The organism is Kribbella jejuensis (assembly GCF_006715085.1).
Classification (GTDB): domain Bacteria; phylum Actinomycetota; class Actinomycetes; order Propionibacteriales; family Kribbellaceae; genus Kribbella; species Kribbella jejuensis.
In genome coordinates, this window is record NZ_VFMM01000003.1 from 399,749 (window position 1) to 625,402 (window position 225,654).

Sequence of the window (225,654 nt, forward strand, 5' to 3'; positions counted from 1 at the left end):
GGGCAACTCCGGCGGTGCACTGGCCGATGGCAACGGACGGGTGGTCGGCATCAACACTGCGGTCGCGGGCATCGGGCTCGGGCTGGCGGTACCGGTCAATCCGACGACGCGCCGGATCATCTACTCGCTACTGCACGACGGCCGGGTGCGCCGCGCGTACCTCGGTCTGGTGAGCACTCCGGCACCGCTGCATCCGGCGTTGGCTGAGCGATTCGATCAACGGACGGCGCTCCGCGTGGTGGAGGTGATCCCGGCGAGCCCGGCCGCCGCCGCGGGTTTGCGTCAGGGCGATCTGGTACTCGCGGTGGACGGCGTACCGCTCCGCGACGCGCAGTCGCTGCAGCGGCAACTGTTCGAGGACGCGATCGCCCGCCGTACCGAGATCACCGCGATCCGGAACAACGCGCTCGTCGACGTGATCGCGTACCCGGCCGAGCTCAGCGACTGAGCTCAGCGATTGAGCGGGGCCCGGAGGAGTACGCAGGTGCCAGGCTTGAGTGGAGCGTTCGGGAAGGTGAACTCGCGGGTGACCTCGGTGAACCCGAACCTCTGGTGGAGGTCGAGGGTTGCGCCGTTCTGCAGGTTCGCGAAGTAGTAGACCTCGTAGGCGCGCTCGGCCACCCACCGCATCCGCTCGATCGTCAGCAGGTCCCCGATCCCGCGCCGCCGCCACTTCGGTGCGACGATCAGCCCGATCAGGTAGTACCCGTCGGGCGCCGTCGTCGGCGGGTCATCGGGCGACACCTTGTGCCCGAGCACGAGCGCGTACCCGGCAATCTCCCCACCGACCTCCGCGACCACCGTGTACTTCTCTGGATCCTGCAGATCCGCCACCAACCGCCCCCGCCGAGCCTCCACGGACCCACCCGTCCGACTCACGATTAGTTCGGCACACGTGGTCAGGTCCGCGTCGACGGCAGGGCGTACCAGAACATCGAAGCCTGCCGGACGACCCCGGGCTGATAGTCGGCGAAACCGCTCACCAGCCGCGCTCGCGCCATTCGGACAGATGCGGGCGTTCGGTGCCGAGGGTGGTGTCGGAGCCGTGGCCGGGGTAGACCCAGGTCTCGTCGGGGAGCTCGTTGAAGAGTTTGGCCTCGACGTCGTTGATCAGCGACGTGAAGCGTTCCTTGTCGCCCTGGGTGTTGCCGACGCCGCCCGGGAACAGCGAGTCGCCGGTGAACAGGTGGGGTGGGCCGTCCGGGTCGTCGTACACCAGGGCGATCGAGCCGGGGGTGTGGCCGACGAGGTGGATAACGCGCAGGCTGCACTGGCCGACGGCGATGTGGTCGCCGTCGTCGACGAGCTGATCGGTCGGCACCGGGATGCCCTCCGCATCGTACCGCCCGGCGACCGTGGTGGCGCCCGTCCGGGCGACGACCTCGGCCAGCGCCTCCCAATGGTCCTGGTGGCGGTGTGTGGTGATGACGCGCGCGAGGCCCGCGTCGCCGACCAGGCGGAGCAGCGTGCCGGCCTCGTTCGCGGCGTCGATCAGCACCTGCTCGTCGGTCTGCCGGCAGCGCAGCAGGTACGCGTTGTTGTCCATCGGCCCGACCGCGACCTTGGTGATCATCAGCTGGGCCAGCTCATGGGTCTGCGCCGGCCCGCCGACCTTGACGTTCCCGTGGTACTCCGTCATCGCTGCGTTCTCCCTGAAAGTCGGTGACAGCGACGATCCTTTCACCTCCGGCGACTCATGGGGAGCGCGACCGGTCAGAGCGTGACCACGACCTTCCCGTGGACGTGACCGGTCGCCTGGTACGCGACGGCATCCTGAATCTTCTCGATCGGGAACGACGCCGCGATCGGTACCGTCAGCTCGCCCGCCACGATCGCGTCGAGAATCCGCGGTACGGCGTCCGGCCCGCCGTTGACGCCACCGGTCGCCCGGACGCCGCCAGGCGGATTCGGGCCAGCTGCGATGGTCGCGATCCGCTCCGCCGGCACCCCGAGCGCGAGTGCGGCCTCGGCCACCTCGGTCCCGATCAGATCGATCGCCGCTGTCACTCCGCCGGAGCGCACCCGCTCCGCGAGGCCATCGCCGTAGGCGACCGGCTCAGCGCCCAACCGGTGGAGGAAGTCGAAGGTGCTTGCCGAGGCGGTTCCGATGACCCGTGCACCGGCCAGCTTCGCGAGCTGGAGCGCAAAGATCCCGACTCCGCCGGCAGCCCCACCGACCAGCACCGTGTCACCGGACCTCACGCCCGTCGCCGCCAACGCGGCAACCGCGGTCGACCCGGCGATCGGAATCGTCGCGGCCACCTCGTCGCTCACGCCGTCCGGCGTTCGGAACAGCCCGTCAGGTAACGAGGTCGGTACCGGCAGCACCACGAAATCGGCCACCGCGCGTGCCAACGCCCCACCGAAGACCCGGTCGCCGATCGCGAACCCCGCGACCCCGGCGCCCACCTCGTCCACCGTGCCGGCGAAGTCGTAGCCGAAGCCGGCCGGGGGAGTGAGGCCGAACCTGGCCGCCGTCTCGGGCTGGGCGGCGATCCGCCAGTCCATCGGGTTCAGTCCGGCGACGGTGACCCGGATGCGGACCTGCCCCGCGCCGGCGTGCGGCTCGGGTACGTCGCGGACCTCCAGGACGTCCGGACCTCCGAAGGTCTCGTACTCGACGGCGCGGCTCATGGCGACCTCCAGAATGATGGGACTTGGTGCCGTCACGATACCGCAGTGACGGGACCAAGTCCCGCTAGACTGTGACCATGGGCCGCTGGGAACCGAACGCGACCGATCGCCTGGTCGTCGCCGCGCTCGAACTGTTCGAGACGAACGGGTACGAGAACACGACGGTGATCGGCATCGCGGAGCGGGCCGGCCTGACCAAGAGCACGTTCTTCCGGCATTTCCAGGACAAGCGCGAAGTCCTGTTCGGCCGGAGTTCCCTCGCCGATGTGCTCGCCGAGGGAATCGCGAAGGCGCCGGCCGACGCCGAACCGCTCGAGGCAGTGGCCTGCGCGCTGGAACTGCTCGCCCAGGACGTCTTCACTCCGGAGCGCCGCGACTTCATCGCTCGGCGGCAGGCTGTCGTCGCGACCCATCCCGAACTGCGGGAACGCGAAGCGCTCAAGGGCCTCGGCCTGATCGCGGCGATGACCGGCGCGCTCGAGCGACGCGGCCTTCCGGCCCTCACCGCGCGGGTGACGGCGGAGTTGGGCGCGCTGGCACTGGAGCTCGCCTATACCCGCTGGGGCTCCGCTTCCCGGGACTTCACCGAGGTGGCCCGGGAGGCGCTGGACGAGGTCCGGTCCGCGGCGCCTGCGCGTTGACACCTGGGTACTGCGAGGAGGCCGGTTCGACCGGTGCCACGGATCGAATATACTTTCGAAGCCGGGCGGCACCTCCGGCGGCGGAAGTTTTTGTCGGTGGGCCTCGTTAGCATGACCGGGCAGGCCGGAGAACCGTCCGGAAACCCTCGAGAACGGCTGAGAGTGAGCTTGTGTCTGACCGTCTGATCGTGCGTGGCGCACGTGAGCACAACCTGAAGGACGTCTCGGTCGACCTGCCGCGGGACGCCATGATCGTCTTCACCGGCCTGAGCGGGTCCGGGAAGTCCAGCCTGGCCTTCGACACGATCTTCGCCGAGGGCCAGCGGCGCTACGTCGAGTCGCTGTCGGCGTACGCGCGGCAGTTCCTCGGTCAGATGGACAAACCGGACGTCGACTTCATCGAGGGCCTGTCGCCGGCGGTCTCGATCGACCAGAAGTCCACCTCGCGGAACCCGCGCTCAACGGTCGGCACGATCACCGAGGTGTACGACTACCTCCGGCTGCTGTTCGCCCGGGCCGGCCGCCCGCACTGCCCCGAGTGCGGCGAGCCGATCGCGCGGCAGACCCCGCAGCAGATCGTCGACCGGGTGCTCGAGCTCGAGGAGGGCACCCGGTTCCAGGTGCTCGCCCCGGTGGTGCGCGGCCGCAAGGGGGAGTACGTCGACCTCTTCCGGCAGTTGACCGGTCAGGGCTTCTCGCGCGCCCGGGTGGACGGCGAGACGATCCAGCTCACCGATCCGCCGAAGCTCGACAAGCAGAAGAAGCACAGCATCGACGTGGTGGTCGACCGGCTCGCGGTGAAGAGTTCCGCGAAGCAGCGGCTGACCGACTCGGTCGAGACCGCGCTCGGTCTGGCCAGCGGCCTGGTGGTGCTCGACTTCGTCGACCTCCCGGCCGACGACCCGCACCGCGAGCGCCGGTTCTCCGAGAAGCTCGCCTGCCCGAACGATCATCCGCTGGCGATCGACGAGCTCGAGCCGCGCTCGTTCTCCTTCAACTCGCCGTACGGCGCCTGCCCGGTCTGCACGGGCCTCGGCACCCGGATGGAGGTCGACCCGGAGCTGCTCGTCCCGGACCCGTCGAAGTCGCTCGACGAGGGCGCGATCCAGCCCTGGTCCGGGCAGAACGTCACGCAGTACTTCGAGCGCCTCCTCGAGGCACTGGCGAGGGACCTGAAGTTCAAGACCAGCACACCGTTCGGCGAGCTGCCGGCGAAGGCCAAGAAGGCGCTGCTCACCGGCCACGACAAGCAGGTCCACGTCTCGTACCAGAACCGCTACGGCCGCGAGCGGTCGTACTACACCAACTTCGAGGGCGTGATCCCGTACGTCGAGCGCCGGCACGCGGAGGCGTCCAGCGACACCGGGCGGGAGCGCTTCGAGGAGTACATGCGCGAGGTCCCGTGCCTGGCCTGCAACGGCGCGCGGCTGAAGCCGATCTCGCTGGCCGTCACGCTCGGCGGGAAGAACATCGCCGAGATCAGCGCGATGTCGATCGACGAGGTGCACGACTTCCTGGTCCGGATGGAGCTGACGCCGCGCGAGAAGCAGATCGCCGAGCGGGTGGTGAAGGAGATCGGCGAGCGGCTGCGGTTCCTGCTCGACGTCGGCCTGGACTACCTGGCGCTGAGCCGGCCGGCGGGTTCGCTGTCCGGTGGTGAGGCGCAGCGGATCCGGCTCGCGACCCAGATCGGCTCCGGCCTGGTCGGCGTGCTGTACGTGCTCGACGAGCCGTCGATCGGTCTGCACCAGCGCGACAACCGGCGGCTGATCGACACGCTGGTCCGGCTCAAGGAGCTCGGCAACACGCTGATCGTCGTCGAGCACGACGAGGACACCATCGACCACGCGGACTGGGTCGTCGACATCGGCCCGGGCGCGGGCGAGCACGGCGGCCAGGTGGTCGTGTCGGGCACCGTCGAGGACCTGCGCAACCACCCGGACTCGATCACCGGTGCCTACGTGTCGGGCCGCAAGGAGATCCCGATCCCTGCAGTCCGCCGGCCGCTCACCGAGGGCCGCGAGCTCACCATCTACGGCGCCCGGCAGAACAACCTGAAGGACCTGGACGTGACCATCCCGCTCGGGGTGTTCGTCGCGGTCACCGGGGTGTCCGGCTCGGGCAAGTCGACGCTGGTCAACGACATCCTCTACACGTCGCTGGCTCGGCAGATCTACGGCGCCCGCGCGGTGCCGGGACGGCACACGAAGATCTCCGGCATGGAGCTGGTGGACAAGGTCATCCACGTCGACCAGTCACCGATCGGCCGGACACCGCGCTCGAACCCGGCGACGTACACCGGGGTCTGGGACCACGTCCGCAAGCTGTTCGCGGAGACGCCGGAGGCGAAGGTCCGTGGGTATCAGCAGGGCCGCTTCTCGTTCAACGTGAAGGGTGGCCGCTGTGAGGCCTGCTCGGGTGACGGCACGCTGAAGATCGAGATGAACTTCCTCCCGGACGTCTACGTCCCGTGCGAGGTGTGCCACGGCGCGCGGTACAACCGCGAGACGCTCGAGGTGCACTACAAGGGCAAGACGGTCGCGGACGTGCTCGACATGCCGATCGAGGAGGCAGCCGAGTTCTTCCAGGCGATCCCGGCGATCTCGCGGCACCTGAAGACGCTCGTCGAGGTCGGTCTGGGGTACGTGCGCCTCGGTCAGCCGGCGCCGACGCTGTCGGGTGGTGAGGCGCAGCGGGTGAAGCTGGCGTCGGAGCTGCAGCGGCGTTCGACCGGCCGGACGGTGTACGTGCTGGACGAGCCGACCACGGGTCTGCACTTCGAGGACATCAGCAAGCTGCTCGGCGTGCTGAGCGGTCTCGTAGACAAGGGCAACTCGGTGCTGGTGATCGAGCACAACCTCGACGTGATCAAGACCGCCGACTGGCTGATCGACCTCGGCCCGGACGGCGGTCGCCGCGGCGGCACGCTGGTCGCCGAAGGCACGCCGGAGGAGGTCGCGGCCAACCCCGAGTCGTACACGGGCCAATTCCTCGCCGAGATCCTCGCCGGCCGCGCCGCCAAGCCAAGCGCAAAACAGTCCGCCGCCAAGGCACTCCCGGCAAAGAAGGCACCAGCGAAGAAGACGGCCGCCAAGAAGACAGTCGCCAAGAAGACAGCTGCGAAGAAGACCACACCAACGAAGAAGACCACGCCAACGAAGAAGACGGCCCCCCGCAAACGCGTCGCCGGCTAAGCCCCGCCGAACGCACCACCGGACCGTCGGACTACTCGTAAGCACCCGACGGCCACGGTCAGCGGCGGTCGGGGTGGGGGGTCAGCGGCGGAAGAGTTGTTGCCAGAGGTGGCGTAGCCAGGTGCGGCGGGGGGTTGGTAGGAGGGCTGCCGGCAGTACGACGGACGGTGGTGTGGCGAGGGTGACCGGGACCTGGACCATGCGGTCGCCCTGTAACCAGTAGAGGTCCTGGCTGCACTGGTCGGCGGCGCCCTGGTAGGTCTCGGCCACGTACGCGGCCAACCGGTCCGCGACCTCCTGTCCCACGTCCGCCGGGCAGAACGCGACCGTGCTCAACCGCGGTACGCCGACCAGCACGCCCATCCCGATCGACGCCTGCGGCATGAGTTTCTCCCGGTCGACGATCGCCATCGACACCAGCGGATCGTCCTCCCGGGCGAGCACCGAGAAGCCGTCGTGCGCGACCGGCCGCAGGTCGGCGATCTGGTCCAGCGTCAGCTGCACCGGCGACGGTACGTCGGGGTCGCCGAGCCCGAGCATCGATCGCCGGACGACTGTCAGCCGCCGGTAGTCGTTCCCGGTACAGATGAACACCACGACCTCGAAGTGGTCGCCGAACGGGATCAACGCATCCGCGACCGGCCCGGCGGTCCGCGCGGACCAGCCGCGCTGCAGCAACATCGCCCGCTGCCGGTCCGCGACATCCCCGAACCGGTGCTCCTCGGTGGCGAGCTCGCCCTCCGCGACCACCGCCCGCAACCACGCCTCGATCTGGTCGGCCCACAACTGCTGCGGCAACTGCAGGCACCGGTCGATGATCTCGCCGAGCCCGACGACCGCGGACATCTGCAGCGACCCACGCCCCCAGCCGACCTCGACGGTCCGGTCGGCGGTGTCGACGACGCACCCCGGCATCCACAGCGGCGCGAGGTCCGCGATCGCCTTCAGCACGGTCGAGTCGTTCGTCGTACCAGTCATCTCATGCCTCTCCCACCACCACAGTGTGCCGGGCCGGGCTCGCGGCGGACCGGTCAGCGGGAGAAACCTTAGTTGCCGACCGGTCGAACCGGGCCGGCGGCTCCCAGCTGATTCACAGCGAACCTTCAAACCGCGGTTCAAGCAGATTCCGGTGAACCGATCCGGTGGGCGGGTCGTTTGAGTAGATGGATAGCGTTCAACTACTTCGATCAGCAGGCTCTTGGAGGTCCAGGTTCATGAGCGATGACACGACGGCATCGGCCACCAACTCGGCGGCAGCCGCAGCAGGCGGTCTCCGCGACCGCAGGACGGTGCTGCGCTGCGCCGCGATGGTCGCCCTGGCAGGTGCCGGCGCGCCGCTCCTCGCGGCCTGTGGCGGCAGCGACAACGGCAGCACAGGCAGCGCAGGCAGTACGGGCAGCGCAAGCGGCACCGGTACGTCGCCCTCGGCGACCGGCTCCGCACCGACCACCGGGACGTCGTCGAGCGCGCCGGCCGCCGGCGGGAAGGTCCTCGGCCCGGTGTCCGACGTACCGGTCGGTGGCGGGAAGGTGTTCACCGACGCGAAGGTCGTCGTGACGCAGCCGACCGCGGGTACGTACAAGGGCTTCTCCGCGGTCTGCACGCATCAGGGGAACCCGGTCGGCTCGGTGGAAGGTGGCCAGATCGTCTGCCCGTTCCACAACAGCCACTTCAGCATCACCGACGGCAGCGTGGTCAGCGGACCGGCGCCGGCCCCGCTCCCCGCGGTGAACGTGAAGGTCCAGGGCGGCAACATCGTCGAATCGGCCTGACCGAACACAGCGACCGCGGACCGGGCCAGGTGGGCCGGGTCCGCGGTCGCTGAATCAGGACTGGTCCGGAGCCCCGACGTACAGCAGTTTGTTCGGTGAGCCGGTGCCCGGGTCGCCGACCTTGTCCGCGGTCGAGCTGCCGACCAGCGCCGTGGCGACGTCGGCCGGGGTCGCATCCGGGTGGTCGGCCAGGTAGAGCGCGATCGCGCCCGCAACGTGCGGTGTCGCCATCGACGTACCACTCATCTTCGCGGTGGCGTCCGGGCCGGTGATGCCGACCGAGGTGATGTCGACCCCCGGCGCGAACAGGTCCACGCACTTGCCGTAGTTCGAGAACGCGGCACGCTGGTCCTTGTCGTCGGTGGCGCCGACCGTGATCGCCGACGGCTCCCTGGCCGGGGAGGTCAGGCAGGCGTCGGCGCTGTCGTTGCCCGCGGCAACGGCGTAGGTGATGCCGGAGCCGATGGACGCCTTCAACGCGGCGTCCAGCGCGTCGTCCGCGCCGCCACCGAGGCTCATGTTCGCGACCGCCGGCTTCTTCGCGTTCTTGGTCACCCAATCGATACCGGCCACAACGGATTCGGTCGAGCCGGAGCCCTGGCAATCCAGCACCCGGACCGCGATCAGCTTCGCCGCCTTGGCCATGCCGTACGTCGTACCGCCGATGGTGCCGGCCACGTGGCTGCCGTGGCCCATGCAGTCGACGCCGTTCTGGCCGTCGCCGACCGTGTCGGTGCCGACCGACGCGCGGTCGCCGAAGTCCTGGTGCTTGGCGTAGATACCGGTGTCGATGATGTACACGTTGACGTTCTTGGCGTCGGTCGACGGCAGGTACTTCTTGTCCAGCGGCAGGGCGTGCTGGTCGACCCGGTCGAGGCCCCACGGCGGGTTGTCCTGGGCGACTGTGATCTTCTGGTTCTGCTCGACGTACGCGACCCGGGGATCGGTGGCAACCTTCTTCGCCTGGTCGTCGGACATGTTCGCCGAGAAGCCCTTGATCGACGCGTCGTACTGGTCCTTGACCTCGACGTCGTAGCTCGCCGCCAGGCTCTGCGTCGCGACCCGGGTCTGTGCCTGCGAGCGCTGGCCCGCCAGGACGACGATGTAGCTGCCGGGGATCGCGTTCGGGTTGCCGGCGCCGCGGATCGTCACCGGCGCGGCCTGCCCAGGGGCGTCGGCAGCGCTGCTACCGGGTGCGGTGGCGACGATTCCGGTCACGGACAGCGCGGCGACTGCCACCGCACCGAACGCTGCGCGTGATCCGCGGAGTGAAGGGGACATGGGCGGAACTCCCTCGAGTCAGCGCGAGGCCTTGTTGCCTCACGCAAGGACCTGCGCATCTACCCTTGTGCACAAGTAACGCAGGTCGCCCATCCCAGCAGGGGATAAATCTCGACTTATGAGTCAACCCGCAACAGGAACGCAATCTTCACCGCGTTTGCCTGGCTTCGTGGTTGGCGTACTTGCGGGCCGCAAAGCTGTACGCCTCGTCGATCAACGGCAGTAACCGGTCCGGTTCGGTCGGATTCACGATCGCGACCCAGTACTGCGAGGCGTAGAACGGGTGCGGCATCAGGACGTCCCGGGCCGCGTAGTCGTGGCCGGAGTCGAGCACCCAGTCGGCATCGCGTTCGGTCGGCACCGGGCCGAGGAGTTCGCCGTACGTCGCCTTGGTGAGGCCGAGGTTCAGCCGCCAGGCGCCGGGCTCGTCGAGGTTCGACACCTTCTCGTAGTGGTCGCCGGTGACAATGGTGGCGAAGGGTTGCTGCCGTTCCGGTGGCAGGTCGCCGGCCGGGTCGTACAGGTAGAAGAGGTCGTCCTGGGCCTCGAGCACCCGGACGCCGGCGTACGCACGGATCGTCCGATCACATTCCTGGTATCTCATGCCTTCAAGTCTGTCATTGAAGCAGCGGTGGAGACTTTTCCCCGATTCCGGATTTGTCCGTGGGCCGAACTAGGGTGGTTGGGTGGCTGATCCGTCCTCCTACCGTCCCGCTCCGGGATCGATTCCCGACTCACCCGGCGTCTACCGCTTCAGCGACTCCGCCGGGCGGGTGATCTACGTCGGCAAGGCGAAGAACCTGCGCGCCCGGTTGTCGTCGTACTTCCAGGACCTGGTGAACCTGCACCCGCGGACGCAGGCGATGGTGACGACGGCCTCGAAGGTCGAGTGGACGGTGGTCGCCAGCGAGGTCGAGTCGCTGCAGCTGGAGTACTCCTGGATCAAGGAGTACGACCCGCGCTTCAACGTGAAGTACCGCGACGACAAGTCGTACCCGTGGCTCGCGATCACCCTCAACGAGGACTACCCGCGGGTGATGGTCGGCCGCGGCCAGAAGAAGAAGGGCGTGAAGTACTTCGGTCCGTACAGTCACGCCTGGGCGATCCGCGAGACCGTCGACCTGCTGCTCCGGGTGTTCCCGATGCGCTCGTGCAGCAAGGGCGTGTTCAACCGGCACCGCCAGATCGGCCGGCCCTGCCTGCTCGGGTACATCGGCAAGTGCGCCGCCCCGTGCACCGGTCAGGTGACGCAGGAGGAGCACCGCCAGATCGTCGACGACTTCGCCGCGTTCCTGTCCGGCCAGACCGCGACGTACGTGCGCCGCCTGCAGAAGGAGATGCAGGCCGCGGCCGCCGAGCTGGAGTACGAGCGGGCCGCCAAGATCCGCGACGACCTGGCCGCGCTGGAGAAGGCGCTGGCCAAGAACGCGGTGGTCCTCGGCGACGGCACGGACACCGACGTGATCGCGCTCAGCGAGGACCCGCTCGAGGTCGCGGTGCAGATCTTCTACGTCCGCGGCGGCCGGATCCGCGGTGAGCGCGGCTGGATCGCCGACAAGGCCGACGGTACGGCGACGACCGCCGACCTGGTCTCGCAGTTCATCCAGCAGACGTACGCCGGGGACTCCGGCGACACGATTCCGCGGGAGATCCTGGTCCCGACGATGCCTGAGGACGCCGCGGCGCTGACCGAATGGCTCGAGGGGATCCGCGGCGCGCGGGTGTCGATCCGGGTCCCTCAGCGCGGTGACAAGAAGGCGCTGATGGAGACCGTCGAGCGGAACGCGCTGCAGACGCTGACCATGCACAAGACCAAGCGGGCCAGCGATCTGACCACCCGCAACCAGGCGCTGGAGGAGATCCAGACCGCGCTCGACCTGCCCGAGGCGCCGCTGCGGCTGGAGTGCTACGACATCTCGAACCTGCAGGGCACCGAGGTGGTCGCGTCGATGGTCGTCTTCGAGGACGGCCTGCCGCGCAAGAGCGAGTACCGGCGGTTCGTGATCAAGGGCGTCGACGGCCAGAACGACGTCGCCTCGATCGCCGAGGTCCTCACCCGCCGCTTCAAACGCCTCCTCGACGAACGCGCCACGATCGCCGCCGAGGAAGATCCGAACGCCGCCCTGATCGACCCCGAGACCGGTCGCGCGAAGAAGTTCGCGTATGCGCCAGGACTCGTGGTCGTCGATGGTGGTCCACCCCAGGTAGCGGCAGCCCGCCAGGCGATGGACGAGCTGGGCGTCGGCGACATCCCCGTGGTCGGCCTCGCGAAGCGGCTGGAAGAGGTGTGGGTCCCGGACGAGGAAGACCCCGTCATCTTCTCCCGCACCAGCGAAGGTCTGTATCTGCTGCAGCGCCTGCGCGACGAGGCGCACCGCTTCGCCATCACCCACCACCGCAACAGGCGATCGAAGTCGATGGTCGAGAGCACCCTCGACGACGTCGCGGGCCTGGGCGACGTCCGGCGGAAGACCTTGCTGCGGCACTTCGGGTCGCTGAAGAAGTTGCGCGGCGCGACGGTCGACGAGGTGGCCGCGCTGCCCGGTTTCGGGCCGCGGCTGGCGGAGTCCGTCGTACTCGCGGTTAACGCTGCTGCAACGAAGGCGGAAACCGGCCGGGCTCCGTCGGTCAACACCGCGACAGGCGAGATACTGGGCGACGACGTTCCGGCGCCGGCCGGGACGCCTGACGGGGACCCAGGGAGAACTGAGAACTGATGGACGACACGGGCGGCAACCTGATCATCGTGTCCGGGATGTCCGGCGCGGGCCGCAGCTCGGTCGCGGACGTGCTGGAGGACCTCGGCTGGTTCGTGGTGGACAACCTGCCGCCGATGTTCCTGACCACGATCGTCGAGCAGGTGGTCGGTACCGGCGCGGCGCCGCGGCTCGCGGTCGTCGTCGACGTCCGGACCGGGTTGTTCTTCGACGAGCTGAGCTCGGCGATCCACGACCTGCGGCTGAAGGGGTACCGGCCGCTGACGCTGTTCCTTGAGGCGTCGGACGACGTGATCGTGCGCCGGCAGGAGAGCGTCCGCCGGCCGCACCCGCTGCAGGGCGAGGGCCGGCTGCTCGACGGCATCCAGCGCGAACGCGAGCTGCTCGGCGACATCCGGGCCGGCGCCGACCTGGTGATCGACACCTCCAGCCTCAACATCCACCAGCTGGCCGCGAAGATCGTGAACGCGTTCGGCGACGAGGAGAACGCCGAGCTGCGCGCGACCGTGGTGTCGTTCGGCTTCAAGTACGGCATCCCGGTGGACGCCGACGTGGTCGCCGACATGCGCTTCATCCCCAACCCGTACTGGCAGCCCGATCTGCGGCCGATGACCGGGCAGGACAAGCCTGTGTCAGACTTCGTGCTCGGCCATCCGCTGGCCCAGCAGTTCCTCGAGAACTACGTGGACGTGCTGGACACCCTGCGGACCGGCTACCTGAACGAGGGCAAGCGCTTCGTCACCGTCGCGATCGGCTGCACCGGGGGTAAGCACCGCAGCGTCGCGATGGCCGAGGAGATCGCCCGCCGGCTGCGCGAGAAGGGCTCACCGACGTTGGTAGTGCACCGGGACCTGGGCCGCGAGTGAGCCAGAGCGACTGGGACAGGCCTGCCCGCGGACAGCGCGGGCAGGGGCACTCTGGTGCGTTGTCAGGGGGGCGACCCCCGGGCCCCCGGGTGGCTCCACGCGTCGTCGCGTTGGGTGGGGGACACGGTCTGGCCGCGTCCCTGTCCGCGTTGCGGCATGTCACCGACCAGCTGACCGCGGTCGTCACGGTCGCCGACAACGGCGGCTCGTCCGGGCGGCTGCGCAAGGAGCTCGGCGTACTGCCTCCGGGGGACCTGCGGATGGCGCTGGCGGCGTTGTGCCGCGACGACGAGTGGGGCCGGACGTGGGCCGACGTACTGCAGCATCGGTTCCGCAGCAACGGTGAACTGCACGACCACGCGGTCGGCAACCTGTTGATCGTGGCGCTGTGGGAGCTGCTCGGCGAAGCGGTCGACGGGCTCGACTGGGTCGCCCGGCTGCTCGGTGCGCAGGGCCGGGTGCTGCCGATGTCCGCCGTACCGCTGGACATCACCGCGCGGGTCCTCGGGCTGGATCCGGCGCGTCCGGACGCGATCACCGAGATCCGCGGTCAGGCCGAGGTCGCGTCGACGGAGGGCCATGTGGTCGACGTCGCGCTCGATCCCGCCGACCCGCCGGCTTGTCCCGAGGCCCTCGTCGCGATCGCGGAAGCGGACTGGGTCGTGGTCGGACCGGGGTCGTGGTTCACGTCCGTGATCCCCAACCTGCTGGTGCCGGAGCTGTGCCGCGGCCTGGAGCAGACCAGCGCCCGCCGGCTCCTGACGCTGAACCTGGGGGAGCAGAAGGGGGAGACCGACGGGTTCTCACCCGAGACGCACCTGGAGGTGCTGGCCGGCCACGCCCCGGATCTGCGCATCGACGTCGTGCTCGCCGACGTCGGTCACGTGCCCGACCCCGAGTCCCTCCGCCGCACCGCGGAGTCCCTCGGAGCCGAGCTCGTGATCGCCGACATCGCCGACGACGACCGCGACCTGCACCACGCCCCCGACAAACTCGCCAAGATCTACCGCGAGATCTTCAGCTAGTCAGTCGAAGTCGGCGTCGACGTCCTTCCTGATGTCGTAGATCTGCTTGCCGTGTGCGTCGTACCCGCGCACCCGGACCTTCTGGATGTCCGAGTTCCCACCGGTCAGCCCCCAGATGTAGAAGCCGTTGGAGATCAGCGCTCGGGTCGGGCCTTGCTTCGGCAGATCGACGACGAGCTGCGCGACGCCGTCCGGCACCATGCCGAAGTCGAACGTCTCCGCGAACTTCCCGTCCGCCTGGACGGCGCCACGCGTGTAGTCGTAGGCGCCCTTCGCGGTGACGCCGAGCATGTGGCACCACGCGTAGACCCTGCGATCCGGCGAGATCAGTACCGCGGTCAGCTTGTTGCCGGTGCCGGTCTTGAGTGCGACCGCCCAGTTCTTGTCGACCGGCCCGGCGGCATCGATGACCGGATCGGGCTGATGGCCCTTGCCGAAGTAGATCGCGTCCACCTCGGCGCATCGGGTACGGACCTGGTCGTCGGTCAACGGGCTGACCGGCGGCGCCGGCACCAGTGCCTTCCCGGTGAGCGGATCCTTTGTCATCACAGCGTCCGGCGTGATCGGCTCGGCCGTCTTGACCGTGACGTTCGACGGCAGGGACGGCCTTGCGGTCGCCGCAGTCGGGAGTGTCGGCTGCGTGTACTCGTAGACCTTGCGGCCGTCCGCGTCGTACCCGCGAACCCGACGGACGTTCTTATTCTGCGCGTCCAAGCCGAGCGTGTAGAACCCGTCCGCTCCGAGGAGCGCTTGCCGCGGCTGCGTTTCGCCGTCGAGGTCGACGAGCACTTCGCGGACACGTGGCGGGACCCGGGTGCCAACGATCGAGCCTTCCGAGTTCTTCATGCCTTCGGTGCTGATCCGGCCGTACGACTGCGCCTGGCCGACACCTGTCAGCGTGCAGGTGCTGACGATGGACCGGTCGGGCGACAGGAACAGCGCCTGCACACGGGTACCTGTGCCGGCCTTGACCTCGAGTTTCCAGGCCGGTCCGAGCGGCACGCCCTTGTCGTCGGAGTTCGCGACGCGCTCGCGGAGGAAGTCGAGGTACTCCTGGTCGGCCGGCTTGCACTGGTCGCGCAGGTTCGCGTCGCTGAGTTGGCTGACCGGTGGTGGCGGCAGGACCGCCCGGCCGGTTTCGTCGCCGGTGATGGTGCCGGTCTTCGGGTCGATCGTCACCGTCGGGCCGTTCGCCGGACCGGTGCTCTCGTGGCGGGCCGCGGACCAGGTGGCGGCGCCGGCGATGATGACGGCGGTGGTGAGCACAGCGGTCGAGACCGTCGCGATGCGCGTCTTCCGAACCGAGCGCCGGGCGCGGATCAGCAGTTCGTCGACGTCCGTACTCAACGGATGGTCGGTGTCGTCGGCGGCCGCGGCCAACAGGCGTTCGATGTCGCTGTTCATGAGGCGCTCCTTTCGGTCTGGTCGAGAAGTTCGCGCAGCCGGGTCAGACCGCGCGACGTCTGGCTCTTCACGCCGCCGGTCCCGATGCCGAGGATGTCCGCGGTCTGTTCGAGGCTGAGGTCGGCGTAATGACGGAGCACGACGCACGCGCGTTGGCTCGGCGGGAGCGCAGCCAGCGCCTGTACGACGAGCAGGCGGTCGTCGACCGCGCCGCCGGGATCGGGGAGTGCTGCGACCGGGTCCTCGGCATCCACGAGGCGTTCGCGGCGCCACGGGCGGCGGGACTGTTCGAGGACGGAAGTGACGAGGCACTTGTGCGCGTAGGAGTTCAGACCTTGGGTGCGGTCGATCCGGTGCCAGCGCCGGTACACCTTCACCAGCGCGTCCTGGGCAGCGTCCTCGGCCCGGTGCCAGTCGCCGCACATCAGGTACGCCGTACGCCGCAGCCGGCGGATCGCCGACGCGGCGAACTCGGTGAACTCGGATTCGTCCGGTGCCTTCATGCCCCTCCTCTCAGGCCCTCTCACGATGTCGGGGAGGTAATGCGGCCACCCACACGAAAGGTTGCAACGTAACCGCGGCGATCACAGTCCGTTGGTCTGATGACACTCCATCCGGCCCCTGGCGGAGGGGAGCGCAGAGCCGAAGGCCGGCCCGAGGGTCTTTGACATGGGTGGGAGGATGCTTTCTATGGCGATGACAGCACAGGTGAAGTCCGAGCTGACCAGTATTCAGGTGACGAAACCGTGTTGCCGCAAGGCCGAGGTCTCGTCGATCCTGCGGTTCGCCGGCGGGCTGCACCTGGTGTCGGGGCGGATCGTCGTGGAGGCCGAGCTGGACAGTGGTGCCGCGGCGCGGCGGCTGCGCAAGGACATCGCCGAGATCTTCGGTCACCCGTCGGACGTCGTGGTGATCTCCCCGTCGGGCATTCGCAAGCAGACGAAGTACGTCGTCCGCGTGGTCCGCGACGGTGACGCGCTCGCGCGCCAGACCGGTCTCGTGGACAACCGTGGTCGTCCGGTGCGCGGCCTGCCGCCGGCGGTCGTGTCGGGTGCGTCCTGTGACGCGGTGGCGGCCTGGCGAGGTGCGTTCCTCGCGCACGGTTCGCTGACCGAACCGGGGCGGTCCTCGTCGCTCGAGGTGACGTGCCCCGGTCCGGAGGCGGCGCTGGCGCTGGTCGGTGCGGCCCGGCGGCTCGGGATCGGTTCGAAGGCGCGCGAGGTACGCAACGTCGACCGCGTGGTGATCCGCGACGGTGACGCGATCGGCGCGCTGCTGACCCGGCTCGGTGCGCACGAGTCGGTGCTCGCGTGGGAGGAGCGCCGGATGCGCCGCGAGGTCCGCGCCACCGCGAACCGGCTCGCGAACTTCGACGACGCCAACCTGCGCCGCTCCGCCCGCGCCGCGGTCGCCGCCGGCGCCCGGGTCGAACGCGCCCTCGAGATCCTCGGCGACGATGTACCCGACCACCTGCAGGTGGCGGGCAAACTCCGCCTCGAACACAAGCAGGCCAGCCTCGAAGAGCTCGGCCAGCTGCACGAACCGGCCCTCACCAAGGACGCCGTCGCCGGCCGCATCCGCCGCCTGCTCGCGATGGCCGACAAACGAGCCTCCGACCTCGGCATCCCCAACACCGAAGCCAACCTCACCCCCGAAATGCTCGACCCAGCCTGACCGAATCGTTACCTTCTCCGGCCCACAGCGCGCTTGCCCCGTTGGTTGGATTCCCTCACGGGGGTTGCCATTCGACGAACATGTGAGGACAAGCGATGGGTGACGCAGCGGACGAAGCACGGGCTCTTCAAGAGCTGGAGCAGCGCAGGACCGCAGAGCTGCTGAGGATCGAGGCGGAGAAGGAAGCTGCTCGTCAGCGAGCGGCCGAGGAGGCCGCGAAGAAGAGTAGTATGGTCGCGGATCCGGAGCAGGCAGCGCCCAACTGGCCGGACGACGGGTTTCAGGCCGAGGCGCCCGGACGGCTGCAGGCCGTGCAGGGCGCCCTGGGTGTCGGGCATGCGGGCGACGTGGCCTTCGCGCAGAAGCTGTTGAACAGCGGGCAGGCGCCGCTGGGAAGTGTCAGCGCACCGGAGCAGTCGGCTGCCGGCTCGAAAGAGGGTTCGGCCGGAGCACGGACCGGGGCGAAGCCTGCTCTCGGTCTCGGCTGAGGCACCAGCCTGCGGGCGTCGGCCTGAGACGAACCTGGTGCGCCCGGTCGGTGAACGGCGCGTGGCCGGCAGTGCGAGCGGCGGTTTCCGGAGGGACGTTCTGGAAATCGCCGCTTGGCGTACCAGTCAGTGGTCTGGTCTGAAGCCGTCGGAAAGTGGCGGTGGTCTTATCTGGACGCTACCAGTTGATCGAGTGGGCTGTTGGGCTAGTGTTCGGGCTGTAGCGGCAGTGCTCGACAGCTAGTTTGAGGAGACGTAGTCCCGTGACCGTACGCGTAGGTATCAACGGCTTCGGCCGGATCGGCCGTAACTTCTTCCGCGCCGCGCAGGCGTCCGGTGCCGACATCGAGGTCGTCGCCGTCAACGACTTGACCGACAACCAGACCCTCGCTCACCTGCTGAAGTACGACTCGATCCTGGGCCGCTTCCCCGGCGAGGTCTCCGCCACCGACGACGACATCACCGTCGCCGGCAAGAGCTTCAAGGCGTTCGCCGAGCGCGACCCCGCCAACCTCAAGTGGTCCGACGTCGGCGCCGACGTCGTGATCGAGTCCACCGGTTTCTTCACCGACGCCACCAAGGCCAAGACGCACGCCGACAACGGCGCCAAGAAGGTCATCATCTCCGCCCCGGCGAAGAACGAGGACCTGACCGTGGTGATGGGCGTGAACCACGACCTGTACGACGCCGAGAAGCACACCGTGATCTCGAACGCGTCCTGCACCACGAACTGCCTGGCCCCGCTGGCCAAGGTCCTGCACGACGCGTTCACGATCGAAAAGGGTCTGATGACCACGATCCACGCGTACACCCAGGACCAGAACCTGCAGGACGGCCCGCACAAGGACCTGCGTCGCGCCCGCGCCGCCGCCCTGAACATCGTCCCGACCTCCACCGGCGCCGCGAAGGCGATCGGCCTGGTGCTGCCGGAGCTGAAGGGCAAGCTGGACGGCTACGCGCTGCGCGTCCCGGTCCCGACCGGTTCGGCCACCGACCTGACCGTCACCGTCGGCCGCGAGGTCACCGTCGACGAGGTCAAGGAGGCCTACAAGGCCGCCGCCGAGGGTCCGCTGAAGGGCTACCTGACCTACACCGACGACGAGATCGTCTCCACCGACATCGTCACCGACCCGGCGTCCTGCATCTTCGACTCGGGCCTGACCAAGGTGATCGGCAACCAGGTCAAGGTCGTCGGCTGGTACGACAACGAGTGGGGCTACTCGAACCGCCTCGTCGACCTGGTCAACCACGTCGGCGCCTCGCTCTGACGCATTCCCTGCTTGCGTCCGGAGAGCTGGTGTCGTCTCCGGGCGCAAGCTCGTTCACCCGAGGAAGCTGACCGAGGAAACTGACCGAGGAAACTGAACTGTGAAGACCATCGAAGATCTCGGCGACCTGGCCGGCCAGCGGGTGCTGGTCCGGTCCGACCTGAACGTGCCGATCAAGAACGAGGTGATCGGCGACGACGGCCGGATCCGCGCCTCGCTGCCCACGCTGGTGAAGCTGGCCAAGGCCGGCGCGAAGGTGATCGTCACCGCGCACCTCGGCCGGCCGAAGGGCACGCCGAACCCGCAGTTCACCCTGGCGCCGGTGGCCAAGCGGCTCGGCGAGCTGCTGCAGCCCGAGGGCATCACGGTGCACTTCGCCACCGACGTCACCGGTGACGCGGCGCAGTCCGCCGTCCAGGACCTGGATGAGGGCGAGGTTCTGCTGCTGGAGAACGTGCGCTACGACCCGCGCGAGGAGAGCAAGGACGAGGACGAGCGGGCCGCTCTGGCCGACGAGCTCGCCGCGCTCGCGGACGTTTTCGTCAGCGACGGCTTCGGTGTCGTGCACCGCAAGCAGGCCAGCGTGTACGACGTGGCGCGCAAGCTCCCGCACGCCGCCGGCGGCCTGGTGCTCGCCGAGGTCGACGTACTGAAGAAGCTCACCGAGGACCCGGCCCGGCCGTACGTCGTCGTCCTCGGCGGCGCGAAGGTGTCGGACAAGCTCGCGGTGATCGACAACCTGCTCGCCAAGGCCGACAAGCTGCTGATCGGCGGCGGCATGGTCTTCACGTTCCTGAAGGCGCAGGGCCACGAGGTCGGCAAGAGCCTGCTCGAGGAAGACCAGCTGGACGTCGTCCGCGGCTACCTGAAGGAGGCCGGCGACAAGATCGTGCTGCCGACCGACATCGTGGTCGCTCCCGAGTTCAAGGCCGACTCCCCGGCGACCGTGGTCGCGGCCGACGCGATCCCGGCCGACCAGCTCGGCCTGGACATCGGCCCGGAGTCGGGCAAGGCTTTCGCGGCCGAGGTCGCGCAGGCGAAGACCGTGTTCTGGAACGGTCCGATGGGCGTCTTCGAGATGGCGGCGTTCGCCGGCGGAACCAAGGCCGTCGCGCAGGCGTTGACCGAGGTGGACGGCCTGAGTGTCGTCGGTGGCGGTGACTCCGCGGCCGCCGTCCGGCAGCTAGGCTTCGCCGACGACGCGTTCGGCCACATCTCCACCGGTGGTGGCGCGTCGCTCGAATACCTGGAGGGCAAGGAGCTCCCGGGTCTCGCCGTACTGGAAGAGGACTGACACCGATGGCCGACCCCACAGCTGCCCGTACGCCGTTGATGGCGGGCAACTGGAAGATGAACCTCAACCATGTCGAGGCCGTGCACCTGCTGCAGAAGCTGAGCTGGACGCTGCAGGACAAGAAGCACGACTTCGACCGGGTCGAGGTGGCGGTGCTGCCGCCGTTCACTGACATCCGCAGCGTGCAGACGCTGGTCGACGGTGACCGGATGAAGATCAAGTACGGCGCCCAGGACGTGTCCACGAAGGACTCCGGGGCGTACACCGGCGAGATCTCGGCGTCGATGCTCACCAAGCTCGGCTGCACCTACGTGCTGACCGGGCACTCGGAGCGCCGGCAGTACCACAACGAGACCGACGAGATCGTCAACGCCAAGACGGCGAAGGCGCTCGAGGCCGGCCTGACCCCGATCATGTGTGTCGGCGAGGGCCTGGAGATCCGGAAGGCCGACGGTCACGTCGCGCACTGCCTGGGTCAGATCGACGCGGGGCTGGCAGGTCTGAAGCCGGACGACGTCCGCAAGCTCGTGATCGCGTACGAGCCGGTCTGGGCGATCGGCACCGGCGAGGTGGCGACTCCGGAGGACGCGCAGGAGGTGATCGCCGCGATCCGGGGCCGGATCGAGGAGACGATTTCACCCTCGGTCGCCGACTCGGTACGGATTCTTTACGGCGGATCGGTGAAGATGGCCAGTGCAGGTGGCATCATGGCCCAACCGGATGTCGACGGCTGCCTGGTCGGAGGTGCGAGCCTTCAGGTGGAGGAGTTCGCCGGCATCTGCCGTTACCTGGACCTTCAGTTAGGCTACTCCTCGTGAAACTCGCTTTCTCGATCGTCGTGATCGTCTGCAGCCTCTTCCTGACGCTGCTGGTGCTGCTGCACAAGGGCCGCGGTGGCGGCCTGTCGGACCTCTTCGGTGGCGGGGTGTCGTCCAGCCTCGGCGGCTCGTCGGTCGCCGAGCGGAACCTGGACCGGATCACCATCGGTGTCGGTCTGATCTGGTTCGCCGCCATCGTCGCGCTCGGCCTGCTCTACAAGCTCGGCTGAGGGGAGTAGGTTCCCGTGGCTGGTGGTGGCAGTGCGATTCGTGGCAGCCGGGTCGGTGCCGGGCCGATGGGCGAGGCCGAGCGCGGCGACACCGCGCCCCGGCAGCGCATCGTGTTCTTCTGTGCGAACGGGCACGAGACCGCGACCTGGTTCGCGGTCGAGGCGGCCATCCCGGAGGAGTGGGACTGTCCACGGTGCGGTCTGCCGACCAGCACCGATGTGAACAACCCGCCTCCGCCGCCGAAGATCGAGCCCTACAAGACCCACCTGGCCTATGTGAAGGAGCGCCGCTCCGAACAGGAGGCCCAGGAGATCCTGGACGAGGCCCTCGAGAAGCTTCGGGCGCGACGCGCTCGTGGCGAGGTCATCTACTAGCACGCACGACAGCTACAGCCCGGTCACGTCGGCCGGGCTGTCGCCGTTCGGTGGCCGTTTGTGGCCGGGCCGGTGCAGCGCGCTAGGGTCTGGTCATGAAGTCGTCGATCGCCCCGGTCCGCTGGACTCCGCCGCCCGCGTCGCCGGTGCGGCATCCGAAGAACGTCGACGTCGAGCTGGTCGCGCTGCCGGGCGCCGGCCCCGAGGACACGTTGATCGACGACGACGGCAGCGTGCTCACCGGTCTGTACGACGGCCGCATCCTGCGCGTCTCCGCCGACGGGAAGACGATCAGCACGCTGGCCGACACCGGCGGCCGTCCCCTCGGCCTGGAGTGGCTGCCCGACGGCAAGGTGCTGATCTGCGACGCGAACCGCGGCCTGCTGACCCTGGACCCACGTCGTGGCGCCGATCACCGGATCGCGACGCTGCTGTCCGAGATCGACGGCCGGCCGATGCGGTTCTGCAACAACGCCGACGTCACCGAGGACGGCACGATCTACTTCACCGACTCCTCCACCCGGTTCGGCATCGACGAGTGGATGGCCGACCTGCTCGAACACTCCGCGACCGGCAGCGTGTACCGCCGTACGCCCGACGGCGAGGTGACCCGGCTGGCCACCGGACGCGCCTTCCCGAACGGCGTCGCACTGAGCAGCGACCGGACGGCGCTGTTCTGGGCCGAGACCGCGACGTACGGCCTGTACAAGCTCGACCTGACGACAGACGGCGCCGAGCCGGTGCAGATCGCCACGATCCCCGGGCTGCCCGACAACATCGCCCGCGGCTCGGACGGGCTGATCTGGGTCGCGGTCGGCTCGCCGCGCAACGCCGTACTCGACCTGCTGCTGCCGAAGCATCCGGTCTTCCGCAAGGTCGTCTGGTCGCTGCCGGACGCCCTCAAGCCGAAGGCCGCCGACATCATCGAGATCCAGGCGTACGACGAGAACGGCGACCTCGTCCACGACCTACGCGCCAAACACCCGGACTTCCACATGCCCACCGGCGTCCGCGAGCGAGACGGCAGGGTCTGGCTGGGCAGCATCGGCACCAGCTCGCTCGCGACGTTCGCGACACCCAGCTGACTCAGCGGGGTTCGAGAAGTTCCGCCGGGTCGAACGAGAAGCTGAACGGCTCATCGGCCGCGAAGGTCTGTCCGGAGCGCGCCTGTGCCTGCAGAACATACTCGCCGCCGGTGAGCCGGAGCAGCTCGATCAAAACGTCGTTAGGGCGGATCTCGACGTGCATGTAGTACGGGATGCCCAGAGCTGCGCAGACGGCAGGCTTGTCGATGCGATCGCGATGGAACGATGACGGCGAGATGATCTCGATCGGGCACAGCACCTGCTCGGCCTCGATCCAGGTCTGCTGGCGCACCGGCTGATGCAGCAGCACGAGATCAGGCTCGATCCAGCCGCTGAGTCCGGTGCGGACGTTCAGCGCGGTGTACAACGCGTGTCCTGCAACTCGCGCCGGCGACCGGAGCAGCGCGACAAGCTCGGCCGCGGCCCAGCTGTTTGCACTGCCCTCCCGTGGGCTCATTCTGAGTCTTCCCTCCGCAGCCTCGTACCGCGCCGGCGGCATACCTTCGATGGGCAGGTAGCGCTGTGCCAGCTCGACCGTCCACAGACCGTCGAGGTCGATCAGCGGGTCGAACGGGTACTCGGGTGCGGGTGCGGCCATGCCTACCTCCTTTTCCGGCTCCAGCTTAGGCCACGTACTGCTGCGCAAGTTCTTACGCGTAAGGTTCCGGCATGCGTTTCGGGATTGCGATTCTGCCGGAGTACCGGTGGCGCGACGCCGCGCCGCGGTGGCGGCGGGCTGAGGAGTACGGGTTCGATCATGCGTGGACGTACGACCATCTGACCTGGGGCGGCCTCCAGGACTCACCGTGGTACGGGACGACGCCGACGCTGACGGCGGCCGCGACCGTGACGTCGAGGATCAAGCTCGGTACGTTCGTCACCTCGCCGAACTTCCGCCACCCACTCGCACTGACCCGGGACATCCTCGCGATCGACGACGTCTCCAACGGCCGCTTCGTCTGCGGGATCGGCGCCGGCGGCAGCCTGGACGCGACGATCCAGGGCGGCCCGGACCTGACTCCGCGCCAGCGGCAGGACCGGTACGAAGAGTTCGTGAAGCTGCTCGACATCCTGCTGACGACCGACGGCGTGGACTTCAAGGGCGAGTACTTCGAGACCCGCAACGGCCGCACGTTACCTGGTTGCGTGCAGCAACCGCGAGTACCGCTCGTCCTCGCCGGCAACGGCCCACGCTCGCTGCGGTTCGCCGCCGAGCACGGGGACGGCTGGATGACGACCGGGGGAGACAAGACCACGCTCGACACCTGGTTCGCGTCGCTCGCCGACCTGAGCCGCCGCCTCGACGACCGCCTCGAAGGCCGCCACCTGGACCGCTACCTGTCGATCGACAACGCGCTCTACGCCCTCTCCAGCCCCGCAGCCTTCGAAGACATCGCCGGCCGGGCCGCAGCCCTGGGCTTCACCGACCTGATCACCCACTGGCCCCGAGCCGAAGGCGTGTACGGCGGCTCCGAGGACGTCCTGGAGACCGTCGCCACCGACCTGATCCCACGTTTGCGCCGAGCATGACCAAACTGAGCCGGGCATGACGAAGGGGCCGCACGCCGGTCGGTGTACGGCCCCTTCGTGGTGTGCTGGAAGGGCGATCAGATCGCGCGGATGTTCTCCGCCTGCAGGCCCTTCTGGCCCTGGGTGATCTCGAACTCGACGCGCTGGTTCTCGTCCAGCGAGCGGAAGCCCGACATCTGGATGGCGGAGTAGTGCGCGAACACGTCCGCGCCACCGTCATCCGGGGTGATGAAGCCGAAGCCCTTGTCAGCGTTGAACCACTTGACAGTACCGACAGCCATTTGTCTATCTCCTCGATGGCTATTAACAATCCGTGGCCCACACCTCATGGACCACGCGTCGCCGAAAGGCCCCAGACGACAGACCGGCCATGCAGCACAGCAAAGTCAGGGAGTCCAAAACTGCAACGCCATAACTGTAGCCGTTCTGCGCCGCGATGGTAGGGGTGACCACAAACACGTGTCGCTGATTGTCGTCAACCGCTACTCTCCGTACGCGGTCGATTCGGGCTGTGCGAGGCCTTGCCCGGAACCGGAAATCCGGCGCCTACCTGCTGTTTCGCGGGCGCGGGAGGGTACGGGAGATTGGCAACGAAAGACAATTGATCGGTACGCCGGGTGATGGGCGCATGATCCTGATCGAATTTCCCGGCGTGTCGCGCGGCTGTGGACAGTTGCACGAGGCGCAACAGCAAGGAGACGGAAATGATCCTGACGGTGACCCGGACCGGCGGTTTCGCGGGCCTGACCAAACAAGGCGAGCTCGACACGACCGATCATCCGGACGCCGACCGGCTCGAGGCGGCGGCCCGCGCGCTGGCCACGAAGGACCTCGGCTCGGGCCGGCCCCAGCCGGACCGGTACGTGTACCGGCTGGAGGTGCGTGACGCCCACGACGCGGACGCCACGCAGCACACGGTCGCCGAGCAGGACGTGGACCCGACCACCGCGTGGCTGTTCGACCAGGTCCTCAGCCGTTAACGCCAGTCAATCTCCGGCGCCCGGTAGAAGTTGACCCCCAGGACCTCCCAGCGCGGCGCCTGCTCGGCCAGCCGGTCCTTGTACGCGGTCCAGTCGAGCGCGTCCTCCGCGGACCACCCGAGCTCGGCGATCCCGGGCAGCCGCGGGAACACCATGAACTCCACCTTGGCGAGGTCGTCGAGCGTCTCGGTCCACAGCGGCGCCTCGACGCCGTCGATCGCAGCGGCGGGCACGTCCGGAATCAGCGTAGCCGGGTTCCAGGTGTAGGACTGCTCGACGCTCACCAGCCCCGCCCAGTCGAGCCCGAGCGGCGTCTCTGCGTCGTACTTCATGTCCAGGTACGCGCGGTTGGCGGGGGAGAGCACCAGCGTCGCGCCCTGCTCCACCGCCTTCTGCGCCAGCACCTGGGCCTTCGCGTCCTCGGTGCCCCAGTACTGAACGACCGTGCCGGCGGGCAGCGGTGCGTCGGCGATCTCGTGCCAGCCCATCACCCGCTTGCCGTGCTTCACGACGAGCTCGGCGGCCTTGGGCACGAAGTCGAGGTACTCCGAATGCGGTGTCGAGTGGGCCTCGTCGCCGCCGAGGTGCAGGACCTCACCGGGCGTCTGCTCGGCCACCTCCCGGAACACGTCGTCGAGGAACTCGTACGTCACGTCCTTGTCGATCGCGAACGAGCTGAAGCCGACCTCGGTCTCGGTGTACAGGTCAGGCGCCTGGTCGCCCTTGTTCAGCTCGGCGTACGACGCCAGCGCCGCGTTGGTGTGGCCCGGGGTGTCGATCTCCGGTACGACGGTGATGTAGTGCTCAGCGGCGTACTGGACGAGGTCGGCGTACTCCGCCTTCGTGTAGTAGCCGCCCGCGCCACCGCCCACCTGCAGGCTTCCGCCGTACTCCGTGAGCCGCGGCCAGGAGTCCACCTGGATCCGCCAGCCCTGGTCGTCGGACAGGTGCAGGTGCAGGCGGTTGAGCTTGTACAGCGACACGAGGTCGATGAAGTGCTTGACCTGGTCGACGGTGAAGAAGTGCCGCGTCACGTCGAGCATGACGCCGCGGTACCCGTACCGCGGGGCGTCGGAGATCGTCGTACCGGCGACGTCCCACGGGCCGTCCTGTTGCGTCGCGGCCTCGGCCTTCGCGGGCAGGAGCTGGCGCAGCGTGGTGACGCCACGGAACACGCCCTCGGCGGTCCCGGCCGTGATCGTCACGCCGTCCGCAGCCACGCGGAGCTCGTACGCCTCGCCCTGCTGGTTGCCGTCAGCGGACAGCGTGATCGTGCCGGCGCCGTCCTGCACCGGGAGTGCGAACCCGGTTGAGCGCCGGAGCTGTTCGGCGAGCCGGTCGGCGATCGTACGGGTCGCGGAGTCGGCGCCGATGGTGGCGTCGGGCTGCAGCGTGAAGGTCTGGTCAGGAAGCGCCTGCTGCGCCGTGGGCTGCGGAATCATGATCGAAAGTGTTCGCGGCCGGGCTGGTTACGTCAAGAGGCTTCAATATCGCCGGGCGACGTTGAGCGCCTGAGACACGTACCCGCCACCGAACAGTTCCGCGTGGACCAGCAGCGGGTGCACCTCGTTGTACGCCCGCAGCACACGCTCAAGGTGCGGGAGACCGAAGAGCGCCAGCATCGCCAGGTCAGTCTCCCGGTGGCCGCCGTGTGCGGCAGGGTCGATCAAGTGCACGCCCTGCGGTGTCCAGAGCACGTTGCCGGACCACAGGTCGCCGTGGATCCGGGCAGGTCGTTCAGACGGGTCGTCGTACATCCCCGCTTCCAGCCGCTCACAGAGGCGTTCCAGGCCGGGTAGCAAGTACGGCCGGATCCGCAGGCTTGCGTAGAAGGCGCCCCACGAGTCTGTGGGCTCCTGAGCATGCGGCAACGGCAGAGTGCCGATGTAGCCGTCGCCGTCCCAACCGTCAGGCGGTACGCCGAAGTAGCGAGCGCCGGCGTCATGCGTGACAGCCAGCCGCCGCCCGAACTCCTCTGCAGCCGCCGCTGTCGCAGGCGCGTACTCCAGCCTGGCTGTCGTCAGCTGGGTGGGGGAGACGTCGAGTGGCTCGGCCACCGGTACTCCGCCCGGTACCGCGAGCCACCGCAGCCCCGCAGCCTCGACCTCGAAGAACCCGCTGGGTGCGTCAGGCCGGGTCTTCACAAAGGTCATGCTCCGACTCTGGCACGCCGGAGCGGCGTCGGGCCACCAGGGGCTCGCTCAGCATCACGAGTGCGGCAGCCGCGGTGAGCAGGGCACCGACGAGTGCTACCGCGCGCACGCTTGTGTGGTCGATCAGTGCGCCGCCGACGAACGCGCCGGCCGCGATCCCGACGTTGAACGCCGAGCTCGTCCCGGCCGACGCCAGGTCGGTGCTGCCCGGGGCCACCTGCAATGTCCTGCTCTGGGTGGCGACCGCGAGGCCGCTGAACGCGAGGCCGATGAGTCCGATCAGCACGACCGTCACAACCTTCAGTTGGCCCAGCGCGAACAGCCCGAACAGGCCGACCGTGATCAGCCCCAGCGGAACGACCGTCGCGCCCCACGGGTACCGATCGAGCACCCGCCCGACGATCAACGTCCCGGCCAGGCCGCCCGCGCCACTCGCGAGCAGCATCGGGCCGAGCGCGTCGGACGAGAACTTGCTGATGTCCAGCAGGAACGGCGTGACGTAGGTGTTGAACGTGAGGAACCCGGTCACGCCGACCGCCGACGTGATCAGCAGGACGACGTACCGCCGGAGATCGGGGGAGCTGCCCCGGCGCGACGGACTGTCCTGGACCTCGGTCCGCGGCAGCAGCACGGCGGTCCCCGCGCAGGCGGCCGCCCCGAGCACGGTCATCACCAGGAACGGAACCCGCCAGCCCGCCTGCTCACCGAGCCAGGTGCCGAGCGGGATGCCGAGGATCGGCGCGAGCGCGGTGCCGATGGCGAGCCGCGCCACCACCCGCCCGCGGAACTCTGGCGGGAACAGGCTGGTCGCGATCGGCGGCGCGATCGACCAGAACAGCGCCTGGGACAGGGCAACCGCCAGCCGCGCGGCGAAGAGCAGTTCGTACGACGGGGCGGCTGCGGACAGCGCGGTGGCGACGGTGAGGACCCCGAGCGTGCCGGACAGCACGAGGCGCCGGGGGAGACGCTGGGTCAGCCGGGCCAGCGGGAGCGAGGCGAGCACGACGACGGCGGCGTATCCGGTGACGAGGAGACCGACCTGTGAGCGGGAGCGCTGGAGATCGCCGGCGATCACGGTCAGCAGACCGATCGGGAGCACCTCGATCGTCACGAAGGAGAACGTCGAAACGCCGAGGAACACCAGTGCGGCGTTGGCTCGGCGGGACGAGAGCTGCATGGGCCACCTGATTCCGGTGAGAAGTCGGACAGTGGTAGCTTCTCATCCATGTCCGACAGTTTTCACGGGGATTTCCGGATAGTGGGCGGTCACCCCGTCCTCGACCTGGTGAACACGGTCACTCCGCGGCTGCGAGGCGGTGTGCCGGAGCGCGACTACCTCACGTCGCCCGCCGACCTGGTCGCCTGGGCGCGCCGCGCCGGGCTGATCGACCTGCGTGACTACAGCTCGGTCGAGGGCACCTGGCGGTCGATGCCCGAACTGGCCACGAAGGCGCTGAACGCGACCCTCGAGATCCGCGAGGCGGCGTACGACGTGTTCGCGCCGCGGGCGCCCGGCTCGGGGGTCGCGCCTGAGGGCGTGCAGCACAGCGAGGGTTCTGCCTTCGAGCGCTTGATGTTGCGCTGGTCGGCGGCGGCCGCGCGGTCGATGCTGATCCCGGACTTCAGCCGCGAGCGCGGAATCGCCGGGCTGGTCGTCGGTACGTCGCCGGCGCAGCTGATCCCGGACCGCCTGGTGGTCGCGGCGGTCGAACTGGTCCGCACGGTCGACCTGCGGCAGTTGAAGGCCTGCCCGGTCGCCGACGGAGGCTGCGGCTGGTTGTTCCTGGACCGCAGCCGGAACGGCTCGCGGCGCTGGTGCGCGATGGAGGACTGCGGCACGCGGGCCAAGATCCGCAAGCTCGGCGAGCGCCGACGAGCTACCACCGTACCGGTGGTTCAGTAGTTATTGTCACTGTCAGCGACCGGATCAGCACGCGAGATTGCGTGTCGAAAGGTGCGAAGTGTCCCCGGGACCTGTCATCGTAGGCGGCCGGGCCTTCCGACAAGTGGGCCTTGCCCCTATCTGCCCCGGACCAGGAGCAGGTTGATGAAACAGAATGTGGAGGACAGATGACGCAGGTGGCAGAGCAGCCGGGCACTACTGCCGGGCGGCTCGGCTCGGTGGTGCTGGACTGCCCGGACCCACTCGAGCTCGCCCAGTTCTACTCGGCGCTGCTGGGCCTGGACATCGACGAGAACGGTGACGACGACTGGCGGAGCCTGACCGGCCCCGGGTCCTCGTTGGGCTTCTCGTCGCTGGCCTTCCGGCGCTCGGAGGAGTACGTGCCGGCCACGTGGCCCGGCACCGAAGCGCAGGACCTTCACCTCGACCTGATCGTCGAGGACCTCTCCAGTGGTCACGCGACCGTGGTCGCGCTCGGGGCCGAGCCCCTCGACCCGCTGGACCCACCACCGGCGGAGAACGCGCGCGGCTGGCGGATCTACGCCGACCCCGCGGGCCATCCGTTCCGGATCTGCCTCGAGTGAGTCACCGAAGGGCCCGTCGCAGGAGACGGGCCCTTCGCCCTGTCCGGGCCGAGTCAGGCATCGCGCGTCCGTGCCGACAGGTAGTCGGTGACCGCTGTCTGCTCTGCCCATGCGGCCCAACCGGCCACGTCGGCGTCGAACTGCGTGTCCTTCACGGACAGGTCGGCGCCGCGATCGATCAGCAGGCGCAGAATGTCGAGCCTGCCCGTCGCGGCGGCCAGATGGGCGGCTGTCATGCCGCCCGACGTCCGTGCGTTGACATCGAAGCCGCGATCGGCGAGTTGCTCGATCAGCTCCCACTTCTGGGCCGCGGCTGCCTCGGCGAGCAGTGCGGGACGCTCCGCCGGGGTGACTTCACCGGTGAACGGGTCCTCCGCGCGGAGACCCTGGTAGAAGTCGCGAACCGTCCCGACCTCGGCGCCGTGGTGGATCAGCTCGTCGAGGATGTGCAGCGCGAACGATGCGCCGTCGTGGTCGGCGTACGCGCCCGCGGGCTCACCCATCGGCCGGCTGAGCTCCTCGGGACTGACCTCCGCGAGCCGCCGGCGCCAGACGGCGTACGCGTGATCGAGCGCAGCCAGTGCGTCCGCCGCTGACCCGGGCGTGGGCGGCTGCCCGTCCTCCGCGAGCGGCTGGTGCCCGAACCAGGTCGCGGTCCGGTCCTCTTGCAGAATGTCGACGATGTGCGTGATCCGCCACGCGAGGGTGGTGAACGGCGCCGGCGCGGGCGGGATTCGCGACGCGTCGGTGACGTACCCCTCCGCGGTCTTCCGCACCGTCCAGCAGCCGTCGAACGGCTCCCAGAAATACTCCTCGTCAGTGAGGCCCTCCACCCGGTGCCGTAGGCGCTGCCACGCGAAGTCCGACAGGTCCAGAAGGTTCTGCGAAAGCGTCGTCATGTCCTCACCGTAGGGTGACCTGCGGACAGGATCGGTCCGCAGGTTGCAGAATGGTGCCGATGGACACCGCAACCCGGCTCCTGCGTCTGTTGTCGTTGCTGCACTCGCGGCCGCAGTGGGACGGCGCCGAGTTGGCCGCCAGACTCGAGATCACGCCGCGGACCGTACGGCGCGACGTCGCGCGGCTGCGGTCGCTCGGCTACCCGATCGACGCGGCGGCCGGGATCGGCGGCGGCTACCGGCTCGGACCGGGCGGCCGCCTCCCGCCGCTACTGCTGGAAGACGCTGAGGCGGTAGCGATCGCGGTCGGTCTGCGGGTCGCGACGACCACGACGGTGTCGGGCGTCGAGGAAGCCGCGATCTCCGCGCTGGCCAAGCTCCACCAAGTCCTACCGGTCCGCCTGCGCGAACAGGTCGACGCGATCAGCGCCCACACCACCCAACTCCCACAGGGCGAACTGCCCGCGATCGACGGCGGCGTACTGGTCACCCTCGCGGCCGGTTGCCGCCATACCGAAGGCATCCGCTTCGGCTACCGCACCCACGACGGAACGGAGTCCGAGCGCAGCGTCGAACCGTTGCAGATCGTCCACACCGGCCGACGCTGGTACCTGGTGGCCCGCGACCGCGACCGGCAGGCGTGGAGAACCTTCCGCGTCGACCGGATCAGCCACCCGGAGCTGACCGGCTCCCGCTACCGCTTCGAGGACCCGCCGGACCCGGTCGAGCTCGTTGCCGAAGGCACCGGAGTGGCACCGTGGGACATCGTCGGCCGGGTCCGCGTTCACGCCCCGGCAGACACGGTCAAGAAGCTGATCCCACCGAGCCAAGGCATGGTCGATGCGGTCGACGCCACCACATGCGAGGTCCGCTTCGCCGCCAACGACCTCGGACCGCTCGTATCCGGCGTGATCCGCATCCACTGGCCGTTCGAAATCCTCGACCCACCCGAACTCCGAGCCGCCGTCCACGAACACGCCCGCCGGCTACTCGACAGCTAGCTCTCAACCGCTGAGGTCGCCGAGGAGCAGCTCGGCGCGCTGCACGAACAGGTATGCCTCCTGTCGCCCAGCCACAAACCGTGCCTGCCCGGCCAGGCGTACGGCGGTGACCGGGTCGCCGACCACCTTCGCCAGCCGGGCCCGGACGAGCAGAAGCAGACCGTCCGCCGACCGCTGCCCGTAGCGGTCCCGGAAGCCGTCGGCCTGGTCGAGCGCAACAGCAGCGGCGTCCGGAGTACCTGCTGCCAGACGCATCTCCGCGAGGAGCGCATACCAAGTGGAGACGCAGGATCGGACGGGATTCGTCAGGTTGGCCACGATCAGCCGCTCCGCGGCGTCCGCGGCTGCACCAGGATCGCGACCGGTCAGCGCCAGCGCCCAGCATCGCGCCAGGCGGTGGTAGGTGCCGATAAAGCCGAACGAGAACTGAGGATCCGCTGCGATTCCACGGTCCGCGACCTGCAGCGCCCACTCCGGGTCGCCGACAACCGAGGCGGTCCGTGCAGCCATGCACGTCGCCACGGCGGTCGCATAGGCATCGTCTCCGGCGTCCGTTACGAGCCTGTCCAAGGCCTCCCGGGCACGAGCGGACTTTCCGTGGTACGCGGAGATCTCGGCCAGCGTCGCTGCGATCAGCAGCCGGAGGCCGTCCCACACCGGGTCGGGGTGGTGATCGTCAGGTAGCCCGGGGGACGCTGTCGCAGTCAGGTGGCGGTACGACGCTCCGACGTGTCCGAGATGCCATTGCTGGATCCCCCACGCGGCGTCCCCATAGCCACGGACGACCGGATCGCTGGAGGTCGATCCCTGCTCCAGCAGGCGGTCCGCCAGGACGCCGCTGCGTTCGTACTCGAGGCCTTGTACGTGGGCGGCCCACCTGGAGAAGAGGAAGCTCGCGGCCTGGCGCTCCTGGCCGAGCGTCTTCGCCACTGATTCCGCTCGTTCCAGCAGGTCGACGGACGCGGCGCGGTACAGGGATCGCATCCCGGCCACCGCGATCAGGCGGGACAGCGCCTCCAGTTCGACCTCGAGCAGGGCCGCACCGCGGGCTCGCTCGACGGCGCGGGTGAGGTGACGCTCGGCATCCCGGAGTGCGGTCTTCGCGGTGGCCAGCGCGCCGGCCCGGAGCAGGGCCGAGACGGTGCGCGCCGGGTCGATGAGCGGACCGGCCTCCCAGAGGTGGTACGCCGCTCGCTCGGCGAGTGAATCGTCACCCAGGCCGGTGGCCTCGATCGCGTCGGCGATACCTCGATGCAGCGACGCAGCCCGTCCGGGCGGGACGGACTCACAGACCGCCTCGCGGACGAGGTCGTGGGCGAAGCAGTACGTGAAGGGATCTCCCGGGGCGGGACCGGCGAGACCGAGGTCGCGGACCGGCTCCAGCCGCTCGAGACAACTCGCCACATCGGTCGCCACGACCCGTGCGAGCAGCGCCACCTCGACACTCCGGCCGGCGAGCGCGGCCACCTGCAGAAGCTCCTGAGTGCCGGGATCCAGCGCGGCCATACGGCCGCGAACCACGTCTCGCACGGTCAGCGGGACGCCACTGCGCACCACCGACTCCTCGGTCAGAGCGCTGCCGTCGGCGAGGAGCCGCGCCACCTCTTGGGCGAAGAACGGGTTGCCGGCGGTTCGCGTATGCACAGCACGCGAGATCTCCGGAGCGGGCAGGTCGCCCGTCTCGCGTCGGATCAGTTCGGCAACGCCTGCTTCGGCGAGCGGCCCGACGAGGATCCGGCGGTGGCCGGGAAGCCGGCTCGCAGCGGCAAGGACCCGGGACAGCTCGAGGCTGAGCGACGGATCCCGGTTACGCAGCGCCGCAACCACGGCGGTACCGGCGGGCAGTCGCGTGACGACATGGTCGAGCAGGTGTAACGAGGCAGGGTCAGCCCACTGGAGGTCATCGATGACGATCACCAAGGCGCGCTCGGACGTGGCCTCGGAGATGATCCCGACGACCTCCTCGAACAGCCGGAAGCGGGTGCTGTCGTCCGGCACCGGTGGTGCTGCGCCGGCGTCGCGAGACCCGATGAGGCGGCTCAGGTCGCCCGCGAGCCACTTCGCGCGACGAGTCGCCGGCCGACTCTCGAGGAGGGTCCGGACGACCTCGACCCACGGCCACATGGTGGGAGTGCCGCCACCCTGCAGGCCATGTCCCCACACCACCCGCGCGGCCCGATCCTTGGCGTGCCGGGCAACCTCTTGGAGGAGACGCGTCTTGCCGATGCCGGGCTCGCCCTCGAGCAGGACGACAGCCGTACCGGTCCCCAGCGCCGGCTCGACGGCGCTGCGGAGGATGCCGAATTCCTCCGTTCGGCCCACGAGACCGGTCGGCAGGGGACGGGGAGAAGACGGAGGAGTCTGCTCGAGCACGTACCGCCGGGCGGAACGCAACGCCGCGCCGGGGTCGATTCCGAGATCGTCAGCGAGCCGGCGGCGGATCACGTCGTACGCCGTCAGCGCCGCTGCCTGCTGGCCGGCGGCGCACAGCGAGCGGACCAGGGCAGCGTGCACCGGCTCGTGCAGCGGAGCCATGGTCGAGGCGAGGTGGAGAGCCGACAGCACCCGGTCGGGCTGGTTCAGCGAGATCGCAAGCTCCGCCGCTTCGACGCAGGCGTCGAAGAACTCGGCGTCGAGACCCGCGAAGATCGGGAGCGCAGAGGGACTCTGAGCGACGCCCTCTCCGGCCGGGCCGCTCCACAACTCCAGCGCGGCGGCGTACTGGTCGAGCGCGGCGGCGTCGCTGTTCTGGTCCCGGGCCGTGCCGACGAGTTGCCGGAAGCACGCGAGATCCAGGACGTCCGGTCCGGCGGTGCAGAGGTATCCGTTGGTGCTTCGCGCGATGAAGGTGCCCGGTTGCCGAGGGCGCAGGGCGGGCTCGAGGAGACGGCGGAGCGATCCGACGTACTTGTGGATCACGTTCAATGCGCTGGCCGGCTCGTTCTCGCCCCAGATCAGGTCGATCAGTTCGCCGGCGCCGATCGGTCTCCCGGCGCGTGCCAGCAACAGTGCGAGCAAGTAGGACTGCTGGCGTGGACCGGTGTCGACCTCGACGCCGCCGTGCCAGACGCGCAGCGGACCCAGGACCTGGAGCCTCAGCGATCCGGCGTCGCCGACAGGCTGCGCGTCGACGCTTCGAGATATCAGCGTCTCCGTCATGTCCGGCCCCCTCATCGACGGTCCGGCCTCCGCAGCACCCGGCGTCACGCGCTTCGGTCAAGTCGAACTCTAGAGGCTGGAGTCAGGCTCCAGCCAGCGATTCACTGCAAATCCACTGGCTGTCAACTGCGCTCTCCTACGGTCGACCGTGGCGTGCACGCTCTCGCCCCGGAGCGACTCCCCGCAGCCCAGGTCGAACGAGAAGGCGAGAACACCATGGCGACGATCACGACCCCCGACGGGGTGGAGCTGTTCTACAAGGACTGGGGATCGGGCCGCCCGATCGTCTTCAGTCACGGCTGGCCGCTGTCGGCCGACGACTGGGACAACCAGATGCTGTTCTTCCTCGGCCAGGGCTTCCGGGTCATCGCGCACGACCGCCGGGGACACGGAAGGTCCGCCCAGGTCTCCGACGGCCACGACATGAACCACTACGCCGACGACCTCGCGGCGCTCGTGACCCACCTCGATCTTCACGACGCCGTGCACGTCGGTCACTCGGCCGGCGGCGGCGAAGTGGTGCGCTACCTCGGGCGGCACGGCGAGGGACGCGTGGCGAAGGCCGTGCTGATCAGCTCCGTCGTACCGTCGCAGCAGCTCACCGACGCGAACCCTGACGGTCAGCCGCCCGAGGCCTTCGCTGGTCTCAAGCAGGGCATCGCGGCGAACCGGTCGGAGTTCTTCCGCGAGGTGGCCGCTGGGCCGTTCTACGGGTACAACCGGCCAGGAGCCGAACCGTCCGAGGCAGTCATCCAGAACTGGTGGCGCCAGGGCATGATGGGCTCGGCGAAGGCTCAGTACGACTGCGTCGACGCGTTCGCCCAGGAGGACTACACCGACGACCTGAAGAAGATCAGCGTGCCCGTCCTGGTCATGCAAGGCGACGACGACCAGATCGTTCCGTACCGCAGTACCGCGCCGCGGGCCGTCGAGATCCTCGCGAACGGAACGCTCAAGACCTACCCCGGCTGGCCGCACGGCATCCCGACCACGAACGCCGACGTCATCAACGCAGACATCCTCGAGTTCATCAAGTCCTGAAGGCCGGTGCCGGAACAGTCGGGGAGTCGGCGCGCGCTGTACGCCGAGCTGACCCGCCGCGAGGTGGTGCGCTCGGCGCGGAAGTTGTTCGGCCGGTACGGGTATGCGCAGACCACCGTCGAGAGCATCGCCCGGGATGCCGGGGTGTCAGCGGCGACGGTGTACGCGCAGTGCGGCGGCAAGGAGGGCCTGCTGCAGACGCTGATGGACATGTGGACCACCAGTCACCTGGTGCCGAGCATCATCGCCGAGTGCGCCGCCGCCGAGTCGGCGCACGCCAAGCTCGACGCGCTGGCCAGGGGCTACGTCGCGATCTACGCGGAGTCGGGCGACATCATCCGGATCGTGACCCGGGCCGCGGCCGGCGCGCCCGCGGCGGAGGCGTTTCTCAAGGTGGCCGACGAACGCCAGCAGAACGCGCTCCGGGACATCGTCACCGGCCTGCGGGACGTCGGCGGCCTCGCCGACGGGATCACGGTGGAGGAAGCGGTGCAGATCATCTTCTTCCACTTCCGGTACGCCCAGTTCGCGCTCGCCGCGGACGAGTTCGGCTGGGGTGCCGAACGCACGACCCGCTGGCTCACCGAGCGGGTCGAATCCGCGATCCTGAAGACCTAGCTCTCGGCCAGTGCCTTGCGGATGCGTTTCTCGGAGATCGGGTACGGCGTGCCGAGGGTCTGGGCGAACAGGCTGACGCGGAGTTCCTCGAGCATCCAGCGGACCTCCAGGAGCTCTGGGCTCGGGTACTTGCCGGTGGGGACCGCGCGGAGCTTCTTGCGGTACTCGTCGGTGAGCATGTCGACGACGGCCATTCCGGAACGGTCGCGCGCCGCGTTGGCGCCGAGCTTGTCGAGGCGCTGTTCCATGCCGCGCAGGTAGCGGACGAGATCGGGCAGACGCTTCGCGCCGGTCTCGGTGATGAAACCCGGATGCACGAGCCCTTCGAGTTGGCCGCGTACGTCGGACAGCGCGGCCAGCAACGCCGGCGAGGAGGCCCGGGAGATCTGCTTGTCGACCGTGCGCGCGTGCGCCAGTACCTGCTCGACCAGCTGCAGGATCGTCAGTACGGTGTCCGCGAGGTCCGACCGTACGGCGTCGCGCAGGATCGAGAACGCGGTCAGGTTCCACGCCGGTCCGCCGGCCGCGGCCATCAACTGGTCGACGGCCGCGCCGATCGCGTCGTCCAGCAACTCGCCGACGTTGCGATGCGGTCCGGCCATCAGCGTCATCTTCTGCTGATTGCTCAGGTGGCGCTGTACAACGTCGATCACGGACGGCATGGTCAGCAGCAGAAGCCGGCGGGTGCCCGCCCACATCGCGGCGGCCTGATCCCGCTCGGTCTCCTGCAGGCGGATCGCGACGGTCTTGCCCTCGTCGACGAGCGCCGGGTACCCCGCGACGGTCAGGCCGTTGCGGTGTTCGGAGAAGCTGCGGGGGAGATCGCCGAACGTCCAGTCGGTCAGCCCGGACTTCTCCAGGCCACTGACCGCCTTCGACGCGACCTGCGAGATCGCGGCCTTCGTCTTCGGCTTCAGCTTCTCCTTGAGCTTCGCCAGGTCCTTGCCCTCGGCCACCGTCTTGCCTTTGTCGTCCTCGATCCGGAACGTCATCCGCAGGTGCTCCGGCACCCGCGTCCAGTCCCAGTCGGCCGGTTCGATGACCACGCCGCGCAGTTCCCGGAGCGCGCGGGCCATCGCGTCGGTCAGCGGCCCGGACGCGGGATCCAGCTCGGGCAGGATCTGCCGTGCGTGATCCGGCGCCGGGACGATGTTCCGCCGGATGTTCTTCGGCAGCGACTTGATCAGCGTGGTGACGAGTTCCTCGCGGAACCCGGGTACGGTCCACTCGAAGCCGTCCGCGGTGACCTGGTTCAGCACGAGGAGCGGGATGTGCACGGTTACACCGTCCGCATCGGTGCCGGGTTCGAACGCGTAGGTGAGGTCGAAGGTCATCCCGTTCTGCGACCAGTGCAGCGGGAACTCCTCCTCGCGCACCTCGGCGCCCTCCCGGACCACGAGCGAACGCTCGAAATCGAGCAGGTCGTGGTCGCGCTGCCGGGCCGTCTTCCACCAGGTGTCGAAGTGCCGCCCGGTGACCACCTCGGCGCCGATCCGTTCGTCGTAGAACGCGAACAGCGTCTCGTCGTCGACCAGCAGATCGCGCCGGCGGGTCCGTTCCTCGAGTTCCTCGACCTCTTCGATCAGCTTGCGGTTCTCGTGGAAGAACTTGTGGTGGGTGTCCCAGTCGCCCTCGACCAGCGCGTGCCGGATGAACAGCTCGCGGGACACCACCGGGTCGACCTTGCCGTAGTTGACCTTGCGCCGGGCAACGATCGGTACGCCGTACAGCGTGACTTTCTCGTACGCCATCACGGCGCCGGCCTTGCGCTCCCAGTGCGGTTCGGAGTACGACCGTTTGATCAGGTGTGGCGCGAGGTCTTCGGCCCACTCGGGCTCGATCTTCGCGTTCACCCGGGCCCAGAGCTTCGAGGTCTCGACGAGCTCGGCGGCCATCACGAACTGCGGCGGCTTCTTGAACAGCCCGGAGCCCGGGAAGATCGCGAACTTCGTCCCGCGGGCGCCGAGGTACTGGTGCTGGTTCGCCGGGTCCTTCATGCCGAGGTGGCTCAGCAGACCCGACATCAGCGAGATGTGCACGCTGTTCGGGTCGGCCGGTTCGCCGCTGTTCAGCTTGACGCCGATCTGCGACGCGACCTGACGGAGCTGCGCATAGATGTCCTGCCACTCGCGGACCCGCAGATAGTTCAGGTACTCGTTGCGGCACATCCGGCGGAACTGGTTCCCGGACAGCTCCTTCTGCTGCTTCTTCAGGTAACCCCAGAGGTTCAGGTATCCGAGGAAGTCGCTGTTCGGGTCGCGGAACCGCGCGTGCGCCTGCTGCGCCTGCGCCTCCGCGTCGGTCGGCCGTTCGCGCGGGTCCTGGATCGAGAGCGCGGCGGCGATCACCATCACCTCGCGGACGCAGGCGTGTTTGTCGGCCTCGACGATCATCCGGGCCAGCCGCGGGTCGAGCGGGATCTGCGCGAGCTGCCGGCCGATCGGTGTGAGCCGGCCGCCCTTCGGGTTCTCGATCGCGCCGAGCTCGGTCAGCAGTTGCAGACCGTCGGTGATGCTGCGCTTGTCCGGCTCGTCGATGAACGGGAACGCGGCGATGTCGCCGAGCCCGATCGCGGTCATCTGCAAGATGACGCTCGCGAGGTTGGTCCGCAGGATCTCCGGATCGGTGAACTCCGGGCGGTTCTCGAAGTCCTCCTCGGAGTACAGCCGGATGCAGATGCCGTCGCTGGTCCGGCCGCTGCGGCCCTTGCGCTGGTTCGCGCTCGCCTGCGACACCGGTTCGATCGGCAGGTGCTGGACCTTGGTGCGGTGGCTGTACCGCGAGATGCGCGCCGTACCGGGGTCGATCACGTACTTGATGCCCGGGACCGTCAGCGAGGTCTCGGCGACGTTCGTGGCGAGCACGATCCGGCGGTTCGCGTGCGGCTGGAAGACGCGGTGCTGCTCGGCGTTCGAGAGCCGCGCGTACAGCGGGAGGATCTCGGTGGTACGGCGAACGCCCGAGAACTTGTCGTTCAGCGCGTCGGCGGTGTCGCGGATCTCGCGCTCCCCGGACAGGAACACCAGGACGTCGCCGTCCGCCTCGTACTCGAGCTCGTCGACGGCGTCCAGGATCGCCTGCGTCTGGTCGCGGTCGATCGTGCTCGGGTCGTCCGGGTCGTTGACCGGGCGGTACCGCACCTCGACCGGGTAGGTCCGGCCGGACACCTCGACGATCGGCGCGGGGTTGCCCTTGGCGTCCGCGAAGTGCGCGGCGAACCGCTCCGGGTCGATGGTGGCGGAGGTGATGATCACCTTGAGGTCCGGGCGGCGGGGGAGCAGCCGTTTCAGGTACCCGAGGATGAAGTCGATGTTGAGGCTGCGCTCGTGCGCCTCGTCGATGATGAGTGTGTCGTACCGGGTGAGGTCGCGGTCGCGCTGCAGCTCGTTGAGCAGGATGCCGTCGGTCATCAGCTTGACCAGCGAACGTTCGCTCACCTTGTCGGTGAACCGTACGGCGAAACCGATCGTCTCGCCCAGCTCGGTGCCGAGCTCCTCCGCGATCCGCTCGGCGACCGTTCGCGCGGCCAGCCGGCGCGGCTGGGTGTGACCGATCATGCCGCGGATGCCCCGGCCCAGCTCGAGACAGATCTTCGGGATCTGCGTGGTCTTCCCGGAACCGGTCTCACCCGCGACCACCACGACCTGGTGCTCGCGGATCGCGTCCGCGATCTCGTCCTTCAGCTGACTGACCGGCAAGTCTTCCGGATAGGAAATCTCCGGCACAGCAGCCCGCCGCACCTCAACCCGCCGCTCAGCCTGCTCAACCGCCCCGACCACGGCCCGCAGCTCGCCAGCCCGCTTCTTGGGATCGGTCGTCCGCCGAACCCGCTCCAACCGCCGCCCCAACTGCTCCCGGTCGTACGCCGTCAGCCCCTCAAGCCGCCCAACCACCTCCCCCAAACTCACCCCACTCGCCAGCTCATCTACCCTGCCGCGACTCCGCCCAGCCCCATCCCGGCCACCTGGCCCACCGCCATCCCGGCCACCTGGCCCACCGCCATCCCGGCCACCTGGCCCACCGCCATCCCGGCCACCTGGCCCACCGCCATCCCGGCCACCGCGCCCGGCGCCATACGGGCCACGTCGCCCCGCCACACCACGTTCGGCGCGATCCAAGCCAGCGCTCCCGGCGCGATCCAAGCCAGCGCTCCCGGCGCGATCCAAGCCAGCGCTCCCGGCGCGATCCAAGCCAGCGCGCCCGGTCCCGTCGCGGCCATTGCGCCCACCGGCATCCGGGCCACTCTGCTCGGCGCCTTCCTGGCGAGCCTGCCCATTGCCGCGCGGGCGGCGCTCTGCGCCGCTGGCCTCTGCTGTGGCGCGCGACGTGTCGACGCTCGCCGCGGGACGGTCGCTTGCAGCTGCGCCGGGGGACTGTTCCGTGGGGGCCGATTGGCCTCTTCCGCCGCGGCGGCGTCGGCGGGGTGCCGGGGACGGGGTGGGGGCTGGGGATGGACTCGTGGACTCGGTCCGGGCATCAGGCATAACTCATCCAGTTTAGGCGGCCACCCCCAACCCATCACCCGGATTACCGACCACCCAGCCCATCACATTCGGCCCGGGACAAGAACCGCACGCGAGAGCTGCGTGGTCGGCACGGATCGCGGTGGCCTGGAGACCCGCCAGACGTGCACCGACCCCTCGACCCCGAGGACCGGGTGGGGGAGGCCGGCGGGACGCGTTCAGTCGCGCGATGACGGAACGTTGACGACGAGGACCGCGGTAGGGAAGCCCAGGCTTCAGCCCTGCACCGACACGTTGACCGCGGAGGCCGGGATCGGGATGTCCGGGGACGCGTCCAGTCGTGGACCGACGCCTTGACCGCGGGGACCGGGATCGGGATGTCCGGGGACGCGTCCAGTCGTGGACCGACGCCTTGACCGCAAGTGCCGAGGGGGGAGTCCGGTGGGGCGTGTACGGTCGTGCGCCGGCAGTTGGTCCGTGAGGGGGGGGTTTGGGATATCCGGGGAAAGGCGTCCAGTCGTGCACTTATCTCTTGACCGCAAGCGCCGAGGCGGGGGAGTCCGGGGGATGTGTTCGATTGTGTGCGGGCGTTTCTCCGCGAGGGCCATGGGGTGACCAGCGGGAGGTTCAGTCGTGGGGGGAGGGGACCTTGACGGCTAGGACTGGGACGGGGGATTCGAGGAGGACTCGTTGGGCGGTGCTGCCGAGGATCAGTTTGCCGACGGGGCTGCGGCGGCGGAGGCCGAGGACGATCAGGCCTACGTCGTCGGCGGCGGCTGCCTTCAGGAGCGCGCCCGCCACGTCGCCCTCCGACAACGCCTGCTCGATCGTCACCTCGACGCCGGCCTCGCGGAGCTTGGTCTCGGCGGCCGCCAACTCGTCGGCGTTGGCGTAGCGGGCGTCGATGTAGGAGTCGCCGCGGCTCGTGTTCAGCAGCAGGATCGACGCTCCCCGCAGCGTGGCTTCGGCCGCCGCCGCGCTCAGCGCCGCCTCACCTTCGGGCGTTGGTACGTATCCGACGAGAATCTTCACGCCCCCCACTCTCCCATGCGCGCGCACCCAAGCCACTCACCAACCGCACCGCGACCCCTGGACCCACACCATTCACCAACCGCACCGCGACCCCTCGACCCGCGCGATTCATCAGCCGACCCGCGTCGGTGGGTGGGTTCGGTGGTTCGGTGGGTGGGTTCGGTGGGGCGGGGAGTCGTGGGGCGGTGGGTGGGTTCGTGGGGCGAGAGGTGGTGGTTGATGAGCCGTGTGGGACGAGCGGTCCCGCCGCCTCTCGACGCATGGCTGTCGGAGCGGTCCCAGACGTTGGCTCGTCGGCTTGGGGAGTGTCGTGGGGCGTCCCGGTAGGTTGGAGGGCGTGGTGGAGCTTCAGGTGGTGTTGCCGGATGAGGCTGCCGGGATGGGGCCGGGGCGGTTGGTTGAGGTGGCGGTTGCGGCGGAGGAGTTGGGGTATGGGACGGCGTGGTTGCCTGATCATCTGCCTCCGCCGGGGGAGTTCGGGTCGACGTACGGGGGTGTGTACGAGCCGCTCGTGACGATCGGGTACCTAGCTGCGCGGACGACTCGTATCCGGTTCGGTACGTCCGTGCTTGTGTTGCCGCTGCGGAGCCCGTACGTCGTCGCGAAACAGGCCGCGACGCTGCACCGGCTGTCCGGCGAGCGCATCGTCCTCGGCATCGGCGCGGGTTGGGCGGCGGAGGAGTTCGCCGCGGTAGGCGTGCCCTTCGAGGAGCGGGGCCGCCGTACGGACGAATCACTAGCGATCATCCGAGACCTCTTCGAGGGACGCGACCGCGGTGGCGTCTTCGAACCGGTCCTCCGCGAACCACTCCCGCTGATGATCGGCGGTACGACAGGCCCAGCGCTCCGCCGCGCCGCGCGCTTCGGCGATGAGTGGCAAGGCCTCGGCCTCGACGGTTCCACCTTCGCGGCCGCGGTCGCGAAACTACGCGGACAGACCGACCGAACGATCCGCGTAGGCACCCGCCTCGACTGGTCCGGCGGCGACCCCGGTCCCGTCCTGGCAGCGGCTCACGAACTGGTAGACGCGGGTGCCGAAACCATCGCGATCTCCTTCGGCGACGAACATGACGCTCTGGACCGCATGACCCGGTTCCACAAGTTGTTCACGGCGGGGTGAGCTTGCTCCGTACGACCTTGCCGGTGGCGTTGCGCGGGAACTCGTCCAGGATGACGACGCGGCGCGGAGTCTTGTAGCGAGCCAGATTCGCCTTCACGTGTGCGATCAGGTCGTCCTCGGTCGCGGGCTCGGTGAGTACGACGTACGCGATCAGCCGCTGTCCGAACTCCTCGTCCGGTACGCCGGCGACGACCGCCTCCGCGACCGCCGGATGCGCCGCGAGGCACTGCTCGACCTCGACCGGATACACGTTCTCGCCGCCGGAGACGATCATGTCGTCCTCGCGCCCGTCGATGAACAGCCGCCCGGCCGCGTCGAGGTGGCCGAGGTCGCCGGTACTCATCCGCCCGTCGACGACGGTCTTGCTCGAACCGTCGGAGTACCCGCCGAACACCAGTCCGCCGCCCGCGAAGATCCGTCCGGTCGTACCGGTCGGGACCTGGCGGTCGTGGTCGTCGAGGATCCGGATCGAGCTGCCGAGGCACGGCCGCCCGACCGTCCCCGGCGCGGCGAGCAGGTCCGCGGACGTGGCGATGGTGGCGATCCCGACCTCGCTCGAGCCGTACGCGTCGCACAGAACCGGACCGAAGCGCTCGACGAACCGCTCCGCCAACGGCGCGCCGAGCTGCGCGGCGCCCGAGATCACGGCGCGGAGTGAGTGCAGGTCGTACCGCGCGATCTCGGTCGGCCCGAGCTCGAGCAACCGCCGCAACATCACCGGTACGGCGACCACCGACCCGGCTCGTGTCGCCTCCACATCCGCGAGCAAAGTCGCCGCATCGAACCGCGGCCGCAGCACCAAGGGCGACCCGAGGAACAACGCCAGCATCGACATGAGCAATCCCACCCCGTGGAACAACGGCGGCGCGATCACCATCGGCTCCCCGGCCCGAATCCCGAACCGCTGCAACGCACTCCCGGTCAACCCCGCCAACCCCCACGCGGTAGGCACCCGCGGAGCCGCCTTCGGCGTCCCGGTTGTCCCCGACGTGAGCAGCGTGATGTGCCCCACCCGATCCGGTACAGGCGCTTCACTGCCCATCGGAAGGTCAGAGGAAAGTACTGAGCGGACGCCTGGTGGAGGGGTGAACTCGGGGTCGTGGATCAGGAGGTCGGGTTTGTGTTGGGCGAGGACCGCGGCTAGTTGGGGTGTGGCGAACTCGGTGTTCACGAACAGCACGTCGGCACCCAAGCGGGACGCAGACAGCGTGGCTTCGAGGAATCCCGCGTGGTTCCGGCACAGGACGGCAACCTTGCTTCCGGCAACTAATCCGTACTGCTCGTGCAGCCCGGCCGCGATCCGCTCGCACCGCGCGTCCAGCTCGGTATACGTGAGCTGCTCGTCGCCGCAGATGACCGCCGGACGCTCCGGAAACCGGATCGCCGCGACCGCCGCGAGGGTCGCCATCGACTGACCCCAGGTACGCAGCGCCTTCTCGATCCGCACCAGGTGGGACGGCCCGGCCGACCGCCACACCCCGGACCTGATCAGCGCGACGGACAACCCGCCGGCCTCGATCGCGCCGTGGATCAGCCATTCGGGGGCCCGGATCGGGCGGATCATCGCTTCTTCCCGCCTCCGGTACGCCGGAAGTACTGTTCCAGTAACCGGTCCGTCGGCACCCGGAGAAGGTTGCCGACGGCATCGGCCGGCCGGACGAACGGTGGCGTGATGTTGTGCGGCCGCTCCGCCACCGCCGTACAGACCTGATCCGCCGCCTGCTCCGGCGACAGCCCCGGCAACTTGTTGAGCAGCGGCGTCGGCTCACTCATCCGCGTGTGCACCAGCCCCATGTACACCGTCGATGTCGTCACCCCGTCCCCGCGCACCTCCTGCGCGACGCAGCGCAACCACACGTCGAACGCGCTCTTCGACGCAAGGTACGCCGACCAGCGCGCCATCGGCGGCGTCCGTACTCCGGCCGTCGACACGTTCACGATGTGCCCGGACCGGCGTTCCCGCATCGACGGCAGCAGTTCGAGGACGAGCTTCGCCGGGCCGAGGTAGTTGACCGCGTTGGTCCGCTCGATGTCGTGGAACCGCTGGTACGTGTCGGCGATCGACCGCCGGATCGACTTGCCAGCGTTGTTCACGAGGACGTCGACGTGCCCGTGTTCGGCCAGCACGGTCCGGACCAGCTCCTCGATCGCAGCCGGATCCGCCAGGTTCGCCGGGTACACGTACGCGGACCCGCCGCCGGACCGGATCTCGTCGGCCACGACCCGCAGTTGGTCCTCGCTCCGCGCGACGAGCAGCACCGTCGCGCCGGCCGCGGCCAGCCGCCGGGCGGTCGCCTCGCCGATCCCGTAGGACGAGCCGGTCACCAGCACGACCTTCCCGCGCACGGCGGCAGCGAGCCGTTCGTCGGAGATCCCGGCCCGCCCGTTGGTCAGCGCGACCAGCAACGGCCACCCGATCGGACGCTTCGAAGCCACCATGGCGCCGACATTACCCGCTGGTAGCCATCAGCGGGAGCCCTCAGCCCACCCGGAGCAACCACTCCCTCACGAACGCGCGGAGCAGCTCCGGCTGCTCGATCTGCAAGTTGTGCCCGGCCACGTCGATCACGGCGTACGTCGCCCGCGGGTAGTGGGGGAGCAGCGTGAACTGGTCCTCGAACCCGGTCACCGCGTCCTGCCGGCCGCAGAGGATCAGCGACGGACCGAGATACGGCGGGCCGGTCTCCGGCGCGGTCGTCAGCGCCCAGTTCTTCTGAATGCGTTCCATTGCGGCCTGGTCGGCGAGCGCGAGCCCCGGCGCCACATCCGACCGGTACGCCGCCAGCGCCGCCGCGGTCTGCACCACCGCCAGCTCGGTGAAGTCCTCGCCCTCCTCGAGCGACTCGAGCACGCCGGGCTCGGTCCGCAGCACGACGTGCTCGGGCAGCTTGCGGTCCTTGTGCCAGAGCACGCCGACCGGGCAGATCATCGCCAGACCGCGGATCTGCTCCGGTCTCTCCACGACCAGCCCGCGCGCGAGGTAGCCGCCGTACGACTCGCCGATCAGGAGGAACGGTTCGTCGCCGATCTGCTCGTCGATGAACTCGCGCAGCGCGGCCATGATGCCGTCCGAGCTGTCGATGTCGCCGGCCGGACTCCGGCCCATCCCGGGCAGGTCGGGATAGAGCCTGCGGTAGCCGCTGAGCTCGCTGAAGATCGGTTCGAGGCTGCCGGTCATCAGCCGGTGGTCGGGCGACCAGCCGTGCAGTGCGAGAACCGGTACGCCGTCGCCGTGGGACACGAAGTGCAGTGCCATCGAGGTGCCTTTCGCCGAGCAGAGGTTGAAGCGAATCCCAGTTGTAGCAAGCCGTTCCGACAGTTTTAGAGTCTGCGTATGGCCCGTCGTTCAGCACTTCCGCCGATCCCTGAAGCATCCGTACTTCGTGCCCGCCTCGAGCGTGCCCGCGAGGTCGCGGCCGGTGCCGGTCTGGTGATCGCGCCGGGCTCCGACCTGCGCTATCTGATCGGTCAGCCGGGCGGCTCGTTCGAGCGCCTGACGGCCCTGGTGATCCCGGCCGACGGCGCCCCGGCGCTCGTCGTACCGAAGCTCGAAGCGCCCGGATATGGCAGCCTGCCGCTGGACGAGCTCGGCGTCGAGGTCGTCACCTGGGTGGACGGCGTCGACCCGTACAACCTGGCCGCGGACCGGCTGCGCGGCGCCGAGCGGGTCGCGGTCAGCGATTTCACCCCGGCGCTGCACGTGCTCGGTCTCCGCGACGCACTGCCGAAGGCGGAGCAGGTGCTCGCCGGTCCGATGGTCCGCGAGCTGCGGATGCGTAAGGACGCCGCTGAGCTCGACGCGCTCCGCAAGGCCGGCGCGGCGATCGACCGCGTCCACGCCCGCGTCGGTGAATGGCTACGCCCGGGCCGGACCGAGGCGGAGGTTGGCGCCGACATCGCGGCCGCGATCGTCGAGGAAGGCCACGCCGAGGCGGACTTCGTGATCGTCGGCAGCGGGCCGAACGGCGCCAGCCCGCACCACGCGTTGTCCGACCGGGTGATCGAGGCGGGCGACGTGGTCGTCGTCGACATCGGTGGACCCGTTGCCGAGGGCTACAACTCAGACTCCACCCGAACGTACGCCGTCGGCACGCCGCGAGACGCCGACGTGCCAGCGACCTACGCCGTACTGCAGGAGGCGCAGCAGGCCGCTGTGGACGCCGTACGGCCGGGTGTGACCGCGGAGTCGATCGACGCGGCCGCGCGCAAGGTGATCGACGCGGCCGGGTTCGGCGACTACTTCATCCATCGGACCGGTCACGGGATCGGGCTGGACGTCCACGAGGACCCATACATCGTCGCGGGCAACACGCTGGTGCTGGAGCCCGGTATGGCGTTCAGCGTTGAGCCGGGCATCTACCAGGCCGGTCGCTGGGGCGCGCGCATCGAGGACATCGTCGTGGTAACCGCAGACGGTGTGGAGTCGATGAACAACCGGCCGCACGACCTGGTGATCCTCTAGCCGGCGCGGAACGTCTTGCGGTACGCCAGCGGGGAGACGCCCAGCTCGGACCGTAAGTGGTGTCGCAGGGACGCCGCCGTACCAAGACCCGCCTGCTCGGCGACCCTGTCGACCGACAGGCCGGTCGTCTCCAACAGGTGGCAGGCGTGCCGCACACGCTGCTGCAGCAACCACGTGCCGGGCGACTGCCCGGTCTCCGCCTTGAAGCGACGGCTGAACGTCCGCACGCTCATCCGCGCGTGGTCGGCCATCGCGGCGAGGCTGATGTCGCGGTCCAGGTGCCGGAGCGCCCACGCCCGCGTCGGCGCCGTACCCTCGGTGCCTTCTTCGGGTACGGCGCGCTCGATGAACTGCGACTGGCCGCCGTCCCGCCACGGTGCGACAACGCAGTGCCGGGCCGCACGGTTCGCGACCTCGCTGCCGAAGTCGCGCCGGATCAGGTGCAGGCAGAGGTCGATACCGGCGGCGAGCCCGGCCGAACTGAGCACGTCGCCGTCGTCGATGAACAGCCGGTCCTCGTCGAGCTTCACCTGTGGATAGACGCTGCGGAACAGCTCCGCCCGCTCCCAGTGCGTGGTCGCCGGCCGGTCGTCGAAGTACCCCGCGGCGCCGAGGACGAACGCGCCGGTGCAGATCGACGCGACCCGCGTGCCGGGCCGGATGGTCGCCAGCGCGGCGGCGAGGTCGTCGGGCAGCGTGCCTTCGTACCGCGGCTGCGGGATGTAGGTGCCGGGGATGATCACGGTGTCCGCTGCGGCGAGCGCCTCGGGGCCGTGGTCCGGCGTGAGCGTGAAGCCGGCGCCGGCGCGGATCGGTCCGCCGAGGCCGCAGACGCGGACGTCGTACAGCTTGGTGCCGTCGGCCTTGGTGGCGGCGCCCAGCACCGTCGGCGGGATGGTCAGGTCGAACCCGACGACCGGTTCCAGCGCGAGCACCGCGACGACGTGCGGGCCGACGGCGGCCAGGTGACGGCTCATGGCCATATCTTGACACATGTTGTCTGTCTGGCCACTAGTTCGATCGGGGTCGAACCGGCACCCTGGTCCGGTGACACAGACAGTGGAGACGAAGAAGGCTCCCCGGGTGCACCTGGCCTGGGCGGTCGCAGTGGTGGGTTTCGTGACGCTGATCGGGGCGGCCGGCTTCCGGTCCGTACCGAGTGTGCTGCTCGACCCGTTGCACGAGGAGTTCGGGTGGTCGCACGCGACGATCTCGACGGCGGTGTCGATCAACCTGCTGCTGTTCGGCGGCATCTCGCCGTTCGCGGCCGCGCTGATGGACCGGCTGGGCCTGCGCAAGGTCGTCAGCGGGGCGCTGGTGCTGATCGCGCTGGGCAGCGGGCTGACGGTGTTCATGACGGCGTCGTGGCAGCTGCTGCTCTGCTGGGGTCTGCTGGTCGGCGTCGGCACCGGGTCGATGTCGATGACGTTCGTCGCGACGATCACCGGGCGCTGGTTCGTCCACCGTCGTGGTCTGGTGACCGGAGTCCTCACGGCGGCCGGCGCGACCGGCCAGCTGATCTTCCTACCGCTGATCGCGTCTCTGGCTTCGCAGTACGGCTGGCGGGTGCCTGCGCTGGTGGCGGCCGGTGCCGCGCTGGCCGTCGTACCGCTGGTCCTTCTCTTTCTGCGCGACTACCCGAGTGATGTCGGACTGCGCGCGTACGGCGCTCCGGAGGGCAGTACTGCGGGGCAGCGAGTGGAAACGACCGGGAGCAGTGCCATGCGGGCGCTCAATGCCCTGACGATGGCCGCGCGACGACCGGCGTTCTGGTTGCTGGCCGGTGGCTTCGCGATCTGTGGCGCATCGACGAACGGCCTGGTCGGTACGCACTTCGTCACGGCCGCACACGACCACGGAATGCCTGCGACGACCGCTGCGTCGCTGCTGGCGCTCGTAGGAGTGTTCGACGTCGGCGGCACGATCTTCTCCGGCTACCTGACCGACCGGTGGGACCCGCGGTACCTGCTGATCGCCTACTACACCCTGCGTGGCTTGTCGCTGCTGGTGCTGCCGTCGCTGCTCGGTCCGACCGCTGCACCCAGTACCTGGGTGTTCATCATCTTCTACGGGCTCGACTGGGTCGCCACAGTCCCGCCGACTGTGGCGCTGTGCCGCGAGTGGTTCGGACAGGACGGGCCGATCGTGTTCGGCTGGGTGTTCGCCTCACACCAGGTCGGTGCCGCGCTTGCCGCGACCGGCGCGGGCGCGATCCGGGACGCGCAGGGCAGCTACAACCTGGCCTGGTACCTGGCCGGTGGGTTGTGCGCCGCCGCCGCGCTGATGTCCGCGAGCATCGGACGCCGACTCGTGCCTGCGTGATCCCGTCCGCTAGCCTCGATCTAAGTTGAGGTTGACGGACAGGGGCGGTGGCACAGCATGGACATCGAGCCGGGTGAGTTGACGGTCGGGCAGCTGTCGCAGCGCAGTGGCGTCGCGATCTCGGCTCTGCACTTCTACGAGCGTCAGGGGCTGATCGTCAGCCGCCGTACGTCGGGGAACCAGCGGCGCTACAAGCGCGACACGTTGCGGCGGGTGGCGCTGGTCCGGATCGCCCAGCGGGTCGGGGTACCGCTCGCCGAGGTCGCCGCGATCCTCAAACTGCTGCCGGACAACCGGACGCCGACCCGCGCCGACTGGGAGCGCATCTCGGAGTGCTGGCAGGCGGAGCTGGATCGCCGGATCGTCCATCTCGAACAGCTCCGCGACGACTTCAAGGACTGCGTCGGCTGCGGTTGCCTGTCGATCGATCGCTGTGCCTTGGCCAACCCGCACGACACCCTCGCCACCACGGGCGCCGGGCCGCGCCGTTTGGTCGCCACGACCGGCGAACCCTGCCATCCCGGCAAGTGCGCCTGATCGGTTGTCCACAGGAAGCGTTCGGCGGCGAGCGCGTTGGGGGTGGCGGCGTCTAGGGTTTCCGGCATGGGTGAGACCGACTCGATGGTGACGCTGACCGATGACCGGGCCAAGGTCGCGGGGGACGTGATTCGCGCGATCGCGGGCGATGACGCTCGCCTGCGCGCGGATCAGGAGACCGCGGTCGCGGCGCTGTGCGAGCCGGCGGCCCGCGTGCTCGTCGTGCAGGCGACCGGCTGGGGCAAGTCCGCGGTGTACTGGGCGGCCACCGCGATCCGCCGCGCCGAGGGGTTCGGTCCGACGCTGGTCGTCTCGCCGCTGTTGTCGTTGATGCGGGACCAGGTCGCGGCGGCGAGCCGGGCGGGGCTGCGGGCCGCGACCTTGAACTCCAACAACATCGACGCGTGGTCGAGCATCGAGCACGATCTCCGGTCCGGTGCCATCGACGTGCTGCTGGTGTCGCCGGAGCGGCTCGCGAACCCCGGATTCGGCAGGCGGGTGCTGGACGGGCTCGCCGGCAACATCGGTCTGCTGGTGATCGACGAGGCGCATGCGGTGTCGGACTGGGGCCATGACTTCCGGCCGGACTACCGGCGCGTTTCCGACGTACTCCAGAAGCTCAACCCGGATACCCCGGTGCTCGCCACGACGGCCACCGCGAACTCGCGGGTTACCGAGGACGTGGCGAAACAACTGGGCGCGTCGACGCTCGTCCTGCGTGGTCCGTTGGCTCGATCGAGTCTGCAATTGGCCGTGGTGGATGCGCTGTCGCCACTGGATCGGTTCGCCTGGGTGGTCGACGTACTGCCGCGGCTTCCGGGATCGGGGATCGTGTATGCGTTGACCGTCGCCGATGCGCAGCGGCTGGCCGCGTTGGTGCAGGAGGTGCACGGGCGCGACGTGCCGGTGGCGGCGTACACGGGGCAGCTGGAGGCGGGGGAGCGGGAGAGCCTCGAGGACGCGCTGCGGGACAACCGGTTGAAGGCCCTGATCGCGACGTCCGCGCTCGGGATGGGATACGACAAGCCGGACCTCGGGTTCGTCGTGCATGTGGGGTCGCCGCCGTCACCGGTCTCGTATTACCAGCAGGTCGGGCGTGCCGGGCGCGGGATCGACCACGCGGTCGTCGCGTTGCTGCCGTCGGATGCGGACTCGGGCGTGTGGGACTACTTCGCCACCGCGACGATCCCGGTGCCGGAGAACGTGCAGCGGCTGCTGCGGGCACTCGACGGGTACGGGCCGGACGAGCCGGCCTCGGTTCCCGCGCTGGAGGCGGAGACCGGGCTGCGGCGGACGCGGGTCGAGTTGATGCTGAAGCAGCTGGCCGTGGACGGAGCGGTCGAGCGGGTCGAGCGCGGCTGGCTGCGGACCGGCGCCGAGTGGACGTTCGACGCGGCGCACTACGACGGGATCGTGTCGGTCCGGCGCCGCGAGGCGGACATCATGCGCGCCTACACCCGCGGCGAACGTTGCCTGATGCAACTGCTACAGGAGTCACTGGACGATCCGTCGGCGGAACCCTGCGGACGATGCTCGGTCTGCCTGGGGACCTTGCCCGAACCGCTCGTGGCACAGCCCGATCCTGAGACGGTCGCGACGATCACCCGGCTGCTGCGCGGGGAAGTACACGTCCTGGAGCCCCGCAAGATGTGGCCGGGCGGTGCATTCGGTCCGCGGGGCAAGATCCCGGCCGGGTTGTCCGCGGAGCCCGGGCGGATCGTCGTGTACGCCGATGCGCCGGAGTGGCGGGAGGTGCTGGCGGGCGCGTTCAACGGTACGCCGCTACCGGACGCCGTCGAGGCACTCAAAGCCGGTGCAGTGGCTGCGCTGTCACGCTGGCGAAGCTCCTGGTCGGCCCGCCCCGACATCGTCGTCCCACTCGCCGCCGGCGGCCACTCCGACCTGACGTCGATGGTCGCGGACCATGTCGCCGGCGTAGGCCGACTGGACCGCGCCGAACTGTCGGTCAACCGCACCGGCTACACCGACGACCTCTCCTCGGCCGAGGAAGCCAAAGTCTGGCGCGACGGCATTCAGGTGGACACCACCACCGCCCAGGCTGTCACCGACCGCACCGTCCTGCTCTTGGTTGATGCCACTTCATCGCAGTGGCCGATCACTGTGGCCACAGCCAAACTCCGAGAGTCCGGCGCCGCGGCAGTCCTTCCTCTACTGATCCACAAACGCCCCTGAGGTCTCCAGCAAGGACTTCAGGTCGGCGAGCAGCCGTGGCCAGCCGTCCTGGATCATGGTGCGGATCGTGCTGCCCGGTTCGAAGCCGCTGTGGATCACGGTCAGCTTGACCTGATCCTCGACCGGCTCGAGCTCGAAGGTTGCCGTCGACAACGGTTCCTGCCCGGCCCGCTCAGCGGTCGCGGCGTCCAACCCGACCTCCTTCGCAAACTCCGGCGTGATGTGGTGCCACGCGTACGACAGCCGGGTGTACGGCGTGTGCTCGACCACGACCTGCCCCGGCCCGGCGATCGCGACGTCGCCCTGGTGCCAGACCATCGAGGAGCCGGCCTTCCAGTCGGTCTCGTGATACAGCCCCCAGTACCGCGAGGTGAAGGCCGGGTCGGTCAGCGCCTGCCAGAGTCGCTCGGGCGTGGTCTTGATGTAGGTCGTGTAGACGAAGTCGTTCACAGTGTCGTTCATCGGTTCCTCCAAAGCCGTCTTCAGGTCGGCGAACAACTGCACGCGCCGACGCTCGTACTGATGGATCCACCGGTCCGCGATCGCGTTGATCGGTTCCGCGTTCAGGTAGTGCAACTTCTCCCGCCCGCGCCACACGGTGGTGATCAGGTTCGCGCTCTCGAGCACGGCGAGGTGTTTGCTGACCGACTGCCGCGCCATGTCCAGCTCCGCGCACAGCGCGCGCAGGGTCTGCCCGTTCCGCGCGTTCAGCAGGTCGAGCAGCCGGCGCCGGCTCGGATCCGCCAGCGCCCGGAACACCTCGTCCTCCATCCACGCGCTCCGATCAATCATGCAGCCATTTGGCTGCCTAACCACAATATGCAGCCTCAAGGCTGCATGTCAACAAACCGGGTTGACGGCACGGTGCAGGATGGCTGCGTGGAGATCACCAGCCTGGGCTTCCGGACCGACCTGTCGCTGCTCGAGCAGGGCGGCAGCCAGTTCCGCGACACCGGCGAGTACGTCGTCGTCCGGACGCCGCAGAACCCCGGCTTCTGGTGGGGCAACTACCTGCTCTACCGGACGCCGTTCGCGCCGGACGACACCAAGCTCCGCACGGACGAGTTCCGCCGCGAGTTCCCGGACGCGAAACACGTTGCGTTCGGCATCGACAGCACCGACGGCGACGTGGGCGCCACGGACGAGCTGACCGCGGCCGGGTTCGAGGTCGAGCACAACGTCGTGATGACCGCGGACCGGGTCGTCCCGCCGCCGCACCCGAACGAGCAGGCGACGTACCGGTTCCTGACCAGTGACGACGACTGGGAACAGCTGTACGAGCAGAACCTGGCGTGCTCGGACCTGACCGTGGACGACGACTACAAGGCCTTCACCCGGCGCAAGCTGGTGGCGCAACGTGGGTTCGTCGACTCCGGGCGCGGCAAGTGGTTCGGTGCGTTCGAAGGGAACCGGCTGCAGAGTTCGCTCGGGCTGGTCTTCGACGGCACCGGGCTGGCCCGCTTCCAGAACGTGCAGACCTCGCCGGAGGACCGCGGTCGCGGACTGGCCGGCACGCTCGTCCATCACGCGTCGACGTACGGGCTGGCCCAGGCGCGGCAGCTGGTGATGGTGGCCGATCCGGACTACCTGGCGATCCGCGTCTACCGGTCCGTGGGCTTCACAGACACCGAGACCCAGCTTCAGATCATCCGTCCGCCCGCGTGAAAGACTGACGCCATGAGTCGGGTTGTGCTGGTCACGGGAGGAAGCCGGGGGATCGGCGCGGCCGCAGCGGTCGCGCTGGCCGCTGACGGTTGGGACGTCGGCGTGAACTACCGGACGCAGGCCGACGAGGCCGCGCGGGTCGTGAAGGCCTGCGAGGAGCTCGGCCGGCGCGCGGTCGCGGTCCAGGCCGATGTCGTCGAGCCGGACCAGATCGAGCGGCTGTTCGACACAGTCATCGCCGGGCTCGGGCCGATCGGTGCCGTGATCAACAACGCGGGCGTGGTCTCACCCTCCGGACGCGTCGCGGAGTACGACGCCGAACGGCTCGACCGGGTGTTCCGGGGCAACTCGATCAGCGCGTTCCTGGTCGCGGGCGCCGCGGTTCGGCGGATGTCGACGGCGTACGGCGGGAACGGCGGCGTGATCATCAACGTGTCGTCGCGCGCCGCGGTGCTCGGGTCCGCGGGGGAGTACGTCGACTACGCCGCGAGCAAGGCGGCCGTCGACGCGTTGACGATCGGCCTGGGCAACGAGGTCGCGAAGGAAGGCATCCGCGTGCTGGGCGTGCGGCCGGGGTTGATCGAGACCGAGATCCACGAGCCGGGCCGGCTCGACCGGATCGGAACGACGCCACCGCTGGGCCGTCCGGGCAAGGCAACCGAGGTCGCCGAGGTGATCGCGTTCCTGGCGTCGGACCGCTCGTCGTACATGACCGGCTCGAGCGTCGATGTCGCCGGCGGCAGGTAGGACGCGACTGCGCCCGGTCGATCTCGCGCGCAGTGCCGGGGTCTCGACCCAGCTCGTCCGCAACTACGAGGCCGACGGCATTCTGCCGCCCGCGCCGCGGTCGGACACGGGCTACCGCCAGTACGGTCCGGAGCACGTCCAGGCCCTGCTGACCTACCGCGCGCTCGCCCCCGGCTTCGGCGCCGAAACCGCGTCGGCGATCATGCGCGCGGTCCACAACAACGACGAAGCACTCGCATACCGGCTCGTCGACGCGGCCCACGCCGCGCTGCACGAACAACGACTGGCGACAGATGCGGCCAGCAACGCCCTCGCGGCGTTGGCCGCTGAGTACGTCGACGAGCAGCCCGTCACCGGACCGTCCTTGCTCGTCGGGGAACTGGCGCACCGCCTCGGCATCCGCCCGTCGGCACTTCGCGTCTGGGAGGCGGCCGGCCTGCTCGCGCCCACGCGCGAACCTGGAACGAAGTACCGCCGGTACGGTCCCGAACAGATCCGGGACGCGCGGATCATCCACATGCTCCGCCAAGGCCGCTACTACTTCGAACAGATCAAGCCCGTCCTCGACGGACTCCGCCGGACCGGCAGCACCGACGCGCTCCGGAACGCGATCGCCGAACGCCGGGCCGCCCACGACCGGCAGACCAAGGCGATGCTGTACGGCGCCGCGCTGCTGCACCAGCTCATCACTGAGGGACCGCGAGCCGGGTCGGAACCGACCGTCCCCGCACCGTGACCAGCTCAGTCTGCCGCCACTGGTCCGCCTCCGCCTGCGCCGCCTCCTCGACCGCGGTCATGGAAGCGATCAGCCGGCCGGGCGCCGTCTTCGCGAGCTCACTGAGCCGCGCGGCCTCGTTCACCGGGTCCCCGATCACCGTGTACTCGTGCCGCCGCACGTCGCCGACCGTACCGGCCACGACGATGCCCGCCGTGACACCGAGACCGGCTGTTGCTTCCGGCAACTCGTCGGCCAGCCGCCGGGCCAGCGCCCGGCCCGCCGCCAACGCGCTGCCGGCCGGATCCGCGAGCTCGGCCGGCGCCCCGAAGATCGCCAGCGCGGCGTCACCGGCGAACTTGTTCACGAACCCGCCCTGCCGGTCCACCTCGGCGACCACGATCGCGAAGAACCGGTTGAGCAGCTGTACCACCTCGCTCGGCGGCCGCTGCGCCGCCAGTTCGGTCGAACCCACGAGGTCGACGAACAGTACCGCCGCGAACCTCTCCTCGCCGCCGAGCTGATCGCTGCTCAGCGCCTCCTGCACGACCCCAGGTCCGACGTACCGCCCGAACACGTCCCGGATCCGCTCCCGTTCCCGCAGCCCGTCGGCCATCCGGTTGAAGCCGGCCTGCAACGACCCCAGTTCGGTACCGTCGAAGACCGGAATGCTGACGTCCAATCGTCCCTCGCCGATCAGGCTGAGGGCGTCCTGCACCGACCGCACCGGCGCGACCACGGACCGGGCCGACAACCAGGTGAGCAGGCAACCGTTGCCGAGCGCCACGATGCCCAGGGCAAGGATCACGACCGACAACCGGGTCGAGGTCACGTCGCCCTCGATCAGCGCCAGCACGGCGGCCACCATCAGCCCAGCCACCGGTACGGCGGAGCCGACCGCCCAGAAGAACACCGTCCGCGCCTTCAGCCCGGCCGCGAGCAGCCGCCGCGGGGGAGGTGAGCCGACCAGCGCCCGCGCCGCGACCGGCCGGAGTGCGAACTCGGTCAGCAGGTACGACACCGAACACGTGATGATCGCGCCGTCGACCACCGTCAGCGCGACCCGAAGCGCGTTGGCCGGCTGCATCATCACCGTCATCACGGTGAAGAACACGGCCGCGACCAGCCACAACAGCACCTCGATGAACGTCAGGCGGAGCGGCAACCGCAGCGTGGCGATCTGCTCCTTGCGGGTCGCCGGACGGCCGAGCTCGATCCAGCGGGTCACCCGCCGCGTGAGCCGCCGGCTCCAGATGCAGCCGATCGTCAGCGCGACCAGGAAGTACGCCGGAATCAGGATCGCGTCGAGCAACTGGAGCTGGTCGACGAGCGACGGACCGGGCAGCACGAACACCGCCAGGACGAAGACCACCAGCGCGCCGATCAAGTTGGTACCGATCGAGAACGTCGTCATCAGGATCTGCAGCCGGATCCGCAGCCGTCGCGTACTCTGGTCGGCCGGCCCGAGCAGCCAGGACCCGAACGGCCGCCTGGTGAGCACCAGCTCCGGATTCCCCGGGGTCGTCCGCTGGAGGGTCATGGACTCCAGTCTGCCAAGGAGTGCGTGCCACCGGGGTTTTGGCACGGTGGTGCGGGTGGCTCAGATTGGCCGTCCGATCCGGCCGGGACGTGGGTACTGTTCCCCGGACGCCTCACTCGGGGAGCATCCCTTGACGCACGATCGCCACTCCTACGCCGAGCCCGACCTGGTCCGGACGACCCATCTCGAGCTCGACCTCGCGCTCGACTTCGGCCAGAAGGTTCTGGCCGGCAGCGCGACCCACACCCTTGCCTGGTCCGGTAGCCATGACCGGCTGGTGCTCGACACCCGGGACCTCACCGTGCTGGGTGTCGAAGGCCAGACCAGCGACGGCTGGGAGCCGCTCGAGTACAGCCTCGCGGCGGCCGATGCGGAGCTCGGTTCTGCGTTGACGATCACGACCGCGGGCCACCCGCGAGTGAAGGTCGAGTACCGGACCGCGCCGACCGCGACCGGTCTGCAGTGGCTGGAGCCGGCGATGACGGCCGGTGGCGTGATGCCGTTCATGTTCAGCCAGTCGCAGGCGATCCACGCCCGCAGCTGGGTGCCGGTGCAGGACACCCCGAGCGTCCGGTTCAGCTACGCCGCGCACGTCACAGCGCCGCCCGAGCTGATGGTGCTGATGAGCGCCGACAACGGTACGACGTCGCGCCGCACCGGCTCGTACGACGTGGTGATGCCCGAACCGATCCCGTCGTACCTGCTCGCGATCGCCGCGGGCGACCTCGTCTTCGAGCCGCTCGGTGAGCGATCCGGCGTGTGGGCCGAGCCGGCCACGGTACGCAAGGCGGCGACCGAGTTCGTCGACACCGAGGAGATGATGCGGGTCACCGAGGAGTTGTTCGGCCCGTACCGCTGGGGCCGGTACGACCTGCTCGTGCTGCCGCCGTCGTTCCCGTACGGCGGGATGGAGAACCCGCGGATGACGTTCGCGACGCCGACCGTGGTGATCGGCGACAAGTCGCTGGTCAGCGTGATCGCGCACGAGCTCGCGCACAGCTGGTCCGGCAACCTGGTCACGCAGGACAGCTGGGACGACATCTGGCTGAACGAGGGCTTCACGTCGTACGTCGAGAACCGGATCGTCGAGGCGGTGTACGGGACCGAGTTCGCGGTGATGGAGACCGCGATCAAGCAGCACGCGACCGTGGTGAAGCTCGACCCGCTGACCCCTGACGAGTTGGCGGTCGAGTTGCCCGGGTTGCACCACCGGTCCGAGTACCACGGGACGACGGCGACCGGGCCGCTGAAGGGGTCGTGGTTCCTGTCCTGGCTGGAGGCGCGGTTCACCCGGGAGGTGTTCGATCCGTTCCTGCGGGGGTACTTCGACCGGTTCGCGTTCCGGAGCATCAACACCGACGACTTCGTCGCACACCTGCAGGAGACCTTGCTCGCGTCGCATCCGGATGTGGTGACGTCCGACGAGCTGGCCGCCTGGTTGTACGAGCCCGGCATTCCGGCGTTCGCGGAGCGGGCAGCGTCCGCGCGGTTCCAGGTCGTGGACGAGGCCCGGACGAACTGGTTGACGACGGGGGAGCTGCCCCACGGCGCGGAGCAGTGGACCACCCAGGAGTGGCTGCGGTTCCTCGACGCGGCTCCCGACGTACTGAGCCCGCTGCTGCTGCAGCAGCTGGATCGCGCGTTCGGCCTGACCGGTACGGCGAACGGAGAGATCGCGCGCCGCTGGTACCAGATCGTTGCCGCCAGCAGCTACGAGGCGGCGTACGCCGAAATGGCCGAGTTCCTGACGAAGGTCGGCCGGATGAAGCTCGTGCTCCCGGTCTACCAGGCCCTGGCCGGCACCGATCGAGCCTTCGCCGCCGAGGTCTTCGCCAAGGCCCGCCCCGGCTACCACCCGATCACCACCGCAGCCGTGCAGAAGATCCTCGGCCAGTAGTCCTTACAGGTCGAGCTTGCGGCGGTTGACCTGCTGATAGGGGCGGTAGCCGAGACGCTCGTTGGTGCGGCGCATCGCGACGTTGGTGTCGACCGTGTCGGTCACGAGGCCGTCCAGGTCGGGGAACTGGTCCCGCAGCTGCTGGATCTGCGCGGCCTTCATCCACAGGGCAAGGCCGCGGCTGCGATGCCCTGGGAGCACCGCGGTCCCGTACAGCTGGCCGTCGCCCTTCCCGTCACCCGGTACGACGACCTCGGTGAAGCCCACGATCCGCCCGCTGTGGTCGAGGACCGCGACGACGGACAGGTGCTCGCCGCGCTGCTCGATGACCTGCGCGGCGTACCTGGTCCGCTCGTTGTCCCACACCTCGACCGGCGACGGGATGGTGCCGGAGGGCGCGTCCGCCATCCCGGCGCGAGCGTCGGTGAAGGTCTGCAGCAGCTCGTCCGGTACGACGCCATCCCACGACACCAGCCGGTACCCGGCGACGGACTGTACGTCGGGCATCGCTCGCGCCAGGTCGAGCCGTGCGTAGATCAGCTTCAGCCCGATCTCGAACCCGTGCTGCTGGAGGAAACGTCGCCCGCGGAGGCTACGTCGACGTCCGCGATCACCGTCCGTACGTCGTGATCCTGCGCGCCGGCCGCGACCGCGCGGAGCAGCGTCGAGCCGATGCCCTGGCGGCGTTCAGCCGGATGCACGGTCAGCTCGAAATCGGCCAGGTGGGCATGGGTACGACGGCTGTCCAGGCGGAGGAAGGCGGATCCGACCGGCGTACCGTCCGGCCGTGTCGCGAGCCACGCGATGCGCCGGCTGAACTGGCGGACGTCGGGATCGGTCAGCGGAATCACCCTGATGCTCAAGCCGTCAACATAACCCGGCCCTGGATCACGTCCGGCATCCGCTACGGTGGCGCGAACGCCAAACGGGGAGAGGAGCCTGGGGTGGAGCTGCCGGGGGAACAGATCGTCCGTACGATCGGTGCCGATCATGTCGCGCTGCGTGAGCAGGTGCTCGCGGAACTGCGGCGCCGGATCGTCGACGGCGAGTACCGCGAGGGCGAACGGCTGACCGAGATCCGGCTGGCGGACGACTTCGGCGTCTCGCGTAATCCGGTCCGTGAGGCGCTTCGAGTGGTCGAGGCCGAGGGCTTCGTGCAGATCCTCCCGCGCCGCGGTGCCGTGGTCGCGACCCTCGACGAGACGGCGGTCCGCGACCTGTTCGCCGTACGTCAGCAACTCGAGACCCTCGCCGCGGGGCTGGCCGCCGAACGCGCGACCCCGGCCGGTATCGCCTCCCTCCGCGCCCTCGTCGAGCAAGCCGCCGCGGCAACCGCGGCGAAGGACTTCGACCGGGTCGCCGAGCTGAACAGCGAGTTCCACCGCACGGTGATCGAGGTCAGCGCCAACCGCTGGCTGGTCTCCATGTCGGCCGCGATGTACCACCACGTGCACTGGGTGTTCCGCGTCGGAGCCGCCCAACGCGCCCCGCACTCGTCCGACGAACACGCCCGCCTGGTCGACGCCATCGAGGCCGGCGACCCCACGGCAGCCACCGAGGCCGCTCGGCTGCACGTCGAGGCGGCCGCGAAAGCCGCACTGCGCACCGACCGAGCGGGCTGAGCTGGGGAGGATCCAAGCCACTCCGTCAGCGGCCGACAGCGTAGCCCTGCATTCCTCGGGGGTTGGCGGCGGCGGCCAGGATGCCATCGGGTTCTCGGCGTACGGCGCACAGGCGGCCGAGGCTCCACGGGTCCGCTGTGGTGACGACGTGGCCCCGACGTACCAGGTCGTCGCGGACGTTGGCGCCGACCCGGCTCTCGATGACCAGTCCACCCGGCTCGGTCGCCCGCGGGTAGAACGACGACGGGAAGCTGGTCGTGTGCCACGCCGGGGCGTCGATCGCCTCCTGCAGCTCGGCGCCCGCGCCGAGATGCCTGAGCAGGAACAGCAGTTGCCACTGGTCCTGCTGGTCCCCGCCTGGTGAACCGCACGCCATCACCGGCTCGCCGTCACGGAGCACCAGCGTCGGGGTGAGCGTCGTCCGCGGCCGCTTACCGGGGGCCAGGGAGGCCGGCAGGCCTTCCTCGAGCCAGAACATCTGCGCCCGGCTGCCGAGGCAGAACCCGAGCGACGGAATCGTCGGCGACGACTGCAACCATCCGCCACTCGGCGTCGCCGAGATCAGGTTGCCCCAGCGATCCACGACATCGACATGACACGTGTCGCCCCGCGTCTCGCCCACTGCGGACACGGTCGGCTCGCCGGTCGTCGCGTCGCCGGTTTCGTTGCCGGTAGCAATCGACGGGAGAATTGGGACACGGCCGTCCGGCGATCCGGGGCGAAGCTCCAGCGATGCGTCGGGCCCGATCAGCTTCGCCCGCTCGGCCGCATAGGCGGGGGAGAGCAACGTCGACAACGGCACGTCGGCGCCGTCGCCGTACCAGGCCTCCCGGTCCGCGTACGACAGCTTCATCACCTCGACGGTGGCATGCACACCCTCGGCACTGTCGAGATCGACCTCACCGAGCGCCGCGAGGACGGCAAGCGACTGCAGTAGTCCGGGCCCCTGACCCCAAGGCCCGGTCTTCGCGACCGTGTACCCGTTCCAGTCGTAGGTCGCCGCGTCCTCCCAGCTCGCCTCGAACGCAGCCATGTCGGCGCCGGTGATCAGCCCGCCGTGATCCTCGCCGCTCGAATCGCGGTGCGGCAGCTTGGAGAACCCGTCGATCGCTTCGGCGACGAATCCTTCCCGCCACGCCCTCCGGGCCCGCTCGATCTGCTCCTGCCGATCACCCTCGCCGGCCTCACGGACGAGCCGCTCGAGCGTCCCGGCGTACACCTCGTTCCGGAACCGTCCCGAAACCGGGCGACCGTCCTGCAACCACAGTGCCGCCGAGGTCGGCCAGTGCTCCTCGAACAAACGCTGCACGGTCGCGATCGTCTCCGCGACCCGCGGCACCAGCGGATGCCCGTTGCGCGCGTACTCGATGGCCGGCTCGAGTACGACGCTCAGCGGCAACGTCCCGTGATCCCGCAACAACAGCAACCACGCGTCGACGGCTCCCGGCACCGTCGCCGCGAGCGGACCGGACCCGGGCACCAACGTCAGCCCGAGGGAGCGGTAGTGCTCGATCGTCGCCCCGGCCGGCGCGACGCCCTGTCCGCACAGCACCCGCGGCGTCGGGTCCTCGGCGGTCGCGATGATCGCCGGTACCTCACCACCCGGCCCGTTGAGGTGCGGCTCGACCACGTGCAGCACGAACCCGGCCGCGGCGCCCGCGTCGAACGCGTTCCCGCCGAGTTCGAGGATCCGCATCGCCGACTGGGATGCCAGCCAGTGCGTGGACGAAACCATCCCGAACGTACCGCGCAGTGTCGGCCGGGTGGTGAAGGTCATGCCGCGACTCCTTCTGTAGGTGGTACGTCCGGGTCCGTCATTGTCGACTGTTTCATGTATACAACGACGACGGGCGGGCGGCTCGGCGCGTACTGCCTACATCTCGACCGGATAGGTCAGGACGCCGGTCGGGACCGGAGCCTTGCCGAGGGCGAGCGCCATCAGGTGCGGTCCGTCGTGGTGCGGGTGGTGGATGCCGAACTCGGTCGCCTGCCGGAATCCGAACCGCGGGTAGTACGTGTCGTGGCCGAGCACGACGACCGCCGGCTCGGTCCGCTCCCGCGCCGCAGCCAGCGCGGCCCGGACGGCAGCACCGCCGGCGCCCTGACGCTGGTAGGCCGGCAGCACGGCGACCGGGCCGAGCGAGAGGATGGGTACGTCGCCGACGTGGCAGCGGGTGAGCAGTGCGTAGGCGACCGGCCGATCATCGGGGCCGGTGGCGACGAACATCAGCCCGGGGATCCAGGCTTTCGGTGCGGCCCGGTGCGCGTCGAGGAAGTCGACCTCGTACTGCCGCCCGAAGGCGTCGCGGGTGATGTCGCGCAGCGTCTCGAGGTCGGACGCGAGCTCGACCCGGGTGTTCCAGGAATTGGACAACGGAGGTCCCTTTCAGAGAGTTGAGGAGATGACCGTTTGCACTGCCGGACGTACGGCAGCGCGGGTCCGCGCGGTCATCAACTCACCTCCTGCTCCGAAGTCGGACCAACTTTAGCGGAGCCCGACGCGTCAATCATCCTGAATTTGCCGACGCTTCGACGACCTGGGGAGTTGCCATGAACGCTGTCGCTCGGGGGAGCCGCAAAGGTTCCGGCAGGATGAGAACGTACGTCGCGGGGGCCGGTGTGATCGCTGCTGTGTTGACGGCCGCCGCATGCGGCACAGCCGACACGTCGGACGGCAGCAAGCCTTCGGACACAGGTAGTTCAGCTCGTGCGACTGCAACACCGTCGACCGGCGCGACGCCGACGCCTTCGGTGAGCGCGAGCCGGGCGACCGCGACGACATCGACCGAGCCCATCGACGACGCGAGCGTCGATCTGTGTGTGATGGCGGACCTGAAGCTCACGGTCACGAACTACGACGCGCCCGGCGAGCCGGTCCGGCATTTGATGCTGGTGGCTACCAACAAGAGCTCGAAGAAGTGCGCCGTCCACAGCTATCCCGAGGTCACGCTCGGCGATGCGAAGGGTTTCGCCCCGGTCAAGGCAGGCGGCGTCGACGAGGAACTCACGCTCGCGCCCGGCGAGAAGGCGTACGCCGGCGTGCTCGCCACCGGCGGCCACATGGACACCTACACGGTGAAGTTCATGACCGTCGGTCTCGGCAGCCCCGGTGGCGAGACGGAGCCGGAGAAGGCGATCAGGGTGAAGATGCCTGTCACGTCCTTCGAAGCCGACGACGGCCAGCGTGTCACCGAGTGGGCCGGCACCGAAGGCCTCGCGATGCGCCCCATCACCCAGTCCTGACCCTCACCCCAACCACTCGAGAACCAAGGGGTCCTTGGACGGTGGGCCGGCCGGGGTCCACGTCTCCTCGACCAACCGGTACGGATGCCACCGCCCGTGCCGGTCGAGTCTGAGCTGCGTGTCGGTTCCGACGGTCAGCCGATTGTCGGACGTGCTGACGGTCACGCCGTCGTCCGCGGCGAGTAGTTCGGTGCGGGCGCGGTTGAGCTGGGCCGCGTCGGGCGTCCAGGTGTGCTCGAGTACGTCGAGTCCGGGCGCCCCGCCGTACCTCCAGGCTTGGATGCTCAGGGCAAGGGTTTCGCCGGCCAGTTCCGGGAAGTCGGCGGCGAGCCGGACCATGTCCTGCCGTTCGTCGAGCGTTTCGGGTACGGCGGTGTTGTGGAGGAGTGCGTTCAAGACCGAGCGTGCCCTGCGGGCGGCGTCCAGCACCAGGAGTTGGAGCGTCGACGGGCCGAAGCCGTCGGGTGGTTCGATCCCGGCGACGGCCAGCTGGTCGACGGTGATCTTCGCCGGCAGCTCCGGCGGCTCGGGGAGAGCGGCCGGCGCCGCGGCGAGGACGTCGGCGACAGGCATACCGGGGGCGACAACCAGATCGACAGTTGGGGCCTGTAGTTCGTCGAGGAGCGTTTCGCGGGAGCGCCCTCTCAGAAGCAGAAGGACGAACGGATCGGCATCCAGCAGCCACGCCACCTGGTAGCACAGCGCGGCCGCGTGCTGACAGGGCAGCTCCCACGCATCGCACGTACAACTCGGATCAAGATCCCCGATCCCGGGCAACAACGCCACGCCCCCGTCGGCCGCTGCCTCGACCAGGTCGTGCGGCATCTCGCCGTCGAGGAGCGCCGCGACATGCCCGGCGCGCGCTGCAAACTGCTCCCGGAACCGCCGCCACTCGTCGTCACTCAGCTCGTCGACCCGTACGACGGCCTCGTACGTGTCCTCCGGCGCGTACACGGTCGCGGCGATCCGGCCCGGGCTGATCGTGATCGTGCCGACCTGACCCGAGTTCGCGTACCGGCGGCCCTTGCGGAGCTGGTCGTTGTCGAGCGACGTGTCCTCCAACGCCTGCACCCATGCCTGCGCCCACCACGACCGCCCGCGCGTGCTCCGCCGTTGCGCCGAGAACGCCGGAAACCCCTGCGCGGCGGTCATCGCAGACCTCCCCGCAGCTCGACGAGATCGGCCAGCTCGGCGTCGGACAGCTCGGTCAGCGCCGCCTCCCCACCGGACAGTACGGCGTCCGCGAGCTCGCGCTTGGCTGCCAGCATCCCGGCGATCCGGTCCTCAATGGTGCCTTCGGCAATCAATCGGTGCACCTGGACCGGGCGGGTCTGCCCGATCCGGTACGCACGGTCGGTCGCCTGATCCTCGACCGCCGGATTCCACCACCGGTCGTAGTGCACGACATGCTCGGCCCGGGTCAGGTTCAACCCGGTACCCGCGGCCTTCAACGACAGCAGGAACACCGGCACCTCGCCTGCCTGGAAGCGGTCGACCATCTGCTCGCGCTGCGGCACCGGTGTACCGCCGTGCAGCAGTTGCGCGCCGATCCCGCGCGAGGTGAGGTGCCGCTCGAGCAGCCGGGCCATCGCGACGTACTGTGTGAACACGAGCACGGCGCCGTCCTCGGCGAGGATCGTCTCGAGAAGTTCGTCGAGCAGTTCGAGCTTGCCCGAGCGACCGGTCAGCCGGGCGTCCTCGGGCTCCTTCAGGTACTGCGCCGGGTGGTTGCAGATCTGCTTCAGGCCGGTGAGCAGCTTCACGATCAGGCCGCGGCGCGCCATCCGGTCGCTGGCCCGGACCTCGTCCATCAGCTCGCGAACCGTTGCCTCGTACAACACCACCTGCTCGCGGGTCAGCGACACCGGCTGATCGGTCTCGGTCTTCGGCGGCAGCTCGGGCGCGATCCCCGGATCGGACTTCTTCCGCCGGAGCAGGAACGGCCGGACGAGCTTCGCGAGCCGCGCCGCGACCTCCTCGTCCTTGTCCGCCTCGATCGGCGTCGCCCACTGGTTGCGGAAGGTGCCGAGCCGGCCGAGCAGCCCGGGTGTCGTCCAGTCGAGGACCGCCCACAGCTCGGACAGGTTGTTCTCCACCGGAGTCCCGGTGAGGGCGACGCGCGCCTTGGCCGGAACGGTCCGCAACGCCTTCGCCGTACTGGACGAAGGGTTCTTCACGTGCTGCGCCTCATCCGCGACGACGAGCGCCCACGGATGCGCAGCCAGCCGTACGGCGTCGCGGCGGAGCGTGCCGTACGTCGTGAGCACGAACCCGTCCTGCGCGTCGTCGAGCGAGCGGGACGTGCCGTGGAAACGCCGCACCGGTGTGCCTGGCGCGAAGCGCTGCACCTCACGCTCCCAGTTGCCGAGGAGCGACGCGGGGCAGACGACAAGTGTCGGGCCGGCGGTCTCCGCGGACTGCTGACGATGCAGGTGAAGGGAGATGAGCGTGATCGTCTTGCCGAGGCCCATGTCGTCGGCGAGGCAACCGCCGAGGCCGAGCGACGTCATCCGGGACAGCCAGCGCAGAGCGCGGAGCTGGTAGTCGCGCAGCGTCGCCTGCAGGCCGGGTGGTGCTTCGATCGGCTCATCGGCCCGGTCCGGATCGGCGATCCGCGCGCGGAGCTCCTCGAGCCACTTGGTCGGCGTGACTGTGATCTGTTGCCCATCGACCTCGGCCGTGCCGGTCAGCGCCGCGCCGAGGGCGTCGATCGCCGTGACCGGCTTGAGGATCCGCTCGCGGGCCTTGCGGGCGAGCTCCGGGTCGATCAGCATCCACTGGTCGCGGAGCCGGACCACCGGGCGGGTCGCCTCGGCGAGCTGGTCGAGCTCGGCCTCGGTCAACGGGTCGTCGCCGACCGCGACCTGCCAGCTGAAGTCAAGTGTCCGGTCGCCCTGGAAGAAGCTCGGCAGGCTGCTCGGTGGGCCGTCGGCCGAGGTGATCGCGGCACGGGCCGTGAGGGCGCGGCCGAGGCTCTTCGGCCAGTGCAGGTCGATGCCGGCGGCCGTGAGTCGCTGGGCAGATCCGGCAAGCAGATCGGCGACCTCTTCGTCAGCGAGCTCCATGCGGTCGGGGACGGCCGAGTCGAGCAGGCGGGCGAGTGCCGGCCAGACCCGGGCGGCCCGGCGAATCGCGAGCGTCGCGTCGAGCCGCGCCCGTGGACCGAATCCCGGTACGTCGGACGACCAGACGTCGTACGCATCGCTGACAAGCGTCGGGTCCTTGAGGCTGTGCAGCTGTACGACGGCGCTGAACGTCTGCGCTTCGCTCAGCTCGACGCGCAGCGAGATACGTACGCCGGAGTCGAGCCCGGCGGAGACCTCGTCGGCCCACGTCCGCAGGCGATCCGCCCGCTGCGGGGCCGCTGCGGCGAACAGGTTCGTCTGATGCATCTTCGCGGCGCCGGGGGAGCGGGGCATGCCGTCGGCTACCGCGTCGAGGAATTGCCTGAGCAGCTCCTCGGCGACGGGCAGCCGTACTTCATCGAGGCCGGCGAGGGGGAGCGCCCGGGCGGACGGTGGCATGGACTCCGCCAGCTCCAGCACCCGGGTGATGTCGCCGGGGTCGAGCGGGCCGACCCGCCAGGCGTCGTGGCCGTCCGGTGAGACGCCGGGCAGAAGCTTGCCGCGAGCAACCAGTTGCAGTGCGACCAGCGACGCCGCACCCCAGAACGCGGCCGACGGATGCGACCCGGCCGTTCGCCGTAACCGCCCGAGCACCGGAACAGCGTCCGCCACCGGCACCTCAACTGCGCGAACGCTCCGCAGTTCACCGGTTTCCACCACAAGGTTGAGCTCGACGTGCTCGCCCACGCCGAGCGGGAGTGGGTCGCCGGTTGGGTGCCAGAAGGCGACCCGGCTCCTGCGTGGTGGATCGGCTGGTTGGAAGACGACCGCGCATCCAGCCAGTTCGTGCCCCGTGCCCAGCAAACCGACGACCTCCGTAGTAAGGAAACGAACCCTCAGACAGCTACTGCTTCACCCGGCTGATCGAACTGCGTCCGGTAGAGCTCTTCGTACCGCCCGCCGGCCGCGAGCAGCTCCACATGCCGGCCTTGCTCCACGATCCGCCCGTCCTCGATCACGAGGATCTGGTCCGCGGCCCGGATCGTCGACAACCGGTGCGCGATCACGACCGCCGTACGACCGGCAAGGGCCTCCGTCAGCGCCGCCTGCACCGCCGCCTCGTTGGTCGAGTCGAGCGCCGCGGTCGCCTCGTCGAGGATCACCACCCGCGGCTGCGCGAGCAGCAACCGCGCGATCGTCAACCGCTGCCGCTCACCACCCGACAACCGGTACCCGCGCTCGCCGACCACCGTGTCCAGCTGATCGGGCAACGACTCGATCAGCTCCCGCAACCGGGCCCGCGACAACGCGTCCCACAGCTCGTCCTCCCCAGCCTCGGGCCGTGCGAGCAGCAGATTCTCCCGGATCGAGTCGTGGAACAGGTGCCCGTCCTGCGTCACCATCCCGAGCGTCTGCCGCAACGACTCCGCGGTCACATCCCGTACGTCGACCCCGGCCAGCCGCACCGCTCCGGAGTCCACGTCGTACAACCGTGGGATCAGCTGCGCGATCGTCGACTTGCCGGCGCCGGACGAGCCCACCAGCGCCACCATCTGCCCCGGCTCGGCCCGGAACGAGACACCGTGCAGCACCTCGACGCCACCACGCGTGTCCAGTTTCGCGACCTCTTCGAGCGACGCCAGCGACACCTTGTCCGCCGACGGATACGCGAAGCTCACGTTGGCGAACTCGACCGAGACCGGTCCGTCCGGCACCCGCCCGGCATCCGGCTTGTCCTTGATCAGCGGCTCCAGGTCGAGCACCTCGAAGACCCGCTCGAAGCTCACCAGCGCCGTCATCACCTCGAGCCGCGCGCTCGCGAGCGCCGTCAGCGGCGAGTACAACCGGGTGAGCAACAGCGCCATCGACACCACCGCGCCGGCCTCGAGCTGATTCCGCAGCGCCAGGAAGCCGCCCAGCCCGTACACCACCGCGAGCGCCAGCGCCGACACCAGCGTCAGCGCGGTCACGAAGATCCACTGCACCATCGCCGTCCGGACGCCGATGTCCCGCACCCGTCGGGCCCGCACGGCGAACTCCGCCGACTCCCGAGCCGGGCGCCCGAACAGCTTCACCAAGGTCGCACCCGGCGCCGAGAACCGCTCGGTCATCTGCGTACTCATCGTCGCGTTGTAGTCGGCCGCTTCCCGCTGCAGGCCGGCCAGCCGTCTCCCGATCCGCCGCGCCGGTACGACAAAGAGCGGCAGGATGACCAGCGCCAGCAACGTGATCTGCCACGACACCCGAAGCATCACCACGAGCGTGAGGACCAGCATCACGAGGTTGCTGACCACGCCCGACAACGTGTCGCTGAACGCACGCTGTGCCCCTATCACGTCGTTGTTCAGCCGGGAGACGAGCGCGCCGGTCCGGGTCCGGGTGAAGAACGCGATCGGCATCCGCTGGATGTGGTCGAAGACCGCGGTCCGCAGATCCAGGATCAGACCTTCACCGATCCGCGCCGACAACCATCGGGTCAGCATGCTCAGCCCGGCCTCCGCGACCGCGATCACCGCGATCAGCAACGAGAGCCGCTGTACGACACTGAAAGCCTTCTCGCCGACGATCGCGTCGACGACCCGCCCGGCCAGCACCGGAGTCGCGACAGCCAGCACCGCGCCGCCCGTGCTCAGCACGAGGAACCAGACCAACTGCTTCCGGTGCGGGCGTGCGAAGGCAAGGATCCGCCGCAGGGTCGCGCGGGAGAAAGGTCTCTTCTCGTCCTGTGCGTGCATCGCGTGGTACATCGAGTTCCACGCGGTCATTTCCATACTCACTGCAGTGCTCCGCTGGCTCGGTCGGCTGGGGACGTCGATGATTCCGGACACCACCGACAAAACCGGACGCTAGAACCTCTACTGAACTCGAGGTCAACTGCGTACACTGTACGAAGAATAGCCGAACGATCAAGGTGACGCCCATGAATCAGGAGTTCAGCGGCAGTGGCGACCCGGCCAAGAGCCTCGCGCTGCTCTGGCGGCACCGGCAGGACGAGCAGCGGCCGACCCGCGGCCCGAAGCCCGCGCTGACCGTCGACCAGATCGTCACGGCCGCCCTGGAGATCGCCGACGCCGAGGGGTTGTCCGCGATGTCGATGCGCCGGGTCGCCGACGAACTCGGCGTCGGCGCGATGACGCTGTACCGGTACTTCCCGGGCAAGGGCGAGCTGCTCGATGTCATGCTCGACACCGTGTACGGCGAGCTGCCGCGTCGCGTCGTACCGGGGGACTGGCGAGCCCGGCTGGACGAGGTGGCCCGGGAGAACCGGGAGCTGTACCTGCGGCATCCGTGGCTGCTCCAGGTCGCGACGAGCCGGCCGCCACTTGGGCCGAACGTGCTGGCGAAGTACGAGTGGGAGCTGACCGCCGTCGACGGCATCGGGCTCTGCGACATCGAGATGGACGCGACCGTCGCGCTGGTCAACGGCTACGTGCACGGCGCGGTCCGGACGGCGGTCGAGGCGCGGCAGGTGATCCAGCGATCGGGGATGACCGACAAGGAATGGTGGCTGGCGCACGTCCCGCACCTGGACCAGATCGGCGACCTGGAGAAGTTCCCGCTCTCGGCCCGGGTCGGGACCGCTGTCGGGAATGAGTTCGATGCCCCGTACGATACCGAACATGCGTTCGAATACGGTCTGGAACGGGTGCTCGACGGCGTGTCCGTGCTGGTCGCGAACCGGCGTGCGCCATAGGCGTAAATGCAGTTGTGAGTGAGTACTCACTCAGTTACCGTGGATGCCGTGAGTCCACGAGCCACCCCACTGCCCCCTGAGGAACGCCGCGCTGCCATCGTGCAGGCTGCGCTGCCGCTGCTCGAGGAGTTCGGCGCGGAGGTGAGCACCAAGCAGATCGCCGAGGCGGCCGGGATCGCCGAGGGGACGATCTTCCGCGCGTTCGGTAGCAAGGACGCGCTGATCGAGGCGGCGATGGCCACGGTGTTCGACCTGTCCGACCTGATCGACGACCTGCGGAACGTGGACCGGTCGCTGCCGCTGCGGGAGCGCACCATCGCCGCTGTGGAGATCCGGCAGACCGGCCTCCGCCGGGTGTTCAAGCTGCTGTTCTCGCTGCGGCTGCGGCGGCCGCCTGACTTCCGCAACTCGACCCCGCTGGACGAGGAACGCCGCCAGCACCAGCAGGATCTGGCCGCCGCCGCGTTCGCCGACCTGCTCCGTCCCGACGCGGACCAGTTGAGCTACACGCCGGAAGAGGTCGTCCGCCGGCTCGGCATGCTCATCTTCTCCGCCACCCACCCAATGATTTCCGGCGGCCAGGTGCTGACCGCCGAGGAGATCGTCGACTTCGCGTTCGACGGTGTCCGCAAACGCACCACAACAGGTCAGCCACCTGCCACCGAGGACGTCGCCGGGCTCGCATCCGTCGGCGGCCGCCGTCACGACTCTGGGGATGATTGATGTTAGTTCGAGTCTTGCGTACGCACCTGCGTCCGTACGCGGGAAACCTGCTCCTGGTGGTGGTCCTGCAACTCGTCGGGACGATCGCCTCCCTCTACCTGCCCACCCTGAACGCCGACATCATCGACAACGGTGTGGCCAAGGGTGACACCGGCTACATCATGGGCACCGGCGGCTGGATGCTGGGCGTCAGCGTGCTGCAGATCGCCTGCACGATCACCGCGGTGTACTTCGGTGCGAAGACGGCCGCGCTGTTCGGCCGGGACGTCCGCGCGGCGGTGTTCCACCGGGTCGGCGAGTTCTCCGCCCGCGAGGTCAACCAGTTCGGTGCGCCGACGCTGATCTCCCGCAGTACCAACGACGTCCAGCAGATCCAGATGCTGGTCGTGATGACCACGACGATGCTGGTCGCGGCGCCGATCACGATGATCGGCGGCATCATCATGGCGGTCCGCCAGGACGTCGGCCTGTCCTGGCTGGTCGTCGTCGCGGTCCCGCTGCTGGCCGGTTGTGTCGGCTTCATCGCCAGCCGGATGGTGCCGCAGTTCCGCAAGATGCAGAAGAACATCGACGGCGTGAACCGGGTGCTGCGCGAGCAGATCTCCGGGATCCGGGTGGTCCGGGCGTTCGTCCGGGAGCCGCACGAGGTCGAGCGGTTCGGCGAGGCGAACGCGAACCTGACCGACACCGCGATCCGGGCCGGCCGGCTGATGGCGCTGGTGTTCCCGACCGTGATGCTGATCCTGAACGTGTCCAGCGTCGCGGTGCTGTGGTTCGGTGCCTCCCGGATCGAGGACGGGAAGATGGAGGTCGGCGCGTTGACCGCGTTCCTCAGCTACCTGATCCAGATCCTGTTCTCGGTGATGATGGGCGTGTTCGTGATGATCATGGTGCCGCGCGCCTCGGTCTGCGCGGACCGGATCTCCGAGGTACTCGACACCGAGTCGTCGGTGCGGCCGCCGGTCACGCCGATCAAGAGCTTCACGGGCCGCGGCCAGCTGGTCTTCGAGCGGGCCTCGTTCAAGTACCCGGGTGCGGCCGAGCCGGTGCTGCGGGACATCAGTTTCGTCGCATCGCCGGGGCAGACGACCGCGATCATCGGCAGCACCGGCGCCGGTAAGACCACGCTGCTCTCGCTGGTGCCGCGGTTGATCGACGCGACCGAGGGACGCGTGCTCGTCGACGGGATCGACGTACGCGACATCGACCCCGAGGCGCTGTGGGAGCGGATCGGCCTGGTGCCGCAGCGGCCGTACCTCTTCTCCGGGTCGGTGGCCAGCAACCTGCGGTACGGCAACCCGGACGCCACCGACGAGGAGCTCTGGGAGGCGCTGGAGATTGCCCAGGGCAAGGACTTCGTCGAGGCGATGCCGGACGGGCTGAACTCGCCGATCGCCCAGGGCGGTACGAACGTGTCCGGCGGTCAGCGGCAACGGCTCGCGATCGCGCGGGCGCTGGTCCGGAAACCGGAGATCTACCTGTTCGACGACTCGTTCTCCGCGCTCGACCTGGCGACCGACGCCCGGCTGCGGGCCGCGCTGCGCCCGGTCACCCGGGACGCCTGCATGGTGGTCGTCGCGCAGCGGGTCTCCACCATCATCGACGCCGACCAGATCGTGGTGATCGAGGACGGCGCGATCGTCGGCAAGGGGAGCCATCAGGAGTTGCTCGACACGTGTCCGACGTACGTCGAGATCGTCGAGTCCCAGCGTTCCGCGGAGGAGGCGGCATGAGCGACAACCAGAAGCCGTCCTCGAACGGTCAGGGCCCCAAGGACCAGGCCCCGAACGGAGCAACTGCGAACGGTGCGGGTGCGAAGGGCCAGGCTGCCAACGGGCAGGCGCCGGAGGGTGGTGGGCCGGCGACCGTGAAGGCGACCGAGCGGCCGACGACCGGCCGCGCGTTCGGTCCGCCGGGAGGTATCCCGGGGGACAAGTCGATGAACTTCCTGCCGTCGGCGAAGCGCCTGCTCGGGCGGCTGCGGCCGTACCGTCTGCAGGTCGCGGGCGTCGTTCTGCTGGCGATCTGCAGTGTCGGCCTGTCGGTGCTCGGCCCGAAGATCCTCGGTCGCGCGACCGACGTGATCTTCGCCGGCGCGATCGGCAAGCGGCTGCCGAGCGGCGTCAGCAAGGCGCAGGTGATCGAACAGTACCGGGCCTCAGGCAACAACCGGCTCGCAGACCTGCTGCAAGGGATCGACCTGGTGCCGGGTGTCGGTATCGACTTCGATGCCCTGCGCAACGTCCTGATGCTGGTGCTCGCGCTGTACGTCGGCGCGTTCTTCCTGTCCTGGGCGCAGGGCTACATCCTCAACGGTGTCGTCCAGCGCACGATCCTCGGTCTGCGCGCCGAGGTCGAGGAGAAGCTGAACCGGCTGCCGTTGAGCTACTTCGACGGCGCGCCACGCGGCGAGCTGCTCAGCCGGGTGACCAACGACATCGACAACATCTCGACCAGCCTGCAGCAGACGCTGAGCCAGCTGCTCACCTCGCTGCTGACGGTGATCGGTGTGATCACGATGATGTTCGTGATCTCGCCGGTGCTGGCACTGATCGCGCTGATCACGATCCCGCTGTCGATGGTGCTGACCGCGGTGATCGCGAAGCGCTCGCAGGTCCGGTTCGTCCAGCAGTGGCGGCACACCGGTGCGCTGAACGGTCAGATCGAGGAGGCGTTCACCGGGCACGAGCTGGTGAAGGTCTTCGGCCGGCAGAAGGAGATCGAGGCCAGCTTCCAGGCGAAGAACGACGAGCTCTTCAAGGCCGCGTTCGGTGCACAGTTCATCTCCGGGCTGATCATGCCGCTGATGATGTTCATCGGGAACGTCAACTACGTCGTGATCGCGGTGATCGGCGGTCTGCGGGTCGCGTCCGGGACGATGTCGCTCGGCGACGTCCAGGCCTTCATCCAGTACTCCCGGCAGTTCACCCAGCCGCTGACCCAGGTCGCCTCGATGGCGAACCTGCTGCAGTCCGGGGTGGCGTCCGCGGAGCGTGTGTTCGAGGTACTGGACGCGGAGGAGCAGGTGCCGGACGACGCGACGCCGGTGCAGGTCTCCGACTCCCGCGGGCGGGTCGAGTTCGAGCACGTTTCGTTCTCGTACGACCCTGACAAGCCGCTGATCACCGACCTGAGCCTGGTCGCCGAACCCGGCCAGACGGTCGCGATCGTCGGCCCGACCGGAGCCGGCAAGACCACGCTGGTGAACCTGATCATGCGGTTCTACGAGCTGAACGGCGGCCGGATCACGCTCGACGGTGTCGACATCACCGAGCTGACCCGGCACGACCTGCGCTCGCGGATCGGCATGGTGCTGCAGGACACCTGGCTGTTCGGCGGCACGATCCGGGACAACCTGCTGTACGGCAACCTGAACGCCACCGAGGAGGACATGCTCGCGGCGGCGAAGGCGACGTACGTCGACCGCTTCGTCCACAGCCTCCCCGACGGCTACGACACGGTCATCGACGAGGAAGGCAGCAACGTCAGCGCCGGTGAGAAGCAGCTGCTGACCATCGCCCGTGCGTTCCTGGCCGACCCGCAGTTGCTGATCCTGGACGAGGCGACGAGCTCGGTCGACACGCGTACGGAGGTCCTGGTCCAACGCGCCATGGCCGCCCTGCGCTCCGACCGCACGAGCTTCGTCATCGCCCACCGCCTCTCCACCATCCGCGACGCCGACCTGATCCTGGTGATGGAGAACGGCGCCATCGTCGAACAGGGCAACCACACCGAACTACTGGGCCTGGACGGCGCCTACGCCCGCCTCTACAACGCCCAGTTCAGCGGCGCCGTAGTAGACATCGACGAAGAAGCAGCAGCCCTAACCGCACCCCCCACCCCAGCCGCCCGCCCCATGGCCCGCTGACAGAACCGGACGGGGACGCCGCACAGGCGTCCCCGTTCTCCTGCCTGTGGATAACGTCCGCGGCACCTGCGCCGCCTGTGGCGTACTTGATCCATGGCAACCGAGGCAGAGTCCCTGCGGCGACGTGGCAACCAACGGGCACAGGCAATCGGCGCGAAGCTTGGCCTGACGGATCCAGCCGCCCTGGCCACCCTCCGAGACGCCTACCTCGTCACCTACGAATTCCCGGCTCCGCTGATGGTCCGAGTAGCCGACGACATGCTGGCCGACCTTCGCGCGGACGTCGGATCCCGCCGTACGGACCGGATCCTCGGACTGGGCCGGGACGGTCACCATCTGGCGTTTGCGATGGGAATGCTTGATCACGACTTCATCCGGCGGAATTGTTCGAACCTCGTCGTGTCGCGAGCTCTGGTCGAGAACGCAGTGCAGGACCTCGAGAATCACCAGCGGATGAGCTTCCCGCAGATCGACGGTTTCCGGCGGGTCGCGTCCCGGGTGAACCCTGCCGACACCGTGGGTGGTTTCCACGTGCTGAGCGAGTACCTGCAGCTGCGTGGGGTGCCGGTCGGCCGGCCGGGGAGCCGCGTGACCGTGTTCGACACGAGCTTCAAGGGCACGGTGCAAGAGCTCTTGTCGGCGGTGTATCCAGAGACCACCTTCACTGGGCGGTACGCGTTCCACGGCGCCTCGCCGTACGACCCGCATCCGGGGAGCAAGAAGGGGTACGAAGTACACCTGTCTGCTACTGAAGGACGCGGTGGACTACCGCTGTACGAACTGCCGGCAGACGTCTCCAAGACGTTCGCACATCAGCTCGCGCTCAACAGCGTCGAGGAGTTGTTGGACGGGCCGATGTCGAGTCCGGTACGAATCGGCGCAGCAGGCCCCGAACAAACCGGTCAGCGCCATCGGCCGGCCCTGCTCGACGGTCTGAGCCGCGGCCGGATCTCGCCGCGTCTGCAGGACCCTGCGGTGCGTGAAGGAGTCAAGGTGATGAACCTCCACGCCGTGGCTGATCTCGCCGGGGATGTCGCGCGAGTACGCGATGCCGGAGGCAACTATCGTGCCTGGTTGGACGACTGGGCGCAGCGCTACCGCATGGAGGTCCGCGCCTGGATCAGCGGCGGATCCACCAATCCGCGGCTGGCGGAGTTCCTCGACTCGTTCGTACATCGCGCGGACAAGAGGCAGGTCGACTTGCTCCAGAAGACGCTCGACCGGGCTCAGGTTCCCGAGGCCGCGCGGGAGTCGATCTGGGCAGCGTACGAGCAGTGTGGCAGCGATGGGGACAAGAAGGTCTTCGTGGAGAATGTTCTGAACTCGACTCGGGCAGGCGGAGGTAGTGATGGGCGGCGGGAAGGAAGACGACCCGGAGGGCGAGTGGACGGCCCTGGCCGGGACGACCGCGGGCTTTGAGGAGTTCGAGGACATGGCGGACGCGATGCTTCAGGACGGGCCGCCGCCGCGGGTCGGCCCGCCAGCGATTGCCAAGGCGCCGATGATCATCGACACCGACCTGGGTGGGGACCCGGACGACACTGTCGCGTTGGTGGTAGCAGCCCGCCGAGTGCCTGAGCTGGCATTGGTGGTGACGAGTGACGAGTACGGCGGGGAGCGGGCTCGGCTCGTGCGGTACCTGCTGGATCTGCTCGGCCGGGCGGACGTCCGTGTGGTGGCAGGGGCCGATCTCGGGAACAGCCGGATGTGGGTGATGGACGGAGTCTGTCCTGCCGACGTGCCCCGGCAGGGCGACGATGTGGTCGGTGCGATCGAGGAGGTCTGCTCCGGGGCCGAGGGCCGGGTCCGCTGGGTCGGCATGGGACCGCTGTCGAGCCTCGCGCGGCTGCAGCAGGAGGCTCCGGTGCTGGTGCCACAGCTGGCCGTTACGCAGATGGGCGGAGCGATCAAGTATCGGGATCCGTCGCGGGCCGAGCACAACTTCCGGGTGGACGCCGAGGCGGCGATCCGGATGCTGCCCGAACTCGGGCGGTGGAATCCGAGGTTCGTGGTGTCGGACGTGACGTTCACCCCGGCGATGGAAATCACCCGCGAGTCCGCGCTCTACCAGCGCTGGGGTCGCTCCGGCGCCAGACCGTGGGAGCGGGTGCTGCGTCAGCACTTCGACCGCTGGATGGCCAAGTACCCAGGGTCAATGCAGCACGACGCCCTGACGCTCGCGGCTGCGATGTTGTGGCCGGGGGTGCGGTTTGTGCGGGAGCGGGTGGCGCTGGATGACAGGGCGCGGATGAGTCTCAGTGCCGGGGGAGTTGAGATTGCGATGTCGGTCTCGGCGGACTACTCCGCGTTCTTCGCCTGGCTGGAGGAGGCGCTCAGATGACCAAAAGGGGGCCGCCGGATGACGGCCCCCTTCATGTCAGTGCTGTGGTAGGACCAGTTTTGGGCGGAGGGCTAGTAGGACGCCTAGGGTGGCGTAGCCCATGAGTAGGTGGGTGCCGCCTACCCAGGTTGCGGGGCCGTCGCCGAGGAAGACCGACGTCGGGACGGTGACGATCGCCCAGCTCTCGGCGACCAGCGGCCACCAGCGGAGGGCGCCGCGCCAGCGGGCCGTGAGGGCCAGCTTGACCGCGATCACGGCCATGCCAAGCATCGACAGTGGCCAGCAGATGTCCAGGAACGCCAGCCACACCGCGCCTTGCAGGTTCGTGGGCAGCACTCCATGGAGCAGCGACCAGATGCTCGCCAGCCCGAGGATCACGGCCTCGACCTTGAGCAGGACGGTGGACTTCCCGGTCGCCCGGGTCTTGATCTGAATCGTCAGCAGACAGAACACCCCGAGCTGGAAGGCCAGCCCGGCGAGGTCGCCGATCCTGCCTTCGGTGCCCTTCGGATCCGGCGTCCAGGTGAAAATACTGGCCGCCCAGATCAGGGTCCCGGTCGTCAGGCCGAGTCCGAGCCGCCGGATCGTCCGTTCCGACACGCGACCCGGCTGTGTCGGTGTCGCCGCGGCGTCGGTTCGGGCCCTGGCGGGTGATGTGGTCATTGCGGTTCCTCCCCCTGAGGTTGTCGTGCCGTCGACTCTGCCGGGTCCGGCGTCCCGCTCGGCAGGGCGCGGAGTCACTCGGGTTGTCCCGAATGCAGACGGGACAACTGACCCGGGACGGCAGGACACCCCGTACGTCACAATGCTTGCGTGGGGGAGGACACCAGGAGGGGATGGGGGCCGGCTGTACTCGGGGCAGCCGCGCTCCTGCTCTGCGTCGTCACGGTCCTGCTCGACATCCGGAACGGATCGAACGCGCCCGCAGCGGCGGAGCTCGACCGTGGATGGACCGCGGCGCTGTCGGGTCTCGCGCAGGTCGTGCCCGGGCTGCTGCTCCTGCACCGGCTGCCTCGCCACGCCGTCGCCTGGATCCTCACCTGCTCCGGTCTGCTCTGGATCGTCGACGGATTCGCCTCGAGTTGGGCGACGTACGCCGTCTACACCGTCCCGGACTCGCCCGGTGCGTCAGCGGCCTACTGGTTCTACTCACGCGTCGGCGCATTCCTGCTGCTCGGACTGCCGCTGCTCATCCTGCTCTTCCCGGACGGGAAGCTGCCGACTGCACGGCTGTGGCGGTTGATGTCGATCGCCAGCCTCGCCGTGACAACACTGTTGCCGGCACTGCTGCTGGTCGCGCCGATGAGTGTGATGGAGCGTTACCAGCGATCCGCGCTGCCGCCGGAGATCACCCGGTTGGCACTGGACCCGATCAGCATCAACCTCCCGTACGGCGTCTGGTCCGCGCTGCTGCGCGTCGCCTACTTGGGTGTGATCGTCAGCCTGGTGGTGCCGTTCGCCGTCACCGTGCACCGCTACCGCTCCGCCGAACGCGAGCGCCGTACGCAGATCCGCTGGCTGATGTGGGCGGCGCTGGTCGACATGCTGGTGCTGATCGTGCCGCTGGAGAGCCCACCGACGGTCCCGGCGCTGCTGTTCGCGCTGGCCATCGCGCTCACCTCGGCGGCGATCGTGGTTGCCGTGAGCAAGCATCGGCTGTACGAGGTCGACCGGTTGCTGTCGGCCACCTTCCTGTATGGCGTCCTGGCGGCGCTCGTGGTCGGTGTCGACCTCGCGGTGTTCGCCGTCGCCGGTGGAGTGCTCGGTGAGCGGGACGCCGCGCTGGTGGCGATCGCCGTGGTCGCGATCGTGTACGCGCCGTTGCGGAGCCGGCTGTGGCGATGGGCCCGGCGGCTGGTACGAGGCTCCCGGGACGACCCGTACGCGACGATGGCCGCGTTGGCCGAGCGGCTCGAGTCGGCCGCTGGTTCCAGCGACCAGCTTCGCGCGGTCGCGCGTACGGTGGCGGAGGCGTTCCGGTTGCCGTACGTCCGGGTGGAGATCGACCGGCCGGGTGGTGAGCGAGTCGTCATCGAGCACGGCCGCGAGACCGGACCGGCGCACGCCTTGCCGGTGGGGTATCGCGGTGAGCCGATCGGACGGCTGGCATTCTGCGCAGGGACCGGTGCCGCGCTGTCCGAGCGCGACCAACGACTGCTGGGAGACCTGGTCCGGCAGGCCGCTGCCGCCGCGCGGGCGAGCGAGCTGAGCGCGGAACTGCAGGCCGGCCGACGCCGGCTCGTCGCGGCACGGGAGGAGGAACGGCGCCGGCTGCGCCGCGACCTGCACGACAGCCTCGGCCCCAGCCTCGGCGCCGTCGCGTTGCGGATCGAGACCGCCCGCAATCTGTCGGCGGCCGCTCCTGCCGAGGCGGATCGGATGCTCGAACAGGCCGCCACCGAGGTGACCGCCGCGCTGGCCGACGTACGCCGGTTGGTCCACGACTTGCGGCCGCCGGCGCTCGACGAGCTCGGGCTCGTCCGGGCGATCGAGCAGCAGGCCGAGCGTTTCCGGCTCGGCGGGCTGACGGTCGCTGTGGACGCGGATCCGCTCGGGACCTTGCCGGCCGGAGTCGAGGTGGCGGCGTACCGGATCGCGTCCGAGGCGCTGACCAACGTGGCCCGACACGCGGCGGCGTCCCGCTGTGACATCGTGCTGCGGTTGGCGGACACGATGCTGGAGTTGTCGGTGACGGACGACGGGACGGGAATCGGTGAGCAGGTGCGTGCGGGCGTGGGCATGTTGTCGGTGCGCGAGCGGGCCGCTGAGCTCGGGGGAGTGTGCAGCGTGACGTGTCCGCCGGGCGGCGGTACGGCGGTCCGCGTCCGGTTGCCGTTGGACGCCGTACCGGAGGTGGTTCGTGGCTGAGACGGTACGTGTACTGCTCGCGGACGATCATCCGGTGTATCGCGACGGGCTGGCCGCGTTACTCGGGTCGCTGGACGGCGTCGAGGTCGTCGGTACGGCGGCCGACGGGGTGGAGGCTGTCGACGGTGCCCGCGAGCTGCAGCCGGACGTAGTGGTGATGGACGTGCAGATGCCGCGCCTGGACGGGATCGAGGCGACCCGGGCGATCACCGCGGACAGCCCGCACATCGGGGTCGTGGTACTGACGATGGCCGAGGAGGACCAGACGCTGTTCGCGGCGATGCGGGCCGGCGCCCGCGGGTACCTGCTGAAGGGCGCGAACCAGGGCGAGATCGTCCGGGCGATCACCGCGGTCGCGCAGGGCGAGGCGATCTTCGGGCCGGCGATCGCGCGGCGGGTGGCCGAGTTCTTCGCCGCGGCACCGGCCGCCACGCCGGGCAGCCCGTTCCCGCAGCTGACCGCGCGCGAGCACGAGATCCTCGCGCTCGTCGCGGCCGGCCGCTCCAACGGCCAGATCGCCACCGAGCTCTACCTGTCGCCGAAGACCGTCCGCAACAACGTCTCGAACATCTTCGCCAAACTCCACGTCGCCGACCGCGCCGAAGCCATCATCCGAGCCCGCAACGCCGGCCTCGGCCACTGACTAACCCGCGGTACGCCGCGCGTACGCACGGGCCGCGCGAACCCGGTCGCCGCAGCGGGTCGAGCACCACTGGCGGCGGCCGTGGCGGATCAGGTACCGGTTGCACGGCGCGGAGTCGCAGGCAGTCAGGGCTTCGGCTTCGGGGCTGGTGAGCAGATCGGCTGCGCTGGCGGCGATGGTGGCCAGTGCGTGGTCAAGTATTTCGTTCGTTGGGCAGGCGGTCGCTCGGTAAGGGCCGGTCTTGTCGTCCCACCGAAGGAGAGGTGTCGTCGGGACCCGGGTGAGGGCGTCGTTCACGGCGTCCAGTGCCGCCGGGAGGGCCGGGGCTCCGACGACGCGCGCGGCCAGGAGCGAGCGGACGTGTTCGCGGAGGGCGCGGAGTTGACTCGCGCACATCTCCTGTACGTCGGCGTCGTCCGGCGCCAGGCCGTGTGCGGTGAGCCAACCGTTGACGGACGCGGGGCTGCCGAGCAGGTCGACGTACTGACCGCCGGGGAGCGCGATGGCGGTGTTGGCGAAGTCCAGCGCGAGCCAGGTGTCGGCGCCCGGAGCGGGCGGCAGCGGCGCGATCGGATCCGGCATGCCTCTCATGGTACAGGTTGCAGATATCCGTGAGAACCATCTATCGTTCTCACGGATAATCCACTCTTTATCCGTGAGGAAGTCATGAAGCTGACGGCGTTGCTGGTGTGCGTGTTCGGGGTAACCACGGGGGAGTTCGTGGTGGCGGGGATCCTGCCGGCCGTGGCGGGCGACCTGAGGGTGTCGATCCCGGCGGCGGGCCTGCTGGTCACGGCGTACGCGCTCGGCATGATCGTCGGCGGTCCGTTGCTGACGGCAATCACCGCCGGCCGGCCGCGGAAACCCCTGGCGCTCGGGCTGCTGGGGGTCGCGGTCACCGGGAACCTGCTGTCCACGGTCGCGCCCGGGTACGGCGTCCTGTTCGCGGCGCGGATCGTGACAGCGCTGGTCACGTCGACGTTCTTCGCGAACGCGATCGTGATCGCCACCACCTCGGCGCCGCCGGACAAGAAGGCCTCCACGGTCGCGAAGCTTGCCTTCGGCATGAACCTCGCGATGATCCTCGGCGCCCCGCTCGGCACCTGGATCGGCGAGACCTTCGGCTGGCGTTCGACGTTCGCGGCGATCACCGCCTGCTGCGCGACCGGCCTCGTCCTGGTCGCTCGCTTCGTACCGAACGATCAGCCCGGCGTCCGCACCCGCGCACTCGGCGAGTTCACGGTGTTCCGCGACCGCGACCTGCTCCTCGCGATCGTCATCACGGCCGTCGCGAACGTCGGCGTGCTGATGGTGTTCACCTACCTCGCACCGCTCCTGACGGGGCCGGCATCGTTCTCCGCCGCCGCGGTCGCGCCGATGTTGCTGGTGTACGGCGTCGGCGCGACCATCGGCAACCTGGTCGGTGGCCGGCTGGCGGACCGGGCGCTGCTGCCGTCGCAGCTCGGCGCTCTCGCAATGCTCGTCGTGCTGCTCGTGGCCCTGAGGCTGAGTCCGAGCGCGGCGCTGACCGGCCTACTCGTCTTCGCCGTCGGAGCGGTCGGCTTCTCGGTGATCCCCGGCATGCAGGCGCGGGTGCTGACCACAGCCGCCGCGGCGCCGACGCTGGCGATCGCGGTCAATGCGTCGGCGTACCAGGTGGCGGCCGCCTTCGCCGGTTGGCTCGGCGGCCGCGTCGTGGCCGGTCTCGGCTTGCCCGCGATCTACCTTGTTGCCGCGGCCGCCACGGTCCTCGGAGTTGCCCTGACCGGTGTCGCGGCGGCGCGCGGCGGGCGCGGGGTCAGTCCCAGATGAAGTTCAGCGAGCGTTCGAAGTTCACGTAGCCGGCGCGGGCGAAGGCCTTCGCCATCGGGACGTTGCCGAGGTCGGTCGAGGCCCGGATGTGGTCGACGCCCTCGGCGGCCAGGATGCGGGTGCCCTCGGCGAGAATCTCGTCGATGTAGCCGTTGCCGCGCTGCGCGGGCAGGACGCCGAGATACGCGATGATCGGGTGATAGGTGTTGCGGGCCGGGACCACGAAGCCGACCGGACCGCCACCGTCGGGGAGTTCGGCGATCCGCCACCATTCGTGCGGGCTCTTGAAGCCGGCGAACTCTTCGTCGTAATGCCGCTCCGCCGCCTCGCGTGCGCTCAGGCCGGAGGCGAGGTCGGCTTGGCCGTGGGCGTCGAGGGTTCCCTCCATGACCGGGGTCATCAGGGCGAGGAGGTCCTCACGGTCGGCCACCGGGCGGAACACGAGACGGCCGGCAGGCTCCGGGACCGGGGACGACGGAGTCCATTCCAGCCGGAGCCGCTCGACCAGCAGGCGTGCTCCCGTCTTCTCGAGCACGCGCGTGCGGGATTCGACCACCTCGCGGCTCGCCGGGTCCTCGTGCCAGTCGGGCGGGACGAAGCGGCCGTACTCCGGCAGCTTCGCGCCGGCCGGAAAGACGGCCGCTGTGGCAGTCTCGAACAGCCGCAGGCCGACCTCGTCGCGACGGTCCTGGGGGAGTGAGTCGTCGACGTCGAAGAAGTCGAACTGCAGCGGGACGTCACCGCCCGGGGTCGTCCACCAGGCAAGGCGGGCGAGCAGCCGGTCGCCGTCGAGCGCGACCCAGGCCCACTCGGGGCGCCGGCAGCCGTTGGCGAAGTCGTCGGGCAGTTCGTGGTCGAGGACGTACGAGAGTCGGCAGAAGAGATCGATCTCCTCCGGGCCGGTCAGGGATCGATAGCTGACCGAGGTCAGTGTCAAGACGGCTCCTGGGTGGTGGGCACGGCGTGGCGGAGGCCACGGGTCGTTCGGACGGATTCGACGACCGAGCGAACTGTAAGGGCCTAGGGGGTCGGCTACTCGGCTTCCTGTCTGTCGCGGCCGAGACGACGTACGGCGAGTTCAGCCAGGAGGGCCGCACCGTCGGGGAGGACCGAGTCGTCGAAGGTGGCCAGGGGCGAGTGGTTGTCGGCGGCCGTGTCCGGGTCGTCCGCGGCGCATGCACTGAGGTTGAGGTAGACACCGGGCACCTCGTTCAGCACGTACGACATGTCCTCGGCGCCGCAGCGCGGGTTCGGGCGTTCGCGGAACCGGTCGGCGCCGAACAGGTCCTCGATGGTCGCGCGGGCGAACTCGTACTCGGCCACGTTGTTGACCGTCACCGGGTAGCCGACCTGGTACTCCGCCTCGACCTGCAACCCGTGCGCCGCCGCGAGTCCCTCGACCAGTTGGATCGATGCCTTCTGCACCTTCGCGCGGGTCGCCTCGGAGAACGTCCGCACGGTCGCGTCGAAGAACGCGTCGTCCGGGATGATGTTCTCCTTCGTCCCGCCGGCGATCCGCCCTACCGTGAGCACCACCGGATCGAACACGTCGAACTGCCTGGTGATCATCGTCTGCAGCGCGCCGACGATCTCACACAGCACCGGGATCGGGTCCTTGCCGCGGTGCGGTGTCGCCCCGTGCGTCCCCGCGCCGATCACCCGCACGTGCAACTGGTCCGCCGCGGCCATGAACGACCCGGGCCGGCTGCTCCACATCCCGAGCGGCTGCGAGGACGCGCCGACATGCAGCCCGTACGCCGCGTCCGCGCGCCGGCCGGCCGCGTCGAGGACGCCCTCGCGGATCATGATCGGCGCGCCGCCCGACGTCTCCTCGCCCGGCTGGAACATGAAGACCACGTCGCCGGGCAGCTCGGCCTGCATTGCGGACAGGATCTTGGCCGCTCCGACCAAGCCGGCGACGTGCAGATCGTGGCCGCAGGCATGCATCATCCCGACGTGCCGGGACGCGTACGGTACGTCGGCGCGCTCGGTCACGGGCAGGGCGTCCATGTCACCACGGAGCAGCACGACGGGACCCGGGCCGCGGCCGCCCCGCAGTACGGCGGTCACCGACGAGAGTTCCTTGCCGAGCGTGATCTCCAACGGCAGACCTTCGAGCGCGTCGAGGATCAGCTGCTGCGTCTTCGGCAGGTCGAGGTCGTACTCCGGGACCTGGTGCAGGGCACGCCGGAGGGTGACGATCTCCTCGCGGAACCGCTCCGCCAGCTCGCGGGTGCTCATGCTTTCGGTCCCAGGTCGAGGGCGGACATCACGCGTTGGGCGCTGCTGCCGAGCTCGAGCAGCTCGACGAGGTCGAGCCAGCGCTCCGGGTCCTTGATCTCGCGTGGCAGCGTCGCGTCGTACGTCCCGACCGGGGCGTCCTTCGCGACCGCGACCACCTTCGGCGCGACGTCGAGGTAGTCGCTGTCGGCGAGGATCTTCTTCTTCACGCCGGGCGACATCGGCGTACTCGGATCGGCGGCCGCGGCGCGGATCGCGTCCAGGTCCCCGTACGACGTGACGAGGGCGGCGGCCGTCTTCTCGCCGATGCCGCGGACGCCGGGCAACCCGTCGGACGCGTCACCACGCAGCGTGGCGAAGTCGGCGTACCGCTGAGCGGGGATCTCGTACTTCGCGAGCAGCGCGGCCTCGTCGTAGACCTCCGCGCGACCGACGCCGCGCGCGGCGGTGTAGACGACCCGGATGCCGCGGCTGTCGTCGATCAGCTGGAACAGGTCGCGGTCGCCGGTGACGACGTCGACCGGCATCGTCGCCTGGTGCGAGAGCGTGCCGATCACGTCGTCGGCCTCGTGGTCCGGTGCGCCGACGACCGCGATCCCGATCGCCTCCAGGCAGGCGCGGATGTACGGCACCTGGACCTCGAGGCGGTCCGGCACGTCCTCGACCTGCTCGCCCTTCGGGGTGACGAACTCGACCCGCTGCGCCTTGTACGACGGGATCAGCGCGACCCGCCAGGACGGCCGCCAGTTGTCGTCCCAGCAGGCGACCAGGTGGGTCGGCCGATGGTTCTCCGCGAGCCGGGCGATGAAGTCCAGCAGCCCGCGGATAGCGTTCGTCGGCGTGCCGTCGGCGGCCTTCATCGTGTCGGGCACACCGAAGAAGGCGCGGAAGTAGAGCGACGCGGTGTCGAGCAACATCAGGCGCTGGGGTCTGTCAGCCATGCCCAGATGCTTTCACAGCCCACCGACAGTCCACACCGACAGCCCGCGAGATCGCATGCGGCGAGCGCGGTTGCTCCAGTACTGTCTTGAGGATGGAGGACCTGGACCGCAAGATCGTCGGGCTGCTCGCCACCGACGGCAGGATGAGCTTCACCGACCTCGGCAAGGCGACCGGCCTGTCCACGTCGGCCGTACACCAGCGGGTGAAGCGCCTCGAACAGCGCGGCATCATCCAGGGGTACGCCGCCACCGTCGACCACACCGCGCTCGATCTGCCGCTGACCGCGCTGATCTCGATCCGCCCGATCGACCCGTCCCAACCCGACGACTCCCCGGAACGCCTCCGCGAGGTCCGCGAAATCGAATCCTGTTACTCGGTGGCAGGCGACTCCAGCTACGTCCTCGTCGTCCGCGTAGCCTCCCCAGCCGCCCTGGAAAACCTCCTGGCCGTCATCCGAGCCCGCGCCAACGTCTCCACCACCACCACAATCGTCCTCAGCACCCCCTACGAACGCCGCCCACCGGCCCTGTAGGGGCGTCCGGCGAGCGGGTGGACGCTCGCCGAACGGTTGCCCTGTGCATCTATGTGGTCAGTTGAGGTCTAGTAGCTTCTGGGCTTCGGCTGCGGTGCGGGAGGCGGCGGCTCGGGCTTCGGCTTTGGCCAGGTGGTTGCCGGCGTGCTCCTGCCACCAGGACTGGCCTTCGGGCGGGAGGGTGTCGATCGGGTCGTAGTACTCGTAGGTGCGGTTCAGCGCCTCGGGGTCCTGTTGTTCGATGCCGGTGCGGTAGTTCTTCTTCCAGTACGAGATGCCGCGGACCTCGTCGTACTCGGACAGCTGGTGCACCCAGCGCTTCCCGACGTACGGGACGTCGCAGACGATCCGCGGGGTCGCGAAGCCGGGAAGGTACCCGAGGATCCCGTGCTGCAGGTGCTGCGCGTCGCGGACCGAGACCCGCCAGTGCTCCGAGAACGGGATCATGTCGCACATGTAGAAGTAGTACGGCGTGACGTTCGCGCCGTCGAGCAATGCGAAGCACAGGTCGAGCAGCTGCGGGATCGTGTCGTTGACGCCGCGCATCAGCACGCCCTGGTTGCGGACGTCGCGCAGGCCCGCCTCGAGCATCGCCTTCGACGCCTCGGCGACCAGCGGCGTCACCGACTGGGCTGCGTTCACGTGCGTGTGCATCGCCAGCATCACGCCGCGGTTACGTGCGACCGAAGCCACCCGCTCCACGCCCGACAGAACGTCGGACGACAGCCAGTGCTGCGGCATCCCCATCAGGGCCTTGGTCGCCATCCGGATGTCGCGGATGTTCTCGATCTCGAGCAGGCTCATCAGGAACGACTCGAGCCGCGGCCAGGGCATGTTCGCCACGTCGCCGCCGGAGACGACGACGTCCCGGACCCCCGGCGTACGGCGCAGGTAGTCGAGCATGTCGTCCAGCCGGGTCTGCGGCTTCGCGACGAACTTGAGCTTGTCGATCACCGGTGTCGAGTTGCCGACCAGGTCCATCCGGGTGCAGTGACCGCAGTACTGCGGGCACGTCGGCAGGATCTCCGCGAGGACCTTTGTCGGGTAGCGGTGGGTCAACCCCTCCGTGGCCCACATCTCGTGCTCGTGCAGCGAGTCCCGGGTCGCGTGCGGATGCGACGGCCAGTCGGTACGGCGGTCACTGAACACCGGCAGCATGTACCGCCGCACGGGGTCGGAGTAGAACGCTGCGGTGTAGTCGTCCGCGCCGTGCGGAACGATCGTGTTCAGCATCTGCGGCGGCAGCAGCATGGACATCGTCGCGCGCTCGGCCTGGTCGCGGGTGAGGTCCTCATAGAACCGCTCCTCGAGCAGGTCGCCCATCACGTCACGCAACTGCTTCACGTTCTTCACGCAGTGCGACCGCTGCCACTGCACCGAGCGCCATTCCTCGGCCGTGACGTCCTTCCAGCCCGGCAGCCGGGTCCAGTCCGGCTCCACCAGCTCGGCGCGCCGGTACAAGTACGGCTGGCCGTCGCCGGAGTGGGCCAGCTCCGGGGTGATCAGGTCGGTCACGGGTCCTCCGTCGGCTTCATGGATGATGCGGTCAGAGCTGAGGATAGCGATAGAACTTCCCTCAGATCCAACAGTACGCCGGAAGAATTCTCGTCACGGCGTCCTTTGAGTAGTATTTTGCCTGACCGCACCGGCGTCACGAAGGAGGCCAAGTGTCATCGAGCCCGGTAGGACTGCACCGCGTCCTCGCGCCGTCCGGTGTGTTGCCACAGGCGGCGGAGAAACTCGACGCGCGTCCCGAGATCTGGCCCGACGAGGTCCGGATCGCGGTCGAGCGCCTGAACCTCGACGCCGCGTCGTACCGGCAGCTGGCCGAGGCACACGGCGGTGACGGTACGGCGATCCGCCGGGCGGTCCTGGACATCGTCGAGGCGCGCGGCAAGATGCAGAACCCGGTGACCGGTTCCGGCGGGATGCTCGTCGGCGTCGTCGACGAGGCCGGCCCCGACTCGCCGCTCGGCGTCCGGAAGGGCGACCGGGTCGCAACGCTGGTGTCGCTGACGCTGACGCCGCTACGCATCACCGACGGACTGAAGGACTGGGACGGCAAGAGTGAGCAGGTCCCGGCGCAGGGTCACGCGATCCTGTTCGCCCGGTCGATCGTCGCGAAGCTGCCCGACGACCTGAAACCGGAGCTGTCGCTGGCCGTGATGGACGTGTGCGGCGCGCCCGCGCTGACCGCGCGCGTCGTGCAGTCGTATGTCGACAAAGGAATAAAGCCTGTCGTGTCAGTAATTGGCGGCGCAGGCAAGTCCGGCTCGCTGTCGTTGGCCGCTGCGCGCCGGGCGGGTGCGGCGCGGACGATCGGGGTTGTCCCCTTCCAGGCCGAGTACGACCGGCTCACCGAGGCGAGTCTCGCGGACGTCGTCGCGATGGCGGATGCCCGTGATCCGGTCGCGCTCGCAGCGGCGGTGGGGGAGCCCGCGGACATCACCGTGGTCTGCGTCGACGTACCCGGCTGTGAGCACGGCGCAGTGCTGTCGACCGCCGCCGGTGGCACGGTGATCTTCTTCTCGATGGCGACGTCGTTCTCCGCCGCGGCCCTTGGTGCGGAGGGGCTGGCGGCGGACGTGACGATGCTGGTCGGCAACGGCTACGTGCCGGGTCATGCGGAGTACGCCCTGGAGCTGTTGCGATCCGAGCCGGGTGTCCGTGGCCTGTTCGAGAGCAGGCTGGCGGAGGATTAGGGCGTGCGCACACTTCTGACGAACGGTTCCGTCTACTCGCCCGCCGACCCCCACGCCACCGCGATCGCCTTCGACGACGGGGTGGTGACCTGGCTCGGCGACGACACCGGCGCCGGTGCGTACGCCGACGGCGCCGACGAGGTGATCGACCTCGACGGCAAGCTGGTGACGCCGGCGTTCGTGGATGCTCACGTCCACGCCGCGCAGACCGGTGCGCTGCTGACCGGGTTGGACCTGGCGGGTACGACGTCCCTCACCGACGCCCTCGACCGCTTGGCCGCATTCGCCGCGGGGCTGTCCGAGGACGCGGTGATCGACGGTGCCGGGTGGGACGAGACCACGTGGCCGGAGGGTCGCCCGCCGACGGCCGAGGAACTGGACAGGGCAGCCGGTGGGCGCCGCGTTTACCTGTCCCGGGTGGACGGGCACTCCGGCGTGATCTCCTCCGCTCTGTTCCCGGCTGCGAAAGGCTCCGGCTTCGACAGTTCCGGTCGAGTGGAGCGGGACGCTCACCACGCCGTTCGGGACGCGTTGAGCGAGTTGATCGGGCCCGATCAGCGGCGCACGCACATCCAGGCAGCACTGCACGCGATGGCCGCGAAGGGTATCGGGGCTTTCCACGAGATGGCGGCGCCGCACATCGGTCCGCTCTGGGAGTTGCCGCTGGTGCGAGAGGTGGCGGACGAGCTGGGCCTGTCCGCGACGCTCTACTGGGGTGAGCCGGGCGTGTTCGAGCACCTTGGGACGTACGGGCTGGCCGGCCTGGCCGGTGACCTGAACGCGGACGGCGCCCTCGGATCCCGCACGGCCGCGTTGAAGGAGCCGTACGCGGATCGCGCCGGCCACCGCGGACATGCGTACCTGACACCTGAGCAGATCGCCGAGCACGTGATCGCCTGTACCGAGCGGAACGTGCAGGCAGGCTTCCACTGCATCGGCGACCAGGCGCTGGAGAACATCGCCCGCGGCTTCGAGTTGGCCGCCGAGAAGGTCGGCGTCCAGGCGTTGGTTGCCGCACGCCACCGTCTGGAACATGTCGAAATGGTCGACGAGGCAACGATCGCGACGCTGGCCCGCTGCGGCGTGGTGGCCAGCGTCCAGCCGATGTTCGACGGCCTGTGGGGCGGTCCGGACGGTATGTACGCCGAGCGCGTCGGCGATCGCTGGCAGGGCATGAACCCGTTCGGTTCGCTGGCCCGCGCAGGCGTCGTCCTCGCGTTCGGATCGGATGCGCCGGTGACCGAGCTGGGTGGCTGGGAGGCCGTCCGCGCGGCCGCGTTCCACCATGAGCCGTCCGAGCGGATCACGGTCCGGGCGGCGTTCCAGGCGCACACCCGCGGCGGTTGGCGGGCGGCGGGAATCGACGACGCCGGCGTACTCGCTCCCAGTACAGCTGCGACGTACGCGATCTGGCAGAGCGACGCCGAACTCGTCGTACAGACACCGGACCAGCGGGTCGCCGCGTGGTCGACGGACCCGCGCGCGGGCGTACCCGTGCTGCCAGATCTCAGTGAGGGAACTCCTACGTGCTTGCGGACAGCCGTCGGCGGTCGCGTCGTCTATGAAGTTGAAGGATGGTCCCAGTGAAGAAGCTCGACCTTGATCCGGTCACCGTCCGGAAGGCGCGCAGTCTGGCCCGCAAGGCCGGCAAACCGATCGTCAACCTTGCGCAGCAGCACACGACTGTGTCGGTCGAGCGAGCGGTACTGCGGCTCGCCGGGCTGACCGGCGCGGACACCGAGGGCATCCCGTGGGTGAACCGGCTTGCCGACACGGTTCGCGCCGACGTCGGGCTCGAGCACGGGCTCGCACTGCCGGTCTGGGACGCGCTGCTCCGCGGTGAGGCCGAGGACCTGGGCGTGCTGGCCCAGAAGGCGGCGTCCGGTTCGGTGACGTTCCGGATGCCCGAGGGACGCGACGCCGTACGCGCCCGGAGCGCGGCGCGGAAGGCCGCAGCCGCGGGGATGAAGCGGATCGACGGGCGGCGGCGCGAGCGGGACCGGCTGATCAAGCGGCACGGGGACCCGGAGCAGCGGCCGTGGATCTACCTGATCGTTGCCACCGGCGACATCTACGAGGACATCCCGCAGGCGCAGGCGGCCGCGCGAGAAGGCGCCGACATCATCGCGGTGATCCGTTCGACCGGGCAGTCGCTGCTCGACTACGTCCCCGAGGGCGCGACCCGCGAGGGCTTCGCCGGTACGTACGCGACGCAGGAGAACTTCCGCTTGATGCGCGCCGCGCTCGACGAGTCGTCTCGCGAGTTGGGCCGGTATGTCCGGCTGACGAACTATGCGTCCGGGCTGTGTATGCCGGAGATCGCCACGCTGGCCGGGCTCGAGCGGCTCGACATGATGCTGAACGATTCGATGTACGGGATCCTGTTCCGCGACATCAACCCGATTCGGACGTTCGTCGACCAGCGGTTCAGCCGGCAGATCCACGCCCGCGCCGGGATCATCATCAACACCGGCGAGGACAACTACCTGACCACGGCGGACGCGGTCGAGGCCGCCCACACGGTCACGGTGTCGCAGCTGCTGAACGAGTACTTCGCCAAGGAGGCCGGGCTCGAGGACTGGCAGCTCGGGCTCGGGCACGCGTTCGAGATCAACCCGGAGCTGCCCGACTCGTTCCGGCTGGAACTCGCGCACGCGATGCTGGCCCGGCAGCTGTTCCCGAACGCGCCGCTGAAGTGGATGCCGCCGACCCGGCACATGACCGGCGACGTGTTCCGCGGGTACCTGCTGGACGGGTTCTTCAACCTGGCCGGCGCGATGACCGGGCAGGGGATCCTGCTCGTCGGGATGATGACCGAGGCGGTCGTCACGCCGTGGATCTCCGACCGCGACCTCGCGCTGCAGAACGTCCGCTACGTTTTAGGTGCTGCCGGCAACCTTCATGAGGACTTCAACCCGGCGCCGAACGGGTTCATCGCTTCCAGGGCCCGGCAGGTGCTGGGGGAATCGGTGGAACTGCTGGAGCGGATCGTCGACGACGGGCTGCTGAACGCGATCGGCGACGGCACCTTCGGGCTGATGAAGCGACCCCAGGACGCCGGGCGTGGTCTGGACGGCGTCGCACGGAAGTCCTCGGAGTACTACAACCCCGCTATCGAGTTGCTGGAGTCGAAGTGAGCATCATTCGTCCGTACGGCGACACCACCGGCGACGGGATGGTGCAGCTGTCGTTCACGCTGCCCGTCCCGCACGACAAGCGGGCCGAGGGCGCCGCGGTGCAACTGGCCAACAAGATGGGCATGGACCCGGCGCTGGTCGTGCACTCGAAGCCGATCGGCCCGGACTTCACGTTCTTCGTCGTCTACGGTCCGGTCAACCACCTGGTCGACACGTCCAAGGTCGAGGTGATCGAGCGCGACTACCCGTTGCTGTCGCCGAAGGAGGTCAACCTCGCGATCCGCAAGGGGCTGCGCCGCCGGCTCACGGTCGTCGGCGCCTGCATCGGCACCGACGCGCACACCGTCGGTATCGACGCGATCCTGAACATCAAGGGGTTCGCCGGCGAGAAGGGCCTGGAGTACTACCGCGAGGTGAAGGTGGTGAACCTCGGCGCGCAGGTCGCCGTACCGGAGCTGGTCCGCCGGGCCCGCGCCGAGAAGGCGGACGCCATCCTGGTCTCCCAGGTGGTGACGCAGCGCGAGGCGCACGTACTCAACACCAAGGAGATGTCCGCGGCGTTCCGGGAGGCGTACGCCGAGGACGCGCGGCCGGTGTTGGTTGCCGGTGGCCCCCGTTTCACCGAGCAGATGGCCGGCGAGCTCGGCGTCGACCGGGTGTTCGGCCGCGGTACCACGCCGGGCGAGGTGGCCAGCTACCTGGTCGACGCGCTCGTCACCAAACGTCACTCCTACAGAACGGTCGCATAAAGGTGTCGAAGGCAACTATCGGTCTGACCGTCACGCATCGCCGGTACGTCCCGTTCAGCCACGCGCACTACGCGGGCAACCTGGTCGACGGCGCGTACGTGCTCGGCCTGTTCGGTGACGTCGCGACCGAGGTGTGCATCCAGGCGGACGGCGACGAGGGCCTGTTCGCGTCGTACTCCGACGTCCAGTTCCTGCAGCCGCTGCGGGCCGGTGACGTCGTGGAGGTGAAGGCAACGATCTCCCGGGTCGGCAACCGCAGCCGGGAGCTCGACTTCAGCGCGTACGTCGTCTGCCGCGGACGTCCGGACATTTCGGAGTCGTCGGCCGAGGTGCTCGACGTACCGTTGGAGATCACCCGGGCCAAGGGAACGGTCGTCGTACCGGTTCCGTGACGATTGATTGCCCTGGGTAACGATCACATGGAGTGCCGACATCGCTCTGTAACGTGACATCGATGAGCTTCGTTCGTTTTCCTTTGTAGGGCAGGCGATCGTGTTACAACGGGCTCAAAGAGCCGGGGGAGAGGTTGACACCGTCGCCGTCAGCGAGCATCGTTTTGGGAGTCGTCATATCCCGTTTGTTCAACGGTCACACGAAAGTTCGGCCACCGGATGATCCCGCGACGCTGACCAGGCCAGTGCCAGGCTTGAGTCGACGGGGGCTGAGATCGCCGGTGGTAAGCCCCCCGCGGGGCAGAGGTGGAAGAGGCTCGGCGGCCAGTAGACAACAGCCGGACGGTTCGCAGCCAGCGCATCGCCGGTTGGTCCGAAGGCGCGCCGAGCCTCTTTCCTCTTTTACCGCGTGAAACCTCGACCGGTGCTTGCCTACGTCAACGATCCCGGAGCTGCCCGACGGGTTCGGTGGACGGCCACCAGCGCGAGTCAGCTTCTTGTCCGTACCGGCCGATACGATGTGTTGACCGAGAGTGAGCGCCCGCTGAACGCGTTCGGTCCGGTGACCGGCTGGATACATTCGCGCCGTTGGGACGTTGTACGGTCGTGCGACCGGCGTCCGCCGGTGACGTGAGGACAAGGGGTGCCGCGTGGACCGGTTGAGGGCGCTGGGGCGGCTGTTGCCGCGGGTGGCGGTGGCGGTGGGCGCCGGGGCGTTGCTCGGCTTCGCGTTCGAGCCGCACGATCTCCCGTGGCTGACGATCGTCGCCGTACCGCTCCTCCTGGCCGCGCTGCACGGGATCTCGATGAAGGCCGGTTTCCTGGTCGGCGCCGGCTTCGGGATCACGTACTACGCCGTCCTGGTGCCCTGGCTGAGCGTGATCGGCGGCGACGCCGCGATCGCGCTCGCCGTGCTCGAGGGGCTGTTCTACGCGGTCTTCGGGTTGTTCGCGACGCAGGTGCTGAAGCTGCGGTGGTGGGCGCTGTGGATCCCGTGCCTGTGGGTGGCGACCGAGTTCGCGACCGCGTCGGTGCCGTTCGGCGGGTTCCCGTGGGGGCGACTCGCGTGGGCGTTCGCGGATGCCCCGCTGGGGCGGCTCGCGGCGTACGTCGGGATTCCGGGACTGAGCTTCGTCGTCGCGTTCATCGGCGTGCTCGTGTACGCCGTACTGCGCCGGGGGACCGCGCTGCGGATGCGGATCGTGTCGTTGGTCGCCGGGCTGGCGATCGTGTTCGGGAGCGCGCTGATCCACCTGTCGCTCGCCGGCGACGGGAAGAGCGTGACGGCCGCGATGGTGCAGGGCAACGTGCCGGGAAAGGGGCTGGAGTTCCTCGGCCGCGCGCGGACCGTCACCCGCAACCACCTGCAGGCGACGCTCGACCTGCAGAAGGACGTCGACGCCGGGAAGGTGAAGAAGCCCGACCTGGTGATCTGGCCGGAGAACTCCACCGACATCGACCCGTACAAGGACGCCGAGACCCGGGCCGATATCGAGCAGGCGGTGCACGCGGTCGACGTTCCGATCCTGGTCGGTGCGGTGACCGAGGGGCCGGGGGAGAACGAGCGGCAGACGACGGGCATCGTGTGGGATCCGGTGAGCGGCCCGGGGCAGCGGTACGCGAAGCGGCATCCCGTGCCGTTCGGTGAGTACATCCCGTTCCGCGACCAGTTGCTGCCGTACATCCATCGCTTGGAGATGGTCGGCGCGCAGACCGTACCGGGCGTCGGGCCCGGGGTGATGCCGATCCGCGGGGTGAAGTACGGGGATGTGATCTGCTTCGAGCTCGCGTACGACAACGTGATCTCGGATGTGGTGAAGGGCGGCGCCCAGGTCCTGATCGTGCAGACGAACAATGCGACGTACGGCGGTACCGGTCAGCCTGAGCAGCAGTTCGCCATCACCCGCATGCGCGCGATCGAAACCGGCCGCACGATCCTGATCGCGTCGACCAGCGGCATCTCCGGGGTGATCCGCCCCGACGGCTCGGTCGAACACAAGTCGGCCCAGTTCACCCGCGACATCTACGTCGCGGACGTCCCCCTGACAGACGGCCAAACCCTGGCCACCACCATCGGCGGCTGGCCCCAGTGGATCCTGACCGGCCTCGGCCTACTAGGCCTGGTTCTGGCCCTCCTCAACCGCCGCCGCACCCGAGCCGAGCAAACCCCACCCCCACCCGCCACCGGCTCCACCAAACCCCGCGAAAAAGTCCCCGCCTGACCTGTTTCGCGTGTCGGTCTGAGCGCGCCTGGCTACGCGGGCGGGGCACGCGGGCGGGGCACGTGGCAGGCGCACGTGGGCAGGGGCCCGTGGGCTGGGTACGGGCGGTCGGGGAATCCCCTGAATGGTCCCCGGGTGTGGCTGTGGGGCGTGGGAACGGGTTGGGGACCTGTAACACTGGGGTGAACTTGCGGGAAGGGATTCGAGATGCCGTGGTTGATCGGGCTGGCGCTGCTGGTGGTGCCGATCGTGGAGATCTACGTGATCATCCAGGTCGGCCACGCAATCGGTGGTTGGCCGACCGTCGGGTTGCTGCTCCTCGAGAGCGCGCTCGGCGCCTGGCTGGTGAAACGTGAAGGCCGTCGCGCCTGGAAGGCCCTCCAGTCCGCCGCGCAGAGCGGCAAACTCCCCGGCCGCGAACTCACCGACGGAGGCCTCGTCCTGATCGGCGGCACGCTCCTCCTGACGCCGGGTTTCGTCACCGACATCTTCGGCTTCTTCTTCATCCTCCCCTTCACCCGCCCGCTGGCCCGCCGCCTGATAACCCGCTTCATCAACCGCCGAGCCACCACCCTCACCCCACCCGCCTTCACCCCCTTCATCCCCGGCCCCACCCAACCCCGCCACCCCTCCTCCGCCGACATCATCCAAGGCGAAGTAATCGACCCGGAGAAGTAACCGGCTGAAACCGGTCAGCGGTAGATCGGCTTGGCGGTTTGTAGGAAGGAGAGGGTTAGAGGGGTTGAGTCGGTCCAGGCTATTAGTGCTGGGGTGGGTGGGAGGTCGGTGAGGGGGACTGTGGTTAGTTGGGGGCCGGGGTTGGGGTGGGGTAGGGGAGTCAGGCCGATGGTGCCGTTCCAGAGGACGGACTGGAGGCATTCTTGGACGGCTCGGACTACTGGGCCTTGGCGCGGTTGGCCGCCGTTCCAGTAGGACTGCCAGATGGGGTCGGTGCCGGGTGGGAACTGGAACCAGCGGCGGTCGGACAGGTCGGCGAGGGTGAGGGATTCGCGGGTCGCGAGTGGGTCGTCGGAGCGGAGTACGACGCCTACCGGGTCGGAGCGGAGTTCGTACGTCTGCAGCCCCGAGTAATCGAACGGACCGCGGGTGAGCGCGATGTCGACGAGGCCGGCGCGGAGGCCGCAGGTCGGATCGTCGAGGTCCGTCTCGCGGATGTGTACCTCGACGTTCGGGTGACGGCTGCGGTACGCCGCGGCGAGTCGCGCGATGTCCGGGTCCGTACTGTTGCCGAGGATGCCGACGGTCAACGACGCGGCGCCCGCGGCGGCGGCGACCCGGCTGCGCACCCGATCCGCCTGCGCGAGCAGTCGGCGCGCATCCACGAGTAGCGCGCTCCCGGCCGGAGTGAGGCTCACGCCCGACGCCGACCGGTTGAACAGCGTCGTACCGAGGTCGGTCTCCAGTTGCCGGATCGCGCGGCTCAGTGGAGGCTGGCTCATGAAGAGGCGGGTCGCGGCGCGGCCGAAGTGCAGTTCCTCGGCGACGGCGACGAAGTACCGCAGCGTGCGTAGTTCCATCACCTGCGACGATACCCGTCGGGTATCGGTGATGCCGGACAAGTCTTGGACGCGGCCGGTACGCCGATGGTCAGCTGGACGCATGCTCGAAGACCCGATCGTCAACCTCACCGACGTCCAGGAGCTCGCCCGCGACGTCGTCGTGATCCCGAACCACAACGTCGACCTCGTCCCCAACATCACGCTGATCGGCGGCACCGAAGCCGTACTGGTCGTCGACACCGGCCTCGGTCCGCGGAACGCGCAGCGCGTTCTCGAGTTCGCAGTGGAGTACGCCGCCGGACGCCGGCTCTACCTGACGACGACGCACTTCCATCCCGAGCACGCGTTCGGCGCGGGCGTGTTCGCCGGCGAGGCGACGTACCTCGTCAACCGTGCGCAGGCCGACGACCTGACCACCAAGGGCGACGGGTATCTCGCCATGTTCCGTCAACTCGGCGAGCCGGTCGCGCGTGAACTGGAGGGCGCGACGATCCCGGCGCCCGATCTGACGTACGACGAGACGTACGAACTCGACCTCGGCGGCCGGGTGGTCGAGCTCCGCGCGACCGGCCGCGCCCATAGCAAGGGTGACCAGGTCGTCACGGTCCCCGGCGAAGGCATTCTGCTGACCGGCGATCTCGTCGAGACGGATCAGTTCGCGATCTTCCCGTGGTTCCCGCCGTACGACGTGGACGTGTCCGGCGTGCGCTGGATCGACGTACTCGATCGGCTGGCCGCCGGACGTCCGCGGATCGTCGTACCGGGGCACGGTGAGGTCGGTGACGGGCGGCTGCTGGCACAGGTGCACGACTACCTCGTCGAGCTGCGGGACGAGACGTGGAAGCGGCGCGACTCCGCCGAACCTGAGGACACGATTGCGGCCGAGGTCCGCGCGCTGATGATCGCGCGCCATCCCGACTGGCGCCTGCCCGAGTGGATCGACCGTGGCGTCGGGTGCCTCTGCGCCGAACATGGTCGAGTCGACTGACTGTGATGCGGATGTCCCGGTTCGCGTGACCAGCGGGAAGCGGTGGTGGAGACTGACACGGTGACGATGCTCGTTCGGCGGATCGCCGGGTGGTTGCGGCGGCGGGATCCAGGGTTGGCGGCGACGCGGCGGGCGGCACGGACCGCTGTGGTGATGCCGGTGTTGTTCGCGTTCTGTGCCGGCATGCTGAAGGCGCCGACGATCGCGACCTACGCCGCGTTCGGGGCGTTCGCGATGTTGCTGCTGGTCGACTTCTCGGGGAGGGCTCTGCAGCGGATCCGCGCGCAAGTACAGCTGGCGGTCGCCTGGCTCGTACTGGTGTCGCTCGGGACCGTGGCCGGGCACTCCCTGTGGACGGCGATCGTGGCGACAGCGGTCGTCGGTTTCGTCGTACTGTTCTCCGGCGTCGTCAGCTCCGTCCTCGCCGGCGCTGGTACGTCGTTGCTGCTGTCGTTCATCCTGTCCGTCGCCACGCCGGGTTCACTCTCGACGCTTCCCGATCGCCTCGCCGGGGTGGCGATCGCGGCCGTCGCCGCAGTCGTCGCGGTCTCGTTCCTCTGGCCGCGCACGTCGGTCGACCCGCTCGATGCGCCGGCCGCCAAGGTGTGCCGGGCCGCCGCGGCGCAGTTGCGATCCGAGGCGCTCGACTCCGGGGACGTGTGCGTCGTACGGAGGCAGGCGACCGCGACCGCCACCGACGAACTGCGCCGCGCGTTCACCGCGACGCCGTACCGCCCGACCGGACTGTCGACCGGGTCCCGCGCGCTCGTGCGGCTCGTCGACGAGCTGACCTGGCTGAGCGCGATCATCGACGAACATGGGCCGGAGGCAACGACCTGCGACCCGGAGTCGGCCGCCGTACACCTGACCGCCGCCGACGTCCTCGAGTACAGCGCGGACCTGCTCGAGAATCCGGCCCAGATCGTCGACAATCTGACGGGCGCGATGCAGGCGCTCCGTGACGCTCTGGCGAAGCTCGAGGACGGCGCGGTCGACCGGCTGCCGTCGACGTACCGCACCGAGGCCGACCTGCTCGGCAGCCTGAACGTGTCGTTCCGCGCGCAGGAGATCGCGTTCGGCGTGCTGCAGATCGCGCAGAACGTCGAGGGCGCGCGGAGGGCCGATCAACGCACCTGGACCGACCGGTTGCTCGGCCGCGATCCGAGTGCGCTGGCCGGCCCGTTCGCCAGCGCCAGGGAGCGGGCCGCCGCGCACCTCGAGCCGCACTCGGTCTGGTTGCACAACAGCATCCGTGGCGCGGTCGGTCTCGCGGCGGCGGTCGCGCTCGCCAACCTGACCGGCGTGGAGCACGGCTTCTGGGTGATCCTCGGGACGCTGTCGGTCCTGCGTTCCAACGCGCTGAGCACCGGCCAGAACGCGTTCCGCGCGATCGGCGGCACGGTCGTCGGGTCGATCATCGGCGCCGGCCTGCTGCAGCTGATCGGCGACAACCGGACCGCGTTGTGGATCCTGTTGCCGCTCGCGGTCCTGGTCGCCGGGATCGTGCCGGCGGCGATCTCGTTCGCGACCGGGCAGGCCGCGTTCACGGTGACGCTGGTGATCCTGTTCAACATCGCGCAACCGGAAGGCTGGTCGCTGATCCTGTTCCGGATCGGCGACATCGCGCTCGGCTGCGCGGTCAGTGTCGCGGTCGGCTTGCTGTTCTGGCCACGCGGCGCGTCGAAGGCGGTCGGCAAGGCGCTCGCCGAGGCGTACGTCGACAGCGCGCAGTACCTCGTCAGCGTCGTCCGGTACGCCGTCTCCTGCTGCGTACCCGGTCCGCCCGCGCCACGGGACGGCCGGCGCGCGGCGGCCGCGGCGCGCAGGCTCGACGACACCTTCCGCACGTACCTGGCCGAGCGTGGCGCGAAGACCGTGCCGCTGAGCGAGATGACCGCGCTCGTCACCGGCGTCGTCGCGATCCGTCTGGCGGCGGACGCCGTACTCGAACTCTGGGAGCGGTACGCCGATGGGCGACCGCCCTCCGACGACCGGGCCGCGGCGCAGGCGGCCTTGCTCGCGTCGGCGGACCGGCTGCTCAAGTGGTACACGAACCTCGCGGACGCGCTCGACGGCGGTACGCCGATGCCCGAGCCGCTGGCCCACGACCACCCGGCGAAGGCGCGACTCGTGGACGCCGTCCGGCACGACCTGTTCGACGCCAAGGACCAGGCGACGCCGACCGCGATCCGGATCCTGTGGACGTACGACCACCTCGAAGTAGTCCGCCGCCTGCAGCCGGGCCTACTGACCGCCGCGGCTACCTCGACGCAAACGGCCCCTTCGGACTGAATGCATGCTCGACGAAGCGGTCGGCCATCAGTTGGTGGGTGGCGGCGTCGGGGTGGAGGTCGTCGAGCAGGGGGTGGGCGACGTTGTCGGTCTCGCAGTACAGGGTGCGGCCGTCGAGGTAGTGCAGGTTCGGGTCGGTGAGGGCGCGCTGGGCGACGATGCGTTTGAGTTCGGCGCGGATCACCGACAGGGTGAGCTTGCCGGCCGCGACCTCGTCGGGGTTGCCGGTGGCGGTGAACCGGAGCTCGCCGGCGGCGAGGGCCTCGAAGTTCCAGCCGGTCGGACCGGGGGTGTGCTCGTGGATCGGGCAGAGGATGGAGGAGACGATCAGCAGCGGTGTGTCCGGGTGGCCGTCGCGGATCGTGTCGAGGAAGCCGTGGACGGCGGGCGTGAAGGTGAGTAGGCGGAGGCTGTCGGAGTTCACGATGTTGATGCCGAGCTTGAGGCTGATCAGGTCGGCCGGCGTGTCGCGGATGATCCGCGCGTAGAACGGCTGCAAGTACGCGCTGCCGCCGAGGCCGAGGTTGAGCAGGTCCACTCCGGCGGCGGCCGCGACCAGGGCGGGCCAGGTGCCGGTCGGGTGGGTCGCGTTCGAACCGTGGCTGATCGAGCTGCCGTGGTGGATCCAGCGGCGGGCGGTGGACGGGACCGGTTCGACGAGGGAATCGGTGCGGAGGGCAACGAGTTCGGTGGTTTCGTCGTGCGGGAGCCAGATCTCGACGATCTTCTCGGCGGCCGGGAGACCGGTGATGCGGAGGGTCTGGGGCGTGCCTTCGCGGGTCTCGGTGGCGCCGGTCGTCAGGTCGATCGTGATGACGTCGCCGTCCGCGGCAGTGAGCTGGGTGACGAGCTTGCCGTCGATGAGTACGTCGTACACGCCGTCGGGGCGCGGGGGAGCGCCAATGTAGTCGCGTTTGGTCGGGAGGGTGTCGAGCTCGATCTCGGTCGCCGCGGTACGGAGCACCAGGCGGACGCCGGACGGTTGGGAGTCGACCATGTCCGTCTGCGGGTCGTCGTACTGCTCCCGCGCCCAGACTGGGAGACGGTGCGGGAGGTAGCCGCGGGCGGTCTGCTCCAGGTCGAGTGCGCCGCGGAGGAGATCGAGGGCGAGGGGAACGGTCTGCATATCAGCTCCAGGTCCGGAGGAGGTGGTCGAGGGCGTCGAGGATGCGTGGCCAGCTGGTGTCGCTCGGCGGGTCGCTGTAACTGAAGGAGCCGGCGAGCTCGAGGGTCACGTAGCCGTGGACGACGCTTCCGATGAGCCGGACGGCGTCCGTCTGCTGCGGCTCGCCCAGGTCGTAACCGCGTAGGACGGCCCGCCAGAGCTCCGAATGCCTCCGCCCGGCCTCCACGTACTCCGTTCCCAGAGCCGAGGTGGAGCGAGCGCGGCGCACTCCGGCCTCTGGCTGAGCCGGGGTGCGACGGGCGCCGGTCGGTGGTTGGTCGGTGGGGGGTGCGGGGGTGTGGCGGGCTGCGGCGTAGCGGCCCGGGTGCTCACGGGCGTAGGTGCGGTAGACGTCGGCCATCGCGGTGAGCGCGTCGGCGCCGGATCGGCCGGCGAGGGCAGCGGCGGCCTGGTCCGCGAGCTCGGTGAGTGCGACGGTGGCGATGCGGGTCTTGAGGTCCTCGGAGTTGCGGACATGCGAGTACAGGCTGGCGACCTGGACGTCGAAGTGGCGGGCCAGCGCCGAGACGGTGAGCTGGTCGAAGCCGAGCTCGTCGGCCAGTTCCGCGCCGGCGGCGGCGAGGCGCTCGCCGGTCAACCCTGCTCTAGCCATAACTCATTATGCAATTACCTAAAAGCTTTAGGCAAATCACGGCATGAAGAAACCCTCACCGCGCCGTTGCGATGAGGGTTCCCGGTGTGGCTCAGGCCGTGCGCTTGGTCCGGTGCAGGTGCGCCGGGCCGATCTCGCCCTTGCGGAGCAGCTCGACCCGCTCGGCCAGCAGCTCCTCCAGCTCGGAGATGCTCCGGCGCTCGCGCAGCATGTCCCAGTGCGTACGGGCCGGCTTCTCCTGCTTCGGCTCCGGCTTCTCGCCGGTGGAGCGGGCGGCCTCGCTGCCGCAGTGCGGGCACTCCCAGACCGCGGGTACCTCGGCGTCGTGCGCCATCGTCACCTCGACCACGTGCCCGCGGGGGCAGTCGTACGTGATCATCTGGCGCGGCGCGAACTCGACACCACGGTCGTCCTCGAAGCTGACCCCACCCAGCCCCGAACCACGCAGTACGCGATTAGACATGTCAAACCTCCGAGATCGTCATCCGTGCCAACGGTCGGCCGGCCCGGATCATTCCCATTTTGGCATGTCCGAGCCATATGTACGCACCTGACGGCACTTGATAACGCCGTCGTGACCCGGCGTCATCGCGTGTTCACAGAGCACTAGGGGGCACTAGGGGGCACTAGGGGGCACTAGGGGGCACTAGGGGGCACGGCGTGTCGCGTGCCGACCGACGTACGACGTTCCAAAACGATATCTGGTTCACAGCCTGTTGCCAGGAAGTGAGGATCTCCTCTTCAGTAATCCTCCTTAGCCTCAGCATCCATGGTGCTACCCCGCCACAAGCTCCGTGGCCTCAGTTTCGTGAACGTGGCCCTGGTGGCCATCGTGCTCGTCATCGGCGTCACCGCCTACTTCCTGTTCTTCAAGAAGGACCCGCCGGCCGCCAGCGCGACCCGTCCGACGGCCACCGTCCAGCGGGGGGAAGTCACCGCGAGCGTGACCTCGAGCGGCACGCTGCAGAGTTCGCAGACCGCGTCGCCGCAGTTCGAGACCTCCGGCACGGTCACCCAGGTGCTGGTGAAGGTCGGCCAGGTGGTGGCGAAGGGTACGGCGATCGCCAAGATCGACCCGTCCGCGGCCGAGCGGCAGCTGGTGATCGCCCAGCAGAACCAGATCGCCGCGGCGAACTCGGTGACTGCGGCGGAAGGCACCCTCAGCGACGCGCAGGACGCGCTCGAAGCAGCGGAAGAGGCCTCGGCATCGCCGACGCCCACTCCGGCCAACGGTCAACAGCAGCAACAGCAGTCTCAAGGTCAGGGTCAGGCTCAGAGTCCGGAAGTTGCCGTGAGCAACGCCGAGGCCAACCTGGCGAAGGCGAAGGCCGACAAGGAACAGTCCGACCAGGACGTCGAGGCCGCCCAGGCCGCGGTCGACGCGACCACGCTGAAGGCTCCGATCGCGGGCACCATCACCGCGATCAACGGCGCCGTCGGCTCGGTGACGGGCGGCTCCAGCTCAGGGTCAGGATCCGGCGGCACCGGGGGACAGGGCTCAACCTCAGGTCAAGGTTCATCCTCGACGGCGGCCAGTACGTCGTCCACGTCCGGGACCGGCTTCGTCGACATCGCCGACCTCAAGTCGCTGCAGGTGGTGGCCGCGTTCGCGGAGGCCGACGCGATCAAGATCAAGGCCGGACAGTCCGCGACCGTCACGCTGAATGCCGAGCCGGGTACGACGCTGACCGCCTCGCTGGCGACCGTTTCGCCGGTTCCGACCACCACGAACGGCGTCGTTTCGTACTCGGCCACCTTCAGCCTCACGAAGCTCCCGGCGAACGCGCGGATCGGCCAGACCGCGAACGTCACGGTCCAGACCGCGAAGGCCGTCAACGCGCTGTACGTCCCGAGTACCGCGATCGCGACGAGCGGTACGACGTACACGGTGACCATGGCCGACGGCAGCGGGACCCGAGAGGTGCAGGTCGGGGTCCGCGGTGACAGCTACACGCAGATCACGTCCGGTCTGAACGAGGGCGATCAGATCGAGCTGCTCCAAGGCACGATCGGGAGCACGGGCACCCAGAACCGGCAGGGGCAGTTCGGCGGCGGTCAGTTCCCTGGCGCGGGCACCGGCGGCGGCTTCGGTGGCAGGGGCGGCGCTGGCGGCACGGGTGGCGCGGGTGGCGGAGGTCTTCGTGGCCGCTGAGTCCCTGATCGAGATCCGGGACGTCACCAAGACGTACGGCCACGGCGAGACCGCGGTGCACGCGCTCCAGGGCGTGTCGCTGCGGGTCGAGGCGGGGGAGTACGTCGCGGTGATGGGCTCGTCCGGATCGGGCAAGTCGACGTTGATGAACATCCTCGGTTGCCTCGACGTACCGTCGCGCGGGGAGTACTGGCTGGACGGCAGCAACGTGGCCCGGTTGACCGAGGACCAGCAGGCGCTCGTCCGCGGCCGGAAGATCGGGTTCATCTTCCAGTCGTTCAACCTGATCCCGCGGACCACCGCGCTGGCGAACGTCGAGCTGCCGCTCACGTACGCGCACCTGCGCCGGGCCGAGCGCCGGCGGCGGGCCTACCGCGCGCTCGAGCTGGTCGGCCTCGCGGACCGTACCGGGCACCGCCCGAACCAGCTGTCCGGCGGCCAGCAGCAACGCGTCGCGATCGCCCGCGCGCTCGCCACCGGCCCGCGGATCCTGCTCGCCGACGAGCCGACCGGCAACCTGGACGCGCAGTCGACCGACGAGGTGCTGGGCATGTTCGACGACCTGCACGCCGACGGGCGGACGATCATCGTGATCACGCACGAGCACGAGGTCGCGGCCCGCGCGCGGCGGCTGGTGCAGGTGTCCGACGGCCGGATCGTCCGCGACGAGGTGACCCGCTGATGTCGCCCCGCGACCTGATGGGCGCCGCGCTCCGCGGGCTCACCGCGAACAAGCTCAGGTCCCTGCTGACCGTTCTCGGCGTGTCGATCGGCGTCGGCGCGGTCATCGTACTGGTTGCGGTCGGCAACGGTTCCGGCAAGGCGGTGCAGCAGCGGCTGGAGGCGATGGGTACCAATCTGCTGACGGTCTCCACGACCGGCGGTGGCGGCGGGTTCGTCCGCGGCCAGGCGGGTCCGGCGAACCAGCAGTACAGCCTCACGCTCGACGACGCGGCGGCGCTCGCGGACAAGACGCTCGCGCCCGACATCGCGTCGGTCGCCCCGGTGATGACGAGTTCCGCTACGGCGACCAACGGCGACACGAGCTACACGGTCAACCAGGTGATCGGTACGACACCGGCGTACCTGCCGGCGACCAACACGCCGGTGCAGATCGGGCAGGCGTTCACGCAGGCTGATGTGGACACGTCGCAGCGGGTGATCCTGCTCGGGCAGACCGCGGCGACCGAACTGTTCACCCGGCCGGCGAGTGCGGTCGGGCAGACGATCAAGCTGGGTGCCGTCGACTTCACCGTGCTCGGCGTACTGGCGAGCAAGGACAGCACCGGGTTCAACGACCCGAACGCGACCGCGATCGTCCCGATCAACACGCTGCGCGCGACCCAGGCCGGGTACGGCGCTCTGAACCAGATCGTGGTGCAGGCGTCGGACAAGGACCGCGTCGACATGGCGCAGGCCGAGGTCACGCAGCTGCTGACGGCACGCCACCAGGTACCGGCGACCGAGACGACGTCGCCGTTCCGGATCACGAACTCGGCGCAGATCCTGCAGACCAGTCAGGACACCGCAGCGACGTTCACCGCGCTGCTCGCGACGGTGGCGGCGATCAGTCTGGTCGTCGGTGGCATCGGCGTCACCAACATCATGCTGGTCACCGTCACCGAGCGGACCCGGGAGATCGGCATCCGCAAGGCACTGGGTGCCCGGCGGCGGACGATCCTCGGGCAGTTCCTGATCGAGGCGACGCTGCTCAGCCTGATCGGCGGCGCGGTCGGGGTCGGGGCCGCGCTGATCGTCACCCGCTTCCAGTTGGCCGGCGTCCAGCCGGTGCTGGTGCCGTCGTCGATCGGACTCGCGCTCGGCGTGTCCGCGGCGGTCGGCCTGTTCTTCGGCAGCATGCCGGCGCACCGAGCCGCCGGCCTCCGTCCCATCGATGCACTACGTCACGAGTGAGAGAGAAGCAGATGAGCAACCAGACGCCGGACGAGTTCGCCCAGATCGGGTCCGACGAGGAGGTCGACGCGGCGCTGAAGCCGAAGAAGACCCTCAACCTGCCGCTGGCGACGGCGATTCTGGCCGGTGTCGTCGTGCTCGCGATCGGGCTGGCGGGTGGCGCGGGGCTGCATGCGGCGTTCGCGTCGAACAGCACGTCGAACCAGCCGCAGGCGGGGCGCGGTTTCGGCGGCTACGGCGGCTACGGCGGCTCCGGTGGCTTCCGCGGCCAGAACGGCGCGAACCGGCCGGGAAACTTTCCCGGCGCCGGTCAAGGTGGCGGTGGGACCGTAGGCACGGTCGTCTCCGCGAACGGTTCCGAACTGGTCGTGAAGACCCAGACCGGCAACGTCACGGTCAAACTCACCGGCTCGACGACGTACGACATCACCTCGAAGGGAACCGCCGCCGACCTCAAGGCCGGCGAACAGGTAGTCGTCAGCGGTCAGAACACCAACGGCACCATCACCGCCAACACCGTCCGCCAAGGCTCGTTCGGCGGGTTCCGCGGCAACCCGAGCGCGACCCCGTCGACCCGCTGAGGATCCCCAGGCCATCACAATCGCCCGCGCACCGCGCCGCTGAGCGCCGGCGCGGTCCACGACCGAGGATTGCGATGGCCTGCCGGTCCGCCCCGAGCCGTGCGCCCGGCCAGCACCCCGGCCGGGTGCAGCTTCACGGACGGGTGCTGGGGAACGAGCTGCAGGCGAGGCGGTCCGGTCGCGTGGTCTCAGGTGCGGGTGGCGAAAAGGGCTACGGCTGTGGAGTCGAGGGTGAAGGAGCCGCCTGCTGCGTCGATGGCGGCGCCCGTGGCCTGGAGGACTGATTCGAGTTTGCCCGCGGCGGCGAGCGGTTTGGCCAGGCCGCTGGTGCGCATTTGGTCGAGCCACTCGTCACGGGTGTAGGTGCGGGACCAGGGGAACGTCGGGCGCCGGATGTCGGTGAAGGCGGGGCCGAGGTTGTCGGCGGTGCGGTCGAGGAAGTGTTCGTATGCGCCGAGCGGTGAGGCGGCGGCCCGTCCTGCGGCTGGGTTCTCGGGCAGTACGTCGCGGAGCACGTCGGCGAACGCGGCGCCGAGGTCCTCTGGCGGTTGCAGCACGTACCAGAACACTGCGAACAGCCCGCAAGGCCGCAGCACCTCCGCAGCCTTTGCCGCACCAACCACCGGATCGACCCAGTGCCACGTCATCCCCGCGACCACTCCGTCGAAGGTGCGTCCCGCCGGGTCCCACGTCTCGAACGGCGACACCTCCACCTGGACCCCGGTCGCCCGCGCGTACGCCGCCATCCGCTCGTCGACCTCCACACCGAGCACGCCGCACCCCGCCGCCTGCAGCTGCCGCGCGACGATCCCGGTCCCGCACCCCACGTCGACAACCTCCCGCCCCGGCATCGCCGCAACAACCGCCTCGATCAACCCGTCCGGATACCGAGGCCGAGCCCGGTCGTACAACCCCGCATCCACCCCGAACGACTCAGCCATATCCCGCCGCCGATGCGGCTCCCCACCCCCAACCAACCCACCACCCCCACCACCACCGTCCGCCTCCCGGCCCGCCGGCCCACCGGCTGCGTCCCGGCTCGCCGCCCCACCGGCTGTAAGCCCACTCTGCTCGTCGGGTTGCGGCTGGTCGGTCGGCTCGTTGTTCGTCTGGTCGGCGGTTGGGGGATGGGGGTGGGGGCGGCCGGAGGCTGGGGGCGGGTAGGTGGAGGGTTCGGGCTCGGGTGGCGGTAGAGTGGGCATGTGCCCACGATAGTGGGCGGGTGCCCACTTTTGTCAAGGATGGGTTGGTATGCCTACTGGTGTGGCGATGCGGGACGCTCGGGAGTTGTTGTTCGGCGCGGCTGAGCGGGTGTTGTTGCGGGACGGGCCGGAGGCGCTCACCAGTCGGGCGGTGACTACCGAGGCAGGGTGTGCGAAGGGCCTGCTGCACAAGCACTTCACGGACTTCGACGGGTTTCTGGCCGAGCTCGTGGTGGATCGGATCGCGCGGATCCGTCAGCGGGGTGAGGTGCTGCTAGGAGCAGTCGGGCAGGGGAGTGTGGTCGAGAATCTGACCGGCATGCTGACCGAACTGTTCGGGTCGGTGGCGGTGGCGATCGTCAGTCTGACGATCTCGCGGGACGGCCTACGGGCCCGGCTGCGGGAGGCCGTTCCGACCGGCGTGCCGATCCTCAGTGAGGCCGGCCAGGTGATCCGCGACTACCTGGCCGCGGAGCAGGCCGGCGGGCGGATCCCGCCCACCGCCGACACCGACGTACTCGGCCTGACCCTGATCGGCAGCACCCACATGATGTTCGCCGACCGCACCGGCGCCCGCCCGGCCGAGGCCGACGTCCGCGCGTTCGTCGCCTCGGTCGTCCCCGCCTGACGACCGCAGACATCCGCCTCCGCTCGAACAACCGTTGCTCAGACAACCGCCGGCTGGGTGTTGCCGGCCTCGTCGATGCCGCGGCGCATGTCGACCTTGGCGAGCAGCGCGAGGCCGATGACGAAGAAGATGCCGAGTGCGACGATCGCGGGACGGTACGAGCCGGTGAGCTGGTGCACGAGCCCGAACAGCAGCGTGCCGAGCCACGACGTACCGCGTTCGCCCGCCTGGTAGAGCGAGAAGTACTCCGCCTCGCGGCCCTTCGGGATCAACTGGCTGAACGCCGACCGCGACAGCGCCTGGGTGCCGCCGAGCACGATCCCGATCGCGACGCCCATGGTCAGGAACGGCACGATCTGGTGCGGAGGCAGCAGCAACCCGGCCACCACGATCAGCACCCACACCACCAGACCGCCGGCGATCGTCTTGTGCGCGCCGTACCGCGCCGCGACCCGCCCGAATACCAGCGCCCCGAAGAACGCGATCAGCTGCACCAGCAGGATCGTCGCGATCAGCACCTGGGTCTCGAAGCCGAGCTGTTTCTCGCCGTACGTCGACGACACCGAGACCACGGTCTGGATACCGTCGTTGAAGAAGAGGTACGCGATCAGGAACAGCATCGTCATCCGGTACGCGCGCATGTGCCGGAGCGTCCCCGCGAGTTGCCCGAAGCTCTGCCGGATCAGGCTCCCACTCCGCACGACCTCGACGTTCCGCGGTGGCCGGTTCCGGAGCCGCAGGTACGGGAAGAACGTGAACAAACCCCACCACAGCCCCGCACTGAGCAGGCTGAGGCGGACGGCGGTACCCTGACTCATGCCGAGCGCGTCGTGGAAGGTGACCACGGCCAGGTTCACCAGGAGCAGCAGGAAACCACCGGCGTACCCAAGGGCCCATGCGCGGGACGACACCGTGTCGCGGTCGTCCGGCGGAGCGATGTCGATCAGGATCGAGTCGTACACGACCAGGGACGACCCGAGGCACAGGTTCCCGATGAACAGCGGCACCGCGCCGAGCACCCACCGGCCGCCGCCGACGAACACCATGCAGCTCGCCGCGACCGCCCCGGCCCAGGCGAAGCCGCACATCAGCAGCTTCTTGTTCGCCAGCCGGTCCGCGATCGCGCCGACCACCGGCAGGAACAGCGCCGACACCAGGGTCGCGACCGTCACCACGTAGAAGGCCAGCGAGCCGGGGGAGACGCCGAGCCCGAGGATGCTCAGGTTGGTGTTGCACGGGTTGTCGGTGGTCCCGACGAATCCGCAGGCGGCCTTCTCCGCGACCGACGTCAGGTACGGCGCGAACAGGACGGTGCCCGTGGTGGTGACGTAGCCGGAGTTCGCCCAGTCGTAGAAGCTGAACCCCCAGTACTCACGCTTGTCGACCGTCGCCGGGGGCGAGAGGAATCCCATGCGCGGAAGTGTGTCATTTCCCGGATACGCAGCGGCGTACCAACGGATAACACTTCAGTGCTCCTTTAGTGCCCCTTCAGTGCCCCTTTAGTGCCACTGACCCCGCTCGATCAAGACCTCGCGCAGCAGGTCGGTGCGGTCCGTGATGATCCCGCCGACGCCCGCGTCGAGCAGCCGGCGCATCGTGCCCGGATCGTCGATGGTCCACACGTGGACCTGCTTGCCCCGCGAGCGGGCCCGCCGGAGCAGCCCCGGCGTCAGCACGCGCAGCGCGCCGTACCGGTCCGGGATCTGCAGACAAGCGCCCTTCGAGGGCAGTGCGAACGGCAGGAACCGGATCAGCGCGGTCTCCCACTCGCCGTACCCGGTGCACAGCCGCGGGCCGAGCAGCTTGCGGATCCGCCGTACCCGCGACTGGGAGAACGACGACACACAGACCCGGTCGATCGCGTTCGCGGCGCGCAGCACCCGAGCGGACGGTTCGAGGCCGCCCTCGGCCTTGATGTCCAGGTTGAACCGGGTGTCCGGGAACTGTTCGAGCAGCTCGTCCAGCCGGGGGATCGGCTCGTGACCGTTGATCCGCGCCTTCTGCACCTCCGACCACGGCAGGTCGGCGATCGCGCCGGTCCGGTCGGTCACCCGGTCGAGCCGGTGGTCGTGGAACGCGACGACGACCCCGTCGCTGGTGGCGTGCAGGTCGGTCTCCAGGTACCGGTAGCCGAGGTCGACGGCGTGCTGGAAGGCGCGCAGCGAGTTCTCGTACCCGAGCAGCTCGGGATGCTTCGCGCCGCCGCGATGGGCCATGGCGATCGGACCGTCGTGGTCGAGGTACGGGTACACGCCTGCAGTATGTCAAGGTAGGTAGAGTTGTGGCGGTGACCTTGAGCCCGCGCCCCGACCTGTGGACCCTCGATCCCGGCGTCCTGCACCTCAATCACGGTTCGTACGGGGCGGTGCCACGCCGCACCCAGGAGCTGATGGCGAGCCTGCGGACCGAGATGGACGCCAACCCGATGGTCTGGTTCCGTACCGTCGCCGACCGGCTGACCACGAGCCGCCTGGCGCTGGCGTCGTTCCTGCGGACCGACCCGGCCGGCTTCGCCCTGGTGCCGAACGCGAGCGCCGGCGTCACTGTCGCGCTGCACACGCTGCCGATCCCGGCGGGCAGCCGGATCGTGCTGACCGACCATGCCTACGGCGCCGTCAGGTACGCCGCCGAGCGCTTCGCGCGGGACCGCGGCGCGGAGGTGGTGACGGTCGCGATCCCGCTCGAGGCCGACGACGACACCGTGGTCGCGCTGATCGCGGAGCACCTCGACAACGCCTCCGTCCTGATCGTCGACCAGATCACCTCGGGCACGGCGAAGGTGTTCCCGATCGACGCGCTGGTCGCCGCAGCCCACGACCACGAGGTACCGATCGTGGTGGACGGCGCGCACGCCCCCGCGTTGATCGACGCCCCGGCCGCGGCCGGCGCCGACTTCTGGACCGGGAACTTCCACAAGTGGCCGGCCGCACCGCGTGCGACCGCCGGACTCGTGGTCGCCGAGCGGTGGCGGTCCGCGTCGATGCCGCTGATCGTGTCCTGGTCGGAGTACGACGAGCGGATGCCGGAACGTTTCGACATGCAGGGCACGTACGACTACGTCCCGTGGATCGCCGCGCCCGAGTCGCTCGAGGTCCTCGCCGACCTCGACTGGCCGACGCGCCGCCCGCAGCTGACCGCCCTGGTCGAGGAGGGTGCGAAGGTCCTCGCGAAGGCGCTCGGGACCGGCGTCGCCGAGGTCGGGCACGCGCCGGCCACGATGCGGCTGGTCGAGCTTCCGTCCGGGGTCGACCTGTCCGGCGGCGACATGCTGAAGATGCGGATCTCCGGCGAGTTGAAGGCGGAGATCACGTTCACCGGGTTCGAGGACCGGCAGTTCATCCGGCTGTCGGCGCACGCGTACAACTCACTCGCGGACTACGAGAAACTGTCGGAGGGCCTGCCTAGGCTCCTCGGGTGAACGACATCCAGGGCTCTTACAACACCGCTGCCGCCGACTACCACGCGGTTCTCAGGGACTACCACCAGCACGATCCGTTCGAGCAGGGCGCGCTGGACTACTTCCGTGCGCTGATCGAGGACGGGCCGGTCGGGGATCTCGGCTGCGGGACGGGGCGGATCACCTCGTATCTGGCCGGCCGGGGGCTCGACGTGTTCGGGGTCGATCTGACGCCGGGGATGGTCGAGGTGGCGCGGCAGGAGTATCCGGAGCTGCGGTTCGAGGTCGGGTCGCTGCTCGACCTGGACCTGAAAGACGGCGAGCTGGCCGGAGCGCTCGCGTGGTACTCGCTCGTTCACACACCACGCGAGCAGTTGCCGACAGCGTTCGCCGAGCTGTTCCGGGTGCTGCGACCGGGGGGTGTGCTGGTGCACGGGTTCAAGGTCGGCGTGGGGAGCCGGCCGCTGACCCACGCGTACGGCCACGACGTCGACCTGCAGGTCTACATGTACGCCGCCGACGACGTCGCGGGCCTGCTCGCCGACGCCGGGTTCGTCGAGGTGGCGTCGCTGACGCGCGCGGCCCTGCCCGCCGAGAAGGACGCCGGGCAGGCCGCACACATCGTCCGGAAGCCTGCTGCTACCCCTTGATCGCTCCGGACGTCATACCGGCGACGATCTGCCGGTTGAAGAACAGGAACATGATCAACGGCGGGATCGTGATCAGCAGGATGTTCATGAACAGCAGGTTGTACTGCGTGGAGAACTGACTGTTGAAGTTGTAGAGCGTCAGCTGGACGGTCGCGTTCTGGTCGCCGGGCAGGAAGTACAGGGGGTTGGTGAAGTCGTTGAAGACGGCAACCGACTGGACCACGACGACCGTGACGATCACGGATCTGAGCAGCGGGAAGATCACCCGGAAGAACAGCCCGAGCGGCCCGGCGCCGTCGATGACCGCGGCTTCGTCCAGCTCGCGGGGGATGGTCGCCACGAAGGCCCGGAACAGCAGGATGCAGAACGACAGACCGAAGGCGATCTCGATCAGGATCAGGCCCGGCATCGTCTTGAACAGGCCGAGCTTCTGCAGAACCCAGATCGTCGGCACGACCGCCGGCGGGATGATCAGCCCGGCCAGCACCAGGAAGTTGATGTAACCGTTCCACCGGCTCTTCCGGCGCTGCAGTACGAACCCGGCCATCGCCGCGAGCACCACCATCCCGGTGACGCTGGCGACGGTCAGGATCGTGCTGTTGATGAACGCGATCACCAGCATGTAGTCGCGCGCCTTGACGACCTCGACGAAGTTCTGCACGATCCGGAACTGGTGCGGCCACGAGAAGCTCAGGTCCGCCGACTGCGTCCGGTCCTTGACCGCGGTCAGCACGATGAATGCGAACGGGATGATGAACACCACGATCGACACCAGGATCGCGACCGCGCTCAACGCCCACTTCCGCGCGGGCCGGTGGTTGACGAGTTCCGCCGTACTCACAGGTCCACCTCCTTCCGGTTCAGCGCCCAGGACAGCGGGAGGATGATCGCCGTGACGACGACGAACAGCACGACGTTCCCGGCGGTCGACAGGCCGTAGAAGCCGGCCTGGTACTGCTTGTAGATCACCGACGCGATCACATCCGAGGTGAATCCGGGGCCGCCTCGGGTCATCGCCCAGATCAGGTCGAAGGACCGCAGCCCGCCGATCAGCGACAAGATGATGACGGTCACGGTGGCGGGCCGGGACAGCGGCAGCACGATCCGCCGGAACTGCTGCCACGACCCGGCCCCGTCCACCCGGGCCGCCTCGATGTACTCGCGCGGGATCGAGACGATGCCGGCGATGTAGATCAGGGTGGCCAGGCCGACGCCCTTCCAGACGTCGACCGCGGCCACCGACAGCAGCGCCCACTTCGGATCCGTCAGCCACCCCGGACCCTGGATCCCGATCGCCGCGAGCGACTTGTTGATCAGGCCCTGGTCCGGGTTCATCAGCACGGTGAAGGTCAGCCCGACGCCGATCGTGGAGACCAGCACCGGGAAGAACACCACCGAGCGGAGGTAGCCGCGGGCAACGATCTGCGAGGTCAGCAGCACCGCGAGCAGCAGCCCGAGGACCACCTTCGACCCCGATGTCACGACCGCGTAGATCAGCGTGTTGGTGAAGCCCTTGACCAGCTGCGGCTCCTGGAAGAACAGCTTGAAGTTGTCCAGGCCGATGAACTTCGACTCGAACAGGCTCCAGCGGGTGAGGCTGAAGTACAGCGAGGCGAAGGTCGGGACCAGGAACAGCACGCCGTAGATGATCGCGGTGGGCAGGTAGAACCAGTTCGAGTACGGACGATAGACCTTACTAGCCGTCTTGTTGGCGGTGACAGCCGCTTCGGTTCGTTCCTCTGCGATCACTGCCACCGACCTCACCAGCCTGCCAGTCCGAGCTGTTGTGCCTGCTTCTTGACGTCGTCGTCGTACCGGGCGGCGCCGTCCTTGGCCTTGCGGATCCCGGAGCCGACCTCGACCGTGATCTGCTCCAGCGACGGGCCCTTGACCGGCGACAGGAACTCCAGGGCGAGGCTGGACGCGCCGGGCTTGTCCAGGTATGGCTGCATGTCCTTGATCGCCTGCGGTACGTCGTTCCCGAGGCTGCAGCCCTTGACCGCGTACGGGCCGGTCGGCGCGCCGGCCTTGTTCTGCGAGTCGCAGCCCTCCGGGCTGGCGATGAACGCGAGGAACTTCTTCGCCGCGTCCAGCTTGTCGCCGGTGGTGGTCTTCGGGATGTACACGCCGCCCGGGGTCCACAGCGTCAGGCCGTTCTTGCTCGCGTCGTCACCAGGCAGCGCGAAGAGGCCGACGTTCTTCGCCGCGTCGGGGTAGGTCGCGACCATGTTCGCGACCACGCCGGACAGGATCGGGTAGTGCGCACCCTTGCCGGTGGCAAGCATCTTCAACCCGTCCGGCAGCTTCGCGGAGGCGAAGTCCTTGTTCTCGTAGCCGGCGTCGTGCACCGCCTCGGTGTGCTCGAAGCCCTTCAGCGCGGCCGGGTTGGTCGCGTACTTCGCCTTGTTCGCCGTGTAGTCGTCCGCGAACGAGGGGTCGGCCGCGGAGACGTTGTGGAAGTCACCGAGCACGAACAGCTGCGACGTCCAGGTCTCGCCGTAGGTCTGGATCACCGGGGCGATACCGCCGGCCGCCTTGATCTTGGCGTTGTTGGCCATGAACTCGGCCCAGGTCTTCGGGATCGTCAGGCCGAGCTTCTTGTAGACCGGGATGTTGTACAGCACCGCGCCGCCCATGAAGCCGCCGAACGGTACGCCGTACACCTGGTTGTCTGCGGTCACGGTCTTCTTGAAGTTGTCGTCCAGGTCCTTGATGTAGGGCTGGTCGTTGAGCGACACCAGGTTCTTCTGCGGCGCGATCGCCTGGAACAGCGAACCGGTGTTGTACGCGAACACGTCCGGCATGTCACCCGTCGACAGCCGGGTCTTGACGATGTTGTCGCCTTCGGACCCGGCCGGACGGGTCTCCAGTTTCACCGTGATGTTCGGGAACTTCCCGTGGAAGTCCTTGGCGATCTGCTCGCCCTCCTTCACGTCCTGGTCCTGGTTGCCGATCAGGTACGTGAGTTCGATCGAGCCGTTGCCTCCGGAATCGCTCGAGCCGAGACTGCCCGCGCTGCAGCCTGCGAGGGTGAGAGAACAGACAGCCAGCAGTGCGAGTCCGCTGGCTCCTGGGCGGAACCTCATCGTGACCTCCAAAAGGGGGATGTGTGTCGCAGCGGGGCGGTCAGGGCTGGGATTTCAGACGGTTTCAGACAGTTTCAAAGTGGTTTCAGAAGTGCAGGAAGGCGCGGAGTGCGGTCTTGACCGCGTCGGCCTCCGCGGGCTCGGCGAGCGGGCCGGCCGGTCGGTCGAGGAAGCGTTCGAGCCGGCCGGCGAGCTCGGCGTCGTCGGCGACGAGACCGGTCTCGACCGCCGCGGCCGCCAGCGCCGTCCAGATCGGTGGATTGTCGACGACCTGGCGGAGCGTCGCGTCGGCCGGGAGGGCGGGCGTCTCGGCACACGGATCGTCGACGGTCCACTCGTGCGTACCGTGCCCGACCTCGACGACATCCAGCCCCGGTACGTCGACCGTGGCGCGGGCGCCGACCGGGACGGTGACCGTCAGCGAGACGTGGCCGTCGGCTCGGGTCCAGGCGACCGATGCCTCGCCGTACGGCGTCAGGTGCTTCGCGGAGGCGTTCGTCAGCTGATCGGTGAACAGCGGCCGTACGTCGATGCTCTTGTAGCCCGGCTCGGCCGGCGCGAGGCCCGCGACCCGCCGGTGCATCCAGTCGGCGACCGCGCCGAGCGCGTAGTGGTTGAACGACGTCATCTGGCCGGGGTTGATGCTGCCGTCGGGCAGCATGCTGTCCCAGCGCTCCCAGACCGTCGTCGCTCCCATCGTCACTGCGTACAGCCAGGACGGGCAGCTTGTCTGTAGCAGGAGGCGGTAGGCCAGCTCAGAATGACCGGTATCGGCCAACGCGTCCGCGATCAACGGCGTTCCGACGAAACCGGTACTGATCCGGAAGCCCGACGTGCGGACCAGGTCGGCCAGCCGCTCACCGGCCCGCTGCCGCTGGTGTTCGGTCGGCAGCAGCGCCCACTGCAGCGCGAGTGCGTAGTTCGTTGCCGAGTCGCTCAATACCCGGCCGCCCTCGGTGGCGTACTCGGCCGCGAACGCCTGCCGGACGCGCGCCGCCAGGTCGGCGTACTCGCGGGCGAGATCGGTCTGCCCGACCACCTCGGCGGCCTTGGCGACCACCTCGGCCGATCGCGCGAGGTGCGCGGTCGCGAGCACGTCCGGGTCGGCCTTCGCCCGGAACGGGTTGTCCGGCGGGGCGGTCGGGTCGAGCCAGTCACCGAACTGGAAGCCGCCGGACCAGAGCAGGTCGCCGCCGGCCAGATCGGCCATCTTGTCCACCCAGGCGCGCATACTCGGCAGCTGCCGGGCGAGCAGCCCGGCGTCGCCGGTGCGCTCGTACAGCACCCAGGGCACGATCGTTGCCGCGTCACCCCATGCGGCTGTGGCCGGCCCCTCGTCGCGGAGCACGTCCGGGACGACGAACGGCACCGAGCCGTCCTTCTGCTGCTCGGCGGCGAGGTCCGCGAGCCAGTTGGTCAGGAACCCGGCGGTGTCGAACAGGAAGGTCGCGCTGGGGGAGAAGACCTGGATGTCACCGGTCCAGCCCAGCCGCTCGTCGCGCTGCGGGCAGTCGGTCGGTACGTCGACGAAGTTGCCGCGCATCCCCCAGACCACGTTCTGGTGGAACTGGTTCAGCAGCTCGTTCGACGACTCGAACCAGCCGGTGCGCTGCAGGTCGCTGCCGATCACGATCGCCTCGAGGTCTTCCGTGCGCAGATCGGTCACGCCGTTCACCTCGGCGTACCGGAAGCCGTGGAAGGTGAGCGGCGAGTCCAAGGTGACCTCGTCGGGGCCGGCCAGGATGTAGGTGTCGGTGGCCTTCGCGGTGCGGAGGGGGCGGACGCCGAGTTCGCCGTGCTCCAGGACCTCCGCGTGCCGCAGGACGATCTCGTCTCCGGCCTGCTGACCGCGGACCTTGAGCCGGACGCGGCCGACCAGGTTCTGGCCGAAGTCGACGAGCGTCTTGCCGGACGGCGAGGTCGTGATCTCGACTGCGGGCAGGACATCGGTGATCCGGACCGGCGGGCCGTCCGGCGCGACCAGCAGGGTGAGGTCGGCGTCGAGTACGTCGACCGGCGTGGGTTCGCCGGGCTGCCTGCGCAGGTCGGTGGTCTGGCCGTCGTACAGGTCGTCGGCGGTGACGTTGCTCTCCCGGGACGTCCAGGTGCCGTCGCTGCCGTAGGTGTGGAGCTGCCCGTCCTCGGTGGTGACCTCGAGTTGCGCGAGGACGGCGAGGCGTTCGCCGTACAGCTGCTTCTGGTCCCGGAAGCCGATCCGGCCGCGGTACCAGGCGTTGCCGAGGAGGAATTCGAGCGTGTTCTCACCAGGCCGGACAAGCTCGGTCACGTCGTAGGTCTGGTAGCGCAGCCGGTACTGGTACGACGTCCAGCCGGGCGCGAGCTCCTCGGTGCCGACGCGCTGCCCGTTCAGTTCGGGCAGGTAGATGCCGTGCGCGGTGGCGTACAGGCGGGCCTTGACGATGCCGTCCGGGAGGTCCGCCGTACCGGCGACCAGCGGGGCGGGCGAGCCGTGCGGGTTGTCGCGCGGACTGACGAACCGCGCGGACCAGTCGTCGTGCGAGAGCAGCCCGGCCTCGACCGACGCGGGCTCGCTCCAGTCGCTCCACTCCTCGTTACCGCGGACGCGGACTCGGACCTGTGCAGTTTCCCGGGAGGCGAGCGGGTCGGCCGGCCAGGGCACCAGGACCTGGTCGGCGGACTCGACGGTGAAGACCTGGGTGGTGTCGCGGGCGATCTCGATCTCGTACGCCGTCTGCGCGTAGCCGGCGTCGGCGGCCGGGACCTGCCAGGAGATCCGCGGGCTCGCGGTACCGATGCCGGCCACCGGAGCCGGACGGTGCTCGAAGCGGAGGGAGGTGGGTGCGGCGGGGTGCGACATGTGACTCCAACCGATGGGATTCATCAAGACGGGATGAAACGATTCAGAGGATGTTCCGATCCTGCGACCAGCGCCCGGCGGCTGCTAGCCCGATGTGCACTCGCTCTAGCACGATCTGCACCTCGGCTCGTACCGTGAGCTCGTGTCGGAAATGGCAGACGAGCCGGTCATGACGCGCGGAACCGTGCTGCACTTCGTCGAAGGGACGGTGGTGCACGCGGGTAAACACCTGCACCAGCAGAGCCATCCGCTGCACACGCACAGCTTCTTCGAACTCGCTCTGGTCACGGAGGGTGAGGGCGTTCATCACAGTCTCGCGGGCCGTCAGCGACTCCGGCCGGGGGACGCGATCCTGCTCCGGCCCGGGGTCTGGCACGAGTACGTCGACTGCGACTCGCTCGAGGTCTACAACTGCTGCTTCTCGGCCGACCTGGTGCGCCGCGAACTGGCCTGGGCACGCGAGGATCCGCTGCTCGGATACCTGTTGTGGACCGGCCCGTTCTCCGCGCAACGCCGCGGAATGCTGGCCACGCATCTCGGTCCGGACAGCGTGCAGGAGGCCGTCGGGCACCTCGACGGACTGCGCCGGCTCCGCAACCAGCCGCTCAGCCGGCACCGCGGCGCGGTGATCGGCTGGCTGTCGCTCTACCTGAACTGCGTCGCGCGAACGGTCGCGGACCGTGACCAGCGCAGCGAGTCCACCCATCCCGCGGTCGTCGACGCGATGCGGATGATGGAGGCCGACCCGGCCCGGCACTGGACGCTGAGCGACCTCGCCGGCGAGCTGCACCTCGCCCCGGGCTACCTGGTCCGGCTGTTCAAATCGGTGACCGGGCTACCGCCGATGGCGTACCTGTCCCGGCACCGCGTCGAGCTGGCGGCCGACCGGCTGCTGCACACGGATCTGCCGATCCACCGGATCGGGGAGTCGGTCGGTTGGCCCGACCAGAACTACTTCGCCCGCCGCTTCAAGTCCGCCTATGGGCTACCTGCGTCGCTCTACCGACAACGTTTCAATTCGGTCCGGCACAGCTATCCGGCTCTTGACGAGAAGCTCTAGGCCGTCCAGGATTCGCTGCAGCCCGAACTCGAGGCCCTGGTTCTCGCTGCCGGCCGACGTGCTCATCGCGGCGACGAGGTGCGGGAAGCGGGCGGCCTCGGTCGTCATGATCTCGGCGAGCGACTGCTGCATGTCCTGCTCGGTGAGGCCCTGGGTGTGGCCGGGGAAGGTCGTGGACTGCTGCGCGATGTTCCGGACGTGGCTGGTGATGACGAGGATCGAGTCCAGCTGCTCACCACCGGTCAGGCCGGTGTCGGTCAGGGCGCCGAGACCGCGCTCCATCCAGGCGAGTTCGTTCGGGCCGAGGAGCCGGCGGCCGATCGTGGACTGCAGTAGCCAGGGGTGCCGGGTGAACCCTTCGTACAGGTCGAGGGCCCAGGCGTGGAGCGCCTCGCGCCAGGGCTTGTCCGGTGCTGCGGGTGGGGCACCCATGGCCAGGTCGCTCATCACCGCGACGAGCTCGGTCTTGCCGGGGACGTAGCGGTACAGCGCCATCTTGGTCACCGGCAGGTCGCCGGCGACGCGCTGCATCGAGACCGCGTCCAGACCCTCGGCGTCCGCGATCGCTATCGCGGCCTCGGCGATCTCGGTCAGCGTGATCGCCGGCTTGGGACCGCGGGATCGCGGCGGTTCCTTTCCCCAGAGCAGCTCGGTCATGGGTCTCCGTCCGGAATTCGGCTTGAACTGTGTCTACCATACACATTACTGTGTCCGGCAGACACAGTTACTGATGCGAGGAGACGATCATGCGGGTGCTGGTTTCGGGTGCGAGCGTGGCGGGGCCGTCGGTGGCGCTCTGGCTGGGCCGGGCGGGGCACGACGTGACGGTGGTGGAGATCGCGCCCGCGCTGCGGCAGGGCGGGTACGCCGTGGACTTCCGCGGCGAGGTGTTCACCACGGTGCTGGACCGGATGGGCGTGCTCGGGGACCTGCGCGCGCTGCAGACCGGTGGCAGTGCGATGCGGTTCGTCGACGCCTCGGGCCGCCGGCTGATGCGGTTGCCGGCCGAGTTCGCGGGCGGCGAGCTGGAGGTACTGCGGGCCGATTTGTCGCGGGTGTTGTACGAGCACAGTCGCGAGCAGGCGACGTACCGGTTCGGGGACTCGATCGCGGCCCTGCACGAGCACGCGGACGGCGTCGACGTCCGGTTCGAGAGCGGGATCGAGGAGACGTACGACCTGGTCATCGGCGCGGACGGGATGCATTCCGTCGTACGGCGGCTCGCCTGGCCTGCCGCGCAGGTGGTGGAGCGGCACCTGAACTACTACGTCGCCGGCTGGGAGGTGCCGAACACGCACGGGATCACCGGCGACTCGCTGATGTACAACGTGCCGGGCAAGTTGGCGAGTGTGGGCGCGGACCGCCGCGATCCGGCGCTGGCGCAGACGCTGTTCGTGTTCAAGTCGCCGGTGCTGGAGTACAACCGGCGAGACCTGGACCAGCAGAAGGCGATCATCGCCGAGCAGTTCCGCGGGCTCGGCTGGTACGTACCCGAGCTGCTCGAAGCGTTGCCGGCGGCAACCGAGTTGTACTTCGACTCGATCAGCCGGGTCCGCGTGGACCGGTGGTCGACGAACCGGATCGTGCTGCTCGGCGACGCCGGGTACGGCGCGACGTTCGGCGCGCTCGGCACCGGTACGGCGGTTGTCGGTGCCTACGTACTGGCGGGTGAGCTGGCGCGGGCCGACCTCCGGACGGCGTTCGACCGGTACGAGGCGACGCTGCGGAAGGCGGTGTCGACGACGCAGGACGGCAGCCGGGCGGGGACCTTCCTGGCGCCGGCCACGCGGTTCGGGATCAGCGCGCGGAACAAGATTCTGAACCGGCCGTTCCTCCTCAACCAGATGCTCAAGATGGCGCAGAACATGAGCGAGCTGATCGAGCTCCCGTCGTACTCAACCGAGCAGCGGAAGATCGTTCAGCCATGACTCCCAGGCGTCGGGCAGCCACCCCGGAACGCCGAGGACGCCCATGTAGAGCCAGATCGCGACCAGCACACAGGCGAACAGCGCGATCGTGCCGAGCGCCTTGAGCCAGGCGGGCTGCTTGCCGGTCCAGGCGGTGAGCGCCTTCACCCAGTCCTTGACCCGGTACAGCAGCCGCTGCGCCCATTCGAACTCGCTGGCCAGCACGGCGAGCCCCGCGATGAACAACGGGATCCCGCCCGGTCCCGGCAGCCAGCCGGTCAGCGGGGCGGCGATGAGCAGCAGCCCACCGACCACGCCCACACCGACGCGGTAGAACATCAGTTTCCTGGGGTTTTCCCGGATCCGGCGCCGCCACTCCCACCGGTCGTCCGCAGCGTCCAGGGTGATGTTGTCGTCGGTGCGGTCGGGATCCTGTTTCTCGGCCACGGCACCACCCTACGTGCTGTCCGGTGAGCGGTCCGGAGTTTCTTTGATCCGGGCAAGCAGTTCGCCCGACCGGTAGAGGAAACCAGCGTTTGAACGCGTGACATTCTCAATCGTTGGCTTCACACTGGCGTCACCGATCGGGACTCGACCGGCACTTTTCGTGACCGGCCGGTCTCCAAATCGCTGATCCGATGCCATGGGGGGCGGGGGACGTGGTCCGAGTCGTACTCGGGCACCACAGTGCGCTGCTGCGGGGAGCGTTGGCGACTGTGCTGGCCCAGGAACCAGGAATGGAGGTACCGGCCGAGATCGACAAGGTCGGTGACGTGCTGGAAGCTGCCGCCCGGACGGGACCACAGGTGCTGGTTCTCGACGCGGAGCTGGCCGGCGAACTGGTGATGCATGAGCTGTGCGGCGCCCTGGCCGGTGCCGGCGTGCTGGTGCTGATCGACCCGGGCACCGTGCACGGCGCGCACCTGGAGCTCGCGCGGCAGGTGCCACGCGTCGGTTTCATCGCGACCGACGCCTCACCGGCCGAGCTGGTGGCGGCGGTGCGCAGCGTCGCGAACGGCACACCGGTGATCGACCCCGCGGTGGCGCTCGCGGCGCTGCGGGCCGAGCACAATCCGCTGACCGTGCGGGAGTGCGAGGTACTGCGCCTGGTGTCGACCGGCGCGACGGCGCAGGAGATCTCCCGGAAGCTGAACCTGTCGACCGGCACGGTTCGCAACTACCTGTCGCACATCCTCGCGAAGGTGGGCGCCCGGAGCCGGATCGAGGCGGTCCTGAAGGCTCAGGATGCCGGCTGGATCTGATCGTCCTCGTGCTGCGCGGGTTGCTGCCAGTGGCCGAGAAGCTCGCGGTAGAGCGGAGACATCCGCAGCAGCGTGCTGTGCCGACCGAGCGCCGCTTCGGTGCCGTCGAGGACGAGGATGCGGCGGGCCCGTAGGGCGGAGCTGATCCGGTGCGCGATCACGATCAGCGTCCCGGGCCGGGCAGCGAAGGCTTCCTCGGCACACCGCTCGGCGTCGGGGTCCAGGTGGCAGGTCGCTTCGTCGAGTACGGCGATCGGCGCCGGCGAGAGGTACGCCCGGGCCAGCGCGATCAGCTGCCGCTCACCGGCGGACAGTTGGGCCGGGTGAATCGTTGCGGGCAGCCCCCCGAGCCTCGCGACCAGGGCGCCGGCGGCGACGGCCGAGATTGCCCGTTCGAGCTGGGCGGCGGTCGCGTCCGGAGCCAGGTAGCTGACGTTTTCGGCGACGGTCCCGGAGAAGACATATGCCTCCTGCGGGATCAGGACACGGGTTCGGGCCAGTAGCTCGGTCGACAGCTGCCCGGGTGGGACCCGGCCGAGCACGATGCGGCCCTGGGTCGGCGGCAGCAGTCCGCAGATCAGCGCGGCGAGGGTGGACTTGCCGATGCCGCTCGGGCCGACGACGGCCAGATGGTCGCCTTCGGGCACGACGAGATCGAGCCGGTGCAGGACCGGTTCGGCGTGCGCGCCGTACGCGAACGACACCTTTTGCAGTCGCGCCTGGTGCCCGTGCGGCACGGCCGCGAGCGAGGGCTGCTCGGGCGGCGGTCCGCTGTCGAGGATGCGGCCGAGCGTGACGACGTACCGCAGGCCACTGTCGCCGAGGGCGGACATGACCGTGCTCAGCGCAGGCTGGAGGCCGAGGAGCACGTAGGTGAGCCCGCCGAGGAGCGTGCCGGTGCTCACGCCGCGGCCGGCGAGCCAGGGGCCGAGCGCCAGCAGGAGCAGCAGCGGCAGCCAGCCGCCGAGGGCGAAGCAGAGCATCCGCAACGCGGCGACCTTGGCCAGCGCCCGCTCCGCGGTGGCGTGTGCCTCGATCGGTTCGCCGACCCACGCCGCGGTGAAGTCTTCGGCGCCGGCCGCGGTGATGTCGCGGACCCCGGCGAACGCCGTACCGGCAGAGGTGGTCAGCTGCTCGTCGGCGGCCAGTGATGCCTCGACCCGGTGTGCGGCCTTGCCGAGGATTCCCAGCGAGGCGGCGAAACCGAGCAGGAACGGCGGTACGACGAGCAAGGCGATCACAGGCGCGAGGGACAACAGCCCGCTCAGCACCGCGACCACGGTGACGAGGAAGTTCCGGATCACCAGGATCAGACCGGCGTAGGTGTCCCGAACGATCTCGACCTGCCGGTTCAGCCGCGACACCGCACCGTCCGTCCGCTCACCCGTGACGCCGCGACGCAGCGCACCGCCGACCACCCTGCGAACCAGTTCGTCGCGCACCGGCTCGACCAGGTCGCCGAGCCTGCGGTAGACCTGGCCGGCGCCGACCGCGCCCAGTGCGGCGGCCGCGACCAGGCCTCCGAGCCACCCCAGTCCGGCCGCGGATCGACCGCCGAGGAAGGCGTCGGTCGCGTGGGCGACCGCGAGACCGTACCCCATGGTCGGCAGGATCTCCGGCACCGACCAAGCGGCCAGCAACAGCGCCGGCCGCCGCCGCAGCGCGGCGACCCCGAAGCGCAGCTCGCGCCTCATCCGAAGATCTCCCGGTACGCCGCCGCCCGCCACAGGCTCGTATGCGGACCGACGCCGCGGACCTGCCCGTGGTGCAGCCAGACGACCAGGTCCGCCCGAGCCGCGGTGGCAACCCGGTGCGTGACGATCAGCCGGGTTCGGTGCAAGCGATCCTCGGTCAGGGTCCGGTTGATCTCCATCTCGGTCGCGGTGTCCAGACTGGACGTGGCGTCGTCGAGGACCAGCAGCCGGTCGGCATGCCAGGCGCGGGCGAGTCCCAGCCGCTGCCGCTCACCGCCCGACATCGGTGCCTCGGGCAACGGAGTCCGGTAGCCGTTCGGTAACCGGCTGGCGTAGTGGTGCGCGTGGGTCGCGCGGGCGGCGGCGAGCAGCCGGACCGGCGAGAGCCGCCCGGTCGAGATCGCGTCGGCCACCGTGCGCCCGACGAGGACCGGCCGTTCGAACGCGCATCCCACCGCCTGGCGCAGTGCGGCCCGGTGCAGTGCCTTCAGCGGTACGCCGTCGAGCAGCACGAGCCCGGAATCGGGGTCACGCAGGCGGGCGGCGACCGCCGCGAGCACCGACTTGCCGGCACCGCTCGCGCCCACGACCGCGATCGTGGCCCCACCGGGCAGGTCCAGCGTGACGTGGTCGAGGAGCGTCACGCCGTCGGCCACCACGGTGACGTCGTCGAACTCCAGCCGGCCAGGGCCCGGCGGCAGCCGCAGGCCGCCGTAGGCCAGGGGTTCGACGGCCAGGATCTCGGCGCTGCGGTGTACGCCGGCCCGCGCCCGGGCCAGCTCGCCGAGCAGACCGGTCAGGCTGCCGAGGCCTGCCCCGATGACGGCGTACTGCGAGGCGGCGAACAGTTCGCCCGCCGTGATCCGGCCCGCGACCAGCTGCAGACCACCGATCGCGAGGACCGAGATCAGGACGAGCGGCCCGATCAGGGCGGCCTGCGCGCCCGAGCGGGCGAGCACGGTCCAGGTCAGGCGCCCGTTGCGGTGCAACTCCGGCAGGAACTGGAGGATCCGCCGCTCCTCCCGTTCCACAGTGCCGCCTGCCGCGATCGTGCGGATGCCGTCGAGCGCCTCGGTGAGCAGCGCGGCGATCCGGCCCTGCGTCTCCTGGTAGGCCAGGCTGATCTCGGTCGTCCGGCGGGCGAAGACCCACAGCACCACGATGACCAGCAGGACACCGCCGAAGAAGGCGGCCGCGAGCGACACGTCGATGCGCGCGAGCAGCACGAGGCTGCCGACCGGAGGCGCCGCCGCGGCGATGGCTGTGACCACGGTGGGACCGGCCTGTGCGGCGTCGCTCGCGCTGCCGGACACGCGGCTGACGAGATCACCGGTTTCGAACCGGCGCGTGCCCTCGGGTCCGCCTGTGAGCACCCGGCCGACGAGGCGGTGCCGCAGCCAGGCGGTGGTTCCGGCGACACAGGCCGTACCGGCGAACGCGTCGACCAGGGAACTCGCGATGCCGAGGGCGATCAGGAGGCCGGCCAGTGTCAGCCAGCCGTTCACTGTGTGGCCGGAGGCAATGGCGTCGACGGCGCGGCCGAGCACGGTCGGCAGGGCGAGCGTGACTCCGCTCCCGAGCAGCGCGGACAAGCCGATCAGCGGCAGCCAGCTTCGGCCGTGGCGAGCCGCCGCGGCGAAGGTGAGGGCGGGCGCGCTCATCTGGTCAGCCCGGTGTGCGCGGCGAGGAACGCCAGCAGGTCGGCGGCGAGGGCGACCCCGCGGCTGACTGCCGAGGAGCCGTGCCCGCGGCCGTCCTCGGAGCGCAGCAGGACCGGTCGCGAACCGTCGGTCGCGTGCTGGAGCGCAGCGCACATCTTCCGCGCGTGCATCGGATCCACCCGCGTGTCACCACCGAACACGGTGAACAGGACCGCGGGATAATCGTTGCCCTCAGCAACATGGTGGTACGGCGAGTAGGCCAGCAGGTCCCGGAACTGGTCCGGATCCTCGACCGAACCGTACTCCGGGATCCAGGACGCCCCGAGGCCGAAGTACTGGTACCGCAGCATGTCCAGAACCGGCGCCGAACAGACGGCTGCCGCGAACAGCTCAGGTCGTTGCGTCAAGGCCGCGCCGACCAGCAACCCGCCGTTCGACTCCCCGCAGATACCGAGTTGTGCGGGCGTCGTCCAGCCGTCGGCGATCAGCGTCTCGGCTGCCGCGACGAAGTCGTCGAACACCCTCTGCTTGTTGTGCAGCCGGCCGGCCCGGTGCCAGGTGTCGCCTTCCTCGCCGCCGCCACGCAGGTTGGCGGTGACGAACACCCCTCCTGCCTCGATCCAGGCGAGGGTGAACGAGGAGTACGTCGGGGTCAGCGGCTGCCCGAATCCGCCGTACCCGTACAGGATCGTCGGCCGCGGAACCTGCGGTCCGGGCGCGGCGAGGACGAGCATCCGGATCGGAGTGCCGTCGGCCGAGCGGTAGACGAGTTGTCGGGCTTCGGTCCTCGGTACGTCGACCGTCCCGGGCGGCACGGCCCACACCGCGGTCTCGCCGGTGCGGGCGTCGTACCGGTACACGCTCGCGGGGGTGACGCTGTCGGTGTAGCTGAACCAAACCTCGTGACCGCCCTCCGGGCGCGCGGTCAGCGATCCGATCGACCCGAGACCGGGCAGCGCCACGTCGCCGAGGCGTTCCCCGGTCCGCAGGTCGTGCACGGCGAGCTCGCCGATCGTGTACCGGGTCCTGGCGACCACGAGAAGATCGTCGAGGATGGCGATCTCGCTGAGTGGCGCCTCGGGATCCTCGGGGACCAGTTCGTGCCAGTCCGCCGGCCGAAGCGGATCACCGACACAGATCCGCCCCGCCGGAGCGCCGGCAGTGGTCACGACGTAGAGCCGGCCGTCGCGGCCCACGGTCGGTGCGGTCCGCGCGTCGACGCCTTCCTGCACGACCGAAAGCGTGAAAGTCTCCGACACCTCGGCGAGCCAGACGTCGTTGCGCGCGCCGTCCGCCGCCGAGATCGCCAGCCATCGTCCGTCGGCGCTGATCTCCAGCCCGTACGTCGCCTCGCGGGTGAGCACCGGGGTGCTGCCGGAGCCGATCCGGTGCAGCCAGACCTGCCGGTCGCGAACGAAGTAGAAGGCGCGACTGTCGGGCAGCCACGCGACGGGGGAGTAGCGGCAGCGGTCGATCGGGCCGTCGAGCACCTGGCCGGTGCCGGTGCCCATGACGTAGAGGCTGGATTCCTCCGTGCCGCCGCGCGACAGCTGGAACGCCAGCAGGCTCCCGTCGGGCGACGGCTGCCAGTGGTCGAGCGTTGTCCCACCGGTGGGATCGAGCGCCATCGGGTCGATCAGGGCCTGGTCGGCGACGTACAGGACCGGATGATCCTGCCGGGCTGTCCGGCGCAGCACGAAGGGCCGCTCACCCCGCCACACCGGCGGAGTCACCATGCCGACGTCGCTGAAGCGCGCGACCTGGGCCCGGAAGCGGTAGCGGTTGGTCAGTTCCGCGGCGTGCGTGAGCCAGAGCTCGTCCTGCGCGGCCTGCCAGGCGAGGGTGCACGGGTCGGCCGGGTTCTCCAGCCAGCGGTACGGATCGGCAACGACATGGCCGTGCAGCCGGTCGACGGTCGGCCGTCGATCGGCGGCGGGATACCTGAGGCCAAGGGTGCGCACGGGATCCTTCCCCGGTCCGATGCCCGGGCAGCAAAGCCGGCACCAAACATCACAGCCGGCAGCTGTCCGGAGCATCGAACCTACTGTCGCTCAGTGGCAAAGAACGACGCTGAGGTTGCTGGGACGCTGCGAACCGCAGCCGAGCACAGTCAGCGTGCTGCCGCCACCACCGCCACTGCCACCGCCACAACTGCCGGGGGCCTGCAGACCTTGAAGGTCGAGAAGCGCCATGTCTACACCTCCTTCCGCACATCGGTCGGGCTCGGACCACTCGCCGCGGTCGGGGGTCCGAAGAACGGAAGAGCGCCCGGCTGCTCGTGCAGCGCGGCGCCCAGAGCCAGCAGGATCCCGGCCGAACCGGTGGCCAGGTCCATCGAGAGCCGGAGGAGTTGATTCCCCGGGAAGGCCAGCCCGTCGGCATACGGCAGTGCGTGCCAGGCAAGTCCGCGGATCAGGTCGGTGGTCTCGTCGCCGGTGAGCGCCGCCGCCGCGATCAGGCCGGCGCGACCCATGAACAGTCCGGGCTGGACGAAGTATCCACAGCGATCGACCCGCTGGAGCGCCGCGAGGTCTTCGGCGAGTTCGCCGTCGTGACGATGGCGCAGGTAACGGTCGAGGACGAGCGCGATGCCGGCTGAGCCCTGCTCGAGGTACGGAAGTGTTCGCCAGCCCTGGTTGACCTGGAGCGTGCCGGCCTCGTCGCGGACGCACCGGCGCAGATCCTGCCGGATCGCGGTCTCGGCGAGGTCGAGCAGTCCGGGGTCCCCGGATCGCTCGTACGCGTGCAGGAACAGCAGCGCGGGTCCCGAGGATCCGAACATCAGCCCGGCGCGTGGGTTTCCTTCACCGCTGATCTCCGGCACGTCGTCGACCCGGCCGAGCCGGTCGGCGACCAGGTCGATCACCCTTGTCGCCGCGGCGCGCAGGCCGGGTTCGTCCGCGAAGTGCAGGAGGTTCAGCCCGATCCCGGCCAGGCCCGAGTGCAGCCCGAGCTCGTTCGACTCCAGCGGCATCGCCAGACAACGATCCAGCGCGTCGAGTGCGTCCTCGCGATAGCCGAGTTCGGCAAGAACGTGGGCGACGCCGTGCAGACCGTCGTACAGACCGAGGCCGATCGCCGGGTCCTGGGCATGCTTGCGAAGCCAGTCGTCGTACTCCGGGAAGCGGCCCGCGCCGGTGCGGTCGAGCGCGTAGAGCACGCCGGCGGCTCCGTATGCGAGGTTGACACCACCGCCTGGCCGGAACTGCGCGACGTCGCCGGGGAAGAGGCGGTCGTCGCGGTCCGGGGTGGCGGCGGCCACGATCGCGCGGGTGATCGCGGCGCGGACGTCGGCCCAGGGCGCCCGGCCGGGCATCGGCAGGCCGGACGGCAGCCGGTCCGGCCGCGGTACGCCGGTGATGGTCGCGACCGCACGCCCGATAGTTGCCTCGGGCACCGGGAACGTCTCGGTGACGAGGTCCGCGAGCTGCTGTGCCTTGCCCGGATGGACCTGTAGGAGCGTCGTCGTCTGTGGGGCGAAGAGGCCGATGGCGAGACAGGCCAGCGCGTAGCGGTCAGCTTCGACACCCTTGCGGCCCGGGGGAGCGACGTACCCGGGATGCGCCAGCGCGGAGTGCGCCTGCTGCCCGGCCAGGGTGGCGACCTCGAAGTCGATCAGCACCAGGCGGTCGTCGACGCTGATCAGGATGTTGTCCGGATGCAGGTCGCCGAAGACCACGCCGCGCTCGTGCAGGCTCTGGATCGCGCGCTCGACCCGATCCAGCATCGCGACGGCCCAGTCGGTGTACTCCTGCAGGGCAGTGGGGGACGGATCAGGGCGGGTGAGCGGGTAGCGTCCGACGACCAGCCGTTGCAGCGGGCTCGCGTCGATGAACTCCTGCACCAGGAAGTGGTGGTCCCCGAGGACGAAGTAACCGTGCGCAGCCGGGACGACGTCCAGGCCGCGCAGCCGCTCGAGGATCGCCCGTTCGTGCTGGATCCGCGCGACCGCGTCCCGGCGGTCGACGTCGAGCCCGGCCAGCGGCCGTCCCTCCTTCAGTACGACGCGCGCCTGCGTGTCCCGGTGGTGGCCGAGATAGACACCACCGCCGTTGGAGAACTGGATGACGCTCTCGATCTCGTACTCCAGCTCGTTGGTGGTGACCGCGTTGCGGGCGGCCAGGTGGGTCTCGAGGAACGACGGCAGCCGCACCCAGGGCGGCGTCGCGAAGACGGGTCCGCGGACATCCGGAACGAGCCGGCCGGTCGGGTCCTCGACGGCCAGGACGCGCTCGCCGGTCTCGGACAGGCAGTGCCGCTCGGTGAAGGCGCCGTACCGGACGAAGAGTGGGCCGTCGGCGTACCGGAGGTCGCTGAGGATATACGGGCCGCGGATGCCCACGAGCTGCTCGTCGAGCTCCTTGAGCACGAGCTCGAGCTGCGCCTCGTCGGACGGATAGACGGTGACGAGCTTGCCGCTCGACCCGCGGACGGCGGCCTTCGAGTTCATCATCACCATGACGGCTTCGCTGCGCAGGAACTTGAACGGGAGGCCGCGCCGGACGCAGTAGTCCCAGACCGTGCTCAGCGTCCGGTCGGCGTCCTCGAGACCGGACGACACGTGGATCTTCCAGCCCTGGGGCGGCAGCGACATCGCGCGTGGTGCGTAGTGCATCCACAGGTCGCCGGCGACGTGGTCCCAGCCGTCCGGGACCGGTCGCGCGCAGACGGCGAAGTCCGGGTGCTCGACTCCGTGGGCCGGGACGTCGTAGAAGTACCGGTCGACGAGACAGTAGAGCTCGTACTGCTCCATCGCCATCCTCCACGAATCGTCGGACGCCTCGCCGACATCTTCGGAAAGTCAGCGTCCGTGCGCGTAGTGAATGGCGTCACCAGTTTGCGGTGAGAAGTGCGTGGCCGTACTCACGCGTACGTCACACGATTACGAGTTCACCGGGTTCCCGAACTCCCAGTGCCACGGCTCCTCGCGGTTGCGGCCCGGCTCGGCCCAGGCGGGGTGCAGCCAGCCGTACGACGGGGCGTGCGCCTTCATCCACAGGTACTGGGCGGTGTTGTACTTGTCGATGCCGCCGCACAGGTCGACCGCGACGCCCCAGCCGTGGTTCGACGTACCCGGGAGGGCCGCCAACGAGGGCTTGCGCTGGTACAGGCTGACCTGGGACGCGTACGAGCGGTAGGAGTCCGTGATGCACAGGGTCCTGCCGAACTGCGCGCGGTAGGCCGCAGCGAGTTTCAGGTACGCCGCGGCGGCGTCGCAGCGGAGCATGTGACCGGCCCCGATCGCGCACAGCTTGTCGGCCGGGATCATGCCGTTGCTGTAACCGCCCCAGCCGGTGCTGGCCGAGCCCGTAGCCAGGAACGGCATCGGGTTCACCGGGTCGCCGCCGAGCCGCACCTCGAAATGCAGGTGCGGTCCGGTCGTGTTTCCCTTGTCGCCGACGGCACCGATCTGCTGTCCGGCGGTCACCTGCTGGCCTTCGGTCACGTCGACCCGGCTCAGGTGCGCGTACAGCGTTTCCAGGCCGTTGCCGTGGTCGATCCGCACCAGGTTGCCGGCCCAGGCCGGGTGCTCGATCCGGACCACGCCGGACGTGACGGCGCGCACCGGCGTACCGATCGGGGCCGGGAAGTCCTGCCCGGTGTGGAAGCCGGACGACCACTCGGAGCCGGCCTGACCGAACGGCGTACCGATCTCGTAGGTGCCGTCCGGCAGCGGCCAGGTCCAGGCGCCCGAGCCGACGTCGTACGACGTGGCGGTGTTGCCGCAGCGGAACGAGTACGCCTCGGAGGTCGCGACCGGCGCCACCTGCGGCTTGCTGGGAGCGCCGAGCGTCGGGCGAAGAGCGGCGTACAGGTTGTCGGGGACACTCGTGACGACGACCGCACCCTTCGACTCGTCGGCGGCGATCATCTGGTTGTCGTCGAGCGCGATGCCGATGTGCACGAGGCCGTACGACCGGCTGCCCATGATCAGCAGGTCGCCGGGCTGGATCTGCGTGGTCGGCACGGCCTGGTAGTCGGGGTAGACCTTGCCGACCAGGTTCGGGAGTGTGGTGTACGGCTCCCACGCGACGCGGGCCGCGCCAAGGCAGCCGTACTTGTCGGGGCCGGTCGCGGCCACGCCGTACGGCTTGCCGACGAGGCTGAAGGCCTGGTTGACCGCGCGGATGGTCTCGGCGGACAGCACCCGGACGGTCCGGCCGGATGCTGTGACGGATGCCACGCCGGGCACGGCGGCACCACGGCGGGTGAGCGGCGCGAGGCCGGCCGGGAGCTTGGCCGGGTTCTTGAGTACCGCGGCGGCGGGGGGAGTGACCTTCGCTGCGGCGAGCTCGGTGAGGTACGTCTTCCACTGGGCGAGGGCCTGTGCGTCGCGGACCGTCTGCAGCTGTTGCGAGACCCCGGAAGCCACGTCGAGGTCCGCGGTCTGGTCGGCCATCATCGCGGAGGCGTCGGCGGCCTTCTGCTGGACCTGCTTGCTCAGCTCCTGCGCCTTCGCGGCGGCCTCGTTCGCGGCCGCGCGCTTGGTGACCGCGTCCTCCTTCAGCCGGTTCGACTCCGACTCGGCGGCCAGGGCGGTGTTGTACTGCGAGACCTGCGTGCTGCCGAGCTGGACGATCGCGGTCTGCCGGTCGGCGATCTCCTGCAGGTTCTCCGCGACCGGGGCGAGCGACCACAGGAGCGATTCGGTTCCCATCACGGTCGGGATGCCGAGCTGGTACGCCTGCGCGGTGATCACCCCGAGGCGGTGGCGCTCCTTGTCGGCGCGGCTCTTCGACGTACTGGCCGTGGCCTCGGCGGCCTTCGCGGCGGCCTCGGCGCTCTGCGCTTCCTTGAGGGCCTTCGTGTAGGCGATCGTGGCCTTCGCGAAGTCGGCCTGGACCGCGGCGGCCTCGGCCTGGAGCTGCTCGAGCGACCGGTTCACGTCGGTGACGGAGGCGGGTGGCGGCTGGGAGGCGGTGGGCGTGGGGTCATCGGCGTACGCCGGTAGTGCCACGGCCGCCAGTAAGGTGCCGATTGCCGCGAAACGCAGCCCTCGGCGCTTCCCCAGATGCATCCATCCCCCATGTAACTCGCCTCACGCGATAGCCCAGCGTAGGCGTCGTACGGTCCTTACGGAACCCCGGCTAGCATTCACCCCATGGCCTCGCACTTTGACGTTGTTGTCCTCGGCGCGGGTCCGGGTGGGTACGTCGCGGCGATCCGCGCTGCCCAGCTCGGCCTCAAGACCGCCATCATCGAGAAGAAGTACTGGGGCGGTGTCTGCCTGAACGTGGGCTGTATCCCGTCCAAGGCGCTGCTGCGGAACGCCGAGCTGTCGCACATCTTCCGGACGGAGGCGAAGACCTTCGGCATCAGCGGAGAGGTCAGCTTCGACTTCCCGACCGCGGTGCAGCGTTCCCGCAAGGTCGCCGACGGCCGGGTCAAGGGCGTCCACTTCCTGATGAAGAAGAACAACATCACCGAGTTCGACGGCTGGGGTTCGTTCACCGACGCGAACACCCTCGACGTGACGCTGAACGACGGGTCGTCCGAGACCGTCACGTTCGGCTCGTGCATCGTCGCGACCGGCGCGACCACCAAGCTGCTGCCGGGCACCCAGCTGAGCGACCGCGTGGTGACCTACGAAGAGCAGATCCTGACCGAGGAGCTGCCCGGCTCGATCGTGATCGCCGGCGCGGGTGCGATCGGCGTCGAGTTCGCGTACGTGCTGGCGAACTACGGCGTGAAGGTGACGATCGTCGAGTTCCTCGACCGGATGGTCCCGCTGGAGGACCCGGAGGTCTCCAAGGAGCTCGCCAAGGCGTACAAGAAACTCGGTGTCGACGTCCTGACCTCGACCCGGGTGGACTCGATCGACGACTCCGGCGCTTCGGTGAAGGTCACCGTGACCGGCAAGGACGGTGTCCAGAAGACGATCGAGGCCGACAAGGTCATGCAGGCGATCGGCTTCCAGCCGCGCGTCGACGGGTACGGCCTGGACAAGATCGGGGTCGCGCTGACCGAGCGCGGCGCGATCGGCGTGGACGGCTTCTGCCGGACCAACGTGCCGAACATCTTCGCGATCGGCGACGTGACCGCGAAGCTGATGCTCGCGCACGCGGCCGAGGCGATGGGCGTGATCGCCGCCGAGACGATCGCCGGGCACGAGACGATGGAGCTCGACTACGCGATGATCCCGCGGGCGACGTTCTGCCAGCCGCAGATCGCCAGCTTCGGCTACACCGAGGAGGAGGCTCGCAAGCTTGGCCACGACGTCAAGGTCGCCAAGTTCCCGTTCACCGCGAACGGCAAGGCCCACGGCCTCGGCGACCCGACCGGCTTCGTCAAGGTGATCAGCTCCGCGAAGTACGGCGAACTCCTGGGCGCGCACCTGATCGGCCCGGAGGTCACCGAGCTGCTGCCCGAGCTGACCCTGGCCCAGAAGTGGGACCTGACCACCAAGGAACTGGCCCGCAACGTCCACGCCCACCCCACCCTGAGCGAGGCCCTCCAAGAGGCCTTCCACGGCCTCGAAGGCCACATGATCAACTTCTGACCCGCTTCACCTGACACCGGCGGCAGATCCTTCTGCCGCCGGTGTCGTTTTTCTAACGCTCGGAGATGCCGCCCAGTACGGGTTTGACGTCGACGATCGGGGTGCCGTCGAGGGCTTCCAGGTCGCTGACGCGGACTCGCAGGCCGTCCACCTCCAGTACCTGTACCCGGTGCAGGCCGAGTGGATTGGGGCGGTCCGGCGACCTGGTGCTGAAGACGCCGGTCGCCGGGCGCGTCGCATCGCCCCGCGGGTGCACCTTCTGTACGTCCCGGTCGGCGCGGTCGAACCAGCTGATCAGGATCAGCTCATCACCGACGCCCAGGTCCGCCAGCGCCTCGGTCACGCTGGCTTCGAACACCACCCAAGCAGCCGGCGCGCCTTCGTCCCCCTGCCGGGGCGCGTCCGCACGCTCCCGCAGTTCGGACTCCACCCGCGCGATCGGTCGCAGGACCAGCTCGGCTGTCATCACAAGCTCCTGTAGACGGTGTGGAGAGGTTCTTCGGCGGTGTAGGCGTGGAAGGCGAGGCCCGGGTCGGCCGTGAGGTCTACCAGCGACTCGGTCTGCGGCTCGAAGGGGAGGCGGACAGTCGAGCGGATACCGGGAGCGCCGCGCACGGGCAGGCCGGCGAAGGTGGTGGTGATCGCGTTGTGCACGTGGCCGGTGAGGAGCGCGGTGACGGGTTTGCCTTCCAGGACCTTCGCGAGATCGTCGGGGTTCTCGAGCTTCCACTGGTCCATGACGGGGTGGTGGAGTTCGAACGGTGGGTGGTGCATGGCGACGAAGAGCGGGCCGTCCACCGCATGGGTGAGGGTGGTTTCGAGCCAGGCGAGCGTGTCGTCCGACAGGTAGCCGTGGTCTTTGCCTTCGACGGTCGAGTCGACCAGGACGAAGCGGGCCTGGCCGACGTCGCGGACCTGGTTGACCGGGTGGCCGCTGGCGTGATCCGGCTCGGTGAGCAGGGCCCGGAACGGCTGGCTGACGTCATGGTTGCCGGGGAGGACCAGGGTCGGTACGTCGAAGGTCAACTCACGCGCGACCTCGACGTACTCCTCGGGCAGGCCGTGGTCGGCCAGGTCGCCGGTGACCAGGACGACGTCGACGGTTGACGAACGGACGTACGACGTGACGCGCCGGAGGCGGTCGCGCGCCTGCTCGGAGCCGTCGAGGTGCGGGTCACTGAGGTGCGCGATGACGTACATGGTCAGCAGATTAGCCGCAGGCCGCCCGGCGGAGAGTGTCTGCTTACGGTGTGGTGACGCGCCGGGGTGGGGTTTGGTCCGGGTCTGGTGGTCTGAGAGATTTGGGCTCATGGCTGAACAGGTTGATGTGGTCGTGGTCGGGCTCGGTGTCGGCGGCGAGGAGACGGCCGGCCGGCTGGCGCAGGCCGGGCTGCGGGTGGTCGGGATCGAGTCCCGGCTGGTCGGCGGCGAGTGCCCGTACTACGGGTGCATCCCGAGCAAGATGATGATCCGGGCCGCGAACCTGATCGCCGAGACCCGGCGCGTGGACGGCATCGCGGGTACGGCGACCGTGCAGCCGGACTGGGCGCCGGTGGCGAAGCGGATCCGCGAGGAGGCGACCGACACCTGGAACGACCAGGTCGCGGTCGACCGGCTGGTGAACAAGGGCGCCACCGTGATCAAGGACGTCGCGACGGTCACCGGCCCGAACACCGTCCGCGCCGGCGACATCGAGTACGAGGCGGCCCGCGGCATCGTGATCGCGACCGGCACCGTGCCCTCGATCCCGCCGATCGACGGTCTTGCCGGTACACCGTTCTGGACCAACCGCGAGGCGATCGAGGCCGAGACGCTGCCGGCCTCGCTGCTGATCCTCGGCGGCGGCGCGATCGGGATGGAGCTGGCGCAGGTGTTCGCGCGCTTCGGCGTCCAGGTCACGGTCGTCGAGGGCGCCCCGGAGGTGCTGGCCATGGAGGAGCCGGAGTCCGGTGTGCTGGCCCGGGAGGCGCTCAAACGCGACGGCGTGACGTTCCACCTCGGTGCGCACGCGCAGCAGGTCGGGTACGCCGGCGGCGCGTTCACCGTCACGCTCGCGAACGGTACGTCGGTGACCGGCGAGAAGTTGCTGGTGGCAACGGGCCGCCGGGTGGCGACCGCGGACCTCGGCATCGACAAGCTCGGCCTGGACCCGAGTGCGCGCCGGATCGAGGTCGACGAGCACGTCCGCGCGGGCGACAAGGTGTGGGCGGTCGGCGACGTCACCGGCGTCGGCGCGTTCACGCACAACGCGATGTACCAGGCCGACATCGCGGTCCGCGACATCCTGCAGGAGCCGGACGCCCCGACCGCGAGCTACCACGCGATGCCGCGGGTGACGTTCACCGACCCGGAGATCGGGGCCGTCGGGATGACCGAGAAGCAGGCCCGCGAGGCCGGCCTGAACGTTCGTATCGGCTCGACCCCGATCCCGGCCTCGACCCGCGGCTGGATCCACAAGGCCGGCAACGAGGGCTTCATCAAGGTCGTGGTGGACGCCGACCGCGGCGTCCTGGTCGGCGCGACCAGCGCGGGCCCGACCGGTGGCGAGGTGCTCAGCGCGCTGGCAGTCGCGGTGCACGCCGCCGTACCGGTGAAGACGCTGCGGCAGATGATCTACGCGTATCCGACATTCCATCGAGCCATCGGTGAGGCACTGAAGTTCTAGTTGCGAACCAGTCGCAACTAGCTCCAGAATGGCCGGGTGCATGTGCCCGACGGTTTCTTCGACGCGCCCACGTCCGTCGCCACCGGTCTGATCGCGGCCGGGGCGGTCGGCTTCAGCCTGCAACGGGCGAACCGGGAGCTCCGCGAGAGCGGCCCGGCGCTGGCCGGGCTGACCGCGGCGTTCGTGTTCGCCGTGCAGATGGTCAACTTCCCGGTCGGCGCCGGGACCAGTGGCCACCTGCTCGGCGGTGCGCTGGCGGCCGCGCTGGTCGGGCCGTGGACCGCCGTCCTGGTGATGTCCACGGTCCTGCTCGTCCAGGGCCTGCTGTTCGCCGACGGCGGGCTGACCGCACTCGGTACGAACATCACGTTGATGGGTCTCGTCACGGTCCTCGTCGGGTACTTCCTCACCCGCGCATTGCTGAAGGTGCTGCCGCGGCGGGCCGGCAGCGTCGTACCGGCGACGGCCGTCGGCGCGCTGGTCTCGGTTCCGGTCGCGGCGCTGGCGTTCACCGGGCTGTACGCGATCGGCGGCGCGGTCGACATCCCGCTCGGCAAGCTGGCGACCGCGATGGTCGGCTGGCACGTCCTGGTCGGCATCGGCGAAGCGGTCATCACCGCGGCCGTGCTGAGCGCCGTGGTCGCGACCCGGCCGGACCTCGTCTACGCGGCCCGGCACCTGCAGCAGGACCTGGTCCTGATCGATGCCGACGGCAACACCTCGACGGTCGCACCGGATCGGCCGATCGCCGCGCAGCCGGCCGGGCGTTCGCTGGGCATCGGTATCGCCGTCACGTTGATGGTCGCGGGCGGGCTGAGCCTGTTCGCGAGCGCGCATCCGGACGGGCTGGAGTTCGTCGGCGCGAAGCTCGGGTTCGAGAGCGCCGCGAAGGACTCGGCAGTGGCGGGCAGCCCGCTGGCCGACTACGGCGTGCACGGGATCGGCAACACGCAGGTGTCCGGCGCGCTGGCCGGAATCATCGGCGTACTGGTGACGATCGTGGTCGGGCTGGCGATCGCGAAGCTGGCCTCGCTGAAGGCCGACAAGGCCTGATGAGCGGCGACGGCCTGCTGGTGGCGGTGGACAGCCCGGTGCATCGCATCCCCGCGCAGGTGAAACTGGTCGCGCTGTTCGTCTTCGTCCTCGCCGTGGTCTCGACCCCGGCCGCCGTCTTCTGGGCGTTCGGCCTGTACGCCGTGATGCTCGTGGCGGCTGTGGTCGCGGCGAAGGTCCCGGCGCCGGTGGTGTCCCGACGGCTCGCGGTGGAGACGCCGTTCATCGTGTTCGCGCTGCTGCTCCCGTTCGTTGCCGCCGGCCCGCAGTTCGACGTACTCGGGTTGCACCTGTCCCAGTCGGGCGTGCTCGGCGCGTGGAACGTGCTCGCGAAGGGCACGCTCGGGGTGATCGCGGCGATCCTGCTGTCGGCGACGACCGCGCCGCGCGACCTGCTGGCCGGGCTCGAGCGGCTGCGGTTGCCTGCGACCCTGGTGGCGATCCTGTCGTTCATGGTTCGGTACCTGAGCGTGGTGTCGGACGACCTGCACCGGATGCGGATCGCTCGCGAGTCCCGCGGGTACACCGGCGGCCGGATCGGTCATCTCAAGGCGGTCGCCGGGGGAGTGGGCGCGCTGTTCGTGCGCAGTTTCGAGCGCGGCGAGCGGGTGCACCTGGCGATGCGCTCGCGCGGGTACGTCGGGCGGATGCCGCTGCTCAGCCCGTCGGGCGCGTCCGGCGGGCAGTGGCTCGAAGGGCTGGCGATCTCCATCGGCGCCGTCGTCATCGCGGTCGCGGCCAGGGTGGTGGGCTTGTGAGCGGTCCGGCGATTCAGGTCGAACGGCTGGTGTTCGCGTATCCCGACGGGCGGCAGGCGCTGTACGGCGTCGACTTCACCGTCGAGCGCGGCGAGCGGGTCGCGCTGCTCGGGCCGAACGGTGCCGGCAAGACCACGCTGGTTCTGCACCTCAACGGCATCCTCGGCTCGGTCGCGGGCGGCACCGGCAGCGGCCGGGTCCAGATCGGCGGTACCGGCGTACACCGGGAACACCTGACCGTGATCCGGCGCAAGGTCGGACTCGTCTTCCAGGACCCGGACGACCAGCTGTTCATGCCGACGGTGCGCGACGACGTGGCGTTCGGTCCCGCGAACCTTGGGCTCCGCGGCGCCGAGCTCGACGAACGGGTTCACGAGGCGCTGGTCCAGGTAGGGATGCAGGACTACGCGGATCTCGCGCCGCACCACCTGTCGTTCGGCCAGCGGCGTCGGGTCGCCGTTGCCACGGTGCTCGCGATGCGTCCCGAAGTACTCGTGCTCGACGAGCCGTCGAGCAACCTCGACCCGGCCGCGCGCCGTGAGCTCGCCGACATCCTCGCCGGCTTGGACGTCACGCTGCTGATGATCACCCACGACCTCCCGTACGCGCTCCAGCTCTGCGAACGCAGCCTGCTGATGAACAACGGCCGGATCGTCGCCGACGGCAAGACCCGCGACCTGCTCGGCGACGCGGACCTGATGGCCGCGAACCGGCTCGAGCTGCCCTACGGTTTCGATCCGCTGTCCGTCTCCGGACCCGAGCGCTAGTTGATGACCGTCGCCGAGAATCCACGGTGAATTTGTTACCAGGCCCTTGTGTGTTACTCGCCGGTCAGCGATGGTGACGGTGAGTGGTTCAGTCGCCACCCCTCGCTCACAAAGGCGGTCCGCCCATGAAGTCCATCGCCAGTTTGCTGTCCGCTGCGGCCCTCGGCGCAGCCTCCCTCCTGATCCCCGGCGTCGCGCACGCCGCGCCGCCGAACTACGTCGCGCTCGGTGACTCGTACGCCTCCGGCGTCGGCACCCGCACGTACATCTCGAGCAGCGGTTCGTGTCAGCGGTCGACGTACGCCTACGCCTACATCGACGCCGCGCGGATCGGCGCGAACCTGACCTTCGTCGCCTGCTCCGGTGCCAAGGTCGCCGACGTCACCGCGAACCAACTGCCGTCGGTGACGAGCTCGGCCAACATCGTCTCGGTGCAGGTCGGCGGCAACGACGCCAACTTCTCCTCGGTCATCACGACCTGCGCGGAGCCCTCGTGGCTCGGAGACTGCAACAGTGCGGTGGCCGGCGCGCAATCCATCATCAACAACACACTGCCCGGCCGGCTGAACACCCTGTACGCGTCGATCAAGAGTCGGGCATCCTCGGCGAAGGTCGTCGTGGTCGGGTATCCGAGGCTGTTCAACGGCACCGACTGCAACGCCGGCACGTTCTTCAGCGGCGACGAGATGACCAAGCTGAACGCCACCGCCGACCTGCTGAACTCGAAGATCGCGACCGCCGCGAGCGCGGCGGGATTCGCGTTCGTGAACCCGACCCCGGCGTTCATCGGCCACGCCGTCTGCGGCAGTCCGGAGTGGATCAACGGCCTGTCGAACCCGGTCAGCGAGTCGTACCACCCGAACGTCAGCGGCCAGGCGGCGTACGCGAACCTGGTCCAACCGGCGCTCTGACCCCTCGCCCGACTGGTGCCGCCCCGCTCCCGGGGCGGCACCTGTGCTCTCGGGGATGCGGAACCGGCGAGTTCGTGGTGTCATGCAGGAGTGACGAGGAGGTCTGCCGACTGGTTGCTGGCGGCCAGGATGCAGGCCAACTGCCTCGCGCGTCCGGTGAACGATGCCGGCCCCGGAGGGGTGGCCGACGTCGTACGCCGGACGGGGGGACTGCAGGCCCAGACCTGGCGAGGTGCGGCGTACGCCGTGCGCGCCCGCTCCACCGCCACCACGTCCGCCAACGTGACGCACGCGCAGGAGACCGAGCGCTCCGTCGTCCGCGGCTGGTTCATGCGCGGAACGCTGCAACTCGTCGCGACCGAGGACGCCGGCCCGCTGCTCGGCCTGCTCGGTGCGAAATTGATCAAGGACACCGAACGCCGCTACGGCGAGCTCGGTCTCCCGCAGCGGATCCGCGACCAGGCGGCCGACGTACTCGAGGAACACCTGCTTGCCCACGGCCCGGGTAACCGCGCCGAGCTGGCGGACGTACTCGTCCGGGCCGGCCTGATCCCAGCGCCGAAGGGGCAGGCGGTGTACGCGCTCATCCGGTACGCCGGGCTCCTCGGCCGCGTGTGCTACGGACCGGGAGAGACCTGGGTCGCCGTCAGCGACTGGCTGGGCAAGCCGCTTGTGCTCGAAGGCGACCTCGAAACTCTCGCCCACCGGTACCTGACCGCCTACGGCCCGGCAACGGCTCGCGACTTCGCCACCTGGGCGGGTCTGCCCGTTCCACAAGCCCGCCGCGCGATCACGGCCGTCGCCACCGAATCCTTCGACGTCGACGGTGCCGACCTGCACGCGGTCGAGGACCTGCCCGGTTGTCAGGACGTCCGGATGCTCGGCGAGTTCGACGCGTACCTCCTCGGCTACCAGAACCGTTTCCAGGACCTGCCGAAGTCGATCTTCCCGGGCGGCGGGATGCTCAGCCCGGCGGTGATCAAGGCCGGCCGAGCGATCGGCGCGTGGCGGCACGCGGACCTCTCGACCGACCTGTTCGAGCCCGCCGACCTGACTGCCGAGCTGGCCGACCTGACCCGGTTCGCGGCATGACGTCAGCTGTCACGAAGGTTTGCGGGCCACTCGCGCGACCTCGTCGAGCAGTTGCTGCAGTTGGGCGGCCAGTTGGGCGCGGCCGTCGGGGGACAGGGACGCGACAAGTTCGGACTCCCGGGTCAAAACCTGGTCGACGGTCCGTTCGATCAGGTCGTGCCCGGCCTGAGTCAGCGCGACCAGCACCGCGCGGCTCCCGTCGTCCGCCGCCCGCCGGGCGACCAGACCGCTGTCCTCGGCACGGGCGACCCGCTGCGAGATCGCGCCCGCGGTGACGAGCGTACGGCGGGCGAGTTCGCGCGTACTCAGCTCGTACGGCGTACCCGCGCGCCGCAGCACGCTGAGGAGATCGAGCGTCGCGGGGTCGACGCCCGCATCCGCGAGCACCCGCCGCCGGTCGTCGGCGAACAGCTTCGCGAGCCGCCACAGCGGGGTGACGATCTCGATCGAGTCGGTCGGCGTCCCGGGGCGCTCGCGCTGCCAGGCGCGGGCGATCTCCGCCGCCGGGTACGGGCTCGGGGCGTCGAGCGGGTAGTTGTCGGTCACGCCAGCCATGGTACGTTTAGGGCTAAACATTTAGAGCTAAACGTGAGGATCGAGATGCGAACGATCGTGGTGACCGGAGGAGCGACCGGAATCGGCCGGGCGACCGCGGAACTGTTCCACGCGGACGGCGACGACGTGGTGATCACCGGCCGGCGGGCCGACGTACTGGAGAAGTCGGCTGCGGACCTGGGCGTCAGGGGAGTGCTCTGCGACGCGACCGACCCGGCGCAGGTCGAGCGGCTGCTGGACGAGCTGCCCGAGCGGGTCGACGTGCTGGTCAACAATGCCGGTGGCAACACCGACTTCAACCGGCCGGACGGCGATCTCGCGCAACTGAAGGCGAACTGGCTCGCCAACTTGGAGGCGAATCTGATCAGCGCGGTCCTGACCACGACCGCGCTCGCGCCGCGGCTGACCACTGCGGTCGTGCACCTGGGTTCGATCGCGGGCGCTCGCGGTCCCGGTTCGTACGGCGCATCGAAGGCTGCGCTGGCGATGTGGAACGCCGACGTCGCGGCGGAGCTCGGTCCGCAGGGTGTCACCTCGAATGTCGTCGCACCGGGCTTCACCGCGGATACCGAGTTCTTCCAGGGGCGGCTGACCGACGAGCGTCGCCGTACGTTGCTCCAGGCAACGATGACCAAGCGTGAGGGCTCGGTGGCCGACATCGCCGGGACGATCCACTTCCTGGCCTCGCCGGCCGCGCGGCACCTCACCGGCCAGGTGCTGCACGTGAACGGCGGAGCCCTGATCACCCGCTGAGATACCTTCTGGCAGCTGACAACGTGGGCCAGGTGTGACAATGGGCGACATGCGTCCCACCGTCAAAGATGTCGCCAAGCTGGCCGGGGTGTCACCGAAGACGGTGTCGAACGTGATCAACGGTGTCGTGTTCGTGCGGCCCGAGACCCGGGCACGGGTGGAGAGCGCGCTCGCCGAGCTCGACTACGTGCCGAACATGAGTGCCCGCGGCCTGCGCAACGGCCGCTCCGGGATGATCGCGCTCGCGCTGCCCGACCTGCTCCGGCCGTACTCGGCCGAGATCGTGCACCTGGTCGTCGAGCTCGCCCACGAGCGCGGTTGGGGTGTCCAGATCGAGCAGACCGCGGCCGAGCCGAACCGTGAGTTCGAACTGTTGTCGAAGGCGCGGGCGTATCTGGTCGACGGCCTGATCCTGAACCCGGTGAACCTCGACGACAGCGCGGTGATGTCGGCCGGCCCGCTGCCGCCCGTCGTGCTGATCGGTGACGTCGACCAGGACCTGGTCAGCCAGGTCGCGATCGACAACGTCGCCGCGGCGCGGGATCTGACCAGACACCTGCTGGCACAGGGCTGCCGGCGCATCGCCGCGGTCGGTACGCCGGAGATCCCGCGCGGATCCAGCGGTGCCGGCATGCTCGCGGGCTCGGCGCAGGCACCCGGTACGGCGGCATCCCGGTTGCGCACCCAGGGGTACTGCGAGGCGCTCGAGGAGGCCGGCGTACCGATCGACCCCTCCCTGCAGATCCCGCTCGACCGCTGGCGGCCCGAGGGCGCGGCGACTGTGGTGGGGAAGTACCTGACCGAGCACGAGCTGCCCGACGCGTTCTTCTGCTTCACCGACACCGTCGCGTCCGGTGCGTTGTCGGCGCTGTGGAGCGCGGGCATCGACGTACCGGAGCAGACGCTGGTCGCCGGCTTCGACAACATCCTCGAAAGCCAGTTCATGATCCCGCCGCTGACCACGATCGACTTCGACCGCCGCGCCTTCGTCGCCGCCGCCCTCGACCTCCTCTCCGAGCGCATGACCGACAAGAGCGCGCCCCCACGCAGGGTGATGATCCCCCACCGCGTTGTCGAACGAGCCAGCACCACACGCTAACGGATACGTTTCCACAAAATCCAACATCAGAGTCTTGTGCCGCCGATTCTAACGATGTAATCATCGGTCCCGCCCTCGAAGGAGACCGAATGACTGAAGATTTCTCCCGGCGCTCTCTGCTCAGAGCAGCAGCGGCGCTGGCTGGTGGCGGGTTGCTCGTCGGCTGCGCGCCCGGTGCGTCGCGTTCGACGACCGACCTGAGCTACTGGCACCTTTTGACCGGTGGTGACGGGACGGTGATGGCCGGCCTGGTGGACGCCGTCAACGCCGCGAACCTCGGCTTTCACACCTCCCAGACCGTGCTCGCCTGGGGTCCGCCGTACTACACCAAGCTCGCCATGGCCTCTGCCGGCGGCCGCGCGCCGGACGTAGCGATCATGCACGCGTCCCGGATCGCCGGGTACGCGCCGGGCGGTCTGCTCGAGCCGTGGGACCTCGACCTGCTCGCCGAGGCCGGCCTGCACGAGAGCGACTTCCCGGCCAGGGTCTGGGAGAAGTGCCAGTACGACGGGAAGCTCTACGCGATCGCGCTCGACACGCACCCGTTCGTCCTCTACTACAACACCGATCACGCCGAGAAAGCCGGTGTCACGGACGCGCTGCACTCGTTGAAGAGCCCGGAGGAGTTCACCGAGGTCGCGACGAAGCTGCAAGCGGTCACCGGGAAGCACGGCCTGTCCTACGGCTATCTCGGCGACGGCTCGCAGATGTGGCGCCTGTTCTACACGCTGTACCGGCAGACCGGTGCTGACATGAAGCTCGTACCCGGCCAGCGGGCTGAGGTCGACAAGGACGCCGCGGTGCAGGTGCTCACGTTCATCCGCTCGCTGCTGAACGACAAGATCGCCTCGCGCAGCGGCGACGGCGGTACGGCGACCAGCGAGTTCCTGCACGGCGAGAGCGGCCTGTTCTTCGGCGGTGTGTGGGAGTTGCCGGTGCTGAAGGACGCGAAGATGCCGGTCGACGCGCTGCCGATCCCGACGATGTTCGGGACCCAGGCCGCGTACGCGGACTCGCACACGTTCGTGTTGCCGAGGCAGTCGAAGGTGTCGCCGGAGCGCCGCAAGCACGTCTACACGATGGTGGCCGAGCTGCTGAAGCGGTCGGTGAAATGGGCCGGCGGCGGTCACATCCCGGCGTACCAGCCGGTGGCGACCAGTGCGGAGTACCAGGCGCTGAAGCCGCAGTCGAACTACGCGGGCATTCCGGCGTACGTGAACTACGACCCGCAGGTGTGGTTCAGCGGGGCGGGCAGCGACTTCCAGAACTACTTCGCCGAGAACGTGCAGAACGTGTACCTCGGCAACGGTGATCCAGGAGCGGGGTTCGACGGTTTCGTCGCCCGGCTGAACAAGTTGCTCGACCGTCCGCAGCCGGTGTGAGAGGAGAGACGTAGATGAGAAAGCGTGACGAGACGCTCGCCGGCTGGGCTTTCGCGACACCGTTCGCGGTCCTGTTCGTGCTGTTCCTGGTGGTGCCGGCGGTGTACGGCCTGTACCTGAGCTTCACCGGGGAAACGCTGACCGGTGCAGGCAGCGGACTGATCGGCTTCGCCAACTACGGTGAGGCCCTGACCGACCCGGACATGTGGAAGTCGCTCGGAAACACGTTGTGGTTCACGGTGTTGAGCACGATTCCGCTGGTGGTGCTGTCGCTCGCCCTGGCCTTGCTGGTAAACCTCGGCCTGCCCGGCAGGTGGTTGTGGCGGCTGTCCTTCTTCATGCCGTACCTGCTGGCGTCCACGGTCGTGGTGATGTTCTGGAGCTGGATGTACAACCCGACGCTCGGACTGATCAACGGCGTCCTGGCGAAGTTCGGCGCGGCGCCGGTGGCCTGGCTGCAGGATCCGAAGGTCGCGATGCTGTCGGTCGTGATCACCACACTGTGGTGGACGATCGGGTTCAACTTCCTGCTCTACCTGGCCGCGTTGCAGAACATCCCCGAGCAGCAGTTCGAGGCGGCCGCGATCGACGGCGCCGGCAAGTGGCGGCAGCTGTTCTCGATCGTGATCCCGCAGCTGACGCCGACCACGATGCTGATCCTGACGCTGCAGATTCTCGCGTCGCTGAAGGTGTTCGACCAGATCTACATGCTGACCAACGGTGGTCCGGCCGGGAAGACACGGTCGATCGTGCAGTACATCTACGAGTCCGGGTTCACCGGTTACCGGTTCGGTTACTCGTCGGCCATCTCGTACCTGTTCTTCGCGCTCATCGTCGTGGTGTCGCTGGCGCAGTACAAGCTGATCAACCGCAGGAGCGCCGCATGATCAAACAAGGCCACAAGCCCGGTGAGAACCCGTGGAGTCTGTCGAGAATCGCCGCCCTGCTGGTGCTGGCGTTCCTCGCCGCCACCTGGTTGGTGCCGTTCGCCTGGTCGGTGCTGACCTCGTTGAAGAGTGAGGCCGACGCCGGGGCCTCGACACTCAGCCTGAATCCGCCCGACGGTCTCAGCTTCGCGGCGTACCGCAAGGTGCTGTCCGCCGGCGATATCCCGTCCTGGGCGTGGAACAGCCTGATCACGTCGGTGGCGATCACCGTCATCACCGTCGCGACCTCGGCGCTTGCCGGATACGCGTTCTCACGGGTGAACTTCAAGGGCAAGCGCTGGTTGTACGCCGCGATCATCGCGGCGATCATCATCCCGCCGCAGTTGCTGATCGTGCCGTTGTTCCGGCAGATGCTGGCGTTCAACCTCGTCGACACGTACTGGGGGATCATCCTGCCGCAGGCGTTCGCGCCCGCGATGGTGCTGATTCTCAAGCGTTTCTTCGACCAGATCCCGCTCGAACTGGAGGAGGCGGCGCGAGTCGACGGTGCGAGCCGGCTGCGAGTGTTCTGGTCGGTCGTGCTGCCGTTGTCGCGGCCGATCCTCGCCGCGGTGGCGATCTTCGTGTTCATCGGTGCGTGGAACAACTTCCTCTGGCCGTTCATCGTGACGACCGACGCGCACCTGATGACGCTGCCGGTCGGCCTGCAGACGGTGAAGAGCGCGTACGGCCTGCAGTACGCGCAGAACATGGCGTCGGCGATCCTCGCCGCGCTGCCACTGGTCGTGGTGTTCCTGTTCTTCCAGCGCCAGATCATCAAGGGGATCGCGACGACAGGGTTCGGTGGCCAGTAAGCGCTTGTTTCCTGAGTTTTCCTGAGACCTGGATTCCGGTACGCGGGATTCAGGTCACGATCCCTTGAAAACATCGTCACTCTCAGCAATTGTTGACGGCTACCGCCATCACTCGGGGGCAACGATGAGAAGGGGGAAGTGTGTCAGCGATGAGTAGGCTCGCCGGGCAGTGCCGTGATGTGAGGAGTCACGGCAACGCCGGTCTCGGACGAGCTGCGATCCAACCGGCGGTGTGTACCGGGATCCACGAGGTGAGCTCGTCGATTCCGTCGGTACCGCCGCGACACCTGGCCGTGCTGAGGTTGAGCAACGGTATGACGACCACGCTCCGACTCAGGTCCGGTGTCCAGGCACCGGTGCCTGGCACCACGGTGTACGTCCAAGGTGGCCGGGGCATGGGCGATCAGCCCGCCTCAGGTGGGGTCATCCTCGCGTCGGGAGTCTGAGTCAGTGACTCGCCGGTCTCAGGTGTCCAACGCCCAGCTGAGGCCGGCAAGTCCCTGTGACGAGTCCTGTCACGTCAGGACTCCATCGGGTCGGTGAATTCTCTGATCTCGATCGGTGAGTACGGCGCCTCCGGCAGCCGCGCGGCGATCTCCGTCGCACGCTCGAGGCTCGCGCAGTCCACCACGTAGTACCCGGCCAGCACTTCCTTGGCCTCGGTGAACGGCCCGTCGGTCACGGCCGGTACGCCGTCCTGGATCCGGACCACCCGCGCGTTCTTCGTGGTGAGCCCGATCCCGTCGACGAGCTCACCGTTCGCCTTCAGTTCCTCGGACAGTACGCGGTGCTGGTCGAGCACCCCGTCGATGCCCTGCTCGTGCAGCGTGTCCCAGGTCTGGTCGTTCCCGTAGATCAGCAGCATGTATTTCATTGCCTCACGGTAGCGACTACCAGGTCGCACCGGCAGGCTGGCGGGTGGTGGTGTTGAGGCGGTTGAACAGGTTCGTGAGTCCGATCATCAGCACGATCGCGGACAGTTCCTTCTCGTCGTAGTGGTCGGCGGCCGCGGCCCAGATCTCGTCGGTGACCGCGGTCGGGTTGTCGGCCAGCCGGGTCGCCGCCTCGGTCATCTCCAGAGCGGCCCGCTCGGCGTCGGTGAACAGGTCGGACTCCCGCCACGCGGCCACCTGGTGCAGCCGTTCGTCGGTCTCGCCGTTCTTCAGCGCCGACTTGATCCCGCCGAACACACACGGGGAGCAGCCGTTGATCTGGCTGGCCCGCAGGTGCACCAACTCCAGCACCTTACCGTCGGTGCCGGACGAGCCGATTGCCTTGTAGATGTTCTGGATGCCCTTGGTGGCGTCCGGCAGGATCATCGCGGGGTTGGTCATCCGTGCTTGCATCGTGGTGTCTCCATCAGGGTCGTGTTTGTTGCGTTCACTGCCTTGACGGATGCTGTGCGGCCGATGTGACAGCGAATCGCAGATCATTTTCGAGCCGGTTCCGGGCGGGTACGGCGGGGTCGGAGTACTGACCGGTCAGGCAGATCGGGCCGTCGTACCCGAGCTGCTGCAACGTCGCGAAGACGGCTGTCCAATCGGACAGGCCGTCCTCGGCTTCGACGAAGTACGTCTTCCACGTGCCGTCGGTCCGGACATAGTGCACGTTCTTGAGGTTGACGATTCCGAGCCGGTCCGCGGCCAGCGGCAACGTCACTGCCGGGTGGTCACCGGCGAGCGCGTCGTGCGCCGCGTCCCACACCAGCTTGTACCTGTCGGGCAGACCGTCGAGCAGTTGGAGTACGCCGAGCGTTGACGACACGAAGCGCCCGTGGTGGGGCTGTACGCCGACCTGCACGTCGTACCGTTCGGTGAGTACGACAGCCTGTTCGAGCAGTTCCCGGTTCCGGCGTACCGATGCGGCGTACCCGTCGGCGCCGAGCTCGGCCATGATCCGGATCGTCGGTACGCCGGCCTCCGCGCAGGCCGCGAACACCCGCTCGGACAGGTCGCTCGCGACGCTGATCGGTTCGATGCCCTCGGCCCGTAACTGCCCGGTGAACCGCGGCAGCTCCGCCTCGGCGTTCGCCGGGGTCACGTACGCCGTGTCGCGAACCGGCACCTCGGCACCGCCGAACCCGAGCCCGGCGATCAGCCGGCCGAGTTCGTCGCCGGGCAGTCCCGCCCACGGTTTGGTGAAGACGGACCACAAATAGGACATCAACGGCCTCCCAGCCCACTCATCGTGATGCCTCGGACGAACCAGCGTTGGGTCAGGAAGAACAGCACGATCAGCGGGATCGTGGTGACGGTGGCCGCCATCAGCAGCAGGTTCCACTGCGTACCGTTGGTGTCCTGGAACACCTGGAGCCCGACCGACGCCGTACGGGTCGCGTCGCTGTTGGAAATGATCAACGGCCAGAGCAGGTTGTTCCACTGCCCGATGAACTTGAACACCGCAAGCGTCGCGATCGCCGGTACGGCGAGCGGCACGATGACCCGAACGAATGCCTGCCAGCGGTTCGCGCCGTCGAGCCGGGCTGCCTCCTCGTAGTCGCGCGGGATGCCGAGGAAGAACTGGCGGAGCAGGAACACACCGATCGCGGTGAACGCGTGCGGCAGGATCATCCCGGGCCAGGTGTCGATCCCGTGCAGCTTGGCGACCAGGACGAACTGCGGGATCAGCGTGACCTGCGACGGGATCATCAGCGTCGCGAGGTAGATCCCGAACAGCCAGCTCCGGCCGGGGAAGTTCAGCCGGGCGAACGCGTACGCCGCGAGTGCCGCGGTGACGGTCTCGAGGATCGTCGTACCGCCGGCGAAGTAGACGGTGTTCAGCAGGTACTTCCCGAGCGGGACGAGGTCGAACGCGCGGGTCAGGTTCTCCGGGTGCCAACTGCTCGGCCAGAACGACGGCTTGGCGGCCATCGACTCGGCGTCGGACTGGAACGCGACCAGCACCATCATGACAACCGGGATCAGCGTGATCGCGGTGACCAGGAAGCAGGTGAAGACAACCAGCTTCTGACGGATTTCAGTTGTCATAGTGCACCAACTTCCGCTGGAACAGGAACTGGCCTGCGGTGATGATCACGATGAACGCGAACAGGACCAGCGACTGCGCGGCGGCGTACCCCTGGTCGTAGTTCTCGAAGCCGGTCCGGTAGATGTACATGACCAGGGTGGTGGTGCGGCTGCCCGGACCGCCGTTCGTCATGATCAGCGCCTGGTCGAAGACCTGGAACGAACCGATCACCGACGTCACGACGACGAAGAACAGCGCGGGGGAAAGCATCGGCAGCGTGATGTGCCGGAAGCTGTTCCACGGCGACGTACCGTCCACCCGCCCGGCCTCGTAGAGCTGCTGCGGGATCGCCTGCAGGCCGGCCAGGAACACCACCATGCCGAACCCGAAGCTCTTCCAGACGCTCATCAGGATCAGCGCCGGCATCGCCCAGGTGTCCGAGATCAGCCAGGACGGGCCGTCGATCCCGAACCATCCGAGCACGGTGTTCACCAGGCCGTCGTGCGGGATGTACAGCCAGATCCAGACGAATGCCACCGCGACCGTGATGGTTGCGTACGGCAACAGCAGGAGGGAGCGGAAGACGGCGATCCGTTTGAGGCCCTGGTTGAGCAGAAGCGCGAGGGCCAGGCTGACGAGGATCGTGAGCGGGACGCTGACCAGGGTGAAGTACACGGTGTTGCCGAGCGCGGACCAGAACGTCGGGTCCGGGCCGAGGCGGGCGAAGTTGTGCAGCCCGGCCCAGGTCGGGGCGCTGAACAGGTTCCAGTTCAGCAGCGAGATGACGCCGGCGGCGACGACCGGTCCGGCGGTGAAGATCAGGAAGCCGATCAGGCTCGGGAGGATGAACAGCCAGGCGGTGAGCGTCTCGCGGCTGCGCCGCGGTGGGGCTTGCTGACGGATTGCGGGTGTGGTCGTGACGGGTACGGTATCGACGGCCATCCGGATCACCCCTTCCGGGCGGAGGCTTGGCGGGTGGTGTCGAGATGCTGACGCATCAGTACGTCGAGCCGCGGGTTCAGACCGTTGATGGCGTCCGCGACCGTGACCTGGCCGAGGAACGTCCGCGGCAGATCCTGTCCGAGCAGCTGCTTGACCTGGTTCCAGTTCGTGGTGACGTCGAACGCGTGCCCGCCGGCGAGCTTGCCGGCCAGGATCTCCTGGACGATGCCGAGGTTGTCCGGCGGCGGCTGGAAGGCGCTGCCCGCACTCAGCCGGGCCGGGTTGTTGCGGCCTGCTTTCGCGTAGATGTCGAGTGCGCCGGTGCTGGTCAGGGTCTTGAGCAGCTTCCACGCGAGGTCGAGCTGCGGCCCCTCGCGTACCCCCGATGGAATCGCGAAGCTGGAGCCCGAGACCCGCGGCGTACTACCTGCCGAGCCGGCCGGGAACGGGATGATGTCCCAGTCGAACTTCGCCTTCCGGGCATTCACCACCTGCCACGGCCCGTTCTGCATGAACGCGACGTTGCCCTGCAGGAAGTTCGACAGCGAGCTCTCGGTGACCAGGTTCTTGATCGGCGGCGTGACCTTGTCCTTGACGAACAGGTCAATGACGTACTGCAGCGCCTCCATTGCCTCGGGGTCGCCGAGCGTACTGCGGCTCGCGTCGTCACTCATCACGTTGCCGCCGGCACAGTAGATCCACGACACCAGGTCGTCGATCGCCGGCGCACAGGTGAAGCCGTACTGCTCGCCGGGTTTCGTCAGCTGCTTGGCGAGGTCGCGGAACGTTGCCCAGGACATCGGTTCGGTCCGGGACGGGAGCGGGATGCCCTGCTGGTTCAGCAGATCCTTGTTGTAGTACATGACGGTCGGCGCGACGTCGAAGCCGATCGCGTACGTCGTGCCGTTGAAGCTGGAGATCTTCCGGCTGGTGCCGTAGAAGTCGTCGAGGCTGAAGTCGGGGTCGGCCGCGATCAGGTCGTCGAGCGGCCGGTGCGCGCCGCGAGCGGCGTACGTCGGGATCAGCGTGCCGTTCAGCGCGGTGACCAGGCTCGCCGTACCGCTGACGAGTTGCAGGTCGAGCTTGGTCGGGTAACCGCTCGACGGGGTAAGCGTGGCGACGGACTTCACGCCGAGCTGCTGCTCGACGTACTTGCCGAAGGCATCCCACACCTTCTTCTCCGCGGCACTGCTGGACCACATCGACCAGGTCGCCGTACCAGCCGGCGGTCCTGAGGAACATCCGGCAGCAACCGCTCCTACACCGGCGAGACCGGTCAGTTGCAGGAACCTGCGGCGGGACAGGTTGGTTTGCATGGAGATCTCCTCACCGGTAGAGCAGATCGATCGACTCGGCGCGGATGCGCTCCTCGTCGACCTCGACGCCCAGTCCAGGGGCGGTGGGGACCGTCGCGACGGCCTTGGTGATGCTGAGCCCGTCGACGTACAGGTCGGTCAGCAGCTCCGGTCCGTTGAGCTCGGCGGGCAGGGCGAGCTCGAGCTGACTGAACACGTGCAGTGCGGCCGCGAAGGCGACTCCGCAGTCGGTCAGTCCGCTGGCGAGAATCTCCAGGCCGCCGGCGAGCGCGGTCTGGGCGGTCTTGAGGGCGTTCCGCAGGCCGCCGGACTTGCAGACCTTGATCACGACCAGGTCGGCGGCACCGAGGCGGATCGCGCGGGCCAGGTCCGGCGCGGAGAAGCTGCCCTCGTCGATCGCGATCGGCAGGTCGACCAGCTCGCGCAGCCGCTGCATGGCGAGCGTGTCGGTGCTCGGTACTGGTTGCTCGACGCAATGGATCGTGCGGACGTGCCTGGTCCGGTCGAGCAGCCGGCGGAGCGCGGCGGGGCGGTACGACTGGTTCGCGTCCAGCCACAGTGGTTTGCCGTCGGCAACTTCCGCGACGGTCTCGATCGCCGCCGTGTCGGCGTCCAGGTCGCCACCGATCTTGACCTTGTACGCCGCATAGTCCGACGACTGGAGCGCATGATCGCGAACCGCGTCCTGGTCGCCGACGCCGATCGCCGAGCAGAGCGGGATCTCGTCGTACACCTTGCCGCCGAGCAGCGCGTGGACCGGGACGCCGGCGAGCTTGCCGGCCGCGTCGTGCATCGCGACGTCGACGGCGGCGCGGGCGAACGGGAAGCCGTTCGAGACCGCGGGGCTGAGGCGTTTGGCGGCGCGCTGGTGGAAGAGCTCGACGTCGAACGGGGTGAGCTGCAGGAGGATCGGTGTGAGATGGCGGCGGATGACGACGGCCATGGTTTCGGCGGTCTCGTAGCTCCAGCTCGGGAGCGCGCGCTGCTCGCCCCAGCCGACCACGCCGTCCTCCGTCGTGAGCTTCACGAAGATCACCGCACCGGCTTGGTCGGGGGCGGCGTCGGGGGAGCCCACGGCGCCGCTGCCGAGCACGAACTTCCGCGCGAACGGCACCGCCACCGGAAAGACCTCGACCTGCGTGATCCGGCTCATGCCGCGATCGACCAGGTCTTGGGGTCGACGAAACTGGGCCCACGCGTCCCGGCCTCGAGCCAGCTGAGCGCGTCCCGCAGCACGTAGCCGGCGAGCGCCAGATGCCCCTCGGCGGTATCACCTGCGATGTGCGGGGTCAGCAGCAGGTTCTGGGATCTCAGAACGTCTTCGCCAAACGTAGGCGGTTCGGGATCGTAGACGTCGAGCGCTGCGTAGATCCTCCCGCCGACCGCATGCTCGATCAGCGCCTGCTGGTCGATCGCCGGTCCACGCGAGGAGTTCACGACGACCGCACCGTCCGGCAGATTCTCGATCAGGTCGCGGGTGATCATGCCCTTCGTCTCCGGCACGTTCGGCACATGGATACTCAGGAACGCCGCGCTCGCCGCGTCCTCCAGTGTCGTTGTCCGTACGCCGAGCTCCTTTGCCCGCTGGTCGTTCAGGTACGGGTCGTAAACCGCAATGTCACAGCCGAACGGCTTCAACATCGCGATCAACGCGCGGGCCGTACTGCTCGCGCCGACGATTCCGACCTTCGCGCCGGCGAGTTCGTGCCCGCGGTACTCGGTCTGTTTCCATCCACCCGCACGAACCGCCGAGTCGAACCGCGGCAGCCGCCGGCCCAACGTCAACATCGCCCCGAGGCAGTACTCACCCACCGACCAAGCAATCCGAGGCCCCGCCGAAAACACCCCTACGCCCAACTCCAACACCGCCGGATCCACCAAGTTCTTCACCGTCCCCGCCGCATGAGCCACCACCCGAGGCCCCGTCCCCCTAACCCACAGCTCCTTCGCCAACGGCGGCGTCCCCCAACTCGTCAGCAACACGTCAGCGCCCGCAGCCAGCTCCGCCACCGCGCCAGGATCAATCGCGGCCGGCGTACCCGGCCGAGCCGACCCGGCCGGATGTGTCGGGGAGGTGGTGCGGATGGTGTGCTCGGCGGTTGCCCACACGACCTCGAACCGTTCCTGGAGCAGAGTGCGGGTGGCCTGGTCGACTACGTCGGCGGCGCGTTCGGGGGAGAGGAGGGCGGCGAGGCGGGGCTTGCGGGTTGGCACCGGGTGGCTCCTTCGGTCGGGTGTACAGCTGACGGTAGGCGCTTTCCGTTATGCGGGTCCAAGCCCATTTCCGCATGAACCGATACCGTGGCTGCATGGATTTGTCGCTGCAGCAGCTCCGCGGGTTCGTCGCCGTCGCCGAGGAGTTGCACTACGGGCGGGCGGCGCAGCGGCTCAACCTCACGCAGCCGCCGTTGACCCGGCAGATCCAGGGGCTGGAGCGAGCGCTCGACGTACGGCTGTTCGACCGGACCGGGCGAGGCGTACGGCTGACCGCCGCCGGGGGAGTGTTCCTCGAACACGCCCGCCGCGTGCTCGCACTCCTGGAAATAGCACCCGAGGCGACGAAGCGAGCCGCGGACGGCACCACCGGCACGCTCCGCCTCGCGTTCACCGCGATCGGTGCGTACGCCGTACTCGCCGACTTCCTCACCATGGTCGGCAAACGCACCCCAGGCGTGACCGCGGAACTGACCGAGCTCGTCAGCCCGGCGCAGTTCGAGGCGCTGGCCAACCTCGAGATCGACCTAGGCCTGGTCCGGCCGCCCATCCCGGACCGCTTCGAGTCCCTGCTCGTCCATTCAGAAGATCTGGTCCTCGCCGTACCGGCGACCCATCCGCTCGCCACCGGCACCGGACCGGTGTCGCTGGTGGACGCCACCGACGACTACATCGGCTACAGCCCCGAGGGATCGCAGTACCTGCACGACATCTGCGCGGCGATGATCGGCATGGACCGGTACGCCGTCAGTCAGCTCGCCTCCCAGGTGCCGACGATGCTCGCACTGGTCCGCGCCGGCCTCGGCTGCGCACTGGTCCCGCGCTCGATCATGGCGATGCGGGTCGAGGGCGTCCGGTACCGCGAACTCGACGCGGCCGACGCGCATTCAGTCACGCTGCACGCCTGCTGGAGCCCCGACAACCCGAACCCGGCGCTGCAACGCCTGGTCGAGTCACTGCGCACCGATCCGCACTTGACTTAGAGCGAGCTCTAATTCGTACGCTCGGAGACATGAGTGCACAACACAAGATCGGCTCGGGTTTCGGGCACGACAGCACCGCGGACGACGTCCTGGCCGGGATCGACCTGTCCGGCAAGCTCGCGATCGTCACCGGTGGATATTCCGGTCTCGGCCTCGAGACCACGAAGGCGCTGACCAAAGCCGGCGCGCACGTCGTCGTACCGGCGCGTCGGCCCGACGCGGCCCGGGAGGCCCTGGCCGGGGTCGACGACGTGGAGATCGACGAGCTGGACCTCGGCGACCTGGAGAGCGTCCGCGCCTTCGCCGACCGGTTCCTCGCCTCGGGACGGTCGATCGACATCGTCATCGACAACGCCGCGATCATGGCCTGCCCGGAGACCCGGGTCGGCCCGGGCTGGGAGGCGCAGTTCGCGACCAACCACCTCGGCCACTTCGCACTGGTGAATCGGCTCTGGCCGGCGATCGCCGCGGACGGTGGTGGGCGGGTCGTGTCGGTGTCGTCGACCGGACACCGGCGGTCCGACATCCGTTGGGACGACCTCGAGTTCCGCCAGGGGTACGACAAGTGGGCGGCGTACGGGCAGGCGAAGACCGCCAACGTCCTGTTTGCCGTCCAGCTCGATGCCCTCGGCAAAGATTCCGGCGTCCGGGCGTTCGCGCTGCACCCCGGCGGCATCCTGACCCCGCTGCAGCGGTACCTGCCGCGCGAGGAGATGGTCGCCTTCGGCTGGATCGACGAGGACGGCAACGCGCTGAGTCCGCAGTTCAAGTCGCCGGAGCAGGGCGCGGCGACCCAGGTGTGGGCGGCGACGTCGCCGCAGCTCGACGGGCTCGGCGGGGTCTTCTGCGAGGACTGTGAGATCGCGGAGGTGTCGACCGACGACGCGCCGGGCGTGCGGCCGTACGCGATCGACCCGGCGTCGGCGGAGCGGCTGTGGACGGTGTCGGCCGAGCTCACCGGGGTGAACGCCTTCGGATAGAGTCGTCACTTGGTGAACAGTCAGATCGTCGGCGAGATCGTCGACCGCCTGCGCGCGGCGGGTTGCGTGTTCGCGGAGGACGAGGCCGCGCTGATCGTCGAGACGGCGCGCGATGCGGCCGAGGTCGAGGCGATGGTCGCGCAGCGGGTGGCCGGTTCGCCCTTGGAGTACGTCGTCGGCTGGGCCTCGTTCTGCGGGTTGCGGATCGCCGTCGATCCCGGCGTGTTCATTCCGCGTCGGCGGACCGAGTTCCTGATCGCCGAGGCCTTGAAGGTGACCTCTCCGGGTGCGGTCGTCGTGGATCTTGGCTGCGGCTCCGGGGCACTCGGCGCGGCCGTGGCTGCTCAGGTCGAGGTGTCGTTGTACGCCGCCGACGTCGAGCGGGCCGCGGTGCGCTGTGCGCGGCGGAACGTGGCGCCGTACGGCGGGACGGTCTATCAGGGTGACTGGTTCGACGCGCTGCCGGTGGAGTTGCGCGGGCGGATCGACGTACTGCTGGCGAACGTGCCGTATGTACCGACCGACGAGATCCGGCTGCTGCCGCCTGAGGCTCGGCTGTACGAACCGCACGTGACGTTGGACGGCGGGGTGGACGGGTTGGCGAACCTTCGCCAAGTCGTTGCCGGCGCCATCGATTGGCTCGCGGCCGGCGGGCACATGTACGTCGAGATGAGCGATCGACAGGCGCCGCACGCGGAGAGCGTGATGGTCGCGGCCGGCCTCGCTGCCGAGGTCGTCACGGACGACGACCTCGGCGCGAACGTTGTCCACGGCATCAGACCCGGCATCAAACCCGGCGCTGGACGTGCAGCAGGTACTCGCGCCGGTTGAGGGGATCGTGATCGGTGCGCGGACGCTCCGGGACCGCGCCCGTCACCGGTTGGTAGCGTTCGAACGCCGACTGCAGGACGCCTTCGCCACGGGTGAGGGCGGGGAGTTGCTGTTCGAGTTCGTACACGGCGGCCGCGGGGATTTCTCCTTCCAGAATTGAGGTTTCCGCGGCGAGCGCAGGTACTTGTGGGATCGCCCGGAGGCGGGCGAGGGCCGCGAGTACGGCGCGGGTCGTGTCGGTCGGGATCTCCAGCTGGAACCGGTGCAGCGGCTCGTGCACCGTCGTACCGGCCTGCTGGAGCGCGGTCATCAGCACCAGCGGGGTGAGGAACCGGAAGTCGCCGGCGGTGCTCGACATGCTCTTGTCGAAGACGGCGTGCGCGTGACTCTGCCGCGCCGAGTAGCCGGAGTGTGTCATCACCACGCGGGCGTCGGGGATCTGCCAGCCGTGCAGGCCTTGGTGCAGGGTCTCGCGGACGGTTTCCTCGACGGCCTTGATGAACGCGTACGGCATCGATCCGAGTTCGACCTCGAGTTCGAACGTGACGCCCGCGTCCACCGGCGCGGGTTCGACCCGCAGGCCCACCGTGGCGAGGAACGGGTTGGCGTCCTTCTTGTTGAACTCGACCGCGTGTCCGATGCCGTCGATCCGCTCGATGCAGATCGTGGTGGTCTCGCGGAAGTCGACCGCGATCCCGTACTCGGTGGCGAGCGTGGTCTCGATGACCTCCTTCTGTACTTCGCCGTAGAGCGACACGTACGTCTCCTGGCGGAGGTCGTCCTGGCGCAGGTTGATCAACGGGTCCTGCTCGGCGAGCTGGGTGAGCGCGACGCGCAGGTTGCCCTTGTCGGACGGGCGGCGCGGCGTGACCACGGTCTCCAGGGTCGGTGGGGCGAACCTCGCCTGGATGTGTCGGGCTGTTGCCGGGTGGTCGGGGTCGGTGATCGTGTCGCCGATCCGGATGTCGGGCAGGCCCCAGAGTTTGCCGATCTGCCCGGGGCCGAGGCCGTCGCCCGGGTCGCTGTCGCCGTACGTCTGCAGGGCCGTGATCTTGCCGTCGCTGTCGCCGTACCGGACGCGGTCGCGAACGGACGCCGTACCGTCGAAGATCCGTACATAGCGATCTTCTCGCCCGCGGGTCCACGCTCGACCTTGAAGACCGTGCCGTCGAGTGGACCGCCGGTCGAGCGGGCGCGGGGAAGCAGGTCGCGGATGCCGTCGGTGAGAGCGTCGGTGCCGGCGCCGGTGATCGCGGACCCGAAGTAGACCGGGTGGACCAGTGCGCGCCGGGTCTGCTGCGCGAGTACGTCGTGCAGCGCGAGCGGAGCGCCGTCGACGTACCGCTGGAGAAGGTCGTCGTCGTGCTCGGTGAGGACGTCGAGCAGTACGTCGTCCTGCACGATCGGCTTGAACGCCGCCGCCGCGGTGCCGAGGTCGGCGGCCTCACCCATCGGGACGATCCTCGAGGTCAGCTTCTGCGCGATCTGCCGCAGCACACCCTCGTACAGCGCGCCGGCACGGTCGAGTTTGTTGACGAAGATCAGGGTGGGGATGCAGAGACGCTGCAGGGTGCGCATCAGTACGCGCGTCTGCGCCTGCACGCCTTCCACCGCCGAGATCACCAGTACGGCACCGTCGAGCACACCCAACGCCCGCTCCACCTCAGCGATGAAGTCCGGGTGCCCCGGCGTATCGATCAGATTGACCCGCAGCTCGTCGATCGCGAACGTCGCCACCGCCGTCTTGATGGTGATGCCCCGCTGCCGCTCGAGCGCCAACGAGTCGGTCTGGGTGCTCCCGTCATCGACGCTGCCCACCACGTCGATGACACCGGCGGCGTAGAGCAACCGCTCCGTCAGACTCGTCTTCCCGGCGTCAACATGCGCCAAAATCCCAAGATTCAGTACTTCCACGTAGCTTCATGTCCTTAGAACAGGTGAGGTCCGTTTCCACGCAAGACATGAAGCGAGATCGCATGACGGACTCCTATCAATCACCTGTTCTCAGTACGCCCCGAGTACACCAACTCCCTCCGAGACCCCACAAACCATTTAGCCCGGGACTACATGTCAGTTGATGAGCGTTCCTACGGGGGTGCCGGTGGCGATGGTGGTGGCGGCGTGGGGGCGGTCTATGTCGAAGACGTGGAGGGGGAGGTGGTGGTCCCGGGCGAGGATGAAGGCGGACTGGTCCATGACGCCGAGGCCTCGGTCGATCACCTCTTGGTAGCTGAGGTGGTCGAAGCGGGTGGCGTCCGGGTGCTGGTTCGGGTCCGCGTCATACACTCCGTCAGTGCCGTTCTTGGCGACCAGGAGGGCGTCGGCCTGGAGTTCGATCGCTCGCTGGACGGACGGGTAGTCGGTCGTGGTGAACGGCTGACCGTTGCCGCAGGCAAGCAGGACGATCGAGCCCTTCTCCAGGTGCCGCAGCGCCCGGAGGCGGATGTACGGTTCGGCGAGGGTCTCGATCGGGAGCGCGGTCATCAGCCGTACGCCGTGGGCGCCGAGCGCCGCGAGCCGGCCGCGGAGCAGGACCGCGTTGATGACCGTGCCGAGCATGCCGATGTTGTCGGCCTCGACGCGGTCGATACCCCAGTCCTCGGCGCGGTTTCCGCGGAACACGTTGCCACCGCCGATCACCACCGCGACCTGGACACCGGTGGCCCGCAGCGCGATCACCTCGGCGGCGAGATGGGTGAGCCGGTCACTGCTGAAACCGAACTCGTTGGAGCCGGCGATCGCCTGCCCGGACAGCTTGAGCACGAGCCTGCGATACATGCCACTCCATTCGATCAGAAGGCGGTGATGGTTGCCGGCGCACGTTCGGCGCGAGACAGCGCCCGGACCACAGCGGCCGGACCGTGGCGCCGTACCGACAACCGCGTCAGCAGATCTATCACGGAATCGGTCACGTTCACCGGGAACTCGGGGGTGGCCAGGCCCACGCTCACCGCGAGGTCGTCGGCGTGGACGACCAGCTCCATCGTGCGGGTCAGCAGCAGGTCGTCGAGCGTCAGCGACCACGACCCCCAGAAGGCGATCCGCACCGGGCGGTTCGCCGTACCACCGAGGCTCCGGCGGAATTCGCCGAGAACCGCCTCGACCCGATCGGCCAGACTTTCCGCTCCGTCCGCTGCGACCTGTTCGCCACCGCTGCGGATCCGGACGCTGATCTCGTCGTCGAGCGCCGCGTCGATCCACGCCACCCGGGCGTAGTGCTCGAGCACCGGTACGGTCTCCTCGCTCGGCAGCGGCGCCGCGAGGATCTCGGGAACGGCGAGCACCTGGAAGGCCAGATGCCCCGCCAACCCCGCCACGCTGAACTCCGGAAGCGCACTCGGCCGTTCCCAGCTCGCCGCCACAGCCGGCGCACGCAGCAGCCGCGACGCAACCTCAGCCGCAGCAATGAAGTCCTCCCGAACACCCATGCGAGCCATTCTCGCCGAAGAGCCCGAACACCGCCGCCACGCCACAACCTTGCCTGCGGGAACTGTCGGTGGGACGTTCTAGGGTCGATGTCGGAGGTGGACAGGGTGTCTGACGAGGGTTTGGCCGACTGGCGGAAGCTGGCTCAGGCTTGGCATGCACGGTTCCGTACGGCGTCGCTCGCTGAAGGCGCCCGGTTCGCGCAGGCGGTGGGTGACGTGTGCGATGACCCGCGACTTGAAGTGCGTCTCGGCTCGACGTACGTCGACGTCGCGACGCGCGACCCGGCCGCGGCCGGGCGGATCAGCGCACACGCGGCTGAACAGGGGCTCGCCGCCGATCCGGCCGCGGTCGCGCAGCTGGAGATCGCACTGGACACTGCGGAGCTGGTGGAGATCGGGCCGTTCTGGGCGGCAGTGCTGACCGGCAGCGCGGACGCGTTCACCGGCAACGACGTCATCGATCCAAGCGGCCGCGTCGCGAACCTGTGGTTCCAAGGCACGACACCACATGAGCCACCCAGGCAGCGGTTCCACCTCGACCTGTGGGTGCCGCCCGAGGTCGTACCGGCGCGGATCGAGGCGGCACTCGCGGCGGGCGGCAAGGTCGTGTACGACGACGAGGCGCCGGCGTTCACTGTGCTGGCGGATCCGCAGGGGAACAAGGTTTGTTTGTGTACGTCGGAGGGGCGTTGAGATCTGCTAGCGTTTGAAGTGACGCGAGGAGGTGTGTGATGGCTAGGAAGGTTATCCGGTTCCGCGCCGTTCCCTCCTCGACTGCTGCCTGCTGACAGCGTCTTCTCCGGACCGATCGGTGCGTCGCGGCGTCTGGCCGCGGATCACGCACGTCGCTGTGACCGCGACGTGCTCCGTGCCGATCGAACCGGAGCTTCCTCATGTCCTCCGTGGACACCCAACTTCATGCTGCCCTCGCCCGCGCGCTGCACGGCGTACCGCATCACGAACTGCGACGCCGCGTCGACGCCCTCTCCGCCCGGTATCGCAACGAGCAGATCAACGACACGACGCCGGGGATGAGCGACGACCTCGATGCCCTCGCGTACGCCGTGGTCCGCATGCCGGCCACCTACCATGCGATCCACGCCGCACTGGCCGCGGTCGCGCGTCACGTCGACGCGCCGATCAACACTCACCTCGACCTCGGCGGCGGTACCGGAGCCGCAGCGTGGGCCGCCGCCGCGCACTGGCCGGGTCTACGCACCGAGATCGTCGAACGCCAACCGGCCGCCATCCACCTGGGCAAGACCATTGCTGCAGGCAACAAGTGGCGCTGGACCACCGGCGACCTTCGCAAGTGGTCTCCCGGCGGATCAACCGACTTGCTGACCATCGCCTATGTCCTCAACGAACTGACGGACGACGCACGGCGTGCACTGGTCGACGCAGCGGTCCGATGCGCGCAGACGGTGGTCGTCGTCGAACCCGGTACGCCGCGAGGTCATCGCCACATCCTCGAAGCGCGCGACCAACTGCTCGCCCACGGTTTCCGCATCGCCGCGCCTTGCCCGCACGAAGCACCGTGCCCCGCGACCTGGTGCCACTTCGCCACCCGCCTCCCGCGCACCGAACTGCGCCGCCTGCTCAAGAACGGCACCCGCAACTTCGAGGACGAGAAGTTCATGTACGTCGTCGCCACCCACAGCCCGATCCGCACGGCCCCGGCTCGGGTGATCGCCCGCCCGACCACCCCGAAGAACCGCGTCGTACTCGACCTGTGCACGGCGGCCGGCGCGGCGGAGCGGATCGTCGTACCGAAGTCCTCTGAGCTGTACCGGGCCGCCCGCCGTACCAGCTGGGGTGATGCCTGGTAGAGCGGCAACCACGCTAGAGCTCGTACCCGCCGGACGCCTCGATGGTCTGCGCGGTGATCCAACCTGCGTCGGGGGAGCCGAGGAACGCGATCACCTTGCCGACGTCGTCGGCCTCGCCGATCCGGCCGAGCGCGGTGCGTTCGGCGATCGGCGGAATCAGCTCTGGGTACCGCGCGAACGCGTCGTCACCGAGTCGGGTCCGGGTGACGCCGGGCGCGACCGCGTTCACCCGGATGCCGCGGTCGCTGAGCTCCTTGGCGAGGTACCGGGTGAGAACGATCTGGGCGCCCTTGACGCTCGCATAGACGGAGTACCCAGGACTAGGCCGCGCCGACTCGAGCGCCGACGTACTCGTGGTGTAGACGATCGAGCCGTGATCGGCGAGCAGCGGGAGCAGCGTCTGGGTGAGGAAGTACGGACCTCTGAGGTGCACGTCGACCATCTGGTCGAACAGCTCCGCGGTCGTCTCCTCGAACCTCACCGGCGGCTGCCCGACACCGGCATTGCTGACCAGGAAGTCGAACGTCGTCCGGTCCCAGCGCGCGAGTACGTCGGTCAGCGCCCGGCGGAACGCGTCGAAGGTGTCCGACCGCGCGACATCGAGCGGCAGCGCAACCGCCGTACCGCCGTCCTTCTCGATCCGCTTGACCGTCTCCAGGGCGCGTTCGCGGCCGCCGCGGTAGGTGAGAACCACGGCCGTACCGCGTCTCGCCAGTTCGAACGCCGCGCCCTGCCCGATGCCGGAACTTCCGCCGGTGATCACAGCAACCTGCATGATCGTGTACATCTCCTCGTGGGTCTGGAACAGGTACTCGTCCAGTACACGTTCCAGAGCACGGAAGCTGTTAGATCATTGCTGCCACGGACTTGCCTGATCCTGCCTGATCGCGGCTCGGCGGCGTTCCGAACTCGCGCCGATACTCGCGGCTGAACTGGGACGGACTCTCGTACCCGACGGCGTACCCGGCACTCGTCACGTCCTCACCGAGCCCGACCACCCGCAGTCGCGCCTCCTGCAACCGGATCTTCTTCTGGAACTGGATCGGCGTGAGCTCGGTGACGGTACGGAAGTGCCGGTGGAACGCCGACGTACTGAGACCGGCCATGTCGGCCAGGTCGTCGATCCGGAACGGCTCGGCGTAGTGCTCGCGGATCCACCGGATCACCCGAGCGACATGCGACAGGCTGCTGTCGGCGAGGCCGATGTCGCGAACGGCGGCTCCTTGAGTACCGCGCAGCAACCGCCAGAGGATCTCCTGCTGCACCAACGGCGCGAGCACCCGCGCATCGTCCGGCGAGTCGACCAACCGAAGCAGCCGCACGACTGCATCCACCAACTCGTCCGACGCGCGGCTGACCACCAGCCCCCGAACCGGCGCACCGGGCTTGTCGGCCACGTCGAGCAACAACGCCGCGATCGCCTCGGCCCGCAACTCGAGCCCGACCCCGAGACAAGGCTCGTCGACCGATGCCTCGACAAAGTGCCCGGTCACCGGCAACTCCACCGACACCACCAGGTAATCCCCAGCCCCGTACTCGAACACCTCCGAGCCCAACGCCAACCGCTTCCGCCCTTGAGCCACCAACGCAAACGTGGGCGAGGCCAACCCGCTGGTCGGCGGCGTCGTCGCCTCCACCACCGACACCAACAACCCGTCGATCACCGCCTCCCGCCCGGCGGCCCTCAAAATCAACCGCCGCAACTCGTCCATCACTCAGCTCACCACGAGGCCGCAGAATCCGGCGCGGAGATGTCAAGTTCCTGGACGGTCATGGCATCCGACCCTACGCGCTGCGGAACGAACGCCGGTACGCGTTCGGCGGTACGCCGACCACGCGCTGGAAGTGCCGCCGCAACGTGGTCGCGGTCCCGAGTCCGGTGGCGGCGGCGACCTTCTCGATCCCGTCGTCGGTCGATTCGAGCAGTTGCTGCGCGCGGCGTACCCGCTGGGTCAGCAGCCACTGGAGCGGTGTCTGGCCGGTGATCGAACGGAACTGCCGGCCGAGGTGCCTCGGGCTGGTGTTGGCGTGCCGCGCGAGGTCGGTGACCGTCAGCGGCTGGTCCAGCCGCTCCTGCGCCCAGGCCAGCAGTTCGGTGAGCGAATGGTCGCCGCTGACCTGGACCGGAGTCGACACGAACTGCGCCTGACCGCCGGTGCGATGCGGCGGTACGACGAGACGCCGGGCGACGGTGTTGGCGATCGTGGCGCCGTGGTCGAGGTGGACCAGGTGCAGGCAGAGGTCGACCGCGGCGGCCTTGCCGGCTGCTGTCAGAACAGTGCCGTTGTCGGTGTAGAGGACGTCTGGGTCAACATCCGCCTCTGGGTAGGCCGCTTGAAGGTCTGCTGTGTGGGCCCAGTGGGTGGTGGCTCGGCGGCCGTCGAGCAGTCCGGCCGCGCCGAGGACGAAGGCGCCCGTGCAGAGGGAGGCGATGCGCGCCCCAGAACTGTGGGCTGAACGGACGGCGTCTACCAGTTCGGGAGGTGGAGGCTGGTCGGGGTCGGCCAGGGCGGGGACCAGGACCGTGTCGGCGGCGGACAGGTGGTCCAGCGTGTGCGACGGATTGACTGCGAACGGGCCGACTTGAGTGGGGCCGTCGCCGCAGAGGCGTACGTCGTACCACTCGTCGACTCCGACGGGTGGGTTGCCGAAAATCTCGTAGGCGATGCCCAGCTCGAAGTGCAGCAGGTGGCCGGCCGTTGCCAGCGCGACGGTGTGCATGTCCGAAAGTGTACGGACAGCGTCGTTCCGGCCGCTCACACTCGGAGCGGCCGACGCCGCAGACTCGACGGCATGAACGCGATCGTGGTGTACGGCGCCACCGGTCACACCGGCCGGTTCGTCGTCGAGGAACTCCTCCGTCAGAACCTTCCAGCCGCCGTCTCCGGCCGCAACGGGCTCGCTCTCGCCGAACAATGGGGCGGCCTCGACGTACGGCCTGCCGCCGTCGACGATCCGCACGCTCTCGACCGGGCACTGAAGAACGCGGCCGCGGTCGTCAACTGTGCGGGTCCGTTCGCGACGACGGCCGAACCGCTGATCCAGGCCGCCGCGCGGCAACGGATTCCGTACGTCGACGTCGCCGCCGAGATCGAGGCGAACGCAGCCACCCTCGCCCGGCAGAGCACCACGCCGGTCGTCCCCGCGATGGCCTTCTTCGGTGCCCTGGGTGACCTCCTCACCACTGCGATTGTCGATCAGCCCGCGCCGGTGCACGTCGCCTACGGCTTGAGTAGTTGGCATCCGACCCCCGGCACGCGCGTCGCGGGGAAGGTGTCGCACGATCGGCGGGCCGGGCGGCGGGTGCGGTACGCCGACGGGCGATTGCAGTACCACGACGACTCGCCGGTACAGCAAAACTGGACGTTCCCCGAGCCGCTCGGGACGCGCCGGGTGATCGCGGAGTTCAGCATGGCCGACATCGTCACGATCCCGAGCCACCTCGCCGTACCCGAGGTCCGCACCTACATGTCCGTCGAGGCCGCCGGCGACCTGGCGGACGCGGACACCCCGCCGCCACCGCGCGACTCCGACCAGACCTTCGTCGTCGACGTACGGGTAGGGGATGCACGTGCGTCGGCCGCCGGGCAGGACATCTACGCCATCACGGCCCCGCTCGCGGTCGGCGCTGTCCGGCGGATCCTGGCCGGCGAGACCCGCGCGACCGGCGTGGCCTCAGCGGGGGCGATGTTCGACGCCGTCGAGTTCCTCAAGGAGTTACCACTCACGGTCGACCTACCCTGAATCTGAGCAGGTCCAGCCTTCTTATCAGGTTCCGTGACATAGCCTGGGGGTGTGGAGGGGGAACCGCTGGGGCGGCGGTCCGTGGGGATCGTGATCGCCGCATTGTTGCCGTGGGCATGGTTCGTGCTGCGTGACCGGCTCGGTGTAGTCACCGACGTGGTCGCGATCGTGCTGCCGATGCTCGCACTGGTCGTTGCGGTCGGCGTCGGCGCGTACGGCCTGATCGGCCGGCGCCGCCGGGCCGCGATCGCGTTCGCGGTGTCGACGCTGCTGGTCGGGGTCGTCGCGACCTTCGGTCCGTGGATCCCGCACGGCTCCGGCACGGTCGACCCCAGTCGCGCCGTCCGGTTCGCGGCGGCGAACATCGGGATCGGCGAGCTCGAGGGCGCGGACACGCTGCTCGGGCTGAAGGCCGACGTACTGGTGGTGTCCGAGATCGGCGAGCCGCTGACGAACCGGTTGGCGCAGTCGTACCCGAATCACGTGGCCGACTGGAACGGGCCGTCGATCGGCATCTTCAGCCGCTGGCCGTTGACCGTACTCGAGCAGCCGGGACCGGATCTGCCCGGCTTCCTGCTCCGCGTGCAGGCGCCGTCGGGGGACTTCGACCTGATCGCGGTGCATGTCCCGCGGCCGTGGTGGACGGCGGACGGGTCGACGTACGACAAATCGTCCGACAACGGCCAGCCGTACGAGACGACGGTCGCCGGGCATCACCGGCTGATCCAGCAGATCGCGGCCCGTGCCGCGCGGGACGACCGGCCGGTCGTGGTCGCCGGCGACCTGAACACGACCGACCGCGGCCGCGACTACCGGCTGCTCACCGACCACCTGAACGACGCGATGCTCGACCGCTGGGGCCGACCGTCCCAGGTCGCCAAGTGGGCCGCCCTGCTGGTCCGGATCGACCACCTGCTGGTCAAACCCGGGTGGTGCTCGGACAACAGCGGCTGGTACCCGATCCCGAGCTCCGACCACCACGGCCTGGTCGCGACGATCGGGCCCTGCCGATCATGAGTGCTCGATCGGCCGCGGTTGATATGGCAGGATCTCTACCGTGAGTAGCGGGACGACGGATGCGCAGCGCCTGGAGGACCTGGCGCGGCTGCGGCGCGTGAAGGACCGGATCGACCGCGAGTACGCACAGCCGCTCGACGTCGAGGCGCTCGCCCGGGGTGCGCACATGTCGGCCGGGCACCTGAGCCGCGAGTTCAAGCGCGCTTACGGAGAGTCGCCGTACGGGTATCTGATGACGCGGCGAATCGAGCGCGCGATGATGCTGCTGCGGCGCGGCGGGATGAGTGTCACCGACGTCTGCTTCGAGGTCGGCTGCCAGTCGCTCGGCACGTTCAGCACCCGGTTCACCGAGCTGGTCGGGATGCCGCCGAGCGTCTACAAGGACGCCGCCGCCGACGCCACCGTCGGAATTCCGTCGTGTGTCGCGAAACAGGTGACGCGACCGATCAGGAATCGAGAAGCATCTCCGGCCTCCGGCACGTAGCGTGACCCGCATGAGCCTGAAGATCCTGAACAGCTTCCTGCCGCACACCGACCCCGAGCAGTCGCTGAAGTTCTACCGCGACCTGCTCGGCTTCGAGGTCCGGATGGACGTCGGCTACGAGGGGATGCGCTGGATCACGGTCGGACCGCCCGGCCAGCCGGACACCTCGATCGTGCTCACCCCGCCGGCCGTCGACCCGGGGATCACCGAAGAGGAGCGGCGAACGATCTTCGAGATGATGGCCAAGGGCACGTACGCCACCGTGGTGCTGCAGACCGACGACGTCGACGCCCTGTTCGACCGGCTGCAGGCCAGCGACGCCGAGGTGATCCAGGAACCGGTCGACCAGCCGTACGGCGTCCGCGACTGCGCGTTCCGGGACCCGGCCGGCAACCACGTCCGGATCAACCAGGCCCGCTGAACTTCTTCGGGGAGAGGACGACATGAGCCGCGAACACGTTGCCGACAGCCACGACATGATCCGGGTCACCGGTGCCCGGGTGAACAACCTGAAGGACGTCAGCGTCGAGATCCCGAAACGCCGGCTGACCGCGTTCACCGGGGTATCCGGGTCGGGCAAGAGCTCGCTCGTGTTCGGCACCATCGCGGCCGAGTCGCAGCGGCTGATCAACGAGACGTACAGCGCGTTCGTCCAGGGCTTCATGCCGTCGCTCGCGCGGCCCGAGGTCGACGTACTCGACGGCCTCACCACCGCGATCATCGTCGACCAGGAGCGGATGGGCGCCAACCCCCGGTCCACGGTCGGTACGGCGACCGACGCGAACGCGATGCTCCGGATCCTGTTCAGCCGGATCGCAAAGCCACACATCGGCCCGCCGACGGCGTACTCGTTCAACGTTCCGAAGCGCACCGCGACCGGCTCGATGACCGCGGACAAGGGTGCGGGGGAGAAGAAGGTCGTCCGGGAGGCCGTGTACGCCGGCGGGATGTGCCCACGCTGCGAGGGCATGGGCTCGGTCACCGACTTCGACCTGACCGCGCTGTACGACGCCGAGAAGTCCCTGGCCGAGGGCGCGCTGACGATCCCCGGCTACAGCATGGACGGCTGGTACGGGCGGATCTTCCGCGGCTCCGGCTACTTCAACATGGACAAGCCGATCAAGAAGTACACCAAGAAGGAACTGCACGACCTGCTGTACCGGGAGCCGACCAAGATCAAGGTCGAGGGCATCAACCTCACCTACACCGGCATCATCCCGTCGATCCAGCGCTCGCATCTGTCCAAGGACGTGGACGCGATGCAGCCGCACGTGCGGGCGTTCGTGGAGCGCGCGGTGACGTTCACGACCTGCCCGGACTGCGAGGGCACCCGGCTCGGCGCCGAGGCCCGCTCGTCGAGGATCAACGGGATGAACATCGCGGACCTGACCGCGATGCAGATCACCGACCTGGCCGCCTGGATCCGTTCGCTGAAGGCGCCTTCGGTCGCGCCGCTGCTGAAGGCGCTGGGCGAGACCCTGCAGTCGTTCGTCGACATCGGCCTCGGGTATCTCTCGCTCGACCGGCCGGCCGGGACGCTGTCGGGCGGTGAGGCGCAGCGGACCAAGATGATCCGGCACCTCGGGTCGTCGCTGACCGACGTGACGTACGTGTTCGACGAGCCGACGATCGGTCTGCACCCGCACGACATCCAGCGGATGAACGAGCTGCTGCTGCAGTTGCGCGACAAGGGCAACACGGTGCTTGTCGTCGAGCACAAGCCGGAGACCATCGCGATCGCGGACCACGTGATCGACCTCGGCCCGGGCGCGGGCTCGGCCGGAGGCGAGGTGGTGTTCGAGGGAACCGTCGACAAGCTGCGGACCAGCGACACGCTGACCGGGCGGCACCTCGACGACCGCGCTTCGCTCAAGCCGTCGGTCCGGACGGCGTCGTCGGTGCTGGAGGTCCGCGGGGCCTCGCTGAACAACCTGCAGAACGTGGATGTCGACGTACCGCTCGGGGTGCTGACCGTCGTCACCGGCGTCGCGGGGTCCGGGAAGAGTTCGCTGATCCACGGGTCGATCGCGGGCCGCGACGGTGTGGTGGCGATCGACCAGGGCGCGATCCGCGGATCCCGGCGGTCGAACCCGGCGACGTACACCGGTCTGCTCGAGCCGATCCGGAAGGCCTTCGCCAAGGCGAACGGCGTGAAGCCGGCGCTGTTCAGCGCGAACTCCGAGGGCGCCTGCCCGGCGTGCAAGGGCGCGGGCGTGATCTATACCGAGCTCGGCGTGATGGCGACCGTCGAGCAGACGTGTGAGGAGTGCGAGGGGCGGCGGTTCCAGGCCGCCGTACTGGAGTACAAGTTCGGCGGTCGCGACATCGCCGAGGTTCTGGCGATGCCGGTCTCGGAGGCGTTGCCGTTCTTCGCCGAGGGCGACGCGCGGACGCCGGCCGCGTCGGCGATCCTGGGACGGCTGGCGGACGTCGGGCTCGGGTACATCTCGCTCGGCCAGCCGCTCACCACGCTGTCCGGCGGCGAGCGGCAGCGACTGAAGCTGGCGACCCACATGGGCGAGAAGGGCGGCATCTACGTCCTCGACGAGCCGACGACGGGCCTGCACCTGGCCGACGTCGAGCAGCTTCTCGCCCTGCTCGACCGGTTGGTGGATTCCGGTAAGTCGGTGATCGTCATCGAGCACCACCAGGCGGTGATGGCACACGCGGATTGGATCATCGATCTCGGTCCGGGCGCCGGGCACGACGGGGGCAGGATCGTTTTCGAGGGCACGCCCGCCGACCTGATCAAGAAGCCGAAGACGCTGACCGGTAAGCATCTCGCGGAGTACGTCGCGTGAGTCGTCGTGACTGAGGACATGCTCGACGACGCCGGTCAGGAGACGCCGGAGCGGCTCCGGCGGCGGGCCAGCCGGCTGCTGTCGCATGTGACCATGCAGTCGGATCGGCTGGTGACCGACGGGCTGGCGAAGGTCGATGCCCGGCGGTGGCACTACGCGGTGCTCGCCTCGCTGGAGGAGTTCGGTCCTGGTAGTCAGGCGACGTTGAGCCGGCGTACCGGCATTTATCGCAGCGACATGGTCGGAGTACTGAACGAGTTGGCGGAGCGTCACCTCGTCGAGCGCGCGCCGGATCCGGGCGACCGGCGGCGCAACGTCATCACGATCACTGCCCAGGGGCGCCGTCAGCTGGGGCGGCTCGACAAGGTGCTCGACGACCTGCACGAAGAGCTGCTCGCGCCGCTGCTCCCGGCCGAACGGGAACAGCTCATGGACCTGCTCACCCGGCTCGCCGACCATCACCGCGGCAACTGATCAGGAATCGAGAAGCAGCCGGTACGGGTGCGGAAATAGCGTTGAGTCATCGGAAGTCAGGGGCTGCGGCCCAGAAACAGGAGATGACGAAATGACCAGCACGCAAGGTGTCCAGACGATCCTGCACCCGGTGACCGACCTCGAGAAGGCCAAGCCGGTGTACGCCGCGCTGCTCGGCGTCGAGCCGGTCGCGGACTCGCCGTACTACGTCGGTTTCGAGGCCGCCGGGCAGCAGATCGGCCTGGTACCGAACAGCGACATGACCGCGCCGGTCGCACACTGGCACGTGACCGACATCGAGGACCGGATCAAGGCGATCGTCGAGGCCGGCGGCACCCTGAAGCAGCCACCGCGCGACGTCTCCAACGGCCGCCTGGTAGCCCTCGTCACCGACCCCGACGGCAACGTCCTCGGCCTCCTCCAAGACCCCTCCTGATGTGCAACCTCCCCCCGGAGATCCGCGCCGCGCTGTACGGGATTCCCGAGGACGCCGACGTACCGGACGAGTCGGCTGACGATTGCGCGGAGGACCTCGACTCCTGGGAGACTGTGTGAGTGCCGGCGGGTTGTCTCAGGCTGGTCCTGTGACAGCCCGCCCGTCCGAGGTGGTGCTGATGCCGATCGAGCACGTGTTGTTCGATGCTGATGGGGTGCTGCAGGAGTTGCCGGGTGGGTGGTATTCGGCGATGGAGCCGTATCTGGGGGAGCGGGCGCGGGAGTTCTTGCACGAGACGTGGAAGGACGAGTTGCCGATGCTCGCGGGGCAGGGCGACTACCTGCCGGTGCTGGCGGCGACGTTGGAGCGGTACGGCGTACGGACACCGGTGACCGAGGTGTACGACGCCGTGTGGAAGAACATCGTGCTGATCGAGGAGTCACTCGAGATCGTGCGGACACTCCGGCGGAACGGGTACGGCGTACACCTCGGCACGAACCAGGAGTCGTACCGCGGGACGCACATGCGCACCGTGCTCGGGTACGACGAACTCTTCGACGTGAGCTGCTACTCCTACGACCTCGGCGTCGCCAAACCCAACCCCGAATTCTTCACCCGCGCCGCGGCCCGCATCGGCGCCCACCCCAGCACCATCCTCTTCATCGACGACAACCCCCACAACATCACCGCCGCCCGCACCGCCGGCCTCAAAGCCGAACAATGGACCTTCCCCCAAGGCCTCCCCACCCTCCACACCACCTTCGCCGCCCACGGCGTGGACGCTGGCCCGGCTTCCCCGTTTTCAGACGTGAGTTAGGGGAGTGGTTCGGGTGAGGCGGGTTGCGGAGATGAGGAAGAAGATGCCGCCGAGGAGGGCGTAGCCGGCGACGGTTCGGAGGGAGGGGTTTGAGCCCGCCATTGCGATGAAGCTGGTGCCGGCGAGTACGGAGATGGCGCCGGCGAGGATCATCGGCCATTGGGCGCCGAGACGGTAGCGCAGTACGGCGACCACTAGTTGCACGATTCCTGCGGTGATCGCCCACGCGCCCCAGATGCGTAGTACACCGGGGATTCCGGATGCGACGGCCAGTGCGATCGCGGCGAGCAGGCTGAGGGCCATGTTCACGTAGAGCGGGGACTTCGGGCGGGCGTTGCCCGACGTACGGAAGTCGACCACGGCCGCGGCGACGTCGAACAGCGGGTAGAGCACGAGCAGCACGGTCACTCCGGGGCTGATCGACTTCGCGACGGCCAGCGTCAGCGCGGCCCAGACGAGGGCGAATCCGAAGCGGACGAAGTACAACGTTCGCAGTGCCTTCACGGCAGCATCTCCAGTAGATAGAACGATCGGTCTACCTCGGAGTCTGCGCCAACAAACGCAAAGACGTCAAGACCGACCGTTCTATCTGCTACCGTCGACGACATGTCGGAAGCGCGGATGCGGCTGCTCAGCACGGCCACCGGACTCTTCTACGCCGAAGGCATCCACGCGGTCGGCGTCGACCGGGTGATTGCCGAGGCGCAGGTCACGCGCGCCACGCTGTACCGGCATTTCCCGAGCAAGGACGACCTGATCGTCGCGTACCTGACCCAGGCCGACGACACGATCCGCGAGCGAGTGGACGCCGCACGAGCCGGCCACACTGACCCTGACGACGTGATCCGCGCGGTCGCCGAGTTCATCGCGGCCGACATCCGGAGCCCCGGTTTCCGCGGCTGCGCCTTCCTCAACGCCGCCGCGGAGTACCCGGACCCGGAGTTCCCGATCCACCAGGCCGTACTCAAGCACCGCCAGTGGTTCCTCGACACGATGACCGAACTCTTCGCCGCCACCGGCAAACCGGACGCCGAACCCGCCGCCCGCCACTTCGTCATGCTCCGCGACGGCGCCATGGCCGCCGGCTGCCTGACCGACCCCGAACCGATCTGCGCCACCTTCCTCCGCGGCGTCGACGGCCTCCTGACCTACCGATCAGCCCTAGACGAAGCCTGACAACCACCTCGCGCCTCGCCCTGATGAGGCGCGCGCCGATCCCAGCGCCCCGTGGCGTCTCGTCCGCGGTGACGCGCCGCGCCCAGCGGTCGACGTCAGGACCGAGGAGGCGCTGGGTCAGTAGGCCCATTGCGACGAACAGGCCGATCCCACCGGCCGTGAATAGGACGTTGAGCACCATGTCCCCATCGTCCGGACTGTCCACGCTCCATGACAGTGGCAAGAATGCCCGTCTGCGATAGATTCTCGCCATGCACCGGATCGCGGTTGTCGTGGTGGACGGGATCCACAGCTTCGACCTGGCGATGCCGTTGCAGGTGTTCAGTACGGCGCACTCGCTCGACACGGAGCCGGGCGAACTGTTCGGTCCGCGGCTGTACGACATCCATGTCTGCGGCAACGGTCGGGACCTGCTCGTGGCCGGTGTCGGCGGCGTCGAGATGTACCGGATGACGCCGCCGTACCCGTTGGCCGACGCGCTCACCGCTGACACCATCGTCGTGATCGGCGCCCCGCGTGACCCCGAACCGTTGGCGGAAGGGCTGGAGCTGCTGCGCGAGGCACATCGTCGCGGGATCAGGATCGCTTCGATCAGCACCGGAGGTGCGTGGGTGATGGCAGCGTCCGGCCTGCTCGACGGCCGGCGGATGGCGACACACTGGTCCCGCGCGAACGTGCTGGCCGAACGTTATCCACAGGTCCACGTGGACACCGACGTACTGTTCATCGACCACGGCGACGTCCTGACCTCGGCCGGCGCGGCCAGTGGCATTGATATGTGCCTGCATATGATCCGTCAGGACTTCGGCTCCGCCGTCGCCGCGGACGTCGCCCGGCACATGGTCGTACCGCCGCAGCGCGACGGGGGACAGGCGCCGTACATCGCGCACCCCGACCCCGGCGACGACCACGGATCGCTCGAGCCGGCGATGCGGTGGCTGCGGGAACGGCTGGGGGAGCAGGTGACGTTGGCGGAGATCGCCTCGTACGTCGGTACGAGCCCGCGCACGGTGAACCGCCGATTCCGCGAACAGACCGGCACCACGCCACTGCAATGGTTGTTGCGGCAGCGGGTGTACCGCGCGCAGGAGTTGCTCGAGACAACGGATCTGCCGATCGAGGAGATCGCGCGGTACTGCGGGTTCGGTACGTCGATCGCGATGCGCCAGCACTTCGCGAAGCACATCAAGACCTCGCCGACGGCGTACCGGCGTACGTTCCGCGCGTTCTGAGTGGCCGGTTGCCTTGCGAGGTGCTGGGTACCAGTGATGCGCAGCCGAGCCGAAGGAGCAGCCGTGGTCGACCCTCAGCTTCGTGCGATGACCTGGAACATCTGGTGGCGTTTCGGTCCCCGCTGGCAGGAGCGGCAGTCCGGGATCCTCGCGACCCTCGAGCGGTTCACTCCGGACGTGATCGCGCTGCAGGAGGTCTGGGCCACGGATGCGACCACGCAGGCCGACGAGTTCGCCGACAAGCTTGGATTCCATGCGGTGTTCGCGTCACCGTCGTACCCGCGGACGCCGGAGCCGGTCATGACGCCCGACCACGACGGCGTACGGCTGGGCGTCGCGTTGCTGAGCCGATGGCCGATCCTCGAACACGAAGCGATTCCGCTGCCGGCCCGCCATCGTTCGTGGGATCCCGTCGCGCTGAAGGCGCGGGTGGCTCATCCGGCCGGGCCGTTGCCGATCGTCGTGGCCTGTATGGAACACGCGACGACCTACAGCGACGACCGGAAGGCGCAGGCCGCGCTGCTCGCCGACCTCGGCACCGATCCCTCCACCGACGGTCCCTGCCCGTCGATCGTGATGGGCGACCTGAACGCCGCGGCGGACAGCGCCGTACTGCGTCCGCTCCGGGACGTGATGATCGACGCCTGGCTGGCCGGAGGCGGCGCGGCTGATGCGGTGACGCTGCCGTCGACCCATCCGTCCGCTCCGCTCGCGGCCGGTCCGGAACTCGTCGACCAGCGCATCGACCACATCTTCTACCGGCCCGGCCACGAGGATCAGCTCGTCAACGTCGAGTCGGCGGTACTCGCGGGTGACGCTGTCGACGGCACGTTCCCGTCCGATCATAGGGGCGTGGTCTGCGACTTCCGCTGGCGTGAACGCTGAACAATCCCACGAGCCGTGACGTCGTACTGATCGTTGTCCTACCGCGGTAGAAGGAGCGATTGGATGCCGAAGACCGACTACGACGAATTCGCCGCGGCGTACTCCGCCGACAACGAGGTCAACCTCCTCAACGGCCACTACGAACGACCCGCGATGCTGGACCTCGCAGGCGACGTGGACGGGCGCCGGATCCTCGACGCCGGCTGTGGCTCCGGTCCGTTGTCCGCGGCGCTCCGCGATCGGGGTGCGATCGTGAGCGGCTTCGACCTGAGTGCGTCGATGCTCGAACTGGCGCGGCGCAGGCTGGGTGACGACGTCGACCTTCAGGTTGCCGACCTGGCCAAGCCGCTGCCGTACGACGATGCCGCCTTCGACGATGTTGTCGCCTCTCTTGTCCTGCACTATCTGAAGGACTGGACGGGACCGCTCGCCGAACTCCGCCGCGTACTGAAGCCAGGCGGCCGGCTGATCCTGTCGCTCAATCACCCGTTCGTCTATACGGCGCTGAATCCTGACGGCAAGTACTTCGACGTCGCCGAGTTCTCGTTCGACGCCGAGCATGCCGGTCGGACCGTCACGTACACGATCTGGCACCGGCCGATCCACGCGATGTCCGACGCGTTCACGCAGGCAGGTTTCCGCATCTCGACAATCAGTGAGCCACCGATCTCTGCGGATACACCGCTCGAACTGCGCCCCGAGGGCGTGCCACATCCGGCCCGATTCATCAGCTTCATCTTCTTCGCACTCGAGGCGTGCTGAATGGACATCCGTATTGCCAACGGTCACCAACCGGCGCTCGGCCGACATTCAGAGCGTGTTCGTCGTACCTGAGGAACGTGGGAAGGGGATTGGTTCGGCACTCGTCCGAGCCGCTGCCGATTACGCGTTCCAGCTCGGGGCCGGTCATGTGACGGTTCATTCCGGGCGTAAAGCCGTAGCTGTGTACGAGAGGCTCGGGTTCGCGTCGTCCCGGCAACTGCTGCAGAAAGAATTCAGGTAGACACGGGTTCTAGGCTTTGGATATGGCCGAGGTTGTGGTTCCGCTGACCGTGCGCGATCTCACCGAGGACGATCTGCCAGCCTGCAGCTGGTACGGGAATGCGACGGCGCTGGCGGCTGTAGCTGAGGCGATCCGGCGTAGGCGTCGTGGTGAAGTCGACTACCTCGCGGTCTGCACACCGTCGGGTCTACCGGTGGCCGTCGGGGGAGCGGACTATACGAAACCACCTGGCGCAGCGACCATCTGGCAACTATCAGTCCAGGCAGAACTACGCTCGTGCGGCATCGGCACCCTACTCATCAACGCCTTGGAACAACGAATCCGCGCCCGGGGCCTGCACTGGGCCGAACTAGGCGTCGACGACAACCGCTCCCGTCCGCGCGCCTTGTACGAGCGCCTGGGCTACGTCGTCAGCGGCACCGAACCCGGTGCATGGGACGAGGAAGGCCCCGACGGCACCATAACCCGCTACGAAACCCGAATAACGCTCCTCCGCAAGCAACTGCTCTGAGGGCTCAACGGTTCGCAGCGGTTGCTGTTTGGACGGCGGACAGGATGTTCGACAGGCCGGCTGGATTGGCCAGCTTCAGGTCGGCGAGATCGGTGGGGTGGAACCAGCGGAGGTCGTCGTGCTCGTCGGGCTCGGCGTTGACGGGCTCGCCGTCCCAGCGGGTGACGACGAACGCGTACATGTGCAGCGCCGGGTCGCTGATCGTCATCGGGAACGGTACGGCGTCATGGATGTGGACGCCGAGTTCTTCCAGGCATTCCCGGCGTACCGCCTGGTCAGGTAACTCGCCGGCGTCGACATGCCCGCCGACCAGGTCCCAGCAATCGGGATAGTTCTGGCGCGCCGGGTGGCGATGCACCAGGAGCACCAGACCGTCCCGTACAAGAGCAGCGACTGCGATCGGGATCTGGGCAACCATGCCGGAACTCTAGGGGCCCTTCCTGCCTACTGTCCGGCGAGCTTAGCCACGACCGGTGCGAGGGTGTCGGCGAAGTCGGCGCCGATGACGAAGTACGAGAAGCCGATCTCCTCACGCCGGCGTTCGATCTCCTCGGCGGCCGCGGCGGGATCACTCGGAAGGATGACGAGCGAGTCGGCCGTGCGCAGCGCCGCGGTGTCGAGGTCGGGCGGCGCCATGAACGGCGCGACCCCGTCACCGACGGCGGCGATGTGCTGGGAGAGTTCGATGTCCCGGCTGGTCGAAAACCCGCGGACCATCTTCGTGGTTTCCGCCCGGTCGTTGTCCGGTCCGAGTACGAACGTGACCGCGTCAGCGACCTCGAGCGCCAGCGCCTGCGACTTCGGCCCGGCGACCGCCATGACAACCGGCGTGTGCAGCTCGGATCCGTCGAACGTACGCAGCTGCTCGACGGTCTCGCGCATCCTCGTGCGACGCTCAGCGGGGGAGACGGCGGGCAGTCCCAACTCCACCTCGATCCCGGGGCGCCCGGCGCCGATGCCCATCTCGAAGCGACCGTCCGTAAGTACTGAAAGCGAGTGCGCCTCCCACGCCATACTCAACGGCTCACGCAGCGCCGCCGCGTACACCCACGACCCGACCCGCAGATCAGTCAACGCAGCCGCGGTCGCCAGCGTAGGCGCAAGTGCAGGCTGCCACGTGGGTACGTCGGGCATCAACAACGTCGAGTACCCGAGATCAGCGATCCGCCGCACCCGATCCCGCCACGCCGGCAGCTCCGAAGTAATCGGCGCAACAACCCCAAACCGAAACGCTCGCGTCATCACACTTCTCCTCAACTCTTGAACCCATATCCGGCTCTTCAACCACTCAACGAACCAACCACGCTTCATCCGACAACCGCGGTACAACCTGTGAGTGTGCCAGGCTGACAACTGTGAAAGGTTCCTTCCCAACCGGCGCCCCAGTCTGCATTCGAGACGCAGCGCCGGGGGAGGCCGATGTGCTCGCGGAGCTGCATGCCCGCTCGCGGGCTGCGTACTACGGCGCCGGCGGTCATGACGTACCAGCGGTCCCTGACGATCAGTACCGCGAAGCGTGGCGGAAGATGGTGCTGGATCCTCGCCTCGAGGTCCTCGTAGCGGTCGTAGGCGCTGACATCACCGGTGTACTCACGCTGGACGCCAACGGAGTCTTCCCAACGAATGCGCCGAACGAAACGCGCGTCCGCCTGGTCGGCATCTTCGTCGACCCAAGCAATTGGTCGAGCGGCATCGGCAGCACCCTGATGGACCGTTTCCTCACCACCACCCGCCACGCTGACGCCGTAGGCGAGGTCGACGTCTGGGAGCGAAACTCCCGCGCAATCCGCTTCTACAAACACCACGGCTGGACCCGCGACGGAACCACCCGCCCAGGCCCCGCCAACACAAACTATGTAGGTTTCGTACACCTACCATGACCTGACGCAACTGGCAGGGAACGATCATCGTGGCCCGTCGTCGAGAGTTGCTCGATGCGGACGAGGCCCGTGGCTGGTGCCCGAGATGAGTTAGCCGGCATTGCCGCAGTTCAGCGGTGTCGGCGGCGCTCGAAAACTGAACACTTTCGGCGGTGAAAAGTGAGCACTCGACGGGTGGACCGGATCGATCCGGTGGTTCCGCGAGAACGTGGCGCGGTTGCGGCCCGAGCAGCGGCCGATCGATCCGGTCGACCGGATCGTGTGGGCGGCTGGTGATGCCGCGCAGTGTGATTTGTGGTTCCCGCCGCGGAAGATCCCGTTGGAAGACGGCAGCGCGAAGTTGTTGCCGGTGCTGGTGATCACGGCCGCGTATTCGAGGTTCGTGACGGCGCGGATGATCCCGACCCGCAAGACCGAGGACCTGCTGCTGGGGTCGTGGGAGCTGATCCAGCAACTGGGCCGGGTTCCGCGCCGGCTGATCTGGGACAACGAACCCGGCATCGGCCGCGGGCAGCGTCGCGCCGAAGGCGTTGGGGCGTTCATGGGCACGCTGGCCACCAAACTCGTGCTGCTGCCGCCCAGAGACCCTGAATCCAAGGGCATCGTGGAGCGCCGCAACGGCTGGTTCGAGACCTCGTTCATGCCCGGCCGGACGTTCAGTTCACCGGCAGATTTCAACGCCCAGTTCACCGACTGGCTGACGAAGGCGAACGCCCGGGTGGTCCGCATGATCAAGGCCGCACCGGCCGATCTGGTCGACACGGATCGGGCGGCGATGCTGGCGTTGCCGCCGATCCCGCTGCACCTGGGCTGGCGCAACAAGATCCGGCTGGCCCGCGATTACTACGTCCGGCTCGACACCAACGACTACTCCGTCGATCCAGCCGTGATCGGCCGGATGGTCGACGTCGCCGCAGACCTGGAACGGGTGCGGGTCCGCGCCGAAGGCCGCGTCGTGGCCGAACACTGCCGGGTCTGGGCCAGAGGAACCACCGTCACCGACCCCGGCCACGTTCAGACAGCCGCCTGGCTGCGCAAACAGTTCCAGCAACCCCGTGCCGTCGGGGGTGTCGCGGCCGCCGGTGATGATCTGGCCCGCGATCTCGCCGACTACGACCGCGCCTTCGGGCTCACCGCCGAGGAAGGAATCAGCTGATGGCCGCCACCAAATCAACGAGGAACGCCGCTGCGGCCACGGAGGCACTCAAGCAGATCACCTATCTGGCCGCCGCGCTGAAAGCACCCCGGATCACCGAGGCCGCCGCCCGGCTGGCCGATCAAGCCCGTGACGCCGGCTGGACCCACGAGGTACCGCACCCGAGCTCCAAGACACGTCCGCCTTGCCGATCGGCCGCAGACCTGTAGAAGTCGACAGCCTGCGCACTTCCGGGGAACAACCAGTCGTACAACGTCGCGTCCGAGTAGAACTGCTCGCTGATGAGACTCACGCTCCTTGCCGGATCTGCCTTTTCGGCCAACAACAACGTGGGCCATTGTCGCGAGCAGGCCGAGATCCTTCTACGGCTTATCGAAGCGACCGCACGTCGGCACGATCGAGCGTTCTGCGTGCACACAGGGCGTCCGGGCGATCAGGCCATCTGATGCCTGGCTGCGATGTATTGGTAATGGAGCCGATGGCGTGGTGCTCGATGGTCGACGGGTGGTAGCCAAGCGCACAGCCGATGATCGGCAGCGGGCCGACCTTGGTCAGCTCGTGCAACGTGCCGAGCCGCGCTGCGCGCGTGCTGAAGACCGCCTTGAGCCTTCGCCGCAGGCTGGGACCGTGAATGTGCCGGCCGGGGGAGTAGCCGCCGTTCGGGTGCGATGCGGTGAGGTCATTGCCGGACGTGACAGCGAGTTGGCGTACGGGCCCGTCCGAGGGGGAGAGAGAGAGCAAATTCAGTCTTTCACAAGCGGATGGTGACGACGTCGGTCGAGGTGACGTCGTCCCAGGCTGGCAGGAACGGGAGTTGATCAACCGGGAGTTGGAGTGTCTCTCTGGCATGCTCGCCAGATGTTTCGGCACCTGGCGGAGCGCCATTCGCGCCGACCGATGGTCAGCTGGTTGTGAGCCACGGGCCGACGGGATGCCGGGGCAGGGCTGAGCGCGGGTCATCGAGGATCGCTCTGGTCTGCGCCGCGTACTCGCGGCTTGCCCGCCAGCATCCCTCCGGCGGTTGCAGGCCGTCGGCGAACCGGGACCCCATCGCCTCGAGGGTGCCGCGCAGGGATTCGATCACGGCTGCGCCATGCCGGGTACGCCAGGTCCGTTCGACCTGTGTCACCCGCTCGATGTAGGCGTCACGCTCCCGTAGCCCTGCCGGGGTCAGTACGGCGACCCTGCCACGGCTCGTCTCGGCCGGACGTAGGGTGATCATTCCCGACCGTTCCAGCACTCCCAGCGCCGGGACCACCGGTCGGCCCGTCAGACCGGTCCGCCCGGGCAGCTCCCGGACCCGGACTGGGTGGGCACCGAGCGCCGGCAAGAAATTCGCGGCGATCGCCATCGGCAGTGGCGAATCGTTCTCGACCTCCCGCGCGAAGGCCTGTAGTGCGGCCGCGAGCGGATCAGCGATCGAACCGTCCGCGGCCATGCCCGTCACTACCTCCAGCAAACTTCGGAGCTCACCCATCGCGTCCTGGCCGAAGCGTTCCGTCCACCGATCGTCCGTCGCCGCGATGATCGGCGGCCAGAGTTCCTTGGCGCGGCGACAGACAGCCTTCGGGCTGAGCACCGAGGTACCGCGCAGCCGGCGACTGCTGCCGTATCCGTCCCTCGACGGTCGCCGGATCGGTGCATCGGTCTGCAGCCGTACCTCGACGTACCCCCACCGCTCGACGCCGCCGATCATCGGGAACAGCTCTTTCTCGGTCCAGCCCGTCCGCTCGAGCAGCGCGGCGACCGTCGTACCCGGGTCGTCGACGTGGCGCAGCAGCGGCCAGAACACGACAGGCAGCTTGAACCCGGGGAATCGCGACCGTGCCAGTTGTGCTTCGAACTCGTTGTCCAGCTCGATCCGGTACGCGATCAGCGCCTGTGCCAGCAAGGTCGACAAGGCAGGCTCCGGCACCCGCCGCGAGTCACAGTCATCGTCGCCGAGGACCCTTTTGTTGGTCATGCGGTGATGCTAGGAGCCGACGCCGACAGCCGATGTCGTTGCATTGCCTTGACGTGCACAAACGGCGTCAGCACGGGAGTTGGTAAGCCGGGAGTAGCAGGAGAGCGGGCGCCCGCGTTGCGGCGTGAACGAGCCGGGTATGCGTCCCCACATGCAGGCGCGATCGGAGGACGACAGGACTGGCGGCCGCACTCTGGCTGTCAGACTTGCATTATGGCTGAGCGGCAGCTGGATGGCGGGATCGCGAACGCAGGCCGGGTTGTCCGTGTCGGTCCGCATGCTAGCCCTCGCCGACAGGCTGCTCTTAGGCCAAAACCAGCAAAAATGGGCTCCTGGCCTAACTCAAGCGAGCGGCGGCTGGGATGACGACCAAAACCGAGTGATCATCCTTGCCCGGAATGACGCCGGTGAAAACTCGGCCTGGACCGAGCGTGTGAGCGCGTTGCACGACGACAGGGTTCGGCTCCAACTCTTTACACCGAAGCCGGGCGTGCCTCTCGTAGAGCCCCTTGGTCGGCTCACCGACCACGAACCATGGTATGGCGGTGACTGGCTGCACCCTAGGGCCATCACCGCCATTTACAACAATTCGATCTGCACCTCGGGGTTCAACTGGAAGCTCTGGTCGACTGGCAGGTATCTCGGCAGCACCGCCAACCACTGCTACCAAGGAACGGACATCTGGTACCACAACAAGCAGGTCTACGGAGAGATCCTCGACAGATTTCCAGCGGTCGACACCATGCTGATCCAGGACAACAGCAACCCGTATGCCTACTACGCTGCTGTCTGGGTGGGACCTGTGGATACCGACGTTTCGCGGGCCGTCCGGGGCATTAAAACTTCTTATGCAGTAGGCCAGTTGGTTGCGTTCAGCGGGTCACGAAGCGGACTTCACACGGCGCACATAACGCACACCAGGGAAAATTTTCAACGGTATCCCCGTCGTTGTGACGGATGGTTCTTTCGCGCAGATGGGTGACTCGGGAGGGCCATGGTTGACTACCATGGGCCCAAACGACCCCTACCCGGGCGACGTATGGGCGTGGGGTCAACTGTCGGGCCACAGCAGTGCCCCCGGATACGAGGGAGACGTGTTCGTGGGACTTAACGACATCAGCAGTACTGTCTCTGCATCTATCTGCATAGCTGCCTCCGCGGGTAGCATTACCTGTCGTTGACAAACGACCCGCAAGACCAAGGGGTCCGCGCGGGTGGTACCGCGCCCGGCTTCCTTGTCGGCCGGTACTCGAACCGTCGCCGCGCATCTACACCGGGCGGTACCCACCCAGTTTGGGGGATTGATGGTTGACGAGACGGGGAATCCCGCGAATGGTGCGAAGCCTCGCAGAGGCAAACCGCGCCCGGCCATGCCAGGTCTGTCCCTTCAGCGGGGACTTCCCCTCCTGCAAATGCTTGCACAACTGACGGGTACCTTGGAGATCGATACGTCGACCAACTGCCTGACAGTCAATAACGGGATAACGCTGGTCGACGTCGCTTGGCCACCAGGCTGGACTGTCGCCACCCGCGACAATGAAATCGCCCTGATCGATGCAGCCGGCCACACGGCCGGCAAGCTGGGCGACGAGGTCTACGTCGGCGGAGGCATGGTAGACCTGGCCAGAACGAACGTTGTTTCGTGCACGGGTCGCAAGGATGTGTTCGTGGCGACTGGGCTCTCAGGTCCCTGAAGCAAGCACGTTTGGTATGCCGCCTAGGGTCGTCAATCACCTGCTCGAGGTTGGACATCGGGCTCCGGCACCGCAGCGATCCTGCTGGCCAAAGGAAGGGCTGCTCGAGCCCGCAGGCCAGCGGCGCCGACACCCAGTTCGGGGCGCGGCGGAGCCGCCGCAGCATGTTCGGCCTGACCTCGCCGCAAGGTGCGATCATGAGCCCACGGCGGCGATGTCAGGGGCCCAGTGGTCGACATCGGTCATCCTGGCGGACCAATCGGCGTCGGCGAGCCGGTCCGGTCTTTGGCAGCGACGGGTTTCGAAGCTGCCTTTGTCAGGTGGGCTCGTGCGTGAGCCGGTAGGACTCGGTGCCGGTTTCGATGAGGTTGCCGCCAAAGGTGAGCCGGTCGACGATGGCGGCGGCCACGCCGAACTCAGCGCCTGCCGAACGGTGCGCCAGCCCCACGCCATACTTGCGCTCCAAAGCCCTGTTCGACAGACCGCCCACGAGTCACGGCGCAGAGCGGCATACAGGCTCCACCTTCGACTGACCTGGCGGCATCGGCTGCGCCCCCTCACTGCGCACAACGATCCTCCCCACCGCAGCCCCACCTGTGACGGCAAAATTCGCTGACAACTTCCGGCCCAACCAGCAGGTGCCGTCGCAATTCACGGAGATCTGACGTCACAGAACGCCGTCAGAGCCAGGGTTCCGGAAGTCAAGCAGGGCAAGAATCGAATGCACCTCGACCTCCGGGTGGAAGACTTGCCGGCCGAGGTAGAGAGACTCGAGCAGCTTGGCGCCCGGCCGCTCTCCAACGAACTCACTGAACACGGCTTCCGTTGGGTCGTTCTCGCTGACCCAGAAGGAAATGAGTTCTGCGTCTTCGTTCCGCCGACGACCTCAGGTACGGCGGGATAGGCCAGGTCAGTTACACTGAGCAACTTCCCGGATTCGGCAAGAGTGCGCCCGCGATCAGGTGTCACGGACTACGGCGAAGTAGCGGGCGTAGGCAGCGGCAGAGTCGAGGGCGTGCCGCTCGATGCAACTCCCGTGATTTAAGTGCCGATAATGGACATTATGTCAACTAGTCGGCTTCTGGCGGTGGTTGATGGGGTCGGGCCTGCTGTCCCCTGGTGAATGGCTCGCGCCCATGGCAGGCGGCTGTGGCCGTTCGTGGAGACTTCATGTACTGAGCCGGTGCTGGCTGGCAGTCGAGTGCTTGGTTGAAGGTCGAGGCATGGCGTACGTCGTGCGACTGAACGACGGACAGTTTCGCTGTCGTCAGCTGCTGGCGTCGGCGATGGCCCGGATGCTCGGTGCGTTGGTCGCGGCGATGGTTGGCTGTGGTGTGTCTCTGGGCCGATGGATGGGTGAAGGCTGTGGGTCAGGTGGGCGTGGCGGTCTGTGGATGGCTATGGGCGGGATGCTGTGAGTAGGTAGGTGGCAGGGAGGTGGGATGCCTGCTCCCCCAGGCCGTCGTACAAATCTGGTTCGGGGAATTCTTGGAGGGATTGGAGGGTGAGGCCTGCGTTGAGGGTGGCTGTGGCGACGGCGGCTAGGCTCCAGATGTAGCTGCGGTGTGGGACGGTTGGTGTGCCGATGCGCTGCGTTACTTGTGGGGCCTTGGAGGGGTCGGTGTAGCCGTCGCGGTGGGTGCCGAAATAATCGCTGCTGATGGACAGGGAATTCGGGCCGCGGACGGTGAGTACTTCCCATAGGGGATGGTGTTCGCTGATTACCAGTACTCCCCCGGGGTTCAAGCGTTCGGCGACTATTTGGGTCCATTGTGTAATATCTGGGACCCAGCATAAACCGCCCCAGGAAATGTAGATGATGTCGAATCCGGTGATGGCCGGGTCGAGAGTCATCATGTCCTGCTCGATGAATTCGACCGGTAGGCCGAGGGCCTCCGCCTTGACGCGGCCCGTGGTCAGGTGGGACGGGGCGAGGTCGACGGCGGTCACTATTGCGCCGCGTTGGGCGAAGGTCAGGGACTCGTCGCCTACCGAGCATGCCAGGTGGAGCACGCGGCGGCCGCGGACGTCCCCGATGGCTGCCAGTTCGGGTTCGGTCAGCGCGCTGCCGCCCTCGCGGAAGAACTCGAGCGGCTCCCCCGGGCGATGTGGAGCTAGCTGTTCCCAGTAGGTTCGGTTCTCGCGCACGACCTCCGAAGATTCAGTCACAACACGTCACGCTAGCAAGCGGAACTCGTGGAAAGGTGTTGGTGTGGACTTTGAGGCGGTGGCGCGCGCTGAGGTGGCCAATGCGCAAGCGAGGCCGGTGCGGATTGTTGATGGCGTTGTGACACGGCCGGCGGGTTCCAACGCGGAGACTGTGCAGGGGTTTTTGCGGTTTCTGCGTGGGCGTGGGCTGGAATGTGTGCCCGAGCCGCTCGGGTTCGGCGACGGTGTGGAGATGCTACGGTTCATTCCCGGTGACAGCGGTGGCGATGCTTGGCGTCATCAGCACACGGATGAAGGTCTGGCGTCTGCGGCACGTTTGCTCCGGAGGATTCACGACGAGAGTCAAGCCTGGAACTCCCCCGCCGACGATCTCGTCTATTGCCACGGCGATCCCGGCCCGTGGAATTTCGTCTGGAAAGACAACAGCGCGGTCGGCCTGATCGATTGGGACTATCTTTACCGCGGCCCGCGCCTCGACGACATTGCGTACGCGTTGCACTGGTTCGTGCCACTCCGTTCCGACGAGCTCGCCCTGCGCTGGCATCATTTCCCGGAAGTGCCCGATCGACGACATCGCATCAAGGTGTTCCTCGACGCGTACGGCGATCTGCCGAAATTCGACGTTGTCGGCGTGGTCACCGGCCGGATGGAGGCCACCCGCGACCTGGTACGCCGGCTCGCACACGAAGGACAGGAGCCACAACGGACTTGGGTCCACGACGGAGCCCTCGAACGCGAGGACGAGGAAATCGCCTGGGTCCGCCAGAATCGGACCCTCTTCACCTGAAGCTTTGTGAATGGGATCACGAGCTGGCAGGATCTGCGCCATGGGGCGTCTGCGAGAGCGGTTGGACAGGATGCCGGAGCGCTGGATCCCGCCAACAGATAGGGATCTCGCGAGCCCGTACCGCCTCCTGCTCTGGCTGACGCGCTCGCAGTCGCGCCGCGTCGCCCTCGGCGCGACACTCGGGATCTGCTGGATGGTCGGCCTCACGATCCCGCCCTGGGTACTCTCCCGCGCGGTCGACCAAGGACTCGTCGCACGCAACACGCCCGCCCTGATCGAATGGGCCCTGATCCTCCTAGCCGTCACCGTCCTCAACGCACTCATCGGCATCGCCCGGCACCGCACGATGACGAAGATCCGCATGGACGCCGCGTTCCGCTCCGTCCGCGCGACCGTCTGGCACACGTCTCGCCTCGGCGCATCGCTCAGCAGACGCATGACCGCAGGCGAAGTCGTCACGGTCGGCATCTCCGACGTCTACACAGTCGCGATGGCCCTCACCGTCACCGGTCCGGGCATCGGCGCGGTCGTCGCGTACGCCGTGGTCGCGGTCGTCCTCTTCACCATCTCTCCCCTACTCGCCGCCGTCGTTCTGGCCGGCGTACCGCTGCTCGCCATCGCCGTCGGCCCGTTCCTGCAACGCATCGAGCGCACCGGCGGCACGTACCGCACTCACCAGGGCACGCTGACGACGCGCCTCGTCGACGTACTCGCCGGCCTGCGCGTCCTGAACGGCCTCGGCGGGAAGAGGTACGTTGCCGAGAGGTACGGACGCGAGTCGCAGAACCTGATCGCCCACGGCTACCGCGTCGCCGGCCCGTCCAGTTGGGTCGGTGCATTGTCGACCGGCTTGCCTGCGCTGTTCCTCGCCGCGGTCGTGTGGTTATCCGCCCGGATGGCCGCCACGCACGCGATCACGATCGGCGACGTCGTCGCGGTCTACGGGTACGTCGCCGTACTGGTCGTCCCGGTCGCGTCGCTGATCGAGGGCGGCGGCGACCTCGCCCGCGCGCGCGTCGCCGGGCAGCGCATCATCGATCTCCTGAACCTGCCGGTCGCACCCGGCACCAACGGTCGTACGCCGACTCAGGACGGCCCGCTGATCGATCCCGAATCCGGCGTGATCATCCGCCCGGGCCTCCTCACCGCGCTCGTCGCCGCGAAACCCACGGAGGCGATCGCCGTGATCGAGCGCCTCGGCAACCTCAACACCAACAGCGTGACCTGGGCCGATATCCCCATCGAAGAACTCGACCGCGAGCAGTTCCGGCATCGGTTGGTTGTCGCCGACAACGATGCCGAGATCTTCGCCGGCACACTGCGCGACGTCGTTGCGGGACGGCTGCAAGCGGAGGACGACAAGATCCGTACGGCGCTCAACGTCGCCGTCGCGGATGACATCGTCGAGGCACTCCCCGACGGCCTCGACACCGCGATCGCCGCCGGCGGGACCGATCTGTCCGGCGGCCAGCGCCAACGGATCCGCCTCGCCCGCGCGGTCTACGCCGAACCCGACGTACTGCTTGCGATCGACCCCACCTCAGCGCTCGACGCCAACACCGAAGCAGCCGTCATCGACCGCATCCGCGAAGCCCGCTCCAACACCACGACCGTGATCACCACGACTTCTCCACTCGTACTCGACCGCGCCGACGAGGTCATCGTCCTGGTGAACGGAAAGTTGTCGGCGGCAAGCACCCACGCGACCTTGCTGCGCAGCGATCCCTACTACCGCGACCTGGTCTCGCGCGCCCAGGACGACGAATGAACGGCCAGCTGCCAGTCGCGACCCCCGCCGAGGTCCGCGCCGCCGCAATCCGCGACCTCGGAGCCGATCGGAGAGCCGTCGCCGGAATCATCCTCGTCAACGGCCTGGCCGCCGCCGCGGGCCTGGTCGCACCCTGGCTCCTCGGCCGCATCATCGACACGATCCGCGCCGGCGACGGCAACGTGCTCGGCGCGGTCGACCGTCTCGCGTTCGGCGCACTCGTCTTCACCGTCGTCCAGACCGTGCTGTCGTGGTGGGCGCTGAAGATCGGCTACCGCTTCGGCGAACGTACGGCGGCGCGCGTGCGCGAACGCTTTCTCAACCGGACGCTCGCGCTGCCTCCTCGTTCCGCTGACCATCTCCCGGCCGGCGACCTGATCGCCCGCGGCAGCACCGACGCCTCGCTCGTCGCCTCCACGCTGCGGTCTGCCGTACCCGAGGTTCTGGTCGCGATCGTCCACGCGCTGTTCCTCATTGTCGCGGTCCTCGTACTCGATCCGCGCCTCGGCCTGTGCGGAATTGTCTGCCTGATCGGTGTCGCGGCAGCCGTCCGGTGGTACGTGCGGCGCGCGCGCCCGGCGTACCTCGCCGTCGCCGCGACCGGCGCCGAGCTGGCTGACGCGGTAGCCGGTACGGAGAAAGGCGCGCGGACGATCGAGCTGCTCGGCCTCGAGCGCCGGCGGCAGGAGGTCACCGAGAACGCGATCACCCGCGCCCGGTCCGCGCGGCTCGACGCGTTGTGGCTGCGGACCGTTTTGTTCCCGTGGGCCGATATCTCGCTCGCGCTGCCGGTGGTCGGCGTGCTGCTGGTCGGCGGCGCGCTGTATTTCAACGAACTCGTCAGCCTCGGCGTCGTGGTGACGGCAACCGTGTACCTCCGCCAACTGGTCGGACCGCTCGACACGTTGATGCTGTGGATCGAACAGCTGCAAGGCGCCGGCGCGTCATACGCCCGCGTCGAAGGCCTAGCCGATCTGCCGGCCGAGAACCACGCGGCCGCGCCGACCCGCACCATCGGCGACCGGATCCAGGTGACGAACGCGCACTACAGCTACACCGGCGCTCGCGACGTACTTCGTGGGATCGACCTGCAGGTACAACCCGGCGAACGCCTCGCGATCGTCGGTACGTCCGGCGCCGGAAAGTCGACGCTCGCACGGCTCCTCGCGGGTCTCGACCGGCCGCACACCGGGTCGGTGACGATCGGCGGTACGCCGGTGGCCGAGCTCCCGCCGGAGCAGCTCCGCGAACACGTCGTACTGATCACCCAGGATCATCACGTCTTCCACGACACAATCCGCGACAACCTGCTGATCGCGAAACCGGACGCTTCGGACGCCGAGCTGTACGCCGCACTCACCGCAGTCGGAGCCGATGTGGGGGCCGACGGCTGGAACGAGCTGGACCGCCAGATCGGCGACGACCTCGACGACGCCTCCGCTCAGCAGCTGTCGCTGGCGCGCGTCGTCCTCGCGAACCCGCACACACTGATCCTCGACGAGGCGACCGCCCTCCTCGACCCGAAGACGGCCCGTCGTACCGAGCAGTCGCTGGCCGGCGTACTGCGAGGCCGCACGGTGATCGCCATCGCCCACCGCCTGCAAACCGCACACGACGCGGACCGAATCGCCGTCATGGAAGCCGGCCAACTCGTCGAACTCGGCACCCATGACGAACTGGTCCGAGCCGACGGAGTCTACGGCCGCTTGTGGCGCGCCTGGCATGCTGAGTGACCGCGCCCGGCCGCCCGCGACGTACGAATTGTCGGATGGGCGTGGTTAGGTTCGTTGCAGTGGTGTGGCCCACTGAACGGAGATGGTGATGGCGGGTGGCGGGTTCTCGTCGCGGCGGCTGGCGCGGTTGCGGGAGTTGCAGGAGCGGTACGTCGCGTCGGGTGTTGTGCCGGGGGTGCTGACGGTCCTCGCGCGGCGGGGTGAGGTGTACGTCGAGGCGACCGGGCGGCACGCGTTCGAGGGGGCCGGGGCGGAGCGTCCAATGGCGACCGACACCGTTGTCCGGATGGCCTCGATGACGAAGCCCCTGGTTGCGGCGTGCGTGATGACGCTGATCGAGGACTGTACGTTGCGGCTCGACGATCCGATCGACGAGTTCGTACCGGAGCTGGCGAACATGAGGGTGCTCGCGGATCCGGCCGGTCCGTTGGAGGACACGGTCGCGGCGGCGCGGCCGATCACCGTACGGGACGTGCTGACATTTACGCTCGGGACCGGCATGGCGCCCGAGAATTCTCCGATTTCGGCCGCGATGGACACGCTCGGCGGACCGACGTTGGACGAGTGGGTGGCCGGGCTGGGGCAGCTTCCGCTGGTTCATCAGCCGGGCGAACGGTGGCTGTACGACACCGGTGCCGACGTGGCCGGCGTACTGATCCAGCGGGCTGCGGGGAAATCGTTCGGTGCGGCGTTGCGGGAGCGGATCCTCGAGCCGCTCGGGATGAAGGGAACCGGCTTCAGCGTGGATCCGGCGAGCCTGGACCGGTTCGCGGCGGCGTACCACCAGGACAATGCGCCGACCGGTGAGGCCGTCGTACTGTCCGACGAGGAGTACTGGAGCAAACCGAAGACGCTCGAAGCCGGCAGTGGCGGACTCGTGTCGACGGCCGACGACTACCTAACGTTCGCGTCGGCGCTGATGGCGGGCGGCGCGGGAGTCCTGTCCCGCGCCTCGGTCTCACTGATGACAAGCGACCAGCTGACGCCGAAGCAGCGCGAGATCTCCGGCTTCTGGCCCGGCTACTTCGAGAACACCAGCTGGGGCCTCGGACTCGGACTGGTCACCCGCCGCACCACGCTGGGCCCATCAGCCGGCAGTTACGGCTGGTCCGGCTTCTACGGCACCGCCTGGTACAACGATCCGGCCGAAGACCTCGTCGGGATCCTGATCCAGCAACGGGCCCACGCGGGCGACTCCCGGCTCCCCCTCCCCCGAGACTTCTGGACCACCGTCTACCAAGCCCTCGACTAACTGGCCGGCAAAGAATGTAGGGGCGGTGTCGTAGTGGGCGGTTCCGGTTCGTTGGAGGGGTGTACGGGGTTACTGGAGGGAGATGGGGATGCAGTATCTGATTTCGGTGATCGATGACAAGACCGGGTCCGCTACGGACGACGAGATGGCGGCAATCACCGCGTTCAACAAGCAGTTGGTGGCCGACGGGCACTGGGTGTTCGCGGGCGGATTGAGTTCGCCCAGCGACGCGACCGTGATCGACGGGCGCGGCGGCGAGCCGATTTTCACCGACGGGCCGTTCGTGGAGACGAAGGAGTACATGGCCGGGTTCTGGGTGTTCGAGGCCGACGATCTGGACGTCGCGCTGAAGCTCGCGGCCGGGGCGTCGAAGGCGTGCAACCGGCGGCTCGAGGTGCGGCCGTTCCTGTGAGCGATGTCGAGGAAGCGATCACCCAGGCCCATCGCAACGAGTGGGCGCGGGTGGTCGCGTCCTTGGCGAAGCGGTTCGGCGACCTCGACATCGCCGAGGAATCGGCCGCGGAGGCGTTCGCGGCCGCGGTCGAGCGCTGGCCGGCCGACGGCGTACCGCCGAACCCCGGCGCCTGGCTGACCACCACCGCGAACCGCAAGGCGATCGACCGGATCCGCCGCGAGAACAAGCGTGACGACAAACAGAAGGAGGCTCAGATGTCGTACGACGAACCGCCCGAGCCTCTCGGCGTGATCGACGACGAGCGGCTGCGGCTGATCTTCACATGCTGCCACCCCGCGCTGGCGATGGAGACCCGCGTCGCGCTCACGCTCCGCCTGGTCGGCGGGCTGACCGTACCGGAGATCGCCCGCGCGTTCCTCGTCCAGGAGACCGCGATGGGCCAGCGGATCACCCGCGCGAAGGCGAAGATCAAGGCGGCGCGGATCCCGTACCGGGTGCCGGCCGCGGAGGACCTGCCGAGCCGGATGTCCGGCGTACTCGCGGTGCTGTTCCTGGTGTTCAACGAGGGGTACCTGGCGACCGGTCCGGACACCGACCCGGTCCGCCAGGATCTGACCGCGGAGGCGATCCGGCTCACGCGGCTGATCCGCGCGCTGCTGCCGGAGGACGGCGAGGTCGCGGGGCTGCTGGCGTTGATGCTGCTCACCGAGGCCCGCCGGACCGCCCGCGTCTCGCAGACCGGCGAGCTGGTTGCCCTCGACGAGCAGGACCGCGGCGCTTGGGACACCGCGATGATTGCCGAGGGCCACGATCTCGTCCGGGAGCGGCTCGCGACCCGGGTCCCGCCCGGGCGTTACCAGATCCTTGCCGCGATCAACGCCGTACACACCTCGGCGCGCGACATCCGCGACACGGACTGGTCGCAGGTCGTCGCGCTGTACGACCAGCTCGCGCGGATCGACCGCTCGCCCATCGTCGCTCTGAACCGCGCGATCGCGGTTGCGGAGCTGGACGGACCGGACGTCGCGCTGGCGATCGTCGACGGGCTGGGCGACAAGCTGTCGGCGTACCACCTGTTCCACGCGACCCGCGCGGATCTGCTCCGCCGCCAAGGGCGGAGCGAGGAGTCGCGGGCGGCGTACGACGCGGCGATCGAGCTCGCGGGGAACACCGCGGAGGTCGCCTACCTGACTCGCCGGCGGGCGCAGCTGTGCTGAGTCATCGACGACCGTAGCGAGCCAGGCAGTGCCAGACGTACTTGACCGCTTGTGGTGGACACGTCGCTCCACCGAGGCGGTACGGCGTCAGTACCGGGCCGAACTGGTGGGCGAGCTCAACGGTCTCGACGCCCCGGTACGCCGGGTCGAAGTCGGCCGGCTCGGCGCGGAAACCGGGGTGGTACTCGATCGGGCAGCCGAGTTCGCGCGCCGCGGTTTCGATCGGGGTGCCGGCGAAGGACGGGTCGAGTACGAGCGCGTCGACGTCGGTGTCGAAGCGGACCGGGCCGTGGATGTGCGCCTCGATGTAGTGGTCGAGGTCGTCCGCCGGTGTCGCGTCGGCCAGTTTGCACAGCTGCGGCAGTGCGGTCTGGTCGCCGAAGTGCGCCGGGCCGACGGCGGAGTCCGGGAAGCAGAAGGTCGTACGGTCGATCACGTCCGCTGTCAACCGCAGGTACGACGACCCGAAACGAATCGCGCCGCCGTACACGTCCCCGTGCCGATTCCACACCCCGTACACCGGCCGCGCCGCCGCCGGCTGCTCGTCGTACCGCCCGGAGAAGAGCCGACTCTCCCACACCCACCGGTCTCCCCCGAGTCCCCCGTTGGAGATCCCTGTCGAGAACTGCGACTTGTAAACCCCGTCCACCACCATCGACTCGATCACAGTCCGCCCCGCGTGCGGCCAGTTCGGGTGGAACTGCACCGTCAACACGAAGACACCAGGTCAGACGTTGATGGTGAAGCCGAGGTCGAGGTCTGAGGCGGCTTGGCCGGCGCGGATGCCCCAGTTGGTGGTGGGGTGGTCGCGGACGAGGATGGTGGTGTGGTCGGGCGGGATGTTGAAGGCTTTGAGGTTGGTGACGATCTCGGTGTAGAGGTTGCGCTTCGCGTCGACGGAGCGGCCGGCGAAGCAGTCGATCGTGACGAGCGTGAAGTACTCCGGTTGCGTCAAGCGCGGTGAACAGGCGAAACGGTGCGGTTCATGCACCACCAGCCGAACGTCCTTGTCCTGCGGCGGGATCTTGAACGCGCTCACCAGCGCCGCGTGAACCGCCTCGATGAGCCCGGCCTCGTCCGCCGCGGAGTACTCCCGGCGTACCTCAATCTGTGCACTCGGCATGAACTGCTTCCTCTCCCGATCAACCGCGCCTCCTCGAACCCCACCACGAAGCCCCCACTTCGGCGACCCAATTTGTCGGTGGCGCCCGCCAGACTCCGATTGCATGAAGATCCCACGCGCCGCCGCGGTCGTCATCGAGTCCCGCAAGGTCCTGGTCATCAAGCGCTACCTCCGGAGTAAGACGTCCGCGGAGTGCGTTATGTGCGAGTACGGCGGTACGCCCGGACCGCAGTGTGGCGGGCATCGGTACGCCGTACTTCCCGGCGGGCATGTGGAGCCGGGCGAATCGGCCGCGGCCGCCGCGCTGCGGGAGCTCGAAGAGGAGACAACGCTGACCGGGGCGATCGACCGGCTCCTGTGGACAGGTACGCACAACGGGCGGCCGGCGTACTACTTCCGGATCAAAGACGTGAGCGGTGTGCCCGAGCTCTCCGGTGATGAGGCTGCTGCGCATTGCTCGACCAACCACTTTGAGCTGTGCTGGGCTGGTGCCGACCAGCTCGAGGAGATCGGCATCTATCCGGTGGAGTTGTCGGCGAGGGCGGCGGCCAGCATGCGGTGACCTTGTTGTTCGAAGGGTTCTTCGCCGACTTGGTACGCCCAGACGGCGGTGCTGACTGCTTCGCGTAGGCGGGTGCGTTGCCAGGCTTCGGGTTCGCGTGGGTCGGAGCCGTAGCCAGCCAGGAGGGCGGGCTCCAGGGCTGGGTCGCGTTGGAACTGCTGGGCGGCGAGGCGGGCCAGGTCGGTGTACGCGGGGCGCAGGTCCGCGCGGCCGAAGTCGATCACGCGGACGACGCCGTGGTCGATCAGCCAGTTGCGGGGTTGCCAGTCGCCGTGGGTGGGGACGACCAGCGCGGGCGGAGTCGGCCAGTGCGCGATCGTCGTACGGACCTGCTCCACGACATCGGGGGCGATGCGGTGCGGCATCCGCAGGTAGCGCCGGATCCGCTCGTTCTCGCGGTCCTCGTACGTGTCGTCCGGTACGGCGGACTGCTCGTGGAGCGCCGCGAGCAGCTCACCGGCCTGGTGATAGGTCTCCGGCATCCACTCGTACGGCGTACCTTCGACCAGTTCGCCGGGCAGATACCGGGTGAGGAGCAGCTTCGCGTCGTCGTCGGCGTGGATCAGTTCGGCGGCGCGGCCGATCGTCGTCCACGGGCGCAACCAGTTGCGGTGGGCCCGTAGTTCGCGGGCGAGGTGGTGGTCCTCGGCGTCGGCGGCCTTCGCGATGTAGTGGGCGCCTGCGTGCTCGAGCTCGAGCACGCAGGTGCCGATGATGCCCCAGCTGTGGTCGCGCACGATCGTCGCGGACGGCAACCACTCGTCCAGCAGCTGCTGCTGCCGCTCAGAAAGTCCCACAGCTCCGAGACTAACCCAGAAAAGAGCCGGAGAATGCTGGACGAAATTCCCCGGAGGATTTATCCTGACCGAATGCAGAATTCACAGGGAAATGTCTCTTCACCATTAAACCTATCATCGGAAATTACCGAAAGCAAGTCCGGCGAATTCTGGCAGCTCGGCACCGACCGGGTGCGGCGGATCGGGTTCGGGGCGAAGCGGCTCGCGGGTTCCGCGGTGGCCGACGGGCCGGACGTGCAGGAGCGAGCGGTCACGCTGGTACGGCGGGTGGTCGAGCTCGGCGTGAACCACATCGACACCGCCGCGTTCTACCCGAGCCACGGGCGGAGCGGTGAGACCGCGTTCGAGAGCCTGGACTGGGCGAACGACGTGATCCGCCGGGCGCTCTCGCCGTACCCGGAGGAACTCGTGATCGCGACCAAGGTCGGTCCGACGCGCCACGGTCTGGCACGACCGGACGAGCTGCGCGGGTTGGTCGAGGCCGATCTGAAGGCGCTCGGGGTGGACTCGCTCGACCTCGTGTACCTGCGACAGATGCGGCTGGAGTCGATCGCGGAGCACTTCGGCGTGCTCGCCGAACTGCAGACGAAAGGCATGATCCGGCAGCTCGGCATCTCGAATGTGAAGGTCGCGCATTTGCACGAGGCGCGCGAGATCGCGCCGGTGGTCGCGGTGCAGAACCGGTACAGCGTCGGCTTCGGCCGCGTGAACGACGAAATCCTGGAGCTGTGCGGCCAGCTCGGCATCGCGTTCGTACCGTTCTTCGCGGTGACCGCCGAGTCGCGCGAGGCCGGCGGCGTCCCGGCATCGGGCGTCGTACAGGAGATCGCGAAGCGGCACGGGGCGACCGAGGCGCAGGTCCGGTTGGCGTGGACGCTGAGCCGCGGTCCGCACGTACTGGCGATCCCGGGCACGTCGAGCGAGCACCACCTTCAGCAGAACCTCGCGGCCGCCGACCTCGCCCTCTCCCCCGACGACCTGGACGCATTGAACTCGCTGACGGACTGACGGCTGCGGCGTTGAGTCACCGTTGGCCTGAAGGCACGGGTCGGCGGTGACACGACCCGATGCTCTGCAAGGGTGTGGCCCAGCGGAAGGGGTTCGAGTGCTGACGACCGTGCTGGTCGATCTCGACGGGACGTTGGTTGACCACGAGTCGGCCGCGGCTGCTGCGGTTGTCGTGTGGGCGGCGGAGTACGGCGTAGTCGGGGCGGGGTTGCCGCGGACTGGGCGGCTGTATCGGACAAGTACTACCGGCGGTACCAGCGGCGGGAACTGACCTTCGCCGAGCAGCGGCGCCTGCGGGTGCGCGAGTTCCTAGGCGTCGAAGTGAGCGATGCCGAGGCGGATGCCATGTTCGAGGGTTATGTACGGCGGTACGAGGCGGGCTGGGCCGTGTACGACGACGCCGTACCGGCGTTGCGGTCTGTCCGCGCCGCCGGGCTGCGGGCTGTTGTACTGACGAACGGCAATACCGCGCACCAGCGGTACAAGCTCGATCGGATGGGGCTGACCGCGGAGATCGACGAGCTGATCACCGGCGACGACCTGCCCGCGACCAAACCCGATCCGCGGGCGTTCGCGTACGCGCTCGAACGTGTCGGTGCGGTTCCGGCCGGGGCGATGATGGTCGGCGACTCGCTCGAGAACGACGTCCGCGGCGCGCAGGCGGCTGGGATATATGCCGTGCTGGTTGATCGGTACGACAGGCATCCGCGGGGCGGCGTGCCGCGGGTTCGTGGGTTGGAGGAGATCAGGCTGTGAGGCGGCGGCGGTGGGCGCGTTGGCGGCAGGTGGGGCCGCAGTAGCGGGCTGGGCGGCCGGTGGTTCGGAGTGGGAGTGGGGCGCCGCAGTCGGCGCAGAAGCCGGTGGGGTTGTCACGGAACGCCGATTGTTCCGTGACACCGGATCGCAAGCCGTCCAGGACCAGTTGGACGAGCCGGAGGCCCGCTGCTGGGTCGCGGCGGGTCGCGAGCATCGAAGCGCAACCGGCGGTCAGTGACACGACGTCGTCCGGGCTGACGTCGGTCCGGACGCCTCCGGCTCGCTGAGCCGCGTGCAGCAGTGCGCCCACGACTTGGCGGAATCGCCTGACGGACGCGCGGAGCAGCGGACGCGGCCAGCTGGCGTCCTCGGTGACAACGTCGCAGAGGCGCCCGCGGCGATCCGACTTCTCCACCACGTCCAGCAAGAACCCGAAGAACGCCGGTGTCGGGGCGAATCGCGCCATCCGTTGCTCGCCTGAAGCAACCAGTTCGTCGAGGTGCTGGACGAATACCGCTTCCTGGAGGCCCTGCTTGGTCGGAAAGTGCCGGTAGACCGTGCCGGCACCGACGCCTGCCCGGCGCGCGATCTCGCCGAGCGGGACGTCGAGTCCCTGCTCGTCGAAGGCCTCGCCGGCGGCAGCGAGCATCTTGGCGCGGTTCCGGCGCGCGTCGGCGCGATCGCCGCCGCTGGTCGCTGTCGTCATGTCACGAAATCCCTTGTGTCGGCCCCTCAACCGGGTTGAAGTATTCCAGATATTCGTGAACGAGAGGACGACATGACCACCGAATCGAACAGCCCTGTAGCCGTCACTGGCGCAACGGGCAAGCAGGGCGGCGCGACAGCGCGTCGGCTCCTGGCCGGCGGGAGGCAAGTGCGCGCAGTAGTACGGGACACGGCATCGCCCGCCGCCGCAGCGCTCGCGGACGCCGGTGCCGATCTGGCTGTCGCGGACTTCGACGAGCCCGCGAGCTTGGCGCCGGCGCTCGAGGGAACGAGCGCGTTGTTCGCCGTACCACCGAGTGCCTATGGGCCGTCCGGGAGCAATCCGGAGCTCGAGTTCGCGCGTGGTCGTGCCCTGGCGGATGCCGCGGCGGCTGTCGGAGTCCGGCAGGTGGTGTTCACGGGCGTCGCGTCGACGAGCGGAGATGCATTCGCCGCGCCGGGCAAGCGGCGCACCGAGGAATACCTGCGGGAACACATTCCGCTGGTGACCGTGTTGCGGCCGGTGCGGTTCATGACGAACTATCTCGGGGCGCCGGGGCTCGGATTGGAAGGTTTCGTCGACGGGGTTCACCGGCATCTGTTCCCGCCGGACGAGCCTGTGCAGATCATCGCGCTCGAGGACATCGCGGAGTTCGCGGCGTTGGCGTTCGAGCAGCCGGAGCGGTTCGCCGGCCGCACCCTGGAGTTGGCCGGTGACGAGCTGACGCCGGTGGAAGCGGTCACGGCGATCGCTGCGGCGACCGGAGTCCCACTGCGGTACGAGCAGCTCACGCACGAGGAGGCCGCCGCGCTCAACGCGGAGATCGCCGAGACGCGGCAGCGGTGGATTGCCGGACAGCGCTGGCATGCCGACATCGAAGCGCTGCGCGTGATCCACCCAGGACTGCGCACCCTGGACGACTGGCTGGCCGAATCCGGCGCGGCCGCGCTCCGCAGCCTGCTAGGCGCCGCCTAGCCGCACACGGGCGCCCGGCTTGCCCCAGCCGTCTGCTCTGCGGCACCACCTACGTCTGCGTACAAAGGGCCGCCCGTCAGAAGCTCACCTCGTCGGTGTTCTTGACGGCGGCGGTCCGACCTGGCGCGCGGTGGTTCTCCCAGTAGAGGTTGGTGTGGGCGATGACCTTGTCCGGAGTGGGTGCGCCCCACTCCGAGAGGTCTTCGGTGGTGTGCGCGTCGCCGACGAGCGTCACGTCGTACCCACGAACCATCGCGCCGTGGATCGTCGAGCGGATGCATTCGTCGGTCTGGGCGCCGCTGACGACCAGGTGGCCGATGCCGGCGCGGGCGAGCACGTCCTCCAGATCGGTCGCCTCGAACGAGTCGGCGTACGTCTTGTGGACGACCGCCTCCGAGCCGTCGCGGGACAGTTCCGGTACGAGCTGCCAGTTGTCGCTGTCCTTCTGGAGATTCTCGCTGGAGTGCAGAACCCAGACGACCGGTACTCCCCCGGCGCGTGCCTTGCCGACGAGCGTGCCGATGTTCGCGACGACGCGGTCGCGCTCGTGCGCCTCGCTCACGACACCGTTCTGCACGTCGACCACGAGCAGGCCCGTGTTCGGCCGATCCGACAGCGTGGACATGTCCGCTCCTTTCGATCAGGTACGACGGAACGCTAGACAACCCCACCGACAGTTTCAGCTCCGCAACCGCAGCCGCACCACCGGCTCGTCCCCGTCGTCGAGATGCTCGGCCCGCCGCACCGCTGCCTTCACCGGCAGGATGTACCGCCCGTCCTTGGGAAACATCGACGTCTCCCAAACACTCCCCCCGATCTCCGCGGTGACCGGAATCATCCCCCACCCGTACGAGACGTGCCCCGCCTCCGCCTCGAAGTACCCACACTCCTCCTCCGGCACCGTAATGAAGTACCAAGGCGCCGGCCCCCGCCAATACCAAATCTCCCCCGAAAACTCGATGTCGTTCATTCCTCCCCCAATGTGCCGGCGGCCAGGAGGCGGGTGGCTAGGTTGCGGGAGGCTTCTTGGAGTTCGGGGCTTGCTTGGATTCGGTAGGGGGCTTTGATGGCGGTTAGTTGGGTGGCGTACCACTCTGGGTCGTCGGTGCTGGCCAGTAGGCGGGTGTGGGTTTCGTCTATGGGTTCCAGGCGGCCCATGCTTCTGGGGATCCACCAGCGTGTGGCTTCTAGTGAGGCGTCGATTTCTACTTCGATCGGGTAGCGCCAGCCCATGGCCAGGTGTTCTTCTACGGCGGCCAAGGGGTCCAGGTCGGCGGGCGGGGTGAACGTGGTGGGCTGGGGGTCGACCTTGGTGATCTTGTCGACTCGGAGGACTCGTTGGGCGTCCTTGGTGTGGGACCAGCACAGCAGGTACCAGCGGCCGCGGCGGACTACTACTGCCCACGGGTCGACGTCCATCGGCCACTCTTCCTGGTGGCGGCGGTAGGTGATGGTGATGCGGCGCGCGGAGGTGCTGTGCGAGACCAGGGCCGCGGTGATCTCCGGGTCGGGGGTACGGGCGCCGGGGTCGGGTCCGCGGGCGCTGACCCGGCGGATCGCGTCGGTGGAGCGGGCGACCGGTTCGGGCAGCACCCGGATGATCTTGCCGAGCGCGTTCTCGACCGGATCGGCCGCGCCACGCGGGCCTTCGAGCACGGCCATCACCAGGCCAAGGGCCTCGGTAGGGCTGAACATCAGCGGCGGCAACCGCAGGCCGCGGCCGACGCGGTAACCGCCGTACGGCCCGCGGACCGACTCGATCGGGATGTCCGCCTCGCGCAGGATCGCGACGTACCGGCGGGCGGCGCGCTCGGACACCCCGAGCTTCTCGCCCAGGTGTTCCGCGGTGATCCCGGGACTGTTCTGGATCAACTCCAGCACCATCAGGGTGCGCGCGGTCGGGCTCACGTCGTACGCCATCGTCCACCATTCCGGAAGAAGTCCGTCCGGCTCCGAGGGTAGACCACCAGAAAGTGCTCAACAGGTGAGCGGTTTGTCTGCGACGATCGAGGCGTGCGGGCGGATCGGTTGGTGGCGGTGCTGTTGCTGATGCAGGCCCGCGGGCGGGTCACGGCCAAAGAGGTCGCGGACGAGCTGCAGATCTCGCTCGCGACCGCGCGGCGCGATCTCGAGGCGTTGTCCACAGCCGGCATTCCGGTTTATCCACAGCCCGGGCGGCATGGCGGCTGGCAGCTCGTCGGCGGCGCCCGTACCGATCTGAGCGGCCTGACCGCGACCGAAGCGCAGGCTCTCTTCCTCCTCGTCGGCCCCGCGGCATCGATCGCGCCAGACGCGAAGGCCGCGCTCCGCAAGCTCGTCCGCGCGCTCCCGGACACCTTCCGCGAACATGCGCAGGCCGCGGCCGAGGCGGTCGTGATCGACCCGGCTCGCTGGGGTGAGCACGTCAAGGAACGCCCAGAGCTGGTACGTCGTCTGCAGGGCACCGTCGTACGCCGGGAACGTGTGCGACTCGTCTACTCCGGCCGCGGACGCGGTACGTCGGAACGCGTCGTCGAGCCGCTCGGGCTGGTCGACAAGGACGACGTCTGGTACCTGATCGCGGGTACACCCAACGGCCGGCGCACGTTCCGGGTCGACCGGATCGAGGAGGCCACGGCAACCGGTGATCTCTTCGAGCGACCGGACGACTTCGAACTGTCATCGGCGTGGGCCGAGATCGTCGAGCGGATGGAGGAACGCCGATCGGGGCTGACGGCAACGGTCCTGATGGACGAGCGGAACGTCCGGGTGATGCAGGACCGGCTCGGCCGGAACTGCGAGCTGGACGGGACGGTCGGCGATCGCGTGCGGATCCGGGTCACCGCGCCGACGCCGTTGATGATCGCGCAGCACCTGGCCGGCTGGGGCGGGTCGATCGAGGTGCTGGATCCACCGTCGGTGCAGGCCGAGCTCGCGCGTCTTGGCCAGGAATTGATCGATCGTTACGGCTCGATGGACCGCCTTGGTGAGTAAGGTGCCATGGTTCAGCGTGTCCCGTTCAAGCCTCAGGAACCATTCGTGACCACATCCCCTCCCCAGCCGCCGCAGGGTCCGTACGCACCTCAGCCGGGCGGCTACGGTCCGCCACAGCAGCAGCCGTACCCGCAGTACTCCCAGCCGGGCCAGCAGGTCCCGCCTCCGGGTCAGCCGTACCCGGGTCCGCCGCAGTACGGTCCCCAGGACGGCCAGCAGTACCAGGGCCAGCCCGGTGCGTACCAGCAGCAGTACGCCGGTCAGCAGGCACCGCAGTACGGCCAGTACCAGCAGCAGGACCAGTACCAGGGTCAGTACCAGGGCCAGCAGGGTCAGCCGTTCCCGCAGCCGGGATACGCCCCGCAGGGCCAGCTGAGCTGCCGCTTCTGCGGTGGTTACCCTGCCGTGGACGCCACCGTCCGCGGTCACCAGGGCATGATCATCCTGATGCGGTTCCTGAAGCTGCGGGGTCCATTCTGCCGCACCTGCGGGATCGCCTCCGTCCGCGACATGACCTCGAAGAGCCTCTGGCAGGGCTGGTGGGGCATCGGTTCGTCGATCATCAACCCGATCACGATGCTGATGAACATCGGCCCGATGCAGAAGTTCAAGCGCCTCCCCGAGCCCACGCCGGGTCCGGGACAGCCGATGAACCCGGGCAAGCCACTCTTCCAGCGCCCGGCGATCCTGATGCTGCTGCTGCCGGTCGTGGTCATCGCACTGCTGATCGTCGGCAACCTCAACTCGACCGAGTCGAAGGCAGAGGTCGGCTCCTGCGTCGTGAACAAGGGCACGTCGTCGAGCCCTGACGTGAAGGTCGTCAAGTGCAGCTCGTCGGATGCGGAGTACCGGGTGATCGACCGGATCGACTCCACCGACGAAAGCAAGTGCGGTGAACAGACCGACGCGACGTACGTCGACGAGGGCGCCGACTACACCCTCTGTCTGGCGCGAATCAAGTAGCTAAGTGCGAAAGGGGTCCCGATAGCGGGACCCCCTTTCGTCAGCTGTAGTAGCCCTCCACAGGTACTCGGGCCTCGTCGTAGAGCGCAGGGCCTTCCATTGGAACTGCAGGGAAGTCGCCTGTGGACTTCAAGCCGTTCAGCTGTTCGCCGGACAGTGCGTAGACGACCCTGCCCAGGCCTGAGCGTGCCAGGGCTCCTGTGCACATGGGGCAGGGCTGGCAACTGGTGTACATGGTGGTGCCGGCTGCTTGCTCCGGGGTGAGGTGCTGGGCTGCCCAGACCGCGAGCTTCAGTTCTGGGTGGTAGCTGATGTTGCCTTCGCTGAGGGTGGTGTTGTGGTCCTCGGCCAGTACGTCGCCGTCGGGGCCGACCAGCAGCGAGCCGAACGGTGCGTCGCCGGCCTCGCGGGATGCCGCGGCCAGCGCGATCGCTCGGCGCAGGAACTGTTCTGCTTCAGGTGTCACGTCGTCTCCAGTTGTCGATGATCGTCGCCAGTTGCTGCCAGGCTGCTTCAGGGCGTTCGGTCTCGGCCGGGTCGCCGACGAACGGGTCGAGTACGACGGTCGAGGCGCCGAGCTCCCGCAGCACGGCGAGGTCGTCCAGCACCTGCTCGACCGAGCCCTCGCCGGCGATCCGTTCGTCGTCGGCCAACGGTTCGTCGGTCAGCCGAAGCAAGATGCGCGGAGCAAACCCAGGCGTAGGCGATGTCTGGTCCGCGGTTTTCGCGAGCGCGTACAGGCGCGCGAGGCCGGTGCGTAGTTGCGGGAGGGTTTGGCGGAGAGGGTGCCAGGCGGTTCCGAAGCGAACGGCCCGGCGGAGGGCCGCGGGGCTGTTGCCGCCTATCCAGAGCGGGATGTCCTTGGGTAAAGCTGCCAGCACTTCGTCGGTGGCCCGGCCGCGGGCCGCGAAGTCGGCGCCCAGCGCGGCGAACTCCTGTTGGGCCCAGCCGGCGCCGACGCCGAGGATCAGCCGGCCGTCGCTCAGCGCGTTCAGGTTGGTCGCCATCCTTGCCGTCAGCAACGGATGGCGGTACGGCGCGATCAGCACCGTCGTACCGAGCCGGACCCGGTCGGTGATCCCGGCAAGCCAGCTCAGCGTGGTGAACGGCTCGAAGAACGGCTCCGGGTACTGCTCCTCCACGTCCGGTGTGATCACCACATGGTCCGACACCATCAGCAGGTCGTACCCGAGCCCTTCGACGACTCGCGCCCAGTCCCGCAGCCGCGCCGGGTTCGTCTCCGGTCCGAAGTTCGGTACGTTCACGCCAAGTTCCACGCCCTCAGGCTATCCAGGCGACAGCCCGTCCTTGAAGAGAATCCTCACGGCACAACAGCCGACGGGCCGTGGAATCACCGGTAGATTGCCCGTATGACCGAGACTCTCGATCCGACCGACTGGGCGATCATCAACGAGCTGCAGGAGGACGCGCGGCTCTCGCTGACCCAGCTCGGCCGGCGCGTGAACCTGAGCGCCTCGGCGACCACCGAGCGGGTACGGCGGCTCGAGGCGATCGGCGTCATCACCGGGTACCGCGCCGAGGTCGACCTGACGAAGGTCGGCTACCCGGTGCTGGCCGTCGTACGGCTGAAGTACCCGGGCAACAAGCACGAGCCGCTGCACCGGCTACTGGCCGAACGCCGCGAGATCCTCGAGTGCCTGCGCACCACCGGGGACGACTGCTACACGCTCAAGGTGGCGGCGGGCTCGATGCCGCACCTGGAGGAGCTGGTCAACGAGCTGACCGAGTTCGGTAGTACGACGACCAACCTGGTGTATTCGCAGACGCAGCGGTACCGCGGTCCGCAAAAACCGGTGACCCTTCGATGACCCCAGTGCTGAAGGTGCTGGGGATAGAGGTCTCCCCCGCGTTGCTGGACCGGTGGGTCGACTGGCTCGCCCCTGATGAGCAGCCGTTCTTCGTCACGGCGAAGCAGGCTCGTGCCTGGAAGTTGACGGATGATGAGCGCGAGCCCAGTCGCGAGGACCGCGATACCTACTGGATCTACGCGATTGACCGGAAGGCAGCCCGGACGGTTTGGCTGACCGAGGACGCATTCCTCGACCTGCCTCGCAGCACCCGCGCGGGGTTGGTGCGGCAACAGGTCGCCTGCGGTCGCGGGGCGGCTCCCACGACGCGGAGGTGGTCGGGTGTCCTCGGGTCGCGCGTGAGGGAGCAGGCGGACGGGCATCGGTTCGTTTGGTGGAAGTCCTTGCTGACTGATCCGGAGGCAGTACTTCCGCTGATCGTCAGCCAGGGGCTAGGAGCGAGTAGACACACGGAAGTTCGCAGCTGGCCGCGGCAGTTTCCGAGAGCCCGTGAGTTGGCCGGAACGTTCGCGCCGGGCAGTGGGCCCAACTGTTTTGGGACCGTGATGGCGGCGTGTGGGGTGGGTGGATGTTGCACAAGCCGTCGCAGTCCTGGATGTCGCCGCGGAAGGTTCGGAGTGTTGGGGACGTCAAGCGCGCCACGCGGACCATCGGTTGGCGGTTGGGACGCCATAGAGTTGTCGTGTGAGGCTTCTCGTCACCGGAGCCGCGGGACTTCTGGGGCGGGAGCTCCTGCGGACCGCGGACCACGACGTCGTACCGGCGTACCACTCGCAAGCTGTGCCGGGCGGAGTACAGCTCGACATCCGGAGGCGGGACGACGTCCGAGCGGTCATGCGCGACGTGCGGCCGGACGCCATCATCCACACTGCCTACCGGCAGGACGATTGGATGACGACCGCCGACGGTGCGGTCAACGTCGCGCTCGCCGCCGAGGGAGCGCGGCTCGTGTTCGTGTCGAGCGACGCGGTCTTCGGGCACCGCGCCGCTGCCTACACCGAGGACGAGCCGCCGTGCCCGACCACGCCGTACGGCGCCGCGAAGGCAGCGGCCGAGACGACCATCCGCACGATCCGGCCCGACGCACTCGTCGCCCGTACGTCGCTCATCGTGGGATCGAACGGCGATTCGGGCGAGGAACAGCGGGTACGACGTCTCGCAGCCGGCGAGCCCGGTACGTTCTTCACCGAGAACATCCGCTGCCCGATCCACGTCAGCGATCTCGCGGCCGCACTGCTCGAACTGCTCGTCACCGACGCCGATGGCATCGCCCACCTGTCCGGACCGCAGGCGCTCAGCCGGCACGAACTCGGGTGCCTGATCGCGACCCGAGACGGTCTCGATCCGAACGTGTTGCCGTCCACACAGGGAACAGCGTCGGTCATCCAGCTCGACAGCAGCCGTACCCAGCGACTGCTGAAGACCCGCCTCAGACCGGCAGCCGAGTTCTTGCTCAGTCGTTGACCGTGGTCGTCACCGGCGTACCGAGCTCGACTGTGCGGCTGACCGTGCAGAGCCGGTCGTGGGACATCTTCACCGCACGCGGCAGCGCCTCACGGGCCTTGTCACCGTCCTCGCCCTCCGCGAAGCGCACGGTGAACTCGACCGCGAGGTTCTCCATCCGGTTGCCCTCGTCGGCGTCCCGGACCTTGTCGCCGTGGACCACGGCGCTGAACTCGGTCGGTTCCGCGCGCCGGCTGACGACGACGTCGACATCGATCGCCGAGCAGGTGCCGATGGCGGCCAGTAGCAGCTCGACCGGCGTGAAGTCGGTGTCCGCGCCGCCGGACCCGACCCGGATCGTACCGCCGCGGTCGTTCTTCACCTCGTAGCTGCTGTTCGCCAGGCGCTCGAAGCTGATCTGGCGAAGGGTGTCTGCCATCGTCGGCTCACATTCTGTTGCTTGTGGCAACTCAAAGGGTGTTCAGAGGTTGTCGAGGGCGTCCCGGACCGGGGTGTCCCCGGCCACGAGTTCGAGGGTCCGGCCGATCGCGGCCGGGGTGTCGCAGAGGCCGGCCAGCACCAGCGCGACGTCGTCGCGGCTGATCCGGCCGTTGCCGGTCTTGTCGGCGAGGTACACCGTGCCGGTGCCCGGGTCGTCGGTGAGGCTGCCCGGCCGCAGTACGGTCCAGTCCAGGTCGCGGGCGCGCAGGTCCTCCTCGGCGGCCCACTTGGCTTTCAGATACACAGTGAAGGTCGAGTCGTCGGTCAGCGAGTCGGCTCGGTCCGCGCCCATCGAGCCGACCTGGATGTGCCGCCGGACGCCGGCCTGCTCGGCAGCCTCGGCGAACAGCGCGGCCGCGCCACGGTCGACGGTGTCCTTGCGCGCGTTCCCGCTGCCGGGCCCGGCGCCGGCGGAGAAGATCGCCACGTCGGCACCACGCAGTACGTCGGCCACCGCGGCGGCGTCCGCCTGTTCGAGATCGAGTACGGCGGCCTGTCCGCCCGCGGCGGCGATGTCGGCCTCGTGATCCGGGTTGCGGACCACCCCGACGACCTCGTGCCCGTCGGCGCTCAGCAGCCGGGTCAGGCGCAGCGCGATCTGTCCGTGTCCACCCGCAATCACGACTCGCATACCTGCACACTATCTCTGTGCCGTACGCCGTCGCCGCCCAAGGGACCAGGATCGCCTATCAGGTTAGTGGCGAAGGGCAACCACTTGTCCTGCTCGCCGGGCAGTCCAACAACCACACCTGGTGGGATCCGGTGCGAGCGGACTTCGAAGCGGAGTACCGGACGATCACCTTGGACTGGAGAGGAACAGGAGCCAGCGACAAGCCGGATGAGGTCTACAGCACCCGCGGTTTCGCGCAGGACGTCACGGCTGTTCTGGACGCTCTCGGAGTGAACACCGCCCACATCTATGGGACCTCGATGGGTGGCCGGGTCGCGCAGTGGCTCGCCATCGACCATCCGGAGCGCGTCGACAAGCTCATGCTGGGATGCACCTCACCCGGGGCCGCCCACGGGTATGAACGCAGTCAGGCGATCCGGAGAGCACTGGCGGACCCAGCACGCACAGAGCAGGTACTGCTCGGGCTGATGTACACGCCGGGCTGGCTGGCCGACCACCCCGGCCCGTACTACGTGCTGGGTGACGCGAGCATGCCGCCGTACGCCAAAGGCCGGCATCTCGTCGCGAGCAACAAGCACGACGCGTGGGACGGTCTCCCGACCATCGCCGCGCCGACCCTCGTCCTGCACGGCACCGACGACCTGTTCAGTCCGGTCGCCAACGCCCAGCTCCTCGCCGACCGGATCCCGAACGCCCGCGCCGAGCTCATCGAAGGCGCCCGGCACGCGTACTTCCACGAGTTCCGCGACGTCGCGAGTGCCGCGGTACTAGCCTTCCTGAGCGCCGCGTAGCACCGGCCGGAGCGCGTCGAGTACGGCAGGATCCTCGATCGTCGACGGCACCGGTTCGTCCCGGCCGTCCGCGATCCCGCGCATCGTCCGGCGCAGGATCTTCCCCGACCGCGTCTTCGGCAGCGCCTCCACCACCGACACATCGCGGAACGCCGCGACCGGCCCGATCTCCCGCCGTACGGCACCCACCAGCTCGTCCCGCAGTACGTCCTCGGGGACTGTCGCGCCCGCCTTGAGTACGACGAGCGCCCGCGGCAGCTGCCCCTTCAACGGGTCGTGTACGCCGATCACCGCGCACTCGGCGACCGCCGGGTTCGCCGCGACAACGGCCTCGATCGACCCGGTCGACAGCCGGTGCCCGGCCACGTTGATCACGTCGTCGGTGCGGCCCATCACGAAGATGTAGCCGTCGTCGTCGATGTAGCCGCCGTCGCCGGTCAGGTAGTAGCCGTCGTATTCCTTGAGGTAGCTGTCGATGTAGCGCTGGTCGTCGCCCCACAGCGTCGGCAGCGCACCCGGCGGCAGTGGGAGCTTGATCGCGATCGACCCTTCCTCGTGCGGCTGGAGCTCCTTGCCGTGCGGGTCGAGGATCTGCACGTTCCAGCCTGGCATCGGCACGGTCGCCGACCCGGGTTTGGTCCGCAGCGGTTCGAGCCCGCGCGGATTCGCGGCGATCGGCCAGCCGGTCTCGGTCTGCCACCAGTGGTCGACGACCGGTACGCCGAGATGGTCGTGCGCCCAGTGGTACGTCTCCGGGTCGAGCCGCTCCCCCGCCAGGAACAACGTCCGGAACGACTCCATCGTGTACTTCGTCAGCTCGGCGGCCTCGGGATCCACCTTCTTGATCGCGCGGATCGCGGTCGGCGCGGTGAAGAGCGCCTTCGCCCCGTGATCGGAGATCACTCGCCAGAACGCGCCGGCGTCCGGCGTACCGACGGGCTTGCCTTCGTACAGGACGGTGGTCGCGCCGACCAGGAGCGGCGCGTAGACGATGTACGAGTGGCCGACGACCCAGCCGACGTCCGACGCGGTCCACCACACGTCGCCGGGGCCGATGTCGTACACGTTCCGCATCGTCCACGCCAGCGCGACCGCGTGGCCGCCGTTGTCGCGGACCACGCCTTTCGGGCGCCCCGTCGTACCGGAGGTGTAGAGGATGTAGAGCGGGTCGGTCGCCGCGACCTGGACCGGATCCACCGGCTGCGCGTCGGCGACCAGCGACGACCAGTCGAGGTCGTGTTGCCCCAGCTGAGCCTCGGCCTGCGGACGCTGCAGTACGACGGTGTGCGCGGGCTGATGCGACGAGAGCCTCAGCGCCTCGTCGATGATCGGCTTGTACTCGACGACCCGTGCCGGCTCGATCCCGCACGACGCGGCGACGATCACCTTCGGACCGGCGTCCTCGATCCGGGCGGCGAGCTCTCGCGGAGCGAAACCGCCGAACACCACGGAATGGATCGCTCCGAGGCGGGCGCACGCGAGCATCGCGACGACCGCTTTCGGGACCATCGGCATGTAGATGATGACCCGGTCACCTTTACCGACACCGAGCGACGCGAGTGCGCCGGCGAACGTGGCAACCTCGTCGCGCAGCTCGGCGTAGGTGAACGACGCGCCCGACCCGGTGACGGGTGAGTCGTAGATGAGCGCTGTCCGGTCGCCGGCGCCGGCTTCGACGTGGCGGTCGAGGGCGTTGTAGGACGTGTTCAGCACGCCATCGGGGAACCACCGGAAGATCGGGGCCTCGGTCGCGTCGATCACCCGGGTCGGCGAGCGCGTCCAGGAGATCGCCTCGGCCGCCTCCAGCCAGAACCCGTCCGGGTCCTCCAGGCTTCGCCGGTAGCTCTCGTCGTACGCACCCATCGATCGGCCTCCCGTCCGTCCGCTCCTTTCCATCGTGGCAGGGTTGGACCATGACGGTAAGCCTCGACGACGTGCAGCGTGCCGCGGAACGGATCGCCGGGCGGGTACGGCGTACTCCGGTGATCCAGGTCGCGCCTGGCCTCACGTTCAAGCTCGAACTGCTCCAGCACACCGGCTCGTTCAAGCCGCGCGGAGCGTTCAACCGGTTGCTCAGCGCGAAGGAGAGCGGCGAGCTGACCGGCCAGGGGATCGTCGCGGCGTCCGGGGGGAACCACGGGCTCGCGGCGGCGTACGCGGCCCGCGAACTCGGCGTACCGGCCCGGATCTTCGTGCCCGTCACCACCCCGGCGGCCAAGCTCGACAAGTTGCGGACGCTCGACGCGGACGTGGTGCAGATCGGGAACGAGTACGCCGAGGCGTACCAGGCGGCGCTCGCGGCGCGGGAGGAATCCGGCGCGGTGCTGGTCCACGCGTACGACCAGCCGGAGATCGTCGCCGGCCAGGGCACGGTCGGCCTCGAACTGCTCGACCAGGCCGGCACGTTCGACACCGTGCTGGTCGCGGTCGGTGGCGGCGGCCTGATCGCCGGCATCGCCACCGCCCTCGGCGACCACGCCCAGGTCATCGGCGTCGAACCGGCCGCCGCGCCCACGATGAACCGCGCGTTGCAGGCCGGCCGGCCCACCGACGGTCCGGTCGGCGGCGTCGCAGCCGACTCACTGGGTGCCCGCCGCCTGGGCGACCTCGCGTTCGAAGCAGTCCAGAACCATCACGTACGGTCGATCCTGGTCGACGACGACTCGATCGTTGCCGCCCGCAGCGAGCTCTGGCATCAGTACCACCTGGCGACCGAGCACGGCGGTGCCACGGCGTACGCTGCGCTGGTTTCAGGTGCCTACAAACCGACAGCCGGCGAACGCGTAGTAGTGGTGGTCTGCGGCGCGAACACCGACCCGAGCACGCTTACTTAGCCCGCGCCTGCTTGTCGTCGGCGAGCACCCACGCCGCCAGCACGCCGGCGATACCTCCGCAGAGGTGGCCCTGCCAGGAGATCCCGTCCTGTGGCAGCAGACTGGTCAGTAGCGCGCTGCCCCACACCATGATCACCACGATCCCGATCAGCACCTGACCGATCCGCCGGTTGAACAGTCCCCGCACGATCAGGTACGCCGCGTACCCGAAGACCACGCCACTGGCACCGATCGTGATCATGTTCGGCGGCGAGATCAGCCAGGTCCCGAAGCCACCGATCACCGCGACGATCGCAGTCACCTGGAACAGCCGGGCCGCGCCGTTGATCGCGATCAGCAGACCGAGCGTGACCAGTGGCAGCGTGTTCGAGATCAGGTGGCCGAACCCCAGGTGCAGGAACGGCGCGGTCAGGATCCCGACCAGGCCACGCGGCTCGCGCGAGATGATCCCGTACTGGTTGAGCGACCCGTTCATCGCCGTGTCGATGACCTCGACCAGCCACATCAGCCCGACCAGCACACCGAGCAGCTTCAGCCCACCACCGATCTTGGCGGTGTCCACACTGCGTCCGGTCCGCCTCGCGGGAGTCTGCGAGCTCATACCTCCACCATGCCGCACCCCTCCAAGTCTGCGCCCTCCGACAGGCGCGTCAGTTCACAGGGCCTTGCGGGTCGAGGTGCGACGGATCGAACTCGGCGTGCCGCTTGAACACGTACTTGTTGAGCAGCCACGTCAGCGCCCACAGTCCGACGCCGACGACCATCAGCCAGCCGGCGATCTTGTAGTCGGCCGAGTCCCGTCCCGACAACGGGCTGGCCAGGTAGACACACAGTACGACGCCCGCGACCGGCAGCGCGGTCGGTGCGTGGAAGTGCTTGTGCTCGACCCTGTCCCGGCGCAGCACGAGCACCGCGACGTTGACGACCGCGAACACGCACAACAGCAGGAACGCCGTCGTACCACCCAGCGCCGCGAGGTCGGCGTACCCGATCAGGGCGAACGCGAGCAGCGTCGTGAACAGGATCGCGACGTACGGCGTACGCCGCTTGCGCAGCACCCGGCCGAGCGGACCGGGCAGCACCTGCTCGTGCGACATGCCGTACAGCAGCCGGCTCGCCATCAGCATGTTGATCAGCGCCGAGTTGGCGACCGCGAACATCGTGATCCACGCGAACACCTCGAGCGGGAACCCCGGCGCGCCGGCCTGGACCACCTTCAGCAGCGGAGTCGCGCCCTTGTTCAGCTCGTCCGGCGAGACCAGCGCGACCGCGGAGATCGCGACCAGGACGTAGATGACGCCGGTGATGCTCAGCCCGATCAGCATCATCCGCGGGAAGATCCGCACCGGGTCCTTGGTCTCCTCGGCCATGTTCACCGAGTCCTCGAACCCGACCATCGCGAAGAACGCCAGCGCGGTCGCCGCCGTCACCGCACCGAACGGCGACTCGCCCTCGGGTACGTGGAAGTCGGTGAGCCGGGAGGTGTCGCCGTCGCCGCCGAGCAGCGCCCACGCGCCGATGCCGATCACGATCAGCAGACCGCTGAGCTCGACACAGGTCAGTACGACGTTCGCCTTGACGCTCTCCCCGACGCCGCGCAGGTTCACCAGCGCGATCAGCGTCATGAACGCGAGAGCCGTGATCATCAGCAGCGCGCCGCGGTCCGGGTCGATGTGGGCGGCGGAGAAGAAGTTCGCGGCGAACGCCTTCGACGCGCTGGACGCCGACGTCAGACCCGAGCACATCACCGCGAAGGTCAGCAAGAACGTGAGGAAGTGGATCCCGAACGCCTTGTGCGTGTAGACGGCAGCACCACCGGCCTTCGGGTACTTGGTCACCAACTCCAGGTACGACGTCGCGGTGAGCATCGCGACGACGAACGCGCACAGGAACGGCAGCCACACCGCTCCCCCGACCTCACCGGCCACCTTCCCGGTCAGCGCGTAGACGCCGGTGCCGAGAATGTCGCCGACCACGAACAACAACAGCAGCCCTGGCCCCATGACGCGCTTCAACTCGGGGCGTTGCGCTACGGCCCGCTCACTCATCGCGCCTCCCTCACCTCGCTGCGTCACCCCATCGTCGCATCTGAGAGCAAACTGAGAGGGAGTGACGCGCGCGTTGGGGCATCATGTGGCGCGTGATGCACCTTCGGCTGATTGCCCCAGCGGACCGCAGCGAACGAGTCCTGGACACGCTCGTCACCGACCCGCGTGTGACGAGCATCGTGCGGATCCCCGGCGCGGCCCACCGCCCCGAGGGCGACGTGATCGAGTGCGACGTCACCCGCGAGGCGACCTCCGAGGTCCTGGCGTTCCTGCGGTCCGAGGGCCTGTACGACGACGGCGCCGTCGCGCTGACCTCCGTCGACTCGGCACCGTCGCGAAACGCGCAGGCCGCCGAGAAGGCCGCACCCGGCGCACCCGACGACGCGGTGATCTGGGACGCGGTCGTCGACCAGGCGTACAACGAGGCCGGCGGCTCCTGGGTGTACTACGCGTTCCTGACGCTCGCGACGATGATCGCCTCGGTCGCCGTGATCACTGATTCGTCGATCCTGGTCGTCGGCGCAATGGTCGTCGGGCCGGAGTTCGGTGTGGTCGCGGCGCTGGCGGTCGGACTGTTCCTGCGCAAGGGCAAGCTCTCGCGCGCGTCGCTCGTACTGCTTGTCAAAGGGTTCGTACTCGCGATCGCGCTGACCGCGATCGCCGCATTGCTGGCCCGCGCGGTCGGCTGGGTGGACGTCACCGACGTGACCGGGGCGCGCCCGCTGACCGGATTCATCTGGCGGCCGGACCGGTGGTCGGCCGTGGTCGCCGTACTCGCGGGCTGCGCCGGCGTACTGTCCCAGACGGCCGGCCGCGGCAACGCGCTGGTCGGGGTGTTCATCTCGGTCACCACCGTCCCGGCCGCGGGAGATCTCGCGCTGTCGCTCGCGTTGTGGGCTCCGCACCAGATCGGCGGGTCGGCCGCGCAGTTGGGTATCAACCTGGCCGGGATGACCGCAGCGGGAGTGGTGACGCTGATGCTGCAGCGGCTGATCTGGCGCAGCTACCTGCGGGTGAAGAGAAGGGCGGGCGCGCGCGTTGAGGCTTGACCGGGCGTCCCCTGTCCGGTCCGCGCGCGCCCAGCACAGTAGACATACCCCACCAGCAGGGGTCCTGCACCTGTCCCGGTACTGACCTATGTCGGCCATGACCTGAAGTCGCCAAACCGGTCGAGCCCGTCCGGCAGACGAGATAGCCTGATCGGATGCTGGAGTCGGTGGGGGTGGAACCGCCCGATGAGGAGGCGTACCGGGCCGTGCTGTCGGCCCCGGGCTGCGAGATCCAGGAGCTGGCCGCGACCCTCGGCCGGGACGAGCTCGACGTACTGGAGACGGTCGGTCGGCTGGAGAAGCTCGGGCTGCTGACCGCCACGTCCGACGACCCGGTCCGGCTGATCCCGACCCGTCCGGACGTCGCGGTCGACGCGCTGGTCGCGGTCCGGCGGGCCGAGCTCGACCGCGTCCGCGCCGAGGCCCGGGTGCTGCTGTCCGAGCTCAGCACGCAGGAGCAGTACCGGCCGGAGAACCTGGTCGAGGTGATCGTCGGACAGGAGGCGATCGCGGCCCGGTTCGCGCAACTGCTGAACGGGACACGCAACCAGCTACTCGTCCTCGACAGGCCGCCGTACGCCGCGCAGGCCGAAGAGTCCGACACTACCGTCCGCGGACTGCTCGGCGACGGGGTCGTTGTGCACGGCATCTACTCCCCCGACTCGCTCGACATCCCGGGCGGTGTCGACGAGGCGTACAGCGCGGCCGACGCGGGCGAGACCTCGCGGGTGCATCCGCAGGTACCGATGAAGCTGGCCGTCTTCGACGCGAAGATCGCGTTACTGCCGTTGTCGGTGGACCAGCTGGTCGACAGCGCGCTCGTCGTCCATCCGTGTGCACTGCTCGACGCGTTGATCGAGATGTTCTGGCTGCTGTGGGACCAGGCGGTTCCCGTCGTACCGGCCGCGAAGGCGGACCCGACCGACGCGCGGTTGATGACGTTGCTCGCGGCGGGGTTCAAGGACGACGCGATCGCGCGACAGCTCGCCCTGAGCAGCCGCACCGTCGGCCGCCGGGTCGCCGAACTGATGGAGACGCTCGGCGCCCGCACCCGCTTCCAAGCCGGCATCCAAGCCCAACGCCGCCACCTCCTCGAGGACTAACAGCCACCGAGCGTCAGTCGTGTTCTACGACGGTGAGGGTCCAGCCTGAGGTTGTGCGGTCGAGGTCGGTGTTCCAGCGGTCGCTTACCAGCTTGTGCAGGGACTTCGGGGTGCCGGGGTCCTTGCCCGACTCGAGCAGGTGGCGTGCGACCAGGCCTCGGGTGTGCTTGGCGTTGTGTGAGACGACGGTGCGTACGCCGTTCCGCTCGCGGACCACGTTCACCGACACCCACTTGTCCGCCTGCGGACCGCTCGGGCGCCACGCCGCGACGTACGTCGACGAACGGCAGTCCACGATCACGCCGTCGATGTCCTTGAGTGCGGTGGTGAGCGGATCGCGCCACACCGACGCCAGCGGTCCGTGGCCCGGCAGCGTCGTACTCATCGAGAGCCGGTACGGCGGGACGCGGTCGGCCGGGCGGAGCGCGCCCCACGCGGCGGAGATGACCAGCAACCGGTTCGCGGCGCGGCGCTTCGATCCGGCCGAGAGCGTGGCGTAGTCGAGGGCGTCGTACAGGACACCGGAGTACAACTCGGAGACCGGGACCGACGGCTCGGTCCGCCAGCGGGTGTTGCGCTCGACCTCGTGCTGCAGCGACGCGCCGACCTCTAGTACATCGTGCGCGTCGGCCGACGCGGACACCTTCGCGAGCGTCTCGAGGACCTGCTCGCGCACCGGGTTCAGCTCCGGGAACGACAGCGTCTCCAGGTCCACGGCCCGGCCGCGCGACCGCCCGGTCTTGCCTTCCGAAGGCGGTAGCAGGATCAGCGTCACGTCAGCTCGTCCAGGATGGCGAGGTCGGCGGCGGTCGGGTCCCAGGTGCCGGCAGCGACGTTCTGGGCGATCTGCTCCGGACTCGTCGCGCCCGCGATCACCGACGCGACCGCGGGCTGCGCGGCCAGGCCACCGATCGCGACGTCGATCATCGTCAGGTCCCGCTCCGCGGCGAACGTCTCCAGCGCCTCGATCTTGTCGAAGTCGGCCTGCGCGAGCCGCTCCGGCTGGGTCGCGAGCCGGCTGCCCTCGGGTGCCGTCGTACCGCGCTTGTACTTGCCCGACAGCAGACCGGACGCGAGCGGGAAGAACGGCAGGATGCCGATCCCGAGGTGTTCGCAGGCCGGCACCAGTTCGTCCTCGACGTCGCGGTCGAGCAGCGAGTACTGGTTCTGGGCGCTGATGAAGTGCTCGAGGCCGTTGGACCGAGACGTCCAGTCCGCGTCGACCACCTGCCAGGCGGCGAACTGCGAACTGCCGATGTACCGCACCTTGCCCTCGGCAACCAACTCGGAGAGCGCTGAGAGGGTCTCCTCGATCGGCGTCACCGGATCCGGGAAGTGCAGCTGGTAGAGGTCGATCCAGTCGGTGCCGAGCCGCTGCAGGCTGGACTCGACGGCCTTGCGGATGTACCGCCGGGAGCCGCGGACGCCCCAGTCCGGGCCGTTCACGCCGCCCATGTCGCCGCCGAACTTGGTCGCGATCACGACCTCGTCGCGGCGCGATCCGAGCGCCTTGCCGAGCAGTTCCTCGCTGAAGCCGTGCTCGCCGCGGTAGATGTCCGCGGTGTCGAACAGCGTGATCCCGGCGTCGATCGCGGCGTTCACCACCGCGTCGGTGCGGCCGGCGTCGAGGCGCCGCCCGAAGTTGTTGCACCCCAGCCCGACAACGCTCACGGTCAAGCCCGAGTCGCCCAATTGACGGTACCCCATAGTGGCCATGTGATCAGCCTAGTCACGGCATACAGTGGCCCTCATGCCGAGTCTCACCGTCGACGGCGCTCGCACTCGGGCCGCCGCGCTTTCCGTCCAGTCGTACGACGTCGATCTCGACCTCACCCAGGGCGAGTCGACGTTCGGGTCCACCACCACGATCCGGTTCACCGCCACCGAACCCACCAGCTGGGTGGACGTGAAGCCTGACGCGCTCACCTCCGTCACGCTGAACGGCGAAGCGGTCGACGTCGCCGGCCTGAACGACGGCCGCCTCGAACTCACCGCCCTGCAGGCCGACAACGAGCTCGTCGTGGTCGCCACCATGGCGTACTCGAACGACGGTGAGGGCCTGCACCGCGCGGTCGACGCCGCCGACGGTCTCGCCTACACGTACGCGATGTCGTTCCTGGACGCCGGCCCGCGGATCTTCGCCTGCTTCGACCAGCCCGATCTGAAGGCGCCGTACCGGTTCAAGGTCACCGCGCCGCGGGACTGGATCGTGCTCGGCAACGGCGCCGCGACGCAGGTCTCCCCCGGCCGCTGGGAGCTGGCCGAGACGAAGCCGCTCTCGACGTACTTCGTCACCGTGGTCGCGGGCCCGTACCACCAGCGCACCGACTCTCACGACGGCATCAACCTCAGCGTCGTGTCCCGGCAGTCGCTCAAGGACGCGCTCGACCGCGAGGCCGCGGACATCTTCGAGGTCACCAAGCAGTCCTTCGACGAATACCACCGGATGTTCGGCTACCGCTACCCGTTCGGCGAGTACCACCAGGCGTTCGTGCCGGAGTTCAACGCGGGCGCGATGGAGAACCCGGGCTGCGTGACGTTCCGCGACCAGATGGTGTTCCGTTCCGCGGTGACCGACGGCGAGCGCAGCCAGCGGGCCCGGACGATCGTGCACGAGATGGCGCACCAGTGGTTCGGCGACACCGTGACGATGAAGTGGTGGAACGACCTCTGGCTGAACGAGTCGTTCGCCGAGTACATGGCGCACCGCGTCTCCACCGCCGCCACCCGGTACACCGACAACTGGATCGACTTCGCCTACATCCGCAAGTGGTGGGGCCTACAGGCCGACCAGCGGTCCTCGACCCACCCGGTCGCGGCGGACGCCGTGAAGGACGCGCTCGCCTCGCTCGACGACTTCGACGGCATCTCGTACGCGAAGGGCGCCGCCGCGCTCAAGCAGCTCGCGGCGTACCTCGGTGACGACGTCTTCCTGGCCGGCGTGAACGCGCACATCGCCGCGAACGAGTTCGGCAACGCCACCTTCGCCGACCTGCTCGCGAAGTGGACCGAGGCCGGCGCGGTCGGGCTGGACGACTGGGCGCAGGCGTGGCTGCGGACCCCGGGGGTCGACACGCTGACCGTCGTACGGACCGACGGCGGGATCAAGTTGCAGCGCAAGGCGCCCGCGGAGTACCCGGCATCACGACCGCACAAGCTGACCGTCGCCGGGTACGACGCCGACGGCACGCGGACCGCTGTCGACGTACTGGTCGACGCCGACGAGGTGTCCGTCGACCTCGACCCGTCGCTCGCGGTGGTGATCCCGGACGCCGGCGACGACAGCTGGGCGAAGATCCGGCTCGACGCGGACAGCCTCGCGAACCTGGCCGGGCTGCTCCCGAAGATCACCGACGGCGTGACGCGGGCCGTCGTACTGAACAGCGTCCGGGACGCGGTCGCCGACGCCGAGCTCGACCCGAAGGTCGGGTTCGACGTCGTGCTCGGGATGCTGCCGACCGAGACCAGCGACATCGCGGTCGGGACGCTGCTGAACTGGTCGGCCTCCACGCTGCTCGGCGTCTACCTGCCGTACGAGCCGTACCGCGGGCAGCTGGCCGACGTACTGGCCGCGCGGCTGGAGACCGTCGAGGTCGGGAGCAGCGTGCAACTGTCCGTCGCGCGCGGGTTCGCCCGGTTCTCCGACGATGCGGACCGGCTGAAGGGCTGGCTCGCCGGCAACGGCGTACCGGACGGCGTCACGATGGACGCGGACCTGCGCTGGATCGTCACGCTGCAGCTCGCGCGGCTCGGCGCGATCGGTGCGGCCGACATCGACGCCGAGCTCGAGCGCGACTCCTCCTCCGAGGGCATCGTGCACGCGACCCGTTGCCGGGCCGCGCTGCCGACCGCCGAGGCGAAGGACCGGGCCTGGGCGCAGATCACCACCGACGCCGACATCGCGAACTACGAGCTGTACGCCGCCTGCGAAGGGTTCTGGCACCCGACCCAGACCGAGCTGACCGATCCGTACGTCGACCGGTACTTCGCCGAGATCGCCGGAACCGAGAAGCTCCGCTCCGGCTGGGTGGTCGCCAGCAGCGCCAAGCTCGCGTTCCCGCGGTACGCCGTCACGCAGCACGTCGTCGACCGCGGCACCGACCTGATCGCGGACGAGTCGGTCGCGGCCGGCATCCGTCGATCGGTGGCCGACAGTGTGGACGACGTGAAGCGTGCACTTGCGGTGCGTTCCGCCTTCGGAAGCTGACGAGTCGTCAGCAGTCACGCCGTGTTGTGACTAGTGTGACTGGTGTGACCAGGAGGACCCTGGTGACCAGGCAAGATGTGTTTTCGTGACGTAACCTCCACAATGACCGCGCGGCACGGCGCGCCGGTCTTGGTCAGGCCCAGCGTCCGGGAGAGACTGTCTAGAACCGCACAGGAGAACAAGGTCAATGCGCGAGGCGAGGCTCGTCGGTCTGAGCCAGGACGGGACACAACTCATCCTGGCCGTGGCAGAGACGGGTGAGGAGTTCGCCGTTCCGGTCGACGACCGGTTGCGTGCGGCCCTCCGCGGCGACCGTGCCCGACTCGGCCAGCTGGAGATTCAAATGGAGAGCGCGCTGCGCCCACGAGACATCCAGGCTCGTATCCGCGCCGGCGAAAGTCCCGAGGCGGTCGCGGCGGTCGCCCAGATGCCGATGGAACGCGTGATGGCGTTCGCCGGCCCGGTACTGGCCGAACGGGACCATATCGCCAGCCTCGCGCAGCGGGCCTCCGTCCGCCGCCGTGGTGGTGGCGACGCTCCGACACGCAACCTCGGCGCGTGGGTGACCGACCGGCTGCGGCTGCGGCAGGTCGACCCGGCCTCGGCCGACTGGGACGCGTGGCGGCGCGAGGACGGTCGCTGGGCGGTTCGCGTGTCGTACTTCGTCGAGTCCGAGGACAACGACGATCCCGCGGCGGAGAAGAAGGACGAGAAGGTCGCGATGTTCGCGTACGACGCCCCCGGGCGGTACGCCGTACCTGACGACGACGAAGCGCGCTGGCTGGTGGGTGAGCAGGCGCAGGTGCTGCCGACGCCGGTCCAGCCGCAGCCCGGCGAGCGGCGGCTCGCCGCGGTCGCGGACATCGATCCGCTGATCGCGCCGGATCACGGCGCCGACAGCTACGAGGCCGGCTTCGAGGACACCATCGCCCTCCGCCGCCGAAACCACCCGGTTTCCGACGCTCCCCGACGCGATGCCGAACGCGGACCCCGACGGGTCCACTCGGTTCCCAACCCCGACGAAGAACCAACCCTCATCGACGTCCCCGTCGACCAGCCCCCCGCACCCCGCCCGTCGGTCCGCGCAGTAGAACGCCCCACCTTCCCCACCGACGACTACCCGGAAGACCACACGGCCCGCACCCACCCCGCCGACCCTTACGCGGAGAACCCACAGCCCACCCGCAGCCGCCCGGAGGACCCGCACCCGGGCCGCACGCGCCCGGCCGACCGTCGCCCGGAGCACGCCCAGCCCGACCGCGCGCGTCCGGCGGACTCCCGCCCGGCCGACCCTCGACCGGAACACGCGCAGCCGACCCGGCCGGGCCCGGCCAACTCTCGCCCGGGGTATCCGCAGCCCGCCGAGGCACACCGCGCCGAACCTCCCCGCCCCGCCGACCCACGCCCGGCGCCCTCACGCTCGACCGAGCCGCTCCGGACTGAGCCGCACCCGACCGAATCCCGTCCGGCCGCGGCCCGACCGGCGGAGCCGCGCCCGACCGAGGGCCGTCCCGCCGAGCCCCGTCCTGCGCCGGCCGCCCGCGCCGAGCAGGCTCCACGTTCGGCCGACCCACGGACCGCGGCGGCACGCTCGACCGACCCCCGCCCGGAGCCGCTGCGCGAGCAGCCGCCGACCGCTCAACCAAACCCCGAAGCCCCCGCCGCAAGCGCTCAGGCGGCCAGGCCCGACGGTGCCGAGACCGTCCCGGCGCAAGATACCGCAGCCGAGCCGAAGAAGAAGCCGGCCCGCCGCGGCAAGCGAGCAAGCGTACCGAGCTGGGACGAAATCATGTTCGGCAAGAAAGCCGACTGACCCACCGCCCACCAACTAGCTGACACATCACGGACAGTCGTCCCATATCGCGGACGGTGTTTGGCGGTAAGCGCGTCGTACTGTCATGATCGTCGGCATGCAGATGCTGTGTTGTTGCTGTTGTCGCTGACGCGCGCCGACTCTCGGCGCACGAGGCCCTGTCCTTTCCGTGGCCCGCCCGCCGACACAGCACTCACAGGAATACCGCATGAATCTCCCGGCTCTCGCCGACCTGCTCGCATCCCGTGGTCTCCGGCTGCTTCCCGGTTCGTACGCCGTGCCGGTCGAGCTGCTCGTACAGTTGCCTGACGCAACCATCGCGCACTTCACCGCCCGCGGCACCACCCTGCGCCTGCGCACGTACTCCCCCGACGCCCTCACCTCGATCACCATCCCCGCCGAATGCGGCTGCGGCGACCACCACCCCCAAACCGGCCCCCTCCGCGTAACCCTCAGCCGCTACGCCGAACCGCTCGACGAACACCTCATCGACGGCCGCCTCGAGTATGGCTGGCAAACCCACGAGGCAGGCCTCCTCCCCCTGGCGGACGCCACGGAATACTTCTTCACCCTCCTCACCCACCTCCCCACCCGCGAACTAATCCCCGCCTAGCCCAACCAGCCCCACCGCCGTCACCCCGCCGCCGTCACCCCGCCGCCGTCACCCCGCCGCCGTCACCCCGCCGCCGTCACCCCCAGCCGTCACCCCCAGCCGCCACGCCTACCGCTCGACAACAGCCGCATCGACGGCCAGCTGGACTACCGGCTGGCACACCCACAGGCCGACGCCACCGCCCACCTCGCCCTCCTCACCCAACTCCTCACCACGCCAACGCCTCCCCGCCCGGTCCGCTGGCCCGATGTGTGACGACTGGCGGGTTGTAACAGGCCAGCAGGCAAGCAACCCGCCAGCGGCGGAGATCACCCGGACTCAGACCGGCCCAGCCGAGGGTCTCGCGAGCGAAACAGCCCACGGGTGGGCGCGGAAGTTAGCGGCGGCTGGCACATGGACGACCGCCCACTACCAACCGCCCAGACGTACGGGTCGGGACGCCGCGGCTGGTGCAGCTACAAGCGCCGGCTGGCGAGAACGTTCACGGTGTACCAGCCGCACAGGCGTGCGGCCGTCGACTAGCCGGCGGACTGGACGCAGCAACGGGCCTACGGCTGCCTGACGGACGTCGCCGGGTACCAGCGGCACCTGCGTGCGGGCCGGGACCCGCAACTGGACGCAGTACGGGTCGCGGCGAGTACGCACGATCGCCGGTGCCGGCCGCTCCGGTATGCGGCGCCCGCCGGCCGCGACTCGGTGCAGCTGCGCCGGCGCGTACGGAACGTCGCAGGATGCCAGTGGTACGGGTCGCCCTGCGACTGGAGGCAGCTGGCGGATCGTACGGACGATGGTCGAGTGCCCAGCGGCGTCTGCTTGCGGGGCCGCGGACCAGCGAGTCGGCGCAGCTGCGCCGACTCGTACCGGACGATGGCCGGGTGCCAGCGGCTGCGGCGTGCGGGGCCGGAGGTCTGCTCGCCTGGACCTGCGATTCAGGCCCCGCGGCTGAACGCGGTTATGGGCGGCGGTTGGGGGGTTGGGTGGTGTCGAAGTGGATGCGGGCGGCTTCTACCTTGGCGAGGTTGGGGGACCACTCGGCGAGGGAGTGGAAGAGTGGGGCGAGGCTTCGGCCGAGGGGGCTGATGTCGTACTCGACGCGGGGCGGGACCTCCGCGAAATACTCGCGGGTGATCAGGCCGTCGCGTTCCAGTTGGCGTAGGCGTTGGGTGAGGACCTTCGGGGTGATGACGCCGATCCGGCGTTGGAGCTCGACGAAGCGCTGGCGGCCGTACTCGTTCAGGGTCCACAGGATCGGCGTCGTCCAGCGGGAGAAGACCAGGTCGACGACGGGCGCGATGGGGCACGCCTGGACGGGGTCGGCGTCAGTTGCGGCAGCTGTGGTCTCGATCACAAACCCGATACTATCCTCTAGGTACCTACTATCTCCAGGCGATTAGCGTCATCCACATGATCGTAATCACCGGAGCAACCGGCAACGTAGGCCGTCCCCTCGTCGACACCCTGACCGCCGCGGGCGAGGACGTCGTGCCCGTCTCGCGCAGCGGCGCCGGCCACCAGGCCGACCTGACCAAACCCGAGACCCTCAGGCCCGTACTCGACGGCGCGAAGGCCGTCTTCCTGCTCACCTCCCCCGACTTCCTTGCCCACGGCAACCTTCAGGGCGTCGTCGACGTACTGCGTGACGCCGCCGTCCCCCGCGTCGTACTCCTCTCATCCCAAGGCGTCACTACCAAGCGGCACCCCTCGATCCACGAGGACGCCGTCACCGGCTCCGGGCTGGAGTGGACGGTCCTGCGACCCGGCAGCTTCGCCAGCAACGCCTACGCCTGGGCCGAATCGATCCGCACCCAGCGAGCGATGGCTGCCCCGTTCGCGGACGTTGCCCTTCCGGTAGTCGACCCGCAGGACATCGCCGAGGTCGCCGCGGCCGCCCTTCGTGACGGCGCGCACGCGAGCGCCGTTTACACGCTGACCGGCCCGGCCGCGCTCTCTCCGCGCCAGCAGGCGGAGGTGATCGGGGAAGCGGTCGGTACGCCGATCAACTTCACCGAACTGACCCGCGCCCAGGCTCGCGCCGGCATGCTCAAGTTCATGCCGGAACCAGTCGTCGAGGCCACCCTCGACGTACTCGGCGCACCACTACCCGCCGAGCAGGCCGTCTCCCCCGACGTCGAGACGGTCCTCGGCCGCCCACCACACACCTTCGCCGACTGGGTAACCCGAAACCTCCCCGCCTTCCGCTGACAAGAACCCCTCCAGCACTCCCGGCGTGCGTGGTGATGGGCAGGACAGGTAGACGTACCGGTCCGCCGTGCTGGAGGTAGGTGGGCAGGTGCCGCGCGGCGGGTGCGAGGCGTGCGGCGAGTGCGAGGCGGGAGATGCCGGACCGGGATGCCGAGGATGCCGGGTCGGGAGGCGGCAAGGTGCCAGGGGCGAGGCGCGACGCAGCAGGGTGCCAGGCACCAGGCGCGAAGCACGAGGCGAGAGATGCGGGGCGGGCCGGGAGGTGCCGGCCGGGAGGTGCCGGGCCGAAGGTGCCGGGCCGGAGGCGGCAAGGTGCCAGGGGCGAGGCGCGACGCAGCAGGGTGCCAGGCACCAGGCGCGAGGTGTCAGGCGGGAGGTGAGAGGCGGGACGCGGCAGGCGGGAGGTGTCAGGCGGGAGGCGGGACGCGGCAGGCGGAGGACGTTCTCGGTTCGCCTGGGGGCTCGGGCTCGGGCTTGGGGTGGGATCGCTGGCCAATGCCGCAGCCGTGTCCGAGTGGAGCCAGAAGGAGGCCGCCAGCGGATGCACGCGCCAGGTGTTCGCGTGGGCGGGTGGCGGGTCGCGAGTGGCTGGGTCAGTTGGGTAGGGGTGGGG

219 protein-coding genes (1 of these 219 running past the window's edge) are annotated in these 225,654 nt (G+C 68.8%); 122 read left to right on the plus strand and 97 right to left on the minus strand.

Annotation, left to right across the window (positions count from 1 at the left end):
• Positions 1-448, plus strand: partial view of a S1C family serine protease gene (locus tag FB475_RS29605; RefSeq protein WP_141860505.1) — the 3' end only. It extends 482 nt beyond the left edge of the window; the window shows 448 of its 930 coding nt (coding positions 483-930); its start codon lies beyond the left edge, outside the window; the stop codon is at positions 446-448.
• 2 nt (positions 449-450) lie between these two features.
• Here FB475_RS29605 and FB475_RS29610 read toward each other — a convergent pair whose 3' ends face one another.
• From FB475_RS29610 to FB475_RS29620, 3 genes are all read right to left on the minus strand, one after another.
• Positions 451-858: a GNAT family N-acetyltransferase gene (locus FB475_RS29610; protein ID WP_185759498.1), complete on the minus strand. Its 408-nt coding sequence runs from the start codon at positions 856-858 to the stop codon at positions 451-453.
• Positions 859-979: 121 nt separating this feature from the next.
• Positions 980-1,639, minus strand: coding sequence for an MBL fold metallo-hydrolase (locus tag FB475_RS29615; protein WP_141860509.1), 660 nt, complete (start codon positions 1,637-1,639; stop codon positions 980-982).
• Between the two features lie 74 nt (positions 1,640-1,713).
• A complete protein-coding gene (locus FB475_RS29620; protein ID WP_141860511.1) occupies positions 1,714-2,634 on the minus strand; it encodes an NADP-dependent oxidoreductase in 921 nt (306 codons plus the stop codon).
• 77 nt (positions 2,635-2,711) lie between these two features.
• Between FB475_RS29620 and FB475_RS29625 the strand changes: the two genes are divergently transcribed.
• Both FB475_RS29625 and uvrA read left to right on the plus strand, forming a co-directional pair.
• A complete protein-coding gene (locus FB475_RS29625; RefSeq protein WP_141860513.1) occupies positions 2,712-3,275 on the plus strand; it encodes a TetR/AcrR family transcriptional regulator in 564 nt (187 codons plus the stop codon).
• 170 nt (positions 3,276-3,445) lie between these two features.
• Entirely contained in the window at positions 3,446-6,469 is a 3,024-nt protein-coding gene (gene uvrA, locus FB475_RS29630) for an excinuclease ABC subunit UvrA (RefSeq protein ID WP_141860515.1), read from the plus strand.
• An 81-nt stretch (positions 6,470-6,550) separates the two neighbouring features.
• Here the strand turns inward: uvrA and FB475_RS29635 are convergent, their stop codons facing one another.
• Positions 6,551-7,447, minus strand: coding sequence for a hypothetical protein (locus FB475_RS29635; protein ID WP_141860517.1), 897 nt, complete (start codon positions 7,445-7,447; stop codon positions 6,551-6,553).
• Positions 7,448-7,683: 236 nt separating this feature from the next.
• Between FB475_RS29635 and FB475_RS29640 the strand changes: the two genes are divergently transcribed.
• Complete coding sequence (locus FB475_RS29640) at positions 7,684-8,241, plus strand: Rieske (2Fe-2S) protein (protein ID WP_141860519.1); 558 nt, start codon at positions 7,684-7,686, stop codon at positions 8,239-8,241.
• A 54-nt stretch (positions 8,242-8,295) separates the two neighbouring features.
• Here FB475_RS29640 and FB475_RS29645 read toward each other — a convergent pair whose 3' ends face one another.
• On the minus strand, positions 8,296-9,522 hold the full coding sequence (locus FB475_RS29645) for a S8 family peptidase (RefSeq protein ID WP_141860521.1): 1,227 nt from the start codon (positions 9,520-9,522) through the stop codon (positions 8,296-8,298).
• Positions 9,523-9,670: 148 nt separating this feature from the next.
• A complete protein-coding gene (locus tag FB475_RS29650; protein WP_141860523.1) occupies positions 9,671-10,126 on the minus strand; it encodes a DUF6194 family protein in 456 nt (151 codons plus the stop codon).
• A gap of 82 nt (positions 10,127-10,208) precedes the next feature.
• On the opposite strand from FB475_RS29650, the gene uvrC reads away from it, so the two are divergent.
• The 3 genes from uvrC (at position 10,209) to FB475_RS29665 (ending at position 14,130) form a co-directional block, all read left to right on the plus strand.
• Positions 10,209-12,239, plus strand: a complete 2,031-nt coding sequence (gene uvrC / locus FB475_RS29655; protein ID WP_141860525.1) for an excinuclease ABC subunit UvrC — start codon at positions 10,209-10,211, stop codon at positions 12,237-12,239.
• On the plus strand, positions 12,239-13,105 hold the full coding sequence (gene rapZ, locus FB475_RS29660; protein ID WP_141860527.1) for an RNase adapter RapZ: 867 nt from the start codon (positions 12,239-12,241) through the stop codon (positions 13,103-13,105). Before uvrC ends, rapZ begins: the two co-directional genes overlap by 1 nt.
• 89 nt (positions 13,106-13,194) lie before the next feature.
• On the plus strand, positions 13,195-14,130 hold the full coding sequence (locus FB475_RS29665) for a gluconeogenesis factor YvcK family protein (protein ID WP_141860529.1): 936 nt from the start codon (positions 13,195-13,197) through the stop codon (positions 14,128-14,130).
• Here the strand turns inward: FB475_RS29665 and FB475_RS29670 are convergent, their stop codons facing one another.
• On the minus strand, positions 14,131-15,534 hold the full coding sequence (locus tag FB475_RS29670; RefSeq protein WP_141860531.1) for a hypothetical protein: 1,404 nt from the start codon (positions 15,532-15,534) through the stop codon (positions 14,131-14,133).
• Positions 15,531-16,037, minus strand: coding sequence for a SigE family RNA polymerase sigma factor (locus FB475_RS29675; protein ID WP_141860532.1), 507 nt, complete (start codon positions 16,035-16,037; stop codon positions 15,531-15,533). The genes FB475_RS29670 and FB475_RS29675 overlap by 4 nt, the downstream gene beginning before the upstream one ends.
• Before the next feature lie 187 nt (positions 16,038-16,224).
• Between FB475_RS29675 and whiA the strand changes: the two genes are divergently transcribed.
• The 8 genes from whiA (at position 16,225) to FB475_RS29715 (ending at position 22,766) form a co-directional block, all read left to right on the plus strand.
• Positions 16,225-17,208, plus strand: a complete 984-nt coding sequence (gene whiA, locus FB475_RS29680; RefSeq protein ID WP_141860534.1) for a DNA-binding protein WhiA — start codon at positions 16,225-16,227, stop codon at positions 17,206-17,208.
• Between the two features lie 95 nt (positions 17,209-17,303).
• Positions 17,304-17,696 carry a hypothetical protein gene (locus FB475_RS29685; protein WP_141860536.1) on the plus strand — a complete coding sequence of 131 codons (393 nt, stop codon included), beginning with the start codon at positions 17,304-17,306 and terminating at the stop codon, positions 17,694-17,696.
• A gap of 263 nt (positions 17,697-17,959) precedes the next feature.
• The gene (gene gap / locus FB475_RS29690; RefSeq protein ID WP_141860537.1) at positions 17,960-18,964 is read left to right on the plus strand and encodes a type I glyceraldehyde-3-phosphate dehydrogenase; all 1,005 of its coding nucleotides are present in this window, start codon (positions 17,960-17,962) and stop codon (positions 18,962-18,964) included.
• Between the two features lie 100 nt (positions 18,965-19,064).
• A complete protein-coding gene (locus FB475_RS29695) occupies positions 19,065-20,258 on the plus strand; it encodes a phosphoglycerate kinase (protein WP_141860539.1) in 1,194 nt (397 codons plus the stop codon).
• Positions 20,259-20,263: 5 nt separating this feature from the next.
• Positions 20,264-21,076: a triose-phosphate isomerase gene (gene tpiA / locus FB475_RS29700; RefSeq protein ID WP_141860541.1), complete on the plus strand. Its 813-nt coding sequence runs from the start codon at positions 20,264-20,266 to the stop codon at positions 21,074-21,076.
• Positions 21,073-21,306, plus strand: a complete 234-nt coding sequence (gene secG / locus FB475_RS29705) for a preprotein translocase subunit SecG (RefSeq protein ID WP_141860543.1) — start codon at positions 21,073-21,075, stop codon at positions 21,304-21,306. The genes tpiA and secG overlap by 4 nt, the downstream gene beginning before the upstream one ends.
• A gap of 15 nt (positions 21,307-21,321) precedes the next feature.
• A complete protein-coding gene (locus tag FB475_RS29710) occupies positions 21,322-21,681 on the plus strand; it encodes an RNA polymerase-binding protein RbpA (protein WP_141860545.1) in 360 nt (119 codons plus the stop codon).
• 95 nt (positions 21,682-21,776) lie between these two features.
• Complete coding sequence (locus tag FB475_RS29715; RefSeq protein WP_141860547.1) at positions 21,777-22,766, plus strand: SMP-30/gluconolactonase/LRE family protein; 990 nt, start codon at positions 21,777-21,779, stop codon at positions 22,764-22,766.
• 1 nt (position 22,767) lies between these two features.
• Here the strand turns inward: FB475_RS29715 and FB475_RS29720 are convergent, their stop codons facing one another.
• Complete coding sequence (locus tag FB475_RS29720) at positions 22,768-23,364, minus strand: Uma2 family endonuclease (RefSeq protein ID WP_141860549.1); 597 nt, start codon at positions 23,362-23,364, stop codon at positions 22,768-22,770.
• Between the two features lie 71 nt (positions 23,365-23,435).
• Here FB475_RS29720 and FB475_RS29725 point away from each other — a divergent pair, with 71 nt between their 5' ends.
• Complete coding sequence (locus FB475_RS29725) at positions 23,436-24,296, plus strand: LLM class flavin-dependent oxidoreductase (RefSeq protein ID WP_141860550.1); 861 nt, start codon at positions 23,436-23,438, stop codon at positions 24,294-24,296.
• Between the two features lie 77 nt (positions 24,297-24,373).
• Here the strand turns inward: FB475_RS29725 and FB475_RS29730 are convergent, their stop codons facing one another.
• Positions 24,374-24,577 (minus strand): cold-shock protein, encoded by a 204-nt coding sequence (locus FB475_RS29730; RefSeq protein ID WP_134100749.1) that lies wholly within the window; start codon positions 24,575-24,577, stop codon positions 24,374-24,376.
• A gap of 423 nt (positions 24,578-25,000) precedes the next feature.
• Here FB475_RS29730 and FB475_RS29735 point away from each other — a divergent pair, with 423 nt between their 5' ends.
• Positions 25,001-25,276 (plus strand): protealysin inhibitor emfourin, encoded by a 276-nt coding sequence (locus FB475_RS29735; protein WP_141860552.1) that lies wholly within the window; start codon positions 25,001-25,003, stop codon positions 25,274-25,276.
• On the opposite strand, the gene FB475_RS29740 is transcribed toward FB475_RS29735, so the two are convergent.
• From FB475_RS29740 to FB475_RS29750, 3 genes are read right to left on the minus strand one after another with little or no spacing between them, the layout of a single operon-like run.
• Positions 25,273-26,718 carry a beta-N-acetylhexosaminidase gene (locus tag FB475_RS29740; RefSeq protein WP_141860554.1) on the minus strand — a complete coding sequence of 482 codons (1,446 nt, stop codon included), beginning with the start codon at positions 26,716-26,718 and terminating at the stop codon, positions 25,273-25,275. The genes FB475_RS29735 and FB475_RS29740 overlap by 4 nt on opposite strands.
• A gap of 42 nt (positions 26,719-26,760) precedes the next feature.
• Complete coding sequence (locus FB475_RS29745) at positions 26,761-27,429, minus strand: fructosamine kinase family protein (protein WP_141860556.1); 669 nt, start codon at positions 27,427-27,429, stop codon at positions 26,761-26,763.
• Positions 27,404-28,606, minus strand: coding sequence for an MFS transporter (locus FB475_RS29750; protein WP_141860558.1), 1,203 nt, complete (start codon positions 28,604-28,606; stop codon positions 27,404-27,406). The genes FB475_RS29745 and FB475_RS29750 overlap by 26 nt, the downstream gene beginning before the upstream one ends.
• A gap of 48 nt (positions 28,607-28,654) precedes the next feature.
• On the opposite strand from FB475_RS29750, the gene FB475_RS29755 reads away from it, so the two are divergent.
• On the plus strand, positions 28,655-29,332 hold the full coding sequence (locus FB475_RS29755; RefSeq protein ID WP_141860560.1) for a CGNR zinc finger domain-containing protein: 678 nt from the start codon (positions 28,655-28,657) through the stop codon (positions 29,330-29,332).
• A 167-nt stretch (positions 29,333-29,499) separates the two neighbouring features.
• Positions 29,500-29,916, plus strand: coding sequence for a VOC family protein (locus FB475_RS29760; protein ID WP_141860562.1), 417 nt, complete (start codon positions 29,500-29,502; stop codon positions 29,914-29,916).
• A gap of 53 nt (positions 29,917-29,969) precedes the next feature.
• On the opposite strand, the gene FB475_RS29765 is transcribed toward FB475_RS29760, so the two are convergent.
• Positions 29,970-30,815, minus strand: coding sequence for a DinB family protein (locus FB475_RS29765; protein ID WP_141860563.1), 846 nt, complete (start codon positions 30,813-30,815; stop codon positions 29,970-29,972).
• Between the two features lie 59 nt (positions 30,816-30,874).
• On the opposite strand from FB475_RS29765, the gene FB475_RS29770 reads away from it, so the two are divergent.
• Positions 30,875-31,816, plus strand: a complete 942-nt coding sequence (locus FB475_RS29770; protein ID WP_141860565.1) for a helix-turn-helix transcriptional regulator — start codon at positions 30,875-30,877, stop codon at positions 31,814-31,816.
• A gap of 3 nt (positions 31,817-31,819) precedes the next feature.
• Here FB475_RS29770 and FB475_RS29775 read toward each other — a convergent pair whose 3' ends face one another.
• Complete coding sequence (locus FB475_RS29775; RefSeq protein ID WP_141860567.1) at positions 31,820-34,975, minus strand: ATP-binding protein; 3,156 nt, start codon at positions 34,973-34,975, stop codon at positions 31,820-31,822.
• Positions 34,976-35,191: 216 nt separating this feature from the next.
• Between FB475_RS29775 and FB475_RS29780 the strand changes: the two genes are divergently transcribed.
• Together FB475_RS29780 and FB475_RS29785 are read left to right on the plus strand one after the other, a co-directional pair.
• On the plus strand, positions 35,192-36,016 hold the full coding sequence (locus FB475_RS29780) for an alpha/beta fold hydrolase (RefSeq protein ID WP_141860569.1): 825 nt from the start codon (positions 35,192-35,194) through the stop codon (positions 36,014-36,016).
• 6 nt (positions 36,017-36,022) lie between these two features.
• Positions 36,023-36,634 (plus strand): TetR/AcrR family transcriptional regulator, encoded by a 612-nt coding sequence (locus FB475_RS29785; protein WP_141860571.1) that lies wholly within the window; start codon positions 36,023-36,025, stop codon positions 36,632-36,634.
• On the opposite strand, the gene hrpA is transcribed toward FB475_RS29785, so the two are convergent.
• The 3 genes from hrpA to FB475_RS29795 all read right to left on the minus strand — a co-directional run bounded on the left by hrpA (position 36,631) and on the right by FB475_RS29795 (position 42,129).
• The gene (hrpA, locus tag FB475_RS29790) at positions 36,631-40,527 is read right to left on the minus strand and encodes an ATP-dependent RNA helicase HrpA (RefSeq protein ID WP_238332514.1); all 3,897 of its coding nucleotides are present in this window, start codon (positions 40,525-40,527) and stop codon (positions 36,631-36,633) included. The two genes, FB475_RS29785 and hrpA, sit on opposite strands and share 4 nt — an antisense overlap.
• Positions 40,528-40,559: 32 nt before the next feature.
• Complete coding sequence (locus FB475_RS36990; RefSeq protein WP_185759542.1) at positions 40,560-40,868, minus strand: hypothetical protein; 309 nt, start codon at positions 40,866-40,868, stop codon at positions 40,560-40,562.
• 856 nt (positions 40,869-41,724) lie between these two features.
• Positions 41,725-42,129 carry a universal stress protein gene (locus FB475_RS29795; protein ID WP_141860573.1) on the minus strand — a complete coding sequence of 135 codons (405 nt, stop codon included), beginning with the start codon at positions 42,127-42,129 and terminating at the stop codon, positions 41,725-41,727.
• Between the two features lie 337 nt (positions 42,130-42,466).
• Here FB475_RS29795 and FB475_RS29800 point away from each other — a divergent pair, with 337 nt between their 5' ends.
• A complete protein-coding gene (locus FB475_RS29800) occupies positions 42,467-43,249 on the plus strand; it encodes an LLM class flavin-dependent oxidoreductase (protein ID WP_202878601.1) in 783 nt (260 codons plus the stop codon).
• Here the strand turns inward: FB475_RS29800 and FB475_RS29805 are convergent.
• The 3 genes from FB475_RS29805 to FB475_RS29815 are packed head-to-tail and all read right to left on the minus strand — an operon-like array spanning position 43,236 to position 46,505.
• Entirely contained in the window at positions 43,236-44,813 is a 1,578-nt protein-coding gene (locus tag FB475_RS29805; RefSeq protein ID WP_238332515.1) for an AMP-binding protein, read from the minus strand. The genes FB475_RS29800 and FB475_RS29805 overlap by 14 nt on opposite strands.
• Complete coding sequence (locus tag FB475_RS29810; protein WP_141860574.1) at positions 44,810-45,688, minus strand: SDR family NAD(P)-dependent oxidoreductase; 879 nt, start codon at positions 45,686-45,688, stop codon at positions 44,810-44,812. The genes FB475_RS29805 and FB475_RS29810 overlap by 4 nt, the downstream gene beginning before the upstream one ends.
• A gap of 40 nt (positions 45,689-45,728) precedes the next feature.
• A complete protein-coding gene (locus FB475_RS29815) occupies positions 45,729-46,505 on the minus strand; it encodes an alpha/beta fold hydrolase (protein WP_141860576.1) in 777 nt (258 codons plus the stop codon).
• A 78-nt stretch (positions 46,506-46,583) separates the two neighbouring features.
• Here FB475_RS29815 and FB475_RS29820 point away from each other — a divergent pair, with 78 nt between their 5' ends.
• On the plus strand, positions 46,584-47,711 hold the full coding sequence (locus FB475_RS29820; RefSeq protein ID WP_141860578.1) for a M24 family metallopeptidase: 1,128 nt from the start codon (positions 46,584-46,586) through the stop codon (positions 47,709-47,711).
• Here the strand turns inward: FB475_RS29820 and FB475_RS29825 are convergent.
• Positions 47,708-48,688: a GlxA family transcriptional regulator gene (locus FB475_RS29825; protein ID WP_141860580.1), complete on the minus strand. Its 981-nt coding sequence runs from the start codon at positions 48,686-48,688 to the stop codon at positions 47,708-47,710. The genes FB475_RS29820 and FB475_RS29825 overlap by 4 nt on opposite strands.
• 70 nt (positions 48,689-48,758) lie before the next feature.
• Between FB475_RS29825 and FB475_RS29830 the strand changes: the two genes are divergently transcribed.
• From FB475_RS29830 to FB475_RS29840, 3 genes are all read left to right on the plus strand, one after another.
• The gene (locus FB475_RS29830) at positions 48,759-50,033 is read left to right on the plus strand and encodes an MFS transporter (protein WP_238332516.1); all 1,275 of its coding nucleotides are present in this window, start codon (positions 48,759-48,761) and stop codon (positions 50,031-50,033) included.
• A 57-nt stretch (positions 50,034-50,090) separates the two neighbouring features.
• Complete coding sequence (soxR, locus tag FB475_RS29835) at positions 50,091-50,570, plus strand: redox-sensitive transcriptional activator SoxR (RefSeq protein WP_141860584.1); 480 nt, start codon at positions 50,091-50,093, stop codon at positions 50,568-50,570.
• 66 nt (positions 50,571-50,636) lie between these two features.
• On the plus strand, positions 50,637-52,763 hold the full coding sequence (locus tag FB475_RS29840) for a RecQ family ATP-dependent DNA helicase (RefSeq protein WP_141860586.1): 2,127 nt from the start codon (positions 50,637-50,639) through the stop codon (positions 52,761-52,763).
• Here FB475_RS29840 and FB475_RS29845 read toward each other — a convergent pair.
• Positions 52,740-53,555 (minus strand): ArsR/SmtB family transcription factor, encoded by an 816-nt coding sequence (locus tag FB475_RS29845; RefSeq protein ID WP_238332517.1) that lies wholly within the window; start codon positions 53,553-53,555, stop codon positions 52,740-52,742. The genes FB475_RS29840 and FB475_RS29845 overlap by 24 nt on opposite strands.
• 87 nt (positions 53,556-53,642) lie before the next feature.
• Between FB475_RS29845 and FB475_RS29850 the strand changes: the two genes are divergently transcribed.
• From FB475_RS29850 to FB475_RS29860, 3 genes are read left to right on the plus strand one after another with little or no spacing between them, the layout of a single operon-like run.
• Positions 53,643-54,428: a GNAT family N-acetyltransferase gene (locus tag FB475_RS29850; RefSeq protein WP_202878602.1), complete on the plus strand. Its 786-nt coding sequence runs from the start codon at positions 53,643-53,645 to the stop codon at positions 54,426-54,428.
• Between the two features lie 12 nt (positions 54,429-54,440).
• Positions 54,441-55,175 carry an SDR family oxidoreductase gene (locus FB475_RS29855; RefSeq protein ID WP_141860590.1) on the plus strand — a complete coding sequence of 245 codons (735 nt, stop codon included), beginning with the start codon at positions 54,441-54,443 and terminating at the stop codon, positions 55,173-55,175.
• Entirely contained in the window at positions 55,156-55,911 is a 756-nt protein-coding gene (locus FB475_RS29860) for a TioE family transcriptional regulator (protein ID WP_141860592.1), read from the plus strand. Before FB475_RS29855 ends, FB475_RS29860 begins: the two co-directional genes overlap by 20 nt.
• Here the strand turns inward: FB475_RS29860 and FB475_RS29865 are convergent.
• The gene (locus FB475_RS29865) at positions 55,862-57,430 is read right to left on the minus strand and encodes an adenylate/guanylate cyclase domain-containing protein (protein WP_141860594.1); all 1,569 of its coding nucleotides are present in this window, start codon (positions 57,428-57,430) and stop codon (positions 55,862-55,864) included. The genes FB475_RS29860 and FB475_RS29865 overlap by 50 nt on opposite strands.
• A 130-nt stretch (positions 57,431-57,560) precedes the next feature.
• On the opposite strand from FB475_RS29865, the gene FB475_RS29870 reads away from it, so the two are divergent.
• Positions 57,561-59,327, plus strand: coding sequence for a M1 family metallopeptidase (locus FB475_RS29870; RefSeq protein ID WP_141860596.1), 1,767 nt, complete (start codon positions 57,561-57,563; stop codon positions 59,325-59,327).
• 3 nt (positions 59,328-59,330) lie between these two features.
• Here the strand turns inward: FB475_RS29870 and FB475_RS37875 are convergent, their stop codons facing one another.
• Complete coding sequence (locus tag FB475_RS37875) at positions 59,331-59,834, minus strand: GNAT family N-acetyltransferase (protein ID WP_238332518.1); 504 nt, start codon at positions 59,832-59,834, stop codon at positions 59,331-59,333.
• A 35-nt stretch (positions 59,835-59,869) separates the two neighbouring features.
• Positions 59,870-60,190, minus strand: a complete 321-nt coding sequence (locus FB475_RS37880) for a GNAT family N-acetyltransferase (RefSeq protein WP_238332519.1) — start codon at positions 60,188-60,190, stop codon at positions 59,870-59,872.
• 81 nt (positions 60,191-60,271) lie between these two features.
• Between FB475_RS37880 and FB475_RS29880 the strand changes: the two genes are divergently transcribed.
• On the plus strand, positions 60,272-60,949 hold the full coding sequence (locus FB475_RS29880) for a GntR family transcriptional regulator (RefSeq protein WP_185759499.1): 678 nt from the start codon (positions 60,272-60,274) through the stop codon (positions 60,947-60,949).
• 25 nt (positions 60,950-60,974) lie between these two features.
• Here the strand turns inward: FB475_RS29880 and FB475_RS29885 are convergent, their stop codons facing one another.
• Positions 60,975-62,726, minus strand: a complete 1,752-nt coding sequence (locus tag FB475_RS29885) for a gamma-glutamyltransferase family protein (RefSeq protein ID WP_141860600.1) — start codon at positions 62,724-62,726, stop codon at positions 60,975-60,977.
• 96 nt (positions 62,727-62,822) lie between these two features.
• Positions 62,823-63,323, minus strand: coding sequence for a GNAT family N-acetyltransferase (locus tag FB475_RS29890; protein ID WP_141860602.1), 501 nt, complete (start codon positions 63,321-63,323; stop codon positions 62,823-62,825).
• 218 nt (positions 63,324-63,541) lie between these two features.
• Between FB475_RS29890 and FB475_RS29895 the strand changes: the two genes are divergently transcribed.
• On the plus strand, positions 63,542-64,192 hold the full coding sequence (locus tag FB475_RS29895; RefSeq protein ID WP_185759500.1) for a DUF4232 domain-containing protein: 651 nt from the start codon (positions 63,542-63,544) through the stop codon (positions 64,190-64,192).
• A gap of 3 nt (positions 64,193-64,195) precedes the next feature.
• On the opposite strand, the gene FB475_RS29900 is transcribed toward FB475_RS29895, so the two are convergent.
• From FB475_RS29900 to FB475_RS29910, 3 genes are all read right to left on the minus strand, one after another.
• Positions 64,196-65,344: an SWIM zinc finger family protein gene (locus FB475_RS29900; RefSeq protein ID WP_141860606.1), complete on the minus strand. Its 1,149-nt coding sequence runs from the start codon at positions 65,342-65,344 to the stop codon at positions 64,196-64,198.
• Positions 65,341-67,929 (minus strand): DEAD/DEAH box helicase, encoded by a 2,589-nt coding sequence (locus FB475_RS29905; RefSeq protein WP_238332520.1) that lies wholly within the window; start codon positions 67,927-67,929, stop codon positions 65,341-65,343. The genes FB475_RS29900 and FB475_RS29905 overlap by 4 nt, the downstream gene beginning before the upstream one ends.
• Before the next feature lie 224 nt (positions 67,930-68,153).
• A complete protein-coding gene (locus FB475_RS29910) occupies positions 68,154-70,022 on the minus strand; it encodes an ABC transporter ATP-binding protein (RefSeq protein ID WP_202878652.1) in 1,869 nt (622 codons plus the stop codon).
• 155 nt (positions 70,023-70,177) lie between these two features.
• Here FB475_RS29910 and FB475_RS29915 point away from each other — a divergent pair, with 155 nt between their 5' ends.
• From FB475_RS29915 to FB475_RS29940, 6 genes are all read left to right on the plus strand, one after another.
• Positions 70,178-70,951, plus strand: coding sequence for a TetR/AcrR family transcriptional regulator (locus tag FB475_RS29915; RefSeq protein WP_141860610.1), 774 nt, complete (start codon positions 70,178-70,180; stop codon positions 70,949-70,951).
• Positions 70,952-70,999: 48 nt separating this feature from the next.
• Complete coding sequence (locus FB475_RS29920) at positions 71,000-71,674, plus strand: TetR/AcrR family transcriptional regulator (protein WP_238332521.1); 675 nt, start codon at positions 71,000-71,002, stop codon at positions 71,672-71,674.
• Positions 71,674-73,407: an ABC transporter ATP-binding protein gene (locus tag FB475_RS29925; protein ID WP_141860611.1), complete on the plus strand. Its 1,734-nt coding sequence runs from the start codon at positions 71,674-71,676 to the stop codon at positions 73,405-73,407. Before FB475_RS29920 ends, FB475_RS29925 begins: the two co-directional genes overlap by 1 nt.
• Positions 73,404-75,542 carry an ABC transporter ATP-binding protein gene (locus FB475_RS29930; protein WP_420359233.1) on the plus strand — a complete coding sequence of 713 codons (2,139 nt, stop codon included), beginning with the start codon at positions 73,404-73,406 and terminating at the stop codon, positions 75,540-75,542. The genes FB475_RS29925 and FB475_RS29930 overlap by 4 nt, the downstream gene beginning before the upstream one ends.
• A gap of 93 nt (positions 75,543-75,635) precedes the next feature.
• Entirely contained in the window at positions 75,636-76,961 is a 1,326-nt protein-coding gene (locus tag FB475_RS29935) for an ABC transporter permease (protein WP_141860613.1), read from the plus strand.
• A complete protein-coding gene (locus tag FB475_RS29940; RefSeq protein WP_141860615.1) occupies positions 76,891-77,883 on the plus strand; it encodes a nucleoside hydrolase in 993 nt (330 codons plus the stop codon). Before FB475_RS29935 ends, FB475_RS29940 begins: the two co-directional genes overlap by 71 nt.
• Positions 77,884-77,919: 36 nt before the next feature.
• Here FB475_RS29940 and FB475_RS29945 read toward each other — a convergent pair whose 3' ends face one another.
• Complete coding sequence (locus tag FB475_RS29945) at positions 77,920-78,546, minus strand: hypothetical protein (RefSeq protein ID WP_141860617.1); 627 nt, start codon at positions 78,544-78,546, stop codon at positions 77,920-77,922.
• Between the two features lie 150 nt (positions 78,547-78,696).
• On the opposite strand from FB475_RS29945, the gene FB475_RS29950 reads away from it, so the two are divergent.
• Together FB475_RS29950 and FB475_RS29955 are read left to right on the plus strand one after the other, a co-directional pair.
• Positions 78,697-80,751, plus strand: a complete 2,055-nt coding sequence (locus FB475_RS29950) for a sensor histidine kinase (protein ID WP_141860619.1) — start codon at positions 78,697-78,699, stop codon at positions 80,749-80,751.
• A complete protein-coding gene (locus tag FB475_RS29955) occupies positions 80,744-81,394 on the plus strand; it encodes a response regulator transcription factor (protein ID WP_238332522.1) in 651 nt (216 codons plus the stop codon). The genes FB475_RS29950 and FB475_RS29955 overlap by 8 nt, the downstream gene beginning before the upstream one ends.
• Here the strand turns inward: FB475_RS29955 and FB475_RS29960 are convergent, their stop codons facing one another.
• A complete protein-coding gene (locus FB475_RS29960) occupies positions 81,395-81,976 on the minus strand; it encodes a CGNR zinc finger domain-containing protein (protein WP_141860621.1) in 582 nt (193 codons plus the stop codon).
• Between the two features lie 84 nt (positions 81,977-82,060).
• On the opposite strand from FB475_RS29960, the gene FB475_RS29965 reads away from it, so the two are divergent.
• Positions 82,061-83,206 (plus strand): MFS transporter, encoded by a 1,146-nt coding sequence (locus FB475_RS29965; RefSeq protein ID WP_141860623.1) that lies wholly within the window; start codon positions 82,061-82,063, stop codon positions 83,204-83,206.
• On the opposite strand, the gene FB475_RS29970 is transcribed toward FB475_RS29965, so the two are convergent.
• The 3 genes from FB475_RS29970 to FB475_RS29980 form a co-directional block, all read right to left on the minus strand.
• Positions 83,193-84,143, minus strand: coding sequence for a GNAT family N-acetyltransferase (locus tag FB475_RS29970; protein ID WP_141860625.1), 951 nt, complete (start codon positions 84,141-84,143; stop codon positions 83,193-83,195). The genes FB475_RS29965 and FB475_RS29970 overlap by 14 nt on opposite strands.
• 95 nt (positions 84,144-84,238) lie before the next feature.
• The gene (locus tag FB475_RS29975) at positions 84,239-85,447 is read right to left on the minus strand and encodes a M20 metallopeptidase family protein (protein ID WP_141860627.1); all 1,209 of its coding nucleotides are present in this window, start codon (positions 85,445-85,447) and stop codon (positions 84,239-84,241) included.
• Positions 85,444-86,364 carry a 5'-3' exonuclease gene (locus tag FB475_RS29980; protein ID WP_141861680.1) on the minus strand — a complete coding sequence of 307 codons (921 nt, stop codon included), beginning with the start codon at positions 86,362-86,364 and terminating at the stop codon, positions 85,444-85,446. The genes FB475_RS29975 and FB475_RS29980 overlap by 4 nt, the downstream gene beginning before the upstream one ends.
• A 116-nt stretch (positions 86,365-86,480) precedes the next feature.
• On the opposite strand from FB475_RS29980, the gene FB475_RS29985 reads away from it, so the two are divergent.
• Complete coding sequence (locus FB475_RS29985; RefSeq protein ID WP_141860629.1) at positions 86,481-86,921, plus strand: Lrp/AsnC family transcriptional regulator; 441 nt, start codon at positions 86,481-86,483, stop codon at positions 86,919-86,921.
• 57 nt (positions 86,922-86,978) lie between these two features.
• On the opposite strand, the gene FB475_RS29990 is transcribed toward FB475_RS29985, so the two are convergent.
• Positions 86,979-88,436: a KamA family radical SAM protein gene (locus FB475_RS29990; RefSeq protein WP_141860631.1), complete on the minus strand. Its 1,458-nt coding sequence runs from the start codon at positions 88,434-88,436 to the stop codon at positions 86,979-86,981.
• A 152-nt stretch (positions 88,437-88,588) separates the two neighbouring features.
• On the opposite strand from FB475_RS29990, the gene kdd reads away from it, so the two are divergent.
• From kdd to FB475_RS38220, 7 genes are all read left to right on the plus strand, one after another.
• Positions 88,589-89,623, plus strand: coding sequence for an L-erythro-3,5-diaminohexanoate dehydrogenase (gene kdd / locus FB475_RS29995; RefSeq protein WP_141860633.1), 1,035 nt, complete (start codon positions 88,589-88,591; stop codon positions 89,621-89,623).
• A 3-nt stretch (positions 89,624-89,626) separates the two neighbouring features.
• Positions 89,627-91,210, plus strand: a complete 1,584-nt coding sequence (locus FB475_RS30000) for an amidohydrolase (RefSeq protein ID WP_141860635.1) — start codon at positions 89,627-89,629, stop codon at positions 91,208-91,210.
• Complete coding sequence (gene kamD, locus FB475_RS30005) at positions 91,207-92,760, plus strand: lysine 5,6-aminomutase subunit alpha (protein WP_238332523.1); 1,554 nt, start codon at positions 91,207-91,209, stop codon at positions 92,758-92,760. The genes FB475_RS30000 and kamD overlap by 4 nt, the downstream gene beginning before the upstream one ends.
• Positions 92,757-93,509: a lysine 5,6-aminomutase subunit beta gene (gene kamE, locus FB475_RS30010; protein ID WP_141860639.1), complete on the plus strand. Its 753-nt coding sequence runs from the start codon at positions 92,757-92,759 to the stop codon at positions 93,507-93,509. The genes kamD and kamE overlap by 4 nt, the downstream gene beginning before the upstream one ends.
• Before the next feature lie 2 nt (positions 93,510-93,511).
• Positions 93,512-93,901: a 3-aminobutyryl-CoA ammonia lyase gene (gene kal / locus FB475_RS30015; RefSeq protein WP_141860641.1), complete on the plus strand. Its 390-nt coding sequence runs from the start codon at positions 93,512-93,514 to the stop codon at positions 93,899-93,901.
• A 650-nt stretch (positions 93,902-94,551) separates the two neighbouring features.
• On the plus strand, positions 94,552-96,123 hold the full coding sequence (gene lnt, locus FB475_RS30020) for an apolipoprotein N-acyltransferase (protein WP_141860643.1): 1,572 nt from the start codon (positions 94,552-94,554) through the stop codon (positions 96,121-96,123).
• A 207-nt stretch (positions 96,124-96,330) separates the two neighbouring features.
• Positions 96,331-96,801 (plus strand): FxsA family protein, encoded by a 471-nt coding sequence (locus tag FB475_RS38220; protein ID WP_141860645.1) that lies wholly within the window; start codon positions 96,331-96,333, stop codon positions 96,799-96,801.
• Positions 96,802-96,815: 14 nt separating this feature from the next.
• Here the strand turns inward: FB475_RS38220 and FB475_RS30030 are convergent, their stop codons facing one another.
• Entirely contained in the window at positions 96,816-97,661 is an 846-nt protein-coding gene (locus FB475_RS30030) for a LysR family transcriptional regulator (RefSeq protein WP_141860647.1), read from the minus strand.
• A gap of 82 nt (positions 97,662-97,743) precedes the next feature.
• On the opposite strand from FB475_RS30030, the gene FB475_RS30035 reads away from it, so the two are divergent.
• Together FB475_RS30035 and FB475_RS30040 are read left to right on the plus strand one after the other, a co-directional pair.
• Positions 97,744-98,631 carry an MBL fold metallo-hydrolase gene (locus tag FB475_RS30035; RefSeq protein ID WP_141860648.1) on the plus strand — a complete coding sequence of 296 codons (888 nt, stop codon included), beginning with the start codon at positions 97,744-97,746 and terminating at the stop codon, positions 98,629-98,631.
• Positions 98,632-98,697: 66 nt separating this feature from the next.
• A complete protein-coding gene (locus FB475_RS30040; protein WP_141861682.1) occupies positions 98,698-100,923 on the plus strand; it encodes an FUSC family protein in 2,226 nt (741 codons plus the stop codon).
• On the opposite strand, the gene FB475_RS30045 is transcribed toward FB475_RS30040, so the two are convergent.
• The 3 genes from FB475_RS30045 to FB475_RS30055 all read right to left on the minus strand — a co-directional run bounded on the left by FB475_RS30045 (position 100,892) and on the right by FB475_RS30055 (position 103,164).
• Positions 100,892-102,049: a GDSL-type esterase/lipase family protein gene (locus FB475_RS30045; RefSeq protein WP_141860650.1), complete on the minus strand. Its 1,158-nt coding sequence runs from the start codon at positions 102,047-102,049 to the stop codon at positions 100,892-100,894. The genes FB475_RS30040 and FB475_RS30045 overlap by 32 nt on opposite strands.
• Position 102,050: 1 nt before the next feature.
• Complete coding sequence (locus tag FB475_RS30050; protein WP_141860652.1) at positions 102,051-102,701, minus strand: TetR/AcrR family transcriptional regulator; 651 nt, start codon at positions 102,699-102,701, stop codon at positions 102,051-102,053.
• A gap of 91 nt (positions 102,702-102,792) precedes the next feature.
• Entirely contained in the window at positions 102,793-103,164 is a 372-nt protein-coding gene (locus FB475_RS30055; protein WP_130448290.1) for an RNA polymerase-binding protein RbpA, read from the minus strand.
• Between the two features lie 306 nt (positions 103,165-103,470).
• Here FB475_RS30055 and FB475_RS30060 point away from each other — a divergent pair, with 306 nt between their 5' ends.
• The 4 genes from FB475_RS30060 to FB475_RS30075 are packed head-to-tail and all read left to right on the plus strand — an operon-like array spanning position 103,471 to position 107,348.
• A complete protein-coding gene (locus FB475_RS30060; RefSeq protein ID WP_141860654.1) occupies positions 103,471-104,853 on the plus strand; it encodes an efflux RND transporter periplasmic adaptor subunit in 1,383 nt (460 codons plus the stop codon).
• Positions 104,843-105,535, plus strand: a complete 693-nt coding sequence (locus FB475_RS30065; protein ID WP_141860656.1) for an ABC transporter ATP-binding protein — start codon at positions 104,843-104,845, stop codon at positions 105,533-105,535. The genes FB475_RS30060 and FB475_RS30065 overlap by 11 nt, the downstream gene beginning before the upstream one ends.
• Positions 105,535-106,767, plus strand: coding sequence for an ABC transporter permease (locus FB475_RS30070; RefSeq protein ID WP_141860658.1), 1,233 nt, complete (start codon positions 105,535-105,537; stop codon positions 106,765-106,767). The genes FB475_RS30065 and FB475_RS30070 overlap by 1 nt, the downstream gene beginning before the upstream one ends.
• An 11-nt stretch (positions 106,768-106,778) precedes the next feature.
• Complete coding sequence (locus FB475_RS30075; protein WP_141860660.1) at positions 106,779-107,348, plus strand: hypothetical protein; 570 nt, start codon at positions 106,779-106,781, stop codon at positions 107,346-107,348.
• A 188-nt stretch (positions 107,349-107,536) separates the two neighbouring features.
• Here the strand turns inward: FB475_RS30075 and FB475_RS30080 are convergent, their stop codons facing one another.
• The gene (locus FB475_RS30080) at positions 107,537-108,550 is read right to left on the minus strand and encodes a class I SAM-dependent methyltransferase (protein WP_238332524.1); all 1,014 of its coding nucleotides are present in this window, start codon (positions 108,548-108,550) and stop codon (positions 107,537-107,539) included.
• Positions 108,551-108,599: 49 nt separating this feature from the next.
• Between FB475_RS30080 and FB475_RS30085 the strand changes: the two genes are divergently transcribed.
• Entirely contained in the window at positions 108,600-109,178 is a 579-nt protein-coding gene (locus FB475_RS30085; RefSeq protein WP_141860662.1) for a TetR/AcrR family transcriptional regulator, read from the plus strand.
• A gap of 38 nt (positions 109,179-109,216) precedes the next feature.
• On the opposite strand, the gene FB475_RS30090 is transcribed toward FB475_RS30085, so the two are convergent.
• Both FB475_RS30090 and FB475_RS30095 read right to left on the minus strand, forming a co-directional pair.
• Entirely contained in the window at positions 109,217-110,590 is a 1,374-nt protein-coding gene (locus FB475_RS30090; RefSeq protein ID WP_141860664.1) for an MFS transporter, read from the minus strand.
• An 87-nt stretch (positions 110,591-110,677) separates the two neighbouring features.
• Positions 110,678-111,430 (minus strand): glycerophosphodiester phosphodiesterase family protein, encoded by a 753-nt coding sequence (locus FB475_RS30095; protein WP_202878604.1) that lies wholly within the window; start codon positions 111,428-111,430, stop codon positions 110,678-110,680.
• Between the two features lie 35 nt (positions 111,431-111,465).
• On the opposite strand from FB475_RS30095, the gene FB475_RS30100 reads away from it, so the two are divergent.
• Positions 111,466-112,596 (plus strand): aminotransferase class V-fold PLP-dependent enzyme, encoded by a 1,131-nt coding sequence (locus FB475_RS30100; protein ID WP_238332525.1) that lies wholly within the window; start codon positions 111,466-111,468, stop codon positions 112,594-112,596.
• Entirely contained in the window at positions 112,593-113,225 is a 633-nt protein-coding gene (locus FB475_RS30105; protein ID WP_141860668.1) for a class I SAM-dependent methyltransferase, read from the plus strand. Before FB475_RS30100 ends, FB475_RS30105 begins: the two co-directional genes overlap by 4 nt.
• Here FB475_RS30105 and FB475_RS30110 read toward each other — a convergent pair.
• The 4 genes from FB475_RS30110 to FB475_RS30125 all read right to left on the minus strand — a co-directional run bounded on the left by FB475_RS30110 (position 113,215) and on the right by FB475_RS30125 (position 119,174).
• On the minus strand, positions 113,215-114,066 hold the full coding sequence (locus FB475_RS30110) for a carbohydrate ABC transporter permease (RefSeq protein ID WP_141860670.1): 852 nt from the start codon (positions 114,064-114,066) through the stop codon (positions 113,215-113,217). The genes FB475_RS30105 and FB475_RS30110 overlap by 11 nt on opposite strands.
• Positions 114,063-114,980, minus strand: a complete 918-nt coding sequence (locus FB475_RS30115) for a carbohydrate ABC transporter permease (protein ID WP_141860672.1) — start codon at positions 114,978-114,980, stop codon at positions 114,063-114,065. Before FB475_RS30115 ends, FB475_RS30110 begins: the two co-directional genes overlap by 4 nt.
• A 5-nt stretch (positions 114,981-114,985) precedes the next feature.
• A complete protein-coding gene (locus tag FB475_RS30120; protein WP_141860673.1) occupies positions 114,986-116,311 on the minus strand; it encodes an ABC transporter substrate-binding protein in 1,326 nt (441 codons plus the stop codon).
• Positions 116,312-116,396: 85 nt separating this feature from the next.
• Positions 116,397-119,174, minus strand: a complete 2,778-nt coding sequence (locus FB475_RS30125; protein ID WP_238332526.1) for a family 78 glycoside hydrolase catalytic domain — start codon at positions 119,172-119,174, stop codon at positions 116,397-116,399.
• Positions 119,175-119,319: 145 nt separating this feature from the next.
• On the opposite strand from FB475_RS30125, the gene FB475_RS30130 reads away from it, so the two are divergent.
• Positions 119,320-120,210, plus strand: a complete 891-nt coding sequence (locus FB475_RS30130; protein WP_238332527.1) for a helix-turn-helix transcriptional regulator — start codon at positions 119,320-119,322, stop codon at positions 120,208-120,210.
• Here the strand turns inward: FB475_RS30130 and FB475_RS30135 are convergent.
• On the minus strand, positions 120,136-120,867 hold the full coding sequence (locus FB475_RS30135) for a TetR/AcrR family transcriptional regulator C-terminal domain-containing protein (RefSeq protein ID WP_141860675.1): 732 nt from the start codon (positions 120,865-120,867) through the stop codon (positions 120,136-120,138). The two genes, FB475_RS30130 and FB475_RS30135, sit on opposite strands and share 75 nt — an antisense overlap.
• A gap of 89 nt (positions 120,868-120,956) precedes the next feature.
• On the opposite strand from FB475_RS30135, the gene FB475_RS30140 reads away from it, so the two are divergent.
• Positions 120,957-122,138, plus strand: a complete 1,182-nt coding sequence (locus FB475_RS30140) for an FAD-dependent monooxygenase (protein WP_141860677.1) — start codon at positions 120,957-120,959, stop codon at positions 122,136-122,138.
• Here the strand turns inward: FB475_RS30140 and FB475_RS30145 are convergent.
• Positions 122,106-122,564, minus strand: coding sequence for a PGPGW domain-containing protein (locus tag FB475_RS30145; RefSeq protein ID WP_141860679.1), 459 nt, complete (start codon positions 122,562-122,564; stop codon positions 122,106-122,108). The two genes, FB475_RS30140 and FB475_RS30145, sit on opposite strands and share 33 nt — an antisense overlap.
• Positions 122,565-122,755: 191 nt before the next feature.
• Here FB475_RS30145 and FB475_RS30150 point away from each other — a divergent pair, with 191 nt between their 5' ends.
• Positions 122,756-123,379, plus strand: a complete 624-nt coding sequence (locus FB475_RS30150) for a response regulator transcription factor (RefSeq protein WP_141860681.1) — start codon at positions 122,756-122,758, stop codon at positions 123,377-123,379.
• On the opposite strand, the gene FB475_RS30155 is transcribed toward FB475_RS30150, so the two are convergent.
• The 6 genes from FB475_RS30155 to FB475_RS30180 form a co-directional block, all read right to left on the minus strand.
• Complete coding sequence (locus tag FB475_RS30155; RefSeq protein ID WP_141860683.1) at positions 123,358-125,073, minus strand: ATP-binding cassette domain-containing protein; 1,716 nt, start codon at positions 125,071-125,073, stop codon at positions 123,358-123,360. The two genes, FB475_RS30150 and FB475_RS30155, sit on opposite strands and share 22 nt — an antisense overlap.
• On the minus strand, positions 125,070-126,734 hold the full coding sequence (locus FB475_RS30160; RefSeq protein ID WP_141860685.1) for an ABC transporter ATP-binding protein: 1,665 nt from the start codon (positions 126,732-126,734) through the stop codon (positions 125,070-125,072). The genes FB475_RS30155 and FB475_RS30160 overlap by 4 nt, the downstream gene beginning before the upstream one ends.
• Positions 126,731-128,695: a prolyl oligopeptidase family serine peptidase gene (locus FB475_RS30165; protein ID WP_202878605.1), complete on the minus strand. Its 1,965-nt coding sequence runs from the start codon at positions 128,693-128,695 to the stop codon at positions 126,731-126,733. Before FB475_RS30165 ends, FB475_RS30160 begins: the two co-directional genes overlap by 4 nt.
• A gap of 90 nt (positions 128,696-128,785) precedes the next feature.
• The gene (locus FB475_RS30170) at positions 128,786-128,926 is read right to left on the minus strand and encodes a SapB/AmfS family lanthipeptide (RefSeq protein WP_141860689.1); all 141 of its coding nucleotides are present in this window, start codon (positions 128,924-128,926) and stop codon (positions 128,786-128,788) included.
• A 2-nt stretch (positions 128,927-128,928) separates the two neighbouring features.
• The gene (lanKC, locus tag FB475_RS30175; RefSeq protein ID WP_141860691.1) at positions 128,929-131,487 is read right to left on the minus strand and encodes a class III lanthionine synthetase LanKC; all 2,559 of its coding nucleotides are present in this window, start codon (positions 131,485-131,487) and stop codon (positions 128,929-128,931) included.
• A gap of 129 nt (positions 131,488-131,616) precedes the next feature.
• A complete protein-coding gene (locus tag FB475_RS30180) occupies positions 131,617-133,752 on the minus strand; it encodes a peptidoglycan DD-metalloendopeptidase family protein (RefSeq protein ID WP_141860693.1) in 2,136 nt (711 codons plus the stop codon).
• An 84-nt stretch (positions 133,753-133,836) separates the two neighbouring features.
• On the opposite strand from FB475_RS30180, the gene lpdA reads away from it, so the two are divergent.
• The gene (lpdA, locus tag FB475_RS30185) at positions 133,837-135,234 is read left to right on the plus strand and encodes a dihydrolipoyl dehydrogenase (protein ID WP_141860695.1); all 1,398 of its coding nucleotides are present in this window, start codon (positions 133,837-133,839) and stop codon (positions 135,232-135,234) included.
• Between the two features lie 52 nt (positions 135,235-135,286).
• Here lpdA and tsaA read toward each other — a convergent pair whose 3' ends face one another.
• Complete coding sequence (gene tsaA / locus FB475_RS30190; protein ID WP_141860697.1) at positions 135,287-135,700, minus strand: tRNA (N6-threonylcarbamoyladenosine(37)-N6)-methyltransferase TrmO; 414 nt, start codon at positions 135,698-135,700, stop codon at positions 135,287-135,289.
• The gene (locus FB475_RS30195; protein WP_141860699.1) at positions 135,700-136,434 is read right to left on the minus strand and encodes a metallophosphoesterase; all 735 of its coding nucleotides are present in this window, start codon (positions 136,432-136,434) and stop codon (positions 135,700-135,702) included. Before FB475_RS30195 ends, tsaA begins: the two co-directional genes overlap by 1 nt.
• 109 nt (positions 136,435-136,543) lie before the next feature.
• Between FB475_RS30195 and FB475_RS30200 the strand changes: the two genes are divergently transcribed.
• From FB475_RS30200 to FB475_RS30225, 6 genes are all read left to right on the plus strand, one after another.
• The gene (locus FB475_RS30200) at positions 136,544-137,899 is read left to right on the plus strand and encodes a dihydrolipoyl dehydrogenase family protein (protein ID WP_141860701.1); all 1,356 of its coding nucleotides are present in this window, start codon (positions 136,544-136,546) and stop codon (positions 137,897-137,899) included.
• Between the two features lie 36 nt (positions 137,900-137,935).
• Complete coding sequence (locus FB475_RS30205) at positions 137,936-138,952, plus strand: energy-coupling factor ABC transporter permease (protein ID WP_141860703.1); 1,017 nt, start codon at positions 137,936-137,938, stop codon at positions 138,950-138,952.
• Positions 138,952-139,710: a cobalt ECF transporter T component CbiQ gene (cbiQ, locus tag FB475_RS30210; RefSeq protein ID WP_141860705.1), complete on the plus strand. Its 759-nt coding sequence runs from the start codon at positions 138,952-138,954 to the stop codon at positions 139,708-139,710. Before FB475_RS30205 ends, cbiQ begins: the two co-directional genes overlap by 1 nt.
• Entirely contained in the window at positions 139,707-140,477 is a 771-nt protein-coding gene (locus tag FB475_RS30215; RefSeq protein ID WP_141860707.1) for an energy-coupling factor ABC transporter ATP-binding protein, read from the plus strand. Before cbiQ ends, FB475_RS30215 begins: the two co-directional genes overlap by 4 nt.
• Positions 140,478-140,602: 125 nt before the next feature.
• Complete coding sequence (locus FB475_RS30220; RefSeq protein ID WP_141860709.1) at positions 140,603-141,388, plus strand: SGNH/GDSL hydrolase family protein; 786 nt, start codon at positions 140,603-140,605, stop codon at positions 141,386-141,388.
• Positions 141,389-141,478: 90 nt separating this feature from the next.
• Complete coding sequence (locus tag FB475_RS30225; RefSeq protein ID WP_141860711.1) at positions 141,479-142,480, plus strand: winged helix DNA-binding domain-containing protein; 1,002 nt, start codon at positions 141,479-141,481, stop codon at positions 142,478-142,480.
• Between the two features lie 9 nt (positions 142,481-142,489).
• On the opposite strand, the gene FB475_RS30230 is transcribed toward FB475_RS30225, so the two are convergent.
• Entirely contained in the window at positions 142,490-143,026 is a 537-nt protein-coding gene (locus FB475_RS30230; protein ID WP_238332528.1) for a MarR family winged helix-turn-helix transcriptional regulator, read from the minus strand.
• 54 nt (positions 143,027-143,080) lie between these two features.
• Here FB475_RS30230 and FB475_RS30235 point away from each other — a divergent pair, with 54 nt between their 5' ends.
• The 5 genes from FB475_RS30235 to FB475_RS30255 all read left to right on the plus strand — a co-directional run bounded on the left by FB475_RS30235 (position 143,081) and on the right by FB475_RS30255 (position 148,010).
• Positions 143,081-143,788, plus strand: a complete 708-nt coding sequence (locus FB475_RS30235; RefSeq protein WP_141860714.1) for an SDR family NAD(P)-dependent oxidoreductase — start codon at positions 143,081-143,083, stop codon at positions 143,786-143,788.
• A 49-nt stretch (positions 143,789-143,837) separates the two neighbouring features.
• Positions 143,838-144,887: a LacI family DNA-binding transcriptional regulator gene (locus tag FB475_RS30240; protein WP_141860717.1), complete on the plus strand. Its 1,050-nt coding sequence runs from the start codon at positions 143,838-143,840 to the stop codon at positions 144,885-144,887.
• 89 nt (positions 144,888-144,976) lie between these two features.
• Positions 144,977-146,269 (plus strand): extracellular solute-binding protein, encoded by a 1,293-nt coding sequence (locus FB475_RS30245; RefSeq protein ID WP_141860718.1) that lies wholly within the window; start codon positions 144,977-144,979, stop codon positions 146,267-146,269.
• Between the two features lie 14 nt (positions 146,270-146,283).
• Positions 146,284-147,156, plus strand: a complete 873-nt coding sequence (locus tag FB475_RS30250; protein WP_141860720.1) for a carbohydrate ABC transporter permease — start codon at positions 146,284-146,286, stop codon at positions 147,154-147,156.
• Positions 147,153-148,010 carry a carbohydrate ABC transporter permease gene (locus FB475_RS30255; protein ID WP_141860722.1) on the plus strand — a complete coding sequence of 286 codons (858 nt, stop codon included), beginning with the start codon at positions 147,153-147,155 and terminating at the stop codon, positions 148,008-148,010. The genes FB475_RS30250 and FB475_RS30255 overlap by 4 nt, the downstream gene beginning before the upstream one ends.
• 520 nt (positions 148,011-148,530) lie before the next feature.
• Here the strand turns inward: FB475_RS30255 and FB475_RS30260 are convergent.
• The 8 genes from FB475_RS30260 to FB475_RS30295 are packed head-to-tail and all read right to left on the minus strand — an operon-like array spanning position 148,531 to position 155,449.
• Positions 148,531-148,884 carry a YciI family protein gene (locus FB475_RS30260; RefSeq protein ID WP_141860724.1) on the minus strand — a complete coding sequence of 118 codons (354 nt, stop codon included), beginning with the start codon at positions 148,882-148,884 and terminating at the stop codon, positions 148,531-148,533.
• A 16-nt stretch (positions 148,885-148,900) separates the two neighbouring features.
• Positions 148,901-149,356: a carboxymuconolactone decarboxylase family protein gene (locus tag FB475_RS30265; protein WP_141860726.1), complete on the minus strand. Its 456-nt coding sequence runs from the start codon at positions 149,354-149,356 to the stop codon at positions 148,901-148,903.
• A gap of 34 nt (positions 149,357-149,390) precedes the next feature.
• Entirely contained in the window at positions 149,391-150,173 is a 783-nt protein-coding gene (locus FB475_RS30270) for a sugar phosphate isomerase/epimerase family protein (protein ID WP_141860728.1), read from the minus strand.
• Positions 150,173-150,997: a carbohydrate ABC transporter permease gene (locus FB475_RS30275; protein ID WP_141860730.1), complete on the minus strand. Its 825-nt coding sequence runs from the start codon at positions 150,995-150,997 to the stop codon at positions 150,173-150,175. The genes FB475_RS30270 and FB475_RS30275 overlap by 1 nt, the downstream gene beginning before the upstream one ends.
• On the minus strand, positions 150,987-151,919 hold the full coding sequence (locus FB475_RS30280; RefSeq protein WP_141860731.1) for a carbohydrate ABC transporter permease: 933 nt from the start codon (positions 151,917-151,919) through the stop codon (positions 150,987-150,989). The genes FB475_RS30275 and FB475_RS30280 overlap by 11 nt, the downstream gene beginning before the upstream one ends.
• Before the next feature lie 5 nt (positions 151,920-151,924).
• On the minus strand, positions 151,925-153,235 hold the full coding sequence (locus FB475_RS30285; RefSeq protein ID WP_141860733.1) for an ABC transporter substrate-binding protein: 1,311 nt from the start codon (positions 153,233-153,235) through the stop codon (positions 151,925-151,927).
• 10 nt (positions 153,236-153,245) lie between these two features.
• Positions 153,246-154,388: a mandelate racemase/muconate lactonizing enzyme family protein gene (locus FB475_RS30290; RefSeq protein WP_141860735.1), complete on the minus strand. Its 1,143-nt coding sequence runs from the start codon at positions 154,386-154,388 to the stop codon at positions 153,246-153,248.
• On the minus strand, positions 154,385-155,449 hold the full coding sequence (locus FB475_RS30295) for a hydroxyacid dehydrogenase (RefSeq protein WP_141860737.1): 1,065 nt from the start codon (positions 155,447-155,449) through the stop codon (positions 154,385-154,387). The genes FB475_RS30290 and FB475_RS30295 overlap by 4 nt, the downstream gene beginning before the upstream one ends.
• Positions 155,450-155,544: 95 nt before the next feature.
• On the opposite strand from FB475_RS30295, the gene FB475_RS30300 reads away from it, so the two are divergent.
• From FB475_RS30300 to FB475_RS30310, 3 genes are read left to right on the plus strand one after another with little or no spacing between them, the layout of a single operon-like run.
• Positions 155,545-156,432, plus strand: a complete 888-nt coding sequence (locus tag FB475_RS30300) for a LysR family transcriptional regulator (RefSeq protein WP_141860740.1) — start codon at positions 155,545-155,547, stop codon at positions 156,430-156,432.
• Positions 156,433-156,461: 29 nt separating this feature from the next.
• On the plus strand, positions 156,462-157,412 hold the full coding sequence (locus FB475_RS30305) for an SDR family NAD(P)-dependent oxidoreductase (RefSeq protein WP_141860742.1): 951 nt from the start codon (positions 156,462-156,464) through the stop codon (positions 157,410-157,412).
• A gap of 12 nt (positions 157,413-157,424) precedes the next feature.
• Positions 157,425-158,243 (plus strand): putative protein N(5)-glutamine methyltransferase, encoded by an 819-nt coding sequence (locus tag FB475_RS30310; RefSeq protein ID WP_202878606.1) that lies wholly within the window; start codon positions 157,425-157,427, stop codon positions 158,241-158,243.
• Here the strand turns inward: FB475_RS30310 and FB475_RS37900 are convergent.
• The 4 genes from FB475_RS37900 to FB475_RS30325 form a co-directional block, all read right to left on the minus strand.
• The gene (locus tag FB475_RS37900) at positions 158,200-159,117 is read right to left on the minus strand and encodes a hypothetical protein (protein WP_238332529.1); all 918 of its coding nucleotides are present in this window, start codon (positions 159,115-159,117) and stop codon (positions 158,200-158,202) included. The two genes, FB475_RS30310 and FB475_RS37900, sit on opposite strands and share 44 nt — an antisense overlap.
• Positions 159,039-160,133 (minus strand): GTP-binding protein, encoded by a 1,095-nt coding sequence (locus FB475_RS37905; protein ID WP_238332530.1) that lies wholly within the window; start codon positions 160,131-160,133, stop codon positions 159,039-159,041. The genes FB475_RS37900 and FB475_RS37905 overlap by 79 nt, the downstream gene beginning before the upstream one ends.
• Before the next feature lie 180 nt (positions 160,134-160,313).
• Entirely contained in the window at positions 160,314-161,021 is a 708-nt protein-coding gene (gene pyrH / locus FB475_RS30320; RefSeq protein WP_141860744.1) for a UMP kinase, read from the minus strand.
• 14 nt (positions 161,022-161,035) lie between these two features.
• Positions 161,036-161,671: a maleylpyruvate isomerase N-terminal domain-containing protein gene (locus FB475_RS30325; RefSeq protein ID WP_202878607.1), complete on the minus strand. Its 636-nt coding sequence runs from the start codon at positions 161,669-161,671 to the stop codon at positions 161,036-161,038.
• A 105-nt stretch (positions 161,672-161,776) separates the two neighbouring features.
• Between FB475_RS30325 and FB475_RS30330 the strand changes: the two genes are divergently transcribed.
• Together FB475_RS30330 and FB475_RS30335 are read left to right on the plus strand one after the other, a co-directional pair.
• Positions 161,777-162,364: a VOC family protein gene (locus tag FB475_RS30330; protein WP_238332531.1), complete on the plus strand. Its 588-nt coding sequence runs from the start codon at positions 161,777-161,779 to the stop codon at positions 162,362-162,364.
• Between the two features lie 200 nt (positions 162,365-162,564).
• Positions 162,565-163,500, plus strand: a complete 936-nt coding sequence (locus FB475_RS30335; RefSeq protein WP_141860750.1) for a small ribosomal subunit Rsm22 family protein — start codon at positions 162,565-162,567, stop codon at positions 163,498-163,500.
• Between the two features lie 13 nt (positions 163,501-163,513).
• Here the strand turns inward: FB475_RS30335 and FB475_RS30340 are convergent, their stop codons facing one another.
• The 3 genes from FB475_RS30340 to FB475_RS30350 form a co-directional block, all read right to left on the minus strand.
• Positions 163,514-164,275 carry an SDR family NAD(P)-dependent oxidoreductase gene (locus FB475_RS30340; RefSeq protein ID WP_141861694.1) on the minus strand — a complete coding sequence of 254 codons (762 nt, stop codon included), beginning with the start codon at positions 164,273-164,275 and terminating at the stop codon, positions 163,514-163,516.
• A gap of 70 nt (positions 164,276-164,345) precedes the next feature.
• The gene (locus tag FB475_RS30345; RefSeq protein WP_141860752.1) at positions 164,346-165,212 is read right to left on the minus strand and encodes an AraC family transcriptional regulator; all 867 of its coding nucleotides are present in this window, start codon (positions 165,210-165,212) and stop codon (positions 164,346-164,348) included.
• 73 nt (positions 165,213-165,285) lie between these two features.
• A complete protein-coding gene (locus FB475_RS30350) occupies positions 165,286-166,221 on the minus strand; it encodes a helix-turn-helix domain-containing protein (protein WP_141860754.1) in 936 nt (311 codons plus the stop codon).
• Positions 166,222-166,293: 72 nt separating this feature from the next.
• On the opposite strand from FB475_RS30350, the gene FB475_RS30355 reads away from it, so the two are divergent.
• The 8 genes from FB475_RS30355 to FB475_RS30390 all read left to right on the plus strand — a co-directional run bounded on the left by FB475_RS30355 (position 166,294) and on the right by FB475_RS30390 (position 173,273).
• Positions 166,294-167,244 carry a saccharopine dehydrogenase NADP-binding domain-containing protein gene (locus FB475_RS30355; protein ID WP_141860756.1) on the plus strand — a complete coding sequence of 317 codons (951 nt, stop codon included), beginning with the start codon at positions 166,294-166,296 and terminating at the stop codon, positions 167,242-167,244.
• Positions 167,245-167,295: 51 nt separating this feature from the next.
• Positions 167,296-168,261 (plus strand): endonuclease/exonuclease/phosphatase family protein, encoded by a 966-nt coding sequence (locus FB475_RS30360; RefSeq protein WP_141860758.1) that lies wholly within the window; start codon positions 167,296-167,298, stop codon positions 168,259-168,261.
• A gap of 40 nt (positions 168,262-168,301) precedes the next feature.
• Positions 168,302-168,745, plus strand: coding sequence for a helix-turn-helix transcriptional regulator (locus tag FB475_RS30365; protein WP_141860760.1), 444 nt, complete (start codon positions 168,302-168,304; stop codon positions 168,743-168,745).
• Positions 168,746-168,755: 10 nt separating this feature from the next.
• A complete protein-coding gene (locus FB475_RS30370) occupies positions 168,756-169,166 on the plus strand; it encodes a VOC family protein (protein ID WP_141860761.1) in 411 nt (136 codons plus the stop codon).
• A 22-nt stretch (positions 169,167-169,188) separates the two neighbouring features.
• The gene (locus FB475_RS30375) at positions 169,189-171,546 is read left to right on the plus strand and encodes an ATP-binding cassette domain-containing protein (protein WP_141860763.1); all 2,358 of its coding nucleotides are present in this window, start codon (positions 169,189-169,191) and stop codon (positions 171,544-171,546) included.
• Between the two features lie 6 nt (positions 171,547-171,552).
• Positions 171,553-172,020, plus strand: coding sequence for a MarR family winged helix-turn-helix transcriptional regulator (locus FB475_RS30380; RefSeq protein ID WP_238332532.1), 468 nt, complete (start codon positions 171,553-171,555; stop codon positions 172,018-172,020).
• A 91-nt stretch (positions 172,021-172,111) separates the two neighbouring features.
• Positions 172,112-172,456 (plus strand): VOC family protein, encoded by a 345-nt coding sequence (locus FB475_RS30385; protein WP_141860765.1) that lies wholly within the window; start codon positions 172,112-172,114, stop codon positions 172,454-172,456.
• 148 nt (positions 172,457-172,604) lie between these two features.
• Positions 172,605-173,273 (plus strand): HAD family hydrolase, encoded by a 669-nt coding sequence (locus FB475_RS30390; RefSeq protein WP_238332533.1) that lies wholly within the window; start codon positions 172,605-172,607, stop codon positions 173,271-173,273.
• On the opposite strand, the gene FB475_RS30395 is transcribed toward FB475_RS30390, so the two are convergent.
• Positions 173,259-173,777: a hypothetical protein gene (locus FB475_RS30395; protein WP_238332534.1), complete on the minus strand. Its 519-nt coding sequence runs from the start codon at positions 173,775-173,777 to the stop codon at positions 173,259-173,261. The genes FB475_RS30390 and FB475_RS30395 overlap by 15 nt on opposite strands.
• Positions 173,778-173,879: 102 nt before the next feature.
• On the opposite strand from FB475_RS30395, the gene FB475_RS30400 reads away from it, so the two are divergent.
• The 6 genes from FB475_RS30400 (at position 173,880) to FB475_RS30425 (ending at position 178,080) form a co-directional block, all read left to right on the plus strand.
• On the plus strand, positions 173,880-174,449 hold the full coding sequence (locus FB475_RS30400; protein WP_141860769.1) for a TetR/AcrR family transcriptional regulator: 570 nt from the start codon (positions 173,880-173,882) through the stop codon (positions 174,447-174,449).
• Between the two features lie 251 nt (positions 174,450-174,700).
• Positions 174,701-175,681 carry a GlxA family transcriptional regulator gene (locus FB475_RS30405; protein WP_141860771.1) on the plus strand — a complete coding sequence of 327 codons (981 nt, stop codon included), beginning with the start codon at positions 174,701-174,703 and terminating at the stop codon, positions 175,679-175,681.
• A gap of 63 nt (positions 175,682-175,744) precedes the next feature.
• On the plus strand, positions 175,745-176,566 hold the full coding sequence (locus FB475_RS30410; protein WP_185759503.1) for an endonuclease/exonuclease/phosphatase family protein: 822 nt from the start codon (positions 175,745-175,747) through the stop codon (positions 176,564-176,566).
• A 63-nt stretch (positions 176,567-176,629) separates the two neighbouring features.
• Positions 176,630-177,328: a class I SAM-dependent methyltransferase gene (locus tag FB475_RS30415; RefSeq protein ID WP_141860775.1), complete on the plus strand. Its 699-nt coding sequence runs from the start codon at positions 176,630-176,632 to the stop codon at positions 177,326-177,328.
• Positions 177,222-177,569 carry a GNAT family N-acetyltransferase gene (locus FB475_RS38475; protein ID WP_141860776.1) on the plus strand — a complete coding sequence of 116 codons (348 nt, stop codon included), beginning with the start codon at positions 177,222-177,224 and terminating at the stop codon, positions 177,567-177,569. The genes FB475_RS30415 and FB475_RS38475 overlap by 107 nt, the downstream gene beginning before the upstream one ends.
• A gap of 22 nt (positions 177,570-177,591) precedes the next feature.
• Complete coding sequence (locus FB475_RS30425; protein WP_141860778.1) at positions 177,592-178,080, plus strand: GNAT family N-acetyltransferase; 489 nt, start codon at positions 177,592-177,594, stop codon at positions 178,078-178,080.
• Positions 178,081-178,084: 4 nt separating this feature from the next.
• Here FB475_RS30425 and FB475_RS30430 read toward each other — a convergent pair whose 3' ends face one another.
• Both FB475_RS30430 and FB475_RS30435 read right to left on the minus strand, forming a co-directional pair.
• A complete protein-coding gene (locus tag FB475_RS30430; RefSeq protein WP_141860779.1) occupies positions 178,085-178,498 on the minus strand; it encodes an NUDIX hydrolase in 414 nt (137 codons plus the stop codon).
• Between the two features lie 26 nt (positions 178,499-178,524).
• Positions 178,525-179,322: an LLM class flavin-dependent oxidoreductase gene (locus FB475_RS30435; RefSeq protein ID WP_141860780.1), complete on the minus strand. Its 798-nt coding sequence runs from the start codon at positions 179,320-179,322 to the stop codon at positions 178,525-178,527.
• Between the two features lie 179 nt (positions 179,323-179,501).
• Here FB475_RS30435 and FB475_RS30440 point away from each other — a divergent pair, with 179 nt between their 5' ends.
• The 3 genes from FB475_RS30440 to FB475_RS30450 all read left to right on the plus strand — a co-directional run bounded on the left by FB475_RS30440 (position 179,502) and on the right by FB475_RS30450 (position 181,325).
• Positions 179,502-179,960 (plus strand): GNAT family N-acetyltransferase, encoded by a 459-nt coding sequence (locus tag FB475_RS30440; protein WP_141860781.1) that lies wholly within the window; start codon positions 179,502-179,504, stop codon positions 179,958-179,960.
• A 208-nt stretch (positions 179,961-180,168) separates the two neighbouring features.
• Positions 180,169-181,116, plus strand: a complete 948-nt coding sequence (locus FB475_RS30445) for a Mu transposase domain-containing protein (protein WP_238332535.1) — start codon at positions 180,169-180,171, stop codon at positions 181,114-181,116.
• Positions 181,116-181,325 carry a hypothetical protein gene (locus FB475_RS30450; protein WP_202878609.1) on the plus strand — a complete coding sequence of 70 codons (210 nt, stop codon included), beginning with the start codon at positions 181,116-181,118 and terminating at the stop codon, positions 181,323-181,325. Before FB475_RS30445 ends, FB475_RS30450 begins: the two co-directional genes overlap by 1 nt.
• Positions 181,326-182,017: 692 nt before the next feature.
• Here the strand turns inward: FB475_RS30450 and FB475_RS30460 are convergent.
• Entirely contained in the window at positions 182,018-183,079 is a 1,062-nt protein-coding gene (locus FB475_RS30460; RefSeq protein ID WP_141860783.1) for a hypothetical protein, read from the minus strand.
• Positions 183,080-183,218: 139 nt separating this feature from the next.
• Between FB475_RS30460 and FB475_RS30465 the strand changes: the two genes are divergently transcribed.
• Both FB475_RS30465 and FB475_RS30470 read left to right on the plus strand, forming a co-directional pair.
• Positions 183,219-184,061 (plus strand): chymotrypsin family serine protease, encoded by an 843-nt coding sequence (locus FB475_RS30465; protein ID WP_141860784.1) that lies wholly within the window; start codon positions 183,219-183,221, stop codon positions 184,059-184,061.
• Positions 184,062-184,491: 430 nt separating this feature from the next.
• A complete protein-coding gene (locus FB475_RS30470; RefSeq protein ID WP_141860785.1) occupies positions 184,492-184,773 on the plus strand; it encodes a hypothetical protein in 282 nt (93 codons plus the stop codon).
• 316 nt (positions 184,774-185,089) lie between these two features.
• Here FB475_RS30470 and FB475_RS37290 read toward each other — a convergent pair whose 3' ends face one another.
• A complete protein-coding gene (locus FB475_RS37290; protein ID WP_202878610.1) occupies positions 185,090-185,239 on the minus strand; it encodes a hypothetical protein in 150 nt (49 codons plus the stop codon).
• 195 nt (positions 185,240-185,434) lie between these two features.
• Here FB475_RS37290 and FB475_RS37000 point away from each other — a divergent pair, with 195 nt between their 5' ends.
• Complete coding sequence (locus FB475_RS37000) at positions 185,435-185,677, plus strand: VOC family protein (protein WP_272952119.1); 243 nt, start codon at positions 185,435-185,437, stop codon at positions 185,675-185,677.
• Positions 185,678-186,171: 494 nt separating this feature from the next.
• On the opposite strand, the gene FB475_RS30480 is transcribed toward FB475_RS37000, so the two are convergent.
• Positions 186,172-186,942, minus strand: a complete 771-nt coding sequence (locus FB475_RS30480; RefSeq protein WP_141860786.1) for a class I SAM-dependent methyltransferase — start codon at positions 186,940-186,942, stop codon at positions 186,172-186,174.
• Positions 186,943-186,985: 43 nt separating this feature from the next.
• Here FB475_RS30480 and FB475_RS30485 point away from each other — a divergent pair, with 43 nt between their 5' ends.
• From FB475_RS30485 to FB475_RS30510, 6 genes are all read left to right on the plus strand, one after another.
• Entirely contained in the window at positions 186,986-187,729 is a 744-nt protein-coding gene (locus tag FB475_RS30485; RefSeq protein WP_202878611.1) for a phosphotransferase, read from the plus strand.
• Between the two features lie 40 nt (positions 187,730-187,769).
• A complete protein-coding gene (locus tag FB475_RS30490; RefSeq protein ID WP_202878612.1) occupies positions 187,770-189,497 on the plus strand; it encodes an ABC transporter ATP-binding protein in 1,728 nt (575 codons plus the stop codon).
• Complete coding sequence (locus FB475_RS30495) at positions 189,494-191,230, plus strand: ABC transporter ATP-binding protein (RefSeq protein WP_141860787.1); 1,737 nt, start codon at positions 189,494-189,496, stop codon at positions 191,228-191,230. Before FB475_RS30490 ends, FB475_RS30495 begins: the two co-directional genes overlap by 4 nt.
• Before the next feature lie 88 nt (positions 191,231-191,318).
• Positions 191,319-192,482, plus strand: a complete 1,164-nt coding sequence (locus FB475_RS30500) for a serine hydrolase domain-containing protein (RefSeq protein ID WP_141860788.1) — start codon at positions 191,319-191,321, stop codon at positions 192,480-192,482.
• An 88-nt stretch (positions 192,483-192,570) separates the two neighbouring features.
• A complete protein-coding gene (locus FB475_RS30505) occupies positions 192,571-192,894 on the plus strand; it encodes a YciI family protein (protein WP_141860789.1) in 324 nt (107 codons plus the stop codon).
• Entirely contained in the window at positions 192,891-194,114 is a 1,224-nt protein-coding gene (locus tag FB475_RS30510; RefSeq protein WP_141860791.1) for an RNA polymerase sigma factor, read from the plus strand. The genes FB475_RS30505 and FB475_RS30510 overlap by 4 nt, the downstream gene beginning before the upstream one ends.
• Position 194,115: 1 nt before the next feature.
• Here FB475_RS30510 and FB475_RS30515 read toward each other — a convergent pair whose 3' ends face one another.
• Both FB475_RS30515 and FB475_RS30520 read right to left on the minus strand, forming a co-directional pair.
• Positions 194,116-194,829, minus strand: coding sequence for a DUF3626 domain-containing protein (locus tag FB475_RS30515; protein ID WP_238332536.1), 714 nt, complete (start codon positions 194,827-194,829; stop codon positions 194,116-194,118).
• A gap of 12 nt (positions 194,830-194,841) precedes the next feature.
• Positions 194,842-195,237, minus strand: coding sequence for a tautomerase family protein (locus tag FB475_RS30520; protein ID WP_141860793.1), 396 nt, complete (start codon positions 195,235-195,237; stop codon positions 194,842-194,844).
• 103 nt (positions 195,238-195,340) lie between these two features.
• Between FB475_RS30520 and FB475_RS30525 the strand changes: the two genes are divergently transcribed.
• On the plus strand, positions 195,341-195,799 hold the full coding sequence (locus FB475_RS30525; RefSeq protein ID WP_141860795.1) for an NUDIX domain-containing protein: 459 nt from the start codon (positions 195,341-195,343) through the stop codon (positions 195,797-195,799).
• On the opposite strand, the gene FB475_RS30530 is transcribed toward FB475_RS30525, so the two are convergent.
• Positions 195,754-196,596, minus strand: coding sequence for an aminoglycoside phosphotransferase family protein (locus FB475_RS30530; protein WP_141860797.1), 843 nt, complete (start codon positions 196,594-196,596; stop codon positions 195,754-195,756). The genes FB475_RS30525 and FB475_RS30530 overlap by 46 nt on opposite strands.
• 171 nt (positions 196,597-196,767) lie before the next feature.
• Between FB475_RS30530 and FB475_RS30535 the strand changes: the two genes are divergently transcribed.
• Together FB475_RS30535 and FB475_RS30540 are read left to right on the plus strand one after the other, a co-directional pair.
• A complete protein-coding gene (locus FB475_RS30535; RefSeq protein WP_238332537.1) occupies positions 196,768-197,604 on the plus strand; it encodes an aldo/keto reductase in 837 nt (278 codons plus the stop codon).
• A 174-nt stretch (positions 197,605-197,778) separates the two neighbouring features.
• Complete coding sequence (locus FB475_RS30540) at positions 197,779-198,360, plus strand: HAD family hydrolase (RefSeq protein ID WP_202878613.1); 582 nt, start codon at positions 197,779-197,781, stop codon at positions 198,358-198,360.
• Here FB475_RS30540 and FB475_RS30545 read toward each other — a convergent pair.
• The gene (locus FB475_RS30545; protein ID WP_141860801.1) at positions 198,350-199,066 is read right to left on the minus strand and encodes a TetR/AcrR family transcriptional regulator; all 717 of its coding nucleotides are present in this window, start codon (positions 199,064-199,066) and stop codon (positions 198,350-198,352) included. The two genes, FB475_RS30540 and FB475_RS30545, sit on opposite strands and share 11 nt — an antisense overlap.
• A gap of 72 nt (positions 199,067-199,138) precedes the next feature.
• On the opposite strand from FB475_RS30545, the gene FB475_RS30550 reads away from it, so the two are divergent.
• A complete protein-coding gene (locus FB475_RS30550) occupies positions 199,139-200,041 on the plus strand; it encodes an NmrA family NAD(P)-binding protein (RefSeq protein ID WP_141860803.1) in 903 nt (300 codons plus the stop codon).
• A 76-nt stretch (positions 200,042-200,117) separates the two neighbouring features.
• Here FB475_RS30550 and FB475_RS30555 read toward each other — a convergent pair whose 3' ends face one another.
• Genes FB475_RS30555 through FB475_RS30565 form a run of 3 tightly spaced genes read right to left on the minus strand, consistent with a single transcriptional unit; the run spans position 200,118 to position 201,961 of the window.
• Positions 200,118-200,666, minus strand: a complete 549-nt coding sequence (locus tag FB475_RS30555) for an isochorismatase family protein (RefSeq protein WP_141860805.1) — start codon at positions 200,664-200,666, stop codon at positions 200,118-200,120.
• 54 nt (positions 200,667-200,720) lie between these two features.
• The gene (locus tag FB475_RS30560; protein WP_141860807.1) at positions 200,721-201,011 is read right to left on the minus strand and encodes a DUF1905 domain-containing protein; all 291 of its coding nucleotides are present in this window, start codon (positions 201,009-201,011) and stop codon (positions 200,721-200,723) included.
• Positions 201,008-201,961, minus strand: a complete 954-nt coding sequence (locus FB475_RS30565) for a helix-turn-helix transcriptional regulator (RefSeq protein ID WP_141860809.1) — start codon at positions 201,959-201,961, stop codon at positions 201,008-201,010. Before FB475_RS30565 ends, FB475_RS30560 begins: the two co-directional genes overlap by 4 nt.
• A 93-nt stretch (positions 201,962-202,054) precedes the next feature.
• Between FB475_RS30565 and FB475_RS30570 the strand changes: the two genes are divergently transcribed.
• Positions 202,055-203,014 carry a helix-turn-helix transcriptional regulator gene (locus FB475_RS30570; protein ID WP_141860811.1) on the plus strand — a complete coding sequence of 320 codons (960 nt, stop codon included), beginning with the start codon at positions 202,055-202,057 and terminating at the stop codon, positions 203,012-203,014.
• Between the two features lie 45 nt (positions 203,015-203,059).
• Positions 203,060-203,977 carry an LppU/SCO3897 family protein gene (locus tag FB475_RS30575; protein ID WP_141860813.1) on the plus strand — a complete coding sequence of 306 codons (918 nt, stop codon included), beginning with the start codon at positions 203,060-203,062 and terminating at the stop codon, positions 203,975-203,977.
• Between the two features lie 40 nt (positions 203,978-204,017).
• Here FB475_RS30575 and FB475_RS30580 read toward each other — a convergent pair whose 3' ends face one another.
• Together FB475_RS30580 and FB475_RS30585 are read right to left on the minus strand one after the other, a co-directional pair.
• On the minus strand, positions 204,018-204,443 hold the full coding sequence (locus FB475_RS30580) for a nucleoside deaminase (RefSeq protein WP_141860815.1): 426 nt from the start codon (positions 204,441-204,443) through the stop codon (positions 204,018-204,020).
• Positions 204,433-205,254, minus strand: coding sequence for an LLM class flavin-dependent oxidoreductase (locus FB475_RS30585; protein WP_141860817.1), 822 nt, complete (start codon positions 205,252-205,254; stop codon positions 204,433-204,435). Before FB475_RS30585 ends, FB475_RS30580 begins: the two co-directional genes overlap by 11 nt.
• Positions 205,255-205,347: 93 nt before the next feature.
• Between FB475_RS30585 and FB475_RS30590 the strand changes: the two genes are divergently transcribed.
• Both FB475_RS30590 and FB475_RS30595 read left to right on the plus strand, forming a co-directional pair.
• Entirely contained in the window at positions 205,348-205,806 is a 459-nt protein-coding gene (locus FB475_RS30590; protein ID WP_141860819.1) for an Lrp/AsnC family transcriptional regulator, read from the plus strand.
• A 684-nt stretch (positions 205,807-206,490) separates the two neighbouring features.
• Entirely contained in the window at positions 206,491-207,270 is a 780-nt protein-coding gene (locus tag FB475_RS30595; protein WP_141860821.1) for an SDR family oxidoreductase, read from the plus strand.
• Here FB475_RS30595 and FB475_RS30600 read toward each other — a convergent pair.
• Positions 207,260-207,688: an OsmC family protein gene (locus FB475_RS30600; RefSeq protein ID WP_141860823.1), complete on the minus strand. Its 429-nt coding sequence runs from the start codon at positions 207,686-207,688 to the stop codon at positions 207,260-207,262. The genes FB475_RS30595 and FB475_RS30600 overlap by 11 nt on opposite strands.
• A gap of 42 nt (positions 207,689-207,730) precedes the next feature.
• Positions 207,731-208,381: an SDR family oxidoreductase gene (locus FB475_RS30605; protein ID WP_141860825.1), complete on the minus strand. Its 651-nt coding sequence runs from the start codon at positions 208,379-208,381 to the stop codon at positions 207,731-207,733.
• Positions 208,382-208,398: 17 nt separating this feature from the next.
• On the opposite strand from FB475_RS30605, the gene FB475_RS30610 reads away from it, so the two are divergent.
• Complete coding sequence (locus FB475_RS30610) at positions 208,399-209,172, plus strand: alpha/beta fold hydrolase (RefSeq protein WP_141860827.1); 774 nt, start codon at positions 208,399-208,401, stop codon at positions 209,170-209,172.
• Here the strand turns inward: FB475_RS30610 and FB475_RS30615 are convergent.
• Positions 209,149-211,035, minus strand: coding sequence for a propionyl-CoA synthetase (locus tag FB475_RS30615; RefSeq protein ID WP_141860829.1), 1,887 nt, complete (start codon positions 211,033-211,035; stop codon positions 209,149-209,151). The two genes, FB475_RS30610 and FB475_RS30615, sit on opposite strands and share 24 nt — an antisense overlap.
• Before the next feature lie 50 nt (positions 211,036-211,085).
• Here FB475_RS30615 and FB475_RS30620 point away from each other — a divergent pair, with 50 nt between their 5' ends.
• The gene (locus FB475_RS30620) at positions 211,086-212,006 is read left to right on the plus strand and encodes a threonine/serine dehydratase (RefSeq protein ID WP_141860830.1); all 921 of its coding nucleotides are present in this window, start codon (positions 211,086-211,088) and stop codon (positions 212,004-212,006) included.
• On the opposite strand, the gene FB475_RS30625 is transcribed toward FB475_RS30620, so the two are convergent.
• Positions 211,999-212,607, minus strand: a complete 609-nt coding sequence (locus tag FB475_RS30625; protein ID WP_141860833.1) for a rhomboid family intramembrane serine protease — start codon at positions 212,605-212,607, stop codon at positions 211,999-212,001. The genes FB475_RS30620 and FB475_RS30625 overlap by 8 nt on opposite strands.
• A 49-nt stretch (positions 212,608-212,656) precedes the next feature.
• Positions 212,657-214,054, minus strand: coding sequence for an APC family permease (locus FB475_RS30630; protein ID WP_141860835.1), 1,398 nt, complete (start codon positions 214,052-214,054; stop codon positions 212,657-212,659).
• A 95-nt stretch (positions 214,055-214,149) separates the two neighbouring features.
• Between FB475_RS30630 and FB475_RS30635 the strand changes: the two genes are divergently transcribed.
• Together FB475_RS30635 and FB475_RS30640 are read left to right on the plus strand one after the other, a co-directional pair.
• Positions 214,150-215,103 carry a DUF389 domain-containing protein gene (locus FB475_RS30635; protein WP_141861706.1) on the plus strand — a complete coding sequence of 318 codons (954 nt, stop codon included), beginning with the start codon at positions 214,150-214,152 and terminating at the stop codon, positions 215,101-215,103.
• 155 nt (positions 215,104-215,258) lie between these two features.
• Positions 215,259-216,206: a helix-turn-helix domain-containing protein gene (locus tag FB475_RS30640; protein ID WP_141860837.1), complete on the plus strand. Its 948-nt coding sequence runs from the start codon at positions 215,259-215,261 to the stop codon at positions 216,204-216,206.
• A 13-nt stretch (positions 216,207-216,219) separates the two neighbouring features.
• Here the strand turns inward: FB475_RS30640 and FB475_RS30645 are convergent, their stop codons facing one another.
• Both FB475_RS30645 and FB475_RS30650 read right to left on the minus strand, forming a co-directional pair.
• Positions 216,220-216,981, minus strand: a complete 762-nt coding sequence (locus FB475_RS30645; RefSeq protein WP_141860839.1) for a YaaA family protein — start codon at positions 216,979-216,981, stop codon at positions 216,220-216,222.
• Complete coding sequence (locus FB475_RS30650) at positions 216,978-217,922, minus strand: aldo/keto reductase (RefSeq protein ID WP_202878614.1); 945 nt, start codon at positions 217,920-217,922, stop codon at positions 216,978-216,980. Before FB475_RS30650 ends, FB475_RS30645 begins: the two co-directional genes overlap by 4 nt.
• A gap of 34 nt (positions 217,923-217,956) precedes the next feature.
• Here FB475_RS30650 and pepN point away from each other — a divergent pair, with 34 nt between their 5' ends.
• The 4 genes from pepN (at position 217,957) to FB475_RS37005 (ending at position 223,361) form a co-directional block, all read left to right on the plus strand.
• The gene (gene pepN / locus FB475_RS30655; RefSeq protein ID WP_141860841.1) at positions 217,957-220,413 is read left to right on the plus strand and encodes an aminopeptidase N; all 2,457 of its coding nucleotides are present in this window, start codon (positions 217,957-217,959) and stop codon (positions 220,411-220,413) included.
• A gap of 187 nt (positions 220,414-220,600) precedes the next feature.
• Positions 220,601-222,226 (plus strand): septation protein SepH, encoded by a 1,626-nt coding sequence (sepH, locus tag FB475_RS30660; protein WP_141860843.1) that lies wholly within the window; start codon positions 220,601-220,603, stop codon positions 222,224-222,226.
• A gap of 208 nt (positions 222,227-222,434) precedes the next feature.
• On the plus strand, positions 222,435-222,839 hold the full coding sequence (locus FB475_RS30665) for a hypothetical protein (protein WP_141860845.1): 405 nt from the start codon (positions 222,435-222,437) through the stop codon (positions 222,837-222,839).
• A gap of 363 nt (positions 222,840-223,202) precedes the next feature.
• Positions 223,203-223,361 carry a hypothetical protein gene (locus FB475_RS37005; RefSeq protein WP_185759506.1) on the plus strand — a complete coding sequence of 53 codons (159 nt, stop codon included), beginning with the start codon at positions 223,203-223,205 and terminating at the stop codon, positions 223,359-223,361.
• A 430-nt stretch (positions 223,362-223,791) separates the two neighbouring features.
• Here FB475_RS37005 and FB475_RS30670 read toward each other — a convergent pair whose 3' ends face one another.
• Positions 223,792-224,187, minus strand: a complete 396-nt coding sequence (locus FB475_RS30670) for a winged helix-turn-helix transcriptional regulator (protein ID WP_238332539.1) — start codon at positions 224,185-224,187, stop codon at positions 223,792-223,794.
• Between the two features lie 56 nt (positions 224,188-224,243).
• Between FB475_RS30670 and FB475_RS30675 the strand changes: the two genes are divergently transcribed.
• The gene (locus tag FB475_RS30675; protein ID WP_141860847.1) at positions 224,244-225,041 is read left to right on the plus strand and encodes an NAD(P)H-binding protein; all 798 of its coding nucleotides are present in this window, start codon (positions 224,244-224,246) and stop codon (positions 225,039-225,041) included.
• Positions 225,042-225,654 lie beyond the last annotated feature (613 nt).

Excerpts from the sequence above, each read along its gene's own strand:
- FB475_RS29615 (WP_141860509.1), bottom strand. The coding sequence starts at position 1,639 with ATGACGGAGTACCACGGGAACGTCAAGGTCGGCGGGCCGGCGCAGACC.
- FB475_RS29620 (WP_141860511.1), bottom strand. The coding sequence starts at position 2,634 with ATGAGCCGCGCCGTCGAGTACGAGACCTTCGGAGGTCCGGACGTCCTG.
- FB475_RS29625 (WP_141860513.1), top strand. The coding sequence starts at position 2,712 with ATGGGCCGCTGGGAACCGAACGCGACCGATCGCCTGGTCGTCGCCGCG.
- FB475_RS29635 (WP_141860517.1), bottom strand. The coding sequence starts at position 7,447 with ATGACTGGTACGACGAACGACTCGACCGTGCTGAAGGCGATCGCGGAC.
- FB475_RS29640 (WP_141860519.1), top strand. The coding sequence starts at position 7,684 with ATGAGCGATGACACGACGGCATCGGCCACCAACTCGGCGGCAGCCGCA.
- FB475_RS29645 (WP_141860521.1), bottom strand. The coding sequence starts at position 9,522 with ATGTCCCCTTCACTCCGCGGATCACGCGCAGCGTTCGGTGCGGTGGCA.
- FB475_RS29650 (WP_141860523.1), bottom strand. The coding sequence starts at position 10,126 with ATGAGATACCAGGAATGTGATCGGACGATCCGTGCGTACGCCGGCGTC.
- rapZ (WP_141860527.1), top strand. The coding sequence starts at position 12,239 with ATGGACGACACGGGCGGCAACCTGATCATCGTGTCCGGGATGTCCGGC.
- FB475_RS29670 (WP_141860531.1), bottom strand. The coding sequence starts at position 15,534 with ATGAACAGCGACATCGAACGCCTGTTGGCCGCGGCCGCCGACGACACC.
- FB475_RS29675 (WP_141860532.1), bottom strand. The coding sequence starts at position 16,037 with ATGAAGGCACCGGACGAATCCGAGTTCACCGAGTTCGCCGCGTCGGCG.
- whiA (WP_141860534.1), top strand. The coding sequence starts at position 16,225 with ATGGCGATGACAGCACAGGTGAAGTCCGAGCTGACCAGTATTCAGGTG.
- FB475_RS29685 (WP_141860536.1), top strand. The coding sequence starts at position 17,304 with ATGGGTGACGCAGCGGACGAAGCACGGGCTCTTCAAGAGCTGGAGCAG.
- tpiA (WP_141860541.1), top strand. The coding sequence starts at position 20,264 with ATGGCCGACCCCACAGCTGCCCGTACGCCGTTGATGGCGGGCAACTGG.
- FB475_RS29715 (WP_141860547.1), top strand. The coding sequence starts at position 21,777 with ATGAAGTCGTCGATCGCCCCGGTCCGCTGGACTCCGCCGCCCGCGTCG.
- FB475_RS29720 (WP_141860549.1), bottom strand. The coding sequence starts at position 23,364 with ATGGCCGCACCCGCACCCGAGTACCCGTTCGACCCGCTGATCGACCTC.
- FB475_RS29725 (WP_141860550.1), top strand. The coding sequence starts at position 23,436 with ATGCGTTTCGGGATTGCGATTCTGCCGGAGTACCGGTGGCGCGACGCC.
- FB475_RS29730 (WP_134100749.1), bottom strand. The coding sequence starts at position 24,577 with ATGGCTGTCGGTACTGTCAAGTGGTTCAACGCTGACAAGGGCTTCGGC.
- FB475_RS29735 (WP_141860552.1), top strand. The coding sequence starts at position 25,001 with ATGATCCTGACGGTGACCCGGACCGGCGGTTTCGCGGGCCTGACCAAA.
- FB475_RS29740 (WP_141860554.1), bottom strand. The coding sequence starts at position 26,718 with ATGATTCCGCAGCCCACGGCGCAGCAGGCGCTTCCTGACCAGACCTTC.
- FB475_RS29745 (WP_141860556.1), bottom strand. The coding sequence starts at position 27,429 with ATGACCTTTGTGAAGACCCGGCCTGACGCACCCAGCGGGTTCTTCGAG.
- FB475_RS29750 (WP_141860558.1), bottom strand. The coding sequence starts at position 28,606 with ATGCAGCTCTCGTCCCGCCGAGCCAACGCCGCACTGGTGTTCCTCGGC.
- FB475_RS29755 (WP_141860560.1), top strand. The coding sequence starts at position 28,655 with ATGTCCGACAGTTTTCACGGGGATTTCCGGATAGTGGGCGGTCACCCC.
- FB475_RS29760 (WP_141860562.1), top strand. The coding sequence starts at position 29,500 with ATGACGCAGGTGGCAGAGCAGCCGGGCACTACTGCCGGGCGGCTCGGC.
- FB475_RS29765 (WP_141860563.1), bottom strand. The coding sequence starts at position 30,815 with ATGACGACGCTTTCGCAGAACCTTCTGGACCTGTCGGACTTCGCGTGG.
- FB475_RS29770 (WP_141860565.1), top strand. The coding sequence starts at position 30,875 with ATGGACACCGCAACCCGGCTCCTGCGTCTGTTGTCGTTGCTGCACTCG.
- FB475_RS29775 (WP_141860567.1), bottom strand. The coding sequence starts at position 34,975 with ATGACGGAGACGCTGATATCTCGAAGCGTCGACGCGCAGCCTGTCGGC.
- FB475_RS29780 (WP_141860569.1), top strand. The coding sequence starts at position 35,192 with ATGGCGACGATCACGACCCCCGACGGGGTGGAGCTGTTCTACAAGGAC.
- FB475_RS36990 (WP_185759542.1), bottom strand. The coding sequence starts at position 40,868 with ATGCCGGTGGGCGCAATGGCCGCGACGGGACCGGGCGCGCTGGCTTGG.
- FB475_RS29805 (WP_238332515.1), bottom strand. The coding sequence starts at position 44,813 with ATGATCCGCCCGATCCGGGCCCCCGAATGGCTGATCCACGGCGCGATC.
- FB475_RS29810 (WP_141860574.1), bottom strand. The coding sequence starts at position 45,688 with ATGGTGGCTTCGAAGCGTCCGATCGGGTGGCCGTTGCTGGTCGCGCTG.
- FB475_RS29815 (WP_141860576.1), bottom strand. The coding sequence starts at position 46,505 with ATGGCACTGCACTTCGTGTCCCACGGCGACGGCGTACCGGTTCTCGCA.
- FB475_RS29820 (WP_141860578.1), top strand. The coding sequence starts at position 46,584 with ATGGCCCGTCGTTCAGCACTTCCGCCGATCCCTGAAGCATCCGTACTT.
- FB475_RS29825 (WP_141860580.1), bottom strand. The coding sequence starts at position 48,688 with ATGAGCCGTCACCTGGCCGCCGTCGGCCCGCACGTCGTCGCGGTGCTC.
- soxR (WP_141860584.1), top strand. The coding sequence starts at position 50,091 with ATGGACATCGAGCCGGGTGAGTTGACGGTCGGGCAGCTGTCGCAGCGC.
- FB475_RS29840 (WP_141860586.1), top strand. The coding sequence starts at position 50,637 with ATGGGTGAGACCGACTCGATGGTGACGCTGACCGATGACCGGGCCAAG.
- FB475_RS29845 (WP_238332517.1), bottom strand. The coding sequence starts at position 53,555 with ATGATTGATCGGAGCGCGTGGATGGAGGACGAGGTGTTCCGGGCGCTG.
- FB475_RS29855 (WP_141860590.1), top strand. The coding sequence starts at position 54,441 with ATGAGTCGGGTTGTGCTGGTCACGGGAGGAAGCCGGGGGATCGGCGCG.
- FB475_RS29860 (WP_141860592.1), top strand. The coding sequence starts at position 55,156 with ATGTCGCCGGCGGCAGGTAGGACGCGACTGCGCCCGGTCGATCTCGCG.
- FB475_RS29865 (WP_141860594.1), bottom strand. The coding sequence starts at position 57,430 with ATGACCCTCCAGCGGACGACCCCGGGGAATCCGGAGCTGGTGCTCACC.
- FB475_RS37875 (WP_238332518.1), bottom strand. The coding sequence starts at position 59,834 with ATGCCCGACGTACAGTCCGTCGCCGGGTACCGGCTGGTGTCGTGGGAT.
- FB475_RS29885 (WP_141860600.1), bottom strand. The coding sequence starts at position 62,726 with ATGACCTTCACCACCCGGCCGACACTGCGCGGTACGTTCGGGATGGTT.
- FB475_RS29895 (WP_185759500.1), top strand. The coding sequence starts at position 63,542 with ATGAGAACGTACGTCGCGGGGGCCGGTGTGATCGCTGCTGTGTTGACG.
- FB475_RS29900 (WP_141860606.1), bottom strand. The coding sequence starts at position 65,344 with ATGACCGCCGCGCAGGGGTTTCCGGCGTTCTCGGCGCAACGGCGGAGC.
- FB475_RS29910 (WP_202878652.1), bottom strand. The coding sequence starts at position 70,022 with ATGACCGCGTGGAACTCGATGTACCACGCGATGCACGCACAGGACGAG.
- FB475_RS29915 (WP_141860610.1), top strand. The coding sequence starts at position 70,178 with ATGAATCAGGAGTTCAGCGGCAGTGGCGACCCGGCCAAGAGCCTCGCG.
- FB475_RS29925 (WP_141860611.1), top strand. The coding sequence starts at position 71,674 with ATGTTAGTTCGAGTCTTGCGTACGCACCTGCGTCCGTACGCGGGAAAC.
- FB475_RS29930 (WP_420359233.1), top strand. The coding sequence starts at position 73,404 with ATGAGCGACAACCAGAAGCCGTCCTCGAACGGTCAGGGCCCCAAGGAC.
- FB475_RS29935 (WP_141860613.1), top strand. The coding sequence starts at position 75,636 with ATGGCAACCGAGGCAGAGTCCCTGCGGCGACGTGGCAACCAACGGGCA.
- FB475_RS29940 (WP_141860615.1), top strand. The coding sequence starts at position 76,891 with ATGGGCGGCGGGAAGGAAGACGACCCGGAGGGCGAGTGGACGGCCCTG.
- FB475_RS29945 (WP_141860617.1), bottom strand. The coding sequence starts at position 78,546 with ATGACCACATCACCCGCCAGGGCCCGAACCGACGCCGCGGCGACACCG.
- FB475_RS29960 (WP_141860621.1), bottom strand. The coding sequence starts at position 81,976 with ATGCCGGATCCGATCGCGCCGCTGCCGCCCGCTCCGGGCGCCGACACC.
- FB475_RS29965 (WP_141860623.1), top strand. The coding sequence starts at position 82,061 with ATGAAGCTGACGGCGTTGCTGGTGTGCGTGTTCGGGGTAACCACGGGG.
- FB475_RS29975 (WP_141860627.1), bottom strand. The coding sequence starts at position 85,447 with ATGAGCACCCGCGAGCTGGCGGAGCGGTTCCGCGAGGAGATCGTCACC.
- FB475_RS29980 (WP_141861680.1), bottom strand. The coding sequence starts at position 86,364 with ATGTTGCTCGACACCGCGTCGCTCTACTTCCGCGCCTTCTTCGGTGTG.
- FB475_RS29985 (WP_141860629.1), top strand. The coding sequence starts at position 86,481 with ATGGAGGACCTGGACCGCAAGATCGTCGGGCTGCTCGCCACCGACGGC.
- FB475_RS38220 (WP_141860645.1), top strand. The coding sequence starts at position 96,331 with ATGCCGTGGTTGATCGGGCTGGCGCTGCTGGTGGTGCCGATCGTGGAG.
- FB475_RS30030 (WP_141860647.1), bottom strand. The coding sequence starts at position 97,661 with ATGGAACTACGCACGCTGCGGTACTTCGTCGCCGTCGCCGAGGAACTG.
- FB475_RS30035 (WP_141860648.1), top strand. The coding sequence starts at position 97,744 with ATGCTCGAAGACCCGATCGTCAACCTCACCGACGTCCAGGAGCTCGCC.
- FB475_RS30040 (WP_141861682.1), top strand. The coding sequence starts at position 98,698 with ATGCTCGTTCGGCGGATCGCCGGGTGGTTGCGGCGGCGGGATCCAGGG.
- FB475_RS30045 (WP_141860650.1), bottom strand. The coding sequence starts at position 102,049 with ATGCAGACCGTTCCCCTCGCCCTCGATCTCCTCCGCGGCGCACTCGAC.
- FB475_RS30050 (WP_141860652.1), bottom strand. The coding sequence starts at position 102,701 with ATGGCTAGAGCAGGGTTGACCGGCGAGCGCCTCGCCGCCGCCGGCGCG.
- FB475_RS30055 (WP_130448290.1), bottom strand. The coding sequence starts at position 103,164 with ATGTCTAATCGCGTACTGCGTGGTTCGGGGCTGGGTGGGGTCAGCTTC.
- FB475_RS30060 (WP_141860654.1), top strand. The coding sequence starts at position 103,471 with ATGGTGCTACCCCGCCACAAGCTCCGTGGCCTCAGTTTCGTGAACGTG.
- FB475_RS30070 (WP_141860658.1), top strand. The coding sequence starts at position 105,535 with ATGTCGCCCCGCGACCTGATGGGCGCCGCGCTCCGCGGGCTCACCGCG.
- FB475_RS30075 (WP_141860660.1), top strand. The coding sequence starts at position 106,779 with ATGAGCAACCAGACGCCGGACGAGTTCGCCCAGATCGGGTCCGACGAG.
- FB475_RS30080 (WP_238332524.1), bottom strand. The coding sequence starts at position 108,550 with ATGCCCACTCTACCGCCACCCGAGCCCGAACCCTCCACCTACCCGCCC.
- FB475_RS30085 (WP_141860662.1), top strand. The coding sequence starts at position 108,600 with ATGCCTACTGGTGTGGCGATGCGGGACGCTCGGGAGTTGTTGTTCGGC.
- FB475_RS30090 (WP_141860664.1), bottom strand. The coding sequence starts at position 110,590 with ATGGGATTCCTCTCGCCCCCGGCGACGGTCGACAAGCGTGAGTACTGG.
- FB475_RS30120 (WP_141860673.1), bottom strand. The coding sequence starts at position 116,311 with ATGAGGTTCCGCCCAGGAGCCAGCGGACTCGCACTGCTGGCTGTCTGT.
- FB475_RS30125 (WP_238332526.1), bottom strand. The coding sequence starts at position 119,174 with ATGAATCCCATCGGTTGGAGTCACATGTCGCACCCCGCCGCACCCACC.
- FB475_RS30130 (WP_238332527.1), top strand. The coding sequence starts at position 119,320 with ATGACGCGCGGAACCGTGCTGCACTTCGTCGAAGGGACGGTGGTGCAC.
- FB475_RS30135 (WP_141860675.1), bottom strand. The coding sequence starts at position 120,867 with ATGACCGAGCTGCTCTGGGGAAAGGAACCGCCGCGATCCCGCGGTCCC.
- FB475_RS30140 (WP_141860677.1), top strand. The coding sequence starts at position 120,957 with ATGCGGGTGCTGGTTTCGGGTGCGAGCGTGGCGGGGCCGTCGGTGGCG.
- FB475_RS30150 (WP_141860681.1), top strand. The coding sequence starts at position 122,756 with ATGCCATGGGGGGCGGGGGACGTGGTCCGAGTCGTACTCGGGCACCAC.
- FB475_RS30155 (WP_141860683.1), bottom strand. The coding sequence starts at position 125,073 with ATGAGGCGCGAGCTGCGCTTCGGGGTCGCCGCGCTGCGGCGGCGGCCG.
- FB475_RS30160 (WP_141860685.1), bottom strand. The coding sequence starts at position 126,734 with ATGAGCGCGCCCGCCCTCACCTTCGCCGCGGCGGCTCGCCACGGCCGA.
- FB475_RS30170 (WP_141860689.1), bottom strand. The coding sequence starts at position 128,926 with ATGGCGCTTCTCGACCTTCAAGGTCTGCAGGCCCCCGGCAGTTGTGGC.
- lanKC (WP_141860691.1), bottom strand. The coding sequence starts at position 131,487 with ATGGAGCAGTACGAGCTCTACTGTCTCGTCGACCGGTACTTCTACGAC.
- FB475_RS30180 (WP_141860693.1), bottom strand. The coding sequence starts at position 133,752 with ATGCATCTGGGGAAGCGCCGAGGGCTGCGTTTCGCGGCAATCGGCACC.
- lpdA (WP_141860695.1), top strand. The coding sequence starts at position 133,837 with ATGGCCTCGCACTTTGACGTTGTTGTCCTCGGCGCGGGTCCGGGTGGG.
- tsaA (WP_141860697.1), bottom strand. The coding sequence starts at position 135,700 with ATGACAGCCGAGCTGGTCCTGCGACCGATCGCGCGGGTGGAGTCCGAA.
- FB475_RS30195 (WP_141860699.1), bottom strand. The coding sequence starts at position 136,434 with ATGTACGTCATCGCGCACCTCAGTGACCCGCACCTCGACGGCTCCGAG.
- FB475_RS30200 (WP_141860701.1), top strand. The coding sequence starts at position 136,544 with ATGGCTGAACAGGTTGATGTGGTCGTGGTCGGGCTCGGTGTCGGCGGC.
- cbiQ (WP_141860705.1), top strand. The coding sequence starts at position 138,952 with ATGAGCGGCGACGGCCTGCTGGTGGCGGTGGACAGCCCGGTGCATCGC.
- FB475_RS30220 (WP_141860709.1), top strand. The coding sequence starts at position 140,603 with ATGAAGTCCATCGCCAGTTTGCTGTCCGCTGCGGCCCTCGGCGCAGCC.
- FB475_RS30235 (WP_141860714.1), top strand. The coding sequence starts at position 143,081 with ATGCGAACGATCGTGGTGACCGGAGGAGCGACCGGAATCGGCCGGGCG.
- FB475_RS30240 (WP_141860717.1), top strand. The coding sequence starts at position 143,838 with ATGCGTCCCACCGTCAAAGATGTCGCCAAGCTGGCCGGGGTGTCACCG.
- FB475_RS30245 (WP_141860718.1), top strand. The coding sequence starts at position 144,977 with ATGACTGAAGATTTCTCCCGGCGCTCTCTGCTCAGAGCAGCAGCGGCG.
- FB475_RS30250 (WP_141860720.1), top strand. The coding sequence starts at position 146,284 with ATGAGAAAGCGTGACGAGACGCTCGCCGGCTGGGCTTTCGCGACACCG.
- FB475_RS30255 (WP_141860722.1), top strand. The coding sequence starts at position 147,153 with ATGATCAAACAAGGCCACAAGCCCGGTGAGAACCCGTGGAGTCTGTCG.
- FB475_RS30260 (WP_141860724.1), bottom strand. The coding sequence starts at position 148,884 with ATGAAATACATGCTGCTGATCTACGGGAACGACCAGACCTGGGACACG.
- FB475_RS30265 (WP_141860726.1), bottom strand. The coding sequence starts at position 149,356 with ATGCAAGCACGGATGACCAACCCCGCGATGATCCTGCCGGACGCCACC.
- FB475_RS30270 (WP_141860728.1), bottom strand. The coding sequence starts at position 150,173 with ATGTCCTATTTGTGGTCCGTCTTCACCAAACCGTGGGCGGGACTGCCC.
- FB475_RS30275 (WP_141860730.1), bottom strand. The coding sequence starts at position 150,997 with ATGACAACTGAAATCCGTCAGAAGCTGGTTGTCTTCACCTGCTTCCTG.
- FB475_RS30280 (WP_141860731.1), bottom strand. The coding sequence starts at position 151,919 with ATGGCCGTCGATACCGTACCCGTCACGACCACACCCGCAATCCGTCAG.
- FB475_RS30285 (WP_141860733.1), bottom strand. The coding sequence starts at position 153,235 with ATGCAAACCAACCTGTCCCGCCGCAGGTTCCTGCAACTGACCGGTCTC.
- FB475_RS30290 (WP_141860735.1), bottom strand. The coding sequence starts at position 154,388 with ATGAGCCGGATCACGCAGGTCGAGGTCTTTCCGGTGGCGGTGCCGTTC.
- FB475_RS30300 (WP_141860740.1), top strand. The coding sequence starts at position 155,545 with ATGGATTTGTCGCTGCAGCAGCTCCGCGGGTTCGTCGCCGTCGCCGAG.
- FB475_RS30305 (WP_141860742.1), top strand. The coding sequence starts at position 156,462 with ATGAGTGCACAACACAAGATCGGCTCGGGTTTCGGGCACGACAGCACC.
- pyrH (WP_141860744.1), bottom strand. The coding sequence starts at position 161,021 with ATGTATCGCAGGCTCGTGCTCAAGCTGTCCGGGCAGGCGATCGCCGGC.
- FB475_RS30325 (WP_202878607.1), bottom strand. The coding sequence starts at position 161,671 with ATGGGTGTTCGGGAGGACTTCATTGCTGCGGCTGAGGTTGCGTCGCGG.
- FB475_RS30335 (WP_141860750.1), top strand. The coding sequence starts at position 162,565 with ATGTCCTCCGTGGACACCCAACTTCATGCTGCCCTCGCCCGCGCGCTG.
- FB475_RS30340 (WP_141861694.1), bottom strand. The coding sequence starts at position 164,275 with ATGCAGGTTGCTGTGATCACCGGCGGAAGTTCCGGCATCGGGCAGGGC.
- FB475_RS30345 (WP_141860752.1), bottom strand. The coding sequence starts at position 165,212 with ATGGACGAGTTGCGGCGGTTGATTTTGAGGGCCGCCGGGCGGGAGGCG.
- FB475_RS30350 (WP_141860754.1), bottom strand. The coding sequence starts at position 166,221 with ATGCACACCGTCGCGCTGGCAACGGCCGGCCACCTGCTGCACTTCGAG.
- FB475_RS30355 (WP_141860756.1), top strand. The coding sequence starts at position 166,294 with ATGAACGCGATCGTGGTGTACGGCGCCACCGGTCACACCGGCCGGTTC.
- FB475_RS30370 (WP_141860761.1), top strand. The coding sequence starts at position 168,756 with ATGAGCCTGAAGATCCTGAACAGCTTCCTGCCGCACACCGACCCCGAG.
- FB475_RS30375 (WP_141860763.1), top strand. The coding sequence starts at position 169,189 with ATGAGCCGCGAACACGTTGCCGACAGCCACGACATGATCCGGGTCACC.
- FB475_RS30385 (WP_141860765.1), top strand. The coding sequence starts at position 172,112 with ATGACCAGCACGCAAGGTGTCCAGACGATCCTGCACCCGGTGACCGAC.
- FB475_RS30400 (WP_141860769.1), top strand. The coding sequence starts at position 173,880 with ATGTCGGAAGCGCGGATGCGGCTGCTCAGCACGGCCACCGGACTCTTC.
- FB475_RS30405 (WP_141860771.1), top strand. The coding sequence starts at position 174,701 with ATGCACCGGATCGCGGTTGTCGTGGTGGACGGGATCCACAGCTTCGAC.
- FB475_RS30415 (WP_141860775.1), top strand. The coding sequence starts at position 176,630 with ATGCCGAAGACCGACTACGACGAATTCGCCGCGGCGTACTCCGCCGAC.
- FB475_RS30425 (WP_141860778.1), top strand. The coding sequence starts at position 177,592 with ATGGCCGAGGTTGTGGTTCCGCTGACCGTGCGCGATCTCACCGAGGAC.
- FB475_RS30430 (WP_141860779.1), bottom strand. The coding sequence starts at position 178,498 with ATGGTTGCCCAGATCCCGATCGCAGTCGCTGCTCTTGTACGGGACGGT.
- FB475_RS30435 (WP_141860780.1), bottom strand. The coding sequence starts at position 179,322 with ATGACGCGAGCGTTTCGGTTTGGGGTTGTTGCGCCGATTACTTCGGAG.
- FB475_RS30450 (WP_202878609.1), top strand. The coding sequence starts at position 181,116 with ATGGCCGCCACCAAATCAACGAGGAACGCCGCTGCGGCCACGGAGGCA.
- FB475_RS30460 (WP_141860783.1), bottom strand. The coding sequence starts at position 183,079 with ATGACCAACAAAAGGGTCCTCGGCGACGATGACTGTGACTCGCGGCGG.
- FB475_RS30465 (WP_141860784.1), top strand. The coding sequence starts at position 183,219 with ATGCGTCCCCACATGCAGGCGCGATCGGAGGACGACAGGACTGGCGGC.
- FB475_RS30470 (WP_141860785.1), top strand. The coding sequence starts at position 184,492 with ATGCTTGCACAACTGACGGGTACCTTGGAGATCGATACGTCGACCAAC.
- FB475_RS30490 (WP_202878612.1), top strand. The coding sequence starts at position 187,770 with ATGGGGCGTCTGCGAGAGCGGTTGGACAGGATGCCGGAGCGCTGGATC.
- FB475_RS30495 (WP_141860787.1), top strand. The coding sequence starts at position 189,494 with ATGAACGGCCAGCTGCCAGTCGCGACCCCCGCCGAGGTCCGCGCCGCC.
- FB475_RS30500 (WP_141860788.1), top strand. The coding sequence starts at position 191,319 with ATGGCGGGTGGCGGGTTCTCGTCGCGGCGGCTGGCGCGGTTGCGGGAG.
- FB475_RS30505 (WP_141860789.1), top strand. The coding sequence starts at position 192,571 with ATGCAGTATCTGATTTCGGTGATCGATGACAAGACCGGGTCCGCTACG.
- FB475_RS30520 (WP_141860793.1), bottom strand. The coding sequence starts at position 195,237 with ATGCCGAGTGCACAGATTGAGGTACGCCGGGAGTACTCCGCGGCGGAC.
- FB475_RS30525 (WP_141860795.1), top strand. The coding sequence starts at position 195,341 with ATGAAGATCCCACGCGCCGCCGCGGTCGTCATCGAGTCCCGCAAGGTC.
- FB475_RS30545 (WP_141860801.1), bottom strand. The coding sequence starts at position 199,066 with ATGACGACAGCGACCAGCGGCGGCGATCGCGCCGACGCGCGCCGGAAC.
- FB475_RS30550 (WP_141860803.1), top strand. The coding sequence starts at position 199,139 with ATGACCACCGAATCGAACAGCCCTGTAGCCGTCACTGGCGCAACGGGC.
- FB475_RS30555 (WP_141860805.1), bottom strand. The coding sequence starts at position 200,666 with ATGTCCACGCTGTCGGATCGGCCGAACACGGGCCTGCTCGTGGTCGAC.
- FB475_RS30560 (WP_141860807.1), bottom strand. The coding sequence starts at position 201,011 with ATGAACGACATCGAGTTTTCGGGGGAGATTTGGTATTGGCGGGGGCCG.
- FB475_RS30565 (WP_141860809.1), bottom strand. The coding sequence starts at position 201,961 with ATGGCGTACGACGTGAGCCCGACCGCGCGCACCCTGATGGTGCTGGAG.
- FB475_RS30590 (WP_141860819.1), top strand. The coding sequence starts at position 205,348 with ATGACCGAGACTCTCGATCCGACCGACTGGGCGATCATCAACGAGCTG.
- FB475_RS30600 (WP_141860823.1), bottom strand. The coding sequence starts at position 207,688 with ATGGCAGACACCCTTCGCCAGATCAGCTTCGAGCGCCTGGCGAACAGC.
- FB475_RS30605 (WP_141860825.1), bottom strand. The coding sequence starts at position 208,381 with ATGCGAGTCGTGATTGCGGGTGGACACGGACAGATCGCGCTGCGCCTG.
- FB475_RS30615 (WP_141860829.1), bottom strand. The coding sequence starts at position 211,035 with ATGGGTGCGTACGACGAGAGCTACCGGCGAAGCCTGGAGGACCCGGAC.
- FB475_RS30620 (WP_141860830.1), top strand. The coding sequence starts at position 211,086 with ATGACGGTAAGCCTCGACGACGTGCAGCGTGCCGCGGAACGGATCGCC.
- FB475_RS30625 (WP_141860833.1), bottom strand. The coding sequence starts at position 212,607 with ATGAGCTCGCAGACTCCCGCGAGGCGGACCGGACGCAGTGTGGACACC.
- FB475_RS30630 (WP_141860835.1), bottom strand. The coding sequence starts at position 214,054 with ATGAGTGAGCGGGCCGTAGCGCAACGCCCCGAGTTGAAGCGCGTCATG.
- FB475_RS30635 (WP_141861706.1), top strand. The coding sequence starts at position 214,150 with ATGCACCTTCGGCTGATTGCCCCAGCGGACCGCAGCGAACGAGTCCTG.
- FB475_RS30640 (WP_141860837.1), top strand. The coding sequence starts at position 215,259 with ATGCTGGAGTCGGTGGGGGTGGAACCGCCCGATGAGGAGGCGTACCGG.
- FB475_RS30650 (WP_202878614.1), bottom strand. The coding sequence starts at position 217,922 with ATGGCCACTATGGGGTACCGTCAATTGGGCGACTCGGGCTTGACCGTG.
- pepN (WP_141860841.1), top strand. The coding sequence starts at position 217,957 with ATGCCGAGTCTCACCGTCGACGGCGCTCGCACTCGGGCCGCCGCGCTT.
- sepH (WP_141860843.1), top strand. The coding sequence starts at position 220,601 with ATGCGCGAGGCGAGGCTCGTCGGTCTGAGCCAGGACGGGACACAACTC.
- FB475_RS30665 (WP_141860845.1), top strand. The coding sequence starts at position 222,435 with ATGAATCTCCCGGCTCTCGCCGACCTGCTCGCATCCCGTGGTCTCCGG.
- FB475_RS30675 (WP_141860847.1), top strand. The coding sequence starts at position 224,244 with ATGATCGTAATCACCGGAGCAACCGGCAACGTAGGCCGTCCCCTCGTC.